Here is a 230,686-nt window from a genome sequence, read left to right on the forward strand (position 1 = left end):
GTTTGGTAGCTCGTCGGGCTCATAACCCGAAGGTCGTAGGTTCAAATCCTGCTCCCGCAACCACATTTAGATTGAATGCTTTTATAGCGTTGATCATGCGACACTAGCTCAGCTGGTAGAGCGCAACCTTGCCAAGGTTGAGGTCACGAGTTCGAGCCTCGTGTGTCGCTCCATTTTCTCTTTAAGAGCCATTAGGTTCTTCTCGAAAAGGGAATTTGGGTATAAAGTTCCCATTGTACTTTGAACAATGGCATCCGGACGCGGGATGGAGCAGCTTGGTAGCTCGTCGGGCTCATAACCCGAAGGTCGTAGGTTCAAATCCTGCTCCCGCAACCACATTTAGATTGAATGCTTTATAGCGTTGATCATGCGACACTAGCTCAGCTGGTAGAGCGCAACCTTGCCAAGGTTGAGGTCACGAGTTCGAGCCTCGTGTGTCGCTCCAAACAAAATAAAAGCGCTGAATTATATTCAGCGCTTTTATTTTCTTTAAAATTAATGCTGTGAAGCATTAACCCCACGAAAAACTCTGCTCTTTTAGAACATTCTGATTCAAATACTAAACAAGAATCAAACCGTCTGATGAACTATCTGTATTCACTGTATCTCTCAATGACTTATAGTATCAGAGGGATAGTTATATGCGTTAATTACCATATAACTAACAGACTTATCCACACATTAGTTTTTGTGGATAAGTCTGTTAGTTGTTTGAAAATGGCATTAAAAAAAAGAATGTATTTTTAGATCTTATTTCTATTTAATGATCAATAACATTTTTGCTTATTTGTATCTATTTGATAAGTAAGGGTTTTGTGTTTTATATGCATTATTCTTGGCCATTTGAAAGATCTTTTTCCTTGACTTCCTTGATCCTAATCATATTCCTGTCTTGTGTTTAACTTTTCTATTTTTTGAATTGTTAAGTCTGCTTAATAATGTTTTCCACATTTATTTCGATCCACCTCAAACTTTATAAGTCGTAATTAATAGGTATAGAAATATTATTATTTATTAAGCGTCTCTTGGTAACCCTTTTTCTATAATGCGGATAAGTCTTTGTTCTTTTCTATTTTTGTTTATTTGGTGTGATTTTTGCTGTTCTATTGCCCAATGAATGTGAATATCTAAATTCTCATCTAAATCTAGACGCTTCATTAGTGCAGAGATAATAAGTTCTGACTGAGGAGCATTTCCCATTGCAATCGAGATATTACGCAGCCATTGTAAATATCCAATACGACGAATTGCAGAGCCTTCCATGTTTTTTAAAAATGTGGCTTCATCCCAATCAAAGAGGGAAATAAGATCTGCATTATTTAAGGAGTCCCTGCGATGAAAATCATTTTGTTGTGTGATATCGGCTTCTCTATTCCAAGGGCAGACAAGTTGGCAATCATCACACCCATAAATACGATTCCCCATTAAAGGTCTAAACTCTTCAGGAATAACGCCGCTGTTTTCTATGGTGAGATAAGAGATACACCGACGCGCATCAATAACTCCATTTTCTAATATGGCATTTGTGGGGCACGAAGTGACACAAGCTGTACATTTACCACATTGGTTCTCAACAGGGGAATCAACCGGTAGTGGGATATCAACTAAGAGCTCGCCCAAGAAAAACCAAGACCCTGCGTCTTTATCAAGTAGAAGCGAATGTTTTCCGGTCCAACCAAGTCCTGCTTTTTCAGCTAAGGGTCTTTCTAAAATTGGGGCAGAATCAACAAAAGGGCGGTAACCTAATTGTTCTACTTCTGCTTCAATCTTTTGACCTAGCTTTTTTAATTGGTTACGAATCAGTTTGTGGTAGTCACGGCCAAGTGCATAGCGACTAATATAGGCCTGAGTGGTGTCGCTTAAATTACTGGCAAATCCTGCTTCTGGAGGGAGATAATCCATACGCGCACTAATAACGCGAATGGTTCCTGGGTGTAGTTCATTCGGTCTTGCTCTCATTACCCCATGCCGAGCCATCCAATCCATAGAACCATGGTAGCCAGCATCAAGCCATTGCTCTAAAGCTGCTTCATGTTGAGATAAATCGATGTCACAGATCCCGACCTTTTGAAAGCCAAGTTCTTGTGCCCAAAGTTTGATGTTATTAGCGAGTGCTTGATAGTCAATTTTCACAAGGAGATTACATTTTTTTATTACAGTATAATGAGTAAAAGTTTATCATATAGCTAAGATAACTCGTAATTTGATACTGCTGATAAAGTACTATTAAGTAAGATGTACCAATACAGAAGATAACTTGCGTATAAATATTCACTATATAAATTGTGAATTTGATACCAAGTCTATCAATTTAGACAATTAGAATAGTGAAATTAGTGAATAATGGAACGCTTTGAATTTAATTTAGCTACTGAAGACGACACTGTTGAATTTGGTAGACAGCTTTCTCAAGCTTGTAATCAACAAACAACGATCTTTCTGCATGGTGACCTTGGTGCAGGTAAAACGACTTTTAGCCGAGGATTTATTCGTTCACTAGGCCATGTAGGTAATGTAAAGAGCCCAACATATACTCTAGTTGAACCTTATGAATTGGATAAGTGGCAGGTATACCATTTTGACCTATATCGTTTAGCCGATCCTGAAGAACTAGAGTTTATGGGTATTCGTGATTACTTTACCGATGATGCAATTTGTTTAGTTGAATGGCCTGAGAGAGGGCATGGGTTGTTACCTGAACCTGATATTGATATTGATATTCGCTATGAAGGTGAAGGTCGTCATGTTGTGATTACAGGTAATAATGAATATGGATGTAGTTTAGTGCAGCGGTTGGATTTGTGTTAATCGGTAAATATTTGCGAGTTCTTTGGTATATGCTATTTGTTGTTTTATCAGCAAATAGTTTTTCTGTTTCTGCTAATACATTAGAGGGAATACGTGTTTGGCCATCACCTGATGAAACTCGTATTGTTATCGATTTAAACTCAGAGGCAAATTACAGTTATTTTACGTTGAGCAGCCCATATCGTTTGGTTGTTGACCTTAAAAATACTAATGTAAAAGCAAAACTACCACTTAGCGTTAGTGATAGTAAGGTGTTATCAAAAATAAGAAAGAGCTCTGCGCCATCAAAAGGGACAACTCGACTTGTTTTTGAATTAAAACACTCCGTTACAGCAGAGATTTTTAAATTAGCACCGACTCCTGGTGGCCAGTATGGACACCGTTTAGTAATGGATTTACCTCATAAATCTAAAGGAAATTCAAAACCAGTTCAAAGTAAACCTATAGCTTCTTCAAAACCAATTATTAATTCTCAAGCCAATCAAATTATTGGAAGTGGTGAGATTATTATTGCCATTGATGCCGGACATGGCGGGGAAGATCCTGGTTCTATTGGACCGACAAGAAAATATGAGAAGCATGCAACTCTCGCTATATCGAAGAAAGTGGTCGCGCAAATAAATGCTCAACCGGGTATGAGAGCAATACTTACTCGTAGCGGTGATTACTTTGTTAATTTAAACCAACGAACTGAATTAGCGAGAAAAAATAGAGCTCACTTTTTAGTGTCGATCCATGCCGATAGCTTTAGTTCTCCAAAGCCACGAGGTGGTTCTGTTTTTGTGTTAAATACACGTCGTGCGAATACCGAAATTGGTCGTTGGGTAGAGAAACATGAGAAGCAATCAGAGCTTTTGGGAGGCGCAGGAGATGTGCTATCTAAAAATAATAAAGACAGAAACGTAAGCCAAACTATTTTAGATATGCAGTTTCAAAACTCAACGGAAGAAGGCTATAAATTAGCGGTAAATGTACTTTCTGAAATGGGTAAAGTGATTAAACTGCATAAATCTAAACCTGCACATGCGAGTTTGGCGGTATTGAAATCACCAGATATTCCATCAATCTTAATTGAAACGGGTTTTATGTCGAACCCTACTGAAGAGAAGCAACTGTTCCAGCGAGCTCATCAGGATAAGATTGCTCGAGCGATCTCAAGGGCCATTACTCGTTACTTTAAAGATAACCCACCTCAAGGTACTTTACTGGCAGCAAAAGGACAGCAGCAGAAACACAAAGTACGATCTGGTGAATCACTGTCTGTTATCGCGAAAAAGTACGGCACTACGACGGCTAAGCTAAAAAGTGCAAATAAGCTTAAGAGTACTGGTTTAGCGGTAGGGCAAGTGCTGATTATTCCAAATAATAAATCTGTGTATGTTGCTCCGAAAACGACGACATCAAGTTCAACGCAAGCACGTACGATTATCACCCATAAAGTACGCTCTGGTGAATACTTAGGAAAAATTGCATCTAGATATAAAGTATCAACCAGTAGCCTACGTTCATTAAATAGATTGAAGTCCGATACCTTGTTTGTCGGTCAAAAATTGAAAGTGAGTATTGTTGCGCCAGTTAAGAAACATACGGTGAAACGTGGTGAGTTCTTAGGTAAAATTGCGACTAAATATGGAGTGTCTGTATCCAGTCTGAGAAAGGCCAATAAATTACGTTCAGATGAATTGGCAATCGGACAGGTACTCGTTATACCAACCAGTTAAAAGGACAGGGTTATGCCAATTCAGATCTTACCAGCTCGATTAGCCAACCAAATTGCGGCGGGTGAGGTTGTAGAGCGCCCTGCTTCTGTTGTAAAAGAGCTTGTAGAAAACAGTATCGATGCGGGAGCAACTCGCATCGATATTGATATTGAAAAAGGTGGCAGTAAGTTAATTCGTATCCGTGATAACGGTTTTGGTATTGCGAAAGATGAATTAACCCTCGCCTTAAGCCGCCATGCGACCTCTAAAATTACCACTCTTGATGACTTAGAAGCGATTGTCAGTTTAGGCTTTCGTGGTGAAGCCCTTGCTTCGATAAGTTCCGTCTCTCGTCTTACCTTAACGTCTCGAACTATCGCTCAAGAAGAGGCATGGTCAGCGTATGCTGAAGGGCGAGATATGACGGTAAAGTTGAAACCAGCAGCTCATCCAATTGGCACGACTATCGATGTGGTTGATCTTTTCTTCAATACCCCAGCTCGTCGAAAGTTTCTCCGTACAGAAAAAACAGAATTCACGCATATTGATGAGTTATTAAAGCGAATAGCGTTGAGTCGATTGGATATTACGATCAATCTGCGTCATAACGGCAAACAAATTCGTCAATATCGAGCAGCCCAAACTAAAGCTCAAGTTGAAAAGCGTCTTGCCGCGGTATGTGGTTCTAATTTTCTACAGCATGCGTTAGAGGTTGAGTTAGAGCATGGCGAACTTAAATTCCATGGTTGGATTTCTTCACCAGAAGGGGCGCGTGCGCAAGGTGATATCCAATATTGCTATGTGAATGGTCGAATGATGAAGGATAAATTAATCAATCATGCTATTCGACAAGGTTATGAGTCCTCTTTACTCGCCAATCAATATGCGGCATATATTCTATTTATTGAGATTAATCCTCATGATGTAGATGTGAATGTTCATCCTGCAAAACATGAAGTGCGTTTTCATCAAGCCCGCTTAGTGCATGACTTTATCTATCAAGCGATTTATGGTGCATTGCAGCAAAGTGCAAGCTTATTTTTGTCTCAGCATGACCATGACAGCGATAACCAAGTTGATGATAAAGAAGCCTATTTTCCACCGATGAAAGAATATGTTCGTCAACCTCAACAAGATTCTCCGCACAAAGAGGTTGATGTAAAGGCTGAACAGTTAAGAGTTGCGGTAAATTCCACGCCAAATTACCCCAACAAAGCCCCGTCAGATTCTTGGGTTTCATCAAGTTCATCTACCCGACTTTCGCCAAAAGCGGAAGGTCCAAAAGCACAAAGATTATATCAAAGCGATAAGCCATCTCAGAAAGAGTTGAATCAATATAAGGCATTGCTAACGACAACGACGAAAGATTTTCAGTCGTCACCTCATCAAATAAATGAAGCCCGCTTAAGTCATTCACCAGACGTTACAGAAATAGAAAAATTTGTACCGGTATTAAGTGTGGAGACTGATAAAACAGTATCATTAGGGAAAGTATTAAGCATTGTCGAAAACGTTTTTGCTTTGTTACAGCAAGGTTCTCAGTTACAACTTTTGGATTTACGCTACGCTGAATTTGTAAAAAGCCATGGCCAATTAAATACAGTACATGTTGAACCATTAAGACCCCAACCTTTATTGATCCCCCTTTCTGTTGGAATTGAAGAGGGAATATGTAATAAAATATTGAATTATGTTTCTTTCTTGAAACCTCTTGGAATTGATCTTAAAGTTAAAAATAGTACTAACGTGATCGTTATGGCGGTTTGTCAGCCGATAAGGCAGCAGAATTTACAACAATTGATCCCGAATCTGTTAAGGTATCTAGATAACATCAATCCGTCACTTGAGCAGGTAATAATTTGGCTTTCTCATCAAATTCAACATGAAGAGGCCAATTATAGTACCGCTCAAGCGATACAATTAGTGATGGAATTAGAGCAGTTATGGGGAAGTGGTTTATCCCAATTTAATCAGAAGCTGTTAAAAAACATCGATATTACTCAGGCGATACAAGCATTTAGTCATGAATAAAGCATTACCAAAAGCCATATTTTTAATGGGACCGACTGCATCAGGAAAAACAAGCTTAGCAATTGAATTGCGAAAACGTTTTCCTGTAGAGTTGATAAGCGTAGACTCAGCCCTTATCTATAAGGGTATGGATATCGGTACGGCAAAACCAAATGAGGCGGAACTTTTACAGGCACCTCATCGTCTTATTGATATTTTAGAACCGACGGAGAGCTATTCGGTAGCTGAATTTCGTCGTGATGCTTTAAGAGAGATGGAAGACATTGTTGCTCAAGGAAAGATACCTTTGTTAGTTGGTGGTACGATGTTGTATTACAAAGCACTACTTGAAGGTCTTTCACCATTACCAGCAGCGGATGCTGACATTAGAGCTCAAATTGAGCAAGAAGCGGTGACTCTTGGATGGGAAGCTATGCACGGTCAGTTAAAAGACATTGATCCTGTATCAGCAGCTAGAATTCATCCAAATGATCCACAACGACTTTCCCGAGCGTTGGAAGTATTTCGAATTTCGGGTAAAACATTAACAGAATTAACCCAGATTAAAGGTGAAGCTTTGCCTTATGAGGTGCATCAATTTGCGATAGCGCCAAAAGAAAGAGCAGAAATTCACCGTCGAATTGAACTGCGTTTTAAGATGATGATGGAAGCTGGTTTTGAAGAGGAAGCTCGTACGTTGTACGAACGAGAAGATCTTCATGCGAATTTGCCATCGATTCGATGCGTAGGTTATCGACAAATGTGGGACTATTTTGATGGGGAAGGCACATTAGATGACGCAATTTTTCGCGGAGTTTGTGCGACTCGTCAATTGGCCAAGCGACAAATTACCTGGCTACGTAGCTGGGAAGAGTTAACTTGGCTGGATAGTGACAACATTGATGGTGCCCTACAAACGATCTCTGATCGTTTAGAGAAAAAATAAGCACAATAAAGTATCAATGTTGTTTAACTTCAGAGCATTTAGTCATAAGCTAAAGACTAATAGCTAAATAAAATTACAATTACAAACCAAAAAGGAAAAAAAAATGGCTAAAGGGCAATCTTTGCAAGACCCATTTTTGAATGCACTGCGTCGTGAAAGAATTCCAGTGTCTATCTATTTAGTGAATGGGATTAAATTACAGGGACAAATCGAATCATTTGATCAATTTGTTATCCTATTGAAGAATACAGTAAATCAGATGGTATATAAGCATGCGATCTCTACTGTAGTTCCAGCTCGTGCTGTAAGCCATCACACTGCAAGTGATCGCCCACAAGGCGAGCGTCCACAAGAAACAACAGAAGAGTAGTATTATTCTATTATTGAATAGTTGGACTCTTAAGGAGTTAATGCTTGTTTGACCGTTATGAATCCGGTGAACAGGCTATTCTTGTGCATATTAACTTCACTTATGAAGGGGAGTTGGAAGATCTCGACGAATGTAAAATGTTGGTGTCTTCTGCGGGGGTAAACACATTGGCTGTTGTGACGGGAACCCGTCAATCCCCACTCCCTAAATATTATGTAGGTGAGGGTAAAGCACTAGAAATTGCCGATGCTGTTCGAGCAAATAATGCAGACATTGTGATTTTTAATCACGCATTGTCTCCAGCTCAAGAACGAAATTTAGAACAAATATGTGAATGTCGAGTAATAGACCGAACTGGACTAATACTGGATATTTTTGCTCAACGAGCACGAACCTATGAAGGTAAGCTGCAAGTTGAGTTAGCACAATTACGTCATATATCTACTCGATTAATCCGTGGCTGGACACACCTTGAACGTCAAAAAGGCGGAATTGGTTTACGAGGTCCGGGTGAAACGCAATTAGAAACTGATAGACGATTATTGCGAGATCGTATCAAAGCAATCCTACGTCGATTAGGTAAAGTTGCAAAGCAACGTGAACAAGGTCGTAGAGCAAGAATTCGGGCTGAAATTCCAACCATTTCTTTAGTTGGTTATACTAACGCAGGGAAATCTACGTTATTTAACCGAATTACTGAAGCTGGGGTTTATGTCGCAGATCAATTGTTCGCAACACTTGACCCGACTTTACGTAAGATTGAAGTAACCGATGTTGGAGCCTCAATACTTGCTGATACAGTAGGTTTCATTCGTCATTTACCACATGATCTTGTTGCTGCCTTTAAGGCAACATTACAAGAAACGCAAGAAGCTAATATTTTGTTACATGTAGTTGATGCCAGTGATGAGCGTTTTCGTGAGAACATTGAAGCAGTAGATATTGTTCTTGAAGAGATAGATGCCCATGAGGTGCCTTATCTTCTCGTAATGAATAAGATTGATAACTTAGAAAATCAACAACCAAGAATTGAACGTGATGAGGAAGGAGTCCCTCGATGTGTTTGGGTTTCAGCAATGGAAGGTCAAGGCATTGAATTACTTTTTCAAGCATTAACGGAACGGTTAGCAGGGCAAATGGTAGTTCATACATTGCGACTACCTCCTGAGTTGGTTGGGCGTTTTCGAAGTAAGTTCTTTCAAATGCAAAGCATTATAAAAGAAGAATATCAGGATGATGGCAGCTTGCTTATTGATATACGTATGCAGCAAGTTGATTGGTCTAAGTTAGAAAAACGTGAAGAGACTCCGTTAAGTTACTTTTTAGTGACAAACGAGAGCGCACAGGATTCTTTATCTTCATAATTACCTTGGAGTTTTCTAATGGCGTGGAATGAGCCTGGAAATAACAACAACAATAATAATGGCGGCGGCGATAATAAAGACCCTTGGGGTAATAAAAATCGTGGCGGTCGTGAACAAGGCCCACCAGACCTTGATGAAGTTTTTAATAAACTAAGTCAAAAGCTAAGCGGTAAGTTTGGCGGTGGAAATAAAGGCGGAAACAATAAAGGTGGCAGTGGCTTACCTTCATTTGGTAATGGCGGCGCAATTGGCTTAGGTCTCATTGCGGTTGTCGCAATTGCTATCTGGATATTTTCTGGTTTCTATACGATTGGCGAGAGTGAGCGTGGTGTCGTTTTACGCTTAGGTAAATACGATCGTATGGTTGATCCAGGTCTAAACTGGAAACCAACCTTTATTGACCAAGTAACAGCTGTAAATATTCAATCGATTCGTTCATTAAACTCAAAAGGCTTAATGCTAACAAAAGATGAGAACGTTGTGACTGTTGAAATGGGTGTTCAATATCGAGTTGCTGACGCACGAAAATATTTATATACCGTCGTTAATGCTGATGACAGTTTACGTCAAGCGACTGATTCTGCACTTCGTGCTGTAATTGGTGACGCAAAAATGGATGATATCTTGACCAGTGGTCGTCAAGTGATCCGTCAACGTACTCAAGAAACACTGAATCGTATAGTTGATAAATATGATATGGGTTTAATTGTTGTTGATGTCAACTTCCAACTTGCTCGTCCACCGGAAGAAGTGAAAGCGTCGTTTGATGATGCAATCGCGGCTCGAGAAGATGAAGAACGTTTCATTCGTGAAGCAGAAGCCTACAGCAATGATATTCTTCCAAAAGCCACAGGTCGTGCTGAGCGTTTGAAGAAAGAAGCTCAAGGTTATACTGAACGTACTGTGAACGGAGCTATTGGTCAAATTGCTCAGTTTGAAAAGTTGTTACCTGAATACAATAGAGCACCTGAAGTCACACGTACTCGTTTGTATCTTGATACAATGGAACGTGTATACGGTAATACAAGTAAGGTTCTTATTGATTCTGAATCAAACGGTAATTTGTTGTATCTTCCATTAGATAAGATGGTAGGTAATCAACAAGGGTCTGCTAAATCTTCTCCTAAAACATCAACATCATCATCTAAAAATTATGATTTTGAGTTAGAGAAAAATGGACAACCAGATCCAAAAGCGAATACTACAAGCCGTACTTCAACTCGTGAAGGGAGATATTAATCATGCGTAAGTTAATGATCCCAACGCTTATCGTTGTTATCGCTATTTTCTTAATGTCACTGTTTGTGATACCAGAAGGCGAACGCGGTATCGTAACTCGATTTGGTCGTTTGATTAAAGATGACAACAACATTACACGTATTTATGAACCTGGTTTACATTTTAAAATGCCAATGTTCGATCGTGTAAACGTGTTAGATGCTCGAATTCAAACAATGGATGATCAATCAGACCGTTTCGTAACATCAGAGAAAAAAGACGTTATTATCGATTCATACGTTAAATGGAAAATTAAAGATTTCGGTCAATTCTATTTAGCAACAGGTGGCGGTAATATCTTAACGGCGGAATCTTTATTGCAACGTCGTGTATCTGATGGCTTACGAGCTGAAATTGGTAGTAAAACCGTTAAAGAAATCGTTTCTGAAAAACGTGAACAAGTAATGGCAACAGTACTTCTTGACTCTCAAGAAGGAACTGGTGATTTAGGAATTGAAGTGATTGATTTACGAATCAAGAAAATCAACCTACCAGAAGAAATTTCAGAATCTATTTACCGTCGTATGCGTGCAGAGCGTGAAGCCGTTGCTCGTAAATTACGTTCTCAAGGTCGCGAGAAAGCCGAAGTTATTCGTGCTCAATCAGAGCTTGAAGTGGCCACTATTATTGCAGAAGCGGATAAAACAGCACAAATTACTCGTGGTGATGCTGATGCAAAAGTAGCGAAATTGTATGCAGATACGTTTAATAAAGAACCTGAGTTCTTTAGCTTTATTCGTTCATTGAAAGCATATGAAAATTCATTTAATAGCAAGAATGACATCTTGGTACTTGATCCTAAGGCTGACTTCTTCAAATACATGAATGATCCAAAAGGCGGAAAATAAATCTCGTGTAGATTTTAATTCTAACTAATTAACAAGGTCCTTCGGGGCCTTGTTTTGTTTTTGTCTATTAATTTATCTCGATAGAGAGGTTGTATGAGTAATGCTATTTGGTTGGCGATTGGCGGTGTACTTATTGTTGAAGGGCTAGGCCCATTAATTGCTCCTAATGGGTGGCGTAATATGGTGGCTCAATTGAGTGAGCAACCAGATAATACCTTGCGACGTATTGGTGGTTGCTTAGTTGTGACTGGTGTTGTGATTTGCAGTGTGATGCTTTGAATTTTGTTAGAAATCTAAGCGCATAAACTTGGTTTGATTTTATTGAGAATAATAAATGACAAATTTGTTTATATTGGCAGCGGTTTATTGTGAAAGTGAGTTTTCCCTTAAAAATAAATGAAACATTTTTCTATCAATGCTAGAATCCATTTTTAACTAACAAGCAGACTTTGGAAAGATGGGAAATAACGTAGTCGTTCTGGGCACCCAATGGGGTGACGAAGGTAAAGGTAAAATAGTAGACCTTTTAACTGAAGATGCAAAGTATGTGGTTCGCTATCAAGGCGGTCACAATGCAGGCCATACTCTAGTTATCGACGGTGAAAAAACCGTTCTACACTTAATTCCATCAGGTATCTTACGTAATAATGTTGAATGCATTATTGGTAATGGCGTAGTACTTTCGCCTGATGCTTTACTAAAAGAAATGGCGCCACTTGAAGCGCGTGGCATTCCAGTTCGTGAACGCCTATTCATTTCTGAAGCTTGTCCTCTAATTCTTCCTTATCACGTAGCGCTAGATCAAGCGCGTGAAATCGCACGTGGTAACAAAGCAATTGGTACAACTGGTCGTGGTATCGGTCCTGCGTACGAAGATAAAGTATCTCGTCGTGGCCTACGTGTTGGCGATTTGTTTGATAAAGCGGCTTTTGCTGAAAAACTAAAAGAAGTAATGGAATACCATAACTTCGCATTAGTGAACTACTACAAAGTAGACGCAGTAAGCTATGAAGAAGTACTTGAGCAAGCAATGAGCTATGCTGATCTACTTACTTCAATGGTTATTGATGTTACTGATACTCTTGACGCAGCACGTAAGCGTGGCGACAAGATTATGTTTGAAGGTGCTCAAGGTACACTTCTAGACATCGACCACGGTACTTACCCTTATGTAACGTCTTCTAATACTACTGCTGGTGGTGTTGCTGCGGGTTCTGGTTTTGGACCTCGTCATTTAGGCTACATCCTAGGTATTACCAAGGCATACTGTACTCGTGTTGGTTCAGGTCCATTCCCTACAGAGCTATATGATGGTCTAGAAAAACAAGACCCAATCGGTAAGCACTTAGGCGATGTTGGTCATGAGTTTGGCGCGACAACTGGCCGTTTACGCCGTTGTGGTTGGTTTGATGCTGTTGCTATGCGTCGTGCAATCCAAATCAACTCATTATCTGGAATTTGTCTAACTAAGTTAGATGTTTTAGATGGCCTAGAAGAGCTAAAAATCTGTACTGGTTACATGATGAAAGATGGCTCTTTATTAGAAGTTTCTCCAATGGCTGCTGAAGCATTTGAAGAAGCAACACCAGTATACGAAACTATGCCTGGTTGGTCTGAAAATACATTCGGTGCACAAACAATTGAAGCGCTTCCACAAGCGGCTTTAGATTACATTAAGCGTATCGAAGAATTAACAGGTGTTCCAATTGACATTATCTCTACTGGTCCTGACCGTAATGAGACAATCGTTAAAGTACACCCATTCGAAGTTTAATAACGAACGAATGAATAAAAACCAGCTCATGTAGCTGGTTTTTTTGTGCCTAAATTTTGAGGCTTGAGCCTTTTAATTCATATTATCATCAATTATTTAATCAACGATTTATAAAGTATGGGCAAAAAATTGCCACTTAGGGTGAATTTTGCCTAAAGAACTTGCCGCTTACGTCGATACAATAAATACAGTGACAAAGAGTTGATGAATTTATGAAACTACGACATCTCGTAGCAGCTTGTATGGTGGCACTTGTGCCCGTGCATGCTTCTAGCGAAGAGATCGGGGAACCGATCCCAATTTATACCGAAAACCAATTATTCCGGCTGTTTGATACTAACTCACAGTTAACTCGTGTGAAGAACGTGGATAATTGTCAATTAGTTGAAGATATCGTTGCTCGTGCAACCAAAATTGATTCTCCTGCGTATGAGTTCCTTTATGGGGATATGCTTGCATGGGGAGTGTGTGTTGACCGTGATGTAGAGCTAGGTCTCTATTATATGGAAAATGCAGCAAGGCAAGGCTTACCCGCCGCACTTGAGCAAATTGGTCGATATTATGCCAAAGGCACATTAGTGCAGCAAGACAGAGAGAGAGCGATCCCTTATCTGCGTGAAGCGGCAGGGATGGGTAATATTAATGCTCGTATTCATTTAGCGGAATTACTGCTTAGTGATTATGGCAGCCCGCTAGATTATGAAGATGCGTATCGATGGTTATATAATTCGATAACTTCTGATGGTCGTCAACATAGACGAATTGCTAATTTGAGAAATGGATTAGAGATGCGCATGCCAGGTAACGTTATTGCGAGAGCAAAAAGGCGAGATACCTTCTGGTAGAACCTAAGTGCTAATATGTAACTGTTTTTGTTAGATAGGTAATGTCATCAACTCTAAAAAACGCCCAGCGATTATTCATCGCTGGGCGTTTTTGCATTTTAATTTAGCGGTTTAAAGAACTTTATGAGGGCCAAAGCATTCGTAGTGAATACGATCTTCAGTAACACCCAGTTCAATTAACTGTTTCGCGACATGTTGCATAAAGCCCACAGGACCACAGAAATAATAATGACCAGTATCAGAGATGATCTCTTCTTTAACGTCAGCTAAGTTAATTAAACCGCCAAACTGGAAGTCTTGATTTAGCTTATCTGTTTCCTGTGCTTGGTTATACCAAGTATACGCAGAGATATGTTCATGCTTCTCTGCTAAAGCAGAAATATGGTGTTTAAATGCATGTTGAGATCCATTTTCTGTCGCGTGCAGCCAAGTTACTTTTTCTTCATGCTGGGTAAGTGTTTCTAGCATAGAAAGAGTAGGAGTTAAGCCAACACCTGCAGAAATAAGCGTAACAGGTGTTGATGCTTCAACATCTAAGAAAAAATCGCCAGCAGGCGCAGTAAGATTTACCTTATCGCCAACATTGAGTGACGCATGTAGATAATTTGATGCTTTACCGCCTTCCTCTCGTTTTACTGAAATGCGGTATGTTTTTTCTTGAGGCGCAGAAGATAAACTGTATTGACGCACTTCTTGGTTTTCGAATTCTTCAGGATTTAAATAAATACCAATGTATTGACCTGGTTTAAATGACGATACCGCTAAGTCATCTGTTGGCATAAGCGTAAAGCTAGTGATGAGCTCACTTTCTTTTTCTTTTGCTATTAGCTCAAACTCACGCAGTCCGCGCCAACCACCATCAAGAGCATTGTTATCTTGATAGATTTGTTCTTCACGTTGAATGAATACATTAGCCAGAATACCGTAAGCTTCAGCCCACGCATCTAATACTTCTTGGCCTGGAGAAAACATTTCATCAAGCGTTGCGATTAAGTGTCCACCAACAATATTGTATTGCTCGGCGGTGATCATAAAGCTGGTATGTTTGTGTGCTATTTTTTCAACAGCAGGCAGTAAGACTGCTAGGTTTTCAATATTACCCGCATAAGCACAGATTGCATTGAATAACGCTTCTCGTTGATCGCCATTGCGCTGATTACTCATGTTAAAAATATCTTTTAACTCTGGATTATGAGTAAACATACGATCGTAAAAATGCGCGGTTAATGCCGGGCCGGTTTGTGCAAGTAATGGAATAGTGGATTTAATGATGTCGATAGTATTTTTGCTGAGCATGATTTATTACCTTTAAAGGTGTATTTATAATGTATGTTATAAGTTGTATCTAAAATATATCTTTTAGTCAAGAGAAGAATTACAATGAAAAAGACATTAAGGAGAGGATATGCAGCTTACAAATTTTACCGACTTTGGCTTGAGAGCCTTGATATTCCTAGCTTCGTTACCTAAGGATGAATTAACCAGTATTACTATCGTGACAGAAACATTTGATGTGTCACGTAATCACATGGTTAAAATAATAAACAAATTAGGCCAAGAAGGTTACGTAAAAACGGTTCGAGGAAAGAACGGTGGCATCTGTTTAGGAAGACCAGCAGAGCTGATTAATATCGGAGATGTGATACGTTCTATTGAGCCATTACAAGTTGTGAATTGTGCTCCTGATTTTTGTCATATCACATCGGCTTGTCGATTGAAGAGCGCACTCGCTAAAGCCAAGCAAGCATTCTTAGGTGAACTGGATAATTACACCATTCAAGATATGTTAACTGACAACAATGAATTACTGATTTTGTTAAAGAGAGTTTAGCTTGTAATTCCAGATCCTTTCCTATCTGTTGTTTCTATACTCAGGTACAATTACCTTATTATCTCCTCCGACTAAGCAGGTCAGCCTATGTCTAAGATTATTCAAAACGATCCTTTCCAAGATCGAGAAGCAGAAAAGTACGAGAATCCAATTCCAAGCCGTGAGTTCATTCTTGAATTTTTCCAAAAAGCAGAAGCGCCTTTAAATCGTAATGACTTATTCGAAGCCCTGGGTTTATCTGGTGAAGATAACTACGAAGGTTTACGTCGTCGTTTAAGAGCGATGGAGCGAGATGGACAATTAGTCTTTACTCGTCGTCAGTGTTACGCATTACCAGAGCGTATTGAGGTATTAAAAGGCCTTGTTCTTGGTCACCGTGATGGCTTCGGCTGGATCCGTCCTGAAGGCAGCATTGGTAAAGATAACGATGTGCTTTTGCCTTTCCACCAAATGAAAAAAGTTATTCATGGTGATGTAGTACTAGTTCAGCCAACAGGTACTGATAAACGAGGCCGAAAAGAAGGTCGTGTTATCCGTGTATTAGAGCCTCATAACGATGGCATTGTTGGCCGATTCTTTACGGAAGATGGATTAAGTTTCGTTGTGCCTGACGATTCGCGTATTAATCAAGATATCTTCATCCCTAATGAGCATAAAATGAGTGCTCGAATGGGGAATGTTGTTGTGATTAATATCACTGACCGTGGTGGCCGTGCTCGCGGCATGTCAGGTCAGGTAATTGAAGTTCTTGGTGAGAATATGGCTCCGGGAATGGAAATTGACATTGCACTTCGTACACACAATATTCCTCATGTATGGCCAGCAGCGGTTGAAAAACAAGTTGAAGGGCTAGCAGAGGAAGTGCCAGAAGAAGCAAAAGAAGGCCGTGTTGATCTTCGTGAATTACCATTGGTAACGATTGATGGTGAAGATGCTCGAGATTTCGATGATGCCGTATTCTGTCAAGCGAAAGCCTCAGGTGGCTGGCGCTTATGGGTTGCGATTGCCGATGTTAGTTATTACGTTCGTCCAGAAAACGCATTAGACAAAGAAGCGATTCAGCGTGGTAATTCAGTTTACTTCCCTGCTCAAGTGGTTCCGATGTTACCGGAAATCTTGTCTAACGGTTTGTGTTCATTGAATCCTCAAGTTGACCGTTTATGTATGGTGTGTGAGATGACTATCTCTGCATCAGGAAAACTGTCAGGCTTTAAACATTACGAAGCGGTGATGAACTCACACGCGCGTCTTACGTATAATAAAGTAAGCGACATTCTTGATGGTGACGAAGAACTAACTCAACGTTATGAACCGCTGGTTCCGCACTTGAAAGAACTGCACAACATGTATCAGGTGTTAAAAACAGCACGTGAAGCGCGTGGTGCCATTGAATTTGAAACCATTGAAACTAAATTTATTTTCAATGCTGAACGTAAAATAGATCGCATCGAACCTGTGATCCGTAATGACGCACATAAAATCATCGAAGAATGTATGATTTTGGCGAACATTGCTTCAGCGACTTTTGTAGAAAAAGCAAAAGAGCCAGCGTTGTACCGTGTGCATGAAGCGCCAGGTGAAGAACGCTTAACGGGTTTCCGTGATTTCTTAGGAGAGTTAGGTTTAAGCTTATCTGGTGGGTTAACGCCATCTCCAACAGATTACGGTCAATTAGTTCATTTAATTGCTGATCGTCCAGATAAAGAATTGATTCAAACGATGTTACTGCGCTCAATGAAGCAAGCGGTATATAACGCAGATAATCAAGGTCACTTTGGTTTGGCTCTTAAGCGTTATGCGCACTTTACGTCGCCAATTCGTCGTTACCCTGATTTATTATTGCATCGTGCTATTAAGTATCTTATTGCAAAAGAAAAAGGTCATAACACCGATCGTTGGACACCAACAGGTGGGTATCATTATTCGTTTGATGATATGGATGTGTTTGGTGAGCAATGTTCAATGACAGAGCGTCGTGCAGATGATGCGACACGTGATGTGTCTGATTGGTTGAAGTGTGAATACATGCAAGATCATATTGGCGAAGAACTAGAAGGTGTGATTGCCAATGTCACGGGCTTTGGTTTCTTTGTTCGATTGAATGAGTTGCACATCGATGGTCTGGTACATATTTCATCTTTGGCAAATGACTATTATCAATTTGATGCTGCGGGTCAGCGTTTAACGGGTGAGAGTTCAGGTCAGATCTTCCGATTGGGTGATCAAGTGACGGTGAAAGTACTTGCCGTTAACTTAGATAGTCGCAACATTGATTTTGAATGCACGACATCAATGCGTAAAGCGCGTGGTCAAGGTAAAACAACCAAAGACAATGCGAAGAAGCGTGATGATAAAAAAGCCCCTCGTCGAGATCCTAACTTTAAAGCAAAAAAAGGCGATAAAGTTGAACCAAAAGGTCGCGGTCAATTAGCTGATCGTAAATCCAAAGGTAAGGGCAAGGTTAATTCAAAAGCTCAAGCCATGGTTGAACCAACGAAACGTCCTGACGGTTCTGCTGAAGGCGCTCCGGCGAAGAAAAAACCAAGACACAAGAAAAAAATACGTGCAAGAAAGCCGAAACCAAAGGCTGAGTAAGTAAACATTCGATAATGAGGCAACGTTGCCTCATTAGCTCCACTAATTTGTAATAGAAAGAAGCGATAACATGAGTAATGAATTTCTTTTTGGTATCCACGCAACCAAAGCTGTATTAGAGCGTGATCCTGCCCGTTTCATTGAAATCTTTGTATTAAAAGGTCGTGAAGACGATCGTTTATTACCTATCATCACTGAACTAGGTGAACTTGGATTTAAGATCCAAGAACTTCCACGTAAAACGTTAGACGACAAAGCGAAAGGTGCAAATCACCAAGGTATTATTGCTCGTGTTACGCCTGCTAAGCAGTTGAATGAACGTGATTTAGACGACATCATGGATAAAACAGAGAATCCATTATTCTTAGTTCTTGATGGTGTAACCGATCCTCACAACCTTGGTGCTTGTCTGCGTAATGCTGATGGTGCAGGTGTGGCTGCGGTTATTGTTCCTAAAGATAAATCAGCATCAATGACAGCAACAGTAAGTAAAGTGGCTTGTGGTGCGGCTGAAATGGTGCCTCTTGTACGTGTAACTAACTTGGCTCGTACTATGCGTGCACTTCAAGAGAAAGGTGTATGGTTTGTTGGTACCGCTGGTGAAGCTACACATGATGTATATCAAGCGAAACTTACAGGGCCATTAGCTATCGTTATGGGTGCAGAGGGGGACGGCATGCGTCGTTTAACTCGTGAGACTTGTGATGACCTCATTAAAATCCCTATGGCAGGTTCTGTAACGAGCCTAAATGTTTCTGTAGCGTCAGGTGTCTGTTTGTTTGAAGCGGTACGTCAGCGTTCGCTACAAGGCTAAATAGTCTATAAAAACAAGTGGCTAAGAGTGAAGGTAATGATGATTTCATTGCCTTCTTTTTTTAAACTAAATGAACGAAAATATTTTTGTGATTTAGGTATCTTTTTCTTGCCAATAACGCTGTTTTTCTATACTATCCGCCGTTCTTAATTCTCAGTCTTTTTTTTAGTTCCTTGCTTCCCTTGGATGACTGAGCCAATCGTGGAAGCTGAATAATCCGTAAGGAGCAACCAATGCGTCATTATGAAATCGTATTCATGGTGCATCCTGATCAAAGCGAGCAAGTTGCTGGCATGATCGAGCGTTACACAGGTTCAATCACAGAAGCTGGTGGTACTATCCACCGTCTAGAAGATTGGGGTCGTCGTCAAATGGCTTACCCAATCAACAAATTGCATAAAGCACACTACGTTCTTATGAACGTTGAGTCTGAGCAAGCTGTTATTGATGAACTAGAAACTGCATTCCGTTACAACGATGCTGTTCTACGTAACATGATCATGCGTACTAAAGCTGCGATCACTGAGCCATCAGTAATGATGAAAGCTAAAGAAGAGCGTACTGCTAAGCGTGAAGACGCTGCACCACGCGCTGAAGAAGCTGCTGCTGAGTAATTGATTTGATGACCAATCGATTGGAGTTAAGCGGTATTATCGCCAAGGCTCCGGTTCGAAGTCTTAGTCCTGCGGGCATACCTCATTGTCATTTTGTCATTGAACATCGCTCGATTAAACAGGAAGCTGGCTTATCACGTGAAGTCTATTGCAGAATGAACGTGGTAGTTAGTGGACAAGGGTCTCAAGCTTTAACTGCAAACTTGGCTCAAAATAGTAACGTTACGGTAGGTGGTTTTATCACGTACCAGACAGGCCGAAATGGCGTGGCGAGAGTAGTGTTACATGCTGAGCATATTAAATTCATTTAGATCTGGAGATAGCCCATGGCTCGTTTCTTCCGTCGTCGTAAATTCTGCCGTTTTACAGCAGAAGGCGTACAAGAGATTGACTACAAAGACGTAGCAACTCTAAAAAACTACATCACTGAAGCTGGTAAAATCGTACCTAGCCGTATCACTGGTACTCGTGCTAAATACCAACGTCAGCTAGCTCGCGCTATCAAGCGTTCTCGTTACCTTGCACTTCTACCGTACACAGATAAGCATCTGTAAGTCGATAGCAGTTTAAATAAGTTTATAGAGGACTAAGATAATGCAAGTTATTCTACTTGATAAAATCGGTAACCTAGGTAGCCTTGGCGACCAAGTTAACGTTAAAGCTGGTTACGCACGTAACTTCCTTATCCCACAAGGTAAGGCTGTTATGGCAACTAAAGCTAACGTAGAGATGTTTGAAACTCGTCGCGCTGAATTAGAAGCTAACGTTGCTAAGCAACTAGCTGCTGCAGAAGCTCGTGCTGAGTCTGTTAACGCTCTAGAAGTTACTATCGCATCAAAATCTGGTGACGAAGGTAAACTATTCGGTTCAATCGGTACTCGTGACATCGCTGACGCTGCTACAGCTGCTGGCGTTGCAATCGCGAAAAGCGAAGTTCGTCTTCCTGAAGGCGCTCTACGTACAACTGGTTCTTTCGAAGTTAGCATCCAACTTCACTCTGAAGTATTTGCTACATTGAAATTAGAAGTTGTTGCTGCTGAGTAATCAATAGCCAACTAATAATTTAAACGCCAGCCTTAGTGCTGGCGTTTTTTTTATCTATTACTTATCTAACTGACGACATTTCATAACTGCATCACTCCTTCTTTAATTTCTCATCTTCTTTATTTCATAGTGAAAATAACTCAATTACTACTTGAGAAAAATTCATAATCAGATCCTTGACTTTGAACTCTATAACATACATTCTGTAGACATATAGACGTCCAAATGACGTCAACACGGATGATGTATTTTTGTAATGCTTTATATTTGGCATTACAGCAGGGAGAGCAAGATATGGCCTATTCACACGCAAGCCACCTAGAGTCACTGAATCAAAATATTGCTGAGCTTGATGGTAGTATCAATGTCTCTTTTGAGTTTTTTCCACCAAGTTCAGAGAAGATGGAAGAAACGCTGTGGAATTCTATTCACCGTTTAAAAACACTAAAACCAAAATTTGTGTCTGTAACGTATGGGGCTAATTCTGGTGAACGTGACCGTACCCATTCCATAATAAAAGAAATTAAAGAGCAAACAGGCCTTATTGCGGCACCTCATTTAACGTGTATTGATGCAAGCCGTTCAGAGTTAATCGACATTGCGAATGATTACTGGGCAAATGGTATTAAAGATATTGTTGCACTGCGTGGTGATATTCCTGCGGGCGGTGGAGTACCTGATATGTACGCATCAGATTTGGTGGAACTGTTAAAATCTCAGCATGATTTTGATATTTCAGTGGCTGCATTTCCGGAAGTACATCCAGAAGCGAAAAGCGCACAAGCGGATTTATTGAATCTAAAACGTAAAGTGGATGCCGGTGCTAACCGTGCAATTACTCAGTTTTTCTTTGATGTCGAAAGTTACTTACGTTTCCGTGATCGCTGTGTTTCTGCGGGTATTGATGTGGAGATTATTCCTGGAATTCTTCCTGTATCGAACTTCAAGCAAGCCTCTCGTTTTGCCAAGATGAATAATGTGAAGATCCCTGGGTGGATGGCACAGCAGTTTGATGGCTTGGATGATGATCCTGTGACTCGTCAAATGGTAGGTGCAAGTCATGCGATTGATATGACGCGTATCTTAAGTCGTGAGGGGGTGAAAGACTTCCATTTCTATACGCTAAACCGTGCAGAACACACTTATGCGCTTTGTCATACACTAGGTGTTCGCCCTAAAGGTTAATATTTACCTAAGAGTTATTGATAAAGAACCGCTCACTGTAGCGGTTTTTTTGTGTCGGTATCTGTCTAAAAGATAAAAGAAAAGGCCACCGAAGTGACCTTTGAATAATAGGAAGGTTGTTTTAACGCTTAGGCTTAGCCAGTGTTACGCATACCTGCGGCAATACCTGCAATCGTAACCATTAGCGCTTCTTCAAGTTCTGGTGACGTCTCTTCTTGTTGACGAGTACGGAACAGAAGCTCAGCTTGTAGCATGTTGAGTGGATCTACATAGATGCTACGTAATTTAATTGACTCAGAACCCCACGGGTCACGCTCCATTAAGTGATCGCTGTTCTCTACGTTCAATACCGCTTTAATATCCGCTTGTAATTGATTACGTAGACGCTCACCTAAAGGCCATAGAGATTTGTCTGTTAAACGTTGATCGTAGTATTCAGACATCTGTGGATTACACTTGGTGTAAACCATTTCAAGCATTCCAAGGCGAGTAGAGAAGAATGGCCATTCACGACACATCTCTTCTAATAGCTCTTGGTGACCTTTATCAATTGAATATTGAATTGCTTCACCAGCACCTAGCCATGCAGGAAGAACTAAACGGTTCTGACTCCATGAGAAGATCCAAGGAATTGCACGTAGGCTTTCTACGCCGCCATTTGGATTTCGTTTAGCAGGGCGAGAGCCTAAAGGTAGTTTACCTAGTTCTAGCTCTGGTGTTGCTGCGCGGAAGTAAGGAACAAAGTCTTTCTCACCACGAACAATATTACGATAAGCTTCACACGATACTTCAGAAAGTACGTCCATTAAATCACGCCATTCTTGCTTAGGCTCTGGTGGTGGAAGAAGATTCGCTTCAAGAATCGCACTTGCGTATAGGTTAAAGCTGTTTACTGCGACTTCAGGTAGACCCAACTTAAATCGGATCATCTCACCTTGCTCAGTAACACGTAGGCCACCTTTTAAGCTTTTTGGTGGTTGAGATAGAAGTGCAGCATGGGCTGGTGCACCCCCGCGACCAATTGTACCGCCACGGCCGTGGAATAAGGTTAGTTCGATGTTTTCTTTTTCACAGACATCGACTAAGGCTTCCATCGCACTGTATTGCGCCCAACCTGCTGACATGACACCGGCATCTTTTGCAGAATCAGAATAGCCGATCATCACCATTTGATGGTTTTGAATAAATCCACGATACCAATCAATAGAGAACAGTTGCTCCATGACTTCTTTTGAGCGATTCAAATCGTCCAGAGTTTCAAACAGTGGACACACATCCATACGGAACGGACAGCCAGCTTCTTGAAGTAATAAATGAACAGCCAATACGTCTGATGCGGTGCGAGCCATTGAGATAACATAAGAACCTAATGCTTCTTTAGATTGTTCTGCAACGACTTTACACGTATCAATAACTTCTTGAACTTCAGGAGATGGCTCCCAGTTACGAGGAAGTAGCGGGCGCTTAGAGCTTAATTCATTAACAAGGAAAGAGATCTTATCTTGCTCGCTCCATTGGTCATAATCACCAATGCCTAAGTAGCGAGTCAACTCTGATAATACGTTTGAGTGACGCGTACTTTCTTGACGAATATCGAGGCGAACAAGATGCACACCAAATGCTTTCACACGACGAAGTGTATCAAGTAGAGAGCCTTCGGCAATAATAGCCATACCGCAAGCGTGCAGAGATTGGTAACACGCATATAATGGTGCCCAAAGTTGATCTGCATCGGTAAGAATTACTTTATTTGAGGTCAGCTCACCTTTCATTTGAGCATCTAGGTTTTCAAGTGTATCGCCTAATAAAGTACGAAGCTGTTTAAGAACCGCACGATAAGGTTCGTGTTGTTCCCCTGCAAGCTCTCGAACTTCATCAGTACATTTCACCATAGAAAGTTCACTGATAAGTTCATTCACGTCTTTTAAGAACAGATCTGCAGCTTTCCAGCGAGAAAGAAGCATCACTTCACGTGTGATCTTGTGTGTGACGAATGGGTTACCATCTCGGTCACCACCCATCCACGAGGACATATGAACAGGGCGAGCATCAATTGGAAGGCCTTCACCTAAATGGCTAGTTAAGCGTTGATCAAATTCTCGTAAGAATTCAGGGATACCTTGCCATAGTGAGTTTTCAACAACAGCAAATCCCCATTTAGCTTCATCTAGAGGCGTTGGACGCTCTTGTCGAATGACATCTGAGTGCCATGCTTGTGCAATTAATTGTTCAAGGCGACGTTCTGTTTTTTCACGTTCAGAGAACGAAATATCGCTAAGTTCAAGTTTTGACAAGCATTCGTTGATTTTAATTAATTTGTTGATCATGGTACGACGTGCAATTTCTGTAGGATGTGCAGTCAGTACGAGTTCAATATTTAATTCACGAACTGCTTGTGTGGTATCTAATTTGCTAATGTTATTTTGGCTTAACTTAGAGAATAAAGTACTAATAGCATCAGGTTCGCACACATGAGCTTCACAGTGACGTGAAATGGTATGATATTGCTCTGCCATGTTCGTTAGATTTAGGAATTGACTGAATGCACGAGCAACCGGAGTTAGTTGATTGTCTGGAAGGTTTTTAATTTCTTCAATTAATGCATTACGGTCATTGTCGCTTCCTGCGCGTGCTGTTTTAGACAGCTTACGAATGGTTTCAACTTTTGCTAATAGCTCTTCACCATGTGCGTCTCTAATTGTATTTCCAAGTAGATGACCCAACATGCTTACATTGCTTTTTAAAGCCGCGTACTTTTCATTCATAGTTACTTCCTATACTGTAATTTTGTTACATCCTAAATTTTTTCTACATCCAATCTATCCGAATTTACGGCTATTCGTCAAATATTGAAGTATAAACGGCGTTCTTTTAGATAAGTTATTGCCGTAGATCATCGAATATTCATTTTCATATTGACGAGTTTTGTAAATTTATTTCAGATTAGAAACAATGTTTGTACATTAATTTGCTAAGAACATTGATTGTTGGATCAATAAAGGAAAATGCTAAAAATTCATCAGGTTGGTGTGCTTGTTCGATAGAACCTGGACCTAAAACTAGAGTGGGGCAAAGATCTTGTAAGAAGGGTGCTTCGGTACAATAGTTCACGGTTTCGACTTCTTGACCACAAATCTCGGCAGTACTTGTAACAATAGGGCTGTCTGAACTACATTCATAACCTGGAATTGGATCGTGTAATGACGTAATTTCAATTTTACCGGGCCATTTAGCTTCAACTTCTTTCAACGCATCGCGCAACATATTATCTAACCCATCAAGACTTATCCCTGGTAAAGGGCGGACATCATAATGAAGTTCACAACAACCACAAATACGGTTTGGACTATCGCCACCGTGAATATGACCAAGGTTGAGTGTTGGATAAGGAATTGAAAAACCAGGGTTGTGATATTCCTTAACGAGTTTATTTTTTAAATGCATTAAGGCAAACATGATTTCATTCATAATTTCTAATGCATTAACCCCAAGAGCAGGATCTGAAGAGTGTCCAGATTTTCCTGTGACTCGAATAGCATTGGCAACATGACCTTTATGACCTCGAATTGGTTTCAAACTTGTTGGTTCACCAATAATGCAATAGTCAGGTTGAATTTGAGTATTTGAAGCAAAATGACGAGCCCCTAACATAGTTGTTTCTTCATCGCAGGTAGCAAGGATGTAGAGAGGTTTGGATTGATCTTTCCAATTAATATTTTTGATGGCCTCTAAGATAAAGGCAAAAAAACCTTTCATATCGGCAGTACCTAAACCATAAAATCGGTCATTGGCTTCGGTTAATGCATGAGGCTCGTAATTCCAACGGCCTTGATCGTACGGGACAGTATCGGTATGCCCTGCTAATAATAATCCGCCTTCCCCTGAACCTAGTTTTGCAAGTAAGTTCAACTTACCTTTTTCAATTTCTTCAATTTCAACTTCACACCCTAAATCTTCACACCACTGCGCTAATTTATGTATTACTTCAGCATTACCTTCATCCCAACTTGGATCTGTAGAGCTGATTGAAGAGGTTGAAATGAGTTGTTGATAATAATCTTTAAATTCTGGAAATTTCATTTATTCATACATCCACTGTTGACAGAAAAGAGAGAACCCTGTAAAACACATATTAAATCACATAAAGTGAATAGAAATACAGTTTAGTTTAATTTTAATGAATAAACTAAATTTTAAAAAGGAAAAGCAGTATCTAATATACGTAACTCTCAAGTTACCTTGAATGGCTTTTTCCTTCAATAGTTGAAGAGATAAATGGACGTATTTATGTTGAAAACAACCATCATCGGAGCAAGCGGATACACAGGTGCAGAATTGGCACTGATGGTATTTAAGCACCCACACCTTTCTTTATCAGGCTTATATGTTTCTGAGAATAGTTTGGATAAAGGAAAAGCAATCAGTGAATTGCATGGTTCATTAAAAGGGATTGTAGATGACGCCTTACAACCTTTAGTTAATCTGAATCAAGTAGCGAAAGAGAGTGATATTGTTTTACTCGCAACGGCGCATGAAGTTAGCCACGATTTAGCGTCTACTTTTTTAGAGAATGGTTGTGTTGTTTTTGATTTGTCTGGCGCATTCCGTGTTCAAAAAGAAGGTTTCTATTCTGAATTTTATGGTTTTGAACATAAATACGAAGGTTGGTTAGATAAAGCCGTTTATGGGCTAGCAGAATGGAACGCGGATGAAATTGCTAAGGCGCAATTAATTGCCGTTCCGGGATGTTATCCAACTGCGTCACAATTAGCATTAAAACCATTAGTCGAAGCAAATTTATTAGATCAAAATCAATGGCCAGTTATTAATGCGACAAGTGGTGCGACAGGTGCTGGGCGTAAAGCGAACTTAACGAGCAGTTTTTGTGAGGTGAGTCTTCAGCCTTATGGTGTATTTAATCATCGCCATCAACCTGAAATTGCAGCGCATTTAGGATGCGATGTCATTTTTACTCCTCATCTTGGTAATTTTAAACGCGGTATTTTAGCGACAATTACCACGAAGTTAGAGAAAGGGATAACGGAAGAGCAAATTCAAAAAGCATTTGAGAAAGCGTATGCAAAAGAACCAATTGTACGTTTATTGGGAAATGAAATGCCAAAGCTGCAATCTGTTGAGAAAACGCCTTTCTGCGATATAGGTTGGAAAGTACAAGGTGAGCACCTAATTGTCGTTTCTGCTATTGATAATTTATTAAAAGGCGCATCAAGCCAAGCAATGCAATGCATTAATATTCGTTTTCGGTTCCCTATGTTAACCGCTTTAATATAGAGTATGGAGTGTAATATGAACCAACGTCCATTGGTGATTAAGTTAGGTGGTGCAGTATTGTCATCAACCGAAACGTTAACACAATTATTTAAAACGGTTTCAAACTATCAACAACAAGCTCAGCGCTCATTAGTTATTGTACATGGTGGTGGCTATCTTGTTGATGAGTTGATGGCAAAATTACAACTTGAAACGGTTAAGAAAGAAGGGTTACGTGTCACGCCAAAAGATCAAATTGGTTATATCACAGGAGCACTTGCAGGAACGGCAAATAAAATGCTGCAAGGTCAAGCGATGAGAAATGGTGTGAACGCGATGGGATTAAGTTTGGCTGATGGCGGTTTATGCAAAATCACACAGCTTAATCCTGAGTTAGGTAATGTTGGTTTGGCGACGGCAGGTGATGCAACAATATTAAATGCAGTACTAGCAACGCAGGTAACACCGATCATTAGCTCTATTGGTATTACAGCTGAAGGTGAGTTAATGAATGTGAATGCTGATCAAGCGGCGGTTGCGGTTGCTACTGCGTTAGATGCTGATCTAGTATTGCTGTCTGATGTTGCTGGTGTATTGGATGGCGAAAAACAATTAATAGCAAGCCTAGATTCAGAGCAAGCGGAATTATTGATTCAACAAAAAGTGATAACTGACGGCATGATCGTGAAAGTGCGAGCAGCTTTAGAGGCAGCACAAGAGCTTGGTCGAGCGATAGAGGTGGCGTCATGGCGTTCACCTGAAAAATTAGCTGAGTTGTTTATTGGAAACAGCATTGGCACCCAGTTTCAGCCTTAATAGGCGAGATGTTAAACCATTTTAATTTTATAGAATACAGTCGCCGCGAGTATGCGGAGCAAGGAGAATAGAATGAATAAGAAAATCGAAGTAAACAAGGTTGTTGTTGCATACTCAGGTGGTTTAGATACGTCTGTGATTATTCCGTGGCTAAAAGAAAACTACAATTGTGAAGTTATCGCGTTTGTTGCTGATGTTGGTCAGGGTGCGGAAGAGCTTGAGGGTATTGAAGCAAAAGCCATCGCATCTGGCGCAAGCGAATGTTATGTGGCTGACTTAAAAGAAGAAATGGTTTCAGAGTATATCTTCCCTACGTTAAAAACAGGTGCTCTTTATGAAGGGAAATATCTCCTTGGCACGTCAATGGCTCGCCCTATTATAGCGAAAGCACAAGTTGAAGTGGCTCGTAATGTTGGTGCAGATGCCCTTTGTCATGGCTGTACAGGTAAAGGTAATGACCAAATTCGTTTTGAAGGTGCTTTTGCTGCGTTAGCCCCTGATTTACATGTTATTGCCCCATGGCGTGAGTGGGATTTAGTGAGCCGTGAAGAGTGTCTTGATTACCTTGCAGAGCGTAACATTCCTTGTACCGCGTCACTTACTAAAATCTACTCTCGTGATGCAAACGCATGGCATATTTCAACTGAAGGTGGGGTTCTAGAAGAGACATGGAACGCACCAAATGATGATTGTTGGGCATGGACAGTCGACCCTGAACAAGCACCAAATGAATCAGAAATCGTTTCAATCAAAGTGGAAAAAGGCGCCGTTGTTGCTGTTGATGGTAAAGCCATGACACCTTATGAAGTGGTCGTTTATCTAAATGAGAAAGGCAGTAAACACGGTGTTGGCCGTATTGATATCGTAGAAAACCGTCTAGTAGGCATGAAATCTCGTGGTTGTTATGAAACTCCGGGCGGCACCATTATTAATGAAGCACTGCGTGCTGTTGAGCAACTTGTTTTAGATAAAGCATCATTTGAATTCCGCGAAGAGTTAGGAATTAAAGCGTCTCACCTTGTGTATGACGGCCGTTGGTTTACGCCTTTATGTAAGTCAATTTTAGCGGCAACAGAAGAGTTAGCTCAAGATGTGAATGGTGAAGTTGTCATTAAGCTTTATAAAGGCCAAGCGACAGTAACGAAGAAGCGTTCAGATAATAGTTTGTACTCAGAAGAGTTTGCTACTTTTGGTGCTGATGAAGTATACGACCAAAGCCACGCGGAAGGGTTTATTCGTCTTTACTCATTATCAAGCCGTATCCGTGCACTAAACAGTAAGTAAATTAAAGGCACTCATTAACATACGTCAATGGCTAACATATAATTAATAACAACTGTTAAACAATTTGATTTACACTAATCGAAGTTCATTTAATAATTAAATGGACTTCGATTTTTTTTGTCCTGATGATTTATAATGGGGTTTGCAGTTGATACTTGAATAATTATGTAAAAATAATGAATTTAATTCTTTATTTTTATTTGGAATTGCCGTAAGTTTAAACCATCAAGAAAAATACTGAATTAAATCAGAATTAATATTTGCAAAAAGCAGTGAGCACTGTCCATTTAGGAGATACACCATGGCATTATGGGGCGGACGTTTTAGTCAGGCAGCAGACACAAGATTTAAACAGTTTAACGATTCACTTCGTATCGATTATCGTCTTGCAGAACAAGATATTGTCGGTTCTATTGCATGGTCTAAATCACTGCTGTCAGTTAATGTTATTTCAGAGTTTGAGCAACAGAAACTTGAATTAGCACTGAATGAATTAAAGCTAGAAGTGATGGAAGATCCTGAGCAAATATTACTTTCTGATGCTGAAGATATTCATAGTTGGGTTGAAACTCAGCTTATCGGAAAAGTGGGTGATTTAGGTAAAAAATTGCATACTGGTCGTTCTCGTAATGACCAAGTGGCGACGGATTTAAAACTATGGTGTCGTCAACAAGGGCATCAGCTTCTTCGTACGCTTGATTTACTTCTGAATCAATTGGTTAATGTTGCGAGTGAACACCAAGCAACAATACTTCCTGGTTATACGCACCTTCAGCGTGCGCAGCCTGTTACATTTGCGCACTGGTGTTTAGCATATGTAGAGATGATAGAGCGTGACTATTCTCGTCTTGAGGATGCAATTAAGCGTTTAGATACGTGCCCATTGGGATCCGGTGCTCTTGCGGGGACGGCTTATCCGATGGATCGTGAAAAATTGGCACGTAATCTTGGCTTTCAGCGTGCAACACGTAACAGTTTAGATTCAGTATCAGACCGTGACCATGTAATGGAGTTGATGTCGATCGCTTCTATTTCTATGGTTCACTTATCTCGTCTTGCTGAAGATATGATTTTTTATAATTCTGGTGAATCTAACTTCATCGAGTTGGCAGATACGGTGACGTCTGGTTCATCGTTAATGCCACAAAAGAAAAACCCTGATGCATTAGAACTGATCCGTGGTAAGTGTGGCCGTGTATATGGTGCACTGGCAGGCATGATGATGACAGTAAAAGCACTGCCATTAGCCTACAATAAAGACATGCAAGAAGATAAAGAAGGTTTGTTTGATGCATTAGACAGTTGGTCTGATTGTATTGAAATGGCTGCGCTTTGTTTTGAAGGGGTTAAAATAAATAAAGAACGCACTCTAGAGGCGGCAAAACAAGGGTATGCCAATTCAACAGAATTAGCTGATTATTTGGTAGCTAAAGGAATTCCATTCCGTGAAGCTCATCATATCGTTGGTGTTGCAGTGGTTAGTGCCATAGAAAAAGGCTGTGCATTAGAAGAGTTGTCTATTGCTGAGTTAAAAGTGTTCTCTGATGTAATTGAAGATGATGTGTATGCAATTTTAACTATCGAATCTTGTCTTGCTAAACGTAATGCTCTTGGTGGTGTCGCTCCAGAGCAAGTCGCTTATGCGGTCGAGCAAGCTGGCAAGCGTTTGCAGGAACGTGACTCAACGGGCGTTAAAGTTCGTCCTGCACGTTTAACGGATTTAGATGCATTAGAAGGAATGGTCGCTTACTGGGCTGGTCTTGGAGAGAATTTACCTCGTAATCGTAATGAGTTAGTGCGCGATATCGGCTCGTTTGCTGTGTCTGAGCATCATGGGGAAGTGACAGGCTGTGCTTCCTTGTATGTGTATGACTCAGGTTTAGCCGAAATTCGTTCTCTGGGCGTAGAGGCAGGTTGGCAGAGCCAAGGGCAAGGTAAAGCGATCGTTCAACACTTGGTAGAAAAAGCGCGTGAGATGGCAATTAAGAAAGTATTTGTGCTAACTCGTGTTCCTGAGTTCTTTATGAAGCAAGATTTCATACCGACCTCTCGTTCTTTGCTACCAGAAAAAGTACTGAAAGATTGCGATCAGTGTCCTCGTCAGCATGCGTGTGATGAAGTGGCATTAGAAGTGAATCTTCAAGAGCAAATAATCATTAAAGCGAGTGTGGCTTAAATAATTATGCGAGGCGCTTAACTAATTAATCTAAATAAAAAGAAAAAGTGGTGAACTTTTTAAGTAAGTACTAGTCTTATTAATACTGCTTTTTCTTAGAAAGATTCTAAGAGACCCCAATATCTTGATTGATGTTGGGGTTTTATTTTTTGTGCTTACCTTTAATATTTGATGATTTTATCAAACGATAATAGCCCATTGCTAATAAATGCAATGTCAGTAATCCGCTAAATGCAGAACTAACCATAAAAGTAGCAATTGCCTCTATTTGGTAAGGACTGGCTTGAAAAAATTCCAACCAAGTTAACCATCCTCCGATAGAAAGAAAAATAAGTTGTTTTATACAACGAGAGCAGCGACCTAATTTTTGTTTAAAAATATCAGTTCGACAAGATTGGCAAGCCATATCAGTCCACTTAAAAAATGAGCAAGGGCGGCTATTTTAGCGAGAGGCTCTGAAGATAGAAATAAAAAAGTCGATGTTTTCACATCGACTTTTATTTTGCTCTTTGTTATTGATGCTTGATTAACAGCCTGGTCCACAATCTAAACAGTGTTTGATTGTTTCTGGACCTAAATGTAGCTTAGCATTCAAATCACGAAGTGCAGTACGCACGCCTTCCTCAATTACTGGATGATAGAAAGGCATATCTAACATTTCTGAAATCGTCATTTTGTTTTGGTGAGCCCAAGCTAACAAGTGCGCTAAATGCTCTGCATTTGGTCCCATCATTTCAGCACCAAGGAAGCGACCTGTACCTTGCTCACCGTAGACATGAAGAATTCCTTTATTGCGTAGCATCACTCGTGAACGGCCTTGGTTTTCAAAAGACACTTCACCAGTTGCAAAACAGCCACATGTCCCTAAGCGAGTGGTAATTTCTTTATACGTTTCACCAACCATTGCTATTTGCGGGTCAGAGAATACCGCGGAGATTTTTGAGCGGCGAAGGCCTGCGCGGATCTCAGGGAAGCGTCCTGCATTATCACCAGCAATACGAGCCTGGTCAGCCGCTTCGTGTAATAACGGTAATTGGTTACTTGCATCACCAGCAATGAAAATACTTGGTTGTGATGTTTGTAGTGTGTAGTGATCAGCCGTTGGTACGCCGCGCTCATCTAGCTCAAGAGAGGTATTTTCTAAACCTAACTTATCTGTGTTTGGACGACGTCCCGTTGCCGCTAATACATACTCAACAAGGTTGGTTTCTAGTTCACCTTGTTTATTGATGAACTTAATCTCAACACGGTCTTCACCAGACTCAGTGGTAATACGTTTCATGCTTTCTATCTTCACATCTGCATCAAGATAGAATTCTTCATTAAATGCTTTATTTGCATAGGCCATAACTTCTGGGTCAGTAACAGGACCAACTTGGCCGCCTAAACCAAACAGCTTGGTTTCAACACCTAAACGGTGAAGTGATTGACCAAGCTCAAGGCCAATAACGCCAGGGCCAAATACGGCAACCGATTTTGGTAAGTCGTCCCAGTTAAATACATCGTCATTGATGATCAAGCGATCACCTAATTCATTCCAAACAGCAGGGTAGGCAGGTCGAGAGCCTGTTGCGATAACAATACGTTTTGCAGTGACGATCGTATGGTCATCAACTTGTAGCGTATTATCATCTAAAAATTTAGCGTAGCCAGAGATTTTATCTTCTGCTGGTATTTCATCAACGCCTTCTAAAACAAAGCCAACAAAACGATCACGTTCAAATTTAACTCGGTCCATGACTTCACGGCCGTTAATTACGATGTCACCTTGAGGGTGAATACCGAACTGAGGTGCTTTTTCAATTTGGTGAACACTTTCTGCCGCTGCAATTAATAGTTTTGATGGCATGCAACCAACACGAGCACAGGTGGTGCCGTAAGGGCCGCCTTCAATCATGACAACACTGTCAGTATGTGTTTTTGCCGCACGGTAAGATCCTAAACCTGCTGTACCACCACCGATAACAGCTACATCAACATTGACTTGTTTCATAATAATTCTCTCGTAATGGTATTTTTTGAGTGTACGAATCCCGCCGACTTTTATTATTTTTTGAAAGTAAGTCAGAATGCTGGATTTGCTGTTTTGTGAGTGTATCTAATTAACGGGGTTACTAGCCTACAATGCAGTAGGCTAGTTATGGTACGTTCTAGTAGATTAAGCTAGGAAAGCTTCTAGTTCTTCGCTACCACCGATGTGTTTACCACCGATGAATACTTGAGGAACCGTAGAGCGACCAGTAATAGCTCGTAGACTTACTGTTGTTGCATCTTTACCTAGTACTACTTCTTCGTAGTTTAAGCCTTTATCAATTAGGTTCTGTTTCGCTTTCATACAGAAAGGACAGCCAGGTTTTGTAAATACAGTAATTGACTCTTGTTCTTTATGCTCAGGAGCAAGGTAGTTTAGCATCGTATCTGCATCAGAAACGTTGAACGGGTCGCCTGCTACGTCTTCTTCGATGAACATCTTCTCAACAACGCCGTTTTTCACTAGCATGCTGTAGCGCCATGAACGCTTGCCAAAACCAATATCATTTTTCGCAACTAACATGCCCATGCCGTCAGTGAAGTCACCGTTACCATCTGGAATGAAAGTAATGTTTTCAGCTTCTTGGTCAGCTTTCCATGCGTTCATTACAAACGTGTCGTTTACAGAGACACAAACGATTTCATCAACGCCGTTGTCTTTAAATACAGAATAAAGCTCGTTGTAGCGAGGTAGGTGGCTTGAAGAACACGTTGGTGTAAATGCACCAGGAAGACTGAATACGATAACGGTTTTGTCTTTGAATAGTTCTTCTGTTGTCACGTTAACCCAAGCATCACCTTTACGTGTTGGGAAAGTAACTTGAGGAACTGATTGGCCTTCTTTAGATGTAAACATAATGATGTCCTTTAATTTTTAATAAATTTTAAATTTCTTTCCGGGGTCTGCCCGGTTGATGTAGCTATTATGCAAAAGCTGGCTTGATAGTTCTAATCGTTTGGTGTTATCGTTTCAATCGTTAAAAGCTATCGAACTTATTGCCATCAATAAGATATAAGCTTTCAGGAGTGTAATACATGAATATCCGTGATTTTGAGTACTTGGTCGCACTTGCTGAGCATAAACATTTTCGTAAAGCCGCAGAGTCTTGTTTTGTCAGCCAACCAACGCTAAGTGGTCAAATCAAGAAGTTAGAAGAAGAAGTAGGATTGACGCTGCTAGAGAGAACCAGTCGTAAAGTATTGTTCACCGAAGCGGGTTTACAATTGGTCGATCAAGCAAAGCGTATTCTTATTGAAGTAAAGTTATTTTCAGAGCTTGCTAATCAGCAAGGTAAAGAGATGGCAGGGCCATTACATTTAGGCTTTATTCCAACGGTGGGTCCTTATTTATTGCCTTGGATCGTACCGACATTAAAAGCACAGTTTCCTGATTTGAATTTATATCTTCACGAAGCGCAAACCCATCAATTGGTTAAAATGCTAGAAGAAGGCAAGATTGATTGTATGATCTTGGCCTCGGTTGACGAGACGAGTGGCTTTATTGAAGTGCCTATCTATGATGAACCGATGGTGTTGGCTGTTCCTAAAGAGCATAAGTGGGCAGAAGAAAAGTCGATCGATATGTCTCGCCTTAATGGTGAATCCGTATTGATGCTTGGTGATGGCCATTGTTTACGAGATCAAGCATTAGGTTTTTGCTTTGCGGCAGGAGCAAAAGACGACGATCACTTTAAAGCAACAAGCTTAGAAACGTTGAGAAATATGGTTGCTGCTGGAGGCGGTATCACCCTAATGCCTTACTTGTCTGTCCCTAAAGAGAAAGAGCGTGATGGGATTTGTTATTTACCGGCTAAAGCTCCGGTTCCGCATCGTCAAATAGTATTAGCTTATCGTCCGGGTTCCCCATTAAAGGGTCGCTATGAGGCATTAGCAAAAGAAATCGAAAGTAAAATGGCTGACGTTATCCATTAAACTGTTTTATAGATAAAAGACGAATAAAAAAAGGGACGCTTAAGTAGCGTCCCTTTTTTATTATTTTAAGATAACGGATTTAAAATAAGCTTTCGTCTTCTTCGCCATCTCCATCGGTATCACCTGATGAATAAAGCGTATCTTGGAAATCTTGTTTTACGTATTCTGTCGGCTCAGTTCCACCAGCAAAATATTCCCACATACTGGTTTCATCATTTTTATTGGTTAATAGACCCGTTTCACGATCTATTTTTACCTTGATGATATTAGCAGGAAGACGTTGGCTCTCTTCTGGAACACCATCAAGCGCAACTCTCATAAAATTAACCCAAGCGTAAATAGCCGTTTTACCGCCAGCTTCGCCACCGGTAGGCATCTCTTCTTTGGTCATGTTGTCGTTTTTAGTAGTATAGCCTAATCGGTGTGATGGATTATCAAAACCAACCCATGCAGTTGCCACTACATTTGGACCATAGCCGTTATACCATGCATCAACAGAGTCATTAGTTGTCCCTGTTTTACCACCAATATCACGACGTTTTAGAACTTGTGCACGCCAGCCAGTCCCATTCCAGCCTGTGCCTTTACGCCAGCTACCGCCACCCCAGATATTGCTATACATCATTTGTTTTACTAAGAATGCATTTTGCGCTGAGATAACTTTTTTAGCGTAAGGTGAATCGTCATCGTTTTGGTCAGAACAATCACTTTGGCAAATCGTTTTTGGCGTTGCTTTATAAACTTCATCACCAAATGGACTATTAATGTGGTCGATATAATAAGGTTCTACGTAGTAACCATTATTGGCAAATACGGAGAAGCCTTGCGCCATTTGTACTGGTGTTAGGCTACCCGCGCCTAGTGCAATGGTTTCAGAGTGTGGGATGTCTTCTTTTTTAAAGCCAAAGCGAGTTAGATAATCAATAGTTTCATCTAAACCGACTTCACGTAACACACGAACGGCCATTACGTTTTTAGATTGAGCTAAACCAATACGTAGGCGAGCAGGACCAACATAGGTTGGTGGCGAATTCTTAGGTCGCCATGCTGTACCTTGACTCTGATCCCAAGTATTGATCGGAGCATCATTTACCAAGCTTGCTAGTGTTTTACCGTGGTAAAGAGCAGCAGAGTAGATAAATGGTTTGATACTAGAACCAACCTGACGCACAGACTGAGTAGCACGGTTAAATTTGTTGTGAACAAAGTTGAAACCACCCACTAGAGAGGTGATAGCCCCATCAGTTGGATCCATAGCAACAAACGCGGTATTTGCTGCGGGCACTTGGCTTAACTTCCAAACTGTCGTTGTTACGTCATCGGTAGTTTCTTGGCTTAATGGACGAACATACACTTGCTCACCTGCCGCTAAGATATCAGCGGCACGACGAGGTGCTGGGCCTTGACGTTTGTCTGTTTTAAAGCGACGAGCCCATTTCAAACCATCCCAAGGTATGGTCGCAATACCATTATTTTTGATATCAACGGTAGCTGTTTTTCCTTTAACAGAAAGAACAACAGCAGGCATTAGATCACCATAAGATGGTTCATTTCTTAAATGCTTAGTAATTGCATCTTCATCTAATGGTGTCGCTTTTGGTTCCCACACTGTTTTTACTGCACCACGGAAGCCATGACGTTCGTCATAAGCAAGTAGGTTATCAATTGATGCCTTATTTGCAGCGGCTTGCATTTTTGAATCAACAGTTGTGTAAATGTTCATACCAGAGGTATAAGCGGCTTCTTCGCCGAACTTATTAACCATCCATGCACGAGCGATTTCTGCAATGTAAGGCGCTTGAAGTTCAATCTCTGCACCGTGGTATTTAGAGATAATGACTTCAGCTTTAGCATCTTCAAATTCTTGCTTAGTAATGTAACCTTCATCAAGCATACGAGCTAAAACAACATTGCGACGAGTCGTTGCGCGATCAATTGAATAGATAGGATTCATTGTTGATGGTGCTTTTGGTAAGCCTGCAATAATGGCGACTTCACCTAAAGTGAGTTGCCCAATTTCTTTACCAAAATAAACATGAGCTGCTGCGCCAACGCCATAAGAGCGGTAACCAAGATAAATCTTATTTAGATAGAGTTCTAAGATCTCTTGTTTTGTTAGTAATTGCTCGATATGAACGGCAATAAAAATCTCTTTAATCTTACGCATGATCTTCTTTTCATTAGATAAGAAGAAATTACGCGCAAGTTGTTGAGTAATGGTACTCGCCCCTTGTTTTGCTGAGCCCGAAGCTAAAACAGCAAAAGCAGCACGAGTAATACCGATAGGATCGAAACCATAGTGGCTATAAAAGCGACTGTCTTCAGTTGCAATAATCGCTTCAAGTAGATGAGGAGGCATCTCTTCCAATTTTAAAGGAATACGACGCTTCTCGCCAAATTGCGCAATTAATTTACCATCGCGGCTATATACCTGCATTGGTGTTTGTAGTTGTACATCTTTCAATGTTGCCACATCTGGTAATTCTGGTTTCACATATTGGTAAAAACCAAAAATTGTTGTGACCCCAAGAATAATGCAAACCAATGTAACTATAAGCAGTGCCTTTATGAACTTCACCTGATATTTCCCGTTTACTTTAATCTATATTGTCGTTTCTAACCCATAACTTAGTAGTATAAATATAACACAACAAAAAATAACGCAAATAAACGCTTAATTTTGAGATATTTATTTATTACTTGGAGTTAACTCAAGATGATTTATCCCACCGTCACGGGTTTAGATATAGGGCATCATAGCATTAAAGCTGTATCTGTAAGGTTAAAAAAAGGTCAATTAGAATTAGTTGGCTGTATTGAGATCTTATTATCAGAAACTGTTTTTTTAGATGCGAACACATTACATCTTGAAAAAATAAAACCGTATTTATCTCGTTTAAAGAAAAAATTAAAATTTAATCAAAAACGAGTGGCCTTCTCTATTCCTGATAGCAGTATTATCAGCAAAATTATTCAGGTAGATAGCGGACTTGATGTAAAGGAAACAGAGTTTTCAATTTCTCATACTTTTGAACAGCAATCGTCATTTCTAGTTGATGATCTTAATATTGATTTTGTTGCTATAGATCAGAGAGGGGTAAGTAGCTTAAAAACAACTACTTATCAGGTTTTTGCTGCTCGTAAAGAGTTGGTTCAATCTCGCCAAGAGTGTTTTAAATCTGTGGGGTTATCTCCCGTATTAGCTGATGTGCATTCACATTCCTTATCTATTTTATGGCAGAAAAGTACCGAAATATATCCAGATAAAAAAAACTGGATGTTAATTGATATTGGTCACCAACAAACGATGTTTTGTATTAGCTCTCCAAATCAGAAATCCTATTCTAAACATATTGTTTTCGGCGCTTCGGAGCCAAATCAAGAAAGAAAAAATGATCTATCACTAGTTATTGATTTGGAGTTTGATGCGCAGTTTATTTCTCAATTGTCTGATCATATTCGTCGCCAAATAACATTATATTCATCAATTCATAATCATAAAATTGAAGGTGTTTGGATTACTGGTGGCGGTTCACTTTTACCTGGATTATCTGATTCGTTGAGCTATGAATTATCATTGCCTGTTTTGGATTTGAATCTTTCTTCTTTGTTTAAAGGTGCAAAACAAGAAGCAATGCCAATGAATGCTCAAGCGAATCAGTATGCCTCAGCGTTAGGTCTTGCATTAAGGGGGGTTGAATGGATTACCAAATAAATTTATTGCCTTGGAGAGAGCAAGAAAGATCAAAATATCAACGTCGGTTCATATCGTTACTTTGTTTTGGGGTTATTTTATCGGTGGCAGTTCAGTGGGGGGCTGCACAATATCTAGAGCAACAAAACGCCATTCAGGTACAGCGTAATCGTTCTTTAGATAGCCATATCGGATGGTTAAATGATGAATTAAAAGAGTTAAATGACATCGGCAAGCAACATGATTCTATTTTAACTCGATTAGGCGTTGTTGAAGAGTTACAACAAAATCGAAATACCACGACACAATTATTAAATGTATTGCCTGAAATGATCACGGAAGGCATTTATTTAAATAAAGTACGAATGCATAAAAAGCAGGTTGAGATAAAAGGGTTTAGTGATAGTAATGCTCGTCTTGCCAGTATGTTGGATAAGTTAGAACACTCTCCGTCGATTGCATCGGTTGAAATGCACTCTATCGTCTCTGGAAAAAAAATCTTTGGTCATGACGTTAGTAGCTTTGACGTGTCATTTAGATTGCTTTCTTTGGTAAAGGAGAAGAGTAATGATTGATTGGAGAGAGTTAGATCTTGATGAAATAACTGAATGGCCCTTACTGCCACAGTTATTGATGATTCTACTATTATGCATTGTAGTGCAGGCTGCAGGATATTGGTTTTGGTTACAGCCAATAATGGAAGGTACAGAGCAATTAAAGGTAGATGAAATCGCCTTAAAAAGCACAGTAAAGTACAAATACAATCAAGTCGCGGCAATGCCAGAAATGGAAAGTCAATTGAATGAACTCAATTTACGTTATGAATTTTTAGCCCAGCAATTACCTGCGCAAAAAGAACTAGCAAGTATGCTATCAGGGATTAACCAAGTCGGCATTCAAAATAAATTGACGTTTACCCGAATTGATTGGGGTGAAAAACAGAACCAAGAATTTCTTTACAAATTACCATTAAATATTGAATTAACAGGTCAGTATCATGATATAGGCTCATTTTCAGAAGCAATTGCTGATCTTCCTCGTATTGTTAGTTTGGAAAATATTGATATTCAGCGAGTGAGTCGAGAGAGCAGTACCTTGCATTTTCGCGTTATGGCTTATACCTATCAATTTAGGGGGAAAAATGAATAGTCGATTTTTATTATTGGTTATAAGTGCTCTCGTTCTGGTTGGTTGTAAGGCCAATAAAGAATCTTTAGATTCTTTTTATATTGAAGCAAAACAACAAGGGAAAAGTAGCGTAGATACACTTTCTCATGCTCTTCCATTCGAAGTAGAAGTGTATTCTCAAGCATCGGGGCGTTCACCATTTATTTTGCCAAAATTGCCAGAAATAGCGACGCAACCAATAAAGAAGAAAACATGTTGGCAGCCTCAATATCGAAAAAAAACAGGCTCATTGGAGCGTTTTTCGCTGAAAAGATTGCGATTAAAAGGCGTTATGGGGGCGGATTCTGATATTACTGCATTGGTACAAACACCGAAAGGTAACGTTGTAAAAGTGCGTAAAGGACAATATATGGGAAGTAATAATGGTCAAGTTGTCGATATTAAATCAAGGCAAATTACATTAAAAGAGACCTTACCCGATGGTATGGGTTGCTGGCAAAAAAGATACGTAAAATTGGCGTTGAAACATTAATTTTGAAAAGGATTAGGAAAATCTCATGTTGCTAGGACGCAAGAAAATCACCCAGTTATTAAGTGCTCGATTATGCGCACTTATAGTGCTTACTTTTACTCATTTAACCGCTTACGCTGAAGACGTTATTTCAAATCAGCTGGTAAATGTAAACTTTCAATTAAGTCAGAAACAAGAAGGGGTGATCACGGTTGATCTCGCTTCTGCTGCTGCGACGGTGGATTTAAAAAAAGAGAACGGTAAATTAATTATTGAGTTGTATAACACAAAAGTTAGCGATGATAAGTTAGTTATTTTAGATGTAGAGGATTTTGCAACATTAGTGTCTCGAATTGAAACCTTTAGAGAGCCAAATAGTACGGTGCTATCTGTCGATATTAAAGGTGAATATCAATATGACTACTTTCTAAAAGATCGTTCATTGCAAGTCGTGATTTCATCGAAACCTGAAGTTGATAAAAGTGTCCAAATTAGTAATGGTGGTGACGATAGCAAGCCGATCTCGATCAATTTCCAAGACATTCCTGTTCGAAACGTATTACAGCTAATCGCAGATTATAATGACTTTAACCTAGTTGTTGCAGATACCGTTACAGGAAACCTAACCTTGCGTTTAGACGGCGTACCTTGGCAACAAGTATTAGATATTATTTTGCAAGTGAAAGGGTTAGATAAACGAGTAGAAGGCAATGTTGTATTGATTGCTCCTAAATCAGAGCTTGATGCGCAAGAAAAGCAAGTTTTAGAACAAGCACAAATGGCATCGGAATTAGCTTCGCTTTCATCTGAGATCCTTTCGATTAAGTACGCTAAAGCGTCTGATATAGCTGAATTATTGGTTGGTGAGGGGGACATTACTATGCTCTCAAGCCGAGGTAGTATTACTGTCGATGAGCGAACTAACTCACTTCTTTTACGAGATCTTCCTGAAAATATCGTTGTTATTAAAGATATTATCGATACGCTTGATATTCCGATTAAACAAGTACAAATTGAAGCTCGGATCGTCACGGTTAACGAAGGTAATCTTGATGAGCTAGGAGTCCGTTGGGGCATTACTAACACCAATGGTAGCACTACTGTAGGTGGTTCAATCGAAAGTAATTTAGCTGCTGTTGGCTTATATGATGGTGGTAGTGGTGGCGGTCTTCCTGTTGATGATTTTTTAAATGTTAACTTAGGGTTGGCAAATCCTGCGGCTTCAAGTATTGCTTTTCAAGTCGCTAAATTGGGGTCTAATCTATTATTAGATTTAGAACTTTCGGCACTACAGGCTGAATCTAAAGCTGAAATCATTTCAAGCCCTCGTTTAATTACAACAAATAAGAAGCCTGCTTACATTGAACAAGGTACTGAAATTCCTTATCTAGAAGCTTCTTCTAGTGGTGCTACATCCGTATCGTTTAAAAAGGCAGTATTAAGTCTAATGGTGACGCCGCAGATCACGCCTGATAACCGTTTAGTTCTTGATTTGATTGTTACCCAAGATAGACCAGGACAAGTGGTTAAAACGGGCACAGGAGAGGCTGTTGCGATTGACACTCAAAGGATCGGAACACAGGTATTAGTTAATAACGGTGAAACGGTTGTTTTAGGTGGTATTTATCAGCATTCATTATCAAACAGTGTAGAGAAAGTGCCATTGTTAGGTGATTTACCCCTGCTCGGTGTGTTATTTCGTCGTAGCTCAGAAAATATAGGTAAAAAAGAATTATTAATCTTCGTTACGCCAAAAGTCGTTATACAGTAATGAGATAGCGTAACCTAAGCTGATAAAATACGTTGAAAATAGTACGTAAAAAAAATAATTATGCTGAACTTTTCATCTAGCTATTGCAATCACTAGCTATTAACTGAGATAATTTTTGGTCTTATCACGAAATATCTGTGAGGAATATGGTGCCACAGGGGAACGTCTGTTAAAAGAGACAACTGTTGGCAATGTCGTTAATGAACTTTGCATAATTTCTAAAAAATGGCTGAAAAACGAAATATTTTCCTTGTTGGCCCAATGGGCGCCGGCAAAAGTACAATTGGTAGACACTTAGCACAGCAACTTCATATGGAGTTTCTTGATTCTGATACGGTAATCGAAGAACGTACAGGCGCAGATATCGCTTGGGTATTCGACGTAGAAGGTGAAGAAGGATTCCGTGTACGTGAAGAAGGTGTAATTAACGATTTAACTCAAGAGCAAGGCATTGTACTTGCGACGGGTGGTGGCTCTGTTATTAGTAAAGAGAGTCGTAATCGTTTATCTGCTCGTGGTGTCGTTGTATATCTTGAAACTACAATTGAGAAGCAATTAGCTCGCACACAACGCGATAAAAAACGTCCGTTGCTTCAAACTGATGAACCTCGTGAAGTGTTAGAAGCGCTAGCGAAAGAACGTAATGCACTTTATGAAGAAGTGTCTGATTACGTTGTTCGCACCGATGATCAAAGTGCAAAAGTAGTTGCAAATCAAATCATCCAAATGCTTGAAGAGCGTTAATTCAAGTTATTTAATAAGACAGATACTGGGAACGAATCATGGAAACGATTCATGTAGATTTAGCAGAACGTAGCTATCCCATCTCTATCGGCGCCGAGTTGCTTTGCAACCCGGCGCATTTTTCATCCGTAATACCTGCCAAAAAACGTGTTGTCGTTATCAGTAATGTAACGGTTGCGCCGTTATATGCTCAACAAATCATCGACACTCTACATACGTTTGAATGCCAAGTATCACTGCTTGAATTAGACGATGGTGAACAATATAAAAATCTTGATACGTTCAACCAAATCCTGACCTTCTTATTAGAAGAAAATCACAGTCGAGATGTGACAATTGTTGCATTAGGTGGTGGTGTTGTTGGAGATGTGGTTGGTTTCGCCTCTGCGTGTTATCAACGTGGTGTCGACTTTATTCAAGTGCCAACAACGTTATTATCTCAAGTAGACTCGTCCGTTGGTGGAAAAACAGCAATAAACCATCCGCTTGGTAAAAATATGGTTGGGGCGTTTTATCAACCTAAAGCGGTGATTATTGATATTAATTGCTTAAAAACATTGCCTGAGCGTGAATTCGCAGCAGGAATGGCAGAAGTGATTAAGTACGGTATTATTATTGACCGTGATTTTTTTGATTGGCTTGATGAAAATATGGATAAGCTATACGCACTCGATCATGATGCGTTGGTATATGCTATTTCTCGTTGTTGTCAAATCAAAGCGGAAGTCGTGGCTAAAGATGAAAAAGAGTCTGGGATACGCGCACTCTTGAACCTAGGTCATACTTTTGGTCATGCTATTGAAGCTGAAATGGGTTACGGTAATTGGCTTCATGGTGAGGCAGTTTCTGCTGGAACAGTAATGGCGGCGGTGACGGCTCAAAAAGAAGGGTTAATCTCGCAAGATGATGTAGATCGTATTTGTAATCTATTAAAAAAAGCGAAATTACCTCTTAAAGCACCAAAAGAAATGACAGTAAATGCATTTATGAAGCACATGATGCGTGACAAGAAAGTGTTGTCAGGTAAGTTACGTTTGGTGCTCCCTACTTCAATTGGTAGCTCTGAGGTCGTAACAGGTGTTTCTGAACGTGTTCTCGCTGATGTGATAGAGCAATGTAAGGCATAAAATATGAGTATCGGTCATGATTTAACTGTATTGGAATTAGAAAGCCAAATTGATGTGTTATCACGCATTCAATTTGTCTCCCGATTTGGTTCTAATTTAGTGCATATTGAAGGGGTTAAAGGCTCTGGAAAATCATGGCTTGCTCAACGTTATCTTGAACATTGGAGTGATGATAATAATCAAGCTCTGTTGATATGTCATCCAAGCCAATCAATACAGCAACAGCGCGGGATTATCTTAAAGCAGGTTGTGCAATATCCGCTATTTAATGAATTTGATACTGTAATTGATAGTATTGAAAGAATGTTAGCTGGAGAAAAATGCAATCTTGTTTTAGTTATTGATGATGCCCACTTACTTTCTCCTGAGTTACTTAGTGAATTGTGGCTCTTAGTTCAGAGAGCTCAGTCAACGCCAAATTGGCAAATCAATGTTTTGTTATTTTCGGAAGCAGGTAAGTTAGCGTCTGCATTGTCTCGTGTTTCTTATGGACAAGACAATAAGCCTGTTGATATTGATATAGCGCCATTAAGTGAAGATGAAGCAACAACGTTTTCTGAAATGCTGGTCGTCCGCTTTGCGCCAAGTAGAGAAGATAAAATCCGCATTCGTAATTTAGTCGATAAAACTGAGCGCTTACCTGCTGAATTAATTTCGCTAGGTGAAAAGAAAAAAGAACGTCGAGTTATTATTCGTTCTGTAACACAGTCTCCTGTTCGGATTTTAGCGTTAGCGTCCATTTTATTATTAGGTGCAACAGCGGGGTATTGGTGGCTAAATCAATCATCAATAAAGCCTACTTTTTCTGCGTTGGATGACAATCTAGTTTTGAGTGTCGATGACGCGTTGGATGATGTTGGTGTTAATGAGCCCGAAGACGACACTCATTCTATTCCACCAGATGTAATTGATACACCAGTGATTGCCGAAACAACGGTAGAAGAAGGTAAGCGAGTTGTCGTTCCTTCTGAGTTGGTTGATTCATTAATTAATGAATCGGATTTGACACTGGATGAACAAGAAGAACCGAACCCAATTTCAGTTGATGAAGTTATGCCTACAAGTGAAATTCAAGAACATTCGGCGTTAACAAATGAATTAACGCAAGCGGATGCTTTTACTCTGGCAAATAAAGAACTAATGACCATTTCAGATAAACGCTATCTTTTACAATTAGCAGCGTTAACGAATGAAGAAGCCGTACAAGAGTTCTTAGAAGAACATCAAATTGGACAATTGACTCGTACTTATCAAACGCTTCGAAATGGGTCTATTTGGTATATTGTCACTTTTGGTGATTATGCTTCAATTTCATCTGCGCGTGGTGCTGTACAGACTTTACCAAATTCGGTTCAGGCATTAGGGCCTTGGGCTAAATCTTTAGTTCAAGTACACCGTGAAATTGATTCCGTAAAATAAGAGATAAGATAAACAGACCCTAGTAAAAAAATAGGGTACAATCCCCCGCTTTCTGAACTAAGGTAAAAAGGCGTAAAAGACGTATGAAAAAGCATCGTGCATTTCTCAAGTGGGCTGGCGGTAAATATAGCCTGGTAGAAGAAATTCAACGCCATCTTCCCGATGCTAGAAAACTGATCGAACCGTTTGTTGGTGCAGGTTCAGTATTTTTAAATACAAATTACGATCATTATCTTCTTGCCGATATTAATCCTGATTTAATCAATCTTTATAATCACCTTAAAGATGATCCTGAGCGTTTTGTTGAAGATGTTCGTGTATTATTTCAACCTGAATATAATCAAAAAGAAGTGTATCTAGATTTACGTATTGAGTTTAATCAATGCACAGATACTTATCGTCGTTCTTTGCTTTTCTTGTATATGAATCGCCATGGTTTTAATGGTTTATGTCGTTACAATAAAAAAGGCGGCTTTAACGTTCCTTTTGGCTCATATAAAAAACCCTATTTCCCTGAAAAAGAAATGTATTTTTTTGCTGAAAAAGCAAAGAAAGCAACGTTTGTGTGTGAAGGGTATTTAGAAACCTTTAAACGTGCTCGTAAAGGCTGTGTAATTTATTGTGATCCACCTTATGCGCCATTATCAACAACAGCAAACTTTACCTCATATGCAGGAAATGGTTTCTCTTTAGATGATCAAGCAGCTCTGGCTGATGTAGCAGAAAAAGCGGCATTTGAACGAGATATTCCAGTGCTTATCTCAAACCATGACACGATATTAACTCGTCGTTTGTATCTTGGTGCAACGCTGAATACGATTAAAGTAAAACGAACGATTAGTCGCAATGGCGCTGGCCGTAATAAAGTTGATGAGCTTATGGCATTATTTCACGCCCCTAAATGCACTGAGTAAATAGAATAATTCTCTTCAAAAATCCGCTCGAAAGATTAACTGTTCTAAGACAGGTTTAAAATTATCAGGTAGAATTGCGCGGTCGAGTTAATCGATTGCGCTATATCGTCATAACCGTATTTAGATAATAAAATAATTAACCTGAGGCTCAACATGAAAGATTTTTTGATTGCACCATCTATTCTCTCTGCTGATTTTGCACGTCTTGGTGAAGACGTTGAAAAAGTATTAGCGTCAGGTGCTGATGTCGTTCACTTTGATGTAATGGATAACCATTATGTACCAAACCTAACGTTTGGCGCTCCTATCTGTAAAGCATTACGTGACTACGGTATTACGGCCCCTATTGATGTTCATTTAATGGTGAAACCAGTAGATAGTATCGTTCCTGAGTTTGCTAAAGCTGGCGCAACCATGATCACTTTCCATGTGGAAGCATCAGAACATGTTGATCGCACTCTTCAGTTAATTAAAGAAAACGGCTGTCAGGCTGGTGTTGTATTAAACCCAGCAACGCCATTATCTTGCCTTGATTACATTATGGATAAAGTAGATATGATCTTACTTATGTCTGTTAATCCAGGTTTTGGTGGTCAATCATTCATTCCTCATACACTAGATAAGTTGCGTGCGGTACGTAAATTGATCGATGAATCAGGTCGTAATATTCGTCTTGAAATCGACGGTGGCGTAAAAGTAGATAATATTCGTGAAATCGCAGAAGCGGGTGCGGATATGTTTGTTGCTGGCTCTGCTATTTTCAATCAACCAAACTACAAAGAAGTGATTGATGAAATGCGCGCTGAATTAGCAAAAGTGAAAGGTAACTAAGAATCATGTTTGAAAACATCAAACTGATCGCCTTTGATTTGGATGGGACGCTGCTTGATAGCGTTCCAGACTTAGCTCGTGCGGTTGATCTTGCTATGCAAGATGTTGGTTACCCAAGAGTAACGCTAGAACAAGCGTCTCATTGGATTGGTAACGGTGCTGATGTTCTTGTTTCTCGTGCTCTAAGCCAAAGTGTCACAGTGCAACAAGGGCTATCCCCTGAATTGGTTAAGCAAGCTCGTGCTCGTTTAGATCATCATTATCATGATGGTGGTCATGAGTTAAGTCACTTATACCCAAAGGTAAAAGAGACGCTAGAAGCGCTTTATCAACAAGGCTACGCATTAGCACTTGTTACTAACAAGCCCGCACAATTTGTTCCTGAATTACTTGAACAACATCAGCTTGCTCATCTTTTTGTCGATGTGATCGGTGGCGATACTTTTGTTGAGAAAAAACCGAATCCATTTGCACTTAATTGGTTGCTTGATAAGCACCAATTAATGCCTTCTGAGATGCTGATGGTAGGCGACTCAAGAAATGATATTCAAGCGGCTCAAGCAGCCGGTTGCCATAGCTTCGGTTTAACTTATGGTTATAACCATGGCGAGCCAATAGCAGACAGTAAGCCAGATGTAGTAAGTGATGAATTTAATCATTTATTAGCCGTGATGAGTGTGGCAAGATAGTATTCATTGATAAGTACAAATAAAGACTATCAATACAATAGAATAACCATTAAATGATCCCATCGAGGATCATTTAATTTTACAGTTAAACAAGGAATCATAACCATGAGCAAGCCCATCGTATTAAGTGGTGTTCAACCATCAGGTGAACTAAGTATAGGTAACTACTTGGGTGCTCTACGTCAATGGCAACAGATGCAAGACGATTATGATTGTCAGTATTGTGTAGTAGACCTTCATGCAATTACGGTTCGTCAAGATCCTAAAGCGCTTCATGAAGCAACACTCGATGCACTGGCAATTTGTCTAGCGGTTGGTGTTGATCCAAAGAAGAGCACGCTATTTGTTCAGTCGCACGTACCAGAGCATGCTCAACTTGGTTGGCTTCTTAACTGTTACACTCAAATGGGTGAGTTGAATCGTATGACTCAATTCAAAGATAAATCAAAGCGTTATGCAAATGACATTAACGTAGGTTTGTTTGATTACCCAGTATTAATGGCGGCAGATATTTTACTTTATGGCGCACATCAAGTGCCTGTAGGTAGTGATCAAAAGCAACATTTAGAATTAGCGCGTGATATTGCCAACCGTTTTAACAATATCTACAGCCCTGAAGCGCCATTATTTACCGTGCCAGAACCGTACATCCCACAAGTGAATGCGCGTGTAATGAGCCTGCAAGATGCGACGAAGAAAATGTCTAAATCAGACGATAACCGTAAGAACGTTATTACGCTGCTAGAAGATCCTAAGTCGATTCTTAAGAAGATTAATAAAGCACAAACAGATGCAGAAATGCCACCTCGTATTGCTCATGATTGGGAAAATAAAGCGGGTATTTCAAACCTTATGGGTCTGTACTCTGCGGCATCAGGCAAAACGTTTGAAGAGATCGAAGCTCAATACCAAGGTGTTGAAATGTACGGTCCATTCAAGAAAGACGTTGGTGAAGCAATTGTGACTATGCTTGAGCCGATTCAATCTGAATACAAACGTATTCGTGAAGATCGTACCTACATGGATTCTGTAATGAAAGCGGGTGCAGAGAAAGCCTCTGAGCGCGCAGCAGTTACATTGAAAAAAGCGTTTGAAGCGGTTGGTTTTGTGACTCGCCCATAGTCTGTCGCTCTGATAAAATAGATTGCTCGTAGGGTTTCCTTACGGGCAATTTTTATTTCTTATTCATCTTCTTAAGTAGTTTTTATGCTGTTAATGATCGACAATTATGATTCGTTTACCTATAACTTATATCAGTATTTCTGTGAGTTAGGTGCTGAGGTAAAAGTGGTTCGTAATGATGAAATTGACATTGCAGGCATTGAAGCATTAAACCCTTCGCATTTAGTTATCTCGCCTGGTCCATGCTCTCCTAATGAAGCTGGTATTTCCTTACGTGCCATAGAGCACTTTGCTGGACAATTACCAATCTTAGGTGTGTGTTTAGGCCATCAAGCCATTGCTCAAGTGTTTGGTGGTGATGTAGTGCGTGCTAAAAAAGTGATGCATGGAAAAACATCGCCAATAATCCATGCCAACCAGAGCGTATTTAAAGGGCTGAATAATCCTCTTACCGTCACTCGTTACCACTCATTAGTGGTTAAAGCTGAGACATTACCTTCATGCTTTGAAGTTACTGCATGGACAGAAAATGAAGCGGGAGAAATGAATGAGATCATGGGGTTTTGCCATAAAACGCTGCCGATTGAAGCGGTACAATTTCATCCTGAATCGATAATGACAGAGCAAGGTCACGATATCCTAGCTAATTTTATTAATAAATAATTTTCTTTCGAACTTAATCAGAGGAAGTATTAAACGATATTTATCGATTTTCCTATATAAAAATAAAGACCTCACAAAGAGGTCTTTTTATTAAGTATTAATGTATTTATTGATTAGTATATCGTACATAACCATTGGAGAAGATCCAACGGTTGCCGTTCGACCAGTACACTTCTGGTTCTTGAGTACACTGGCCTGACGCATTGATAAAGCCAGCACCGTACCATTCGTCGCCTCTGTTCAAACTACACAGGTTGGCATCGCTGTTTTTGGTTGCCTTGATCGAAGTACCCACTTCATGGCGATTATTCAGTGATAGCCACTCAAACTGGTTCATCTCAGACAGCAAAGGACGCTCACCAGCCGCATCGCGCACTGTAATGTCATCGCCACCAGTACACTGGTAATTCCCGCCGCTCAGCACATCTACATAGCCATGCAGTGTTTTTTCAATGCCATTCACAAGCATTGGGAAACGACACACGTTCGGTGTTTCGTCGCCCACACGCAATGTTGCCAATACGCTCTTGTCGTTAGCGCTTAATGCGGTAGGATCAAAGTTTTCTGTGTGCGTGAACCAACCTTCAGGCATGTCACTTTCAAACCCTTGGTAACCGTAGTCCTGACCAATGATGATTGGCCCTTTCAACGCGTCTACCGCTGGGTTACGTGGTGTATCTTGTGCATCCAACATTGTGATGTCGCCATTGCCCGACGTACACGTCAGGGAAATACGCGCTGGGTGGTTATCCATCGGTAGGTTAACGTGGAACTTATTACTTTCACGGCTGTTATGACGCGTGTCGTTTAGCGCAATCACGTCCAGTGAACCGTCTTCGCCGACCACTTCAAGCTGACACTGTTTTTGTGATGTCAAAGTATATTGTGTTATGTCACCTTGGTGACCCGCATAGGCCCACGCTGCACCATTGGTGTGTTTCACGCCGTCGATCTGCTTACACTTGCCATCGGCATAGAAGCCGGCACCATCATGCGATGTTCCCGCTTTGTCCAAAGCACACACGGCTTGCTCACCCAGTTCAGGGGTTGGCACATACGCCACGTTTCCCGCCAGTTCGCCTTTCCCTGACAATAACTGGTAGTCATGCGGTGCGGAGGTCGGCACTTCGCGTGTGCCATCAACAAGCCAGTACATTTCTGCCGTCACCTGACAAATTTGCGCCGCTGCATTTTCATAACCAACAAAGTTTGCCGTGTCACCTTGCTGGTTGGTGTAACTGAACTGACACAGCGGTAACCATTCACCATCGACTTTCATGGTCTGCCATGCCGTGTTGTGACGATCGCCTTCCGTCAGGTTATCCACGTGCTGCCAACCTTCGAGTGTCGGCTCGATAGGGCTCGGCGCAGGCAAGGCGAAAATGTTGCCATAGTTAGAGTAAATCAGTGGGTAAATCTGGCTAGCGTTCTCCGTTAATGGGTCATAAATACCCAGCACAGTGATCACTGGTACGCCTTGCTGTTCTGGTTTCGCATAGCCCGTGTCAGATTCAACATAACGCTGTGCTTCTGCATCCCAACGAGAGAAACCGGTCGAGCTGTTCATGTCCACGTTGCTTGACGTGTTCAAATGGTCTTGCGTTACACGCGCGGCAATCGGGTGTTCCAAGGTGTAATTACTGATCAATCCGGTCAGTGGATTTTCACCGCCCCCCATGGCTTCACGCATAAAGCGGAATTCATTGGCAAACGGTGGTACTGACTCACCACTGGTCGGGTTTTCAACCGTGATAGCCGCATCCTTCCAGTGAAGGTTGCCAATAAAGCGGTTGTAGCGAACATCCCAGCCCCAGCCGGATTTCATGTCATGAATTGATGCGTTCTGTGGATTGTGACCACGGCCAAAGTTATGACCCAGTTCATGAGACCATTCGTTACCGCGTGTACTGGTGAGCGTGACGATACCGCCCCCGCCGCTGCCGCCGTGGTTAACAATTTTAGAGGTCACGACACCGGTTTCATTGCCGTCGCTGTCTTTTTCTTTGTACAGGTAGCGACCTTGGCTGTTGTGAGCCGTAATGTGGAAAAACGGACGCGGCCAGCTAATATCACCGCCTGCGGCATCAACACGGCCAAAGTTGGCATTGTTGATCCCCAGTGACACTAAACGTTTGCCGACATATTCACGCATGTCGCCACCGTGCCAACTCGGATTGCCGTCTTCACTGGCTTTGGTGTACACCTTGCCGTTAGGCAGTGTGACTTTTCTTAGGTGCAACGGGGTGTAATCCGCCATCACCAATTTAGATACCGGAATTTTTTGGAAGTAGTCGGTCGACAGTTTGGCCATGTCATTGATCATATCGTAACGATCTCGCGGCTCGGTCAACATACCAATATCAATATTCTGGATCACCAACTCGGGTGCGCCAGCGAACACAAGATCATCTTGGGTCAGCACGCCTTCTCGGCCTAAGTTATCCGTCAAGGTGAGTGACAACCCTGGCGTCATCCAGTCCCACTGTAACGGCAGGCTCCACGCATGGTGAGAGTACGCCACTTTGCTGCGGCCATTATCCGGCTGATCCGTGTCTGGCAATGCACTTGGTGGATTCAACGCAAAACGCCCGACAGGTGCACCTTCGATGGCAACATCGACCCACAGTTGATGCACTCGAGGCTGTTGAGGGGTCACCAATAATAGCGCTTCACGCCCAACCACAAGGTTCGGGTGATTGATCGCGTCATTCGTATTCGGCGTCACACTGGTGTGAGTTTGGGCAAAATTCACGTGTGCACGCAGGTTTCCGCTCAGGTGGTTCTGTGCTTTGCGGCTATCGTTGTAGCTCAGGCGTGACGGTAACGTGGTAAAGGTAAAAGATTGAGTGTCACACCCCAGTGTATTGCACGACGTGATCTCGACATCGTATTTGGTATTCGGGCTTAAATCCCCGATATAAAAACTAGACGTTACCTTGCGGTAATGCGTGGTGATAGAGGACTCACCTTCTGGGTACACGGTGAAGGCAAGATCAAATTCGGCGTCAGACGCCGCATCCCATGCCAATCCTACACCCACGTCCGACAACGATTCGCTACGTAACGCACTCAATGTCGGTATTGTCAGCTCACCACAATCGCTGCTCACGACCGCGTGTTCCATGGCATATTTCCAAAGGTAAGACCCATCCGGTAAAGCGGGTGAACTGCGGCTGGCAGGGAAATATTTTAGGTAACACCCGGTCTCGTCGTCATTCAGCACACCCGACTCACGGTGGATCAGGTAAAAACCAGCACGTTCAGATACAATTTCCCAATCCGTATCGATGAAAGGAAACGCATTACTGTAGCTGCCTTGGGCATCATTCAATGGAAACATCGGGTAGTTTTCAAAGTTGAGTTGATACTCTTTGCCTTTGAATGTCACATAGCGCCGATCTTCACGTTGAATAATATTTTTAGGATCTAAAGCAAGTTGATGTATTTTCTCGATAACAGCACGGGTTTGAACTTCTAACGATGGCAATGTTTCAACTTGAGCAACAACCGAGTGGCTGATGAATGCTCCAGCAACAAGTGTTGCTAATATAGTCTTTTTCATATTAGGCTCTTAATTAATATAACTAATCCTTATATCTTTGATCTTAGTTATAACTTTTGAGAATTCTTTTTTTTGGATATTTTGATATTGCTTCATAAATACCTGTTGCATTTTTAGATTTTAAATTTATACAAGTGAATTAATATGAAATTTTTAGACTATTCTTTAGTTAATGATCTGTAATGAGTTCTCATATCCATAGCGATCTAGTTCACTCTTCTTACTTTTTCTTTCGTCTTTTTTTCTGCTTATTTATATGAAGATTTATGCATAAACTTTGTGTCTTCTATTCTTATAAATTCGTTTACTTATCTACTCACCTGCTATAGCTTTATTTCATAACCATTCTAATAAACTGAATTATCAGTCACTTCTCAATAGATAATGGAACTTTTTTAGTTCAAAAAAAGAATTTTGTGCTATTGAAAAGGTTAATGATTTGTAAATACTATGCTGAAAAACGGCATACGCAGAAGGAAAATGTGATGACGACCAATTCAAAAGTCGAACGTAAAGATTTTAATGATGTAATGGTACCTTGCTATAACCCGATGGAAGTCATTCCAGTGAAAGGGAAAGGTGCACGAGTGTGGGATCAAGCCGGTAAAGAATACGTTGATTTTGCTGGTGGTATCGCAGTGAGCTGTCTTGGTCATTGTCATCCTGTAATGGTCACTGCACTGCAAGAGCAATCTCAACAGTTGTGGCATTTAAGTAATGTGATGACCAATGAGCCCGCGATTCGTTTAGCGAAAAAGCTAACAGAAGTATCGTTTGCTGAAAAAGTATTTTTTGCTAACTCTGGTGCAGAAGCGAATGAAGCGGCATTGAAGCTTGCTCGTCGTTGGGCGGTTGATGTTCACGGCGCAGAAAAAAGTGAAATTATTGCTTTTAAACAAGGCTTCCATGGTCGAACTTTCTTTACGGTAACGGTTGGTGGACAAGCTGCGTATTCTGATGGTTTTGGCCCTAAACCAGGTGATATTTCTCATCTTGAATACAATAATTTAGAAGAACTTGAAGCGCACATGTCGGAAAAAACCTGTGCGATCATGATGGAACCACTGCAAGGTGAGGGGGGGCTTATTTCACCAACTACTGAATTTGTGGAAGGCGTGAGAGCCCTGTGTGATAAATACAACGCGCTGCTTATCTTTGATGAAGTACAAACCGGAAACGGTCGTACGGGCGAGTTTTATGCTTATCAAGGTTTAGGTGTGACGCCTGATATTTTAAGCACAGCAAAATCGTTAGGTGGTGGTTTCCCTATTGGTGCCATGCTGACAACGACAGAATTGGCTCAGCATTTAAAAGTGGGTACTCACGGCTCAACGTATGGCGGTAATCCGTTAGCGTGCGCTGTTGCTGAAGCCGTTGTTGAAGAGGTATCAAAACCTGAAACATTGGCAGGCGTAAAAGAACGGGAGCAATGGTTCCGTGATGGACTAGAAACCTTAAATACAAAATACGATATGTTTGCCGAAATTCGAGGCAAAGGCCTATTACTTGGTGCTGCATTAAATGAAGCGTGGCAAGGCCGTGCTCGTGATGTTCTTGTTGCCGCTGGAGAGCAAGGTTTAATGGTACTTGTTGCTGGTGTCAATGTGGTTCGTTTTACTCCCTCTCTTGTTATTACAAAAGAAGACGTAGATTTAGGGTTTGAACGTTTAGATAAAGCGCTTTCATCATTAGAAAAATAGATACAAACAGGAATTTGGGCAACTCAGGCGTTTGAGTGGCCCTCTTTTTATCTATCTAAAAATCAACGCAATACTCTACCGTGTTTATTCCAATAGATAGCCTTGAAGTTATATTTATTGGACTTAGCACCGCCTATGAAACATCGCATCGGAGGGAATATTGATGCTTGTTATTCGTCCTATCACTCAGGAAGATTATCCTGCACTTCACCAGTGTGCAGTAGAATCAGGTCATGGTTTTACATCGTTACCAGTGAATGAAGAACAATTACGAAATCGAATAGATCATTCTATTGGTAGTTTTCAAAAAGAGGTCCAAGCCCCTGGAACGGAAGGCTATTTAATGGTTGGTGAAGATTCAGTTTCTGGTGAGGTTACTGGTACCACAGGAATTGAAGCTGCGGTTGGTTTAGATTCTCCCTTTTATAATTATCACATCAGTAAAGTCGTTCATTTTTCAAGAAAACTCAATGTGAATAATGTGGTTAAAGTGCTGACTTTTGGTAGTAACTACACGGGTAGTACTGAGATTTGTACGCTTTTCTTACGTCCTGAATTTCGTGAAGGTCTTAATGGTCGCTTAATGTCTAAAGCTAGATTTTTAATGATGGCCGAGCACCCCCATCGTTTTTCTGACACCATTTTTGCAGAGATGCGTGGTGTGTCAGACAAGGAAGGAGAGTCGCCATTTTGGAAGTGGCTACAGACGCATTTTTTTTCTATCGACTTTACGGAAGCTGATTACCTAACAGGTATTGGTTATAAAGGTTTTATTGCCGATCTTATGCCTAAGTTACCGATTTACGTTAATTTATTAAGTAAAGAAGCACAGGAAGTTATTGGTAAGGTTCATGACAATACAAAACCCGCATTAAAACTATTAGAGAATGAAGGTTTTCGTTGTCGTGGTTATGTCGATATTTTTGATGCTGGCCCGACGGTTGAATGTGATTTACGCAGCATTGAATCAGTGAAAAATTCATTTAAAGCTAAAGTAATTATTACTGAACATAACAGCTCACAACAGTATTTAATTTCAAATACATCGTTTGAGAATTTCAGAGCAACAGCAACCACCGCCGCTTATGATAAAGCGACTGATACCGTTCATTTAACACAAGAAGCAGCAACGGCTTTACAAGTTAATGTGGGTGATTACGTACGTTTATTAGCTCAATAGAGGACAAAGGATATGACACATTGGATTGCAGGGGATTGGGTTTCAGGTAATGGTGAAACAATACAATCAGTAAGCCCGTACAACAGTGAAGTAGTGTGGGAAGGAGACAGCGCAACCAAAGCTCAGGTTGAGTCAGCGGTCAGTGCTGCACGTCATGCCTTTATTGAGTGGAAAAAACAGCCTTTTGAAGCACGCCAAGCAATCGTTGAGCGTTTTGCAGAATTAGTGAAAGAGAATACTGATCTGATAGCAGAAGTGATAGCGAAAGAAACGGGTAAGCCATTCTGGGAAACTAAAACAGAAGCGGGCGCAATGGTGGGTAAGATCGCAATTTCTATCCGTGCTTATCATGAAAGGACGCCCTATAAAGAGCGTGAAGCTGCTGGAAATAAAATTGTACTTAGACATCGACCTTTAGGTGTTATGGCTGTCTTTGGGCCGTACAACTTCCCAGGACACCTTCCTAATGGTCATATTGTTCCTGCACTGCTAGCAGGTAATACTGTCGTGCTAAAACCCTCAGAGCAAACGCCATGGACCAGTGAAGTCGTCATGAAATTATGGCAACAAGCAGGCTTGCCAAATGGTGTGATTAACCTAGTACAAGGTGCTCGTTCAACAGGTGAAGCGCTAGCGGGAGCTAAAGGTATTGATGGCCTGTTATTTACCGGTAGTGCGAATACTGGACATATCCTGCATCGCCAATTTTCAGGAGACACCGGAAAAATGCTGGCTCTAGAAATGGGCGGTAATAATCCGATGGTTATTTCAAAAGATTTTGGCGACCAAGAAGCGGCAGTTTACACCATTATTCAATCGGCATTCATTAGTGCGGGTCAACGTTGTACGTGTGCGCGCCGCTTATATGTCCCTATTGGAAAAGCAGGCGATGAGTTGTTAGTTCGCCTTGTTGAGGTGGCAAAAAGCATCGTTGTTGACCAACCGTTTGCTGATAACGCTCCGTTTATGGGATCGCAAATATCAGTCGTAGCAGCAGAGTTTATTCTCAATGCTCAGAAGAATTTACAAGCTTTGGGTGGAGAGTCTTTACTTGAAGCCAAAAGCTTAGGTCATGCCTTTGTTTCACCGGGTATTATTGACGCGACTAACGTTGCTGAATTACCAGATGAAGAATACTTTGGACCATTACTGCAAGTGGTGCGTTACGAGACATTAGAAGAAGCCGTAAAGCTTGCTAATGACACTCGTTATGGATTATCGGCAGGCCTTGTTTCCACGGATGACAGTGAGTGGGAATATTTTGTAGAGCATATTCGTGCTGGTATTGTAAATCGTAACCGTCAATTGACGGGAGCAAGTGGTGACGCGCCATTTGGTGGTCCGGGTGCCTCTGGCAATATGAAACCAAGTGCGTATTACGCAGCGGATTACTGTGCATATCCAATGGCATCAATGGAAGGCGATGCATGTGAAATACCTGCACAACTCTCTCCGGGTTTAACTCTATAAGAGGCGATAAACATGAATAATGTAAATTCTTTATTTTCGTCATTGTGGAAAGATTATATTGCGCGCTTATCCCCATCTGCTGGGAAGGTGCATCAATTACTGTCTAATAACGATGAACTGATTAACGATCATATTGCGCTACGTACGTTTAATTTACCTAAAGTTGGACTACAGACTCTTGCTGCGCCATTTTTAGCAATAGGCTATAAAGCGTGTGAGATTTATGACTTTGAAGCTAAAAAACTGAAAGCGCAGCATTTTGAGCACCCAGATCCTAATGCGCCACTCGTTTTTATTAGTGAATTATTAGTAGAAGAGTTATCACCTGAAATACAGGACATTATTCATGGCTTGGTTGAACAAGTACCAGCCCACTATTTTGCCACCAGTGATTTTCTTTCTTCCGGTAGGCCTTGGACATTAAGTTTCGAAGACTATCAAGTATTAGCGAAGGAAAGTGAGTACGCTTCTTGGTTAGCGGCTCATGGTTATGGCGCTAATCACTTTACGGTTTACGTTAATCAGCTTGAAGCGTTCTCTGAAGTGGTTGATGTGAACCAACACTTACGTGATGCAGGTTTTGCAATGAACGAAGTGGGTGGTGAAGTGAAAGGCTCTCCTGAGGTTTACTTAGAACAGTCATCAACAATGGCGGATAAAGTGAAAGTGAATTTTACGGAGGGTGAGTTTGAAATTCCTGGTGGATTTTATGAGTTTGCTAAGCGATATACGTTGCCAAGTGGGAAGATATATACAGGATTTGTAGCTGCATCTGCTGATAAAATTTTTGAAAGCACAGACAGTTAATTCTAAAATTTAGGCATAAAAAACGCAGCTCAAGGGCTGCGTTTTTATTCGTTTAAGATAAGCGTTAAATTAACGAGTACCGTAAACTACAATTGTTTTACCGTGTGCAGAGATCAAGTTTTGCTCTTCAAGCATCTTCAAGATACGGCCAACAGTTTCACGTGAACAACCTACAATTTGACCGATCTCTTGACGAGTGATCTTAATTTGCATGCCATCTGGGTGAGTCATCGCATCTGGTTGTTTAGCTAGATTCAGTAGAGTCTGAGCGATACGGCCTGTAACGTCTAAGAATGCTAAATCACCCACTTTTTGGCTAGTGATTTGTAGACGAGTTGCCATTTGAGCAGAAAGACGCATCAGAATATCTGGATTTACTTGGATAAGTTGACGGAATTTCTTAAATGAAATCTCAGCAACTTCACAAGGGCTTTTTGCACGAACCCATGCTGAACGTTCTTGACCTTCTTCAAACAAGCCAAGTTCACCAATGAAGTCACCTTGGTTTAGGTAAGAAAGGATCATTTCCTTTCCTTCTTCATCTTTAATTAGTACAGCAACAGAACCTTTTACGATGTAGTAAAGAGTCTCAGCTTTTTCACCCGCGTGAATCAAAGTACTTTTTGATGGGTACTTATGAATGTGACAATGAGATAAGAACCACTCTAATGTTGGGTCTGTCTGAGGTTTACCTAGAACCATACTTTTATACTTCCTCTGCGTTTGCCAAGTAGGCGATGTCCATTTTAAAATAACTGAGCCAAATATCAGTTTGGCCTATACAATATGGTTATCGGAACAAGGCTGCATGTTCGTTGGGATAATTGATAAAATCATACCCTGTTTCGCCGTTGATTTCTTGACTTTGATCGTATGAAATGTGCGACCAAGGGCACAGTTTCGTGAAATGGATCACGAGTTTTCCTTTTATGTAGTAAAGAGGCTTTTATGAACGCTGAAGTTAAATGGATTGATGGATTTACTTTCTTAGGTCAATCTCAATCTGGTCACTCTGTTGTAATGGATGGTAATGGTGGAGAAAAAGCACCAAGCCCAATGGAATTAGTGTTAATGGCTGCCGGTGGATGCAGTTCTGTTGATGTTGTTGATGGTCTAAAATCAGCAAATCAAGCCGTACTTGGTTGCGTTGCAAAGCTATCAAGTGATCGTCGTGAAACCGCGCCGAAGTTGTTTACTCATATTAACATTCACTTTGAAGTGAGTGGAGATAATCTCGATCCTAAGGTGGTTGAGCGAGTCACTGCTGATTCATTACAGAAATATTGTTCTGTGTGTTTAATGCTAGGTGAAGGCATTGAGATGACACATTCTTGGGAAGTGATTGCTTAGATTATTTTTTCCAAAGAAAAAGCCTCATACATTTTGATGTATGAGGCTTTATTTTTAACTATTGTTTAACCAGTAATAATGAACAGATAATTACTGGAATTAGTATTCGTCGTCAATTATAGAATGAAACGACTTAGATCTTCATTAGCAATCAGATCACCTAAGCGAGATGTTACGTAAGCGGCATCTACCGTTAGGCTCTCGCCATCTTTTTCGGATGCGTCATAAGAGATCTCTTCCATTAGGCGTTCCATCACGGTGTGCAGACGACGTGCGCCAATGTTTTCTGTGCTTTCATTTACTTGGAATGCGGATTCTGCAATACGAGTAATGCCATCTTCAGTAAACTCAAGATTAACATTTTCTGTTGCTAATAAAGCGATGTATTGCTCTGTTAACGATGCATTTGGTTCGGTAAGAATACGTTTAAAATCATTCGCAGTTAATGCTTCAAGTTCAACACGAATTGGTAAGCGACCTTGTAGTTCAGGGATAAGGTCCGATGGCTTAGCCATTTGGAATGCACCTGAAGTGATAAATAACATGTGATCTGTTTTTACCATACCGTGCTTAGTGCTTACTGTGCTGCCTTCAACTAATGGAAGTAGGTCACGTTGCACACCTTCACGAGATACGTCACCAGACTGGGAGTTAGACCCTTTACAGATTTTATCTATCTCATCAATAAAGACGATACCGTGGTTTTCTACGTTGAAAATCGCTTGTTCTTTTAATTCTTCAGGGTTAACTAATTTAGCGCCTTCTTCTTCAGATAGGGCTTTAAGCGCATCTTTAATTTTCATCTTACGCTTTTTAGTTGTTTCACCACCAGATAGATTTTGGAACATACCTTGAAGTTGGTTTGTCATCTCTTCCATACCAGGAGGAGCCATGATTTCTACGCCAACTTGAGGAGCCGCAACATCCACTTCGATTTCTTTGTCATCTAGCTTACCTTCACGTAATTTTTTACGGAAAGATTGGCGAGTGCCTGAGTCATTATCGCTTTCTTCATTTTTACCCCATGCATCACGAGCCGGTGGTAATAAAATATCGAGAATACGATCTTCAGCTTGTTCTTCAGCACGGAATTTTACTTTTTCTACCGCTTGCTGATGTGTCATTTTTATTGCCACGTCAGTTAAGTCACGAATAATGCTGTCGACTTCTTTGCCTACGTAACCCACTTCGGTGAATTTTGTGGCTTCTACTTTTATGAAAGGCGCGTTTGCTAATTTAGCTAAACGACGGGCAATTTCGGTTTTACCAACACCCGTTGGTCCGATCATTAAAATATTTTTTGGGGTTACTTCAGCACGCAACTCAGGGTTAAGTTGCATACGACGCCAGCGGTTACGCAGTGCGATTGCCACTGAACGTTTTGCTTTATCTTGACCAATAATATGGCTATCTAGTTCGTGTACGATTTCACGAGGAGTCATCTCAGACATGGGTATTCCTTATTATTTATCGTTAAACGTTCAGTTCTTCAACGGTATGATTATGGTTAGTGTAGACATCAATATCGCCCGCAATCGTCAATGCTTTTGTGGCAATTTCACGTGCATCTAAATCAGTGTTTTCTAGTAATGCAGTCGCTGCAGAGCGAGCAAAATAACCACCAGAACCAATGGTAAGAAGGTCATTATCCGCATTGATTAAATCACCCGTACCGCTGATGATTAGAGACGTTGTTTTATCTGCAACGATTAACATCGCTTCAAGGCGGCGTAAGGCTCGGTCACTACGCCATTCTTTAGCGAGTTCAACGGCAGCTTTAGTCAAATTACCTTGGTGCATTTCTAGCTTTCGTTCACACAGGTCAAACAGAATGAATGCATCAGCAGTGCTACCAGCAAAGCCAACTAAAACGGAATCATTGTAAAGGCGACGTACTTTTTTTACGTTACCTTTTGCGATCATATCACCTTGAGATGCTTGGCCATCGCCAGCAACCACGACTTTGCCTTCACGGCGTACAGAAACTATTGTAGTCACGAGTAAAACCTCTTATTCGATGATGTAATTTAGTGAGACTCTTACATTAATCTTTATGATTATTACTATTGTAATGGGGGGGATGATGTTGGTTTTCAAGATGAGGAGAATAGAAAAAGGAGCACTTGATGTGCTCCTTTTGGGAAATGTGTGATGTTATTACGACTTTTTATGCTGAGGGCTACTGATCTTTCCAGATAGCGCATGGCTCTATTTTAGCTCGTTGTAATTTATGGCGATCTTTTTCAGCATCACGCTTAAATTTATACGGACCTAAAACCACTTTAAACCAGCTACTGCCTTCTGCATGTCTAACTGTAGAGGTTAGTCCTTGGAACGCGATGTTCATTTTACGTTCTTCGGCTTGTGAGCGATTTTTATAAGCGCCACATTGCATGATGTAAGGGATTTCAGAAACTTTCAGTTCTTTTTGTTTAACTTCAATTTCTTTATTTGGCAGTTCATCCATATAACTCCATTGCTCTTCTGGCATTGGAGGGATCTCTTCCGTGTTAGATTTCTTTTTAGCTTTAACTGGAATAACTTCGGTCACCGTTGATTTAGTTTCTGGTGTAGGAGAGTCATTTAGAAAGTAAAGGGCATAACCAAACACCGCGACTAATAGAGTAGCAACAGCAACCGCTTTCCATGGAGTTGATCCACTCGATGCAGGTTGTTTAGCCCCTTTTTTCTTGGCTGGTTTCTTTGTCGCTTTCTTAGGAGAGCGTCCACGTTTTACATAATCTTTATTGGCCACAATACTTTTACTTTATACAGAATTACAGAGAGAATACGTCATGGTAATCAGTTGTATGAATGCATACCAGCACTTGTGTAAAAAAGTACGTAAAAAGTCACTATTTGAACAAATAGTTCTATTGATAGTAGTGACTTTAGTGTTTTATTCTTTTTCTTCTTATTAATTCTTGTCTTTACGTTAACGGCTTTTTGGGGGTGCCGTACTCGCTCTAAGCACTAAAGAAGATTCAAGTAGACGAGAGCCTGAACGTACATCATGACCCTTTAATAAATCTAAAAGCATTATCATCGATTGGCGGCCAATCTCATAACGAGGTTGAGATATAGTCGTTAAAGGGGGATCACAATATTGAGAGAACTCAATATCATCAAAGCCCATAATTGAAATATCTTGAGGAATGCGAAACCCCATTTGCTTGGCTTTCTGAATTGCACCAATCGCCATTACGTCATTATGACAGAAGACCGCGGTTGGTGGAGAAGCAAGAGAAAGCAGTTGGGCGATGGCTGCCGCACCGGCTTCAAAAGTAAAGTTACCGTAATGCACATACGAGGTATTCATTGTGATACCTGCACGACGCAGTGCTTGTTGGTAGCCTTGATGTCTAAATTGGCACAGTGCGGAGTCTTCTGGACCAGATAATTCAGCGATTCTATTGTGGCCTAATTTGGTTAGGTAGTTTACGGCTTCAAATGCTGCCGTTAGATTATCGATATGAACGGTTGGAAGTTCTAATTCTGGCGCATATTCACACGCCATGACAAGAGGAGGTAAGTTTTTCTGTTCTTGGCGACTGGCATTAAAAGGAAGATCAGAGCCTAATAAAACCATTCCATCAACTTGCTTAGTGTAAACAAGATTAGCAAAAGACTGCTCACGTTTTTTTTGTTGGCTACTGTCGCCAACTAAAATGACATACCCATTTTCAACCGCAGTGTCTTCAATACCTCTTAGAATTTCACTAAAATAAGGATCGCAGATATCAGGAACAATCGTCACAATGGTTTTTGATTCATTGCGGCGTAATGTTCGAGTTAATGTCGTTGGAGAGTAGCCAGTTTCAATGATGGCGCCATCTACACGTTTACGGGTGGATAATGATACTTTTTCTGGTGTCATTAGCGCTCGTGATACGGTCGCTGTTGATACTCCTGCCGATAAAGCAACGTCCTTCATTGTCGCCATAATATTCCTCTCCAACTGATTTAAATCTAAAGTAAACGATTGCTCTAATTATTTGAATAGATATTTTATGTGTAAAATAAAGATTTAAATACGGGTTATTTAACAAAAATTACATCTGTATTGTGAAGTGACTCACATCAGAGTCGATTGTTTTTTCTATTTAGTATGAATAATAATCAGAAAAGCCTTATTTTAACTAAGATCTTGTGGCTCAATGTCTAAAGTCCAACGTACTTTTTTAGCTAATGGTAATAGCTCAATCGCGGTTTTTGCACCACGCAACATTGATTGCATTACGGTACGGTTTGGCGCTTGAAACAGCAATTGCCAACGGTACTTTCCGGCTCGACGTGCCAGTGGCGCAGGAATAGGCCCTAGCACAGGGGTTGCATCATGAAATTGTGGGTGGCTTTCTAAAATATCACGAACTTGTCGTAAGAACTGTTCCACATTTTCACTATTATTTGCTTCTGCTCTAAACAGAGATAAATGAGTGTAGGGTGGCAATTGTGCAAATTTTCGTTCTTGTAAAGCGTATTCCGCAAAGTGCCCATAACCGTGATGTAATAAGCTTTGTAATAAAGAGTGTTCAGGGTGGTGTGTTTGTAAGATAACTTCACCAGGCTTGCTTGCTCGCCCCGCACGTCCTGCGACTTGGATGAATAATTGTGCGAGTCGTTCAGGAGCTCGAAAATCACTACTAAACAATGAACTATCGACATCAATTAAACCAACGAGCGTAACATTAGGGAAGTGGTGGCCTTTTGCTAACATTTGAGTACCAATGAGTATTTGATATTCGTTGTTTTTAATTGCGTCTAAATAGTTTTCTAAGCTGCCTTTTCGGCGAGTGCTATCTCGGTCAATACGAACGGTTTTGTACTCAGGAAATAGATTCATGAGTTGCGTTTCAAGCTGCTCTGTACCGACGCCAACTGAAATTAGCTGCGTAGAACCACATCCTTGGCATTGATGAATAATCGGTTGTTGTGAGCCACAATGATGACAACGAATTTCGTTGCTATGTTGATGGAAGGTATAAAAGGCATCACAACGTTTACATTCAGCCATCCAACCACATTCATGGCACATAAGTGCAGGGGAGAAGCCCCGACGATTTAAAAATAACATCACCTGATTCCCTTCAGATAAATGCTTTCTCATCTGAGCAATTAAAGGGGCAGATAATCCACTATTTAGATATAGACCTTTTACATCTAACACACCATGTCGAGCAGGGATTGCAGTACCCGCGCGCTTGGTTAATGTGAGATGGTGGTATTTACCGACCTTAGCATTATGTAATGTCTCTAGAGCTGGCGTTGCTGAGCCTAACACAATCGGAATATTGTCTAAATTTGCACGCATTACCGCGAGATCTCGGGCGTGGTATCTCATGCTGTCTTGTTGTTTATAAGAGGCATCGTGCTCTTCATCTACAATGATAATACCGAGATCATTAAATGGGGTAAAAAGTGCTGAGCGAGTACCTATAATGATGCCGGCATGGTTATCTCGTGCCGCTAACCATGCATTTAAACGTTCGGTATCATTAAGTGCAGAGTGGATCATATCGACAGGCACATTAAAGCGACGCTTAAAGCGATTAATGGTTTGTGGGGTTAAGCCAATTTCTGGTACTAAAATAAGAGCTTGGCGACCGGCTTTTAAAATAGGTTCTAATAATTGAAGGTAGACTTCTGTTTTTCCGGAACCTGTTACCCCATCTAATAGGTAACACCCAAATTCAGGGTTTGCATTAACCGTGGCAATAGCAATGGCTTGCTCTTCATTTAACTGTGGCTTTTCTTGTGTTATTTCGACATTACGTTGCCAATAAGTTGGTTTTGGGGCGAGAGAGATTTCTTCTATCCATCCTTTATCCACGACGGCTTTTAAGGTTGCAGCAGTAATGTCTTCTTCCAACATTTGTTCGTGACTGCATTGTTGGTGACGAACAAGGTTAAGGGCCTTGGCTTGTTTAGGTGCTCGAGTCAGTTTGTTAAGATCTTGATTTTTTCCTAGCTCAGTAATTTGCCACGCTTTTAGTGCAGCAAAGCTTGCTTCTCTTCCTTTACGTAACCACGCAGGCATCGCATTCGCTAAGGTTTCCCCAAGTGGATATTGATAATAAGTGCTACTCCAATTAAGAAGTTTATAAAGATGAGGTGACCAGAGAGAGGCGGTATCGAGTACGGAGTCTAGTCCTTTTAATTTCTCACGAGCAAATTCAGAGTCATTACTTAATTTTGTGACTATACCGATAAGGCGTTGACGACCAAAAGGCACTTTTACACGGCCCCCAATGACAGGGTGTTGTCCGGCTTTAATTAAGTAATCAAAGGTACGGTCAAGAGGAACGGGCAGTGAAACGTGTGCAATTGAATAGGACATAGCCAACATTAATCAGGAATAATAGGATGAATAGTCTACTCTTAGATAAAAATATCGCAAAGGAGTAAAATAATCGGTGGAAAAAGTAACAGATCAGTTGATTGATTGGCTGCGATTCATTATTATACGCGACCTTAAGTAAGTGTAATTTATTTATGCTTATTATTTTTGTTACACGACGTGTGGTGTCCGGCTTAGATTCGGATGGCGACACGGCCTAAATTATAAGGTTTTCCCATGAAAGTAGGTATCCACCCAGAATACAAAGCTGTTAAAGCTACTTGTTCTTGCGGCAATGAATTTGAATTCAAATCAGCGCTAGGCAAAGACACAATCCACCTAGACGTATGTGGCGAATGTCACCCGTTCTACACTGGTAAGCAACGTATCGTTGATACTGGCGGCCGTGTTGATCGTTTCAACAAACGTTTCGGTGCAATTGGTTCTAAGAAATAATTACCAATTTCCGATAAAAGAGGAGTCCAATAGGACTCCTTTTTTTATGCTTAAAATTCGGAGTCGCATCACTTTCTTGTTTGAAATAAAGGAATAAAATCTGCCATTAAAGCCCCCATTTTTGTTGGTATGATTTGTAAGTGAGGACTATGAAGTTTGAGCTAGATCAACTATTATACTATTCACTGTTTTGAAACAATCCTCCTATAATTATTAGCATTCAGGAAAACGGCCATGTCTGAAGATTTTCGCGAACAAGCTCTCCATTATCACGCTTACCCAACGCCGGGTAAAATTGAAATTGCATTGACTAAGCCTGCAGATACGGCAGAAGACTTAGCACTGGCATACAGCCCTGGTGTTGCAGAGCCAGTACGTGAAATCGCAAAGAATCCAGACGATGTTTATAAGTACACATCAAAAGGCAACATGGTTGCAGTTATCTCAAACGGCACTGCTATTCTTGGTTTAGGTAACTTAGGACCTTTGGCTTCAAAGCCTGTTATGGAAGGTAAATCATTACTTTTCAAACGCTTTGCTGGTTTGGATTCTATTGATATTGAAGTGAAACACCGCACTATCGATGAGTTTGTTGATACGGTTGCGAACATTGCAGATACTTTTGGTGGTATCAACCTAGAAGATATCAAAGCCCCTGATTGTTTTGAAATTGAACGTCGTTTAATTGAACGTTGTGATATTCCTGTATTCCACGATGATCAGCACGGTACTGCAATTGTAACGGCAGCTGGTATGTTGAATGCTATCGAGCTTCAAGGTAAGAAGTTAGAAGACGCTATCATTGTTTGTTTAGGTGCGGGGGCGGCGGCGGTTGCTTGCATGGAAATGCTGATTAAATGTGGCGCGATGCGTGAGAAAATCTACATGCTAGATCGCAAAGGTGTTATTCACACTCGCCGTGATGACATTAATGAATACAAGCAACGTTTTGCAAATAACACAGACAAGCGTACGCTTGAAGATGTTATTGAAGGCGCTGATTTATTCTTAGGGGTATCGGGTCCTAACTTATTACCACCTGAAGCACTTAAATTAATGGCCGATAAGCCGGTTGTATTTGCGTGTTCAAATCCAGATCCTGAGATCAAACCAGAATTGGCTCATGAAGTTCGTAATGATTTAATTATGGGTACGGGTCGTTCTGATTATCCTAACCAAGTAAATAATGTGCTTTGTTTCCCATTCATTTTCCGTGGCGCACTCGATGTTCGTGCAAGCGTGATTAATGATGAAATGAAGTTAGCAGCAGTTGAAGCAATTCGTCAGTTAACAAAAGAACCAGTACCCGTTGAAGTATTAAAAGCAGCAGGTGTTGATGAATTAGAATTTGGTAAAGGTTACATCATTCCTAAACCAATGGATCCTCGCTTACTTCCTCGTGTGGCTAAAGCTGTAGCACAAGCAGCGGTTGATTCAGGTGTAGCACGTATTGAAATGCCTGAGAACTATATGGAAGCGTAAGTCGCTTTTTATTTTTCTTATAAGCATAAAAAAGGCTTCCTACATCATTGATGAGGAAGCCTTTTTGTTAGGGGTTACTTATTGTATTTTTTGTTATTAATGGTGAAGTTTTTCAAAAACTGCAACAGACCAGGCTGGAGTATTTAACTTATTGTTCGTCACACTTGAGTTTTCTGAACCGTTGCGTGCAATTGATTTAGCGCCATTTGTTGCTTGGATTGAATGAAGTGTATAACCCGTTGCGTCAAAGTTAGCAAATTCGCTGAGAGCTGTTGGAGTTGCATTAACTACAACCACTAGACCATCACGATTTTGGTCAATCGAGGCATCGTAGTTGCTTCCACTGTTATCCATACTCATTACAATCACACCAACGTTTTGATTACTGCCTGTATTATGGAATTTCACACGTTTAATGATCTCTTCACCATGACCTAGAGTTAGTAGGCCAGAAGACGCACGTAATGAAGCAAACTCTTCATAAAAGGCTTTCATTGCTTGAATATTCGCGGTTGTTGGGGTGGCATTCTCGGCTGAATTAGTTATTACGTCTTGAATAACCGTCCAATTATTTCCATCTTTATCTTCTCGAGGTAAACCCACATCCCAGTTATTGTTTTGTGCTGTGAAATCAACACGGTTGTACCAATCCCCTGAATCATAAGAATCACGTTGCATTGATTTAGAACGTAATAACTCACTGCCCATATGTGTAAATGGAACCCCTTGACCTAGCATTGCAGTTGCCAATGAAATTGCTTGCATACGAGTTCGAATTTCAGACGAAATACTATAGCCAATTTTATATTGGTTATTATCCCATAAAGTTTGGTTATCGTGTTTTGATACGTAGTTTTGTACTTCCCAAGCGTCTTTTGCGTAGCCTGCAGGTTGGCCGTTGTAATCTAACTCTGAACCTTTAATATTTTTGTTTTTACTGTCAACAAAAGGGTAATCAGATAAGTTGCCAGCCATACCTAAGCGAGTTAAATCAGCTAGGTGCAGTGCCGTTTTTTTGCTTGTTTTATTTTGTTCGTTAGGTAGTACAGCGGCACCATTACCAAATCCTTGGTTTTCACGTAATCCCATCTCTGAGTCGAATGGGCCACCGCCACGAACAGAATCACGTAAGCGATCGGAAAAAGTACCAACGCCCGTGCCATACATATTTATTTGAGTGGCTTGAGTAAATTGACGATCATTACCCACTTCACCAAAATTCCAACCTTCACCATAAAAGTAAGTTTCAGGATCTACGGCTTTAACTGCAGCCAGCGTTTCTAAGATTTGAGTTTTTGGATGATGTCCCATCAAATCCCAACGAAAAGCATCGATTTTATAATCTTGAGCCCAAACGACTAATGAATCAGAGATTAATTTTCCCATCATGGCATTTTCTGGTGCGGTATTTGAACAACAGGTTGAATTTTCGACGTTCCCTGTCACTTCATTCAAGCGTTGGTAATACCAAGGAATAATGCGATCTAAAACCGATTTATTGCTTACACCGGCTTCATTGGTGTGGTTATAAACAATATCCATGACTACGTTCATGCCGATATCATTCTTTATTGCCATCACCATTTCACGGAACTCTTTAATTCGTGTCATGCCGTCTGGGTTACTTGAATAAGATCCTTCTGGAACCGTATAGTGATATGGATCATAACCCCAGTTAAAGCCATCAATATCTCTTACGTAACTATTTAAGCGTTGTACTACTGCATTCTCTGGAGAGTCTTTTGCTAGCATGGCAGTAAACACAGATGCGATACTGTCGTTGCTGCTACAGTAGCTACCAAAATCTTTATCGTCTTTGATGGTTGTTTTCAAATCACATAACTTAGTGAAGGATTCATCAATATTTGCAACTTGAGTTGTGTCTTCATTGATGGTTGCAATATCAAAGGTTGGTAATAAATGTAGGTGTGATACGCCAGAATCAGAGAGTGACTTTAAATGTTTTACTGGAGCTGAATCTGCTTGGCTAAAGGCAGAGTATTTACCTCTGCTATTTATTGGTGTTGATTGGTCTAGTGCTGAGAAATCACGGATGTGAGCTTCATATAAAATAAATTCAGTAGGGTTATTTTGAGAGTGGGGAGGTGTTAGGCTATTCCAACCTGTAGGCACTACTTCAGCATTGTTTAAATCAATAACTTGACTGAATACGGAGTTGGTAGAAAGACTTAATGAGTAAGGGTCAGTTACTTGGTACGTTTCAATCTTATCTGTTGCTGGGTGATAAACGGTTACTTCGTATTTATAGAAATCACCATGTGCAAGTGCTGTGTTTTCAGCAACCCAACTACCCGTTGCTTGATTAAAGATCATTGGGATCTTTTTGCTCTCTTGCTTGTTGTTGTCATAAGAGACTAAAACAACAGATTGAGAGGTTGGTGCCCATAAACGGAAAGTTGTACTACCATCTGAATTAATAATAGCACCAAATTTTTCATTCACGGCTTGACTAGCGTACAGTGAATCTAACGCACTTGCTGCTTGAACTTCGGTTGCTTTAATAACACCAGTAGCGTCTGATGCTACTAGTATCAATTGGCCTTTCAGTGCTTCTTTTAAAGTGATATCTGATTGAGTAAAGTCGATATCAAAAGCGATAAAATCAGACGCTAGATGTGGCTTTTCTTCTGAACCTTTCCACTCTTCGGATCTGCTTAATGTACCGCTGCTAATAACGTCATCAGATCCAAGTATTTTTTTGCTTTTACTATCAAAAGTCATTCCAGCATTTTTTGCATAATATAACTCTATTTTAGTCGCGTCTTTGCTATTAATTAAAAGAACATCATCACTGGCAAAAATAGCGCTTGCACCTGAAAGCTCAACCCCATTCTCTGGTTTATTTGCGAAAGGTTCATAATAGACTTTATCGGTTCCTTTGAAGATAAATGCAGCGTTACCAATAGCGGTTGTTTTATCAAATTCAATTTTTAGATTGGCAGTTTGGTAATCACCATCACTTTTATTATTTGGAATTATATTTAAGCAGTTGTCTGTGCCGTTTACAGGAATATCCCAGTACACGCCATAGGTATCACTGATACCTGAAGATTCAATGCCGGGCCATGCTGAACTGTCATCATCGAGATTGGTACAGCTACCTTCATTCCATACATGAAGACGGAACGCGTTCGTATCACCATCTGGTGTATTCATATATACACGAGCGTGATTGGCTGGAATATCACCTGTTGGGATCAGTTCAGGGTAAACCGCTGCAACGCCTTCTTGCGTGAATACTTCACCATCAGCATTGGTTTGAGATAAATCGACCTTACCGTTAAAGCTTGCTAATGGCTTATCATTATTTTCGCCAACTCGTGGAATAAAATTAATACATTGAGATGCGTTTTCTTTATCTGCCTTTAATGACCAGTACACGCCAAGTTCAGCATCTTCACCATCGGGAATTAGTCCTTTATTCCAATCACTAGCTTCAGAAGTATCGCCGGCATAAGCACCACAAGCGTCATCATTCCAAACATAAAGGCTAGCATTATCGTAATTATCAGATGTTGATTTAAAATATACCTTAATAGCGTCATTTTTTTCAATAGGGACATCTGTATCATCAGAAGGAGCATTACAGCCGAAAAGTATTGAAGATGTCATTATTGTTAAAATAGATTTTGCCAAATAAGATTTTCTTAATGTGTTATTAATATTATTCACGTTTAATTATTTCCATATATTTATTAGTAGGGTTTATAAATTAAAATAAGAATAGTATTATTTAATAAGTACATATTGTGACCGGCTTAACTAGAACTTATTTAACTTTAAAAAATATCGTTCTGTTTATTTTTATCAGCAGGAAAAGCCCTTAAGGTAGGTCCTTAAAGGCTTTTTATTGTTTATATTTTACCGTTTATTTTTTATTTTTTAATGCGTTAACAAAAACAGTTTCAGCGTCTTTAATTCCTAATGCTTTTGCTTCTTCCAATAAGGCAAGAGCTTTCGTTATATCGTTTGTATTTACAGCTTCAATAATAGCGTTTTTGTAAAACGTTTGGGTCTCTGGTTGAGCTAATGGAGTAATAGGTTTTACTTGTTTTTCTGGTACCTTATAGGCCTGTAGAGACAGTGTTTTTACTGATAGTTTTAGTTTTCCAAAGCGCTTATAGGTATAAGTAGGATCGGTCACCATTGGCATTGCTTCACCTAGCTCTTCAGCTCTTATCCTTGCTGGGTGCTTTATTTTTATTGATTGGCCTAAATAAGCCTCTGATGAATAAATAATAAAATAAGGTGTTTTCGAAGCATCAAGGTCAAAATTTAATTGAAATTGAGTACGAGTAAAAGCATCAGACGTTTTAATATCAAATTGATCTAAACTTGTCGTACTAACAATATTGAATTGGTCATCAAGAGCAATTAGTTTCGGAGCAACTACCGAATCGTTGATCATTAAACTAGAAAGACGTAATTGCACTTTTCCTGAACGTTCTGATAATTTAAAAGCATTAAAATAACTATTTCCATCAGAGAAATGACCAATAGGAGAATCAGTATCTAATTGAAAATCGATCTCTTCAGTACTGTTAAGTTGTATCCACGGGAATTGAGTAAAGTCACTGCAACACACTTCTGAAGAGGCTATAGGAACGATTGGTTCTTGAATGGCTTTAGTTGAAGAACATGCGGTTAAAGAAAGCCCGACAAGTAAGCTAAGTAATAATTTTTTGGTGTTCATCAAGGCTCTCCATGATTTCGATAAATAAACGCAAAAAGGCAGCCGATGTGGCTGCCTTTAATTTTAAAGTAATTAGAACCAGATTTCAGTGTGAACACCGATAATTGTTTCAGACTTACCATCTTTAATGCCAATTTGTTTAGCACTTGCTTCATCGTCAGCAGTAATGTAGCTCACATATGGTTTGATTTGTGGACGACCAAAGTAATCAGCGTTAACAGTAAATGCGGCAGCTAATTCAACGTTAATAATATCACTCTTCAGATCATCACCAGTGCGTCCCCAGTAACCTTCAGCACCTTCTTCGTGAGCATAAGACCCAGTCGCTTCTAAGCGTAGATTATCATTTACTTTGTATGATGGACGCGCTGCAACAATGTAGCGTTTCAGATCTTTAGCACCAAATAACTCATCCAATGCAGCAAAGTATGTTACTTCAGAACCCATTTGCCAGTTTTCAGAGATGTTAACTACACCACCAGAAGTGAAGAAAATTGATTCAGCATTGTCATCACCACCTGACCAGCTACCAAAGTTTACACCACGGTTTTGAGCTGCGCCTTTACCGTAAGCGATAGCGGTTTGTGACCAACCATCTAAGCCGTAGTAGCTAGAGTTTAATGTGATAGAAGCACCGATACCATCATCGTCAGTTACGTTAGCTTGAGTAATGTATTTGAAATCAAAATCTAAGCTACCAAACCCAACATCAACACCGTAATAGTATAAGTCATGAGATGTTAGTGTTTGTCGCCCGTCTGCTCCTGGACCGTTATTAATATCACCATCTGTATCAGCTGCAACAATAGCAAAACCTGCTGTGTTACCAGCGATCTTAGTTTGGATACCAGCACCAACACCTGATGATTGTTTCCAGAACTCACCAGATAGAGCACTTGCAGAACGGTTTAGATAACGTTGACCACCCCAGATAGAAGTGTCCTCGCCTAAGTATGATAGCCCGCCAATCTCAACAAAAGTTTCTTTGATTTCAAATTGTGCTGTTGTGTTGTCTTTTTGGCTACCTGGAGATGAATAAGCGTAAGAGTTACCATTGCCGTATTCAGAACGAACAACAAAGTCAGACCAAACACCATTTGCATGCTCGGTGTGTTTTTTGATTACGAATTCAACTTGGTTAGTACTTTTTCCGTGAGTACCTGCTGTTTTGTAATCTGGTTTACCAAATTCAGTATCTACTGTTTCGCCATCAACCATACGGAAGTTCATCGACGCGTAACCGTGTACTTCCCAACCATCTGCAATTACATCAGTACCATTAACTTTTTCAACTTTAGGTGCGGCTTCATCACCAGAGATAACATCTAATGCAACTTCTGTTTCAGCGAATGCAGCACCTGAAAGTAATGCGGTAGAAACAGCGGCAGCAAGCAAAGTGTATTTATTCATTTTCATCTTAAAATCCTATTTCCTTTTTAAAGGATATTTTGATTTGAAAATGTTTACTCAACTAAGGCAGTGTAGGGAAGTAAAGTAAACATCGTCGTCGTTATTGAACGAGATATAGATTAAAAATAAATCACGATGTTTAACTCCTCCTTCGTTTATGAAAGAGAGGGCGTAGGCTTAGGGATGAGGGGATTAAACAACAGGTCTTCTGTTGATAATAATCACACTTGGTAGGAGGGATTGGATTTATTTATGAGAGAAGAGTCACGTAGGAAGATATTTTGAAATCGGAAATAATGCGGAAATAGAGAAAAGAAAGAAAATGGGAAATAATCAGAAATGTGATCTAGCTAATGATAGACCTCATTAGCTAGAGTTAGTTCAGTTTTTATTCGCTTATTTACATTTAGAAACCATCATTGATTTCGGTTTTCCTTGGGGAGTAAACTCTAAACTCCAAACATAATCCCCCCCTTCTGGGAGGTATATTGCCGTATCTTGTCCATAACCGCCGTTAATTAATGCATTGTTTTGTCCTAACTTAGGAGATAAACCATCGGCAGTGTATTGCGAAGCCCAATCTTTAGTTGCGTATTGCATTTTATAAGGCCCACGCTTTTCATTTGCTACCACTTGATAAACATTATTTCCTTTATATTGGTAAGCACGTTGTGCTTTATGACTCCAGCGAGAATCGGAGAAATCACCTACGAGATATAACGTCTCTTTTATTGGGGCATTAGTATCAGGTATTGTCGGATTATCACATTGAGCCATAAAACCACTGCCATACAGAGCGATTTCTTTTTCTGTCGCTTTAGGACCTGCTGCATTTGGTTCTTCTATTTTTAAAAAGCGGCTTTCAAAGTTAGATAGAGGAATTGTATATACACCTTCGTTAGGGCTAAATATTTGGCCTGTTAATAAATCGACTAAATTACCTTTTGACGCTATCTGTTCAGCTTCAAGGGAAAGCGTTTGGCTTTGTTCTTGAGTGCTAACCATAAATATAATTGCATTATTCTCTGTTTGTTTATGGTCTATATATACCGCTTTATTTGCAATAATATTGGTTCTAACGCCTTCCGATAATGCTGGGTTTTCAATACGTAAAGTCATTAACTCTGAGACGTAGTTTTTTAAGTTAAGTTGGTCAGGTGTTAGTGTTGCAGTAAGGTCATCTATTTTGGCGGATGAGCGAGCGATATGATCATCACATAACCCTTTAATGGCACAAGTGTCTTTATTTTCTTTGTTAGAGAAACCATCAATTTGATCGCCAATTTCATCTCCGTAATAAAGAGTGATAGGGCCGGTATAAGCAGCTTGAAAGGAAAGAGCAGCTTTATGACGTAACCAATAATTACTCTCACTTGGCTCGGCAATATCACCACGTTGTAATAAATCACCAAAGCGAACGACATCATGGTTTCCTAGCATTAGATTTGGAGTGGCGTGTGAAGGGTAGAGTTCATGCATTTGCATTCCCTCATTAAGCCATTCGCCCCCTTTATTTCCCACGCTACTTTCATTGACTGCAAAGGTTTCAGTCACTCGGAAACGCAAAGGAAAATCGAATGCAGAGCATAATGCTGGGTTCCCTTCTTCTCCATAACCTGTTTCTGTAATGTAGTTTTCGTTATTCCAGATCTCTGCCACCATGTAACCGAGAGGGTTAACTTGTTCACCTTTATTATTCGTATACGTTGTGTTTTTTGATGCGTTATCAACGGATTTTCTGATGTTTACCCACGATTCTGTAGGGACTTGGTAAGCTTGATCTAATCGCCAGCCATCGATTTTTAATTCAGAAATCCAATAAGCTGCGACTTCAGAATAAAAATCTTCACTGGCAGGGTAATCAACAGGATTATTGCTACCACTAGGAAGCAAGCCTGATGGTGATGGCTTAATTAACCCTTCTTTATGATGTCCAAATACGCCATCAAATAAGACATAGATCCCGCGTTTATGAGCTTCTTCTACTAATTCTTTCGCCTTTTCCAATGTGCCAAAACGAGGATCAATTTTGAAGAAATCAGTTGCGAAATAGCCGGTTGCATCCAGCTTATCAGCCCAATGGTCTTGGCCTTCAATTGGTGCGGATTCAAAAATAGGCGTCATCCAAATGGCGTTCATACCTAATGATTGAATGTAATCTAATGAATCAATGATCCCTTGTAGATCACCATTATGATGACTCGGGCCGTAACCTGTGCCATGACCAATGCTGTTATCACCATCAACAAAGCTTTCCACCATGATTTGGTAGATGCGTAAATGATTACTTTCTTCCATCATTTGTGGATTGCATTGATAGGTAGAGGTTATTTGTGTTGTTTCTGAGGTTGAGCTACATGCGCTCAATATAGAAGTAATAGCGAGTGCTATTGCTGCTTTTGCTATCTTATTTTTCACAGTAAGTCCTTTATAATTATAAGTAGGGCACTGTGATTATTTAATAAGCAAATAGAAATGTAATCCTCCTAATTTGTTTAAAAGAAGGAGGAGACAGCAGGAGGAGATAAAGAGTTACTTATTCTTCATCAAATGCTTCGAATTCAATGCCCATAGCGGTCATTAAGGCTTTCGCTTCTGTTGGAATATCATCGGGACGGTCTTTACGTAGATCTTCATCTGTTGGTAAAGGTTGCCCTGTATAAGCATGAAGAAATGCTTCACACAACAATTCACTGTTTGTTGCGTGACGTAGGTTACTTACTTGACGACGAGTTCGCTCATCAGTAAGTATTTGAAGTACCTTCGTTGGAATTGACACGGTAATTTTTTTTACCTGTTCACTTTTTTTACCATGCTCGGCATAAGGACTTAAATAGTCACCATTCCAATCAGCCATTGCTCACCTTCGTTCTGAATTATTGTTGTTTAAAATACGATGGCTTAATTCTAGCGATATTTACGGCTATAAGCAAAGATATATAGACGTCTAGAAGTATTGACGTCTCATTTTGTGATGGTAGAGTAGAAGAATATAACTTATGGATTAGATTATATCAGTCATCTGAGATAGAAGAGTAGAAAATTACTGCTTTATATCTCATTAAATTGATTGGTATCAGACTACTGCTTAGCAGTTTGGAAGGGAAATGATGAGCGAGAGAAAACCTGCAACTATTGCCGTTCGTACTGGCATTGAAACTGATTCACAACATAATGCGGTTGTGCCACCTATCTACTTATCTACCAATTACAGCTTTCCTGAATTTGGTGATGTTCCTAAGTATGATTATGCTCGCTCAGGAAACCCGACCCGAACCCAACTTGAAACTACCTTGTCTGATTTAGAGTGTGGTGCGGGGGCGATTGTTACAAACTGCGGCACGGCGGCTCTTAATCTTATGGTGTCTGCGTTACTTGGTCCTGATGATCTTATTGTTGCGCCTCATGATTGTTATGGTGGAACGTACAGACTGTTTAATAGTCGTGCCAATAAAGGTGACTTCAATACTTTGTTTGTTGACCAATCAAATGAAGATGCTCTGGATGCGGCATTAGCTAAAAAGCCTAAACTTATCTTATTAGAAACACCATCGAACCCATTAGTTCGTGTGGTAGATATTGCGAATATTTGTCAAAAAGCCGCAAAAGTCGGTGCATTAGTTGCCGTAGATAACACCTTTCTTTCTCCTGTATTACAGCAGCCTTTAACTCTTGGTGCTGATTTTGTTCTTCATTCTACAACTAAGTACATTAACGGACATTCTGATGTCGTTGGTGGCGTGTTAATTGCTAAAACCCAAGAGCATGCGGACGATTTTGCATGGTGGGGCAACTGTATTGGCGCCACAGGAACTGCATTTGATAGTTATTTAACATTGCGTGGTATTCGTACGCTTAGTGCTCGTATGCGAGTGCATGAAGAGAATGCAATCGAAGTATTGAAATGTCTTCAAGAGCAAGAATTAGTCGGTACAATTTATCATCCAAGTTTGCCTGAGCACCCTGGTCATGAAATAGCAAAACGCCAACAAACTGGTTTTGGTGCGATGTTAAGTTTTGAATTAAATGGTTCATTAGAGCAATTGAAGGTATTTGTCAGAGCGTTGAAATATTTTTCTCTAGCAGAATCTCTTGGTGGTGTAGAAAGTTTAATTGCTCACCCTGGCACCATGACTCATCGAGCTATGTCGGATGAAGCACAAGCTGAAGCGGGTTTAGTTCCAACACTATTACGTATCTCTGTTGGGTTAGAAGACAGTCGTGATCTTATCGCGGATCTGAAACAAGCCTTCGTTATTGCTGCAGAGGTGAAGTAATGACAGGATTAGTACCACGTCAGTTACATAAGTTTGGTGGCAGTAGCCTTGCCGATCCAGAATGCTATCGTCGTGTCGCGACTATTTTAAAAGAATACTCAAGTGAGCATGATCTGGTTGTCGTGTCTGCTGCGGGCAATACGACAAACCGAATTTTAGAATGGTTCGATGGTTTATTAAAAGATGGCCGATTAGCACATGAAATCTTGGAATCTTTACGTAAGTACCAACAAGAGCTGATTTCAGAATTACTTAGCGCTGAAAATGCGGAACCACTACTTGAGCTACTGCATAAAGAGCTGATTGCTATTGGCCAATTGCACGCGCCACTAACTGAGGTCCAACAAGCGGATATTCTTGGTCATGGAGAAGTATGGTCATCTCGATTACTTTCTGCCTATTTAAATCAAATTGATTTGCAAGCGATACCTTTAGATTCACGTTCTTTTTTAAGAGCAGAGCGAGGCTGTCAACCTGAGGTTGATCGCGCATTATCATGGCCATTATTTAAAGATCAAATAGCGTTGCACCCCCATGGACGAATCGTGATTACTGGATTTATGGCTCGCGACCAAAAAGGAGAAACCGTTCTGCTTGGTCGTAATGGCTCTGACTATTCAGCGACCATGATAGGGGCATTGGCTGAAGTCTCTCGCGTTACTATTTGGAGTGATGTCGCTGGAGTATTTAGTGCCGATCCTCGTAAAGTGGAAGATGCTTGTTTACTGCCTCTACTGCGTTTAGATGAAGCGAGTGAGTTGGCTCGATTAGCGGCTCCTGTATTACACAGCAGAACGTTACAACCCGTTGCGCAAAGTGCATTGGATTTGAGTTTGCGTTGTAGTTATCAACCTGAATCTGGTTCTACTCGTATTGAGCGAGTATTAGCTTCTGGTCGTGGTGCAAAAATAGTCACTTCATTAGAAGATGTGTATTTAATCCAATTAGGTTTTGGTCGTGGGCAAGATTTTGAACGAGCAAAACAAGAAGTCCTTTCTTTACTTACTCGTTCTCAGTTACAGCCTCTAGCATTGGAAGTACAAGATGATCAATATACGCTTTTATTGGCGTATACCTCTGAAGTCGTTAATGAATCATTAGATGTGCTACAAAACTCGGCGGTACATGCTGAAATTAAATTAAAGGAAGGCTACTCAATGGTGGCAGCCGTTGGGGCTGGCGTGACAAGTAATGCCATTCATAGTCATGGTTTTTATCATCAATTAAAGAATCGCCCATTAGAGTTTGTATGTGAATCAGAATCAGGATTAAGCTTGGTTGCGATTTTGCGTAAAGTGGATACAACGTCAATTATTAAAGCGATGCATACACACCTATTTCAAGCGCAAAAAAGAGTAGGCTTAGTCTTATGTGGTCATGGAAATATAGGATCTCAGTGGTTATCGCTTTTTACTCAACAAAAGCGCCATCTTGAAAAACGTCACGGAATGCAATTTTCGTTAATTGGTGTTATCGATCGCCATCGTAATTGGTTTGATTTCGATGGCTTAGATAGCGGCTCAATTGTTGAAAAGTTTGATGATGAAGCGGTTCCTTATGACAATTTTGATTGGATCGAAAAAATTGGTGCAATTCAAGGGTACGATGATGTTGTTGTTTTAGATGTAACGGCAAGTCCAGAGTTATCACAGCAATACAGTAAAATTGCGGAGCAAGGGATACATTTGATCTCTGCAAATAAAGTGGCTGGCTCTGCACCAAGCGATGAATACCAAGCCGTGATTGATGCGTTTACAAAAACAGGTCGTCATTGGTTATATAATGCGACCGTCGGAGCGGGACTCCCTATTAACCACACAGTAAGGGATTTACGTGAAAGTGGTGATGAGATAATAGCTTTATCTGGTATTTTTTCAGGGACATTATCTTGGTTGTTCCAACAATATAATGGTGATGTTCCGTTTACTGAGCTAGTTGATCTCGCTTGGCAACAAGGCCTAACTGAACCAGATCCTAGAAATGATTTAGATGGTTCTGATGTCATGAGAAAATTGGTGATCTTAGCGCGTGAAGCTGGATTGAAAATCGAACCAACTCAAGTAAAAGTAGAATCTCTCGTTCCTGTTGAATTGAAAGATGTCAGTTTGGATGATTTTTTAGCGAAAGGTGAGCTGATCAATAACGCCTTATTTGAGCGTTTAGAAAAAGCCCAAAGAGAGCAGAAAGTATTGCGCTATGTTGCTCGTTTAAATAAAGATGGCAGTGCAACAGTAAGTATCGAAGCTCTTTCTGATCATCATGCATTAGCTAACTTATTACCTTGCGATAATATCTTTGCGATTGAAAGTAAATGGTATAAAGATAATCCATTAGTTATTCGTGGCCCGGGGGCAGGAAGGGAAGTAACTGCTGGTGCAATTCAATCTGATTTAAATCGAATAGCTGCTCTTTTTTAACCTAGTTAATGTTCACTAATATTGATTGGCCATGCAGGTTTGCATGGCTTTTTTGTTGATTTTGTAGGAAAAAACGGAATTGGGGTAAGTTTAGATTATTTTATGTTTTTTCTTAATTGACTGATTTATAGATAATATTTAATTACTCATGTTAATTAAGCATAAATTAAAATTAAAATTCTTTTAGTGCTATGGATTTTAAAAATATATTCAGTGATGATAATTGAGTAGTGGCTAATATATACAGGGTCAATATCTCGACATAACAATAAGACCTGTAGTCATTCTCTGTTATTTAATTTGAATTAAACTGCCGATTGAGAGAGTCATCCATGAGTACAGAACCTACCCAAGAATCAACATCAATAACAAGTTCAGAACAAGTATTACGTAGTGTCGATTTAAATTTATTGACGGTGTTTGATGCTGTAATGCAAGAGCAAAATATTACTCGAGCAGCGCAAAATTTAGGTATGTCACAACCTGCGGTTAGTAATGCGGTATCTCGATTAAAGATAATGTTTAATGATGAATTATTTATTCGTCATGGCCGTGGAATTCAACCAACTCAACGAGCTCGTCAATTGTTTGCACCAATGCGCCAAGCATTACAATTAGTTAAAAATGAACTGCCTAGTTCTACGTTTGTTCCTGAAAGCTCAGCAAGACAATTTAAGCTATCAATTTGCAGCCCATCAGACATGCGCTTTGCCCCACGTATTTTGAGAGATATTCAACAAAAAGCACCTCATATTAGTTTAAAGCTATCAGGTGAATATGATCTAGATATCGCTCAAAAATTACGATATCAAGAAGTAGACTTTGTGATTGATTACGTGCGTTTTGATGAACCTGGCTACATGAGCACTGAACTATTTACGGATGAATTAGTTGTTGTTGCTTCAGTTAATCACCCGCGTATTCAAGGCGGGATTACGAAAGAACAATTAGCAAACGAAAAACACGCGGTTCCTGCTCGTGTTGAAAATACAAAAGGATTTGCTGATCATCTTTATATGGATTCTCTGTATGAACAGGCCTATAAAGGCGCAAGCATCAGTAATGTTCTGTATGTTGTATCTCAATCAGATTTAATAACAGTAGCGCCTAAATGGTTAGTGAGCTCAATGCAGAATCGCGAACAATTGATGATATTACCGCTGCCAATCGAATCAAAAAGCATTCGTGGCTACTTAAGCTGGCATGATTCATACCAAAAAGACAAAGGTCATATTTGGATGAGAGATCAATTAATGCTTATCTGTGGTGAGGAAGTCGTTGCTTCAAGCAAAGGAATGATGTTTTAAACCATGTTTTCATACTAAAAAACGAGATTAAGGCAGCCTATAAATGGCTGCCTTTTTTGTTGGTATACATACGATATAAACAGAATGTAGAGTTTAAATAATTATTTTGTTAATAGAGTTATCTTGAAATGAGTTTCACACAACAATACTTACATTTTATACAGAGAAACAGTTGCCTTTTTTATTACCACTTGTACAATTTGTGCAGATTATAGCTTACACCTGTAAGCCTAAAGGTGATACGAGATGACTATTCAAAACCTACATATTGTAAAAGAGATCCGCCAGCACATTGCAACTAGAGCAAATGACACTGCATTACGTGAACGTAAATGTGGTGCTTGGAGTGATACTCAGTGCTCAGCATGGAGTGATATTACTTGGGGTGAGTTTGGCCAACAAATGGATACTCTATCTTTGGCATTATTAGCTCATGGATTGAAAATACAAGAGAAAGTAGGGATCTTTGCCAATAACATGCCTCGTTGGACGGTTGCTGATTTTGCAACTATGCAATTACGTTCAGTCCCTGTTCCAATTTATCCGACGAATACACCAACACAAGCGGCCTATGTCATTAATGATGCTAATATCCGTATATTATTTGTAGGTGAACAAGCGCAATATAATTCGGCTATTGTAATTTTTGAACAATGTCCACAATTGACTCATATTGTAGCGTTAAGTGATGATATTGATTTAAATGATCATGAAGCGGGTGTTTCATGGAATGACTTCGTATCAACAGCAAGTGAATTACATCAAGAAGAATTAACTCACCGTCTTGATACGGCAGAGATGGATGATTTACTTACGTTGATCTACACCTCTGGCACAACAGGGGAGCCAAAAGGGGTAATGCTAGATTACACTAATATTGGCTCTCAGTTAGCTGGGCATAACACAAACTTAGCGTTAACTGAGCAAGATGTATCGTTATGTTTTCTACCTCTCTCTCATGTATTTGAGCGTGCTTGGACTTTTTATGTTTTATACAAAGGTGCTGTAAACTGTTATTTACCAAATACAAACCTAATTAAAGAAGCGCTAACAGAAGTGAAACCAACGGTAATGTGTGCGGTTCCTCGTTTCTATGAGAAAATATTTTCAACAGTACATGAAAAAGTATCTCGTGCTCCTGCTCATCGTAAGGTGATGTTTACTTGGGCGGTAAACATGGGAGCAAAAATGTCGGTGTGTAAACAAGAAGGTCGAGAACCATCATGGGCTCTAAAGCAAGCTTATAAGGTGGCAGATAAATTAGTTCTCTCTAAATTACGCATGATCCTAGGTGGGAATATTAATTTCATGCCTTGTGGAGGCGCTAAATTAGATGCAACCATTGGTCGTTTTTTCCATGCTCTTGGCGTTAATGTTAAATTAGGTTATGGCATGACAGAGACCACTGCCACTATTTCATGTTGGGAAGATGGTAAGTTTCATCCAGACTCTATTGGTACATTAATGCCTGGCGCTGAAGTTAAAATTGGTGAAAAGAATGAAATCCTAGTTCGTGGCCCAATGGTTATGAAAGGGTATTATAATAAACCAGAAGAAACCGCTCTAAACTTTACAGAAGATGGCTTCTTAAAAACGGGTGATGCTGGTGAGTTTGATAAGGAAGGTAATTTATATATTACTGACCGAATTAAAGAGCTTATGAAAACGTCAGGTGGTAAATATATAGCACCGCAAGTGATTGAAGGTGCTATCGGTAAAGATCACTTTATCGAACAAATTGCAGTTATTGCGGACACTCGTAAATTTGTTTCAGCATTGATTGTCCCTTGTTACGATGCATTAGAAGAATACGCTAAAGAGTTAAATATTGCTTATCATGACCGTATGGATTTAGTTAAGCACAGTGAAATTGTTGAGATGCTAGAAAAACGAGTGGCAAATCTACAAAAAGAACTGGCTCGTTTTGAGCAAGTGAAAAAATTCACGCTATTATCTAAATCATTCTCGATGGATAAAGGTGAATTAACACCAACTCAAAAGTTGCGTCGCAAAGTGATCAGTGAACGTTACCAAAACGAAATTGATGAGATGTATAGCGAAAAGCAAGAGAAAAAAGATAAGTAAATTTTCTTTTAGTTAGAGCGTATAAACCAGTCTATTTAGACTGGTTTTTTTATGCCTATAAAAAATGAGATCATTAGCTACCTTAATATGGTGGTGTTATTTTTTATTATCTCTTTTTATTTTAAATTTATTGGTTTTTAGCACTGAATTTGTTTGCTTTTAATAGTCTTAATAACTGAACTTTACCTTTTAAGTGAAGCTATATTCTAACCTGTCAAATACCCTCTAGACCAAAGTGCTGCGAAAAGGTTAAAGTTGTTTCGTAATGTTGATTTTTGTTATCGTAAATCACCATTTACATAGGATCTTAATCTAATTAATTTCGGTTTAGGCTAAAAATAAGCCCTAACTATGTAAATCACTAATAATCGGTAATTCATGTCGTTTATTAGAGGGTTTAATGTCTGGAGATAAATATGGAAATGTTATCTGGCTCAGAGATGATCGTACAATCTTTGATTGATGAAGGTGTAGAGCACATATTCGGATACCCTGGGGGTTCTGTTCTTGATATTTATGATGCGTTGCACATGAAGAGTGACGTTATTCAACATGTATTAGTGAGGCATGAACAAGCCGCTACACATATGGCTGATGGCTATGCCCGCGCTACCGGGAAACCTGGAGTCGTTCTTGTTTGTTCCGGTCCAGGAGCAACAAATACGATTACAGGGATAGCGACAGCTTATATGGACTCTATTCCGATGATAGTGCTTTCTGGAAACGTACCAAACAATATGATTGGCACTGATGCCTTTCAAGAGTGCGACATGGTAGGTGTCTCTCGCCCGATAGTTAAACATAGCTTTTTAGTTAAAAAAGCCGAAGACATTCCTGAAATCATCAAAAAAGCATTTTATATTGCATCTACAGGACGCCCTGGCCCTGTTGTTATTGATATACCTAAAGATGTCATGAGTCCCGCATTTACATTCCCTTATCAGTATCCTACGTCGGTTTCATTACGTTCTTATAATCCAACAACGACAGGGCATAAAGGACAGATTAAAAAAGGGTTAAAAACGTTATTAGCCGCCAAAAAACCAGTACTGTATGTTGGTGGTGGTGCCATAATTTCTTCAGCGGATAAGCAAATTCTTACATTGGCAGAAAGCTTAAATTTACCCGTTGTATGCACTTTAATGGGATTAGGTGCTTTTCCTGGTACGCATAAAAATTCCGTAGGAATGCTAGGTATGCATGGAACTTACGAAGCCAATATGGCAATGCATAATGCGGATTTAATTTTTGGTATTGGTGTTCGATTTGATGATCGTACGACGAATAATTTAGAAAAATACTGTCCCGATGCAACGATTATGCATATAGATATAGACCCTTCATCTATATCTAAAAACATTCAAGTAGATGTACCAATTGTTGGGTCTGCTGACGTAGTTCTTGAATCAATGTTGTCATTAATGAAAGATCAAGATGGACATAATGATACCGATGCGATGGAAGCGTGGTGGAGTGAAATATCTGAATGGCGTGCTCGTGATTGCTTAGCATATAAAGCATCACCGGATAAAATCAAACCACAACAAGTGATAGAAACACTGTATAAATTAACCAATGGCGACGCTTACGTTGCTTCTGATGTAGGCCAACATCAAATGTTTGCCGCGCTTTATTACCCATTTGATAAGCCGCGTCGTTGGATAAACTCTGGTGGCTTAGGAACAATGGGTTTTGGTTTACCTGCAGCATTAGGCGTTAAGTTTACTCATCCTAATGAAGTTGTTGTTTGTGTTACTGGTGACGGTAGTATTCAGATGAATATTCAAGAGCTATCAACGGCGCTTCAATATGATATTCCTGTAAAGATTATTAATCTTAATAACCGATTCTTAGGTATGGTTAAACAATGGCAAGATATTATTTATCAAGGTAGGCACTCAAACTCTTACATGAGTTCTGTTCCTGATTTTGCAGCGATTGCAGAAGCTTATGGTCATGTTGGAATCCGAATTAATCACCCTGATGAACTGGAATCTGGTCTAGAAAAAGCGTTAGCAATGAAAGATAGATTGGTCTTTGTTGATATTAATGTAGACGAAACGGAACATGTTTACCCAATGCAAATTAAAGGGGAAGCAATGGATAAGATGTGGCTAAGTAAGACGGAGAGAACGTAATGAAACATATCATTTCACTGCTATTAGAAAATGAATCAGGGGCGTTATCTCGTGTTGTAGGCCTGTTCTCTCAACGAGGCTACAATATTGAGTCATTAACGGTGTCTCCGACTGAAGATGCTACTTTATCGCGTTTAAACATCACTACAGCGAGTGATGCTATGGAGCTTGAACAGATTCAGAAGCAATTACATAAATTGATAGATGTAATTAAAGTGCAAGAAGTAACGGATTCGGATCACGTAGAGCGAGAGTTATTGCTTATTAAGGTTAAAGCCTGTGGGTTTGCTCGAGCGGAAGTAAAGCGCACTGCGGATATTTTTCGTGGACAAATCGTAGATGTAACCAGCTCTTTATACACAATCCAACTAACTGGAACCTCAGAGAAGCTTGATGCATTTATTACCGCGATGTCTGAAGTCACTGACGTTATCGAAGTGGCGAGAAGTGGTGTTGTTGGTATTGCTCGTGGGGAAAAAGCATTAAGGGTGTAATATTTACATTTAGCTTTTGTTTATTTATCAATTAAGCCCTTTTTTATCGCTGGGCTTAATTGATATTCCTTTTGAAGCATTACTCGCATTACTGCATAAATCTCACTTAGAAAGTCAGTTAGCTAAGTCCGTTCTTAAAGGAATGTCAGTGGTTGTTATTATAGATAAATACTAACGAATTATTGAAGTGAATGCGCATTACCTCTATACGTAATTGTTCTGAGGTAGAAGCGGTAGGGAAAAGCACATTAGACTAAAGTATAATATTATCTATACTTATTTCTATTAGTTAATAAGCTTATAGTAGGATGCTATTGTGTTAAAGGGATAATACCAACAGGCTAATGATGGTGTGAGGTCTCTATGTTTACTGATTTTTTAGTTAGATTAACTGTAGTTGGCTTGGTTGTTTTAGGATTTAAATTGAGTGCTATTTATTTCTTATTGATGGTATTGCTGATTGGAACTCATAATAAAGAGTTTTTTGGTTGGTAACTATATTCGAAAAAAACCAGACAATAATGTCTGGTTTTTTTATGTCTTAAATCTTTCTTTTTATTAAGCCGCAAAAGAATTAGCTAATCGATTCATTGATTTTATATAGTGTTTTTCTAAGAGTTCGATTGCTTGAGTCGAGTGGCGAGACAGAGCCGATTTCATAATAGACTCTTGTTCTTCTAGGTATTTAATATGTTCGTCAGTAATGTTTGTATAAGTGCTTTGAAGGTGACTATAACGTTTAATTTGATTGATTAGATCTTGATGGAATTGGTACATAATAGGAGCGTTAGCTCCTTCAAGAAGCGCAGAATGAAAAGCTAAATGGCGCTCTTCCCTGTCGATCATCATTTCTTTTGAAAGATTATTTAGATTTATTTTACTTAATTTATGGAAGTGCGTAAGAACATTTAGCTCCCAAGCTTCATCGCCATGACTGATTGCTTTTTGCAATAAAGCATTACCTACAATACGTAAACCTTCAAATAATTCTTTTAATTCGTCTTGTGAGATAGATGCAACCCAGCATCCTTTCTGAGGTTCAAGCTTTACGTATTTATTCCATGATAATTGAACAAGCGCTTCTCTAATAGGTGACGCACCAACGTTATAACGTTCTTTTAATTCGGCAACAACCAATTTTTTACCAGGGGTTAATGAGCCATTCAGGATATCTTGATGGATCATTTTTGATACTTTATCAGTAAGGGTTGGGCTAGACACTTGTCACTCTCTTATATAAATAGTCATTACAAAAAGTAGAATATGATCCATAATAATCATTATACCGTCTTTCGTTCTGATGCTGAGTGTAGCGTATCGTATAATTTGTGCAATAAAAACTTATAAAAAAAGAGGGCATAAGCCCTCTTTTTATCGAACGATGTACCAGCCCTATGAATTCAAATGAATTATAGTACGTGTACAGACGCTGTGTTAGTTGTGCCTGATGGTACTAGAGCACCAGAAACCATAACAACGATATCGCCTTTAGCACCAATACCTGACTCAAGAGCTAGCTCTTTGCCACGTAGGTAGAATGCGTCAGTACTGTCGATAGCATCAACAACCATTGGTGTAATACCTTTAGAAAGACAAAGTTGTGCTGCTGTCTTAGTATTAGTCGTTACGGCAATGATTCTTGCTGTTGGGAAGTACTTACGGATAGAACGAGCTGATTTACCCGCTTCTGTAGCAACTACGATTACAGGTGCACTTAGTTTCTCAGCTGTATCAACAGCGCCTTTACATACCGCTTCTGTGATACGTAGACGTGGGCTGTCTAGGCGAGAGCTAAGCTCTGCTTTTAATACTGCATCTGTACGAGCACAGATTGTCGCCATGATAGTAACAGCTTCGATAGGGTATTTACCTTTCGCAGACTCACCAGAAAGCATTACTGCATCTGTACCATCAAGGATTGCATTAGCTACGTCGCCCGCTTCTGCGCGAGTTGGACGTGGGTTTTTGATCATAGAATCAAGCATTTGAGTTGCAGTAATTACAACTTTACGTGCGCGATTACATTTCTCGATCATCATCTTCTGTGCAAAGATTACTTCTTCAACAGGGATTTCAACACCAAGGTCGCCACGAGCAACCATGATACCGTCAGATGCTTCTAGGATTGAATCGAAGTTATCTACACCTTCTTGGTTTTCAATCTTAGAAATAATTTGGATGTTCTCGCCGCCGTTAGCAACAAGTAGAGCACGGATTTCTTTAACATCTTCTTCTTTACGAATGAAAGATGCAGCAACGAAATCAACGCCTTGCTCACAACCAAATTTAAGGTCAGCTTTATCTTTTTCAGAAAGAGCTGGAAGCTTAACTGAAACGCCAGGAAGGTTAACACCTTTGTTTTCGCCTAGGTCACCGTTGTTAAGTACTTTACATTTAACTTCAGTTTCAGTAGTTGAAACTACTTCCATTTCAATTAGACCATCATCAACAAGGATAGTGTTACCAGCAACAAGATCTTTTGCAAAACCTGGGTAAGTAACAGCAACAACATCTTTGTTACCAACAACTGAAATATCAGTTGTGAATGTGAAGTCTTGACCAGCAACTAGAGCAACATCATTACCATTGTCTAGTTTGATAGTACGGATTTCAGGACCCTTAGTATCAAGAAGGATAGCAAGTTGCTTACCTGTGTTCTTCATTACTTGACGAAGATTATCGATACGGTTGCCGTGCTCTGCGAAATCGCCGTGTGAGAAGTTAAGGCGCATTACGTTCATGCCAGCATTAGCCAGTTCAGTTAGTTTTTCTACTGATTCAGTTTTTGGGCCAATCGTACATACGATTTTGGTCTTTTTCATGTGAGAAATCTCTCCAGATAAGTATATTTAAAATGATAAACGAAGTAATGTTCAGCCTAATGGAATGAAGTGTTGAAATATAACAACAAATTCTAGCTTCATGCCTCTATGGCTAAACATATAAATTTAATAATTGTCTGTATTTTAGAACGAAAAGAGTGATGGATTATTGATTCAGATGAACAATTTGCACTTTAATCACAATATTAAAAACAAATTTACATTACTCAACACTGTTTCGTTCAGATCTTTTCTGTAATTTTCTATCTATTTTGGTGCAAATTCTAACAGTAAAACAGATGAAGATCACTTTCTTGTTGTAGGGATTTTTATTAAATATTTATTTTACGGAGCGAAATAAAAAAGGCACAGAAAGTGCCTTTATATTATTGATTTTCAATTGGTTGATATGCTTTAAGTTTTTGCATTCCTTTTGCCAATTTCACAAACCAAGCAGCAATAGCAAGAATGGAAATAATGGCGCCAATAATAGGAATGGCAGAATATACTTTATTAAGAATAGAACTATGGATCCAGTATTCTAAGCCTGCAACCATGCCGCTCATTGTTGCAGCAGTAACCGCAAGTACCACAAAGAAAGTAAGAAAAAGAAAGAAACTTTTGATGATGGCATAGTAGTGACTATCGATGACTTCATCGTTAGTTCCCTTATTCATTTGGTATCCAGCATAAATAATCGCAACAATGCCTGAAGCCATTAATGTGACTGGCGTTAGTAGGCTAGCAATATAAGCAAACCAGATGCCTTTATCTGTTTTATTTGACATGTTAGTTATCCAATTATTAAGTTGTAGCACAAGTATATACCTATTTTTTATACGGGAATATACTTGAGATAAAGAGTGTTATTTGAATCGCCTAAGGCTTTAACATACGTTTTAAAATTTTTCCTGTCGCAGTCATAGGTAAGGCTTCCACAATTTCTAGGTGTTTAGGGCACTTATAATCAGCTAAATGTTGTTTGCTCCATTTTATAAGTTCTTTTTCTGATACAGAGTGTCCTTCTTTTAGAATGACAAATGCTTTTACCTCTTCGCCGAAGCGAGGGTGTTCAACGCCGATGACTGCAACTAAATGTACAGAAGGGTGTTTCATGTAGATCTCTTCCACTTCTCGTGGGTAAACATTATAACCACCGCTTATGATTAATTCCTTTAAGCGGTCAACAACATAAATATAGCCTTCGTCATCAAAGCGCACTATGTCACCGGTATGTAGCCACCCATCAATAATGGTTGTTGCGGTTTCTTGTGGTTTTTTGTAATAGCCTTTCATTACGTTATGTCCACGGATAACGAGCTCACCTTCTTGTCCTATTGGTAATTCATGGCCATTTTTATCTACTACCTTCATTGTGACTCCCGGTAAAGGCTGTCCAATACTGCCGGGCTTTCTTTCAAATTCTAAATGGTTAAATGCAGCAACGGGGGACGATTCAGATAAACCGTAACCTTCGATTACTGGAACTTGTAGCTTTTCTTCAAATTGTTTAAGAACCTCAACGGGCATGGAAGCACCGCCTGAGATCGCGACTTTAAGCGTTTGTGCTATCTCTTTTAGATATTCGCCTGGGTGTTTTTCTGCATAAGCAAGTAAACCAATGAACATCGTAGGCACACCAGCAAGGTGCGTCACTTTATGTTCATGAACTTGCTGAAGAACGGTTTTAGGCACAAAGCGTGAAATAAGAACTAATGCACTACCGGCTAGAACTGAGGTGTTCATGATCAGTGATTGACCGAAAGTGTGGAATAATGGAAGTATGGCAATACTCACATCGGTGCCTTTCTGATTGGTCAACGATTGACAAGCTTGTGCGTTACATAGCATGTTACTTTGGCTTAGCTCCGCCCCTTTTGCTGCACCAGTAGTACCTGATGTATAGAGGATGACACAGCTATCTTCAGCGGTGCGATAGACGCTCTCAAAGTTTTCTCTGCCTGTTTCTAGCCATTGGTTAAAAGAATGAGCAGCGATGGATTTTTGTGATTCAGTGGTTTCAATTAAAATAAAGTGTTCACAAAAATCGGCTTTCTCATAACCCTCGTAGCCAAACTTACCAATAGGCATGGCATCTGAGCCTTGATATGAAATAAGAGCTACTGCATCTGAGTCTTTCAAATGGTAAGCCACTTCGTCGCCTTTAAGCATCACGTTAAGTGGAACAACAACGGCACCTATTTTCTGTATGGCGTAATAAGCAATAACAAATTCGGGCGTGTTGGGGCATGACAAGGCAATTTTTTCATCAGGTTTGATATTAAGTTGAGTTAAATGATCAGCAATGGCGTTCACTTTTTTATTTAATTCAAAATAAGTAATTTTTTGCTCTTGGAAGATTAGTGCAATGTTATTTGGACGAAAAGTGGCGTTGCGCTCAAGATTAGTGGCAAGATTGTACATATATAACCTTTGTTAGTTTTTGTTGTGTGTTATACCGAGAGTCATGATCATCTAGATGAACTAAGTGTATATCAAGGAAAAGAAAAAATAGAGGAGGTAAAGGTGATTTCTTGTTTTTATTATCAATAAGAGCAGTAATTGGATTGCCAAGTACTACTTCATTTACAATGGTTAATCACGTTAGAATTTATACGATGCACCAAAGTACAGAGAATCGAGAGCGTATAAGTTTGTGTCTGTTGTGAAACCATTTTGAACATCAATATAGTCAACAGCGTACATATCCATTTCATAAGCCGCTCTTAGTTGAACTCCCTTTAGAGATGCTGGTGTATATTCAACACCAAAACCAAATTTGAAGGCTGCGCCATTATCATCGCTAAGGTACTCTTTATTTTGATTTAAATCTAAATTAGACATCCCAATAAGGCCAAATGGACGAATACCACTGTCAAAAGTGTAGCCTAAATTAGCGGCAAGAGATATCGAGGTAGGTTCCATAGAATAGCCATCGACTTTTGCTTTTACTTTTCCGTAATTGGTATAAGTTCCTTCGATACCTACAATCTTATTAAATTGATAACCAAGGTAGACTTTTGTGGTGTTTCCATCTGCTTTTGCTTCTATTTTATTATTACTATAGCCCCAAGAGTCTTCTTCTGAATAACCAAATGTACCCAAACCGGCCCCAATATAAAAGCCACTGATTTTAGGTGTTTGTGCTGGTGTACTTTCATTAGCCATGACGAAAGAAGATGCAGAAAGAAGTAATAGCGATGCACATAATTTTTTCATTGATTATCCCTTAATCAAATGGAGTATTATTTTGAGTATAGGAAGGTTTATTAAATATCCACAAAATGAATGGTTAATAGTGAGAGATGGATAGTGCAATTGGATCTTTGATAGAGGAAAAGGTTATTTTTTAACTAAAAGACAGTAAGGGATAATCTCTATTCTAATTACTCAAGGATAGAGAATATGAATAAAAAAGTAATTATTAGTATTATCATTATTCTTATTGCTGTTGCGGTGTTTACTTCAGGTTTGATGAGAGCAACGATTGAATTATCATTATTTTTACTTTTGATGGGTTATGTATTGATAATAAAAAGAAAACAGAAAGAATAGAAAAGCAAAAAGGCTGATAAGTAATTTACTTATCAGCCTTTTCTAATTTGGTGGCCCCTCCCAGATTTGAACTGGGGACCGAACGATTATGAGTCGTGCGCTCTAACCACTGAGCTAAGGGGCCTTTGTAGGTGGTCGATTATAGGGGAAGATGAAAAGGGTGTCTAGAGAGAAGGCGTTTGCTTTTTAATCAATTAGTTAAAAAAATGCCTTTAGATCGAAAAAAGGTGAGCCTGAGCTCACCTTTTGGATATTATTGATAAATAATGACAGTAATAATTACTCGTCTAAGAAGCTGCGTAATACTTCCGAGCGGCTAGGGTGACGTAATTTACGTAACGCTTTTGCTTCGATTTGACGAATACGCTCACGTGTTACATCAAATTGCTTACCTACTTCTTCAAGAGTATGGTCGGTATTCATATCGATACCAAAACGCATACGAAGTACTTTTGCTTCACGAGGTGTAAGACCAGCAAGAACATCGTTAGTTGCAAATTTCAAGCTTGTTGAAGTTGCAGAATCAACAGGAAGTTCAAGGGTATTATCCTCGATGAAATCACCTAGGTGCGAATCTTCATCATCACCGATTGGTGTTTCCATTGAAATTGGCTCTTTAGCGATTTTCAGAACCTTACGGATCTTGTCTTCTGGCATTTGCATGCGTTCAGCAAGTTCTTCAGGTAATGGTTCACGGCCCATTTCTTGTAGCATTTGACGTGAAATACGATTCAGTTTGTTGATCGTTTCGATCATGTGAACTGGAATACGGATTGTACGTGCTTGGTCGGCAATTGAACGAGTGATCGCTTGACGGATCCACCATGTCGCATAAGTAGAGAATTTGTAACCACGACGGTACTCAAATTTATCTACAGCCTTCATCAGACCGATGTTACCTTCTTGAATAAGATCCAAGAATTGTAGACCACGGTTTGTGTATTTTTTCGCAATTGAAATAACAAGACGTAAGTTGGCTTCAACCATTTCTTTCTTTGCACGACGAGCTTTTGCTTCACCGATAGACATACGACGGCTGATGTCTTTAATATTTACAACAGGTAAACCTGTTTCTTTTTCAATGTTGTCAATTTTCTTGATTGAACGACGAATGTCTTCTTCGTAACGCTTTAAGCGTTCAACATATGGTTTATCTGAAGCCAGAATTTCATTGAACCATTCATCAGACGATTCATTGCCTGAAAATAATGAAATAAATGATTTCTTCGGCATTTTTCCATATTCAACACACATACGCATAATTAGGCGTTCTTGCGTACGAACACGATCCATGCTGCCACGCATTTCGCGAACAAGGTAATCAAACTGCTTAGGAATAAGTTTGAATTCACGGAAGACGTCAGTTAACTGACTAATCGCTTCACGTGCTTTACCGTTATCACGGCCATGCTCTTCAAAAGCAAGTTGCATGTTGTGATAAGAAGTTCGAAGCTCAGTGAATTTAGCCAAAGCAAGCTCTGGATCAATACCTACATCTTCTTCTTCTTCGTCTTCGTCATCATCTTCAGCATCTTTATCTTCGTCTTCAAGATCTGATTCACTCAGTTCTGAACCGATGTGTGTTGCTGTTGGTGCTGCAGAGCCATCATCATTAGGATCAACAAAACCAGAAATGATATCAGTAAGACGAATTTCTTCGGCTTGAACTTTATCAAATTGTTCTAGTAGGTATGAAATTGCGCCTGGGAATTCAGCAACAGAACACTGAACCTCATTGATGCCTTCTTCAATACGTTTAGCGATGTCGATTTCGCCTTCACGAGTAAGAAGTTCAACGGTACCCATTTCACGCATGTACATACGAACTGGATCTGTTGTACGGCCAATTTCACTTTCTACACTTGATAGTGCGGCTGCAGCGGCTTCTGCAGCATCTTCATCAGTTACGGCATCATCATCATTCAATGACATATCATCAGCATCTGGAGCGGTTTCAACCACTTTGATGCCCATGTCATTGATCATTTGAATAATATCTTCAACCTGCTCAGAATCTACAATTTCTTCTGGTAGGTGATCGTTAACTTCTGCGTAGGTCAGATAGCCTTGTTCCTTGCCTTTGATTACAAGTAATTTTAGCTGTGACTGCGGATTTTGATCCATAGACGGTATCCTACTTTTGGTCTGTGTGACGGAATTAGTATGCGAAATGCAAACCACTAATGATAACAAATTTTCTTATTGATGACGATGGTGGGATTTTATGCTTTTAGTTCTAGCATTAAGGCTAGCAGCTCCCGTTTTTCTTCGACTGATAAGCCAAGTGTTCTTTCTTTCGTCTGCAAATTTTCAATTTGTTGATTGATGCACTGGGCTAAAATATTGTCCAGCGAATCCATAAATACATCTTGTATATTGTCTTGGTCTATCGGGAGTACCCACTCTGCCAAGCGTGATAATAGTTGCCTATTTTTATCACCGCGCCAATATTCTAATAATTGGCCTGTAGAGATATGGGGGTTATGTCGACAGTTTTCAAGTAATTGAAGAAATAAACTTAATCCTGGCAGTGGGATCTCTTTTACGCTCTCTAAATCTGGCACTAACTGAGCAAGATTTGGATTCTGTAGTAAGAGAGTAATCACTTCACGCATAGCGGTTCGTTTTATTTCTGGTTGTGCTTGCCTTTTTACTTCGGGCGCGCCTTGCTTAGATATTAGTTGCTGTAATTGACTTTCATCCATAATTCCAAGCGTTTTGCCAAGTTGCTCACGTAAATAAAGACGTAATGTACCACCGGGAACTTTATCAATGAGTGGAACGGCCAGTGTGGTTAACTTAGCTTTACCTTCACGGCTGCTCGTATCAATTTGATCAACCAAGCTTCTAAACATGAAATTAATGAGTGATTCTGCTTGAGTTATTTCTTGTTCAAATGCAGCTTTGCCATGTTGACGAATATACGTATCTGGGTCTTCCCCATCAGGTAAAAACATAAACTTTAATTGGCGTCCATCATTTAAGTATGGCAGAGCTTGTTCCATTGCGCGCCATGCCGCTTCTCGACCTGCTCGGTCACCATCGTAACAACACACAACAGTGCTTGTTTGACGAAAGAGCAATTGCATGTGATCGCCAGTGGTTGCTGTGCCTAAAGAAGCCACCGCATAGTCAACACCAAACTGAGCAAGAGCAACCACATCCATATAGCCTTCTACGACTAACGCTTGTGGTAATTCTTTATAAGCTTGCAGTGCTTCATATAAACCATATAGTTCTTTGCCTTTATGGAAAATAGGCGTTTCTGGTGAGTTTAAATATTTAGGAGTGCCTTCACCAATTACACGGCCACCAAATCCAATAACACGCCCTCGGCGATCTCGGATTGGAAACATAACTCGACCACGGAAACGGTCATAACGACGGCCATTATCGCTTTCAATTAACATCCCACCGCTGACTAAAGCATCTTGTGATGTCTTATCTCGGCCGAAATTGTTTTTCACCAACTCCCATTCATCTGCAATATAACCGATACCAAACTTCTGAACGATTTCGCCAGAGAGTCCACGATCTTTAAGATAGTTGATTGCATGAATATTTGCTGCGGATTTTAATTGGGAACAATAAAATTGACTGATGCCACCCATCAAGTCATATAAGCTTCGTTTTTGTTCGGTATTTGCTGTTGGGCCTGAAGGGGCATTGAAACCACTGCGTTGTTCACGCGGAACGTCAAGACTAAGCATTGAAGCAAGTTCTTCAATGGCTTCGACAAATTCTAAACGATCAAATTCCATCAGAAAATCAATGGCATTGCCATGAACGCCACAGCCAAAACAGTGATAAAACTGTTTTTCTTGGCTAACAGAAAAAGAAGGGGATTTTTCATTATGAAATGGACAACAGGCACCGTAGTTTTTCCCTTGTTTTTTCAGTTTTACTCTTGCGTCAATAATATCGACAATATCGTGTCGATTTAAAAGCTCATCAATAAAACTGCGAGGGATATGTCCTGCCATCTTTTTCTTTTCCTTTAAATACAAACAAGCCGTGCATATCAAAGATAGCACGGCTTGTTTTATAAATAGAGTAGTATTAAGCCAGTTTAGATTTAACTAATTGACTTACTTTACCCATGTCAGCGCGGCCTTGGATTTGAGGTTTTAATACGCCCATCACCTTGCCCATATCTTGCATTCCAGCAGCACCAGATTCAATAATTGCTTTGTCTAATAACTCAGCAACTTCTTCATCGGTAAGTGCTTGCGGCATAAAGTCATCAAGAACTGAAATCTCAGCGCTCTCTTTATCTGCAAGATCATCACGACCAGCGGCAGTAAACTGCGCGACTGAATCACGACGTTGTTTAACCATCTTAGTTAAAACAGCAATGATATCATCGTCAGACAAAGTAGTATGACCATCGATTTCACGTTGTCTAATTTCAGATAAAGCTAAACGAATTGTGCCAAGGCGTAATTTGTCCTTGGCTTTCATCGCTAACTTTTGCTCGTCTTTGAGTTGTTCAATTAGAGCCATAACTTAGTCCTAAATTAGGTAAGTTATTAGTACAGGCGAACGCGACGTGCGTTTTCGCGAGACAACTTCTTAGCGTGACGCTTTTGAGCTGCTGCTTTAGCGCGTTTACGTACTGTAGTAGGTTTTTCGTAATGCTCACGACGGCGAACTTCAGAAAGAATACCTGCTTTTTCGCAAGAGCGCTTGAAACGACGTAGTGCAACGTCGAACGGTTCGTTTTCACGTACTTTAACTACTGGCATATGCCTTTCACCTCAGGTGTTAGTCAATTCGCTGGTAGTTATAATTAACCAGCTATTATTCAAATTGGTGCCGAATTTTAATCCGATCGAGGCGTTTTGTAAAGCATTCTTGATTAAGAATTGAGTAATTTCTTTGTTTATTTTACCTTCTCTAGTCATCACGTCGCTTGAGGTAGCTTAGTGATGTAGGTAATATGGCGTTAAATTAACAGGTAACTGAGAAAAATATGCGAATTTTAGGCATTGAAACCTCGTGTGATGAAACGGGTGTTGCGATTTATGATGATGAAAAAGGGCTATTAGCTCATCAACTTTATAGCCAAGTAAAACTGCACGCAGATTACGGTGGTGTTGTCCCTGAATTGGCCTCTCGTGACCATGTTAAAAAGACGATTCCATTAATTCAAGCGGCATTAAATGATGCTGGCATGACCAAAGATGATATCGATGGAATTGCTTATACGGCAGGTCCAGGTTTAGTAGGAGCCTTGTTGGTTGGTTCAACTATTGGTCGTAGTCTTGCGTATGCATGGGATGTTCCTGCTATTCCTGTTCATCACATGGAAGGCCATTTATTGGCTCCAATGCTTGAAGATGAACCACCTGAATTTCCATTTGTAGCTCTTCTTGTTTCTGGCGGCCATACCATGATGGTTGAAGTAAACGGTATTGGTGAATATACCATTCTAGGTGAGTCTGTTGATGACGCAGCTGGTGAAGCATTTGATAAAACAGCTAAATTAATGGGTCTTGATTATCCAGGCGGTCCTTTGCTATCAAAATTAGCAGAGAGCGGAACAAAAGGACGATTTAAATTTCCTCGTCCTATGACTGATCGCCCAGGTTTAGATTTTAGTTTTTCAGGTTTAAAAACATTTGCTGCAAATACAATCCGAGCTAACGATGATGATTTGCAAACCCGTGCTGACATTGCATTTGCTTTCCAAGAGGCCGTTGCTGATACCTTAGCAATTAAGTGTCGTCGAGCATTAAAACAAACAGGCATGAAGCGTCTTGTTATGGCGGGTGGTGTGAGTGCGAATACCTATTTACGCCAAGAGCTTGAAGCGGTGATGAAAAAGATTGGTGGTGAGGTTTTTTATCCACGAACTGAATTTTGTACCGACAACGGTGCCATGATTGCTTATGCGGGAATGCAACGTTTGAAAAATGGCGAGACAACAGATTTAGCGGTTCAAGCTAAGCCGCGTTGGCCGATAGATCAATTAAAACCAATTAGTAAATAAAATAGATCAAAAAAGATCGTGAGTGATCTTTTTAACTATATTCTATAGAAGGGACTAAATTAGTCCCTTTTTCTTTGCCAAATTTTCTTCTCTTTGCCTGCAAAAAATCGACGAATATTTTCGTGATGTTTTAGGACGATTAAACAAGAAAGCATAGCAACAGGCAGGGTGTACTGAGGTTTGACTAACCAAGTAAATAAAGGGGCAAGTAAAGCGGTAATCATTGACGCTAAAGAAGAGTACCCAGTTACCAATACCGTGATAACCCAACTACCGAATAACATCCCCGTCAGATCCAATCCTATCGGAGCTAATGCGCCAAGAGCGGTTGCGACCCCTTTGCCACCTTTAAAGTGAAAAAACAGTGGGTACATATGACCGAGACAGGCAGCAATTGCAATGATACCTAATAAGAGAGGGTTAATTTCTAGAAAATACCCGCCCCATACCGGTAACATCCCTTTCAAAATATCGCAAAGAAGAACTAAACCTGCAGCCCCTTTACCGCCCAAACGAAAAACATTGGTTGCTCCTGGATTATGAGACCCTGAATTTCTTGGGTCTGGTAGGCCTTTTAATCGACAGATTAAAACCGCACTAGAGATCGATCCTAGAAGATAGGCGATGATGATCATAATAAGTGCAAGAGGGGTCATGAATGAACCTTTATTTAAGCGATCAAGAGCGATCAGAAATCATTTTTATAGTATATTGCTCAGCACATTGAACAAAGTAATATCAATATTACGTTGTTTTTCTTTTGATGGGTATCCGACCTCTTAATAAAAGTGTGATCAAAGATGGATTTAGTATTTATAAAACAACTTGAAGTTATTACAACCATTGGTGTTTATGAATGGGAACAAGGCATTAAGCAAAAGCTTGTATTAGATATTGATATGGCGCATGACAATAAACCCGCGGCAGATTCAGACAATGTCGAATATTGTTTAAATTATGCAGAGGTCAGTGAAGCGGTGACTGATCATATTCAGCAAGGTCGCTTTCTATTAGTTGAGCGTGTTGCTGAAGAAATTGCCGATCTTATTATGACTCGATTTTCAGTGCCTTGGATCCGTATTCATTTATCTAAGCCTGGTGCTGTTGTGAACGCTCACAGCGTAGGAGTTGTGATTGAGCGAGGGATAAAATGATCACAACCTATATTGGTGTTGGCTCCAATATTTGCCCTGAAAAAAATGTAAAAATAGCCATTGATGAATTACATCAACTTGGTGAAATAACTAAAATTTCTACTGTGTATGAAGCAGAACCGGTTGGTTTTTCTGGTCATAATTTTTTTAATTTAGTTGTAGAGTTGAAAGTAACGCATTCTTTGAATGAGCTTGGCGTTCTATTACGTGCCATTGAAATTAAGTGGGGGAGAGAGCCTAACGCCAAGAAGAATCAAGATAGAACACTTGATCTTGATATATTACTTTATGGTGATGTCGTCTCTAAATCGGACCCAAAATTACCACGAGATGATCTTTTTAAATTTGCTTTTGCCATTGTACCAATGATGGAATTGAACCCTGATCTTATTATTCCTAATACTGAAAAAACGATCAGTCAAATATGGGCTGAGTTTTCGCAAAGCCAGTCACTAAAACCTGTTTTATTTAACTTTAATTTTAATGGAATATCATGACGTACTTTGAAGCTTTTTTTCTTGCTTTATTGCAAGGATTTACTGAGTTTTTACCTATTTCAAGTTCTGCCCATCTTATACTTCCTTCTGCTGTTCTTGGCTGGGCAGATCAAGGGCTCGCTTTTGATGTTGCTGTACATGTTGGTACATTAGCGGCGGTAGTTATTTATTTTAGAAAAGAGGTTGTCACTTTATTAACCGCTTGGGTTGGTTCTATTGTTAAAAAAGAACACAATAAAGAATCTAAATTAGCTTGGTTAATTATATTATCGACGATCCCTGCGGCACTATGTGGTCTGTTATTTAAAGATTTTATTGAAGTGTATTTGCGTAGTGCGTGGGTAATTGCAACGACGACTATTATATTTGGTCTTTTACTTTGGTGGGTAGATAAAAACTCAGCGTTAGTCAAAGATGAATATGAAATGACATGGAAGAAGGCATTATTTTTAGGTATTGCCCAAGCAATGGCGATGATCCCTGGTACCTCTCGTTCAGGTATTACTATTACTGCGGCATTGTATCTTGGCTTTACTCGTGAAGCGGCCGCTCGTTTTTCATTTTTAATGTCGATCCCTATCATCGTCCTTGCTGGTTCTTATCTTGGACTTAAATTAGCAATGAGCGGCATCTCAATAGATCTTGGTTTATTAACTACGGGTATTATTGTTTCTTTTATTAGTGCTTATATCTGTATTCACTTTTTCTTGAAGTTGATTTCAAGTATGGGTATGACGCCGTTTGTTATCTATCGCTTGTTATTAGGTGTTGGTTTATTTGCTTGGTTAAGCTTTGCTTAAAAGCAGGGTTCAGATCGGTCGCAAGCTCCCTTAAAGGGTTCAGAGGTGATCGTGGTAATAGAATAACTTACCGCGATTGACTCTGAATTCTGCGAGCGAAGCGATCTGAACTCTATTCAGTCTTTAATTAATTCTTAATGCTGATTTCACCGCTTCAATTCGTCTTTTACTCAACTCTTCTCTAATCTCAGTGCCTTTAAACCCAGCGGCAACCACTTCCTTAACGTCTACATTCTTCGCAACATCAAACGCCATTTCAAAACGTGCTTTTTGTGGATAAGGCTCAGACTCTAATCCCAATCGTCCTGCGTGATCGGCTTGGCAGCAGAGTAAGATAGGTTCTAAGCGCTCAGGTTTACGCCATACGTCCATTTTATCTAGTATTTTAATAAAGGTCTGAGCGCGGAGCTCCAGAGCTCGATGAATATTGGTGTGATGCTCACAAACTAAGAGCGCTAAATCTCGGTATTCATTGGGCACTTTAACTCGAGCGCATAGCTTTTTAATGAGTTTAATGCCGGTATGACAATGCATTTTATGGCTTGGCCATTCTGATTCCGGCGTCACGCCTTTGCCTAAGTCGTGAACTTGAGCGGCAAAGCGTGTTGGTAAATCTTGACTTAATAATGCGGCTTGTTGAGTGACCATTAAAGTATGAATTCCCGTATCAATTTCAGGGTGCCACTTTTTTGGTTGAGGTACACCAAACAATGCATCCAGTTCTGGTAACACAACGGCGAGAGCACCACACTCTTTTAATACTGAAAGAAAAATCTCAGGGTGCTGGCTAGATAGAGATTTTTCCCATTCTTGCCATACACGCTCTGGTGTTAAGTGAGACAACTCTCCGCTGTCTACTAAGGTTTTCATTAATGCCATTGTTTCTGGTGCAATAGTAAAACCAAGATAATGAAAACGGGCGGCAAACCGAGCGACGCGTAGTACGCGCAATGGGTCTTCGACAAAGGCATCTGAAACATGACGTAAGAGACGATTATTTAAATCATCCTGTCCATGGTAGGGATCTATCAGTGTCCCGTCATCGGCTTTAGCAATGGCGTTAATAGTAAGATCGCGGCGCAATAAGTCCTCTTCTAGTGTTACGTCTGGCTCTGCATAACAAGTAAAGCCTTTATAGCCTTGGCCGCTTTTTCGCTCTGTTCTTGCTAGTGCATATTCTTCTTTAGTTTTTGGGTGTAAAAAAACAGGAAAATCTTGACCTACCGGTTGATAACCAAGGCTGCCCATTTCATTAGGCGTTGATCCTACTACAACCCAATCTTTATCTTTTACTGCAATATTGAGAAGTGAATCTCGAACTGCACCACCAACTAAATAAATAACCACTATTTTTCCTATCACTATCCAAGATAAAGAGAACTTTCTTTACATTATTATCTCTAATGATAACGTGCAATCATAGATTTTCGACTTTTTATTCCATATTTTCATTTTGGAATTTTTGGCTAAGGCAAACATTACTTTATGTACCAAGATTTTTTTGGCTTTAATGAGCTTCCATTTTCTATGACGCCTAATGCGCGTTTTTTCTATTTGAGTGAGCGTCATAAAGAAGCGTTGAGTTACTTATTGTCTGGATTAGGTCAAGGTGGTGGATTTGCATTATTAACTGGAGAAGTTGGAACAGGAAAAACAACGGTATCAAAAGCATTATTTTCTAAATTGGAAAATAAAGTTCGTTTAGCCTTAATTTTAAATCCAATGTTTAATGCGCAAGAGTTGCTTGAAGCTATTTGTGATGAGTTTGATATCCTTTATTCCGTTGATGCTTCCTTGAAGATGTTAACCGATAGAATTGTCTGTTTTCTTAAAGAAGAAAGAGAAAAGGGATTTCAGACGATTGTTGCGATTGATGAGGCTCAGCATTTAGGGCCTGATGTATTAGAGCAATTACGTTTACTCACTAATTTTGAAACGGACAGCGATAAATTATTAAAAGTACTTTTAATTGGTCAGCCCGAATTACAACAAAAGCTACAACAAACCAATTTACGTCAACTAGCCCAACGCATTACGGCTCGATATCATTTACTGCCATTAACGCAACAAGAGATTGAATATTATATTGCCCATCGTTTAAAGGTAGCGGGTGGTGATATTTCATTATTCTCAGCCTCAGCAATAAAAAAAATAGCTCATTATTCTAATGGAATACCTAGAGTTGTGAATTTATTGTGTGACAAAGCACTATGGATTAGTTATCAAAATAGCAATAAGACTGTGAATAATAAGGCGGTCGAATATGCGCGTGAATTAGTTTTGGATTGGCAAACTTCCCCAGAAATAAACAGTAAGTTACGATCTTCATTTTTATTACCACCGTTATTCATTGCTTTGGGTTTATCTGTATTATTGAGTATTGGTAGTTATTCTTTTTTACCGAGATATTTGAATGTAAATTATCCAATCGTTGCGCCACTGGTTGAAGCGCCTCTCAGTGGTTTTGAGTCTAAATCAGAGGCTTTCCAAACCTTATTATCAATATGGGGTTATTCCGTTAATTCGTTCCAGGCAAATTGCACTAATGCAAAGAGAGCGCAACTCTATTGCCTAGACAGTAATGGAAGCTTAAGTGATTTGTTAGCCATTAATCGCCCTGCCGTTGTATGGTTGCAGCAAGGATCAGGAGAGGATTTATTAGCACTCGTTTACCGTGTTGATTCAAAAGGAGTAGAGTTACTTTTACCTTCTAAACGAGTTAAGGTTTCTCATCAATGGTTTGAGCAGCATTGGAATGGCGCTTATATTCAACTGTGGAAAAAACCAATCATTACTGAACGAGCCATGAAGCGTGGTGATAAGGGAAAGGCAATTTTGGAATTGAATCGCTTACTGTCTTTTGCATTAGAACAACCGTTTAATCAATCTGAACAATTTGATAAAAAAACAGAGCAACAGGTGAAAGATTTTCAAGAGATATTTGGTTTGTCTACTGATGGTATTGTTGGGTCAAGTACTTTGATGTGGTTAGATAGTGTTGTAAATATAGATGCGCCTTTGCTTCAAGGAGTTCAATAAATGTGGTCTTCTCGTCTTCCTTTATGGGTTCTAGGTACTATTGTTATTCTTCCTCCTCTAGTGATCTCTAGTTATATTTCACTTCCTTATTATAAAGCATCTCAAGAGACGTTAATTCCAGAGAAGCCTACCTATACGTCACTTTTATTTCCTAATATAGAGACGATGACATTACCGTTACGAGCTCAAGAGTTATCATTAAGCCGTTGGAAAGAACCGACGGAAAACGTGAGTTTGGATAGGGAAGGTAAGAATGCCTTTGAGTCCAAAAATCCAGATGTAAAGTCAAACGCAACAGAAGATGCCTCACAACTATTAGATATTGATAATCTAGATTTATCTGGATTATCACCAGAATTGGCCGCTCGCTTTGAATCTATTTTAAATGAACCATCTGATATTGCAGACGTTGATGATAGTACGTCTAGCAAATATGGTGATTCATCTTATGTTGAGTTAGATAAAAAAGGCGCTCAATTTTCAGGGTTGTTGCCCCCGCTTAATTTTCAAACGCACAACTATACGTCTAAACCAAGTCGTCGCTGGGTAAAAGTGAATGGTAAGGAAGTGAATCTTGGAGGTCATATTTCGAGTGAAATTACGTTATTAGAAATAAATCCAAGAAATGTCGTTATTGAATTTAAAGGCCAAAAAATAGAAGTTCCAGCTCTGTATGAATGGAAAGGGTAATGGTTGTTTTTTAGTAGAAATAAAAAAGCTCAGAATTATCTGAGCTTTTTTGTGTGTATCGAGTATTGGTTAGTAATCAATAATGATTAAGACCAACCGTTTTGCTTTTTCTTACGGCTTGGGATCATATGAGGAAGCAGAAGGCCGAAGAGTAGACCGAGACCTGCAACACCACCACCGTACATGAAGTACTTAAGCAATAAGTCTTCTTTTTGTGTATCTAGTTTAGCGCGTAATTCACGGATCTCAGATTGAGAACTAACCAATTGGTTATTTACATCGCTGTAGCTGTGTTCTAAATCTTGCATTTGTTGATTACGTTGAGTCAAGCTATTCGCTAACCCCGCTTTTTCATCATTTGCTGCTTTACGTGCATTTGCTAGTTGTGCTTTAACTGATGTTAGTTCAGCCTCAACTTTTGGTAAACGCTCACCTAGTCCCGCTTGACGAGAAACAAATTTACTTTCAACCCAACCTTTACGGCCTTTAGTATCAACAATTTGTGTGAAGCTCGCATTTTTGTTGCTGCTTAAAAGAGTTACACGATCACCCGCATTTACACTGCCAATAATTTTATATTGGTTACTTGGACCTGAGTGCATGTACGTAAACAGGTTATCAGAAATATAACGAGTTTGAGCTTGCGCTGGCGCAGCAATAGCCCAAGTAAGTAGAATCAGGCTAATAAAATGCTTCACAATAATATTCCTTTGAAAAATTGGCATTGAATCGTTTTAGTAGAGAGAAATGACGCTCTCAACATTGTAAATTCAAACGAAGGTGTAGATAGTAAAAATATTTAGGTCCAGATGCAAGAAAAGAGGAGATTTTACTCTCCTCTTTGTGCAATTGTTTCAAAATTGATTAACTTTAGACTGGTGTGCCGATACCAAAGATAGCTTGCATTGCGTAGTAGAAGACTACCGCTAATAACGCACCTGCCGGTAGGGTAATGACCCAAGAGGCAACAATGTTACGTACAACACCTAAGTTTAGTGCGCCAATACCACGAGCAAAACCAACCCCAAGAACCGCACCAACCAACGTTTGAGTCGTTGAAATTGGAAGACCTGTACCTGAAGCTAATACAACCGTTGATGCAGTCGCTAGTTGAGCGGCAAAACCACGGCTTGGCGTTAGTTCCGTAATACCAGTACCAACGGTAGCCATTACTTTATGACCTAAGGTTGCAAGACCAACAACGATACCAATACCACCTAGAGGAAGGATCCACCAAGCAATAGCTGTTTGAGAAGATATTTCACCTAAATTCTCAACTGTTGATACAACTGCTGATAGAGGACCGATCGCGTTGGCAACATCGTTAGAACCATGAGCAAATGCCATAGCACATGCGGTAATAACCATTAACGTACTAAAAATACTTTCTACGCCAGTAAAACCACGGCTGTCTTTCTCATCATTTACCGTATTTGCAAATTTACGAGAGATATACAGATAACCACCAACCATTACTAATGCTGATACGCCTGCAGATGCAACCCATGCTTCGCCATTACTTAAATGCAGACCAACATGTTTTAGGCCTTTTTTGATTGTAACAAGTGCAATAACCATCGTGGTGATGAACATATACACAGGAACAAAACGTTTCGCATTCATTAAAGGCTTATCAGTATCAAATATCAGTCGTTGAGCACTGATAAAGATCATGTAAGCAAAAATACCGGATATGAGTGGTGTAATTAACCAACTCCCTACGATACCTTGAACTGAATGCCAATCAACCGCTTCAGTACCTACGGCAACACACGCAAAACCGATGATAGCACCGATGATAGAGTGAGTTGTTGATACAGGCCAGCCCATGTAAGACGCAAGCAATAACCAAGTACCCGCAGCAAGAAGTGCTGACATCATGCCGTAAACTAAGACTTCAGGCTGATGGGCGAAAAGTGAGGTATCAATTACCCCTTTACGAATTGTATCTGTAACTTCACCACCAGCAAGGTATGCCCCTGCAAATTCGAAGATCATAGCAATGATGATCGCTTGTTTTACTGTTAGTGCTTTAGACCCGACAGAGGTGCCCATAGCATTCGCTACGTCATTTGCACCAATACCAATAGCCATAAGGAAGCCGAAGAAGGCCGCAACTAAAATAAGGGTCGTGCCGTAGTTAGCAAGAATATCCATTGTATTACCTGTTACTGAATCACAAACTTATGAGCGAGATAGCATTAATTCTAAACGAGAACCAACGCGCTGTGCTTGGTCGGCAATGCCGCCAACCCACTCAAGGATTTTATAAAGGAACATAACATCGATCGGATTGTATTTGTGCTCGATGCTCATGAGTTGCTGGCGCAGTTGAATTTGCAATTCATCAGTATCATCTTCAATGATATCTAATTTATTGATCATCTCAGCAACCAAAGTGACTTCACGTCCCTTAAAGCCTGTTTCTAGTAGCTCGTCCAATTCGCTGATAACTTCTTGCGCTTGATTAGCCGCATCTAAACAACGTTGAACATAAGCTAAAAATGCATCCTGCATAGAGCTTGGAATTTCAAGTTGGCGACCAACAACGCGACCTGCGATGTCTTTAGCCAGGTTTGCGAGTTTATCTTGCTGAGTTAACAGACCGAGCATGTCGGTACGATCAACAGGCATAAATAACCCACGAGGAAGTTTTAAACGAATTTCACGTTTCAGAACGTCCGCTTCTTTCTCTAAATGAGAAATTTGCGCACGAAGTTCACTCGCTTTTTCCCAATCACCTTTTGCGCACGTTTCGAAAAACGGAACAAGAAGTGAGCAGCATTCATTGACACAAACAACGTGACGCTGCAAAGGTTTCATAGGGGATTTTGCGAATAACCCCATAATAGTATTTACTGGCATGGTTTCTTAACCTAATAAAACAAGTACCTAATGGTGAATTGTTAGACGATGGCCATAAAGGCGCGAATGTTAACCCAATCCCACTATCAATAAAACTACTTTAGATCATGGTTTGGGCATTATTTCTTGCTTGATACCGAACAGTTTAAGCCATATCCTTGGAAAGACAACGGTTATGAGGTCATTATGGAAACTGAAATAGAACTGAAGTTTTTTGTTTTTCCTGAATTTGCAGACACAATTATAGATAAAATATCAGATGCTAAAGTTATAGAACAGAGTTGCCTTCAGCTCGGTAATATCTATTTTGATACTCCCGAACAGCACCTCCGTAAGCATGACGCGGGTTTACGCATTCGTCGGTTTAACGATGAACGAACCCAAACATTAAAAACGGCAGGTCGAGTTGTTGCTGGTTTACATCAACGACCAGAGTACAATGCAACGCATGATTCTGATATACCTAATGTGAATTTACATCCTCTGGATGCCTGGCCAACTAACATTGCACTAGATGATCTTCAACAACAACTTTTCCCTCTTTTTGCTACCAATTTTGTACGCCAGCAATGGTTAATTGCAATGCCAGATGGCAGTGAAATTGAATTGGCATTTGACCAAGGAGAGGTGATTGCTGGAGATAAAACTACGCCAATATGCGAAGTGGAGTTAGAGCTTAAATCTGGCCAAACGGATGCCTTGTTTACCTTAGCTCGTGATTTATGTAGCTCTGGTGGAATGCGCTTAGGCAACCAAAGTAAAGCGGCAAAAGGGTATCGTCTAGCGATGAATACTCCAGCAGATAAAGTAAAAAACTTATCGTTAGTAAGAACGGAATCTAATGACAGTGTTGAAACCTGCTTTATCAATTCTTTAGAGTACGCACTTTCTCATTGGCATTATCACGAACAAATTTATATCGACACTCAAGATCTACTTGCTTTGCAAGAGATCCGAATTGCGATTGCCTTTTTACGTCAAATATTCTTGGTGTTTGGTGAAATGGTGCCAAAGCGCGCAAGTGAATTGTTGCGTCAAGAATTAAAGTGGTTAGAAGAACAGCTTCATTGGTTAGATGAATCTGAGCACTTAGATTATTTAATTGAAGAAAAAGGCAACGTATTAAGAAAACTAGATGCGAGAAAGTTTTTAGTCGCCAGTCTAAAAGAAAGTGCTGAGTCGTTACCAAAGACAAATGAAATGATGTCTCTATTAATGTCGTCTCGTTATTGTGGATTATTATTAGATTTAAGTCGTTGGATTTTAACTCGTGATTGGCAGCCATTTTTAGATGATAAAAAGCGTCAAGTATTGCAAGAATCCATTGATACCCATTCTGGCACTTTGCTTGATCGTACTTGGGAAGCATTAGATTCTGCTTTTTCTACATCAAATCAGTTATTGCCTATCGATTATTTCAAACAAAAAATGAGATTACGTCGAAATTTAATGACAGGAACGTGTTTTGCTCTCATTTACGATGATGAGAGAAGAAAAGGTTTCCGTTTACCTTGGCTTGATTTATTGCAAGGTATTGATGATTTGATGAGCTTGGAACCATTAAGAACTCGAGTTCAATTACTAGAAGATGAAGAGGAGAAAGCGCAACTTGTTCGTTGGTTACTTCGTCAAGAGCGCTCTATTTTACATGCGATGGAACAAACTCGTAAAGCAGGGTTAGAATACCCTCCTTATTGGCAATAGATTTATGCTTAATAAGAACGTGTAATAATATAAAGAGAAGTAATCACTTCTCTTTTTTATTGTCTATCTGATCTAGTTTTTTTAGTATTTCAGCTTGCTGCTGTAAAAGTAGTTCTAATCTTTCATCTCTATGATGCCTATCTTCTTGTTCTTTTTTTCTTTTCTCAATCTTTGAAGGCTCGGTAATTATTGATGTTATTAAACCTGAAATCATACCAAAAATACCTACACCAGAAATAATCACCAATACCGCTAATACTTTTCCTGCGAATGTCACAGGATAGTGATCGCCATACCCAACTGTCGATATAGTAACAAAAGCCCACCATACCGCATCGCCTGCAGTATGAATATTGGCATTAGGGTCTTTCCCTTCAAACATCAGCATAAAGACTGAACCTAAAGATATTAGGGTTACCATTAGGATTAAAATAGAGGCAATGGTTGCTTCTTTTCTATTAGATTGAATTTGCTTTAGTAAGGATTGGCTAGAACGTAATAAACGAAATACACGTAAAATATGAAAAATACGAGCATAACGTACGGGTTCAATGATTGGGATGCTGGCAATAAAATCTATCCAGTGATCTTGTAAATATTGAAGCTTGTGTTTACTACGAAAAAAATCAATCGAAAGCTGAAAGAGAAAGAGCCCACAGATGATGGTGTCGAGAGTGATCAACATTGTTCGACTATTGTGTTCTAACGGAACAAACAGAAGGCTTGAGATCACAATTAGTGATAAAAAGGATAGTATCAGTGACATTAAGCTCATGGGTTTAAGGTCAATTTTGTTATGATTCATGTTAATTACTTATGTCTGTCTATCGATATAAAATAGAAATATGTGTTTTCATGATGATAAAAATTATGCGTTTTTATCATGCACTAAAAAAATTGATTCCGAAAGGTAGTGAGGGAAGAGAATGTTAACAATCGCTTTTAGGCCATGGGAAAGGCTGGTCACTGATATTAAGTTAGTACCAAAGTTGGTCATGTTAATGGTATTCAGTACGATTTTGTTGGTGTCAAAACAGTTATGGGATGCGAATACTTTTTATCAAGCGGTAATTACTATTCAAAAAGAACAAGCCAAAGAGTCTGCAATTGCTAGTGCTGAATTAGTTGAAAATATCTTAACGAATAAATCAAATGGTAAAGAGTTAGCGCGTGAAGTGGTTAGCATTCAATCTAATGCATTGGCTAAAGGTAATTATGTTTATGTGATAGATCGTGATAGCGGCAAAGTGTTTGGCCATCAATCAGTGCAGTCACTTTCTTCTCTTTCCTCTTCATTAGATGAAGGGCGTTCATTAAAAGAAGAGCTTCAAAGCCTTTCTTCTCAAAAAGCGTATTCTCTTAATGATCACAGTCGCTATGAATTTGCAGTAAAAGTACCTAGCCATAATTGGGTGGTGGTGGCTTCTCAAACATCAGAGAGTGCTGAGGTATATTACCAAGATTATCTTTTCCAAGTTATTTGGCAAACGATAGCCATGATCGTTGCTTTTATGGTTATTCTTCTTGGTGCTTCAAGCATTATGTTACGTCAAATGCGTTATTTAAATGCATCCATGAAAGAAATTGCAGCTCAAAATTTATCTGAACCCGTAGAAATGGACTGTAAAGATGAATTTGGTGATTTAGCAAGAGAGTTAAATAAAACACGGCTACAACTTAAATCGGTCGTTGAAACTCAACTGGTGGCTTCTCAAGAATTATCTAGCCTAACAGAGATCATGACGATCAGTATGGAAGGGACAAAGGAAGCGGCTCAAGAAGAGTTTACAGAAATCGATCAACTGGCAACTGCGATGAGTGAAATGAATTCAACAGTACAAAATGTGGCAGAAAATGCACGTAATGCATCGGCAGGTACTGAGCAAGCTCAAGAGCAAGCGAAAGTTGGGCAACAGTTTGTAGAAGGTACTATCGTTAAAATTCAAGCGCTATCTGGTGATATCGCCGCTTCTGCAGATGTGGTTAATCAAGTAGAAGAACGAGTCATGTCGATTAGCTCTGTGGTTGAGACTATTCGTGGTATTTCTGAGCAAACCAACTTACTTGCGTTGAATGCAGCGATTGAAGCGGCGCGAGCGGGTGATGCCGGGCGTGGTTTTGCTGTGGTTGCTGATGAAGTAAGAAATCTTGCTCAAAGTACACAAGGAGCAACGGTTGAAATTCAAGAGATGATCACTCAACTTCAAAACAGTGCCAATCAAGCCGTCGATCTGATGGAAAAAAGTGTAGTTGAAGCCGCTGAGGGAGTAGAACTGGTTACTAATGCAGGCATAGAGTTAGACAGTATCGTCAACCAAGTCAACAATATTAATGAAATGAACTTCCAAATCGCAAGTGCTGCTGAACAACAAAGCAGTGTTGCTGAAGAGATGGACCAAAATTTAACTAACGTTCGTGAGTTAGTTGAAGCTTCTGTTGTTGTCATGACCGAGTTAACGGAAACTTCGGAAGAAATGCAAAAAAATGCAGAAGAATTAGAAGCAAAAATGAAAGTCTTCAAAGTTTAACGTATTTGGTTTGATTTTATTAACGCCTACACTCAGTTGTAGGCGTTTTTGTTTGCGGCGAAAAACAATTTTTGGCACAGTATGGAGAGTCCGATCTTTTCGTAGATCGTAAGGAATTTTCGATAAGGAATATCATGTCTTTGCCATCGTCATTACGTTCTCTTGCAGAGCGTCGCCAACAAGAATTAACCCATCTTCCTCATGTTCAAACTTGGCCTGAACTTTATCAACATCAATTACTCATTGCCCTTGGCTGTAGTGATTTCTTGCATGAATGCTTTCAACAAGATGAATACCTATGCCAACATTTCCCTTTGATGTTTGATGTTGTTGATAGAAGTGAGGAGTATCGTTTTCGATTGCAAGAATTGTTGTCATCATGTTCTGACGAAAATGAATTGATGCGACAACTGCGTTATTTCCGCCGTAGAGAAATGGCGTACATAGCATGGCGAGACTTTACTCATGACCATTTTTCTAATTCTAATTGGACTTTGGAGATTAGCCTTAGTCACCTTTCCTTGTTAGCTGAAGCATTAATTGTTGAATCGTACCAGTGGCTTTATAAGCAAGCGTGCATTGATTGGGGCACCCCAAGAAATGCACAAGGCGAAGAACAACCAATGCTGGTTATAGGTATGGGCAAATTAGGTGGAGGAGAGCTTAACTTCTCATCTGATATTGATTTGATTTTTACTTATCCCGAAAACGGTGAAACGGAAGGTGCTCGCAGGAGTATTGCGAATGCTCAATTTTTTACACGATTAGGGCAAAAGCTGATTAAAGCGTTAGATCAAACGACGGTTGATGGTTTCTGCTATCGGGTTGATTTACGTTTACGTCCTTTTGGCGAAAGTGGACCATTAGTAATGAGCTATGCGGCACTTGAAGATTACTACCAAGAGCAAGGTCGTGATTGGGAACGCTACGCGATGATAAAAGCGCGTGTCATGGGGAAAGAAACATACAGTCACTATCAAGAATTACGTCAAATGTTACGTCCATTTGTTTTTCGTCGTTATATCGATTTTGGTGCAATTCAAGCGCTACGTCGTATGAAGTCAATGATCACGACAGAAGTTCGTCGCCGAGGTTTACATGGCAATATAAAGCTTGGTTCTGGTGGTATTCGAGAAGTTGAGTTTATTGCTCAAGTATTCCAATTAATCCGTGGTGGCAGAGAGCCTTCTTTACGAGGTCGTGGGTTATTAGAGACGTTAACTGCGATTAAAGAATTAGGGCAACTGTCAGTTAAAGAGGTTGATGACCTTACCAAAGGTTACTGCTTTTTGCGTCGTTTAGAGAATTTATTACAAGCGATTGGAGATCAACAAACTCAAACATTACCCATGGATGAAAGAGACCAAACTCGTCTTGCTTTTGCTATGGGAATGCAAGATTGGGCGGAGTTGTACTCTGAAATAGAGCGACACATGAATACGATTCATGCCGTGTTTGAAGATTTGATTGGCCACGAGGAAGAAGAGTCAGAGAGTAGTATTGATAAAGCGTATATTGAGTTATGGGACATGGCACATAACCCAGAAGTTTTAGAACATATCTTACAAGAACTAAACCCTGAACAAGCAGAATCGTTAACTCAACATATAATTGAATTTAAAGGCGAGTTGAAAAAGAAAACCCTTGGCCCAAGAGGTCGAGAAGCCATTACTAATCTGATGCCAAAGCTGTTTAGTGTCGTGATCAGTCGAGAAGATGCTAGTGATGCCTTGCCACGCATCACCAAACTGCTCCAAGCCATTGCAACCAGAACGACTTACCTAGAGCTTCTTGATGAGCACAGCGGAGCATTACAACATTTAGTTCGCCTATGTGCAGCAAGTCCAATGGTTGCAGACCAATTAACTCGCTATCCAATTCTTCTTGATGAGCTATTGGATATAAATCAACTTTATAACCCTATTGAGTTAAGCCAGTATAAGGTTGAGCTACATGAATTTCTTGCTCGTATTCCTGAGGATGACATGGAACAGCAAATGGAGGCATTACGTCAGTTTAAGCAAGTGTGTTTGCTAAGAATTGCAGCCTCGGATATTGCTGGTGGATTATCACTTATGAAAGTAAGTGATCACTTAACGTATTTATCAGAAGCCATTGTTGAGGCGGTAATAAACCAAGCTTGGCTGCAAGTAACAGAAAAGTTTGGCGTTCCAACACATCTTGAAGGCCGAGATAGCAAAGGTTTTTCGGTTATTGGTTACGGTAAAGTTGGTGGGTGGGAGTTAGGTTATAATTCCGATCTTGATATTGTCTTCATGCACGATTGCGATACAAACACATATACTAATGGCAAAAAAGAAATCGATGGTCGCCAATTTTATCTTCGTTTAGCGCAACGCATTATTCATATATTTTCGGTGCGCACGTCATCAGGTATTTTATACGAAGTGGATACCCGTTTACGTCCATCGGGGGCATCGGGATTATTGGTAAGTACGAGTGAAGCATTTGATGAATACCAACGAGATGATGCATGGACGTGGGAGCACCAAGCTTTAGTCCGTGCTCGAATGATTTATGGTGATAACTTACTGCAAGGCGCCTTTAATAAAACGCGTCATGAGATTCTTTGTTTACCTCGAAATGAGAAGGATCTTCAGAAAGAAGTCGCTGAAATGCGAGAAAAGATGCGAGATCATCTAGGTGGAAAGAAAGCGGGGCGCTTTATGCTTAAACAAGATATCGGTGGTATTACTGATATTGAATTTTTAGCACAATATTTAGTATTAAATCATAGCCATCAAGCCCCTAAGCTAACTCGCTGGTCTGACAATGTTCGTATCTTTGAAAGTCTTTCGCAGCAAGGTGTGATGGATGAAGAATTGTGTCAGAAGCTAATTGATGCTTATTGCGTTATGAGAAATGAGATACATCATCGCAATTTATTAGGTTTTGATGCTGATGTTGATGAAAGTTGCTTTACTAAAGAAAGAGAAACGGTAGTCAACGCTTGGAACAAGTGGTTTATTGAATAAGCATTATTTAACTCTGCGTTTATTATTACTAAGTTGGCGTAGAACTTGCGTAAATGCTACCATTTATGACAGATAATTATCATAAATAGCTCGAACCGATAATGGTGGATAGTTTGCTATTTATTTCCCGGAGAAAAGAATGAAACCGACACTTCCTAACTATGATCAAGCAGGCGTTTTGATCATTGGTGATGTAATGCTTGATCGTTATTGGGGTGGCCCAACAACTCGTATTTCACCAGAAGCTCCAGTACCGGTTGTTAAAGTTAATAATATTGAAGAGCGTCCAGGTGGTGCTGCTAACGTAGCGATGAATATTGCCGCATTAGGTGGCGATGCTCATCTTGTAGGTTTGGTGGGTGAAGATGAACCAGCAAAAGCATTAGCCGCGACACTTAGTTCATTAAAAGTGCATTGTGATTTTGTCGCTCTTCCTGAGTTTCCAACGATAACAAAATTACGAGTGATGAGCCGTGGTCAACAGCTTATCCGTCTTGATTTTGAAGAAAGCTTCCATGATGTTCCTGCTGAACCACTGATCAGCCGTATGCAAGCGACCTTATCAAAAGTAAAAGCTGTTGTATTATCTGATTACGCAAAAGGCGCATTAGAACACGTACAACTAATGATTCAAGAAGCTCGAAAAGTAAATGTACCTGTATTTATTGATCCTAAAGGTGCGGATTTTGAGCGTTACCGTGGCGCGACGTTATTAACACCAAACATGCTTGAGTTTGAAACGGTTGTTGGCAAAGTAAAAGATGAAGATGACTTGGTAGCGAAAGGCCAACAAATCATTGAAGAGTTTGATTTTGAAGCTTTGCTTGTTACTCGTAGTGAACATGGCATGACATTGCTTCGTCGCGATATGGAACCATTACATTTACCAACACTTGCACGTGAAGTGTTTGATGTGACTGGTGCCGGTGATACGGTAATTTCTGTACTGGCAGCATCAGTATCAACAGGCAAACCGCTTGATGAAGCATGTGCTTTAGCAAATGCCGCTGCTGGTGTTGTGGTTGGGAAACTTGGCACATCAACATTATCAACAATTGAATTGGCAGAAGCGATTCACGGTAGCCAAGATTCTGGTTTTGGTATTATTGGTGAAGAACAGTTGATCAGCGCAGTAAAACAAGCGCGTGAACGTGGTGAAAAAGTCGTTATGACTAATGGGTGTTTTGACATTCTTCATGCGGGTCACGTGTCTTACTTAAATCATGCAGCAGAGTTGGGTGACCGCTTAATTGTTGCGGTAAATACGAATGAATCAGTACAACGCCTGAAAGGCCCTGGTCGTCCAATTAACCCTACGGATCGTCGTATGGCGGTATTGGCTGGTTTAGGTGCGGTTGATTGGGTTGTTCCTTTCTCAGAAGATACACCGCAGCGCTTAATCTCAGAAGTGTTACCAACACTTCTTGTAAAAGGTGGGGATTACGCGATTGAAGATATCGCAGGCGGTGCCGAAGTGATTGCTGCAGGTGGTGAAGTGAAAGTATTAAACTTTGAAGATGGTTGTTCAACAACCGGGATCATTGAAGCGATTAAAGGCGGTAGAGGTTAATTTATCTCTACTCGTAAATCGTGAATTCTTTAAAGATAAAAGCCCCATTATCTAATTTGATAATGGGGCTTTTTTATGATTTTCATAACAATTTAACTAACTGTTATTCTAGTTTTTTTGCTTTCTCAATCATCTTTGTAATTGTTGAACCTTGAACAAGAATAGAGAAAACAACAACAGAGTAAGTCATCACCAATATAATTTCTCGTACATCGATATTTTTATCAGGAATAACTAAAATGCCAGATGGAATTGCCAAAGCCATTGCTAAGGCCAAGCCTCCACGAAGACCGCCCCACGTTAAAATATTAACGGATAATGGGTTGTATGTTCTGAAGCGTTTAAATCCGATGTAGGAAATGAATACACTTAAATAACGACTTGCGAGTACTAATGGAATCGAAATCGCCATTAAGATCCAATCTTCTTGATGGAATTGGAACAACAACATCGACATACCAATAAGAAGAAATAATACGCCATTTAAAAACTCATCAACGAGTTCCCAGAAATGGTCTAAATGATCTTCACTCTCTTTTGAAAAACCAATATAACGAGTCCAGTTGCCAATCATAATGCCTGACACCACCATCGCTAATGGGCCTGAAACATGAATAATTTCAGCAAATGCATAGCCTGATGTTGGAATACCAATCGTTAATAGCAACTCCATTGAGTGGTCATTGGTTGAGCTGATTAAGTAATGGAAAATAAGACCTAAAACTAAACCATAAATAATGCCGCCGATAGCTTCTTGTAAAAACAAAGCAGTAACACTACCTACCGTTGGGGTTTCTGAACCAAAAGCGATTGTAAATAAGGTAACAAAAATGACCAAACCAAAACCATCATTGAACAGGGATTCACCTTCAATTTGGGTTGAAATACGTTGTGGTGCATTTAATTTTTTCACAATCGCAAGAACAGCAATTGGATCGGTTGGAGAGATAAGCGCACCAAATAATAGGCAGTAGATTAAATCGAAATTAATGCCTATCAGGCTGCATATTCCCCATAAGGCGAAACCGATAAAGAAGGTAGAGAATAAAGTTGCACCTAAAGCAAGTACCGTAATTTCCCATTTTTGGTCTTTTAGATTTTGTAGTTTGATCCCCAGGCCGCCAGCAAACAATAAGAAACCTAATATTCCTTTTAATAGAAAATCTTCAAAGTTTATTTCAGTTAAGGTGTCGGTAGCTATTTCTCTAAGATGGAACCAATCATTCTGACCTGCGACAATAAGTCCCAGAGATAGGATCATAGAACCAGCGGTGATCGCTATGGTGGTTTGCATCTTTCCTATTTTGCTATTAAAAAATGCGATTAACATAGCAGCTGCTGCAAGAAAACAGAGTGTGTTATATACGGACATTGTTTAACCTCTATATATGTTATTTGTGTAACAAAATGTGATGAAGGTCATTTTCCACTCAAATTGATAAATATCAAACTTTATTTCTAATTTGTTAAAATAAAACCATTTTGGACGTCTAGATTCCTATTAGATGTGTGATAGGATTGTAACAAGAAAGTATTATGGATGAGGCAGTACCGTGGCAGGAAGCAATAAGAAAACTCAAATAGAAAAACAACTTTTGGAACGTATACTTTTGATAGATGGTGGTATGGGAACCATGATCCAAGAGTATAAGTTTGAAGAACAAGATTATCGTGGAGAGCGCTTTAGTGATTGGCATTGTGACCTTAAAGGTAATAATGATCTCTTAGTGCTTTCCCGTCCTGAAATTATAAGAGATATCCATTCTGCTTATTTAGAAGCGGGTGCTGATATTCTAGAAACAAACACGTTTAACTCAACAACGATTGCAATGGCTGACTATGATATGGAAAGTCTAAGTGATGAAATGAACTTTGAGGCGGCAAGGTTAGCAAGAGAAGTCGCGGATGAGTGGACGTTAAAAACACCTCATAAACCACGTTATGTTGCTGGTGTCTTAGGTCCAACCAACAGAACGTGTTCAATCTCTCCTGATGTTAATGATCCAGGTTATCGAAATGTCTCTTTTGATGAGTTAGTTGAGGCGTATTCAGAATCGACTCGCGCATTAATCAATGGGGGATCTGATTTAATTCTGATTGAAACCATCTTTGATACTTTGAATGCAAAAGCGTGTTCTTTTGCGGTCGAATCCGTTTTTGAAGAAATGGGCATCACACTACCCGTTATGATTTCCGGTACGATAACGGATGCGTCAGGACGTACTCTCTCTGGGCAAACAACAGAAGCTTTTTATAATGCATTACGCCACGTTAAACCGATTTCATTTGGTTTAAATTGTGCTCTTGGTCCTGATGAATTACGTGAGTATGTTGGCGAATTATCTCGAATTTCAGAATGCAATGTATCAGCGCACCCTAATGCTGGTTTACCTAATGCCTTTGGTGAATATGACTTATCTCCAGAAGAGATGGCTGAACACGTAAAAGAGTGGGCAGAAAGCGGATTCCTAAATTTGATTGGCGGTTGCTGTGGTACGACACCAGAACACATTCGTCAAATGGCAGAAGCTGTTGAAGGCGTTAAACCTCGTCAATTACCCACTCTTCCTGTTGCTTGTCGCTTATCGGGTTTAGAGCCACTGACGATATCAAAAGAATCCCTTTTTGTGAACGTTGGTGAAAGGACAAATGTTACCGGCTCTGCTCGTTTTAAGCGTCTCATTAAAGAAGAACTATATGATGAAGCGTTAAGCGTCGCTCGTGAGCAAGTAGAAAACGGCGCTCAAATAATAGATATCAACATGGATGAAGGCATGCTTGACTCTGAAGCGTGCATGGTTAAATTCTTAAATCTCTGTGCTTCTGAGCCAGAAATATCTAAAGTGCCAGTGATGGTCGATTCTTCTAAATGGGAAGTTATCGAAGCGGGTCTTAAATGTATTCAAGGTAAGGGTATTGTGAACTCAATATCCCTTAAAGAAGGCAAAGAAAAATTCTTACAACAAGCTAAGCTGATCCGTCGTTATGGCGCCGCTGTGATTGTGATGGCCTTTGATGAAGTTGGTCAGGCGGATACGCGTGAGCGAAAAATAGAAATATGTACTAACGCTTATAACATCTTAGTGGATGAAATTGGTTTCCCACCAGAAGACATTATTTTTGACCCTAACATCTTTGCTGTTGCAACAGGAATAGATGAACATAACAACTACGCTGTTGATTTTATTGAAGCCGTTGCTGATATAAAAAGAACGCTTCCCCATGCCATGATTTCTGGTGGTGTATCTAACGTGTCATTCTCGTTCCGTGGTAATAATTACGTACGAGAAGCGATTCATGCTGTGTTCTTATACCACTGTTTTAAACATGGTATGGATATGGGGATAGTGAACGCAGGTCAATTAGAGATTTACGATAACTTACCTGAAGATTTACGTGAAGCGGTAGAAGATGTAGTACTTAACCGTCGTGATGATTCAACAGAACGCTTACTTGATATGGCAACAGAATATCTAGAACGAGCGGTCGGAAAAGTTGAAGATAAATCGGCTTTAGAGTGGAGAACATGGTCGGTAGAAAAACGCCTTGAACATTCTTTGGTTAAGGGAATTACAGATTTCATTGTAGAAGATACCGAAGAGGCTCGTGTGAATTCAGAACGACCAATTCATGTGATTGAAGGTCCATTAATGGACGGCATGAATGTGGTGGGAGATCTGTTTGGCGAAGGCAAAATGTTCCTACCTCAAGTGGTTAAATCTGCACGAGTAATGAAACAAGCCGTTGCCCACTTAGAGCCTTTTATCGACGCAACTAAAGATGTAGGTTCAACAAATGGTAAGATTTTATTAGCAACCGTAAAGGGCGATGTTCACGATATTGGTAAGAATATTGTAGGGGTTGTTCTTCAATGTAATAACTATGAAATTATAGATCTTGGTGTCATGGTTTCTTGTGAAAAAATACTTAAAGTAGCAAAAGAAGAAAACGTCGATATTATCGGACTTTCTGGTCTTATTACGCCATCACTTGATGAAATGGTCCATGTCGCTAAAGAAATGGAACGCCAAGGGTTTGATTTGCCTCTTTTGATTGGTGGTGCAACCACATCTAAAGCACATACCGCGGTGAAGATAGAGCAAAACTATTCTCAGCCAGTGGTCTATGTAAATAACGCCTCTCGTGCTGTTGGAGTGTGTACGTCATTACTTTCTAAGGAATTGAAACCTGCGTTTATTGAGAAGTTGGATATCGATTATGACCGCGTTCGTGAGCAGCATAGCCGTAAAACACCACGAACAAAACCAGTGTCATTGGCAAGAGCACGAGCGAATAAAGTCGATATTGATTGGGTTAACTACACGCCACCAGCTCCGGTAAAGTCAGGTGTACATATTTTTGATGATATGGATGTAGCGACTTTACGTGAATATATTGATTGGACTCCTTTCTTCATGACGTGGTCTTTAATGGGAAAATACCCTGCAATTTTAGATCATGAAGAAGTCGGTGAAGAAGCGAAACGCTTGTATAAAGATGCGAATGATTTGCTTGATCGTGTAGAGAAAGAGAAACTATTAAAAGCACGAGGTATGTGTGCGCTTTTCCCTGCTAATAGCGTTGATGATGATATTGAAGTTTACACCGATGAATCTCGTACCGACGTATTAAAAGTGCTGCATAACTTACGTCAACAAACAGAAAAACCAAAAGGCTTTAACTATTGTTTGTCTGATTATATTGCTCCTAAAAAGAGTGGAAAAGCCGATTGGATTGGTGGTTTTGCGGTGACGGGAGGGATTGGTGAGCGAGCTCTCGCTGACGACTATAAAGCAAAAGGTGATGATTATAATGCCATTATGATCCAAGCGGTTGCCGATCGTTTAGCAGAAGCTTTTGCGGAATATTTACATAAAATAGTACGTAAAGAAATTTGGGGGTATTCACCAGATGAAACCTTATCTAATGATGATCTTATCCGTGAAAAATACCAAGGTATCCGACCTGCTCCTGGTTATCCTGCTTGTCCTGAGCATACAGAAAAAGGAACATTGTGGGAGTTGATGAACGTTGAAGAATCGATTGGTATGTCGTTAACCTCAAGTTATGCTATGTGGCCGGGAGCCTCGGTTTCAGGTATGTACTTTTCACATCCCGATTGTCGTTATTTTGCGATAGCTCAAATCCAAAAAGATCAGGCAAAAAGTTATGCTGAGAGAAAGGGGTGGGATATGCTAGAAACAGAGAAATGGTTAGGTCCAAATTTAAACTAATCGTCTTAAAGAAAGTACTTTAAAACAAAAAGCCCATTCGTTATTAGCGAATGGGCTTTTTTAGATATTGTAAAAGAGAGATTTATTTTTCAAAGAGTTCTTTGTGTAATACTTTTACAGCTTGTTTTGATTCTGATTCATGAAGTAAGAAACATAAATTATGCTGACTTGCACCATAACAAATCATGCGTAAATTAAAGTCTTCTAAAGTACCAAATACTTGTTTAGCAGAACCTTTTGAATGGCTCATTTGGTTACCAATGAGAGCAACTAGGCATAGGTGGTGCTCTATTTCAACGGTACATAATTGCTCTAGTTCTTGTTGTGCTGCTGGTGGTAACTCAGGCGCTTTGCCATTGGTGTTCGTTTGATCAAGAGTTAAAGCAACACTCACTTCAGAAGTTGTAATTAAATCTACTGAGATTTGGTACTTTGCTAAAATTTTAAATACTTCGGCAAGAAAACCGTAAGCATGAAACATATTTGGGCTGTGCAGTGTGACCATTGTTTGGTTGCAACGTAAGGTTAACGCTCTAAATAGAGGTGAACTATTCACTGTTTGCTTTATCCACGTACCGCCTTTTTCTGGTTCTTTTGATGACCCCACAAAAACAGGGATTTGGTGACGAAGCGCTGGAAGCAAGGTTGATGGGTGTAGGATCTTTGCCCCATAATTCGCCATTTCAGAGGCTTCACTGAAACTAATTTCTGGAATAGGGGAAGCGGCAGAGGCGATGCGAGGATCGGTCGTGTAAATACCGGGAACGTCAGTCCAGATCTCTAATCCACATGCGCGAACTGATTCAGCAATCAAGGCGGCGCTGTAGTCACTGCCTCCTCGACCTAGAGTTGTTGTATTTCCATCGTTATCAGAGCCAATAAAACCTTGGGTTATGACAATATGTTTTTGGCATAAAGGAACCAGTTTTTCTTGAGCTAAGCGCGAGATGTCTTCAAGTAGTGGCTCACCTCTACCAAATTGAGAATCTGTACGTAATACCGTTCGAATATCAAAGCGAACTGCAGAATTACCACGTTCAATCAATAATTGGGTAAATAGATGAGTGGACATTAATTCACCACAGGCGACAAGGCGGTCAGTAAGTTCATCGCTAGATTGAAGCGCCGCCGCATCTGCCGCTTTTTCTACATCATCCAAGATCTCAAGAATGGCTTTTTCTGGATAAATGGGATCAGAAAGTTGGTCTAATACAGAAAAATGAATGGATTTTAATTCTGAGAGGATCGCTTTTTTTCTTTGGTTATCTTGTGTGCCGTTGGCGAGTTCAACTAAAAGGTTAGTGACACCCGAGCAGGCACTGATAACAACAAGGTGAGTATTTTTATTTTGCTCTATGACATAAGCACTGCGGTTCATTGCTTCAAAATTTGCAACGCTTGTTCCGCCAAATTTAGCAACATTTATAGGGTTCACTTTCCTGTCTCCCGACTACATCCAATGTGGAAATAAATGTGAAGAGTCATAGCAAAAAATAAATAGCTGCTAGAAGCTCTCCACTTAAAATTAAGTGGCAATCGTAAGGATTCAGCCAATACGATCGATAAACCTCTCCCAAGAAGGTTTATCTCGGCACTGCTCTCCCTCACTTATTTGTTTGGGAGTTTGGGCTCCACAAATAAAGCTACCTAGGCAGTGCTCCTCTTCTGTGTATGTTTTATACAACAAAACATATGTTAACAATGTGCTTTTTTATGAAACAAATGTCAATCAATAGTAATGACTTTATTTGTATTTCTCCGATTTAAAGTGAATATAAGTATTTTATGGTTATTTTGTATAGTTAAGTCACTCTAATTACTTCGTCTAATTGAGTTTAATTATTATTGTGTCTATTCTTTAAACACCCTATATTTCAAGGAGTGAATGATGCAAAGTTTTATCCCACCAAAAAGAACCCTTATGGGACCTGGACCTTCTGATATATCGCCACAAGTATTACAAGCGCTAAGTCGACCAACGATTGGTCATTTAGATCCTCTGTTTATAAAAATGATGGATGAAGTAAAAGAGCTACTTAAGTATGCATTTCAAACAGAAAATGAATTCACTATTGCGGTTTCTGCACCTGGAAGCGCGGGAATGGAAACCTGTTTTGTTAATTTAGTAGAAGACGGTGAAAAAGTATTAGTTTGTCGTAATGGTGTTTTTGGCGAACGAATGCGTCAAAATGTTGAGCGATGTGGTGGAACCGCGATTGTCATTGATGATAAGTGGGGCGAGCCAGTTTCTTTAAATAAAGTTGAAGAGGCTCTGCAACAACATTCAGATATTAAGATAGTCGCTTTTGTTCATGCAGAGACATCGACGGGTGTATTAAGTGATGCTGAAGCCATTTCAAATTTAGCTCGTCAGCATGGATGTTTAACCATTGTTGATGCAGTAACATCATTAGGTGGCGTACCATTATTGGTTGATAAATGGCAATTAGATGCGGTTTATTCTGGCTCCCAAAAATGTTTATCTTGTACTCCAGGCTTATCACCAGTGACGTTTTCTGAACGAGCTTTGGACAAAATGAAATCAAGAATCAAGCCTGTTCAAAGTTGGTTTTTAGATCAAAGTTTAGTGCTGTCTTATTGGAGTGGCGAAGGAAAACGAAGCTATCACCATACAGCGCCTGTGAATAGTTTGTATGCATTACATGAATCATTATTAATGCTTAAAAATGAAGGATTAGAAGCCGCTTGGAGTAGACACGCATTTTACCACCAAGAGTTAAAACAAGGGTTAGAATCGTTAGGTATTCAGTTTATCGTTGATGAAGCGTATCGTTTACCACAGCTTAATGCCGTTTATATCCCAGAAGGGGTTAGCGATGTGGAAGTGAGAAGTCGATTACTGAATGAATATAATTTAGAAATTGGTGCTGGGCTAGGGGATTTAGCCGGAAAGACTTGGCGTATTGGTTTGATGGGGTATGCGGCTAAGAAAGAGAATGTTGCATTATGCTTAAAAGCCTTATCAGATGTTCTTTAGATCATAAATAAAAGGCCGCTGAAAAATCAGCGGCTTTTTATTGTCAGTTTTATTTATTATTTTCTTTTTGGCGTAATTTTTCGTCGAGTTGCACCAAGTCAAATTTGTTATTTGGAAAAAGAAAAATGGCTTCTCTTCTAATATCTTCTGCTCTTTTTTCTTCCCCTAAAGCTTGGTAGGCAATAATCAGATTTTGATAAAATGCCGGTCTTGGTTTTGTTTTAATAAGCTCTTTTGACCAAGTGATATAAGGTGTGATTAATTCTGGTTTTTTGTTCACGATACCAATGGATAGTTGAGCCGATAATACATCCCAATTAAATCGGTCTTCCCAAACGACAGGATTAGTCACTTGAGCCAAAATATCAGGATTCATTGGTCGAGTTGTTTCAAATTTAGTTAATACCCAGTTAGTGTGCAGTGTTGAAAGCATATAAAAAGCAGTGACAATGGGCAGTACCAATGAGCTGACTCGCAGTGTGATTTTACTGATATCACTAATGCGGTATTTTTTATATTTACAGCTTAGTTGGTCTATCCAGAACAGAAGAATGATGAAAGTAAACCAGTGCAGCATAGAGTGGTAAAACGGATACTCTAATTGGCTATGAATGAAGATCGGAGCGATTAAAGCCAGTAGAGCAAATTGTGTATCTAGTTTACTTTTTCGTATTTTGAGTAAAACACCACCCGCGGCAAGCAATAAACCTAGAATCGCAACGATCCCCCCCTCTACACCCCAGTATAAAACTTCATTGTGAGGGTGATCCATTGAAGGCAATCCAGGTTTGTAACTTGATGATATTTGGTGCTGTTTTGCTGTGTATAATATGTATTCTGCTTCGTAATTTCCGTAACCATAGCCTGTGATCGGCTTTTCTAAAAACATATCTAAAGCCTGTGGAAATGTATATCGTCTGGGGCTTTCTAGGTCAGCTTTTTGGCTAATTAATGACACTTTAGATAAGTTATCTTGAGATAAGTTAAATAGAACAAAGCTGCCACTAAAGCCAATAATTAATGCTAATACCCAAGAGAAGAAACGCTGTTTAGTGCAATATTTCCACATGTATGGAGTAAGCAAAGCAACGCTGAACAAGGTTGCGATCCAGCCTGTTCTAGACGCTAATACGACGATGAGTGGTAAAGTAAATATGATCGTTGCATAAAGAAGAGTGAGAGCAATGATATTTTCACGGTATTTAATTGGTTGTCTGGCAAGAAAATAAGAGGCAATGGCAAGTCCTGTCGCTAGGAAGCTAGCCATAACATTCGGTTGCTGAAAAATGCCGTAAGGGCGATTTGCTATAACGTTATAACCGAAGCTGTTCCCTTCCTTTAGAAAAAGGTATTGGATATAGCCAAAAACTGCTTCGATTAACACTGAACCGATAATACACCACAAGAGCCATTGTTTCTGTTTATTTGAAAAAGCAAATTGTTGTAATGTAATAAAGAATAATAACCCCGCCCACAGACCTAAGAATTTGCCTAACGCTGATTGGGGGGAGGCATCATGATAAAACAGAGGAAGACAAAGCAAGATAACGGCGAATAATAAAACCAGAGTTAAGGTCGAATATTTAATTAGACCTTGTTTTGCTATATGAAATAAAGCGATTGCAATCGCAATGCTTGCAGGGATCCAAGAGGCGGCATTGAATGCGAGGTGTAGCCCTGAACCACCAGGGTTCGGTTGGAAAAAATGAGCACAAACAAAGAAAAGAACACTTAAGCTAAATAGATAAGATTTGGTTAATGGTTTTTTTATCTTTCTAGCTTCTAATTGTGTTCCTTGAGTGAGTAGCGTTGCCATGTTTCATTAATTCCTTATTACGAGCATGAGAATAAAAGTAAAGCCAACAAAATGCTGGCTTTATTCTATCTGATCCAAGTAATAAAAGGCTTAATTTTATTACTTTAACATCGGTTTTAAGAAGCGTGCCGTATGAGAGCCCTCAACTAATGCAACGTCTTCAGGGGTTCCTGCAGCGATAATCTCACCACCGCCTTGCCCACCTTCTGGTCCTAAGTCGATAATCCAGTCTGCGGTTTTTACGACATCAAGGTTGTGTTCAATAACAACGATGGTATTTCCTCGTTCTCGTAAACGGTGGAGTACATTCAAAAGTTGTTGAATATCGTGAAAATGCAAACCTGTTGTCGGCTCATCTAGAATATAAAGCGTTTTCCCTGTATCTCGCTTTGATAGTTCACGAGCTAGTTTAACCCGTTGAGCTTCACCACCAGATAGTGTCGTCGCAGCTTGCCCTAAACGAATATAAGACAGTCCTACATCCATTAAGGTTTGTAGCTTTCTAGCGATAACAGGTACTGGTTCAAAGAAAGTATGAGCATCTTCAATTGTCATTTGAAGAACTTCATCAATACTCTTGCCTTTGTATTTTACCTCTAGTGTTTCGCGATTATATCGTTTACCTGTACATACATCACATGGCACATAAACATCAGGTAAGAAGTGCATTTCCACCTTGATTACGCCATCACCTTGACATGCTTCACAGCGACCGCCGCGAACGTTAAAGCTAAAGCGACCTGGTTTATAACCACGAGAACGTGATTCAGGTGTACCTGAAAACAGTTCACGAATAGGGGTAAAAATTCCGGTATAAGTTGCAGGGTTTGAACGAGGCGTTCGCCCTATTGGGCTTTGATCTATGTCGATCACTTTATCAAAATGTTCAATGCCTTTGATTTTCTTATATGGCGCAGGCTCTGATGTTGTTGCACCATTTAATTGGGTATGAGCAATTTTAAAGAAAGTATCGTTAATTAACGTCGATTTACCTGAACCTGAAACCCCTGTCACGCAAGTAAACAGGCCGACAGGTAATTTTAATGTGACGTCTTTTAAGTTATTACCTGTTGCTCCAATTAATTCAACCTGTTTTTTAGGATCGGCTTTGATGCGTTCTTTAGGTACTGCGATTTCTTTCGCACCGCTTAAGTATTGACCGGTGAGTGAGTCTGGATTTGAAATAATATCTTGATAGTTACCTTCTGCGACAATATGACCGCCATGAATCCCAGCGCCTGGACCAATATCGATAATATGATCGGCACTTCTTATTGCGTCTTCATCATGTTCAACAACAATAACAGTATTACCAAGATCACGAAGGTGATTAAGGGTTTTTAATAGACGTTCATTATCTCGTTGGTGCAGGCCAATAGAAGGCTCATCAAGAACGTACATAACACCAACTAAACCTGCACCAATTTGACTTGCTAAGCGAATACGCTGCGCTTCGCCACCAGAAAGGGTATCCGCGCTGCGTGATAAGCTAAGGTAATTTAAGCCGACATTAATAAGGAAGTTCAGACGCTCATGAATCTCTTTCATTACCTTATCTGCGATTTGAGCTTTTTGCCCTTTCAGTTCTAGAGAACTAAAAAATGACATTGAGTCTTGAATACTCATTTCACAGATTTCAGGTAATGTTGTATCACCAACAAATACACTACGTGCTTCTAAACGTAAACGCGTACCGTGACAGCTTGAACAAGATTGAGTTGAAATATACTTTGATAGATCATCACGCACAGAGCTTGATTCGGTTTCTTTATAGCGACGGTCAAGCGTATTTAATATTCCTTCAAAAGGGTGGCGCTTAACGCGTAGATCGCCGCGGTCATTGCTGTATTGGAACTCAACTTCTTCCGTACCTGAACCATTAAGAATGATATTTTGGAATTTCTTTGATAGAGATTTAAATGGTGCAAAAAGATCAAATCCATAGTGCTTGGCTAATGAACCTAACATTTGAAAGTAATAATAGTTTTTTTGATCCCAACCTTTAATCGCCCCTTCAGCAATACTGAGCTTATTATCTAAAACAATACGATCAGCATCAAAATACTGCTGAACCCCTAAGCCATCACAAGTACCACAAGCACCTGCTGGGTTGTTGAATGAAAACAGGCGGGGTTCAAGTTCAGACATGCTGTAACCACAATGTGGACACGCAAAATTGGCAGAAAAAATTAGAGGCTCATGATCGGTGTCATCCATATGATCAACAACAGCAATACCACCAGTGAGTTCTAGTGCGGTCTCAAAAGATTCGGCAAGACGTTGTTTTAAATCATCTCGAACTTTAAAGCGATCAACAACGACTTCAATAGTGTGCTTTTTATGAAGTTCTAATGTCGGAGGATCAGAGAGATCACACACTTCACCATCAATACGAGCACGAATAAACCCTTGCGCGGCTAAATTTTCTAACGTTTTAACATGCTCACCTTTACGTTCTTTCACAATAGGTGCTAACAACATCAGCTTTGTGCCTTCAGGCAACTCTAACGCTTTATCAACCATTTGGCTGATGGTTTGTGCTGTTAATTCGACATGATGATCAGGACAGCGAGGTTCGCCAATGCGAGCATATAAAAGACGCAGGTAATCGTAAATTTCAGTAATTGTCCCGACGGTAGAGCGAGGGTTGTGAGATGTTGATTTTTGTTCGATAGAAATCGCAGGAGAAAGGCCTTCAATGTGGTCAACATCGGGCTTTTCCATTAGGGATAAGAATTGACGAGCATAGGCAGATAACGATTCTACATAGCGTCGTTGGCCTTCTGCATATAAAGTATCAAAAGCCAAAGAGGATTTACCTGAACCGGATAACCCCGTAATAACGGTTAGCTTATCTCGTGGGATAGTTAAGCTAATGTCTTTTAGGTTATGGGTTCTTGCACCGCGAACTTCAATTTTATCCATGGAACTCTCACTACTTAAAGAATAACTAGAAGATAAGTATTGCACAGAGTATTAAAACAGCAAAGAGGTACTGGGTAAAAAAACAGTGGTTTTATTAGAGGAGAGATTGAATAGCTGAAATAAAAAACGCCCTGTAATCAATTACAAGGCATTTAGATGGTTAATAAGCAGAAGTATATTATTTTTTACCTGTTTTTTGTTTTGCTAGTTCTGCTGATTTTTTATCTTTTAAATAAACATTTTCATAGCAGTAGTTGGTTGCTTCGATGTAACCCTCAACACTACCACAGTCAAAACGCTTACCTTTGAATTTATACGCTAGAACACAACCAGATTGAGCTTGTTTTAGCAGTGCATCCGTAATTTGGATTTCACCACCTTTACCTGGTTCTGTTGTTTCTAGAATTTCAAAAATATCAGGCGTTAAGATATAGCGACCAATAATTGCAAGGTTGCTTGGCGCAGTGCCTGGCTCTGGTTTTTCAACCATGTTGTCTACACGATATAAATCGTCTTTGATCATTTCACCCGCAATAACGCCGTACTTGTGAGTTTCGTTATCTGGCACTTCTTCAACGGCAACGATAGAGCAACGGAATTGCTTATAAAGAGCAACCATTTGTGAAAGAACACCTTGCTCTTCATTAACGCACAAGTCATCAGCAAGTACGACTGCAAATGGTTCGTCACCTACAAGCTCACGGCCAGTAAGAATAGCATGGCCTAAACCTTTCATTTCACGTTGGCGAATGTAAGTAAAGTGAGCGGCGTCGATCAGTTCACGAACGTCTTCAAGTAATTCTTCTTTATTTGTGCCACTGATTTGGTGCTCTAGTTCGTAGTTTTTATCGAAATGATCCATTAATGAATGCTTACCGCGACCTGTTACTACACAGATACCATCCATGCCAGCATTGATCGCTTCTTCTACACCGTATTCAATTAGAGGTTTATTTACTATTGGCATCATTTCTTTTGGCATAGATTTAGTTGCTGGTAAAAAACGAGTGCCGTAGCCTGCGGCAGGGAAAAGACATTTTTTGATCATTACGAGGTCCTAGAAAACAAGATTAAAATTAGTAAAAACTCATCTGTGAGCATTATTGTTATGAGTGCAGTTTAGCGATTAAGTAAACTGAAATGAAGCGTTTTAGATGAAAAGGGCGTTCGATATCATTATTAATTATGCTATATGTATCAGTTCTTTAAACCAATCCCAAATTCCGAATGAAAAATTAGGAAATATGTCGATCCCGAGTGCTGATTTTATTAAATATAAAGTAACAACCGCTAGAGAAAATAGGCTCAGTACACCTAGTGCTATTAGCAATGTCATTATAAAGACAGCAAAAGGAGACTCATTTCTTAATTGTTGTCTAAAATCACGACCTAGCAAGAAAACGAAGAAGTAACGTTTATTGAATATAGAAATGCTTTTTCGAATATCGACTTTATTATTCGAGCCAAGTCCTGTTGCTATGATTGCTCGTTCTATCGATTTTTGTTGCTCACTCGTGAGTTCACTTGTTGTTGTTTCATCAAGAGATGCATAGAACTGAGCGATTAAACGTTGTTGTTTTTTATTCATTATTAATTAGCTCTTTTCTAAAGCAGTTTGGTTATAAACAGACATGGTTTGTTTCGCTATTTTTTCCCAATCATAATAATCAAGATAGTGACTATAATTCACTTTTTCACTATTCATTTCCGCATGTTGTGACAGTTTTGAGGTTAACGCTTCAATGTTACCAACAGGGAAGTAACTTTCGGATGAGAGTTTAACCTCTAAGTTAGCAGGAATATTACTTACAATAGTAGGTAATGAATAAGACATCGCTTCTAATAAGGCAATAGGTAAACCTTCATGATATGAAGGCATTACAAACACTTTTGCTTGAGAGAAGAGGGCTTGTAATTGCTCTCCTTTCAAGAAACCCGTCATAATGACGCCATCGACTTTACTCGCTTGTTCTTTTAGTTTTTCGCTGTAAGGCGTAGGGTGATCTGTATCGCCCATGATAACTAAAGGAATGGATAGGTTAGCCTTTTCATAAGCGTTAACTAAATCATGAAATCCTTTTTCTTCCACTAAGCGACCAACAGCGACAAAATAATTGTTTGCGGTGAGAGAATATTCGGATAGTGCATTCCCTATTTTATCTTGAGTTAATGGTTTTGGTAGTTTTACGCCATTATAAATAAGGTGTGCATCATGACGATGGTACTTGTCTTTGATAATATCATTGATAACTTCTGATATTACAATGACTTCAGAGGCGTAAGTAACTGCTAACTTTTCACCTAATAGTAAGATTTTCTTTGCAAAAGCGCCCCATTTTTGACGGTCATAGTCAGGGCCATGATGAGTAAAAATGACTTTTTTCCCTAATACCCGCAATAAAGGAACAACAAGACCCGGACCAATAGCATGGACATGAACAATGTCTGATTTATCGAACAGTGTTGAAAAAGAGGCTAAGGTTGAGTGAATAATTGCTTCCAAAGATTTCTTCTTTGGCGCCCAAACGGTTTTTGTTGTTACGCCTTGGTAACTTGATATTTTATAATCAACATAAGGAGATCGAGCTATTACACAAATATTATTATGAAACAGTTTATGGATTTCAGGATATAGGTGCTGGCAGTGTGTCTCTACACCACCAAGAACATTTGGGATCCCACGAGTACCAATAACGGTAATATTATTTGTCATCTTGTTATCCTTTTAAAAGCGCTTGATATAAATTTAATAAATCAGTTTTATGTTTTGTCAGTGTGTACTTACTCAGGAAGCGCGCTCTTGAATTTTTGCCCATTTCATTGGTTGCCTCTGGGTTTTCTATTAATGAATCTAATTTCTCAGCAAGCGCTGTAGCATTGCCAGCTTCAAATAAATAGCCATCAATACCATCTCTAATTTGTTCGGGTATTCCACCAATTTTAGAACCAATAACAGGTTTACCGTAAGACATGGCTTCAATCACAGACATTGAACAGTTTTCATAACACTCTGATGGAACGATAATCGCTTTTGCTTCTTTTATGAGGGTTAGTAATTCGTTTCCACTTTTAAAACCAAGTAAATCAACTGTTGGGTAGCTTTCTTTTAATTGGTTAAAAACAGGACCATCGCCAACAATTTTTAATCCTGATTTTTGGGTCATTAATTGGTGCGCTTTAGCGAGAGTTGGAACGCCTTTCTCTTGGCTTAGTCTACCTAAATAAAGAAAGTAACCTTTATCTGTTGTCCCTTCTAAAGATACATTCTCATCAATACCATTAACGATTACGTCTACTCGGTTGTTTGGTAGTTTTTCTTGAATGAATCGCCCTAAAAAACGACTTGGAGATACGATAGCATCAAGTTGTTGATAGTTTTTACTGACTTGTTGATAGAGTGCTTCCACTGACAATAAAACACTTTTGATTAACGATCCTTCTTGGCAACGGTATTTCGTCGCATTCCAAACAGAACCATGAACACAGGCTTCACAGGTGTGTCCATCACGATACATTGTGTAGCTTGGGCAGGCTATTTTTGTGTCGTGAGCAGTAAGCACTGTTTTACAACCAAATTGTTTCGCCACTTTAATGATGGAAGGAGTGAGTTGATGATAAATATTATGAAAGTGCACCAAATCAGGATTTTCTTGTTTCAACAGAGCTTTGAATTTCTCACATGCTTGGGAGTTATGAATAAAGTTAACAGCCGTATCAATTTTATTTTTAATGGTTTGTTCTTGATAGTAGTCGACATTGTCTACAAAAAAATCTGCGTATTTTGAATCTATGTTTTTCTCATGTTTCATCGAGAACTCAACGATCTCGACCCCTTCAGAAAGCAGCATGTCTCGTTCTTGAAAATAAACGGTTTCAGCGCCACCTTTCATAAAGAAAAATTTATTAACTAATAGAACTTTCATTTTTTACCCTCGTTAATAATTTTATGTTGTGGGGGCTGTTTCGGATCGTTAAGGGGTAAAAATAGCCCTCTAATTAAGCCCGCAGAGAAAATGGATAAATTAAATACGCTGTGCAGTGCCGCTTTTATTGACCTGTTTTTAATTGTTTTTAACACAATAAATGCCAATAAAGGTAACGTTACACTAATGATTAGAGTTGTGTTCAGGGTAAATAAAGTACTTATCAGCAGTATTAAATAAAGAGTGAAAATAGCTTCGTTTTTGATGGTATTTAATGCTTTTTTGAACAGAGGAGTGCCAAATGAACCTTTAAGTAGTTCACCTGAAGCAAATAGATACCCACCTTTCCATCGGTGTTTCATTAATGCGAATGAAGACATCGTATATGAAGTGTGAGAGAAATAAGGAACATCTAAACGATGGAGCTTATACCCCGCTAAGGTTAAGCGCATACCTAATTCAGACTCTTCATAAGCATGTAAATTGCGATTAGTTAAATAACCAATTTCATCAATGGCACTTTTTCGATATAAGCCACCACCGCCTAAGTGGGAGCAATCTCCCAATGGATAAATCTGATTTATACGTTGTTTGCGAGACTTAAATTCATAGCTATCAACATCATCCATTTCGACAACGCCAGCAACGCCTGCATAGTCAGGGTTATCAATTAAAAACGAAACCCCATGTTCAATGAAGCCAGGCTCTAGCTCCATATCACCATCAAGTAACAATAAGAAATCTCCCTCACTGTGTAAGTAACCTAATTGGTGGCCAACACCGCAACAACGTTCTTGCGGATTAGTTAGGGAGACAACAGTAACCCCCATTTCTGATGCAATGGTTTGAGTTGCATCAGTTGATAAGCTATCGGCAACAATAATTTTATGAGGGTATTTCCCCATGTGCTGTTGAATACTGGTGATGGTTTTTGCGATGCCATCTTCTTCATTATAGGTTTTGATAATGACTGAAATAAAAGGAGAGCTAGTCATGATTCGCTGCCGCCGTAATTAGGGATTTTCGGATCACTAGGCTTGAACCTAATGATAGGTAAAAAAGAAATTGAAGCATGGGAACTAGCATCAAAATTTGACTGTATGGAAGACTTAATAAACAAGCAATTGCAAAGGCATTAAATGCCGGAGGGTAACTCATTAATCTTATGTCTTCTTGTGTTAGGCCATCTCGGTGAAATAGAGGGGCCGGTTTGCAGACCTTGAGAATATACATTGTCATTGAAATGAAAAATAATGTCCCAATGATACCTAATTCCCATAAAAGAACACTGAGGGCGGTAGAATCAATAATGACATTAAAAATGAGGTTCAAAAAACCAGGAGAAACAGCACTGCCGTGATTTGTTGTGTTTAAGCCATAACCAAATAACATACTTGGTAATCCATAAAGATCATTATTTTCTAACCAGAAAAAAATGGTCGTCATTCGGCCTAATTCGCCAGATGGCATAATGTAGTGAGGGTCGAAAATATACTCTAGTGAGCCAATGAAAATATCTAATGGACTTTGGCTTGGATCACTCCCAAAAGCCGATGAATAAGAAAGAGAGAGTAATAATATGGCAATAGCGATAAGGAAAAACATGCCAGTGATGATGGCTAAAATAATTTTAATATCGTAGCTTTTCATGCCTTTTATGTAGCTAGGTGCGAGCCATACATAAGCGAGTAAGATAGGAGATACTAAAATAACAAATTTCACTTCACCTACGATACAAAGAGTAAAGGCGGCTCCAATGTGTAAGATGGTGGATTTTATTGTACATAAACCATGTTTATACTCAGAGAGTTTAAGTAACATGATCAGTAAACAAAAAAGCCCCATTGCTGCAGTATTTCCCCCTCCCATAGGATCCCCACCAAAAGTCCCAACGACGGAGTCCCACTTTTCAAATTCACCATGAGCCGCGACTCGCTTAGGTAAAATGACCAAGATTTGAAATAAGACAACAGGGAATTGAGCGTAAAAGATCCAGTAAAGCGTTTTTGTCACTCGATATATCTGAGACTCTCGGCAAAATCGTAATAACAAACAAAATAGGATTAAAGAGAGAGCTAGCTCATTTTTTAAGCCGACTATGGTGATAGTTACCCCATTTTGTAGAAAAGTACTAATCACGGCTTGAGTGAAAAAACCAATGAACAAGAGAAGTATAATAATTTCTTTATGATCAAGATCGAGAGGAGTATATCGAGTTTGTAAAAAGAGTAATCCTGTCATCGTAAAGGCGAGCAAGAAGGGCAACCATAAAACGGCTGAAATACCTGTAAAATATTGAGTAATACCACAAAGCACAAGGCTGATAACTGCATATAACTGTAGAAATAAACCAGTATTTAACGTCATGATTTTTTATTTTCCTGTGCTAATCGATGTGCTCTTTGGTTTACTTTTCTGTAAATAAAGCTGTAACGAACAAATGATAGAATTGAAAATAAAAGAACAGAATAAGCATAATCGCTATGAAAATAAGGAAATACGACAAAAGCGATCGTAATGACAAACAACTGTTCAATTTGAATGCGAAGGAAATATTTTGGTGAACCAAAAACCAGTTCAATCACAGTCAGAGGGCATATAGCAAGTGCTGGGAATAAATAAGGCAACATATAACGAGACATGGGAACTGAGTTTAACCATTCATCACTAAAACCAAATTGCATGACTAATGGATAGAAGATGAGTACGCCTGACGTGGCGATAAGTCCTAGAATTAACAACATCAAGCGAACTTTTTTAAACTCTTGAAAGTTAAATGTATTATGACGAAAATCAATAGACCATTTAGAGAATATAGAGTTTCTAACGGCATTACCCACAATCGTTACGGGGGCTAAACAGAAACGATTTACTACGGCAAAATACCCCGCGATTAATGGTGAAAACCAAAAGTTAATTAAGAGCGTTGGTAGATTGTTGTTTGCCATCGCTAAAACTTCAGCACTTCCTATTCCACTAAGGTGAATGCGATTGTCTTTCATAAATTGCAGATTGTTTACGAGAGAGAAATGAGAAAGACGGATCTTTGAAATAGAAATAGAATGGAATAGCCAAGCAGAGATAAGAAGAAACAGTCCAGTAGCCCAGCTTAGATAAAATTGCTCTGTGGTTGGAGTGAAAAATACAGCAGCAATAACGAGTAAAGAAATCGAAATCCGCTGGAATGCCAAGAGACGAATGTTTTCGACTCTAAGTAGCAAGTTTTCAGAAACTAAAATCCAAGCATGAGAAAGCGTTAGAACATAAAGCAAAATGCCATTTAATTCAAAAAACTGAGTCATCACAAAACCATAAGGCAGAGCGAGAATTAGGCTTTGCAATAATGAAAAAATAATATTTTGAGTTACTTTTTCTTCACTTTGTTTGGGTAAAAGTAATTGAGAAGCAAAGGTACAAACTTGTGCCCCAATTAAAACAATGCTGTATACCAAAGCATAAGTTCCCACTTGTGCCATATCGTATTTATGGGAAATTAGCCAAATAGAGATAGCCCCGATTACTTGAGAAAGAATCGATGCACCAGCAATAGTTGAAATACTTTTAAGTAAGCTCATCCGTAAACCTAACTTAATAAATCGTCGTATTGGTGTGTTAGTTGTTGCTGAGCTTCTTTTGTTTCTAATTCATCATCAGCGACATGGTTTAATATCGCGCCAATGATCGGGGTTTGCTGTTGAGTGATCTTCTCTATGTTGGTTAGAATACTATTTGCGCTTAATGTGCCTGCTTTAATGGTATAAATAACCCCTGATAAGTAACGAGCAATTAACTGTGTGTCTTTACTTTCTGAGAGAGCAGGTAAATGAACAATAATTTGTTCAAATTGTTGACTTACTTCTTTCAGTTTTAGCTCAAGAGCTGGAGAAGATAAAGTCAGTAATGGAGTAGAGGTTAATGTTCCACGCGGTAAGAGTGATAAATTATCGTCTAATCGGATAATGCAGTCATTGAGAGGATGATTTTGTTCAAGAACTTCAGCCATTCCCATAACGGTTAATGTAGGTAACACTTCAGCGACGTCGTTCTCTACTTTTGATGAGCTTAGATCATCTTCTGAAGGCTGTGCCATTAATATATCTTCCGTTAAAGATATTTCTTTTCTAAAGTCCAAATCTATTAATAATGTTGAACGGTCTTGCGATAAAGAGTGAGCGAGAAGGTAGCTACTTAACTCATTACTTTCATTAGAATCCGTGGATAGTAGCCCAATCGTAGGCCAAGATTTTTCATCTAATAAAATACTTGTTCTAATAGAATGAACCGTTTCGCCAGAGTAAGGGTTAGCAAAAAATCCTTTTGAAAATAGAGGTAGGTCTTCAATATAATTGAATGGACGTAATTCCCCTATAGGAGCTAAACCTAAACGAGTCTTTAGTTGTGTTATATTGTTTATTGATTTATTTAACGCGGACTTTATTATAATAAACAATATATTAAGTATAAGTGTCATCATGAAAACCATAATGATAAATAAAGGTTTATTTGGTTTGTTTGGCTTGTTTGGTATGGTTGCAGGGTTTAATAACGTCGCTGTTGGTTCTCGATACTGGGCGGTTAATTCTTGCTCCTTACTGCGCGAAAATATTTTTTCATACAACTCTTGCGTCTTATCTAAATCCGCCTTCATTGTATTATAAGTGTCTTTTTTTGCTGCTAATTTTGTAAAGTTCTTTTTTTGTTCATTGAGTAAGGTTTTGTATTTATTCTCACGTTCGATTGACGCTTGGTATTCTTTATATAATCCGGTTTTAAGCTCTTTTAATAGCGAAGTAGTTTGCAATTCGATAGCATTAATTTGAGCGTTTGCTTCTAAAATCAGTGGATTTTTAGGACCATATTTTTTTTGTAGATCAAATAAACTACGCTTTGCTTGAATAAGAGCGATACGTAAATCTTGCAGTTGAGCGTGGTTAGAAATAGAAGGTAAAGTAGCAACGTCATTAAGAGGATAACCAAGTGCTTCACTGACTGTATTATAATTGGCTTTGGCGGCGATTCTTTTTTCTTTCGCTGTGGCTAGGCGGTCATTAACTAATGCTAATTGCTCCGTTTCAAAACCATCAATTCCTTGGTAGGTTAATAGGCCATTTTCGCTAAGGAATTTATCTATATTTGCTTTTTGTTGTTTGATTTGTTTTTTTAGCTCTTTCATGCGAATTGCATTCCAGCCTTGAGCTTGCTTGGTTTTTTCTACTTTACGCTCTTCTTCTAATTGAATATAAGCTTCAACCACGGCATTTGCTACTTCAGCTGACATTTTAGGTGACGTTGACTCATAAGAGATGTTAACCAGTTGGCTAAATCGAACTGGAGAGACGGAAAGCTTTTTACTGATTATTGTTGCTATTTGTTGAATATGTTCTTCTTCTGAGATTGATTTATTTTTCTCTTTTATTGAAAATAATGGGTCGTTTTGTAGATCTAACCTTCGGACGACAGAAGCTATCACTTGCTTGGATTGTATTATTTCAGTTTGAGTTGGATAGTATTCTGCTTGAGTTGCGTCAAAGTCTTCTACTTGATCTATCGGTGTTGAGTTATCCGATTTTGCCTTTAATACGAGCGTTGCAGTTGCAGAATATTCAGGCGTTATTGAATAAATTAATGGAAAGGCAACTAAAGTGACGCCAAGCACCACAAACAGGATGCGCAGTCGATATTTTCTAAGGTCTTTTGTAAGCTTAGAAAAGTCGATTGTACTTTCTAGTGTTTTTCCATTTTCTATAATTGATTGTGCCATAATTTAGAAAAAACTCTGTTCAATAATAACTACATCACCCGGACCTACAGGATAGGTTGGACCCACATCTTCAATTAATTCATTTGTTGCAGCTAAACGAATATTTATACCGTCTCTATCTGACCTATCAGTAAAACCTCCGGCCATAGCAATTGCTTGTTCTATCGTTAAACCTGGTTGAAATTCATAACCATTAGGATTGGCAACTTCGCCACTGATAAAGAATTTCCTAAACTCTTCTATACTAACGGTAACGAGTGGTTTAACTATGTAACCATCTTCGAGCTTGAGTTCAATTTCTTTTTCAACTTGCGCTGGTGTTCTTCCTATGAGTTGAATATCACCAATATAAGGAAAATTAACAAATCCACCTTGGTGGATTTTTAAACGCACACTCATTTCTTTTTCTTTAAATACAGATATGTTAATACTATCCCCTGCACCTAAGACATAACCTAATTTATCTTTTGGTATCATGTTCTCTGATGTTTGGTTTTCTGTATTAGTGGTTAACGGTGCATCTGATGCATAGGCGTGAGAGGGGACAGAGATGAATAAGAAAAAAGATATAAAGAGAAATTTCATCTAAATTTGTACCTTAGTTGTAAACATAATAATGGACTTATCGTAGCCTAATGTTTGGATTATTGTCTCTGCTGAATCGTTAATTGTGAAATCATCGAATTCTTTATCTGAGTCATTAATCAACTGTTGATAGCTTAGTTCTAATATAATTGACGGTCTAAATTTATATATTAATTTTGCTGTCGCATCTGTTGTCGTCGTTTTTTTACCATCATTTTGTTCTTTATCTTCACTTATTTCGTAATTAAAGCCGAGTTCACTTGAAAGCCTATTAGACCACCAAAAATGTACCCAACGTGTCCCATATTTGGTATTTAAAACGTATCCCCCGACTTCTGTTGGGTCTTCTACACTTTGGTCTGTAAATAAGTGAAAGGTGGAGTGTCTTACTGGGCTCCAAGCTACATCAATATCCCAATTTAACCCTCCAAAATCTTGAGCATCGGATTGATTCGGAAAGGTTTTGTACAACCATGCGATATTGGCATCAATCGTGGTTTTTCCTGTCTGTTGGGTTTTTATTCCTGCGACAAAAAAGGTTTCATTCGTATTTTTCTGCTCATCTTCTTTGTAATCACGTAAGTTACTTATGATTGAGTAACGAAATCGAGTACGGCTTGAGGCTTGATTAAATAGCTCGATGGTAAATGTTTTCTGATCCCAGTTTTGATCTTTTATATACTGGTTGAAGTTATTTACATGGAAATCATTGCTGTTTCGATCATCATAACGAAGTTCTTTATATTGGGCAGCAAAGCTTAATTTTCCTATGCTGTCTTGTTTATCGATGCTGTACCTAAATTCAGTATTAAACATATTTGTTTTTAGTACGTCATCAATACCGTAGGTTTGAAATTGGTCAGCTGTTAAACCATCGGTAAGACCTTCACCTCTATTTTCGTGACCTAACGTATTTTCTATTGTAAATAAAAGGTCATTATTAACGCCTTTCTTCCAAGCACCGATAAATCTTATTGTGTGGTCATCGTAATTATCAGAGGTACTTTTTTCTTGTTCTTGGTATTGCCGATAATCACCAGAATATTGAAGCGTATAAACATCTGCGCCGCGAACCCCTTCTAATTGAATGAAAGGTTTTACATTGAAAAAATCAGATTCAATATTCGTTTTTTTTTCAGATTGAAAATTCACATTGTCATCATAACCATAGTCAATACCTACATTGCTTTGAAACTCAATACCTGCAGGACCAATATGAGGCTTTGGCGTTAAATCGGCGTAAGCAGAATGACTCTGTAAAAGTAAACAGATCAATATTAGGTTAGATATGAGTATAGATTTAGTATGCAGTATCACTTACAAAACCTTTAAATACGGTTAGGAATATAATTTTAATATCCAAGGGTAGTGTCCAGTTTTGTAGATATTTAATATCATACTCAACTCGTTTTTCCATTTTATCTAAAGTATCAGTCTCCCCACGATACCCATTTATTTGAGCTAATCCTGTGATCCCAGGTTTAATTTTATGCCTTACCATATAATTATCGACTAAGACTCGGTATTCCTCATTGTGGGCAACGGCATGGGGCCTAGGTCCTACAATAGACATACTTCCTTGTAATACATTAATAAATTGAGGAAGTTCATCTAATGAGGTACGACGAATAAAATTACCAAAACGGGTGACTCGTGGATCATTTTTTGTCGCTTGAGTTACGATTTCTGAGTTTTCCATTACTTTCATCGAACGGAATTTCCATACTTTAATTTTTTTCCCGCCTAAACCGTAACGATCTTGTTTAAATAGAATGGGGCCAGGTGAACTCAGCTTTACGCCTAAAGCGACGACACAAAGTACAGGTAAAATTAATAAGGTAATGAGAGATCCAATAACAATATCTTCTATGCGTTTTGTTAGTGCTCCTAAGCCTTCAAAGGGTGAACTAAATATACTAAATGTATGAACGTTACCAATTCGAGCTATCTGCGAGACGCTTAGTTTATAAGTGTATAAATCAGGAACAATATAAGCATCAACGGTAGAGTTAGATAATTGAAGTATTGCGTCTTTAATTCTGTCTTTTGCCACCATAGGAAGGGCAATGTAGACATCATCAATTGCACCCGTTTTAACTTTATCTATAACGACAGATACAGTTCCAATATATGGGCTTTTGGCGACATAGCTGAAACGTTCATTTGAACGGTCATCATAAAATTCGATGTTTATCTTCTGTTTTTTATATTTTTCTATGAGTGCTTTTTCAATAGAAAGACCTGCGGGCGTTAATCCGATAATAGCGATATTTCTGATCTTAATATTAGGAAAGACAAGGGCTTGATATAAAAATAGGAACAGCATACGAGCGAGAGAAAGAATAACGAACGTAAGAAGATACAATTGAAAGTAAATACTAGGAGATAAGTTATTTATTTCTATCCCGTCTAGACCTAGAAGTCGTAACTTAAGCATTGAATAAATAGCAACAGCGAGGCTTAGAGATACGATTGACTTTAAAAGGTATGTTACGAGATTTTTTTTTGTGTCAATGACATATAACCCTAAATACTCACTGATAAGTAGGTAGACAGTTGAAAACAATAAGCCTGCAGACAGGTCTATTGCAGTTTCTGTAAAGCCATGGAATGAAAGTATGAAAGTAAGAATCATATTTATTGCAATAAAATCAAATACTTTTATTAAAGTGCGATAGCTGTTATTCATCACTTGTAGATTTTGTTGTTTCATATTACTCCAAGTACTTTAGGTTAGTTTCAGGATTATATGGGACACAAAGATACGTTACGTTAAATTGGTGTCAAAAAAATGACATTACATGCAGATGATATCTCATTTATATGACTTGTTTGTATTTTTTAAAGAGGTAACTCGTGAGGTGTACAACAAAGCTCATTCTATTTTAGGATGTAATGGAGAGGATACCAAGTTTGGGCTATCAGGAATAACGATGAACGTGTTAGACTGAGTGTTAATTTCTATAAATTAGGTGAGACGAACGCTCACCTCTAATCTCTGGAGCAAACTATGGCCAGCCGTGGTATTAATAAAGTTATTCTTGTTGGTAACTTAGGGCAAGATCCTGAAATCCGTTACATGCCAAGTGGCGGTGCGGTAGCGAACATTACAATTGCAACGTCTGAATCATGGCGTGACAAAGCAACCGGCGAACAACGTGAAAAAACAGAATGGCACCGTGTGTCACTGTTTGGCAAGTTAGCTGAAGTTGCGGGTGAATACCTACGTAAAGGTTCTCAAGTTTACGTTGAAGGTCAACTTCAAACTCGTAAATGGCAAGACCAAAGTGGTCAAGATCGTTTTACAACAGAAGTGGTTGTTCAAGGCTTCAATGGTGTAATGCAAATGCTTGGTGGCCGTAGTCAAGGTGCTCCTGCTGGTGGTCAACAACAGCAACAGCAGCAACAAGGTAATTGGGGTCAACCTCAACAACCTGCGCAGCAAAATAACTTTGCACCGCAACAGCAACAAGCACCGCAACAACAAGCGCCACAAGCACCTCAACCTCAATATAATGAACCGCCAATGGATTTTGATGACGACATTCCGTTCTAGATCTTGCCTTTTTTAAAGGTTAAAGCGTTATATTTATAAAAGAAACCTCGAATTATCGAGGTTTTTTTATATATATCTTGATGTAAATACCGTTGCTAACTGAGGGCGTTGTATCGAGATATGAGGAAATATTTGTATTATATCTAATGCGTATTTAGAGATGGTTCTAAATTTTATATTTAAGATTGTGCGATGATTTACAATCTATTTTCTTCAAGGAAAGAAGAGTTTGATGAGAAAAACACCGAGCTTACGTTTAAGTAATCGCCTTATTTCATTCGTTACTTTAATGGTTTCTGCCGCTATATTTGTCTTGTTGATTGGTGGTGCAATTTCTTTTAAACAGATAGGTAATGAGTACCTTGAGCATTATCTTACAGGGATAGTTAATGTTGTTGATGAAGATCTGCTGCATCCAGAAGAAGCGGAATCAATGGGAAAGTGGTTACCTAAATTATTAAAAGCGAGCAGTGTCGTTAGTATGGAGTTATCCTCTCCTTCCGGGCTTGTTTATTCATTTCAAACATCGTCGATAATGCCTGATGATAACCTGTTATACCAAAAGACATTGCCTCTTCAAATAAACAAAGGTTATTCAATTACGTTTAAATCGATCCCTCCTTATAGTGCTTTTACATACTCTTTAGGTGCATTGTTTTCAATTACATCAGCGATTGCGGTCATCATCGTTTCATTGTTATGGGGTGTGGTTTGGTTAAGAAAACAACTGTATGGTTCTGAATTATTAGAAGAACGCGGACGAATGCTACTCGCTGGGAGATTGGATGATTATTCAGTAGGTAGTGAAGAAGAGTGGCCAGCAACAGCGAGTTTAGCTTTAGATTCAATTATTTCAGAATTGAAAGATGCACGTAAAGAAAGAAGTCGTTTTGATACATTCATACGTACACATACTTTTTTAGATAAGCTAACTGGTTCGGCTAATCGTGTATTGTTTGACAGTAAATTAGAATCAACGCTACAAGAATCACAAAGCCAAGGCGTTCTTTTACTGCTAAGAATTAATGGTTGGGAGGAGTTGGTTGAAGCAAAAGGCAAAGCGGTGAGTGATGAGTTAATTGTTGAGATTGGAAAACAATTAAATAATCTTATCCAACGCTACAGTGATAGTGTTCTTTCTCGTTATTATCATTCTGATTTTGCTTTGCTTATTCCTCAGCAATCATTAAAAGAAGCGAAAATAATAGCGGCTCAATGTTTAAAAATAATAGATAAAATAACACCCCCGAAGTATTTAGATAATGACAACTGGTGCCATATTGGCGTGAGTATGTATGTTAATGGAGAGCGACGAGGACGATTAATGGATGAGTTAGACATGGCTCATCGCAGTGCTCTGCTACAGAACAACAATAGTTGGTCGTTGTTTAAAAAACAGCAACAACTTACTGAAAGTTTAGGTAGTGTACGTTGGAGAACATTATTTGACGCTATTTTTGAACAAGAACAATTATTACTTTATAAACAACCGATGTTTTTATTTAAAGGGAGTGAATTAGCCCCGCTTCATTTAGAAATATTCTCACGCATTAGAGATGAAAATGGAGTGCAAATAAAGGCTTCTCGTTTCTTACCTGCAATTAAGCAAGTGGGTTATCAAATAAAACTAGACAGTGCAGTACTAAAACAGGTATTTCCGTTATTAAGTGATCCTGATTTTTCTGAGCATATGTTTTCAGTGCATCTACAGGTTAAGAGCCTGCAAAATTCAGGGTTTATTCGACAGTTAAAAAATCGCTTATTACAAACACCTAGATATCAGCTTAAGCGACTTAGCTTTGAATTAGTTGAGGGGCAAGTCGTCACGTATTTAGATGCTGTTAGGCCAATAGCCAAATTACTAAAAAGTTTTGGTTGTCAATTGGTAGTAGAGCAGGCGGGAAGAACAATAGTAAGTACGCATTACATTAAAGATTTAAATGTTGATTACATTAAGCTTCATCGTAGTTTAATGAAAGATATTCACCAACGTTATGAAAATCAATTATTTGTACGTAGCCTTTTAGGTGCATGTGAAAACACAGGAGCCGAAGTTCTCGCTGTTGGTGTTGAAAACAAAAAAGAATTGAAATTATTAAAAGAATTAGGGGTAGGGGGTGTTCAGGGGCGAATGTTTGAGGCAGAAACGGCTTTATTTAATCGTCAAGAAAAAATATCGATCCCTAAGAGAAGAAACCGTTGGAGTAAGTAAGGTGTATCTCATTTAATAGATAATCCCATACCGGTAAAGAACAGAATGTTGTATTATTGTTTACGGCGTACCTCTTTTGGAGAGGATTGTTAATAAAGTAAGAGATGAGAGATGAGCAGTAAATGAATATTATGGGTGCATTTAAGAAACTGAAACTCTCTCGTTCAGTGAAAATTACGACATCTATTGTGATACAACAAGGTGGTATTTATATCACCAAAAGTGATAATGAAGATGAACTTAAAGAACAACACTTCACACCAATAGATCGCCCAAATGAATGGAAAGAAGGGATTGTTGAAGCGTGCAATCAAATGGGTCTATCTGATTGCAAAGCAAATATTGTGGTCGGTTCTCATCTATACCAATCCTTCCAGATTGATTCCCCGAACATACCAAAAGAAGAGCTAGCTGGAGCATTACCATTTTTAGTTAAAGATCTTATTTCAGATCGTGTGACTGATATTGTGGCTGATGGCGTAGAAACTTCTAATGGAAAAATGCAAGTCTATATTTCCCCATTTTCGATGATCAAAACATTGGTGGATTTATTACTTCCTTTGTCAATCGAGATAGGAAGTATTACTCCTGATGAATTAGTATGGGGTCACTCTAAGAAAGATGAAGGTAGCTTCATGCTACTTACTTACAGTAAAGCTGCAGAATTTAAATTATTGGCTTTTAATGGTGAGAACTTACAGCTTAATCGTTCTTTACGTGGAATTATGCCTCCGTTGACTGGTGATTTAGCGGATAGTTTTCAGTTTGATACCTTAGCGTTAGAGTTACAACGTTCACTGGATTATTTAAGTGCACAATTGCATGGTCTTAATATAAACCATTTATATGTTCGATGTGATGATGAGGATGATGTTCTTTTAGTCTCAGAGCTGAAGAAACGACTTGGCGTTCAAGTTGCACCACTATTACTGGATGAGCCTAGAGTCTTTCGAGCGGGTGAATTACTGGGTTGGCTTGGATTGTTTCATCAACCAAGCGTTAATTTATACAGTGATAAATTTAAACCGCAAATTAACTACTTTTCCTTACAAAATATAGTCATTAGTTGGGGAGTTGGTCTTCTGCTAGCGAGTGCTTTTGTTGGGTATTACCAATATCAGTTAAGCCAATTAAATGAGAATATTGCTCAATTATCCTCTGAAGATAATCGTTATCAACACGATCTTGTAACCTTAAATCAAAGGCTCGAGAGTCATAAGCCTTCGGCTGCAAAATTAGCCGCAATTAAACGCTTGAAAGAGGATGTTCAATCTAAAAAAGCATCATTAAAAGTGATTGATAATTTTGATGATGGTATGCAGATCGGCTATTCGGGAATAATGAGCAGTTTAACTCAGTTAGGAAAAGGGAATATATCGCTCACTAAAATTCATATCTCTGGTGACAATGTTAGTTTTACCGGTTTTGCTCGCTCTCCTGATGTCGTACCTAATTGGGTTAAAAGTTTTGAAAATGAATTGCATTTAGTTGGTCGAACATTTGATCAATTAGAGATTAAAACGGATGAAAATGGTCTGGTGTCATTTATTTTAAATACTAAGACAGCAGAGGGTAAGTAATGGAATATTGGATTAAAGCCAAAGAGGCATTCTCTGCATTATCACAGCGCGAAAAAATACTGATTACTCTTGTTGGATGGGTAGCGGTGATTTTTGTGTCATTGACCGTAATTATTGAACCTAAAATAGCAGAGCATCAAAAAGCACAGCGAGATGTTACCCGTTTAACGAATTCAATTAATTCATTAAAACAGCAGATAGAATTAGCTCAATTTAGATTACAAAAAGATCCAAATGTTGAGATAGATAAACAATATCAAGCGTTGACTTTGGACAGTCAAGATCTGGCGCAATTGTTATCAACTAGAATTGCAGCGTTGGTCTCGCCTAGTCAAATGGCTCAACTACTAGAAACGGTGTTGCAGCAATCATCAAAGCTTAAGCTTATCTCTATGAGTACTTTGCCTTCAGAAAGGTTATTAGATGAAAATAATAATGCAGGCTATTACATCCATCCTGTGAAATTAATATTGTCAGGAAAGTATTTTGATATAGAAGCCTATCTTTCTAATTTAGAAGAGTTACCAGTGAAATATTACTGGCGAAATTTCAATTATACAGTAACCAATTACCCCGTAGCTGAATTGACTATTGAGATATATACACTCGGGTCTAGTAAAGGATTTATTGGCGGTTAATATGAAGAATGTGTTTTTAATTTTCGTGTTGTTTTCAACGTCGATTTTTGCCTCTGATACAACAGTAGGACATGATCCTACGGAACCATTAAGTTGGTTAAAGCCAGAAATTGTTAAGAAAAAATCAGTAAAGAAACATCAATACTTTCCGTCTTTACAAGCGATTAGTTGTAATGGTCAATTTGACTGTAATGCCGTGTTAGACGATAAGCCGATGAAGAAAGGCGATAAAATATCTGGTTATACCTTGTTAGCTATTAACGAAGAAAGCGTTTCGATTGGTCGTTCTGGTAAGCAATGGAAACTTTCTCTATTTTCTCAAGATATTAAGAATTAAGGTTTGCAGTAATGAAAGTACGTAATGTCATCATTGGATTCATGGTCGCGTCGCTAAGTGGTTGCTCAATGGGCCATCGTGATCCTGTTGAAATTAAACAGACCTTAGATAAATCAATTAATGAAAATGGAGGAGGGTTATTAACTGATCTCCCTACGTCTGTTCAAGCTGATCTCATGCCTGATTTTAGCGTTCAAAAAATTGAGATTGAAGAGCCAGTTAAGCGCTTTAGAGTAAAAGCTAATAATGTGAATGCTAAGGCTTTCTTTACTAGTTTAGTGAAAGGCACTGAATATAGCGTGGTAATACATCCTGCGGTTTCAGGGCGAATTACTATGAATGTTAATGATGTCACATTGGATGACGTTTTATCATCAGTCGAAGATCTTTATGGCTACGAAATTATAAAATCAGGGAAAATATTACAAATTTACCCTGCGACGATCCGAACGGAGACGCTCCCGATTGATTATTTACAATTAACTCGTAAAGGGCGCTCATTAACAACAATAACTACAGGGTCGATTACAAATTCAGACAGTAATTCAAACTCTGATAATAGCTCTAATTCAACGAATAGCTCTTCATCTACAGCAACGGGTGGCACTGAAATTGAAACCATCAGTGAAAGTGATTTTTGGAAAGAGTTAGAAAAAGCGGTTTCTGTAATGATAGGCAATGGTGAGGGTCGAAGTGTGGTGGCTTCTCCACAAGCGAGTGTGATTACGATTACGGCATCACCCGATGAATTGCGAAAAGTAAAACAGTTTTTAGGGACGTCTCATAAGCGATTACAACGACAAGTTATCTTGGAAGCTAAGCTATTAGAAGTCACATTAAGTGACGGTTACCAACAGGGTATTAATTGGTCGAACCTAAGCGCGTCAATTGGCGGAACGGATATTACTTTTGGTCAAACGTCAGGTCTGACTAATGGTATTTTACCTGGCATGGATACGATTGGTACTCTCTTAGGCGGACAAACCAACATTAAAATTACGGATGGTAATTTTGATGCAGTCTTGAGTTTTATGGATACTCAGGGTGACTTGAATGTACTTTCAAGCCCTCGAGTCACGGCTGCGAATAATCAAAAAGCCGTGATCAAAGTTGGACGAGATGAATACTTTGTAACAGAGGTATCAAGCGTCACTGGTAGTGGTGATAATTCAAATGCATCCCCAGAAGTCACCTTAACGCCATTCTTCTCTGGTATTTCATTGGATGTGACACCTCAAATTGATGACAAAGGCAATGTAATGTTGCATGTACACCCATCGGTTATTGATGTTGAAAATGAAATTAAAGAAATTGACCTTGGTGATGTTGGTGGGGTACTTCAATTACCATTAGCAAAAAGCTCAATTCGTGAATCCGATTCGGTGATCCGAGCAAAAAGTGGCGATGTAGTTGTTATTGGTGGTTTGATGAAATCACAAACCGTTGATCAAGTGTCAAAGGTTCCATTTTTAGGGGATTTACCAGCATTAGGTCACCTATTTCGTAATGTTAGTAAGTTAACTCAAAAAACAGAATTAGTTATTCTGTTAAAACCAACGGTGGTTGGCGTGGATACATGGCAAGAAGAATTGGAGCGATCGCGTGATTTATTACAAGAGTGGTTTCCTGACGAATAATCGTTAAGTCATGTATGAGCAACATTTTGGTTTAAAGCAACTTCCCTTTACTTTAACCCCAAACACTTCCTTATTTCATGGATTGTTGCCTCACTATGAGGCAATTCAGATTGTGCTGTCTGCAATATCGATGGGTGAAGGGATAATTAAAGTCACAGGAGAGATAGGTACAGGAAAAACATTGGTATGTCGAATGCTCATGAGCCAGCTTCCGATTGATGTTGAACTGCTTTATTTACCTAATCCAGTGATGAATGGGTATGAATTACGTCAAGCACTAGCAAAAGAGCTTTGGCTTGAGCAGGATGGTGATGGAATCGCGCTAACAGACCGTATTCATGAAAAACTGATTGATTTACACGCGAAAGGAAAAGCGGTTGTTGTCTTTATTGATGAAGCACAGGCGTTGTCTGATGAAGCTTTAGAAACACTACGCCTCTTTGGTAATTTAGAAACTGATTATAGTAAATTACTGCAAATTGTTCTTTTTGGACAACCCGAGTTAGATGAAAGATTAAAGCAATATCATTTACGCCAGTTGAGACAACGAATTACTTTTTCTGCAACGTTACGTGTATTGAATGTAAGTGAAACTGTTGCTTATATTGAATATCGAATGAATAAGTCTGGTTGTGAACATAACCTATTTACTCTTTCTCAAATGAAAGCAATTTGGCGAGCAAGTAATGGTGTACCACGTATTATTAATCAAATATGCCATAAATCATTACTTATTTCTTTTGCTGAACAGTTAGATGTAGTGTCATCAAAATCAGTATTTAATGCGATTTTAGATACAATAGATGCGATAAAACCTAAGTATTATTTCCCCAAGTTTTGGGGCTGGAGATCATCGTGAGTGCAACAAATAAAGCCTTACTCAATATCACAAAAAAAGACACTAATTTTGGGCCTAAAAATGGGCTATCTCCAGCACATGTTCCAAATATAGAATCAAGGTTTAAGGCTCCATTTTTCTTTGCCGTGGGAGTGGTTAGTTCATTGTCTCTAATTGGATGGGCTACCTTTAATCATTCACCTGAATTGGTCGCCTCAAATAATATGGAGCAATCTATTGCTTCTGGTTCTGGTGCCATTTCTACACAATCGTTACTTGCATCGACGTCACCGACACAAAAAAATGTAACAAAAGAAGTGAGTGCTATTTATACCGATACGACACTAAGTTCCTTAACCGCTCATAAAGCGATTCCAGAAAACAAACCAGAGCAACAAGCAGTACAAGCTATTAAACCAATAATAATGGCAACTAATACAGGTATAAACACACCTAAGACTAAACAGTCCTCAATTATACCGCCAACCATTCGAGACGAAGAAGCTCAAGATTTTCAAGTTGAAGAGGTAGAGTTATTGCCTTCTGACTTAGCACAAAAAAGCCGAGATGCTGCAAAAAAAGCATTAGATAGATCGGACTTTAAAGAAGCGATTAAAGAATATTATACCGTTTTAAGATATCAATCTAGCGATGAAGAATCACGTAAAAAATTAGCCGCGTTACTTTATGGGAAACGAGAAGTACAAGAAGCGGCAGCGATATTACAGCAAGGCATTAAACTCGATCAGGATAGCGTTAGTTTACGTTTGGCATTAGCCAGCTTATTACAAAAAGAAGAGCAAATAGAGGCGGCATTGTCGGTATTAGAATATATTCCTCTGGATGCTAATGTGGATTATTTAGCGACCCGTGGTGGCTTAGCGCAAAAACTAAAATTGATGGATTTGGCAAATGAAAGCTATCAAATGCTGATAAAGAAAGAGCCTGAAAATGGTCGTTGGTGGTTGGGTTTAGCGATTGTTTATGAAAGAGAAGCGAAAATACAGCAAGCGTACGAGGCTTATCAAACGGCGTTAATTAAGCCAGGATTGTCTCGTTCATCTTTGGTTTTTGTAAGAGATAGAATAAAACTATTAGCGACAATGGAGGGGAATAAATAATGCGTCTTAAGTTAAGAAAAAGACTTGGTGATTTATTAGTCGAAGAAAACATTGTCACTGAAAAGCAAATTGAGCAAGCGTTACTCGCGCAGAAAAAAACAGGCCGAAAGCTGGGTGGAACCTTAATTCAATTAGGTTTCTTGTCTGAAAAACAAATGCTTACTTTTCTATCTCAACAATTAGATGTGCCTTTGGTTGATTTGAACCGAGCTGATATTGATGCTGCAGCAGTGCAATTGTTGCCCGAAGTTCATGCTCGACGATTACGAGCTTTAGTCTTGAGCCAACAAGGAAACTCGATTCGAGTTGCCATGAGTGATCCTGCCGATCTCTCAGCTCAAGAGGCGTTATTCTCTCAGCTGCAACAATATCAAATTGAAATGGTGATCGCCTCAGAAAGGCAGTTAGTAGATAGTTTTGATCGCTTTTATCGTCGAACCAAAGAAATAGCCTCTTTTGCAGAGCAGTTACAATCAGAGCATCAAGATAGCAATGATTTTAATTTTGGAATTTCAGATAGTGATAATGACGAAGTTACTGTTGTAAAACTCATTAACTCATTATTTGAAGATGCAATTCAAGTTGGGGCGTCCGATATTCATATCGAACCCGATGATAAAGTACTACGCTTACGTCAACGTATTGATGGTGTATTGCATGAAACGCTACTCAATGAAGTGAATATCGCATCAGCTTTAGTACTTCGTTTAAAATTGATGGCAAATTTAGACATTTCAGAAAAGCGCTTACCTCAGGATGGGCGTTTTAATATTAAATCTCGCGGACAATCGGTGGATATTCGTTTATCTACTATGCCAGTACAATATGGCGAATCGGTAGTAATGCGTTTGCTTAACCAAACATCAGGGGTTCGTGAATTAGAATATTCAGGGTTACCTGAGCATCTTTTGGTACGCTTTCGTAAACAATTACGTCGTCCTTATGGCATGATCTTGGTTACTGGCCCTACTGGGTCGGGTAAAACAACGACCTTATATAGTGCATTGAGTGAGTTAAATCAGCCGAGTAAGAAAATAATTACCGCGGAAGATCCAGTTGAATACCGCTTGCCTCGAATCAATCAAGTTCAAGTGAATAGCAAGATTGATCTCACTTTCTCGAAAATTTTGAGAACTTTCTTACGTCAGGATCCAGATATAATTTTAATTGGTGAAATGCGAGATCAAGAAACCGTAGAAATTGGATTGCGAGCAGCGCTGACAGGGCATCTAGTATTATCAACATTACATACCAATGATTCCATAGACAGTGCGTTACGTATGATGGATATGGGCGCGCCGGGTTATCTTGTTGCTAGTGCTGTTCGTGCTGTATTAGCACAACGATTAGTAAAGAAAGTGTGTCTTGAATGTTCTGGTGTAGACCCTCTGGATGAGGCTCGTAAACAATGGGTGCAAACACGTTTTCCTAATCAAGTATCAGTGCCATTTCAACGAGGTTATGGCTGTCAAAGTTGTAATCTAACAGGCTATCGTGGACGTATTGGTGTCTTTGAATTATTAGAATTAGATCAGCCTATGATGGATGCGTTGAGAGCGAATGATGCCGTTGGTTTTTCACAAAAAGCGCGTCAAAACCCAGAGTATAAACCACTTTTAGCATCAGCAATGGAGCTTGCTATGAATGGCATAATAAGTCTTGATGAAGTCATGGTACTAGGTGAGGGCGATAATGCCGCGTCACATCAGCCAATCTTAATGTAGGCATAAATCATGGCAATATTTAAATATAACGGACGAAACCGTCGTGGTGAGAAAGTATCTGGCTCTATCGAATCAGTCTCTCCAGAATCGGCAGCAGAACAATTGATGAATGATGGAGTGATCCCTACATCAATTAAAGCAAATAAGTTTGGTGGTAATTCAAAGGCAACTGATTGGAAAAAGTGGTTTCAACCAACGATCCCACTTGAAGTGTTGGTTATTTTTTGTCGTCAAATGTACAGCTTAACTAAAGCTGGAGTGCCGTTGTTGCGCGCAATGAATGGTTTGGCGAAAAACAGTAATAATAAATTATTAAAAAATACGCTTGAAGAAGTGACTGCAGATCTAACTAATGGACGTAGTTTGTCGGTCTCCATGCAGCAACATCCTCATGTATTTAGTTCTTTGTTTGTTTCTATGATCCATGTTGGCGAAAATACAGGCCGCTTAGATCAAGCATTAATGCAATTAGCTAATTATTATGAACAAGAGATGGAAACGCGCAAGCGAATTAAATCGGCAATGCGTTACCCAATATTTGTTCTTACGTTTATTTTATTAGCTATGTTTGTGTTGAATATAAAAGTGATCCCTCAATTTGCTAGTATGTTTTCTCGCTTTGGTGTTGATTTACCATTACCAACACGCATCTTAATTTCGACGTCGAGTTTCTTTGTTAATTATTGGCATTTTTTAATCGCAGGAATGGCAGCAGCTTTGTTTGCATTTCAGGCTTGGGTAAGCCAACCCAAAGGACGAGAAACGTGGGATAAGTGTCGATTACGTTTTCCTATTGTGGGAGATATTGTGACTCGCGCGCAAATGTCTCGTTTTTCAAGAACGTTTGCATTAATGCTTAAATCGGGTGTTCCACTGAATCAATCGCTTTCACTTTCTGCTGAATCGTTAGGAAATAAGTTTTTAGAAAATAGATTGCTTGAAATGAAAAGTGGCATTGAATCAGGTACGAGTATGTCAGTCACGGCGATGCAAAGTGGTATCTTTACTCCTTTGGTTGAACAGATGATCGCGGTGGGTGAAGAAACGGGACAGATAGATGATTTGTTATTAGAAGTTTCTGATTTTTATGATCGTGAAGTTGATTACGACTTAAAAACATTAACGGCAAGAATAGAGCCTTTATTATTACTTATCGTTTCGGGTATGGTTTTAATATTAGCATTGGGTATTTTCTTACCAATGTGGAATATGTTAGATGTCGTAAAAGGGTCATAGTTATGTCTGCAACCCGTTTTATATGGGGCGGCCTTGTTCTTATCTTTGTGGCCATTATTTTATATCAATGGCAACAAATGGAACCTGAAGTTGAAGACGCCGCCTTACTAATGAGTAGCCGAGAAATATTGTCATCAGCGAATGAGTTTAAAAATTACTGGGTTGTAAATGGGCAGCCTAAATCAATTGTTAAAGATAATGTAGACATTACATTTACCCCATTAGGCTGGCCGATCACACTTAAGGATAATGAATTAGATTGTCAGAAGTGGTTATATATTTTGTTACCAGAAAAACAAAAAATTTATACAGATTTTATTCATGTGTCGAAAAAAAAGGCGGATATGTTACGATTCGGCTGTAAGTATAGTATGTCGAATGGTAAAGTAATTTCCGTAATGTTGGTTAATGGTGTATTTAAGGTTAACGTCGGTTTTTTGAATAATAATTAAGTTGGCATTTTTTTGACGAACGCTGTGTTTTTTTATGTAAAATCCCTTACAATTCAGAAAGAAAATAGAAAGAGAGAGAAGCATTATTATGAAGTACCAAAAAGGTTTCTCACTGGTTGAGCTAGTGATAGTGATAGTGGTAATAGGTTTGTTGGCTACCGTTGCACTGCCTCGATTTTTAGATGTTAGTCTTGAAGCGAAAAAAGCAAGTATTGAGGGAGTTGCTGGTGGTTATGCTACCGCTGTTCTTTCTGCAAGAGCACAATGGGAAGCAGAAGCTCGCCCGAGAACCAATGACTACAATGCAGTGAGTTACGATGGTACTGAGTTTTGGTTAACTGACCCATCAAAGGCGAATCAAACCGATTTTCGTCCCGGCTACCCAATCTCTCCCCGTGAAGATTTAGATGGCAATGACACTGGCAGTTATCCAACAGCATTAACCGCCAAAGAATGCATATTATTGATGGAAATGTTATTACAAAATGCACCGTACGTTACTGATGATATTAACGATAATAAAGCGAAATATTTAGCTGAAGTTGTTATTGATAATAGTCGTAATCAATGTAAATACACACAGCAAGAGAACGAAGGTCATTTCTTTACTTATGAACCTGAATCCGGCCGTGTAGTGGTAACGCTGCAATAATAATTTGAATAATTAATGCGTATTTAATTTTCTAAATCGTGTTAATTGATAAATAAGATAAATCATATTTATATAATTAGTTTTAACAACAACGATGGCACCATTTAAGTACCATCATATTTATAATAAAAGAGAGAAGTAGCATGAAAAGACAAGGTGGTTTCACACTTATTGAGTTGGTAGTTGTTATCGTTATTCTAGGTATTCTAGCAGTAACCGCAGCACCTAAATTCCTTAACCTGCAATCAGATGCGCGTAAGTCATCACTGCAAGGTCTAAAAGGCGCAATGTCAGGAGCTTCTGGTATTGTTTATGGTAAAGCGGCGATTAATGGTGTAGAGACGGCAACTTCAGAAACAGATGTCGATGGTATTGCTACTATTTATGGTTACCCAATGGCAACGTCAGCAGGTATTGAAGCGGCTGTTGTTGGTTTGACTGCTGATTGGGATGTTGTAAGTGCCGCTAGCGTTTCTGGTGGTATTTCTTATACATTTAAAGGTCAGTCAACAACTGGTTGGACAAATGCTAGTGGTTGTTATGTTAATTATGCCCAAGCTACAACTGTATCTTCTGGTGTGACTGTTTTAGTCCGTGATGATAAATGTTAATCTAAAATAATTTTCAAAAGCCAGCGATCTCCGCTGGCTTTTTTGTATCTAAAATTAACAAAATCTCGCTATCTCTATAAATTTCGTTATCCTAGTAACAGGAGACAATAAGGTAACGGATGATGACTTTTCCCCTCGCAGTATCTCTACAAAAACAACCAATAAAAACAAAAGGTTTCACATTGGTTGAGCTGATTGTCGTGATCGTCATTCTAGCGATTATTGCTATTTATACCTCCAGTAAATACATGGGAGCGAGCCGTTTTTCTTCGGCAGCAGCGCAAGAGCAAGTTATATCAATCTTACGCCACGTTCAAATTGCAGCAATGCAAACAAATACGTCTTATCAGAGTAATTCTTGCCGTTCAATTTTTATGGCAACGAATCAATTTGGCGTGTCTCAATCTTGTCAACAGCAAGGCATGTCTAGCGCGGCACTTTCTGATTATTCTAAAGATACGAACCAACAGCAATTAGAGCTAATTCAATTAAGCTACGATTTTAATTCAGTAAACACGGAAGTGCTTATTTCTGGATTGTCATTTGATTTATTAGGCCGACCAAGTATTGCTACATCATCAGCGAGTTCGACATTATGCATAGACAAGGATTGTAGAATAACGATTACAACGCCTTCTTCTAATGAGAGTCGCTCAGTCTGTATTAACCGTGAAGGGTTCATTTATCGTTCTATTCAAGATACTGGATGCCAACTATGAATTTGAAATCTACCTATCAGCAAGGGTTGACCTTAATAGAATCAATCATCGGTATTGTGATTTTAGGTTTTGCATTATCAGTCTTGATTTCTGGCGTGTTTACCTCTTCAACGACGTCTCATCAAGCCACCTATCAAGCACAAGGTGCTGCGCTTGGGCATTCAGTGATGACAGATATATTAAGTCGGCAATTCGATGAACATAGCGATCCTAGCGGTGGGCAATATCGATGTGGGGAAAAGGATAACGATGATAAATTAATTACTTGTACGGAAACGCTAGGTAGAGAAGAGATAGATCTAACATCGTTTTCATTTAATGATGTGGATGACTTTATTGGTTGCTGGGGAGATCTCTCAATATGTTCATCAAGTAATTTACCGTCATACCAATTAAATCAATTAATAGATGTCACTAGCGCGGATGAATATAAGAACTTTACCGTAGAAATTACAGTAACGTATACCGACATTGATGCTTCTAATACTGAAATTACACCGTTTAAAAAAATCGATGTCATCCTTCATGCGAGCGAATACGCGAAATATACCTTTAGTGCTTATAAGGGGAATTATTAATGAAGAGAAAGAATGGGTTTACCTTAATCGAATTAATTTTAACCATTGTTGTTGTGGGTATTGTTGCACTTGCTGCGAGTAATACGCTGCAACTCGGCTTTCAAAGTTATAACGACAGTATTGATCGGCAAGATAATCAAATGCAGGCAAAGTTTGTTATTGAAAAACTGAGTCGAGAGCTGCGTCATGCGGTACCGAATAGTATTGAAATATCAAGTTCTCAAGAGTGTGTTAGTTTTATTCCTGTAGAGGCAAGCGCTTTTTATTTAGCGTTACCGCAGTTTAATGAAAAGCAAATAGATACGGTTTTACTCTCTAATAAGACGGATGTAGTTGCTGGTCTAAATCTTACGATTAACCCAAGTAGCCAAAATGACTTAATGGCAGTCAACGGGTCTCGTTACGTTACGATTGATTCAATTTCTGTTTCTGGTGGGGTATCAACCCTTGCCTTTTCTACCATTAATAATCCTGCTTTTATTTCAAGTTCAGTTTCTGGCCGTGCTTTTATCTATAAACCTGAAACGATTACTTATTGCATTGGTAATGGCAAGGTAGAACGAAGGATTCAAAATGTGACAATTCAATTGGCTGATCATATTAACAATGGTCGATTTGTTTTTGAGGCAGCATCTGTGCATCGCAACTCTATGCTTAGAATGGTATTGGTTTTTGAAAGTGGTATAGGTGAAACAACCGAATATCAACATGATGTGCAGGTGATAAATGTACCGTAATCAAGCAAAGCAAAAAGGTAACCTGCTAATCATGTCTATTGTCGTTATGGTTGTTATTGGCTATTTATCATTAAATTTATTGAAGGTCGAAACCAGTAATTCAGATACGGTTTCAAAAGAAGTCTTAGGAACCCAAGCTTGGTTTTTAGCGCACTCTGGTGCTGAATGGGGTTTGGTTCAGCTCTTTCCGCTAGGACTATCGGGGGCTGATGATTCAATTTGTGATGGGATTGAACGAAATCCGAATATGGCTTTAGCAAATAGTGGATGCAGTCACAACCCTAGTGTTACATGTGATATGACGGAAATAACTTACCATGGCGAAACGATTCAATATTTTCAAATAAAAAGTAGAGCTATTTGCGGTTCAGGAATTAATGAAGTAATGCGCATTCAAGAAGTATGGGCGAAGGAGATACATCAATGAGGAAGTTACTCTTTATATTATTTTTTTTATCATTTACTACAACAGCAAAAGTTTATGATTTATCTGATCCTACTGTTTCTCTTTGTAATGGTTCTTTAACCGGGAACGTCTATCGATGTGTGGGTGCGCTAATTCTTCAGAAAAACGATTCTGTTATTGTAAGTAATGTAGATTTAATGGATGTAGAGTTGATATCTAATGGCAGTGCAAAGCTTGATAGTAATAAAATAGGAACAAATGAGCAGCCGATTCATATCAACTCTCTCGGTGGTGAAGTCATCATTGAAGGAAACGGTAATGAAATTTATGGTTTTATTATTGCACAACGGAACATTAAGTTAAAAAATGTAAAAGTGGTTGGGAGTATTATTAGTGCAGGTGGCGAGGTCATCATTGAAGGTAGTAATAATGAAATCGATGGGAATATTCAAGCTCAAAGTAATATTAAATTAAAAAAAATCAAAGTCATTGGAAATGTTATCAGCCACGGAGATGATATTATTATTGAAGAAAATAATAATGAAATCGATGGAAATATCCAAGCACTCCGTAATGTTAAATTAAAAAATACGAAAGTATTTGGAGATGTTACTAGTGAAGGCGGTGAGGTGATTATCGAAGAAAATAATAATCAAGTCATTGGTAATATTATGGCTCACAGTAATGCAAAACTAAAAGAAGTATTAGTGTGTGGAACAATCACTTCTATAGGTGGCAGTGTATCAGTTGAAAACGATAACAATAAGATATATGCAAAAATAGATGCTATTAATTCTTTTGGTAAAGTGACCCTCAAAAATAGTGAAGTGTGTGGTGTTGTATCCTCTCAAGCTAATATTTATGATTATCTAAATACAACATTATATTGTGGTATAGATAGCACAACCTGTATAGATAAACCCGCATGCCCAATAAGCTCTTCAGACGATATCTGTAATGCATCTCCTCCTAGTGAAAACTATATACTTACGATAACCCCAAAAGAAAAATACAGTTTAGTTTGTAATGACGTTGAATTTAATGTTTTAGTTATGACCGATTCAGGCACTCCAACGCCAGTTATTGGTAAAAGAATAACCCTTCAATTTGATGAATCAAAACTTACACTCTTAAGTTCAGATTTAATTACTGACAACAACGGTGAAGTGACATTATTATTTTCAAAATTAAATAAGGAGAAGATAGAAGATATTGTCGTTAAGGCCAGTTTACAAAGTGATTCAAATGTAACTGATGAAGGTGAAGTACATTATGTTCCTTATATGTTCGAGACATCAGCAACAAAAGTCATCGCAAATCAATCGCATTTTTTTGACATAGTCGTATTAGCTTGTGGTAATGATGAGATTGGTATAGTTAAAAATTACAAAGGAACAAAGCGATTAGACGTATCTTCTTATAAACTCATTCAACCAACGGAAAGTGATGGTATTCGTACGGATTTTGAACTTTCGGGTCAAACTAACCCAAGCAAAATTGAACTTATTTTTGATGAAGGTAAAGCATCAACAAGCTTAATGTACCAAGAAGCGGGCGCGATTCATTTTACCTTGAGTGATCCAAATTTTATTTGCCCGCCTAATTTTGATTGTAATGATTACCCTGTGGATTCTGATTTATTATCAACAACCGTCAATGTCGAATCTCGTCCTTGGAAACTTGTTATTTGTAGTGATATCGCTGTCGATGGAGATAGTTCTGGTGGTTCTGCGTTAGTTGCTGCTGGTGAAAGGTTCTCTGTAAAGGTGAAACCAGTGAGATTTGGTACCGCAACTGATTTATGTCAACTCCCTGTGACTCAAAATTTCTTTAAATCATCAGCTCCTTTTTCATCTATATCACCATCATATGAGCTAAGTACTCCAACTAATGGAGTTAAAGGCACTTTAGCGCCATTAGTTCCTATTAATAATGATGTTTACGTAGGTGTCGGTAGGGATAGCTATTACGAATTTAATAATATGACCTACTCAGAGGTTGGAAGTATTTTATTTAAATCTGAAGCCTTAAGTCCTATTTTTTATGATGGGATTCTAGGGGGGATTGAGTTTGGTGATCTTTCTATTGGCCGGTTCTATCCAGCCTATTTCACTATCACTGATACATTGTGGGATCACCCTGAAAAGCAAGGATCTTCGGAAGGAACTTATACCTACATGGCACAGCCTTTTGATGACGTAAACTTTGCTGTTACGGCCTATTCTGAGAGTGATACGACCGTTAATAACTATGGGTTGTTTGATACAAGCATAAAAGCCAGTTTTTCATTAACTGGTGATTATAATGAACGGTTAAATATTGCGTCTTCCGATTTAGATAATACCCATTGGAGTAATGCGACTTGGGAAACACCAGACCTTTCAAAAGGTGTTATTTGGTCAAGAAAAAGTGCATCAACGCTGGCTGGTAATATAACGACAACCGCTGATGGTCCTTTTAATGATGGCGTTAATGCGATAACAACGGCATTGAATTTAGCGATAAGCGGTGTTGACCCCGTTTCTTTTGATAAAACCCAAGAAGTACTAGAGCAAGAATTATTATCACAACCTAAAGTTCGTTATGGTCGAATGGTGCTAGACAGTGTTGGGACATCAGCCGGTCAAAGTGTCATTGTTCCATTGCGCGTTGAGTTCTGGAATGGTGGTCGATTTGTTGTTAATGATACTGATAGTAAATCGAGTTTTGATGGTGAAAAACATGAGAAGCAAACTATATGGCCAGATCCAACGAAGCAGAGTTCATCTAAATTGGTTGGTCGTGGGGTTATCGTGAATGGGAACGACTCGATTTCTTTGATTGCAGAACCTGATAGCCGTATTTTACGTGAACAAGTACGATTTTGGCTATGTTTAGATCCTCTTTCTTCAATAGGAGGGGGATCGAATGTGAACTGTCAGGGTGTTTCTGGGTCGAATGAGGAACAGCCTTGGTTACAATACAATTGGCGAGGTCAAGGTGATGAAGATCCATCAACTGTCGTTACCTTTGGTATTTACCGCGGAAATGATCGCATTTTATTTCGTGGCGAAAGTAACATAATTGGTACTTCTAACTAAAATATTAATAAATATCCTGATTTGCTTCAGGATTATTAACCAATGCCTTGCTGATTAGGCTAGGCATTGGTACATTTAGATATATTTATCTTATTCTCACGTTTTCAGGAAATACGAAGATTATGTTCAAGAAACTTCGTGGCATGTTTTCAAACGATCTATCGATTGATCTAGGTACTGCCAACACACTTATTTATGTAAAGGGTCAAGGCATTGTTCTTGATGAACCATCAGTAGTTGCTATTCGTCAAGACCGTAATGGATCTACGAAAAGCGTTGCAGCTGTTGGTCATGAGGCGAAACAAATGCTAGGTCGTACTCCTGGTAATATTTCTGCTATCCGTCCAATGAAAGATGGTGTTATTGCTGACTTCTATGTGACAGAGAAAATGCTTCAGCATTTCATCAAACAAGTGCATGACAACAGTGTTTTACGTCCAAGCCCACGTGTATTGGTTTGTGTTCCTTGTGGTTCTACACAAGTTGAGCGTCGTGCAATCCGTGAATCAGCACAAGGTGCTGGTGCTCGTGAAGTGTACTTAATTGATGAACCAATGGCGGCAGCAATTGGTGCGGGTCTTCCTGTATCAGAAGCAACAGGTTCAATGGTTATCGATATAGGTGGCGGTACAACAGAAGTTGCTGTTATCTCACTAAATGGTGTTGTTTACTCTTCATCTGTACGAATTGGTGGTGACCGTTTTGATGAAGCGATCATTAACTACGTACGTCGTAATTACGGCAGCTTGATTGGCGAAGCAACAGCAGAGCGTATCAAACACGAAATTGGTTCAGCTTACCCAGGTGATGAAGTTCGTGAAATTGAAGTGCGTGGCCGTAACCTTGCAGAAGGTGTTCCTCGCAGCTTTACATTAAATTCAAACGAAATCTTAGAAGCACTTCAAGAGCCTCTATCAGGTATCGTTTCAGCAGTGATGGTTGCACTAGAGCAGTGTCCACCAGAGCTAGCTTCTGATATTTCTGAACATGGCATGGTATTAACGGGTGGTGGTGCACTACTTCGTGATTTAGATCGTTTGCTTACTGAAGAAACGGGAATTCCAGTTGTTGTTGCTGAAGAGCCCCTAACTTGTGTTGCTCGTGGCGGCGGTAAAGCATTAGAAATGATCGACATGCACGGTGGCGATCTGTTTAGTGAAGAGTAATAAAAATAACGGGTGAGTGGATATGACTCCAATCTTTGGTAGAGGCCCTTCTCTACAGTTTCGCCTGTTTATTGCTGTAATGGTATCGGCTAGCCTTATGCTAGCCGATAGTCGTTTAAATGCGTTTTCCGACATTCGTTACTTATTAAATAGTTTTGTATCGCCAATTCATTATGCGGCAAATCTTCCTCGTACTATGTTTGATGGCATGTATGACAGATTTAATAGCCGTAATACTCTTATGCTTGAAAATCAGCGTCTTAAACAAGAAGTTTTTGTACAAAACAGTAATTTATTATTATTGGAACAACTCAAGCAAGAAAACAGTCGATTGCGCGATCTTCTCGGTTCTCCATTTATTCGTGATGAGAAAAAAATGGTAACAGAGGTAATGGCAGTAGATTCAGCGCCTTATACCCACCAAGTTATGATTGATAAAGGTCAAATAGACGGTGTTTATGAAGGCCAACCTGTGATCAGCGATAAAGGGATTGTGGGACAGATTAACTATGTTGGAGCTCACAATAGTCGAGTCTTATTGCTGACCGATCCTAATAATGCCATTCCAGTACAAATTGTTAGAAATGATATTCGCGTAATTGCGTCAGGTAAAGGGCATCTAGATACGATGCAACTTGAGCATATACCGACCAATACTGATATTGAAGTGGGTGATTTATTAGTGAGTTCAGGTTTGGGAGGACGTTATCCTGAAGGCTATCCTGTCGGTTACGTTTCAACAATTGATAATGATAATAAGCGCCCATTTGCGTCCATAGATTTAAAAACGACGGTTGAATTCGATAAGTTACGATATCTATTATTAGTATGGCCAACAGATACGGGCGTGAACACAGAGGATATATCAAATGAGCAGTAGTCATTTAATGCGCGGTAGAATCATTATTTGGCTCTCTTTTTTAATCGCCTTAACCTTACAAGCCGCTCCGTGGCCAGGGGCTTTGGAAGTACTTCGACCATCTTGGATTATTTTGGTTACCTTTTATTGGGTACTTGCTTTACCTCATCGAGTTAATGTCGGTACAGCAATGCTATTAGGTATTCTGTGGGACCTCTTATTAGGGACGACATTAGGCATTCGTGGTATGACGATGGCTATACTCGTTTATCTTGTTGCTGCTAACTTTAAGGTTCTACGAAATTTAGCATTATGGCAACAAGCCACTATATTTTCAGGATTGACTTTATTAGGTAAGCTTTTGGAATTTATGGGCGAGTTCTTAGTCCACGATGTGTCTTTCAACGCACATTTTTTATGGGCTGGCGTGTTAAACTTTATTCTATGGCCTTGGTTATTTTTACTAATGCGTAGAGTTCGTCGTCATTGGTCAATTCGATAAGGAAATGTAATGACTACCCAAGTTTTTTTAGCTTCTGGTTCTCCTCGAAGAAAGGAGCTATTGGCTCTATTGGGCTACCAATTTGAGATTTTGTCTGTTGACGTTGAAGAGGTGCATAAATCAGATGAGACACCTCTTATGTACGTTGAACGATTATCTAAAGATAAAGCGAAAGCGGGTGTAGAAGCATTAGCTAAAGCTGAAATGACAGAACAAATAGAAAATAAGAATGTCCCAGTATTGGGCTCTGATACTATCGTTGTTATCGATGGTGTTATTTTAGAAAAACCTAAAGATTTTGAAGACGCTAAGAGAATGCTCTTAGCTTTGTCTGGTCGTCAACATCAAGTAATGACCGCCGTTACGCTAGCAACACCTGAGACAACAAGAACCAAAACAGTAATAACACAGGTGTGGTTTAGAACACTTTCAATAAAAGAAATAGAACAATATTGGGAAAGTGGTGAACCTTGTGATAAAGCAGGTTCATACGGTATTCAAGGTAGTGGTGGGCGATTTGTCTCGCGTATTGATGGCAGTTATCATGCCGTCATGGGACTGCCTTTGATGGAAACAGATCAGCTCTTACACCAATTTTTGTAAAAATTAGTGAGGTGCTCCAATGAGTACAGAGTTGTTAATAAACGTCACACCGAGTGAAACTCGTGTTGCGATGATTGAAGCCGGTGTGCTTCAAGAGATCCATGTTGAAAGAGAAGCAAGACGCGGTATTGTGGGTAATATATACAAAGGCAGAGTAAGCCGAGTATTGCCGGGGATGCAAGCTGCGTTTATAGATATCGGTTTGGATAAAGCCGCATTTTTGCACGCCTCAGATATTGTTCCTCATACGGAATGTGTTTCTGAAAATGAAAAGCGCCAATTTCAAGTAAGAGATATTTCTCAGTTAGTACACCAAGGACAAGATTTGGTTGTACAAGTTGTTAAAGATCCACTTGGAACCAAAGGGGCTCGTCTAACGACAGACATTACTCTTCCTTCTCGTTATTTAGTGTTTATGCCTGGTGCAAGCCATGTGGGTGTATCTCAACGAATTGAAAGTGAAAAAGAACGTAATCGCTTAAAGAATACGGTCTCTGACTATTGCGATGAGTTTGGTGGTTTTATCATTCGTACTGCGGCAGAAGGCGCGAAAGAAGCGGAGATCTCCCAAGATGCTGCTTTCTTAAAGCGTCTATGGCACAAGGTGATTGAGCGTCGTAAAAAGAGCAAAACAAAATCAATGCTTTATGGTGAGCTTGGATTAGATCAACGTATCTTACGTGATTTTGTCGGTACTGAGTTAGATTTAATTCGTGTCGATTCAAAGCAAGCTTTTGAAAAATTAAAAGAATTTACAACTGAATTCGTTCCTGAATTAACGAAAAAATTGGAATATTACTCTGGTGATAAACCTATCTTTGATATGTACGAAACGGAAAATGAAATCCAGCGTGCACTTGATCGCAAGGTAGAGCTAAAGTCGGGTGGGTATTTGATCATAGATCAAACCGAAGCCATGACCACTGTTGATATCAATACAGGGGCATTTGTTGGACGACGTAATTTAGAAGAAACCATTTTTAATACCAATATTGAAGCCACACAAGCGATTGCTCGTCAGTTACGTTTACGGAACCTTGGCGGTATCATTATTATTGATTTTATCGATATGATGAGTGAAGAGCATCGTCGCAGAGTATTACAAGTATTAGGTGCTGCACTAGAGAAAGATCGAGTTAAAACGAATGTTAATGGTTTTACTCAACTTGGTTTAGTGGAAATGACACGTAAGCGTACACGAGAAAGTATTGAACATGTTTTATGTGGACAATGCCCTACCTGCGAAGGTCGTGGAGCCGTGAAGACGGTTGAAAGTGTATGCTATGAGATCTTACGTGAAATCACTCGAGTCAATCGAGCGTATGATTCTGATAAATTTGTAGTTTATGCCTCTGTTGCGGTTGCTGATGCTCTTGAAGGTGAAGAGTCTCATGCACTTGCCGAACTCGAACTATTTATAGGTAAACAGGTTAAGATTCAAGCAGAACCTCTTTATATTCAAGAGCAGTTTGATGTCGTAATGATGTAGAGAATAAAAATACGTGACCACTAAGTTAATTCGCTTTGAACGTTGCTTGATGGGATTATTGCTGCTGGTGTTTTTACTGGCAGCTTTAGTCATTACAGGCTTACGTCTACTCCTTCCTTCACTTAATCAATACCAACCTGAAGTTGAAGCTTTTCTTTCCAAAAGTACTGGTTTTTCAATTTCTATTGGTGAACTTGATGGTCGCTGGAGAAATACTAACCCCTCATTAAATCTTAAAAATTTGACGGCGGTCGATCCTGTCTCTGGAGATGAAATCATCTCGGTTAAGGACGTTGAGATCCAACTCAATATCCTTTCTTCCCTATGGGCTCAACAGCCTCAATTTGCTGACTTACGTATTGATAAGTTAGTTGCTGACTTAACGTCATTAGGTGACACTTCCGAATCACCAGAAGATGCGAAGAAACCAAGTGAAAAAAGCAGTGATGAATCCTTAGGAAAGCGTCTTGAAGATTTATTTTTAGTGAGATTAAATCATTTTTCATTAAAAGATTCTCAAGTGACCCTTATTGCGCTTGATGGCAATGATAAAACACTTCAAATTGATTCACTGCAATGGCGAAATGAAAATAAAAGACACCTTGCTGAAGGGGTTGTAAGTATCATTGGGAGTGAAATCAATCAGCTTAAAGTCATCGGGAACATCAAAGAAAAAGGCACATTTAAAAGCTTAGATGGTGATTTTTATGTCGAAGCGAAAAATATTCAAGTTACTCCATGGATCACCGATGAAATTCAAAAAGAATATGGGGTAACTCAAGGTGAGGTGTCAGCTAATGCTTGGTTATCATTTAAAAATGGCCAACCGGTTGATGCACTTGTTGAAGCATCGCCATCTTATATTAATTGGCTTGAAGGAAAAGAGACTCACCAAGCCAGTGTAGAAGCTGGGGTGTTTGAACTACAGCCAGATAGAGAGGGTTGGAAGGTATTAGCTTCCGATATTCGAATTAAGCACCAAAATGACATGTGGCCACAGGTTTCAGGAAGCTTTACGTGGCAGCCTGAAAAATGGGTATTAAATCTGGCGCATATCGATCTTTATAGTGCACTCGATTTAAAAACACTATTGCCTGCTTCTCAAGATAATATTACTGATCTTCTTGCCACTTTAGACCCTAAAGGCAGCATTAATGATATTCGTGTCGAGTTTGATCACTCTACAGGGTTGCATTATTCTGCGTCTATTCATGCAGCAGAAATGAAGCAATGGGAATTACTTCCTGGCTTTCATAAATTGGATATCTTAGTCGCTGGTGATGCTGAAAAAGGCAAAGCAACATTATCATTAGTCGATGATACGCTGCCTTATGGCGATGTATTCCAAGCGCCATTAAATATCAAACAGGGTAAGGTAACCGCCTATTGGGAAGTGAATGATAATGGTTGGCGCTTATGGTCTGATTACATAAAAGTATCGACGCCTGATCTGCAAGCTAAAGGTGAGTTCCGCTTAGATTTTCCAAAAGATAAACCGTCTGTACTCTCTTTTTATGCCGAAGCCGATGCATTTCATGCAGATCAAACGTGGCGTTATTTGCCGACGTTAGCATTGGGACAAGATTTAACAGATTACTTATCTGCAGCCGTACAAGGAGGAAATGCTAAAACGGTGCAGTTGCTTTGGTATGGTGAAGTTGCTGATTTTCCTTACACCAAATACGATGGAATATTTCAAGTTAAGGTAAGTTTAAAAGACGCTAAGTTTTCTTTTGATACAGCATGGCCTCCATTAACTGATCTACAATTAGATCTCATGTTCCAAAATGCGTCTATGTTTTTAAGCTCTCATTCTGCAGATCTTATGGATGTACATGCCACTCGTGTTACCGGGCGTATTGCCAATTTATCGGAAGATGGAAAGCTAACTATTCGTGCAACTGCTAATGGTTCAGGTAAAGCGGTTCGTGAATATATGACAGCAACGCCATTAGTTGATTCTGTTGGAGCTGCATTAAACAGTATTCAAGTCGACAACCGTGTTGATGCTTTATTGCGCTTAGATATCCCGTTTAATGGCGATGATGTGCGTGCGTGGGGCTATGCCGATATTGCAAATAACCACATTGAATTGCAGTCACCAAATATATTGCTGACGAATGCAAAAGGTCGAATTGAGTTTGATAATGATGTAGTTAAAGCGTCAGGTATTAAAGCGTCATTATTAGGGCAGCCAATCTCTCTTTCTTTTACTGGTGAAGCACAATCTGATTTTTATAGTGTGAACATTGAAACGAAAGGTAAGTGGAAAATATCACCACTTAAAGACTATATTGACTCTCCTATGATGGATAAAGTTGGTGGTGTTTCGGAATGGAGCTCAACCATAAATTTACAGGTAGCAGATGTCGGCTTTACTTATCAATTAGGTGTTAATGCGGCATTAAATGAGGTTAGATCAACGTTGCCGTATCCATTATCTTTGGATAAAGGCGATGGGGATAAAGTCTTATTACAGGTTTCTGGTAATTCAGAAAAATTGTCGGGACGCTTAACGTTACCTGATGCGAAATACCAAACAGAAATTGATATAACAAAGAAAACACCAGTTATTACCGCAAGTCATGTGATTGTTGGGCGTGGAAATTTTAGAGTGAGCCCTATTGTAGGGCAGTCTGCTTCCATTAATACCACATCATTTGATGCGGACGCGTGGTTATCTGAACCTATTTTAAATACAGGAAAGCCAAGCACTGTAAAATCATCAATGAGCCATTTCCCGGTGATCCCAATACCAACTCGTATTGATGCAAACATTAAGTCATTACATTTAGCTTCGTTAGATTGGAATGATGCGAGTATTGATGTACGTAAAAAATCTCAAGGTTGGTATGCTCAAGTTAATAGTCAAGAAGTTGATGGTAAGGCAAGTTGGAAAGGATCCGATGACCTATTGGTTCAATTGGATAATCTGCATATCTTTATTCCAAGTTTAGACGATCCTGAGAATCAAAAACGATTGAATCAAGCAAAAGACCATGAGCCTGTTATTTCTGAGTTTGACCGTGATTTCTTTCGTCTGATGCCAAACTTAGAGTTAACGATTAAAGACACATGGGTCCAAGGGTATAAACTAGGAAAACTTGATACTAAACTGCATAAAAACGGAGAAACTTTTTATCTTGATAAACTGAAAATTACCAGTGGTGAAAATAAGCTGGCGATGTCAGGGGATTGGCTATTAAATAAAGATAAGAGCCTCTCTGCTTTTAAAGTTCAGGCGTCGGGAGAAAATAACTCTGAATTATTAGCACGTTTTGGTATTAGTTCGGGTATTCAAAAAGCAAGCTATAGTATGGATGGCGATCTTCGATGGGAAGGTTCACCTTGGAGTATTCAAATAGATACACTTTCTGGGGATCTTGCTTCAACGTTAGGTGAAGGCGTTATTACTGATGTAAAAGGAGCAGCACGTTTTCTTGGTCTGTTTAGTATTGATTCAATCATTCGTAAAATGAAGCTCGATTTTAGAGATGTTTTTGATGATGGTATGGCCTTTAATTCGATTACCGGTAGTGGAAAAATGCGTGATGGTATTTTTGTCAGCAATAATTTGATTATGGATGCGGTTGCAGGTGAAATGACGATTAAAGGTAAAGCGGATTTAAATACTCGTTTAGTGGATGCAGAAGTGAGTTTTACTCCTGATTTAACCTCTGGTATTCCTATCCTTACCGCCTTTGCTGTTGCGCCACAGACCGCTATTATTGTACTAGCAGTTGCTACTGCTATAGCGCCTGTTATTGATGTTATTACTCAGGTGAACTATAAGGTTGAAGGCTCACTAGAGTCCCCAACAGTAAAAGAATTGTCTCGTAGTCAAGGTGAGTACCAATTACCCGAAAAAGTGGATGATTAGTGTATCTAGAGCTAGATCAAGTTAATACTAAGGATATAAGATGGGAAAGGCTGGCGTAATTCAAATGAGTTCAGGGGCTGATCCTGAAGATAATATTAAACAATTGAATCTCAAATTAAAAGGATTACGCCAACAGGGAGCAAAGCTGGCTCTAACTCCTGAGAACAGTATTGTTTTTGGTAAAAAAGAAGATTACGAACGACACGCAGAACCTCTTGGTCAAGGGCCTTTACAAGAGGCATTATCTGCACTGGCAAAGGATTATCAGATTTGGCTTGTTGTTGGTTCTTTCCCTATTAGAAATTCAGACGAAAGTTTGTCGTCAACGTGCTTGGTTTATAATGATGCAGGAGCGCTTGTAGAGCATTACCATAAGTTGCATATGTTTGATGTCGACGTAGAAGATGGTCATCAGAGCTATCGAGAATCAGATACCTTTACTCCAGGTAATGAAATTAAAGTTGTGGATACGCCAGTAGGAAAAATAGGATTATCAATTTGTTATGATGTCCGTTTTCCTCAGTTATACAGCGAGCTTCGCCGACAAGGCGCTGAGATTATTATGGTGCCGGCAGCGTTTACTAAAATAACAGGATATGCTCATTGGGATATTCTATTACGCTCCAGAGCCATTGAAACTCAATGTTGGTTATTGGCAGCTGGGCAGTGGGGCTCTCATGGGGCTGGTCGTGAAACATGGGGACACTCAATGATTGTTGATCCATGGGGAAATAAAGCGGCGCTTCAAAAAGAAGGCACAGGAGTGATTGTGGCTGATATCGATTTATCGCAATTAGCGACAATTCGTAAAAAAATGCCGGTAGCACAGCACGCAAGGCTAGACTGTCAATTGAACTAAATTTGGTTTATTTAAGAAAAGAGTGAGTTTCACTATAAAAGCCACTCTTTTTTATTCATAATTAAGCCTAGATCTTAAATTCTTAAAAAGAGTACGTCGAATGAGTTTGCAAGAAGTAGAACAATCCTTATTGAGTCAAGCAGGGATCGGTCAGCAGGAACTGTCTCAGACCTTAAGCTCCATTGCAAAAAGAGATGTGGACTATGCTGATATATACTTTCAATCTTGCTGGCATGAATCATTAGTACTCGAAGACAGTATTATTAAAGATGGGTCTTTTAATATTGATCGTGGTGTGGGTATTCGTGCGGTTTCTGGTGAGAAAACCGGTTTTGCTTATTCGGATCAAATTAATCTTGATGCATTAACTCAAAGTGCAAAAGCGGCTCGCGGTATTGTTCAGCAAGGCGGTGAAGGTAAAGTTAAAGCATTTTCTGCTCAAACTATCCCCCAATTTTATGCACCTATCAATCCTCTTAATAGTCTGGATAAGAAACAAAAAATAGCACTGCTTGAAGAAATTGATGCCTATATCCGAGCAAAAGAACCACTAATTCAAGAAGTATCTGCAAGTATTAGCGGCGTTTATGAGCAAATGTTGGTCGCAGCTCTTGATGGTACTTATGCTGCAGATATACGTCCATTAGTACGTTTATCTATTAGTGTATTAGTTCAACGTGGTGATAAGCGTGAGCGCGGTAGTGCTGGCGGTGGCGGTCGTTATGGTTATGATTACTTTTTAACTGAAATACAGGGTAAATCTATTGCTCTTGAGTTTGCGGATGAAGCTATCCGTCAAGCCTTAGTGAATTTAGATGCTGATGCAGCACCGGCTGGAATGATGCCAGTCGTTCTTGGTTCTGGTTGGCCGGGAGTTCTATTGCATGAAGCAGTTGGTCATGGTCTTGAAGGAGACTTCAACCGTAAAGGTTCTTCTGTATTCTCTGGGAAGATTGGAGAAAAAGTAACGTCTTCGGTATGTACTATTGTTGATGATGGCACAATGGCTGATCGTCGTGGTTCATTAAATGTCGATGATGAAGGTGTTGCAGGTCAATACAATTCACTGATTGAAAATGGTGTATTGAAAGGTTATATGCAAGATAAGTTAAATGCCCGCTTGATGGGGGTTGCACCTACGGGAAATGGCCGTAGAGAGTCTTATGCTCACCTACCAATGCCTCGTATGACGAATACTTACATGTTGCCTGGTGAGTATACTCCAGAAGAGATTATATCAACGGTTAAAAAAGGTATTTATGCTCCAAACTTTGGCGGCGGTCAGGTTGATATTACTTCCGGTAAGTTTGTATTTTCTGCATCAGAGGCTTATTTAATCGAAGATGGTAAAATTACCCGCCCTGTTAAAGGTGCGACTTTGATTGGTTCTGGTATGGAAGCAATGCAACAAATTTCAATGGTTGGCAATGATTTATCATTAGATCGCGGTGTCGGTGTTTGTGGTAAAGCGGGGCAAAGTGTTCCTGTCGGAGTTGGTCAACCCACATTGAAACTCGATGCATTGACGGTAGGTGGTACAGAGTAATCTCGGTGTATTAATTTACGTTATTCAGATGTACAAAAAGAGCCAAGCATCATCTGTGTTTGGCTCTTTTTTATTGTTCTCTTTATATCTGAAGAATTATAGATCTTCTGCTAAATATAAATCTTTTAATATTTGGAAAATTTCACGGTATGCCTTTGGTGGCTTATTCGATTCTTTTTCTTTTTTTGCTTGGCGAGCAAGTTGACGGAAGCGTTGACGATCAGCTTCTGGGTATTTCACCATTATGTCTTCAATTACAGCATCAGGCGTTTCAATCATACGATCTCGTAGAATTTCTAACTTCTGAAGAGCGATAGTTGTTTGTGAGTGCTTATTACGCACTTTATCTAAAGCCAATTGAATCGCTTCAGCATCTTCAAGGCGCATCAACTTACCAATGTATTGTAATTGACGACGCTTTGCTTCGTTTCTAAAACGTTGAGCATCAAAGATCGCTATTTGTAGGAGCTCTGATAATGGAAACTTAGCAAGAACTGCAGGCTTTAAACCAACCAGTTCTTCGCCTAATTTTTGTACGTCTTCCATGTCGTTCTTCATCTCGGTTCTACTTACCCAGATGATCTCTTCTTCTTCTTCCCAAGGAGCTTTTTGATTTTTACGTGCCATGATCTTCATTCTTTTATGGGTGATTCTCTCTATTTTAGCAAGATAAATGGAGAATGGGGCGCAAATTTATCAGATAGAGTGTTATTCTAGTAAAAATTTATATGTTTAGTCAGATGTTATGGATGCAAAAGCCCAAATGATGAATCAAAAAATAGAACTTGAAGCAGCAGTAGCCAAGGCGTTAGAGATGGCAACACAGCACGCGAGTGCTGCAGAAGTCGCGATTACAAAAACAACGGGTATCAGCGTATCTACTTTAATGGGAGAGGTTGAAAACGTTGAGTTTAATCGTGATGGAGCACTCGGTATTACGGTGTATCGTGGTCATCGAAAAGGCAGTGCATCGACATCTGATTTAAGTGATAAGGCGATTCAACAGACGGTTGCTGCGGCGTTAGATATAGCAAATTATACGTCAGAAGACCCATTTTCTGGGCCTGCACCAAAAGAATTAATGGCTCAAAATATTCCTGATTTAGATTTGTTCCATCCGGATGATCCTGAACCAGATTATGCAGCAGAGAAAGCAATTGAGGCAGAACAGGCGGCATTGGCGTATCACTCATCAATTAAACAGAGTGATGGAGCAAGTTACGATAGCCATTATGGCATTAAGGTTTACGGTAACAGTCATGGCATGTTAGCGAGCTATCCATCAAGCCGTCACAGTATCAGCTGTAGTGTGATTGGGGTTGATAAAAATGGCAACATGGAGCGTGATTATAGCTATACCGTTGCTCGTCATCGTGATGATTTATGGGATGCAAAAAAAGTCGGATTGGATGCTGCAGAACGTACAGTTAGTCGTTTAGATGCTCAAAAACTAAACACGATGAAAGTGCCTGTTATGTTCTCTGCTGATGTAGCAACAGGGCTAATTGGTCATCTTGTTATGGCGATTAGTGGTGCGAATCTTTATCGTAAATCAACATTTATGCTTGATAAGTTAAATGAGAAGATTTTACCTGAATGGTTTAATGTTAGTGAACGTCCACATATCCTAAAAGGATTGGCAAGTAGCCCATTTGATAGCGAAGGCTTATATACACAAGATCGTGAAATCATCACTGATGGTGTATTAGCTACGTATTTATTAACAAGCTACGCTGCTCGCAAACTAAACATGACGCCAACAGGTCATGCGGGTGGTATTCATAATTGGTTTGTTAAATCAACAGGCCAAAGTTTTGACCAAATGCTAAAAACAATGGGGACTGGCCTGCTTGTTACTGAGTTGATGGGGCAGGGCGTGAATACGGTGACGGGTGATTATTCTCGTGGTGCGGCTGGTTTTTGGGTTGAGAATGGTGAGATCCAATACCCTGTTTCTGAGATCACGATTGCGGGTAACTTAACAGAGATGTACCAAAATATTATTGCAGTTGGTAGTGATATTGAAACTCGTTCACAAATTCAAACCGGCTCAATCCTTATTGAATCGATGAAAATTGCGGGTCAGTAATTTTCTAATCGGCTATATGAACAGATAAAAAAAGCGCGCTGTCATTGAATGAGAGCGCGCTTTTTAATGTGTCATACACTACATTAAAACAGTAGCGAGCCCTAAGAAAGCAAATAGACCGATAATATCAGTAATGGTGGTTAAGGCCATGCCTCCAGCTAATGCAGGATCGATATTCATTTTCTTTAGGATTAGAGGGATTGTTACCCCTGCAATACCAGCAATGGTTAAATTAACGAGCATCGCCGCAGAAATGATGGCTCCAAGCATGATGTCACCTTTCCAAACCATGACGATACCGCCAATGATAGAGGCCCACAAAATACCATTAAGCAGACCTATTCCCGCTTCTTTGAGTAATAATTCTTTTTGGTTACTGTCACCAATATGACCAACGGCTAAACCACGGATCACTAGGGCTACGGTTTGGTTACCGGCAACTCCCCCCATTGAAGGTACAATAGTCATTAGTACAGCAATAGATGCCATTTGCGCTAATGTTGCCTCGAACATATTAGAGACTGATGCGGCAGCAAGAGCGGCTAATACATTCATGCCTAACCAAACACTACGACGACGTGCCGATTTAACGACAGGCGCAAAAGTATCTTCTTCGTCATCCATACCTGCCATACTCATCATTGAGTGTTCGGCATCTTCACGGATAACATCAACTACGTCATCAATGGTTATTCGACCAAGTAATAAATGATTTTCATCGACGACAGGGGCAGAAACCCAGTTACGACGTTCAAATAGATTGGCGACTTCACCGTCATCGGTGTTCACTGGAATGGCTTCATCCGCATCACTCATTACATCGCTGACGAGAGTATCTTGCTTAGTCGTGAGCAATGTAGTTAATGATAAATGCCCTATTAAGCGGCTTTCTTCGTCAAGAACATACAAAGCATCAGTTGATTCAGGAAGGTCTCCTTTCATTCGCAGATAACGTAAGACAACGTCTATTTCAACATCAGCACGAATGGTGATGAAATCGGTATTCATCATCCCACCAGCGGTGTCTTCTGGGTAAGATAGTGCAGTCTCAACACGGAATCGGTCAACCGTGTCCATTTGGCTTAATACTTCGCGTGAGACATCTACAGGTAAGCTACGAAGGACATAGGCAACATCATCTGTCTCCATACCTTCAGTTGCTTCTGCAATGCTCTCAGGAGCCATTCTAGAGACAATTCCGTCTTTTACATCTTCAGACAGTTCGTCAAGAATTTCACCGTAATCTTCAGGATCAGTGAGTTGCCATAATACATTACGGCTTTTCCTGGGTGAGGCTTCTAATAGATGGGCAATATCTTCAGGTTCCATGTCTTGTAATAAACGACGTACATGGACAAACATCCCACTATCAAGTGCATTAGATACTTCTTGAAGAGTTTGATGGGTTTGATCGAAATCTTGTAGCTCTTGCATGCTCTCCCCCACTTAATACCGATTTCTAACTCGAGTAATGAGTATAGACAATTTAGATAAGATAATGGGCTGAATAGTAACGCAATTTAGAGGGGACGATAAGTGAATTTTGTGAGGATTAGGTCAAACTATTGATGTAGTAAATAATTACTTACTCATCTTCATCAAAACCGGCTTCAATAAGGTCGCAAATAGCATTAAGAGCTTGCTCTGCATCAATACCATCCGCTGAGACATCGACATACTGGCCTTGGGCGGAATCCAGCATCAGTAGCCCCATAACACCATCGGCTGTTGCTTGCTTATTTTCGTCATTAGTGAGGGTTATTACTGCATTAAAACTTTGTGCCATTTCAACTAATTTTATGGCAGCTCTTGCGTGCAAACCAAGGCGGTTTTTAATTAAGAGGTGACGAGATGAAATTGGCATAATTTTAGTGTCTCTCTAATGTTTTATGACGGATTTGAACTTGTTTTCCGTGTTGTTTGAAATATACCCCCAGTTGCTGAGTAATATAAACTGAGCGATGTTGTCCACCCGTACAACCGATGGCAACGGTTAAATAACTACGATTGTTTTTTTCTAGCGCAGGTAGCCAAGTTGTGAGGAAATCTTGGATTTGTTCTTTTAATTTAATGACATCGTCGTGCTTTTCTAAGTAATCAGCCACTGGCTTATCTAAACCAGTCATTGGTCTTAAGTTTGGTTCCCAGTGTGGGTTTGGTAAGAAACGAACATCAAACACATAATCGGCATCGGTTGGTAAGCCATGCTTAAAGCCGAAAGATTCAAATACCATTACCAACTCTTTTGATTCTCTGCCGAGAATCCTAGAACGTAAGGTTTCGCTTAAATCATGAATGGATTTACTTGTCGTATCTAACACGAGATCGGCATCTTCTTTAAAATCGCAAAGAATGCCCTTTTCTAGCTCAACAGCCTGTTCCAATGAACATTGCTCACCAATGAGAGACAAAGGATGTAGACGGCGGGTTTCGCTATAACGTTTTATCAGCTCTTTATCGTCAGCGTCTAAGAAAATAACAGTAACATCGTGTGATTTTTTTAACTCAGATAATGTATTTTTGAGTAATGACGGATCTTTAGGTAAATTTCTAATATCAACACTCACAGCCACATTTTGGCTGCTGTGTTGAATGGATTCAACAAACTGTGAAAGAAGGTCAACAGGTAAATTATCAACACAATAATAGCCTAAATCTTCTAACACTCGCAGTGCGACAGATTTACCAGCACCAGAGTTCCCGCTAATTACCATGAGTTTCATTATGAAGACCTTTGAATCGATTTAAGAGGTAAAAACTTGATACAGTTCTTGATCATTTTCCGCATGGCGAAGTTGACGTAAAACGTGTTTATCATTGAGTTTTTCGGCGACACTGGATAATGTTTTTAGGTGTAGCTTGCATTGTTCATCTGGCACGAGTAAAGCAAAGAGTACATCAACAGGGCGATTATCTATAGAGTCAAACTCGATAGGTTCTTGGCACTGAAGCAGAACAGCTACCGCATTATCACAGTTAAAAATTCGACCGTGGGGAATAGCGATACCATTACCTATACCTGTACTTCCCATTTTTTCTCGGTTTAATAAACTTTCAAACAGTTCTTGAGGGTTTTGCCCTAGATGAGGGGCCGCAATTTCACTAATAAGTTCTAATGCGCGTTTTTTACTTGTACATTGGACCGCACTTTTAGTGCAGTCCAATGAAAGAATGGTACTTAATTGCATGTTAATGACTACTTAGTTTTTCTTTATGTTTATTGAGTTGGCGGACAAGTTTATCTACCAAACCATCAATAGCGGCATACATATCTTCTGCGTCAGAATGGGCGTGTATGTCACCTTGATTTACATGAAGTGTTGCTTCGGCCACATGAAGTACTTTTTCTAATTTTAATACGACATGCACATGATTTATATGTTCAAAAAAACGATCTAATTTTTGGAATTTAGTTTCTACATACTCACGAATACTATCGGTTAGTTCGACATTCTGACCTGCGATGTTTATTTGCATAACACTTCCTTTCTGTTAATTAAAGTAAACGCTTACGCTGATTCGACGGGGCAATACCAAGTGATTCACGATATTTTGCGATAGTACGTCGTGCAACTTGGATCCCTTGTTCAGCTAATAAGGTGGCAATTTTACTGTCACTTAATGGTTTAGCTTGATTTTCAGCTGCAACCAATTTTTTCACTAGTGCCCGAATCGCAGTTGATGAGCATTCACCACCGTTATCCGTACTAACATGACTAGAGAAGAAATATTTTAATTCAAAAATACCACGAGGGGTATGCATAAATTTTTGTGTTGTTACTCGAGATATAGTGGACTCATGCATTTCTACATCTAAAGCGATGTCATTAAGCACCATTGGCTTCATCGCTTCTGCACCATATTCAAAGAAATCTTGTTGATGTTCAACGATACAACGGGAGACTTTGAGTAGAGTATCGTTTCTGCTTTCTAAACTTTTAATTAACCATTTCGCTTCTTGCAAATTGGTTCGAATAAATTGTCCATCAGGGCTGTTTCCCATCCCTTTACCTAATGCTTCATATTCTGCATTAACTTTTAAGCGTGGAATACTATCAGGGTTCATGGTTACGACCCACTTCCCATTATGTTTAAATACAGAAACATCAGGAATAACATATTCAGTATCTGTATCAATAACACGATTACCCGGACGGGGATCAAGCTGATGAATTAGCGACATGACTTGTTTTAAATCTTGTTCTTTTAGCTTAGTCTCTTTTGCTAATTGTCGGTAGTCACGGTTACCTAATAAATTAATATACTCGGTTAAAATTAATGTAGTTTCAGGAAGCCAAGGTGTGTCTTTAGGGTAGGTAACCAGTTGTAATAGTAAGCACTCTGCAAGATTTCGAGAGGCAACACCTAGAGGGTCAAATTGTTGAATACGTTTAAGTACCGCTTCAACTTCATCCATTTCTACTTCATCATGACCAACACTTTCTAATACTTCATCAAGGTGAATGGTAAGATAACCATTGTCATCTAATGACTCAATGATGGTGGTTGCAATCGTTCGGTCAATATCACTGAATGGCGTTAGATCGGCTTGCCACATTAAATAGTCTTGAAGACTTTCCGTTGTTTCACCTTGATAAAGAGGGATATCGTCATCAATGGCTAAGCCTGTACTGCCACTGTTGGCGCTGTAAACATCATCCCAGCTAGCATCCATCTCTAATTCTTCAGAAATATTATTACTGTCAATGACATCACTGCTATCTGTTACCACTTCTTCTTTTTCTGCCGGTATTGTTTCTTTTTCTGATGCAGGTTCAGGAGAAAGTAAACTTTCAGGCGTACTCAATGGCTCTTCTTCGACATCAAGAAGAGGATTAGAATCGAGGGCTTCTTGGATCTCTTGCTGCAGGTCAAGTGTCGATAATTGTAGTAATCGAATGGCTTGCTGCAACTGTGGAGTCATTGCAAGCTGTTGTCCCATTCTTAGCTGAAGAGATGCTTTCATTATTTAGCGATACCTTTCTATGTTACAACTTAAACTGATCACCAAGATAAACGCGTTTTACGTGTTCATCATTTAAAACGTGATCTGGAGTGCCGTTTGCGATCATGTGTCCCTGACTTACGATATAAGCGTGTTCACATACATCAAGGGTTTCACGAACATTGTGGTCTGTAATTAACACACCTAAACCGCGATCTCTTAAATGTTGAATGATTTTTTTGATATCGATTACAGAAATAGGGTCTACACCAGCAAAAGGTTCATCAAGTAAAATGAATTTTGGGTTGGCAGCTAGAGCTCGAGCTATTTCTACCCGACGACGTTCACCACCAGAAAGCGCCATACCATTACTGTTACGGATATGCTGAATGTTAAATTCATCCAGTAACTCTTCAAGCTTATCTAGGCGTTCTGCTTTTGATAGATCCTTACGAGTCTGAAGTACTGCCATGATATTATCAAAAACAGATAACTTCCTAAAAATAGAGGCTTCTTGTGGTAAATAACCAATCCCCATTTTTGAACGGTTATGCATTGGTTGGAGTGAAATATCAACACCATCAATCGTGATAGATCCTTCATCACGAGAAACCAAACCTACTATCATATAGAAAGAGGTTGTTTTTCCCGCACCATTTGGTCCTAATAAACCGACAATTTTTCCAGACTCAACAGTTAGGCTTACATCGGAAACCACTTTACGGCTGCCGTATGTTTTTGCGAGATTTTTTGCTTCTAAAATGGCCATAATTATTTTTTATTCAATTGGCTAGGCTGAAGGATAGTCGTAACACGTTCGTTTTTACCACCATCAGCAATCAGTTTTTGGGTCTGCATATTATAAGTAATGACTTTGCCTTGAATGATACTATCGTCTTGAGTTAGCTCGGCATCATCGGTCATTTTTAGAAATTCTTTTTCTAATTCATAACGCAGTTTGTTTGATCTTCCCTTTAGGGTCTTTCCATCGTCAGTCAATTGACTAAAGCGGGCGGGTTTTCCGTAGGCTTCTAAAATTTCACGCCCTTCCTTTCCTTGAGGTCGAATAACGACGAGTTTGTCAGCAAAAATTTTAATGCTGCCTTGTTTCAACGTTACATCACCCAGAAAGGTCACTTGATTACTTTGCATATCAAAGTGTTGTGAATCCGAGTTGATGTGAATTGGTTGTTCTGTATCGCTGCTTAGTGCCCAACTTGAAGAGCTAAATATTAAGCCGGCAAGTAGACTAATTTGTGAAAGCTTCATAGATACCTTGTACATTCTTTAATAGGGTCGCTTGTTGAGTGCTAAAATTACCTTTCATGCCAACGCCTGTCGTTTCAAACGTTGGACCAACAAGATTGACGACATCTTCGGTCATAAAATCTTTAGTTGAGAGATCTATGGTTAAGCTGTCAGTTGTCATTGTTTCAAAAGCGGCGTCGGGCAATAAGTTTTTGACAATTACATTACCATTTAAATAAAGGATATGCTTTTTATCTAACACCCCAATATCAGATATTATTTCCCATTCTTTTATTTCGCCGTCTTTAAAGACAAAAAGATGAGGCGTCGTAAAATTGGTTTCACCTGTTTGAGAAAAACGGGCTAATGCTTTAGCGTTAATCTGGTAATTGCGAACACCATTTTCAGCATAATTATTATTACTGACATTTTTACCTGTAAATACTGGTACTTGCTGATCTGGCGTTATTTGTTGCTCATTTTGTGAGTACTCATAATATAAGTAATATCCAGACCAGCTAGATATTACTAATAATATGGCCATGCAAAAATGTTTTAAAGTCATATACTCAAGCCTTTATGTTGCTCGAGTTCACCTTTTGCTTCTAGGATTAGGTCACTGACCTCTCGAACAGCACCATGACCTCCTTTGATGGTAGTCACATAGTTTGCTCGCTGTACTAGTAGCGGGTGTCCGTCAGCAACACAGACTTTTAATGCCACTTTATCCATAACAGGCCAATCGATGAGGTCATCTCCAATATACCCTGTGTGCTCAGGACCTATATTGAGTTTAGTTAAAATATCGTCGTATGCTTGCAATTTATTGTCTTGGCCTTGGTAGATCAATTTAATCCCAAGCGCTGTCATACGGTTTTCTACAATTTTAGAATTTCGACCAGTAATGATGGCTATCTCGACACCTGCAGACATTAATGATTTTACGCCGTAACCATCTCGAGTGTGGAATGTTTTTAGCTCTTCTCCGTCGTTGCCCATGTAAACAAGGCCATCAGAGAATACCCCATCAACATCACAGATTAGTAGTTTTATGTCTTTAGCGATATTAAATACAGATTCTTCTACATCGCCATAGAGTGTTGAAATGAATTTAGTTGTCATTACATTACCCCTGCTTTTAATAAGTCATGCATATTAAGAGCGCCAACTAAGCGATTATTTTCATCGCACAGTAGCAAGCCATTAATTTTCTTATCTTGCATTAAATTTAAGCCTTCTACTGCTAATAAGTTTGGGTTTGCAACGGCAGGTGAAGGTGTCATTACTTCACCAATAGTTTGAGTATGAATATCAACTCGATTGTCCAATAAACGACGTAAATCACCATCGGTAAAAATACCGATAACTTTTTGTTCGTTATCAACAATGGCGGTCATGCCAAGACCTTTTTCAGATACTTCAAGCAAGGCTGTTTTAATAAGAGCGTCTTTGGTGACCATTGGCAATTCATCATCTTTATGCATGATATCAGATAATAATAGCAGTAATTTACGACCTAACGCGCCACCAGGGTGAGACAGGGCAAAGTCATCAGCCGTAAACCCTTTTGCTTGCAACAGAGCAACGGCAAAAGCATCGCCCATGGCTAAAGTAGCTGTAGTGCTTGATGTAGGAGCCAACCCTAAAGGGCAAGCTTCTTGAGGCACGGTAATTTGCAAGTTAACGTCTGCTACTCGGGCCATACTTGATTCAGGCTTACCTGTCATTGTAATAAGGGTAATACCAAGGCGCTTAATTACAGGCAGTAAAGCTAGGATCTCGCCAGCTTCGCCAGAGTTTGAAATGGCAATAACTACATCGCCTTTTTCAATCATACCTAAATCACCATGGCTGGCTTCTCCTGGATGAACAAAAAAGGATGGTGTACCTGTACTGGCTAATGTGGCGGCAATTTTATTACCGATATGTCCCGATTTCCCCATCCCCATAACAACGACCTTACCCTTACATTCCAGCATTAATTGGCATGCTTTAGTAAAATCATCATTAATGTAGTTATTCAGTTGGATGAGTGCATCAATTTCAATTTGAAGAACATTTTTTCCTGCTTTGCAGAAATCAAACTGAGTTGCCATCGGGTTACCACCTTTATTTGGGTTATAGCAGATGTATGATCTAGAGGAGTAGCGTATACAATTATTATGCCATATACCAGAGGTAGTTCAAGATGGAGTGGTTTCTAATGAGGAGGGGAATGTGAAAAATAGAAAGGTCATCAATTAATGCAAAGTTTTATTGATGACCTATTTGTGTTCTGGTGGTTATGTAACGATAGGATTACATGGTGTAGAAAAGGTAACCTTGGTAAGCCAAGAAGCATGTGACTAAAATGCTACCTTCAATTCTGTTAATGCTACGGCTCTTACCTAGTGCCATAAACAATAATAAAATGGATACGCCCATCATTACGTAAAAATCTCGATTCATTAAATCTGGGCTTATTTCTGATGGGTTAATTAGCGCAGGGATCCCCATAACGGCAAGGATATTGAATACGTTTGAACCGATAATATTACCAGCAGCCATATCGTCTTCACCTTTTAAAACACCAGCGACTGAAGCTGCAAGTTCTGGAAGGCTTGTCCCTAACGCAATAATAGTTAAACCAATAACGAGATCACTCATACCAAAATACTTAGCAATAACAACCGCGTTGTCGATCAGCATGTTTGCGCCAACAGGCAATAAGATTAAACCAACAACAACCCAAAATAGAGCTTTTTTGTTTTCAACACCTTCTGGTATTTCAGATTCTTGCTCTTCAAGAAGACGGTCACCATTTTTTTGCTCGCTTTTACTTATATAAAGCATCGCAATAATGAAGACAGCAAAAAGAGCAATTAACAATAAACCTTCATTAAAGCCAAGGTAATTATTGTACATGATACCGCCAGCCAGCAGGGTGACAATTAACATCAATGGTAATTCACGACGGATGATGCCAGAGCTGATAGCAAGGGGTTTGATTATAGCGGTAATACCTAAAATTAACGCAATGTTAGCGATGTTGGAACCAATTACATTACCCACGGCGGTATCTGTTTTACCATCAAGTGCAGCAGCGGCGGATACCATCATTTCAGGTGCTGATGAACCCATCGCTAGGATAGTCATACCAATGACTAATGGTGAAATTCCGTAGTTTCTCGCTAACGCGGCAGAACCAAATACCAGTTTATCGGCGCCCCAAACAAGTAGAGATAGGCCAACGATAAGAAGTAGAGACGGCATGAGCAGCTCTGTCATGGTGTTAATTTCCTTTTGGTAGAAGATGTTTTTATAATTAATCACTAATTTTGACGCTTCTCTTACAAAAAGGAAAGCAAAAAGGCGGACCTGTGAGGGGATATTCTAAAGAATGTTAAAAATAATAAGTTTGATGGATAAGTTAACGTATACTTATCATTATGTTGCTAGTGAAGAGCTTTTGATGAAAAGTAATGATATGGACACAACGACAACCTTAATAAATGTTGAAAACTTAACCTTTAAACGTGGTGAACGGCTGATTTTTGATGATATTAGCTTATTCGTTCCAAGGGGTAAAATTACCGCGATCATGGGACCATCAGGAATTGGTAAAACGACTTTATTACGCTTGATTGGCGGACAGATTTTACCTGAGTCGGGTAATATACATTTTGAAGGATGGAATATTCCTAAATTAGGTCGAAAGGAATTGTATTTAGCGCGTAAGAAAATGGGGATGCTATTTCAATCTGGTGCTCTATTTACTGACATGAATGTGTTTGATAACGTCGCTTTTCCATTGCGCGAACATACTAAATTATCAGAAGAGTTCATTCGTACCTTAGTGCTGCTAAAGCTTGAAGCTGTCGGATTACGCGGAGCAGCCGAATTGATGCCAAGCGAACTGTCTGGAGGTATGGCTCGTCGTGCAGCGTTGGCTCGTGCTATTGCTCTTGATCCCGATTTAATTATGTATGACGAACCTTTTGTGGGGCAAGACCCGATTACGATGGGTGTTTTGGTTGAGTTAATTCGTAATTTAAATGATGCATTAGGGTTAACGTCTGTTGTTGTTTCTCATGATGTTCCTGAAGTCATGAGTATCGCTGATCATGTCTATTTATTGGCTAACGGTAAAATTATTGCTCAAGGTTCTCCTTTTGAGCTAGAAAACAATCCAGACCCTCAAGTACGACAATTTTTAGATGGCCGTTCTGACGGACCCGTTCCTTTTCGCTTTCCATCGAAACCATTAGCTGAGGAGTTATTTCCTGGTGAGTAATTTCTCTTTAATCTTATTTGTTGAAAACATTGGTAAGCGAGCGCTTTCAACATGCGAAGCTATTGGTCGAGCGACTTTTATGCTTTTTGGGGCGATCATTGCAAAGCCTCAACCCGTAAGAATGTTTCCATTGTTATTGCAACAGCTGTATTCAGTCGGTGTGTTATCGCTTGTAATTATCGTGGTCTCAGGGCTATTTATTGGCATGGTGATAAGTCTTCAAGGTTACGTGATCTTGGTCGACTACGGTGCAGAAACCAGTCTCGGTCAATTGGTGTCACTTTCGTTATTACGTGAACTAGGCCCAGTGGTTACCGCCTTATTATTTGCTGGGCGTGCCGGTTCGGCATTAACCGCAGAAATAGGGTTAATGAAAACGACAGAGCAGTTGTCTAGTATGGAAATGATGGCGATAGATCCTTTGCGTCGTATTATTGCCCCACGCTTATGGGCGGGTGTTATTTCAATGCCATTATTGGCGATGATCTTTATGGCTGTGGGTATATGGGGTGGTCAAATTGTTGGTGTTGAATGGAAAGGTATTGATCACGGAAGTTTTTGGTCAGTAATGCAAGCATCGGTCGATGTACGCCATGACATTGTTAACAGTTTAATTAAGTGTGTCGTGTTTGCGTTTGTCGTGACATGGATTGCTTTATTTAATGGCTATGATGCGACCCCAACGTCAGAAGGGATCTCATTAGCAACAACACGAACGGTAGTGCATTCGTCACTGGCGGTATTAGGAATTGATTTTGTGCTTACAGCACTGATGTTTGGGAATTAATCATGCAGCAAACACGTAAAATAGAATTATTAGTCGGATTTTTTGTTTTGGCTGGCGCGGCAGCATTATTGATGTTGCTACTAAAAGTCGCCGATGTTCGTAGTGGTGGTAGCGGTGAGTATTACACTATTAATGCACAGTTCGATAATATCGGCAGTTTAAAGTCTCGCTCACCGGTTAAGATTGGGGGTGTTGTTGTCGGTCGTGTTTCCGGTATTACATTAGATATCGAAACCTACTTACCGGTTGTCAGTATGCAAATTGATAAACAATTTGGCCAATTTCCTGAAACTTCTGCGGCACAAATTTTAACAGCAGGATTAATTGGCGAACAATATGTAGGTATCGTTCCTGGTTTTATTGATGAAGACATTGATATGCTTGGTGAGGGTGACTACATTGAAGACACTAAATCAGCATTAGTATTAGAAGACATGATAGGGCAAGTGCTATATAGCATTGGTGGTGATTCATCAGAAAAAAGTGAGGATAAGTAATGAAGTTAGGAATGAAAATCGTAGGGATCATACTTTCCCTTTTTATTGGTGTCGCTCAAGCTGAACCGATTGATAAAACCAAACCTTATGAAATGATGACAAAAGTCTCTGAAGACACTTTTGCGCGACTAAAAGCAGAGCAAGTCGCTATTCAAAAAGATCCAAATATATTAAAAACGGTCGTTGAAGAAGAATTAATGCCGTACGTTAATGTAAAATATGCAGCGTATAAACTACTTGGACCTCATCTTAAAAAAACGACAGCAGAAGAAAGAGAACAATTTGTAACGGCTTTTCGTGGTTACCTCGTGTCGTCATACGCTCAAGTATTAACGTTATATACAAACCAACAAATTATGTTAGAAAAACCGAAAGCGATCCCTGAAAAAAAATCTATCATTAGCGTTCGTGTGGATATTATTGATTCAGCTCGACCAACGGTAAAAGTGGATTTTAAATTACGCAAGAATAAAAAAACATCAGAATGGCAAGCGTTTGATATGGTTGCCGAAGGTGTGAGTTTATTATCAACAAAACAATCTGAATGGAGTGCAAAAATCCGTAAAGAAGGCATTGATTCGGTAAGTAAAGAATTAACTTCATTAGCCGCTCAACCAATTCGCTTAGAAGGAAGTAAGTAATGAGCGAAATGGATTTATGTGAGTCTAAGTTTGATGAAATTTGCTTCAAAGGCGATCTCGAACGTGAGGTAGTGCCAAATATTTGGAATAAATTGACACAATGGAAACCTAATATTACCAAAGTAAAGGTAGACTTAACTCAGGTTAATCGTATTGACTCAGCAGGTGTTGTGTTACTTTTACACCTAATAGATCATGCAAAAAAACAAAATTGCCATATAATGCTTACTTTCGTCCCTGATCAGCTCATTACTTTAATTCGTTTAAGTAATGTGGAATCATTGTTTGCTGATCACTTAATAACGCAAAAGGTAGAGTAATGGATAGCGCCGAGATTAAAGAATTATTAGACGCAGCACTTCAACTTCAAGAGATTCACGTTAAAGGTGAAGGAAGCCATTTTGAAGTTATTGCTGTGGATGAATCGTTCAATGGAATGAGCAGAGTTAAAAAGCAACAAACCATCTATGGACCTTTGATGGAACACATCTCAACAAATACTATTCACGCTCTATCAATAAAAGCGTTTACTCCTGAAGAGTGGGCACGCGATAAAAAATTAAATAGCTTATTCTAAGAGGTCCTTTGAATGTATAAGTTTCGAATTCAAGGAAGTGAAAAACCACTTTCTGGAGAGGTTACTATTTCTGGTGCAAAAAATGCGGCATTGCCAATTTTATTTGCAGCCTTACTTGCTGAAGAGCCAGTAGAAGTTGGAAATGTACCAAAACTACGCGATGTAGATACAACGATGGAGTTGCTACAACGTTTAGGCGCTAAAGTTTCTCGTAATGGCTCGGTTCATATTGACGCTAGTGGCGTGAATGATTTCTGTGCACCTTATGATTTAGTGAAAACAATGCGTGCATCAATTTGGGCTCTAGGTCCATTAGTTGCACGTTTTGGTAAAGGCCAAGTGTCTTTACCTGGTGGTTGTGCTATTGGAGCTCGTCCTGTGGATCTTCATATCCATGGTCTTGAGCAATTAGGTGCAACGATTAAGCTTGAAGAAGGTTACGTTAAAGCGGAAGTTGATGGTCGTCTGAAAGGCGCTCATATCGTTATGGATAAAGTGAGTGTTGGTGCAACAATCACTGTTATGTGTGCGGCAACGTTAGCTGAAGGTACGACTATTTTAGAAAACGCAGCGCGTGAACCTGAAATTGTAGATACGGCTCATTTCCTTAATGCCATTGGTGCGAAAGTATCAGGTATGGGTTCTGATACGATTACTATCGAAGGTGTAGAACGTCTTGGTGGTGGCTATCATGAAGTGGTTGCTGACCGTATAGAAACGGGCACGTTCCTTGTTGCTGCGGCTGTATCTGGCGGTAAAGTCGTATGTAAAAATACGAAAGCGAGCCTGCTTGAATCTGTTCTGGCGAAGCTTGAAGAAGCGGGTGCTAAAGTTGAATCTGGTGAAGATTGGATCAGTTTAGACATGACCGGCCGAGAGCTAAAAGCGGTAAATATCCGTACGGCTCCGCATCCTGCATTTCCAACAGACATGCAAGCGCAATTCACATTGCTAAATATGATGGCGAAAGGTCCAGGCATTATTACTGAAACGATTTTTGAAAACCGTTTCATGCACATCCCTGAACTACAGCGCATGGGTGCTCACGCTGAAATCGAAGGTAATACTGCTATTTGTGGTGATACTGACGGGTTAAGTGGCGCTCAAGTGATGGCAACCGATTTACGTGCATCTGCAAGCCTTGTTATCGCAGGTTGTATAGCAAAAGGTGAAACAATTGTTGATCGTATTTATCATATCGACCGTGGTTATGATAAGATCGAAGACAAGTTAACCGCATTAGGCGCGAATATCGAAAGAGTTCGTAGTAGCGAATTATAATCGTTAGGATTATTTCAGCTACATGAGTACTAAAGTGGAAACCGGGTATTATATGACCCGGTTTTTTATTGTTTGTAATATAAGTACACTGAATAGAACTCTTTAGTGGAATTTATATATTTTAGGAGAAACACTTATGATCGCATTGTTACGCCTGATTGCTTTGGCTATCTTTGCCGTCTTTACGTTTGTATTTGGCTGTGGTTACTGCTTGTTAAGCCCACGTAATCCAAAACACGTTTATACTTTTGGTCTTTGGTTTTCTCGTATGTCGCGAGTATTTGGTATTAAACTTGAAGTTCGCGTTCCTGAGAGCGTTAAAAATGCTGGACCAAGTTTATACATTGCAAACCATCAAAATAGCTGGGATTTGTTTACTGTCTCTGGGGCAATTCAACCAAGAACGGTTACGGTAGGTAAAAAAAGCATCGCGTGGATGCCGTTGTTTGGTCAACTGTATTGGATCACGGGTAACATTCTTATCGATCGTAATAATCGCAGTAAAGCGGTAGGCACTATTTCACAAGTTGCAGATAATATTAAGAAACGTAATGTCTCTGTTTGGATGTTTCCTGAAGGAACTCGCTCTCGTGGTCGTGGTTTATTGCCATTTAAAACAGGTGCATTTCATGCGGCTATCGCAGCAGATGTTCCTGTGACGCCAATCGTATGTAGCAATACGGAAGGCGTAAAACTAAATCGTTGGAATAACGGTGTGGTGATTGTTGAAATTTTGCCACCAGTAAGTCTTGATGGTTACGATAAAACAAACGTTCGTGAGTTAGCGAATGAATGTCGTGAACAAATGAAAATTAAGCTAGAAGAACTCAATAAAGAAGTTGCAGAACGCAGCTAAGTTTACGTTTTTATTGTGATTTTAAGGGTATGCAGCTTGCTGTGTACCCTTTTGTTTTTGATGTGTATCTCTTTAAATGTGTAGATAATAATGAAAGAAGAAGTCGTCCTTGTAAGCAAGCAAGGAGAAGCCATTGGCACAATGGAAAAATTAGAAGCTCACGAGAAAGGTTTATTACATTTGGCTTTCTCTGTTCTACTTTATCGTAATGGTAAAGATGAAAGAGAGTTTCTGTTACAAAAACGCGCTGAGTGTAAGTATCATAGTAAAGGAAAGTGGAGCAATACCTGTTGTTCTCACCCAAGACTTAATGAGTCGGTAGAATCCGCTGGAGAGCGCCGGTTAGAAGAAGAAATTGGTATTGTTGGTGTTGCAGCACATACATTTGAAAATCTGGGTTGGTTTGTTTATCAAGCTGAATTAGAGAATGGTTTGAGTGAACATGAGCTGGATTATATTTTATTGGCGAATACACCCGACGTTAAATTCCTAATGAACCCTAATGAAGTCAGTGACATTCAGTGGTGGCGCGAGAGTGACATTACAAAAGCGTTAGAAAAAAATCCTACTATTTTCTCGGTATGGTTTAAAACGGTTTACTCTAAAGCAACGCAATATTTGAATGAAAAATAAGGCAGAAACTTATAAAGCCTGCCTTCATCATGTTATTTATTGTTTTTGAGCTTATTTGCGAACGGCAATAGCTTCGATTTCAATGCCAACATCTTTTGGAAGACGTGCAACTTCAACGCAAGAACGGGCAGGGTAGTTAGCTACTTTATGCTCATCAAAGAAGTTGCCATACACTTCATTCACAGTACCAAAATCATTTAAGTCTTTTACAAATACCGTCATTTTAACGATATCAGAAACCGTTAGACCAGACGCTTCAATAACGGCTTTAACATTTTCTAGAGATTGACGAGCTTGCTCTGCAATATCATCAGATACTTCACCCGTTGCTGGGTTTACAGGAATTTGGCCAGAAGTCAGTACCATGTTACCAAGATCAACACCTTGAATGTATGGACCAATTGCTGCAGGTGCGTTATCTGTATGAAGAACTTTAGTCATTGTCTGATTCCTTTTTGAGTGAAGTGAACCTTAAGTTCACTGATAAGTTCAATATAAAACAAATGTTAGAAATAAAACAGCCCCGACAATATCGAGGCTGAGAAGATAGTTCTATTTAACTCAATTTAAATCGGCAACGACTTCTTGAGAATATACTTTTTCGCAGTATTTACATTTTAGATGGATGCTTTCTTTCTTTGTTATTACTTTAAAGCTGCTATCTACGGGTTCACCATGAGTAATACAATTACTGTTTGGGCATTCAAATACCCCTGTAATTTGCTCAGGTAAAATTAATGGGATTTTTTTAACGACTTCATAGTTTTCGATCTGGTTTACTGTTGCATGAGGCGCGTATAAAGCAAGTTTGCTTGCTTGCTCAGGCGTGACAAATGTATTCTCTATCTTCAGAAGATCTTTTGCACCTAATGCAGAAGAGGGTAAGTTTAAACCAATGGTGACACGCTCTGCTGTTTTATCCATTTGGAATAACTTCAGCACTTTAACGCCAATGTTTGCAGGAATATGATCGATTACAGTACCGTTTTTGATCGCTTCAACACGTAATTGAGTTTTGTTAGCCATGTTGATATCTCCCTTAAAGTGTGTCATTAAGAACAAGTGCTAATAGAGCTTGTCGTGCATAAACGCCATTTTCAGCTTGTTGGAAATAATAAGCGTATGGTGTTTTATCTACGTCGATATTGATTTCGTCGATACGTGGAAGAGGGTGAAGCACTTTTAAGTTGTCACGAGCAGGCTGTAAATCTTGTGCAGAAAGAATATAGGCAGACTTGATATGCGCATATTCAGATTCATCAAAGCGCTCTTTTTGAACTCGAGTCATATAAAGGATATCTAACTCAGGAATTGCAGCTTCCATGCTATTTAGCAGTTGGTATTCAATGCCTAATTCATCTAGCTCTTCACAAATATAATCTGGCATTGCTAGTACTTCTGGTGCGATAAAGAAGAATTTAATGCCGTTAAACTTAGCTAACGCTTGAGTTAAAGAGTGAACAGTACGACCGTATTTTAAATCCCCAACAAAGGCGATATTTAGGTTATCTAAGCGACCTTGAGTTTCATAAATAGTATACAAATCTAATAAAGTTTGCGTCGGATGTTGGTTTGCACCATCTCCTGCATTTATGACAGGCGTTCCGTTTGAGAATTCAGAAGCAAGACGAGCTGCTCCTTCTTTAGGGTGACGCATCACATAAGCATCAGCATAAGAAGTAATAATCTGAACTGAATCGGCTAGGGTTTCCCCTTTTTGAGCAAGAGAGGTGTTACCCGCTGTATCAAAACCAATGACTGAACCACCTAAACGTTGAATCGCAGTTTCAAAAGATAGGCGAGTACGAGTTGATGCTTCAAAAAAGCAGCTCGCAATAACCTTATTCTTCAATAATTCAGGTTGAGGTTCTTTTTTTATTTTCCCTGCTGTTTCTACGATCAGTTCTAACTCTTCACGAGATAGTTCTGGAATAGAAATGATGTGCTTGTTATATAGCGAGTTAGCCATAGTCTCTCTTCCCTTTAGTGTGTCAGTCATATTTAAATCAAAAAAAAGCCCCCTATAAAATAGGAGGCTTTAAAAATATCGGTAATTAGGAAACTCAAAAAATAGGGGACCACCACACGTTGTCAGTGCAGATTCTCGGTCGACCGCTGTATGAAGATAAGTTAATAACATCATAATTTCCTAGTAAATTGCGCGAGATTATACTCGCATCAAAATCCTAAGCAAGCGTTTGCATCAAACTTATTTTGATTTTTCCTTTTCTTTATTGGTATCTTAGATTTACTGACCTAGCGTAGCAACCATAATTGCTTTGATAGTATGCATGCGGTTTTCCGCTTCATCAAAGACGATAGAAAATTCCGATTCAAAAACTTCTTCGGTCACTTCTAGGCCGTTCATTCCGTACTTTTCCGCAATCTCTTTACCGACGGTTGTTTCATCATTATGGAAAGCAGGTAAGCAGTGCATGAATTTAACATTTGGATTATGTGTTGCTTTAATAACATCCATATTAACTTGGTAAGGCGTCATTAGCGCAACTCGCTCATCCCATGCCTCAGGCGCCTCTCCCATCGACACCCAAACGTCGGTGTATAAGAAATCACATCCTTTAACACCCGTTTCTACTTCTTCAGTAAGAATAATTTTAGCGCCTGTTTGTACTGCGATACTTTGGCATTGAGCGACTAATTCATCTTCAGGCCAGAATTGCTTAGGAGCAACAAGGCGGACCTCCATCCCCATTTTGGCAGCGCCAACCATGAGAGAGTTACCCATGTTATTACGAGCATCACCAAGGTAGGCAAAAGTAATTTGATTTAGTTGCTTTCCATTTGCATATTCTTGCATTGTGAGGAAATCAGCTAAAATTTGAGTTGGGTGAAATTCATCGGTTAATCCATTCCAGACGGGAACGCCGGCATATAGGCCCAGCTCTTCAACAATAGATTGGCCAAAACCACGATATTCAATACCATCGTACATACGACCCAGTACACGAGCCGTATCTTTCATTGATTCTTTGTGGCCAATTTGAGAACCAGAAGGACCAAGATAAGTCACTTTAGCACCTTGGTCAAAAGCCGCAACTTCAAAGGCGCATCGAGTACGAGTAGAGGCTTTTTCAAAAATTAGCGCAATATTTTTACCTGATAATTGAGGTTGTTCATAGCCTGCGTATTTTGCTTTTTTTAAATCAGCAGATAACTCAAGTAAATGCATAATCTCTTTAGGGGTAAAATCTAATAATTTTAAAAAATTTCTATTACGTATATTAAAAGCCATACCGTGCTCCTAGCTGATAGTATCAATCCGATAAAATTCATTTAAACATAAAAATGCATTAAATGTGAATTTTTATTTTAATTTATTTTGTGGGAGTTAAATGCCATCTCTTTCAATAGGGCAACTCATACAGCGAGCACCACCGCGGCCTCTACCTAATTCATCCCCTGTAATCGGTAGTACCTTTATACCGGCTTTATCGTATTTCTCATTGGTATAAGTATTTCTTTCATAAGCAACGACAACGCCTGGTTTAATCGTTAATACGTTATTCGCATCGTGCCATTGTTCACGTTCAGCCTCGTAGCTATCGCCACCGGTCGTAATAATATTAAGAGAGTCTAACTCTAGAGCTGACGTAAGAGTTTTCTGAAAATTTGGCATTTCTTTAATCGCGAGTTGTTGTTCTCCACACGCGGTGATTGACCAACATGACATTGCCATGTCAATGACTCTTGGATAGACGGAGAATACATTATGGTCCATGTGAGTCATTACGGTATCTAAATGCATGCAAGAGCGATCTTCTGGTAATTTAATAGCAATGACTTGTTTAGCTTGGTGTGTTCTAAAGAGCTGTTTAGCTAAATTTTCAATACCTTGTGGCGTGGTTCGTTCTGAAATACCAACTAAGACATTCCCTTTACCAATAACTAATACATCACCACCTTCTATCGTCGCATTATCATAATATTGATGTTCATCTTCAAAGTAGCGAGGAAAGGCTTCTGTGCTAAATAAAGGGTGCCAACGATAAATTGCCCGTAGATGATTTGATTCTCTTTTTCGAGCGGATTTAGCCATAGGGTTAATCGAAACCCCTCCATAAATCCAGCAAGAGGTATCTCGAGTAAATAAATGGTTAGGAAGCGGATCGATAACAAAATCGAATGGGTCACTTAATTGTTGTAGCATCGATGGGGCTTTGAAAGGCAGTTCGATAAAGGCTAAACCACCTAATAAGATAGAAGCCAGTTCTTGATTATCTTTGGTGAGTAAGAAGTCACGAATTTGGTTGGCAAAGGTTGGTCCAAAACGGTAATGAGAGATTTGATGCTTTAACAGCCATTGCTTTGCTTCAGGATGTCGAAGTGTTTCTTCGAGTAAGTCTTGTAAGAGCAGTACTTCAACATCTTGAGATTGTAAGGTTGCAACAAATTGATCATGTTCATAAAGAGCCTTCTCAACCGACAGTACATCATCAAAAAGTAGCTTATGGCAATTGGTAGGGGTTAGGTGGCTCAATGCTCTTTCTGGACGATGTAGGATAACTCGGCGAAGCTGACCAATTTCAGAGCCAACAAATAGCTTATTCATAAGATTCCTTTCTAATATCTACAGCTAGTACGAGAAATAATACCGTATAGTAGGTAAATATTCTTTAATTATTGAAGTACTAGGGAATTTGGTTTGAGCAGGCTATAATGCCCACGTTAATTTCTATTATTTTATACAGTGTGGAGTCTTATTATGTCTCAAGAAGATGAATATCTATCGGTTGAGCAGTTTCTTGAATTGCAAAAAGCGGAAACGCGTGAAATTATTGAATCGCTAAAAGCCGACGGAAGTGAGCCTGACGCACTGTATGCTATCGAGCACCACTTGATGGCTGAAGACTTTAAAGCACTTGAAAATGCCGTTGTTGAAGCATTTAAAATGGGCTTTGAAGTACTCGAAGCTGAAGAGCTTGAAGATGAAGACGGTGCTAAGATCCTTTGCTGTGATGCAGTAATGGATTCAGCGTTAAATGCTGAAGTGATTGATGCTCAAGTAGAGAAATTGGTTCAACTAGCTGAGAAATTCGACATTATCTATGATGGTTGGGGCACATACTACGAAGGCGAAGACGCTGAGTATGACGTTATCGAAGATGGCGACGAAGAATAAAAATATTGTCAAATAACGACAATTGAGAGACTGTGCCCTAGGCTTGTAATTATAAGCCTAGGGCATTTTTTTAGGGATGAATATAGTAATGAACTCAAGAATAATACTGAATGCGGCAGAGGCATTATGGCAACTGTCACCGTTAACTGACACAGCATTGCCTATTAAAGACATTCCAATTCAGCAAGGTGTTGCTTCTGCTCACGATGCACTTTCGGTTGAAGAGGCTAACAAGCAAGAATGGCATTTGATGCGTTTTTTTGAGGTGGATGAAACATTACTTAATTACCCTGCGGTTGAATTGGTGATGAGTGGGATCTCTCGTTATGCTGAAGTGCGTATTAATGGTGTGGCGGTATTTGACTGTAATGAGTTAATGACTCGCTATCGTAAAGACATCAAAGAGTTTCTACAGTTAGGTGGCAATCGCTTTGAAGTTTTATTTTTAGAAGAAGATGACGATGATTGGTTGTTAGACGATGATGAAGCCTGTGGTGTTTGTGAAATAAATCAGGCATATCATTATCGTTTTGGTGCAGTAAAAGACAGTGATATTAAAGATGATATTGGTGTTTTTGGTGTGTGTTTTTTCCAACCAATCCCGCATCTTTCGTTGAATCATATTAGTGTTGAGCAAATATGGCACCACGGTTGCGAGCTAAAAGTCGATGTTCATTTTAAGACGTATAAGCCAAATTTAATTTCAGCTAGTATTAAATTTGATGGTATGACGTTAACGATCCCTGTTGATGTAAGAGGCGATCATGTTTCTGCATTATTTCAGGTTGAAGCGCCAAAATATTGGGATGATCACACTAAGAATCCAAATGATTTGTATGTGGTTTCTGTCATGCTTGACGGGCAACACCATGAACTTGAGATTGGATTATCAAAAACTGAAAACGTTATTCACTTCCCTTTATAAGTAGATTGACTAATTTTAGTGGATTGATTTTTTAGTTATAAAAAGAGACAGATAATAAAAAGGCCGATGCGTTAACATCGGCCTTTTTTATGCATTACGATAATATCAACCTAATAAAGATAAAAGGCTTACTTATAGCGCAGCGATTGTTTCTTTTTGTGCTTCTAGCTTAACAAGAGTTTCGTTATAGCCATCTAGCTTTTCGCGTTCTTTAGCGATAACGACTTCAGGGGCTTTAGCAACGAAACCTTCGTTACCTAATTTACCTTCGATACGTTTAATCTCGCCTTGGATTTTCGCTACTTCTTTATCTAAACGAGCAAGCTCTGCATCTTTATCGATAAGACCCGCCATTGGGATCATCAACTCAGACTTACCAACAAGAGACGTTGCACACGCTGGCGTCTCTTCATTGTCTGCAAGTACTTTGATGCTGTCTAGTTTCGCTAGAGACGTCAGAACAATCTCATTGGCTTGAATACGTGCGGCGTCTTTTTCGTCAGCCACTTTAATCATCACATCTAAGCCTTTGCTTGGTGCGATATCGTATTCAGCACGTAAGTTACGGATGCTTGTAATGAACGCTTTAACCCACTCAAGATCAGCCACTACATCAGCATTGAAGTTTTCTTCATTAAACTGAGGTAATGCTTGAGTCATGATCGTTTCACCTTCAACACCATCAACTAGTGGCTTAACGCTCTGCCAGATTGATTCAGTGATGTAAGGAAGAATAGGGTGAGCAAGACGTAATGTCTTTTCAAGAACCGTGATCAATGTATAACGAGTAGCACGTTGTTGTGCTTCAGTGCCTTTCCAAAGAACCGGTTTAGTTAACTCTAAGTACCAGTCACAGAATTGGTTCCAGATGAATTCATACAGTGTGTTAGCCGCCATATCTAGACGGTAGTTGTCTAGGTGAGCGTTAAACTCTTTTGCTGCAACTTCAAACTGAGATGCGATCCATTGATCTGCTAGTGAGAACTCAAGCTCTGCACCTTCAGTCATGCCACAATCGTGCTCTTCTGTGTTCATCAATACGTAACGGCTTGCGTTCCATAGTTTGTTACAGAAGTTACGGTAACCTTCAAGACGTTTCATATCCCAATTGATATCACGACCTGTTGATGCCATTGCTGCAAGAGTGAAACGTAGGGCATCAGTACCGTATGGTTCGATACCGCCTTCAAACGTTTTACGCGTTGCTTTTTCGATCTTCTTAGCAAGTTGAGGTTGCATCATGTTGCCACAACGTTTTTCAACTAACTCTTCAAGGCCGATGCCATCGATCATATCGATAGGGTCAAGTACGTTACCTTTTGACTTAGACATCTTATCGCCGTTTTCATCACGGATAAGGCCCGTCATATAAACAGTTTTGAATGGTACTTGTGCATTGCCTTCTTCGTCTTTCACGAAGTGCATGGTCATCATGATCATACGAGCAACCCAGAAGAAGATAATATCAAAACCTGATACTAGAACTTCTGATGGGTGGAATGTTTTAAGTGCGTCTGTGTTTTCAGGCCAGCCTTGTGTACCGAATGTCCAAAGCGCAGAAGAGAACCATGTATCAAGTACATCGTCGTCTTGGCGAAGTACAACAACAGGTGCAAGGTTGTTTTTCTCACGAACTTCTTCTTCAGAACGACCAACGTAAACTTTACCGCTGTTGTCATACCAAGCAGGGATTCTGTGACCCCACCAAAGTTGACGAGAGATACACCAATCTTGAACATCACGCATCCAAGAGAAGTACATGTTTTCATATTGTTTAGGAACAAACTTGATTTGACCATCTTCAACCGCTTTAACAGCAGGCGCCGCAAGAGGGGCAGTACGTACGTACCATTGGTCAGTCAGCATTGGTTCGATAACAACACCACCACGGTCACCGTAAGGAACGGTTAAGTCGTGATCTTTGATCTCTTCAAGAAGACCCTGTTCATCAAACTCAGCTACGATAGCTTTACGAGCAGCAAAACGTTCCATGCCGTGATATTTAGCTGGAAGCTCAGCGCTGTATACATCACTTTCTTCACCGTTCGTTGTGAAGACTTCAGCAGTATCACGAATATCAGCGTTGAATGTTAGGATGTTGATCATTGGTAGGCTATGACGTTTACCTACTTCGTAATCGTTAAAGTCATGAGCTGGAGTGATTTTCACACAACCCGTGCCTTTATCCATGTCCGCATGCTCATCGCCTACGATTGGAATTAAACGACCAACGATAGGCAGTTCAATATGTTGACCGATCAGATCTTTGTAACGAGGATCTTCAGGGTTAACTGCAACGCCAGTATCACCAAGCATGGTTTCTGGACGAGTAGTAGCAACGACAATGTAGTCTTTACCATCAGCCGTTTTAACACCATTTGCTAGTGGGTAGCGGAAGTGCCACATGAAGCCTTTTTTATCTTTGTTTTCAACTTCAAGATCAGAAATTGCTGTGTGCAATTTAGGGTCCCAGTTTACCAAACGTTTACCGCGGTAGATTAGGTCTTCTTCGAATAGACGAACAAACACTTCTTGAGTTGCTGCAGATAAACCATCATCCATTGTGAATCGTTCACGATCCCAATCGACAGAAGCACCTAGACGACGAAGTTGCTTTGTTATTGTGCCGCCTGATTCTGCTTTCCATTCCCAAATTTTGTCGATGAAAGCGTCACGACCGTAATCGTGTTTTGTTTTGCCTTCTTCAGCCGCAATCTTACGCTCAACAACCATTTGAGTTGCGATACCTGCGTGGTCGGTACCTACTTGCCAAAGGGTGTTCTTGCCTTTCATACGTTCAGCACGGATAAGGGTATCCATGATCGTATCTTGGAAAGCGTGACCCATGTGTAGGCTACCAGTGACGTTTGGTGGCGGGATCATGATGCTATAAGCTTCTTTTGATGTATCGCCATGAGGCTTAAAGTAGCCTTTTTCTTCCCAAGTCTGGTACAGAGCTTGTTCTATTGATTGCGGGTTATATGTCTTTTCCATAGTGTTCGTCACGAATATCTCTATTAAAAAGTGGAATGTCAAATATCATAATTAATAGCTCAAGCAGATAATTATCTTTTAATTAAGTTACTTAGCTATGATGATTGACATTATTTTAGTGTCTCGGTTTGCATGGCTCGGCCTGCATTTCGGTATATTTTATACCTTTCTCGAGCGTGTTGTTTGCTTTTTTCTTCACAGGGAACGAAGTCTACCACTTGAGCAAAGGAAACCGCAAAACTTGCGACCTCTTGAGCTAAATTTATTAGCACATGGCGACGGCCGGATGAACGTAATGTTCCCCAGCCGATCTCAATCGGAGAGCCAGATTTAGGGCCTTCACCAATTAAATTATGTGGTGTAAATTCAGATACTTCGTTTTGCCAGAGCAGTTCATCAATTAATAACGCCTGGTCTTTATCATTACTTAAAATATAGACTCGAGCATTTTCAGAATAGTAGTAATGAGCAAGCTGACACACAAACTTTAGCAACCCTTCTTGAGTAGCTGTTGGTGATGTGGGTTCAAGAACATAAAATAATGCTTGGCTCATAATCTCTCTTATTTTAATAACAACGTATATGACCATAAATTAGTCATTAAAAAAGGGCCCATATATAGGCCCTTTATATCATAAAATAAATTGGTTTATTCTACGTTTTCTTGGCCAGAGCGATTCAATAAGAATTGGACAAGCAATGAGACTGGTCGGCCGGTTGAGCCTTTATTTGCTCCAGAGACCCAAGCAGTACCTGCACAGTCAATATGAGCCCAGTGGTATTTCTTAGCAAATCGAGCAAGGAAACAACCCGCAGTAATAGTACCAGCGGCTTTGCCACCAATGTTAGCCATGTCTGCAAACGGGCTATTTAATTGCTCGTTGTATTCATCAGACATAGGTAAACGCCACGCACGATCCCCTGATTGTTCTGACGCATTAATCAGTTCATGAGCTAACGGATTATGGTTCGCAATTAACCCATTAATGTGGTGACCAAGAGCGACAACACACGCCCCCGTTAATGTAGCGACATCAATAACGCATTCAGGCTCATAACGGTCAACATACGTTAATGCATCACAAAGAACTAAACGACCTTCAGCATCTGTGTTTAATACTTCAACAGTTTGACCTGACATGGTGGTTAAAATATCACCAGGACGGTAAGAGTTACTGCTTGGCATGTTTTCACAACCAGCCAGTACACCAACCACATTTAATGGAAGGTTTAATTGAGCTAATGCTTTCATTGCGCCAAATACAGAAGCCGCACCACACATGTCGTACTTCATCTCATCCATACCATCACTTGGTTTGATAGAGATACCGCCTGAATCGAAAGTCAGACCTTTACCAATAAGGACAATAGGTTTTGCATCAGGATTAGGGTGACCTTTGTATTCCATTACCGACATCATAGATTCATTATGAGAACCTTGACCTACCGCTAAGTAAGACGTCATGCCTAGCTTTTTCATCTCTTCTTCACCGATAACCTTAGTGGTAACGGTTTCATAATCATCCGCTAAGCGGCGAGCTTGAGAAGCAAGATAAGCAGGGTTTGCAACATTTGGTGGCATGTTGCCTAAATCTTTTGATACTTTCACGCCAGAGGCAATCGACAAACCATGGTTAATTGCTTTTTCGCCTAAACTTAATTCACGACGAGTAGGTACATTGAAGACTAACTTGCGTAATGGGCGACGAGTTTCTGGTTTATTGCTCTTGAACTGATTAAAGGTATACAAGCTGTCTTTGGTTGATTCAACCGCTTGACGTACCTTCCAGTAAGTATCACGGCCTTTAACGTGTAATTCGGTAAGGAAACATACTGCTTCCATAGAGCCCGTTTCATTTAGTGTGCTGATGGTCTTTTTGATAATATCTTTATATTGGCGCTCGCCAAGTTCACGCTCTTTACCACAACCTACTAATAAAACACGCTCAGAAAGAATATTTGGTACTTGATGCAACAACAGCATTTGGCCTGGTTTACCTTCAAGGTCACCACGGCGAAGTAGTGAACTAATGTAACCGTCACTGATTTTATCTAGCTGTTCTGCGATTGGAGATAAACGACGTGGTTCGAAAACACCGACAACGATACATGCGCTGCGCTGTTTCTCTGGACTGCCACTTTTTACACTGAACTCCATGCGTACTCCTACATCCTAAAGACAAATAGAACTAAATGTTAGATAATGAGCAAAATCTTGTTAGATACTATACTATTGGTGTTCCGATTTCACAGGCTAACATTTAGCCAAAGATTAAAAAATAAATGGTTAACACGGAAATTATAGTGATTCTGGCAAAAATACAAGTTTTCTATAGGTAGATTCGACGTGATTATTATTAGATATTTGATCAAGGAAACATTAAAGAGCCAATTAGCGATCTTTTTTGTGCTGTTTTTGATCTTTATGAGCCAAAAATTTATACAGATTTTAGCCGATGCATCGGATGGAGATATTCCGGGGGGATTAATTCTATCATTAGTTGGCTATAACATGCCTGCAATGGGGTTGCTGATGCTGCCTCTGAGTATTTTTATTGGTATCTTGCTGACCTTCGGTCGCCTATATGCAGAAAGTGAAATTACGGTAATGAATGCGACAGGGATGGGGAATTCAATCCTTATTCGTGCAGCCTTATATCTTGCATTAATTACTGGTGGTATTGCCGCAGTTAACTCACTTTGGTTATCACCTTGGAGCCAAGAACAAAGCACCAAATTGATGGAAAATGTTGAGTCAGATGCTGGTGTTGAATTGCTGCAAAAAGGACAATTCAAACCGTCCCCAGACGGTAAAGCTGTTGTATTCATTGATGATATTAGTGATGACGGTGGTAAGCATCTTGTTAATATATTCCTAGCTCAGCCGGTTCCTAATGACTCATTAAGACCAAGTGTTTTGGTTTCAGAAAAAGGAAGGGTTAAGCAACTGAATGATGGTCGCCAAGTTTTAGTATTGGATAATGGGATTCGTTATGAGGGCATTCCAACTAGGCTTGATTATTTAGAAAGTAACTTTGAGTCTTATGAAGTTCTTATTGGCCAAAAAGAAGTTAAAGAAAAACGCAGAGATTGGGATGCATTACCAACATTAGATTTAATGAAGCGCCCTGAATTGGAAGCCAAAGCTGAGTTACAATGGCGTATTTCTTTAATTCTTTGTATTCCATTATTAACCATGGTGGTTGTGCCATTATCGGCCGTTAATCCAAGGCAAGGGCGATTTGCCAAATTAGCCCCTGCTATTTTATTATACCTTGCGTATTTCTTATCACTCAGTGCAGGTAAATCAGCAATAGAAGAGGGGAGTTTACATCCTTCTATTGGGTTGTGGGTCATTAATGTCGTGCTACTTTTTATTGGTATAGCATTGAATTCTATGGACAGTGTGTTTGTGAGAAAACTGAAAGATAAAATGCGGAGAAAACCAAAACATGTTTAAGATTTTAGATTGGTATATTGGCCGTACTATTATCGCGACATCGTCGCTGTGTTTAATTACGTTAGTCGGTCTGTCTTCAATCATTAAATACGTAGAGCAATTACGTAAAGTAGGTAAAGGGACATATGATCTTTTAGATGCGTTGTATTTTGTCATCTTAAGTATGCCACGTGATATTGAAATGTTCTTCCCGATGGCGGCTTTACTTGGAGCCCTCATTGGCCTTGGAATGTTAGCAGCAAGCTCTGAACTTGTTGTAATGCAAGCGGCGGGATACTCGAAGTTAGATATTGGTGTTTCTGTATTAAAAACCGCAATCCCACTAATGCTAATGGTGATGGCTTTAGGTCAATGGGGAGCGCCACAAGCCCAAAAAATGGCCCGAGATTTACGTGCATTTTCGGTTTCAGGGGGGAATATCGCCTCCATGAGAACGGGGGTTTGGGCAAAAGATGGCGATGATTTCATTTACCTATCACGTGTTGATGAACAAGCTAAGCTTTATGGCGTAACGTTATGGCAGTTTAATAAAGACAGAAAATTGAATGATATTATTTTTGCTCAAAAAGCTGAATATGAATCAGAAGAAGCGGGCTGGAAGCTAAGTGATGTCTCTATTACTCAGATGAAGGATGAGAGCGTGATTAGCGAGAAAAAGCTCGATCACCTCAATTGGACAACAACACTAACACCCGATAAATTAGCTGTGGTCAGTGTTAAACCAGAAGAGCAATCACTAACGGGTTTGTATCATTACGTTAATTATTTAAAAGATTCAGAATTGGATGCTTCTCGGTATGAATTGGCATTTTGGCGAAAAGCACTGCAACCCATCTCGGTTGCCGTAATGATGCTCTTAGCGCTTTCCTTTGTATTTGGCCCCTTACGAAGCGTTACAATGGGGGCAAGGATACTTTCAGGTGTGATTGCAGGGTTTAGTTTTTATATTTCTAATGAAGTTTTTGGCCCCATGACATTGGTTTATAACATTCACCCCATATTTGGTGCTTTAGGACCCAGTTTAGTATTCTTATTAATAACTATTGGGTTGTTAAATAGAAAGCTATAGCATAAATATAATAAACATAAAAAAGGAGATACTTAATCAGTGTCTCCTTTTTTTATATATCGAATAAGTGAGCGTTTATACCGCTTTATCTAATACAATTACGCGAGTTTTTGCCCAAGTATCTTGAAAAGCCGCATTGTCATGAGACATAAACACAAGAAGATTACCTAAACCAAATGCAGACGTAGACATGCGGATTATCGCTTGAGTTAATGTGATTGGAGAACCATCAAACTGTTGAACTTGTAGTTTCCAAGCGCGCATACCCAATGTTTGGCCTTGGCACCAAAAATAAGCAAAGAAACCAACAAAAACAGAAATGAGAGTGATTGGGTACAGATTGCTCCACATCGGATCATGGTTTAAATAAGAACTAACATCAGGGAATGAACCATAGCTGATGATACCTACGCCATATAGCATTTCAAGCGTTGCGACGATAACACCACCGGTTAACATCATAATCGCACTTATTATTAGGCTGTCGTAAAACCAAGCCCCCATGCGTCGTATAAATCCTGCTTGTTTTTGTGTCTTCATTTTTTCTTCCATAAATTTAAAAAACTAGCAGCAGTATAACGACAGAAGAGTTAAAAATGAAAAGTTGATTGTAAATAACTGTTGAATATTTCAGCAAACAATACAACAGAGTAATAAAGAGCTTGCGCGCCTATGATCTCTGAGTATAATCAACCACATCAAGCAGCAATGCTGATAAAGCCGGTATGGTGAAATTGGTATACACGAGGGATTCAAAATCCCTTTCCGAAAGGAGTGGCGGTTCAAGTCCGCCTACCGGTACCACATTTAAATGACAAAGCCTCGATGAAAATCGGGGCTTTGTTGTATCTGGCACAATGGAAATTGCAACTCAAAATACCTTTCCTATTATCAACGAAAATCTCTCCCAATAAACCCTCGTTATCAATCCTGAAATCTTGTCCATGGTCCATCTATGGTTCATCGCATGTCGATTCTGTGCTCAAGAGTATCCTAGTAAATCCAACAAACTCCGGTTACTGCAAAGTCGCAAGCCAGTATTACCAAGGGCTGTGGGGTGTAAGAACCATGGTACGACCATGGTGACTTTACGGTGTTATGATAGTTTTTTTTTGTCGTTGTGCACTAAATTTAAAATCAAAGATTGGTTAGAGTGGTGTGTCGTTGCCATAAGTTTTTTTTATCTGAGTGATTATAACGACGAAATCTAACCAAATTTAGATGGACTTGTATTAGTTCTTTCTAATTTAATTAGAAGTAATACTTATGATGTGATGGTGGTTTTTGTTGTAACTATTTGAATTCGTTGTTTTATTTTGCTGGTTTGGTCACATTATGTAGTGGCTGGTATATGATAATTATATCGATATCTTTATACCTAATTAATTAGATGTAAGGATAAATCTTGTTATTAATAATTATTTAAAATGGAAATAATAATGGCATGTATAAAAAGTTTGCTAGCTTCATCGATAGCAATTATTTTAGTAGGCTGTGGTGGTTCAGATAGTAATAATGATAATACTGGTGGTAACAATCCAGTATCAGGTAAAGTAATTGATGGATACGTTGTTGGTGCAAACGTGTTCCTTGATTTAAACAACAACGGTCTACATGATCGTGGTGAACCGTTCAATAAATCAGATGAAAATGGCGACTATAAAATGTCACTGTCTAACGCTGACTATGAATGTCTTCAATGGGTTCCAACTATTGTTCAAGTACCAGTAGGTGCTATGGACTTAGATTTGGGCGTAGTTACTGAAGCTTATGAAATGATCATTCCTCCAACGTATGATCCATTAGCAAACAGTTCTTCACGTCATGCAACTCCATTAACAACTATGTTATGGAATAGTGTTTCAGCTAATAAAACATCTGCTGATTCAGCTGTTGGTATGACCTGTGCTGAAATTAAGACTAATGTTAATGCTCAGAACATTGCTCGTATTGCACTACATGATTCTATCTCATTTGTTGAAATTCAATATGGTGTAACTGAAGAAGATATTTACTCTGACTTCGTTGCTCGTGGAGATGTTGAAACTCATGAGAAGGCTATGAAGATTGTTAAAGGTCTGAAAAAGTCTTACCCTGAATCAATTGAAATTCGTCACCAATATCCTGAAGCTTGGCATGCATCAGTAAACTACTACTTCACTAATGACAATACGCGTAACCTAGACAAATGGTATCGCAATATTCAAGTTGTTGGTAATATAGATATGATTGCTACAACATACCGTATGGAAGATGACCTTAGTACAGAAATGTATTTAGTTTATGAGTCATTCCAAGAAGCAAATGAAAAGTTTACATATAATCCAACGGGTTATAAACATGAATTAATTTCATTTAACTCTACTGCGGCATTATCTACTGATGGTAATGGTGACTATATTGTTGGTGAATATGATTGTGTTCAAAGTGAAAGCATTGGTGTTACTAATCAACAAGGTGAAAATATTGGTGATATTAAATCAATTACTAACTCATATACTCTTCATAATGTAACTGATCCTAAAACTGAATGTTCAAGTTTTGATTCAAATCTAATTGATGACCAATCAGTAAGTCAAAATGAATATAATCGTAATAGTCTTAATCAACTAGCTAAATCAAATTCATATGTATTTAACGCATCTAATCCAGCTCCTCATGGTTGGGTAGATTTCAAGAATACCTTTGTTGACGTAAATGAAGTAGTTGAATTTGTAGATTCATACAGTAATGATTTTGATACTAACGATACTGAAGGTGCATCAAACACTGCACGCTATATCAATTACATGGACAACAACAATGAAGTTTATATTAATAAATCAATCATTGATAACGATGGTGTAATTGGATTATCTTGTAATCGTACTACTAGGTTTGCTGATGGTTCTGAATTACTATTTGAAACAAGTACTGACTGTGTAAACTGGACAGTTCAAGAGTTCTAATATAACAAGTTTGTAGAAAAAGAATTGCTGAAGTTACAAACTAAATTTCAAACTCTGTTTATGGTAGGAGTGATGCGTCACTACTATCAGAGATTATCCAGATTGACATCGTGTGATGATTCTACGATGTCATTACACCTACAAGCATGAGCGTAAAGCAAAATCAAATAACAGCAATGTATTCATTGCTAAACTCAGTTTGTGAAATTTAGCATTAATCCCCGCTATACATAACCTGAACTAACACCATTCAAACTAAACCCGTAATAAACAGCCAATCAAGTACATATTAATTAATAGAATATCTACTTAATGGAGGTTTGAATGAGTAAGCAAAACCCACAACGACTCACTACCGCATTTCTAAACAATCTCAAGCCCAATCCTGCTAACGCAAAATCTACTGATTACGAAGTTAACCTGTCTGCTATGAAAGACAGTGGATTACCTATTGGTGTTCGTTGCTTAGTCGGTAAGTCAGGAAATAAACGGTTCTTATTGCGTTATACAAGTCCCATAACAGGAAAGAAAGCATCAATTAGCTTAGGGAAATACCCTGAAACTGAATTGAATGTGTTACGAAAACTGGCGAGGGAATATCGTCAGAAGATACTTGAAGGAGTTGACCCTAAGCTTGAGCGAGATAACAAGGTAGCTGATTCTGGTATGACATTAGAGAGGTTTTTTGAAGATGTCTATGTTCCATTAGCAAAGCAGAAAAAATCAACTTGGAGGCATGATATAGCTCGATTTCGGTTAGCAAAATCAATACATCATGTTCCTATTAATGAGCTTACCCCTTCCCATATTATCAAGGTGCAACTTGAGCTTTTTGAATCCACTCATAAGGCAGGAAAGAAGTATGCAGTAGCCACTATTAATAGAGTCTTGGCTTTGCTAAAAACTATAAATAAGCAAGCGTACCGCCTAATGGATGCGCCCTTTATTGCTGATAAAATTAGTTTAACGCGAGAGGATAATGTACGTACTGGATATCTGTCTGAAAGTGAACTTAAAACCTTCATTGGTCACGCTCTGGATTATCCTGATAAACATACAGGTGCATTTTTAGCTTTGCTATTTCTTACAGGATTAAGAGATAAAGAACTGAGATTTCGCTTGTGGAATGACATCAATTTAGAAGAACAAACTCTTTATATAAGTAGAACTAAAAATGGCAGTTCACACGTTATTTATCTGAGTGATTACATGGTTCAAATATTGGAGTCATTACCTAAAGTGATAAATAATCCTTATATCTTTGCTGGACAGCGGCAAGGTCAACCGATAAGTCCTGCTAGACATGCTTTGAAGGTGATTAAATTAAAAATGGGACTGCCTGATATCCCCGGAGATAAAGCAAATATAACTCTACACAGTGCTCGTCATACCGTTGGTAGTTTATTGGCCTCGAATGGTGTGCCGTTGCACGACATAGCAAAGCAGTTAAATCATGCAGACCTATCATCAACAAGGCGCTACTCCAAGCTAACTGTAGGGCGTAGGCGTGAAATAGGCTCTCGATTATCAGATATGGTCACGACTAAACCTGAGATTTGTTGGAAAGAGTGATATTAGAGTTACAGATAAGATAGATAATAACATTAGAAAAGCCCCTGTTTAGCTCAATGCTAAACAGGGGCTTTTTCATTATTTAAGGGAAATTTACGATGAAGAAAGTAAATAAATTTGAAGAGGTAGCGTCACTGCCAATTCCCGAGCGTGTGAAAAGAAAATTACTTGAACACCTGATTGAGCCATTCGGTGATGAGAAATCAACGAGCGAAGTATGGGAGGAAATTAATACTTGTTTGTACCTTATTGAGGAAGGCGATACAGATAAATCATTGAGTGAAGAAAGTGAGCAGGTGCAGCACCTATTACGTTTTGCAACTAACTATCCGGAGTTCGTTTTACTACTAGATGATGAACGTCCTTGGCTGTTAGCACTTGCCATTATAACCAGTGACGGTGGTGGTATTTACTTAGTTGCTCCCATGAATAGTCCAACGTTCCCTGTCGTCAAGCTCGCTGACCAAGCTGAATCTTAAAACTAAATTAAACCTGAACAATTCCATCTTAAAGGAGGTGTCACATGGCACGTAAATCAAATAATAAACAAGCAACGGTTAAATCTGATGTTGAAATCAGTAATGAAGAAGTTTCTATTCAACCTGAAATCGCAGGAGGTAATGAACAAGCTGAAGTTACAGCAGATGTACCAGTAGACCATTTCACTAATATCGTTCTTGATGGTAAAGCATTAAAACTATCACCGAAAACAGTAAATCATGTGTTCTACGAGCTTTCTGAACATGATGAACTAAAAGTCTTATATCTTCGTCTTTCAGGTAATGAGGGAGGAGGACTTCATTCTAAGGAATGGATTGCTATTGACGATGTATTTACTTTACTAAATGAGCAAGAAGACAAGCCATTTAAGAGCACTGTATTTAAATCTGCATTCAAAGGTAGTAGTGCAAATAATACCGGGTTCTTAGCGGCTTGTTGCCGTGGGCTTGGTCTTATCATCCCAACGGAGAAATCAGTGTTTCTTCATCAACTAGCACCTGATTACGAGCAACGTAGAGAGGAGTTGTTATCTCTAGTGGACGGTGAAACTAAGTCTGAATAATTCTGAAAAATCATCAATCCTTACCAACCAAGCCTGTTTAGGCTTTCATACCTCGCTCTAACTAAGGGCGTATTCTTAACAAATTAAACGAGACTTTATTATGAACTTAACTTTTAGTGTTGAGGGCTTGCTGCTGCCTGTCAGTCTGGATTTGCAAGACAAGCTAGAACAAATCGCCAATCAACATGACCTACCAACACCATCAACCACTGCCTTAACCTTTAATTTTAGAGACACTAGTTACAGTGCTGAAAGTGGTGGTTGGCATCCAGTGGAAATTCGTATCGAGCAAGAAAATGGGCAATGGAGCTTTAGCTACATTACTGACTTTAGTTATGTGGGGTATCCATATCCTGAACTGGCTAAAGATGTTGATTTTGATTTTTCCAATGGAGAAGTTGTATTTCAAAACATGCAACCATTGCCTATTAGTGACATGAGCGTGATGGACTTCTATCAGATGTGGGAGATGAATTTCTTAGCTTATGTAGGCATGGAAGCGTTCGATGAAATAAAAGTTACGGTGGATTAATCCATCAGTACCAAACCAAGTTGAAAGTACCATGTATGCACCATAAAATCTGTCAGTCACTTCCTAGTGAAATTAAGGCTTTCTATTATCTCATGTTTGTCATGGTGTGATGGGAGGCCTTTTTAATTTGAGTTGTGAACTACAAGGTTTTGCCAATCCGTTGTGTTTTGGAACCAGAGGGGAGTCATTCGATGGAGTTTGAAAATGGTGTTTGAATCGAGGAGAAGATTTTAATTTAACCTGTTTTCATGGTGGTTACTGGATTTTTGGCATTAGTCACTCCCATTGCTTCAACAAGCAATGGGAGTGTGGTGTTTGTTTCCTTTAGGGCGAGTATGGAGAAAGAGTAGTGAATGTAATTTACTCTGTAATTCTCCATAGTCATTTGTTCTATTACAGCGCCAAGAGCGCACTTAATTCTATGTTAGCTATTTAATGTGAAAAAATGGACTTTTTCAGAGTTCTGATACGTCGTAAATGAGGTGTTAATGTCAATGACGGCGTAGTACATAGATTTGTTTTCGTGCTGATGAATGAGTGAAAGTAAGTCTATTCGAACTGTCTACTTGGTTGAATCTAAATAGGATTGTAACTCTTGCATCAATTGATATCGAAACCAGTCAGGTGATAGAACCTCAACATCAGGAACCCACGATTTTAAATAACGGATTAATGATGATGTGTTATTGGTTTTATAACTAAGCAGTGCATCACCTGATTCTAGTTCTTTTAACACCACAAATGGATGTAAAGACTCCTCATTCAAGATGGTGTCAACCGCATTACGGTGAACATTAACAATGACTTCAATAATACAAGGAAGCTCATTATCTACGGGATGCTCAGTGAGTTGCTTTTCGATATTACGATGAGGAATGTATTTATCCTCGTGTCGAATAAATTGAGAAATATAGGCAACTCTGAGCGAATCTAATCGCTCTCTGTGGCTCCCTGCCAGATACCAGAACCCTCTGTCATTCACCAACCGATAAGGGTGGAACTCGGAGTAGGTTTTATCATTGTAGGTAAAGGAAATAACATGCTTTCTCTGTATTGCTTCAACTAATTTATCAAAGATTTGAGCATTATTACTGATGTTTTCAATGTTGGGATTTTTAAATAGAAATGGTGGCGTCACCTGACTGTTCAATATTCCATTACTAAGATAATGCTTACCTGAGAATAGGGAATCCAGTCCCATATTAAGTAATAACACAGACAGCTCTCGGCCTGATTGCTTGCCTAATACGGTCGGGTTTAAGAAGTATGTTGCTCCTTGTCTTTCTATCGGAAGGTAATCTAATCGCTCGTTAAAATCCCGTTGTAGTGTTCGTGTAGATACATTGAACTCGATAGCTAATTCTTCCAGATGCAGTTTTTCACCCGTATTCAATCGGGTCAATATCATGCCTAGTCTCCTAGCTAATTTGTCGTATTTCTCACTCTCTTTCATATCTACAACTTTACGGTGAGCACATGTCAGGATGTGTCGAGGGATAAAGAGAAGTGATTTTTACTTAGAAAAATCAATAGGGTTACTGGATTTGTTATCAATTTCATCACCTTTGCTTCCTCATGCTCCGTAAGGCTTTGCAGGCAAATCGTAAATTTCTTATCTCTCTCGACACAACGTGTCGGGGAGCAACTTCAAAATAAACGGACTCCATGAAAGGCTCATTGTCGAGTTTGGCTTTGTGGTATTCGTTTTGTAATAAAAAGGACAATCGAAATGAAAAGTACATTAATAAAATCACTGGTAGTCGGCGTTATGCTGTCTTCAATGTCACATCCAGTTTTGGCTTATGGTGGCGGCAGTGGCGGAACATTAGGTGGAAGTCCTTCTATTGCTAAAGAGCAATTAGAAGCGAAATGGAATGGAAAAACAGGGCCACAAGCCACTCCGATTTCAGGGATTATTGCTCATTGGAAAGCGGACGCTTGTGGGACTCTAAATGGAAAGCAATTAGACCCTACCAAGTGTGATGATGGTGATGAAAACAAAGAGACTTCATTGCGTAATACAGAAATGAACCAATAGTAATTAGGAGCTTAAGTAAAATGTCATTTTTTAAGAGTATCGGTAATGGACCTAAATCATGGACTTGTCATCAATGCAGTAAGAAGACAGATGTGAAAGGCGGAACATCGTGTAGCCGTTGTGGTCAGTGGGTTTGCAATAGCTGCAAGCAAGTGGCTCAGAACTACTGTAAGACGTGTTGATAGTTACTTGAAGTTATAGGAGAGGATTATGGGCGGTTGGACGGAAGACCAAGGCGATTATGATGATGGCACAGAAGATTCTGGTTTCAGTCAGGACTTCGATATGGAACCGGGCGATGACGGTTGGTTAGGTGGCGACTTCATGGCTGACGATGATGACGATTAGGCTATCTCGATAATTTGATTAAGTCTTAGGGCGATGCCAGTAATGGTGTCGCCTTTTTTCATATCTGAAATAACAGGATAATAATATGAAGAAAAATGCGATGTCGGTTTACTACCCTGATACAGATACACCAACTCGTTATGAAGTAGAGCTGAGTGAGTCTGGTTGTAAAAAAGGTATGGTTATTGGTGGGATGATAGGGTCTAAGGTGCCGCATCCATTAGGTACACCCGTAGGAATTATTATAGGCGGCTTGCTGGGAAGTGTATTCGGTAAGGCGGATTGAGTCGTTAAAAGTAGGGATGTTATATCCCTACTTTTTTAGGGAACGATAAAGCACTTGAATGCATCGCCCATGAACTTAAGTAATGGAAAAGCCTTTAGCTAAATAGAGTTTTGTTCAGTGTTTTCAAACAAATTAATAACCCTGAATATCAGGCAGGTAAATCTAACTTGTTAAATCAATGGAGTATTAAAATGAAAAACTTTAAACAAATCATCGAACAAAATACAGAGGAATTAAAAACGGGTAACATGCAATCATACCTAGATGTACTAGATGATAGCATCTGCCAATATGAAAGATCATACGAGCCACTGGCTGAATCAGCATACCTACGAAACTATGTACGCTCATGCTTTAGGAACGATCTAGCCCAAAAGAATGGGCATAACTCATTTGGCCGTAAACAGTTCTCAAAATACATAGCTCGTTGGTTCCGTAAGGTCGGCTCTAACTAGGAAAGTGCGATACACGTTATGTGTATCGTGCCCTCAAATTTCGGCTAGGTGGACACGTAGCCTAAATAGAAATTATATATAGGTTTGGTGTCCAGTTTGTCACCTGTTTAGCCACTCGTCGATGCAGTTAGCGTTACCATCTTTGTTCCAACTATTTGGCGATGTGATGTTGATATCCGTGCGGATATTGAGCAGTGGATATTTTTCTTGGATTGCCTGAATCATGACTTGAGAGGTTAGTGCCGCCACGTCATCTAGCTTGTCTAGTGGAGCCTCGAATATAAAGGCGTCATGTAAGGCAACAATAAGCTTAGCATCATAGCGTTTATATAGTTGGTATAGACGATTACCAGCCATTTTAAACAGAGCCGCAGCGGTTCCTTGAATTGGCATATTAACCATCCAATTTTTCTCTTTCCGACTGCGTTCTGCATTTTCAGAGCGTAGGCGCTGCAAGCCCGTTGCAGTACTTACATAACCACGAATAGTTCCGTACTGTGGTGCTGTATGCATAGCTTTTTTTAAAGTCGGGAACATGGTTAAAAACTTGTCCATTAATTGCTCTGCCTTGAACTCTGGTACTTTGAGTTTTTTCGCCAATCCAAAAGCCGTAATGCCGTAAATAAGACCGAGAGTGCATTGCTTCATGACATGGCGCTTATCACCCTGATGTGTCTTGAAAATGTCTAGAGAGCAATGCTTATGTTCTTCTGGTAATTCGCTGTAGTAAAACTCTTGGGCTAATGCTGAGTACAGGTCGCCAGCATTGTACTTTGTAATCAAATTTGTATCGTTATAGACAGCAGCCGTGATCGCTACTTCAATCTGAGCTAAATCAACCTCACCAATACCGTAGCCTTTCGGCGCAATCACTATTGGTCGCAGAGTAGCAGGTAAACCTAAAATATTGGGTGCCATTGTTGCTTGACGCCCCGTTACCGTATCTAGGTGCTTGTGTTTTGGATGAATACGACCATCAGCACCAACTATCCCCGGTTGGAAGATTACATCCTTAGATATAGATGCCATATTTGAGTATTTGGCTAGTAATTTGATTGTGGGGTGCAAGTCATAGTTAGCACTTAGCATTTCACGTTGGAAACTATAGTCAGTACCATCTTTAAAGTGGTGTAGTAAACCAAGCGAGTTGAAGAATACGGTCTTTTCATCATGGCTGTTTGGGTTCATTAGGCCATAGGTTTCAAGTTCTGCTTGCCATTGAGCAAGCTTAGCTTTCGTTCCCGTTAGAATCTTTACGCATTGCTTGCGAGACACAAGGACACCATTTCGTTCCATTGCCGCATTGGTAACAATCCAAGGCATTTCTACTTCTAACAGGTGGCTATGAATACCCTGCATTATGGCAGCGTGGACTTGCAGCATGTATAACTTAGAAACTTCCTTACAGACGATATCGGCTTGCTCAGATGATGGATGCTCTGAGTAATAACGGGCAAGTGTCGCTTTTAAGCTATAAAAATGTTCGCGCTCCATAACAAAGCTAGCTTTCGCCTCTTTCTTATCAGAAAAGTGATCAAAACTTTGGCGTTTATCGAACTGATGAAGTCCAAGGTAACGAGCCTTTTCTGTAATCAGTATGTCCCAGATACGGTGTGGTTCAATAAGATCTAAAGCCCAGAGGCAATGCAGCAGCTTGTTAGCATCGTAAGCGACAAAGGCTACTGGTAAATCAAACAAAGCTTGTAGTTGGCTAGTTTCAATATCTGCTGCCAAGTTAACGATAAATGTATGCTGCTTTATCGATGTTATGTCCCAAGAGCAGAGAGTCAGGCACAGCTCAGTTGGCTGAATTGCAGAGATATCATATTTGTCATAACCGTTGGGCAAGGTTACGTGAGTTGTGCCGTAGATATGTTTGCACTCAATACCAACATGGCAAATAGGCAGTTGTAATGCTAAGTCGATAAAGTCACATAGCCCTTGCTGCGTATTGATCAGCGTAGTGTCTCCACTGGTAAAGCTAGGGTTTTTAGGTAGAACTAGGGCGGATACCTTTTTGTTTTTAGTTGGAGCAAAGTACTGCTCAGTTCCCGGAAGTAAGTTCATTGTTCTAGTCCTCGGAAAGGGCGAATAATCACGCTAAAATTGATGGAGTTAGGCGGCGGATTGTTGTAAATAGCGGCGTACTTGTCGGGCGCTGATACCCAACTGCTTCGCTATTTCAGCTTGTTTGAGGTTTTTTGCGCTGAGAGCCATAACACTATCCGCTTTAGAATTACTGCTACGTGTGCGCTTGGTGGTTATCCCGAAGTGCTCGCGCAATTCAGCTAGATTGGAGAACTCTTTGCCGTAGGTAGTACCTAGAGCATCATTGCTCTGAAACGTAATAACCTCACGAGTCTTGGTGAATGGGCGCACACGGCCCACAGCTTGAACCACACAACCCATTTCTAGAGTCTGCAGCATTGGGTTCACCACCTCGGCTACATCAGTAAATTGGTGCCTGTTATCAGCAACGACGCCATAGCGACGACGTGGCTTTTTTGAGTATGTAATTGCCACTTCAATGCGCTCACTGTCAGCGCGTAGCCCCTGAATCGAGTCGCTTAGAATTTTCTCGGTGACGTAATAGCTATTGAGGCAGTAACAGCAGTCGAATTCTTCATACTGATTAATGCCGATAACGCCATAGTGAATGACAGGAACTAAAGTCAAATCGGAGCTTTCCGCATAATGTTCTCCGTGTACTACACGGATATCATTAACGTTTTGCTCTACCAGCATTTGATTGAGAGTATCAATGCAGAGATCAACGTGTTCTTTTTTCGATACCAGAAGAACACGCTTGCCCGACTTGATTCGCTGCATACTTAGCTGTAAGAACGCATCCAGTATTTGTGGGGCATTCTTTTTAAAATTAGTACTGGCTCCAATCGATGAAGCAAGGTTCAACCATGTGGTTCCCTCGCCTTTAAATTCATAGTTGTCGTAAGGCGAATGGAACTCAATGCCTAAGCGCATCTTTAAAATGGATAGATGAGTGGTGCCACTGTAGAGCAGCACATGACTCTCAGAAGTAAAGGGCGATGCGGGAAAGCGAATATCGCCATTCGGTAATTTTTCTCGTGACTCAGCACTGGAATAGCCAAAGGCTTGTAAGTCGTAAATGATGTTGTGAAATGAATCGCCAAATAGCTCATCACCACAGGTCAAGATCTGAGTCATTTCGTTAACACCAAGGCGAGGAAAAGCCCAAGCATAGACATCTTGTAAGTCCTCACTTGGGGCATTGGTCAAACAGCCTAAGTAATTGGCAATTTCGGCTTTGCGTTTTTTGGATACATCGGAACGTTCCGTTGCATCAACTAACTGACGGATAGAATCCAACGTAATGATACGACTGTAATCGGCTAGGCTGACATTCGCTTCATCAAAGATAACCAGCACTTTCTCCGCCGAAGTCATCTGCTTTATATGGGCAATAAAGTACGGGTTGTGCTCAAGATGTGCTTGAGTGGCAAATACCACCTGCTTTCCCTGAAGAGCTTTGCCATACTGGCTAGGCCAGAAGCATTCAGAGCATTTAGGGCACAACTCACAGCAGTGGCGTTTACCTAAGTGAGCAAGGTTTCGTGCTTCATATTTTTCCCATACTTGGTTTCGCTCTTTGCCACATAGTTCAGCAGGTCGAGGGCGGATATTGATGACTTCAATATCTGCTGGTGGGTTTGTTATAAATTTGCGCTCATCGATAATGCTGCGCGTTGGAGTCATCACGATCACAAGATCGTAAATTTCTTGTCGAATGGCAGCTTCGATGACTTCATCCATATTATAGGATTTACCTACGCCAACTTGCCAGCTAACGGCGGTGTTCTCGTATTCGAGACAGTGCTGAAGAATAATCTCAGCACAGTTTGATTGCCTAAAGTTAGCGAGGCATTCAGCCCCGCTAATGAGTTTCTTAGTAGTAGACATTAGACTGCGCGACCACGTTTAAGCATCAAACGCTTTTCAATTTGTGGAATGCATTCGAGTTCTTCATTTGACTTGATTTGATAAATGTCTGCCAGAGAAAACTCATTGTTGTCGTATGCCTCTTTAAACGAGAGTACTTTGTCTTGATCAATGGCAACACCATTAGGGATCTCATTTGATGTGACTTCATACTGATAGCCATTCTTAGTGATGCTAATCAAGTGCCCACCTTTGTTAAGTAGGGGCTTCAATTGAGGTAACAATGATGTTGGCTTAACAGCAGGTGGAATGGCCAATACCTCCATACGGTCGGCTAGAAGATTATACATCGCCATTAAAATACGTTGATCTGCTTTTATATTGGCTTCGCATAAAACGCAACCATCGCCATTACACTGAATGTAGCCTTTTAACTCTGGCGTATCTATGTAGTGGAAGTGAACTTTCTCATAAGCATCCAAGATTGGAGCAATAACACAGCCATCTTCATCTAAGCGAGTGCTGTGTAAGTATTCTGGCTTTGTATAAGCGGTTTCATTGGCAGGTAAATCGCCAAAAATATCTTCGAAAGAGCCTTTCAGGTTACGACCGTGTGCGTTTACTGGCATGTTCATGTTCTCAATCCTCAGTTTAGATATGACGTTTAGGTAATTTCTACTTGGTAAAGAATTTTTATGAGTTTCAATTTGGCGTTTACCGAGTTTTCTGACGGCATAAAAACATGAATGGTCATTTAATTAAAGTTATTATTTTCAGTGGTTTAGGTTGTTATTATGAATCGCTTGACTTATCTAAAGCTGCTCTGGGAAGCCCTAGAAAGGCTTAAAGCAGGTGGATAATTTAGTGGTGTATAGCTACCTTGCCTATAGGTTGGATTAAAAGGCCGTTTTAAGCGGTTATATGTGTCATGGTTGTTTTTTGAGCGCAATATAATACTTGTTAATGTGATCCGTATTTAATTTTGCGTATGCAATAAAGCGAATTTTCAAGGACGTTGGGTGTATTTTAATCAGTGATTGAGAGGCAATAACGGAGTCACTATTGGAAACTCAGCGCAGTGACATGCAAAAAATTTGTCAATGACGGCCCGGACAATTGGCCCTAAGTACTACTAAGTGGACGCCAACCCTAATTTAAATTTATTTATAGGGAAAACGTCCACTTTGGCCTGCGAATAGGTTGTTACGCATGTAATGTGATTCAACGGCAGATATAAGCCTGAAAGTAACTGTGCCAAATGTTTTGCATCATGTATTAGCGCATCATTTTCCTCGCCTTAGAACAACAATTTAATAACTATTAATCTGATTGTTTTGAGGTATATATGTCTGAACTAATAATTGGCAACTTAACGTTCGCAACTCGTACTGAAGCTGCTCGCCACTTTGGTATTAATCCTAAATTGGTTACTGAGCGAATGACTAAGAGAGGATGGACACTAGAGCAGGCTTTGGAGTTAAAACCAAGTCCAAGCCGTGTTTACGCCAAGAAAGTCGTTCTTAATGGCGTTGAATACAAAAGTATGCATCAGGCGGCTAAAGAACTAGGTGTGGCGCAAAGTACGTTGATGAATCGCATAAAGACTGGCATTACAGTAGAGGAAGCGTTGTTGGGTTCTTATGTGAAAAGTTAAAAGATAAGATGATTTTTCATCTGATATCCACTTAAAAACAGTCTGTTTAGACGAAATTGTGTGCTAACTTTTTAGAGTTAATAATTATTGTTAGTTTCTTGATTTGTCTGTAGATGATACATTACATCTTTTTTTTTACAATGGTAAGTTCGATAACAAAAAGAGTTGTTTGAATTTTCTTAGTGACTAAAATCAGCCCAACAATCTAGCTATATTCAAAGAGGCAACGAACTTAAGTTATGACATCTATATTCAAGAGTAAAAATACAGCAACAAAACAGAAGCTTAGGGGAGGGTATTATACACCAAAGAAAATTGCTCATTATTTGAGTGACTGGTCCTTGCGAAATAATAATGAAAGAATAATCGAACCTAGTTGTGGTGATGGTAATTTTATAGAAAGTGCTTTAGAGGTTGCAGATGCTAAAGGTCTTGAAATTGATTTACTTGCTGTAGAAATTGATACAGAGGAATACAAGAAAGCTCAGATTAGGAATGGTCATCGGAACATTACGTGGGTAAATGAAGACTTTTTTAGAGCTTATGGTGAACTAAAGTCTAATGATGAAAAGTTTGATGTGGTTTTGGGTAATCCACCTTTTATTCGTTTTCAATATTTTGATGATGAATCACGAGATATCGCTTTTGGGCATTTGAGAGATGTTGGTTATAAACCAACGAAGTTAGCTAACTCATGGGCTGCTTTTGTGCAGCTGTCCATAGAGCTTTTAAATGATGGGGGAAGATTGGGAATGGTCATTCCCGCAGAATTACTTCAGGTTAAATATGCGACTGAATTGAGAGAGAGAATTGTAAAGCATTTTGATCATGTGATTCTAGTAACTTTTAAAAAATTAGTCTTTCCTGATATTCAGCAAGAAGTTGTGCTTTTGCTTGCTGAAGGAAAACATAGTAAGGAAGGAAATATTTGTGATGTTCATACAATTGAAGTACATGATGAAAGTGATCTAGATACTGAAATATTAGAAAAAGTAATAAAACACGCTGAGGCTAAGCATACACGTGCAGGGATGAAATGGACGTCATTCTTTTTACCGGAAAAGTGCTTTGGAGTACTTGATTATTGGCAGAAAAACTCAAAATTAACCTCACTTGGGGATCTTGCTTCAGTTGATGTTGGAATTGTTACTGGACGAAATAAGTTCTTTGTTTTAGATGATGAAATACTGCATAAATATAATTTGAAAGATTATTGTACACCTATGGTTGGGCGAACAAGTGCTATAAATAGGTCTAGTTTTAATAACGATTTATTTAAAAAGGCTAAAGAAAAATATCCATCATACCTATTGGATCTGAAGAATATTGATGAAAAAGATTTTTCGACTGGACTAAAAGAGTATATTTCCCTTGGAGAGCAAGAAGGGGTTAATACTGGGTATAAATGTCGAGTGAGAAAAAGGTGGTATGAAGTACCATCTATTTACATATCTGATGGTTTTTTATTTAGACAAATACATAAATATCCTCTACTTGTTTCAAACGATGCAAAAGTAGCTTGTACGGATACAATACATCGAGTCAGATTATTAAAGGATGTAAATATGCAGCAGCTTTGTGCGGCATTTATCAATTCTTTAACTTTTGCTTGGAGTGAGGTCTGTGGTAGAAGCTATGGCGGTGGTGTCTTAGAATTAGAAACTAAGGAGTCAGAGGAGTTACCCATCCCATTCTTTGAAGATGTAGTTCTAGATGTTGAAAAAATAGAACAGTTATTATCTGAAAATAATATAGATGCTGTTCTTGAATACGTAGACGGTAAATTGCTTATAGAAAAAATGGGTATGAGCAAAGAGGATGTTCAGTCTTTAAGAGAAAGCTGGGTTATTTTAAGAGATAGAAGAATAAATAGAAAATAATATAGTTTGCCAACTCATTTTTGAGTTGGCATTTTTATTTATTCAGGAGTTACTAGTCTTAAGGTATCTAGTTCGGACTGAGATAAATTGAACCCATTTTTTATAATTAGATTTAACTTATCTTTTAAAGATGATAATTTTCTAGTGTTAATTACTTTCTGGTGTTTCGTTGCAGTGGACATTTCACTATGTATAGAAACTATTTTTGACACTATAGTTTCTAATTCGGATTTTTCTAAAACAGATAATTTAGGTATCATTAAGTTTTCGATGAACTCTTTATTATGAGCATAATATCCATTACCAATTATACTTGTACATAATCTAACTTGTGCTTCAGACACATCATTATTCAAAAGGCCTAAAAGTAAAAGAATAGAATAATTATCATTTTTTGGTGCTATTAAGTAGTAAGGTCCATTACCTCCACCAGTCAGATGTAAACCATTAAAATCCGGACAGTACTTGTATGTTTTAGATTGAACAGGGAGAATTATTTTATTTTTTTCCATTTTATTTAAACTTTGAGAACGTCCAAACTGATACCAAGTTTGATCTTTCTTATTTCCCCCTACAATACTTCTTTTTATTAGGGACTCTTTATGCTTCAATAAATACTGGTAAGTGGAAGGGAAAAGTTCTTTCATTTCTACCTCAGAGTACACTTTTATATTATCATCGATTTGATAATATGGATAAATTAACCAACTATTATGTTTTGGTTGATTAAATGGCTCTAAAGGTAAATCTAAAATAAATGGTTTTATTATATTTTTCTCTACTTTATATTCATTACCATCTTGTTCAAAGTAGATAAAATCATTATCTTGGCATTTTTCTTTGATAATATATATATTATCAGCACTAGTTTGTAGACCTACATAAATGTTTGCTACTTCTCCAAGAGTTGTTGTTGATCTTCTCCAACACTTTTGAATGATTGAACTAACGTCTTCACTAGGGAATATCCAAGGTTTACTACTGAAAGCATCAATAGAATAATTGTTTGATATGGAATCTTTATTTTGAATCCAATTATTTAAATTAGATACTTTATTATTAATTACGCTAGTATTTTTTATCTTTGATAAATTAAGGATGCAAGTGTAGTTTAACGCCTTTCCTTTAAAAATATGAATTGAGCCAAAATTAGTGATTTCTTTAAGTAGTTTATTACTAGTTATGTATTCTCTTAATAATTCCCCATATTGATTGGCAACAAACTTATTTGGTATAATTAAATATATGCTACCATTGTTATTTATTAGTTTTATCGACCTTTCTATAAATATAAAATATTTATCTATATCTTTGCGGTTGGCTATGAAATATGGGGATTTCTTGCTGTGATAATAATTTAGCTCATTTAAACTATATTTCTTTAATTTTTGTATTCTAACGTAAGGTGGGTTTCCTATGATTAAGTCAAACCCTCCTTTTTTCATAATCTCTGGGAATTCAACATTCCAATCGAAAAAGTTTAATTCTGTAAAATAATCGAGGCTATCATCATATACAGCCCACTCTTTTTCACTTATTAAGCTATTACCACATTTTAAATTATCATCTAAGTCTGGTAAAGTATGGTTGCAAGGTATTTCAGTCTCATCTTCGAGTAACTTTAGATATAAACCCAACTTTGCAAGTTCTATCGATTCTGGGTCAATGTCAATGCCGTAAATATTACATGTAAGTATTTCTGATTTTGCCTTAAATGTTAATTTATAATTGTTAATGTTTGTCCTAATTATATTCTTCCCTATGTTTTCTTTAATGTTGTCTTTATAATGTTTTAAATATAAGGCCATTAAGTATTCAAACATAGATATTAAAAAAATACCGGAACCGCAGCAAGTATCTAATATTTTCTTTTCTCTAATAGTGTTTATATCATTATATGTTGAAAGTTGTTTTAGCGATTCATCCACCATATGATCAACAATATGTCTAGGAGTATTGACTATACCCCCAGCATCTCTATATTCTGGTTTATAAATTGAAATTACTTGATGGTTTTTGAAGGAGAGTTCTTCACATAGGAACTGGTCGTAAATCCCCCCTAATATTTCAGTTTCTAGTACAGAAAAACTATATGGGCTATTAGGATAATATAAATCTTCGATTATTGATTCGATTATGTTATCTGATATTTTGAAATATTTTTTATTTTCATCAAAAATATCAAACAGACCGGATTTGTATTTTATATCAGATCGTTTCATTAATTTTATTAATTCATTGTATCCTGATTTAGAACATGAAAGTAAAGTTTCAAATTCTTCTATATTACGGTCTTCACATATTCTAAGAAAAATCAATCTAGATATAATTTGTTGGGTGAAATTGGTCAATATTTTAGAATCGACAATTGGGTTTTTGGTGTATAAATCAGAAGCTATATCTAGACGCCATTTTTTTATTTTCTCTAAAAAGTGTTCATCAAAAGATTTTTCTTGTTTAGTTTTTTTCTTAATTACTATCTTTGTTAAGAAATCTGGATGTGATACAGATTCTCGGGATAAATACTTAGATAGAGTATTAAGTTTTGTTGATAGTTCATTTACGTTGATTAACTCTATTCTAGCTACATATGCTTCATCTTCCGGTTTAGGCGCTATTGTTGTATCGTAGATCGCGGTATGTTTAAAGTTGGTTAATATAGTTATTGGCAGACCAGCAGAGTACCCATACCTTCTTGCTTGAAAGGCTGATTTATGATCTACTTCGATATTAATGGATGGTTTTTTAGCTTCAACAAATAGTTTTCTTACTCGACCAACTCTCAGTTCATAATCAGGTCGTTTAGTATCTGCATTTTTTGTTTTTAGTTGAGCTTCCTCAATAACTTCTCTGTATTCATGAGGTAGTCCTTCAGAGTTGTTAACATCCCAGCCTAACGCCTTTAGCATAGGTGTTATAAAATCAGTTCTAGTTTGAGTTTCGTTATATGTTGCAGAAATTTCATTTTTATTATAGTTATTTACGAGTGTATCAATCTGTATAGTCATATTTCAATCACAAGTTATTAGAATTCGGGTTGCTTTGATAGTGTATATTATACATCGAATGAAACATACATAGTTCATGAGGTAAAAGAGTATATTTAAAATGTTTCATTAATTAAGTTTGTATTTGATTCTTGAAATCCTAATTTATAGCTTTTCTTTATAGTGTAACGCTGTGATTCATATGGATTGATTAAATCGCTTTTCAGAGTGGTTTAGTCCTAAGTTCTTATGGTGAACTATGGTTAAACGGGATAGGGCTATGCGAGGCTGCTTGCGCTATTGAGCGGTGCATTTCATGCAGGGTAGTTACCATTGATTTAGGTATGGATATAACTTCTAGTGATTATTCATACACGGAATTAGCGAAGCGTTAAGGATTCAAAATCCGTTGCCTTTATAGCGTAACGCTATGATTCATATGTATTGATTAAATCGCTTTTCAGAGTGGTTTAGTCCTAAGTTCTTGTGGTGAACTATGGTCAAACGAGATCAGGCTATGAGAGGCTGCTTGCGCTATTAAACAGTGCATTTCATGCAGGGTAGTTACCATGGGTTTCGGTATGGATATAACTTCTAGTGATTGTGCATACACGGTATTAGCGAAGCGTTAAGGATTCAAAATCCCTTTCCGAAAGGAGTGGCGGTTCAAGTCCGCCTACCGGTACCACATTTAAATGACAAAGCCTCGATGAAAATCGGGGCTTTGTTGTATCTGGGATATCAATAATTATGATTAAATTAGCTTAACACTAAGTTTGGTTTAAATAAGTCATAGATATACTCAACAGAGTTACAGTGTAGAGAAGAGCTATTTAATACACCTCCTGCCATATGTGAATGCCCTCCACCAAAGCCTATTCCGCTATCATTTAATGTATTTCTAATGATTTTTTCTACGTTGTTTTTGTTGCATTCAGATCGTAGTGATAAATAAGTTCTTTCATTGCATTGTGCGCTTAAAACAACAATATCAATTTCGTGGACACTCAGTAAAAAATCCCCTAGAACACCAAGCATGTTTTTAGAGCAGCCTTTAGGCAGAGAGGAAAAAGCAGCATTCCCTTCTCGCTTCATTGTGCTGATCAAAGATTCAAAGAGCATCAGTTCATCTAATTCGATTTGATTGCGACAAATACGATGCACTAAATCAGTGTTAGCTTTGCTTTGTAGAGTGAATAGAGCTTGAAGATCTTGAGGGCTTACAGCACGAGTAAAGTTAGCAGTATCAAAAGATAAACCAACTAATAAGGCTGTCGCTATGTCTGTTGGAATGCTAATTTTAAAGTACTTAAAATATTCCACCATAATCGTTGCGGTTGAGCCGTAATTACTGCGTATATCAGAATACCAAACAAAATTAGGAGCAGTAACATTATGATGATCAATAACACCTACCTCCAAGCCTGGAAGATCAGTGATGTTTTTTTCTCCAATACAACCATCAACAATAATAATTTTATCGTCAGGTTGTAAGTTTAATAAGTGGGTTTCGATAGCGGGTATTGATAATAAATTGATCATGTTTTTTAAAGAAATACGATCAATATAACCTTGATAGGTGATGTAAGGGTTATGACCAAGTTCTTTTAATAGGTAAGCAAGTGCGAAAGCAGAAGAGATAGCATCATGATCAGGAAAATCATGTGCTTGTATGATGATTCTTTTATTGGTTTTTAATTTTTTTAACAGTTGTTCAAATTCTAAATTAGCCATTGTTATTCTCAAATTAAGGCTACGAAAACATCGTAGCCTTAAGGCAGGATTTATTTGTTTATCAGTCTATATTCTGAATTAGATAAGATAGCGTCTTCTAGAGTGGCTAAGTTGAGAGTGCTATAGCCGTAGAAGTTAGGCTTTACGTTCTTCCTAATATTTTCTATTGTCTTAACTACATTTTCATCTAGTATTTGGGCGTCAGCTAAATCAGAAAGACGCTTTCTATTTTCGTCTGATAAAGGCAGCAAAAATTCGCTAAACCCACTAATAGAGGAGTACAGGTAGCCAAAATCACCACCATTATTTTCTTCTATATAATAATTACCTGTTCTTGCATAAGAAGATCGGATGTCATTAACACTTTCTATTTTATGCAAAGGTTGCTCGAAGAATGAACTGCCTCCAGCGTGTTCTAGCGTGTTAGGTTGAAAACCTTTATTAGGAAAGACTAAAAAGGCAACAATGGCATCATCACGAGTGATTGCAGATAAAATAAATTGCTTGTCTGAATAATATTTTATCGTATCGCCAGAACTCGATTTTTTTATGTAAACCGGAGCACCAAACGTCTCATCTAGAACCCCAGAAGAGGCTCGAATATAAACTCTCTCTAGTTTATTGTGAGAGGGTATATCTGTTAATTGAGATAAACCGAAATCTGTCATTTTATCTAATGCATCAAAGGTATCGTTGAACCCCCCTAATGCAATTGAGACGACTGAGGCCAAGGCGATAGTTCGAGTCCACTTTTCTTGAACTTGTGTTTTTAGCGTAGACGCAGTTGTTTCTTCTATATCATGTGTAGTCATTACTTACCCTTTAATCTCTTCTATTTTATCTAAGAACAGCGTTTCTACTTTTTCTTGAATACTTTTAAATGTGTCTGTTTCAATGATGGCTTCTACTTCATCGCTGTAATTAATCCCGATATAAATACCGAAACAGATGAAAATTAATGGAAAAATCTTAAACATAAATGGCCTATATTTGGTTCTTGTTATTAACGATATAAATCAATTCGCGAATTCACTTTTTTGAGATAATTTTTCGTTTCGTCATAAGGAAGATTTTTGATTAAATGCTCATAAACTTCATTTGGAGACATTTCATTTATTACGGTGGAAGCTCGCTTTATATTTGTGGATTTATTGCCATTGAAGGCTTTAGCTACATTACCTGCACCTGTGTTATAGGCTGCGATCACACAATATAAGCGGCTTTCACTGTTTTTAATCGACTTTAAGTAACGATTATTCAAAATATGTAGATAAGCAGTACCTGTTTCTACGTTAATTATTGGCTTATATAGGTCTGCCGAGTTCATTGGTGCATCAATGTTTCTCATTTGTTTATTTACATCATGGCCTGCACTTGATGGTACAACTTGCATTAAACCAAAAGCAGGAACATGAGATTTGGCGTCAGGACGAAAAGCAGATTCACTGTGCATAATAGCCATGACTAAAGCGGCATCAATTTCCCAGTTTTTACTTTCTTTTTCAGCTAATTCTTTATATTGAGAAGCTCGCTTTTTAAGGCTATTTTCTGGTAGCTTGACCTTATAATTAACGATTTTTTTAGTTGTTTCTTTTGGTACATTGACTATAGTAGCTGGCTTTTTCTCTGGAATTGATACTGGAACTTTTGCTGTTTCTACTGTTGTTATTGGCTTTGCAATTGGCTTTATATTCTCTAAATTTAACTCTTTGCTTTTATCGGTTGTATTTGAAGTAATCACATTTTCTTTTTGGATTTGCTGTTGTTCTTTTATTTGCGATAGGTCAGTTGTAACTGATGGTTTTACGCTCTTTTTCTTTGTTGTAACGTTAGCAATAGTCGTGCTTTCTTCATTAATCGTTATTTTTTCTTCAGGGATACCATGCTTTTCTCTCATGGCCTTGTAAATTTTTGATTGGGCGTTTATTCGTTCTTTGGATTGAAGAATAAGCGCCATTTTTTTCTTATAAGCTCGCTCATAAATATAGGAATTAGGGATCCCCGTATTTGAGTTAATTAAGCGTTCAGCTTGTATGTCTAACTCATTCATTTGTTGCTGAGTTTGAGTGATAATAAATTGAGATTCTATTTTTTCTTTACTTGAAGAATAGAGATCTTTTTCTTCTTCGGCTTTTACATTTTTAAGATCTAAAATTTGCCCATCAATTGATGATGGCGCTTTTTCTGTCAATTTTTGTATGTCATCTGAATTGTAGTTTTCATCGATAAGTAAAGAGACAGACATTGTATTTGATTCATAGTCGATGACGGTTTTGGTTTGTCCATCTTGAGAATATTCTACCTTTTTGGTTTTATCTGAAACTTCACCTTCACCCCACGATTCAATAAGCTGAGCTCGTTGAATATCTAAATCTTTGGTGTATTGATCTCTCCAACTTTCATATTGATCTAAGTAAGCATTCACATAAGCATGAAATTCTGCGACTTTTTCTGAGTGAGGTTGTTTTTGTTTGGCTACCGCTTTATCAAGATCTGAAAATTTATCATCAGCAAAAGCGGTATTAAAAGTAAGTATGGAGACAATAGCGACTACAGCTGTATTTTTTGCTACCGAATTAGACATGAATATTATCCTGAGTTTGAAATAGATAGAGTAGAAAGCTAAAAGGCTACCCATAGGTAGCCTTTTAATTAAGCGAGGCAAGGCATCGAGATGATTATTGCTTCAATGATTCTAGAGCTTTCGCTAGATCATCAGCGGCTTTTTCGTTATTGAATTGATCCCAAAGAGCAGAGTCTTCGTTTGTAACTTCATCTACTATTTTGTTCACATTCATATCGTAGGCTGCTTGGTCCATACCAACAAGTACGTATAAACCGCCTGAAGGGCTTGTTTGACTAACGATCAAACGGCTATTTGTTAGTGAGCGAGTAACTACATTTTTTGTAATACTTTCAAACGTTTCTAGAACTTGTTCATTTGAACCTAAAGCGGTTGTTGTATCAACGCTGCCTTCAATTGCTTGCTTGAACATGTTGTTTATGTCAGTTTGAAATTGAGAAGCAAGAGCTACTCGAGCATTGTTTGATGCAATTTTACGCATGATAGTCATGCCCGCAGCACTTTTCTTTGCATAACCAGTCGCGCCAGCAGCAAGATCTTTTGGCATTACATCACAGATCCAAGCTGGAGCTTCAACTGTTGGGCTATCAGGGAAAGTACAAGTGGCAAAAGTTTGAGTTTCTTTTACTGTTTGAGTGCTTGAACAGCCTGCTAAAGTGGCCATTATTGCTGTAGCGATAAATAATTTTTTCATATTATAGTGGTACACCGTATCTGTTTGCTTGACACTCTAAGTCTAAAAGTGAACATTTTTTAGGCTCTAGTTTTGCTTGGTTGCCTTTTTGTACTTTTAATGCAACTTCTTCATCAATAGACACCCAAGAGTAAGTTGGCTTGATACCGTGTTCAGGGATATCAACAACTTCACCTTCGCCAATACCAAACGTCTCAACTTCACCTTCTTCATTTTTCATTGCTTTAGAAAATTGAACGCCTAGACCTGGAGAAACTTTTTTGTTCTGACCCATGGCTACTTTTACCATGTTGCCTTCTTCGCACTGACGAAGTTCCATGATTGGTGCACTTGGAGCTAATAAATCTTTTAGATCATGAGTATGTTCAACTGACTCGGCACCAGCTTTACTTGCTAATGCAGTGTATTGAGCTGTAGACATTGGGCATGATGAACTGCGAGTTTCAGTTATCATGTACTCATCACCAGATAATTCAATACGTTTAACTAGTTCCATGCTCGGTAATGAAACAACTTTTGCAATTGCTTTTACATCGACTTCATAACTGCATTTTGCAGGTACGTGTTTCGTTTCACCGTCATCATTTTCGTAGCTGTAAGCTTCTTGATATGATTTGCTAAAATCAGTTGAAACAATTTCAGTTAAAATTGCATAATCAGCGACAGGTACACCTTTACTGTTATAGCGACCACTTTGCTCTGCAAGTTTGATCTCACCTTTTAGCTTATTAGCCAGTTTACGATCAACTAAGTTTGCGCCAGAATTAGCTA

Annotated in this window: 201 protein-coding genes, 5 tRNA genes and 1 riboswitch (1 of these 207 cut by a window edge); of the genes, 121 read left to right on the forward strand and 85 right to left on the reverse strand. The window is 39.2% G+C overall.

The genetic code is table 11. From position 1 onward, the window contains the following. Positions 1 to 97: 97 nt before the first annotated feature. From A6E06_RS15230 to A6E06_RS15240, 3 genes are all read left to right on the forward strand, one after another. Positions 98 to 173, forward strand: a tRNA-Gly gene (locus tag A6E06_RS15230). A gap of 86 nt (positions 174 to 259) precedes the next feature. Next, a tRNA-Met gene (locus A6E06_RS15235) sits at positions 260 to 336 on the forward strand. 33 nt (positions 337 to 369) lie between these two features. Then, a tRNA-Gly gene (locus tag A6E06_RS15240) sits at positions 370 to 445 on the forward strand. Positions 446 to 1,014: 569 nt separating this feature from the next. On the opposite strand, the gene queG is transcribed toward A6E06_RS15240, so the two are convergent. Beyond that, entirely contained in the window at positions 1,015 to 2,127 is a 1,113-nt protein-coding gene (gene queG, locus A6E06_RS15245; RefSeq protein ID WP_065594260.1) for a tRNA epoxyqueuosine(34) reductase QueG, read from the reverse strand. A 216-nt stretch (positions 2,128 to 2,343) separates the two neighbouring features. Here queG and tsaE point away from each other — a divergent pair, with 216 nt between their 5' ends. The 11 genes from tsaE to A6E06_RS15300 all read left to right on the forward strand — a co-directional run bounded on the left by tsaE (position 2,344) and on the right by A6E06_RS15300 (position 13,943). Then, positions 2,344 to 2,808 carry a tRNA (adenosine(37)-N6)-threonylcarbamoyltransferase complex ATPase subunit type 1 TsaE gene (tsaE, locus tag A6E06_RS15250; RefSeq protein WP_065594235.1) on the forward strand — a complete coding sequence of 155 codons (465 nt, stop codon included), beginning with the start codon at positions 2,344 to 2,346 and terminating at the stop codon, positions 2,806 to 2,808. Further along, positions 2,802 to 4,529, forward strand: coding sequence for a LysM peptidoglycan-binding domain-containing protein (locus tag A6E06_RS15255; RefSeq protein ID WP_065594234.1), 1,728 nt, complete (start codon positions 2,802 to 2,804; stop codon positions 4,527 to 4,529). Before tsaE ends, A6E06_RS15255 begins: the two co-directional genes overlap by 7 nt. Positions 4,530 to 4,541: 12 nt before the next feature. Beyond that, positions 4,542 to 6,539 (forward strand): DNA mismatch repair endonuclease MutL, encoded by a 1,998-nt coding sequence (mutL, locus tag A6E06_RS15260; protein ID WP_065594233.1) that lies wholly within the window; start codon positions 4,542 to 4,544, stop codon positions 6,537 to 6,539. Next, positions 6,532 to 7,464 carry a tRNA (adenosine(37)-N6)-dimethylallyltransferase MiaA gene (miaA, locus tag A6E06_RS15265; RefSeq protein ID WP_065594232.1) on the forward strand — a complete coding sequence of 311 codons (933 nt, stop codon included), beginning with the start codon at positions 6,532 to 6,534 and terminating at the stop codon, positions 7,462 to 7,464. The genes mutL and miaA overlap by 8 nt, the downstream gene beginning before the upstream one ends. Positions 7,465 to 7,567: 103 nt before the next feature. Further along, entirely contained in the window at positions 7,568 to 7,834 is a 267-nt protein-coding gene (hfq, locus tag A6E06_RS15270; protein ID WP_017022675.1) for an RNA chaperone Hfq, read from the forward strand. 44 nt (positions 7,835 to 7,878) lie between these two features. Further along, entirely contained in the window at positions 7,879 to 9,198 is a 1,320-nt protein-coding gene (gene hflX / locus A6E06_RS15275; RefSeq protein WP_065594231.1) for a ribosome rescue GTPase HflX, read from the forward strand. Positions 9,199 to 9,216: 18 nt separating this feature from the next. Continuing rightward, positions 9,217 to 10,437: an FtsH protease activity modulator HflK gene (gene hflK / locus A6E06_RS15280; protein WP_065594230.1), complete on the forward strand. Its 1,221-nt coding sequence runs from the start codon at positions 9,217 to 9,219 to the stop codon at positions 10,435 to 10,437. A gap of 2 nt (positions 10,438 to 10,439) precedes the next feature. Beyond that, complete coding sequence (gene hflC, locus A6E06_RS15285; RefSeq protein WP_065594229.1) at positions 10,440 to 11,324, forward strand: protease modulator HflC; 885 nt, start codon at positions 10,440 to 10,442, stop codon at positions 11,322 to 11,324. Positions 11,325 to 11,417: 93 nt separating this feature from the next. Then, complete coding sequence (locus tag A6E06_RS15290; RefSeq protein WP_065594228.1) at positions 11,418 to 11,603, forward strand: DUF2065 domain-containing protein; 186 nt, start codon at positions 11,418 to 11,420, stop codon at positions 11,601 to 11,603. A 178-nt stretch (positions 11,604 to 11,781) separates the two neighbouring features. After that, entirely contained in the window at positions 11,782 to 13,098 is a 1,317-nt protein-coding gene (locus A6E06_RS15295; protein WP_065594227.1) for an adenylosuccinate synthase, read from the forward strand. A gap of 212 nt (positions 13,099 to 13,310) precedes the next feature. Further along, a complete protein-coding gene (locus A6E06_RS15300) occupies positions 13,311 to 13,943 on the forward strand; it encodes a tetratricopeptide repeat protein (protein ID WP_065594226.1) in 633 nt (210 codons plus the stop codon). A 111-nt stretch (positions 13,944 to 14,054) separates the two neighbouring features. On the opposite strand, the gene hmpA is transcribed toward A6E06_RS15300, so the two are convergent. Continuing rightward, the gene (hmpA, locus tag A6E06_RS15305) at positions 14,055 to 15,239 is read right to left on the reverse strand and encodes an NO-inducible flavohemoprotein (RefSeq protein WP_065594225.1); all 1,185 of its coding nucleotides are present in this window, start codon (positions 15,237 to 15,239) and stop codon (positions 14,055 to 14,057) included. A gap of 109 nt (positions 15,240 to 15,348) precedes the next feature. Here hmpA and nsrR point away from each other — a divergent pair, with 109 nt between their 5' ends. From nsrR to metF, 8 genes are all read left to right on the forward strand, one after another. Beyond that, the gene (gene nsrR, locus A6E06_RS15310) at positions 15,349 to 15,774 is read left to right on the forward strand and encodes a nitric oxide-sensing transcriptional repressor NsrR (protein WP_065594224.1); all 426 of its coding nucleotides are present in this window, start codon (positions 15,349 to 15,351) and stop codon (positions 15,772 to 15,774) included. Positions 15,775 to 15,861: 87 nt separating this feature from the next. Next, on the forward strand, positions 15,862 to 18,369 hold the full coding sequence (gene rnr, locus A6E06_RS15315) for a ribonuclease R (protein ID WP_065594223.1): 2,508 nt from the start codon (positions 15,862 to 15,864) through the stop codon (positions 18,367 to 18,369). Positions 18,370 to 18,439: 70 nt separating this feature from the next. Further along, positions 18,440 to 19,183, forward strand: a complete 744-nt coding sequence (gene rlmB, locus A6E06_RS15320; RefSeq protein WP_065594222.1) for a 23S rRNA (guanosine(2251)-2'-O)-methyltransferase RlmB — start codon at positions 18,440 to 18,442, stop codon at positions 19,181 to 19,183. A gap of 233 nt (positions 19,184 to 19,416) precedes the next feature. Beyond that, positions 19,417 to 19,797, forward strand: coding sequence for a 30S ribosomal protein S6 (rpsF, locus tag A6E06_RS15325; protein ID WP_065594221.1), 381 nt, complete (start codon positions 19,417 to 19,419; stop codon positions 19,795 to 19,797). An 8-nt stretch (positions 19,798 to 19,805) separates the two neighbouring features. Continuing rightward, positions 19,806 to 20,108: a primosomal replication protein N gene (gene priB / locus A6E06_RS15330; protein ID WP_065594220.1), complete on the forward strand. Its 303-nt coding sequence runs from the start codon at positions 19,806 to 19,808 to the stop codon at positions 20,106 to 20,108. A gap of 15 nt (positions 20,109 to 20,123) precedes the next feature. Further along, positions 20,124 to 20,351, forward strand: coding sequence for a 30S ribosomal protein S18 (gene rpsR, locus A6E06_RS15335; RefSeq protein ID WP_005421136.1), 228 nt, complete (start codon positions 20,124 to 20,126; stop codon positions 20,349 to 20,351). Positions 20,352 to 20,391: 40 nt separating this feature from the next. Then, positions 20,392 to 20,841, forward strand: coding sequence for a 50S ribosomal protein L9 (gene rplI / locus A6E06_RS15340; RefSeq protein ID WP_060992649.1), 450 nt, complete (start codon positions 20,392 to 20,394; stop codon positions 20,839 to 20,841). A gap of 294 nt (positions 20,842 to 21,135) precedes the next feature. Beyond that, positions 21,136 to 22,026: a methylenetetrahydrofolate reductase gene (metF, locus tag A6E06_RS15345; RefSeq protein WP_065594219.1), complete on the forward strand. Its 891-nt coding sequence runs from the start codon at positions 21,136 to 21,138 to the stop codon at positions 22,024 to 22,026. Between the two features lie 134 nt (positions 22,027 to 22,160). On the opposite strand, the gene ppc is transcribed toward metF, so the two are convergent. After that, positions 22,161 to 24,791: a phosphoenolpyruvate carboxylase gene (gene ppc, locus A6E06_RS15350; RefSeq protein ID WP_065594218.1), complete on the reverse strand. Its 2,631-nt coding sequence runs from the start codon at positions 24,789 to 24,791 to the stop codon at positions 22,161 to 22,163. A gap of 178 nt (positions 24,792 to 24,969) precedes the next feature. Continuing rightward, positions 24,970 to 26,106 (reverse strand): acetylornithine deacetylase, encoded by a 1,137-nt coding sequence (gene argE / locus A6E06_RS15355; protein ID WP_065594217.1) that lies wholly within the window; start codon positions 26,104 to 26,106, stop codon positions 24,970 to 24,972. 207 nt (positions 26,107 to 26,313) lie between these two features. On the opposite strand from argE, the gene argC reads away from it, so the two are divergent. The 4 genes from argC (at position 26,314) to argH (ending at position 31,573) form a co-directional block, all read left to right on the forward strand. Next, positions 26,314 to 27,318, forward strand: a complete 1,005-nt coding sequence (gene argC, locus A6E06_RS15360; protein ID WP_065594216.1) for an N-acetyl-gamma-glutamyl-phosphate reductase — start codon at positions 26,314 to 26,316, stop codon at positions 27,316 to 27,318. A gap of 15 nt (positions 27,319 to 27,333) precedes the next feature. Continuing rightward, positions 27,334 to 28,113: an acetylglutamate kinase gene (argB, locus tag A6E06_RS15365; RefSeq protein WP_065594215.1), complete on the forward strand. Its 780-nt coding sequence runs from the start codon at positions 27,334 to 27,336 to the stop codon at positions 28,111 to 28,113. A gap of 72 nt (positions 28,114 to 28,185) precedes the next feature. After that, positions 28,186 to 29,397 carry an argininosuccinate synthase gene (locus tag A6E06_RS15370; protein ID WP_065594214.1) on the forward strand — a complete coding sequence of 404 codons (1,212 nt, stop codon included), beginning with the start codon at positions 28,186 to 28,188 and terminating at the stop codon, positions 29,395 to 29,397. Between the two features lie 301 nt (positions 29,398 to 29,698). Beyond that, positions 29,699 to 31,573 (forward strand): argininosuccinate lyase, encoded by a 1,875-nt coding sequence (argH, locus tag A6E06_RS15375; protein WP_065594213.1) that lies wholly within the window; start codon positions 29,699 to 29,701, stop codon positions 31,571 to 31,573. A gap of 142 nt (positions 31,574 to 31,715) precedes the next feature. On the opposite strand, the gene A6E06_RS15380 is transcribed toward argH, so the two are convergent. From A6E06_RS15380 to A6E06_RS15390, 3 genes are all read right to left on the reverse strand, one after another. Further along, positions 31,716 to 31,979: a DUF3624 domain-containing protein gene (locus A6E06_RS15380; protein WP_065594212.1), complete on the reverse strand. Its 264-nt coding sequence runs from the start codon at positions 31,977 to 31,979 to the stop codon at positions 31,716 to 31,718. Between the two features lie 120 nt (positions 31,980 to 32,099). Next, entirely contained in the window at positions 32,100 to 33,566 is a 1,467-nt protein-coding gene (locus A6E06_RS15385) for a dihydrolipoyl dehydrogenase (RefSeq protein WP_065594211.1), read from the reverse strand. Positions 33,567 to 33,731: 165 nt separating this feature from the next. After that, on the reverse strand, positions 33,732 to 34,460 hold the full coding sequence (locus tag A6E06_RS15390) for a glutathione peroxidase (RefSeq protein ID WP_065594210.1): 729 nt from the start codon (positions 34,458 to 34,460) through the stop codon (positions 33,732 to 33,734). 179 nt (positions 34,461 to 34,639) lie between these two features. Here A6E06_RS15390 and oxyR point away from each other — a divergent pair, with 179 nt between their 5' ends. After that, positions 34,640 to 35,536 carry a DNA-binding transcriptional regulator OxyR gene (oxyR, locus tag A6E06_RS15395; protein ID WP_065594209.1) on the forward strand — a complete coding sequence of 299 codons (897 nt, stop codon included), beginning with the start codon at positions 34,640 to 34,642 and terminating at the stop codon, positions 35,534 to 35,536. Between the two features lie 79 nt (positions 35,537 to 35,615). Here oxyR and A6E06_RS15400 read toward each other — a convergent pair whose 3' ends face one another. Next, positions 35,616 to 38,114: a penicillin-binding protein 1A gene (locus A6E06_RS15400; RefSeq protein WP_065594208.1), complete on the reverse strand. Its 2,499-nt coding sequence runs from the start codon at positions 38,112 to 38,114 to the stop codon at positions 35,616 to 35,618. A 138-nt stretch (positions 38,115 to 38,252) separates the two neighbouring features. On the opposite strand from A6E06_RS15400, the gene pilM reads away from it, so the two are divergent. The 13 genes from pilM (at position 38,253) to A6E06_RS15465 (ending at position 50,149) form a co-directional block, all read left to right on the forward strand. Beyond that, a complete protein-coding gene (gene pilM / locus A6E06_RS15405; RefSeq protein WP_065594207.1) occupies positions 38,253 to 39,251 on the forward strand; it encodes a type IV pilus biogenesis protein PilM in 999 nt (332 codons plus the stop codon). Then, positions 39,236 to 39,805: a PilN domain-containing protein gene (locus A6E06_RS15410; protein WP_065594206.1), complete on the forward strand. Its 570-nt coding sequence runs from the start codon at positions 39,236 to 39,238 to the stop codon at positions 39,803 to 39,805. The genes pilM and A6E06_RS15410 overlap by 16 nt, the downstream gene beginning before the upstream one ends. Continuing rightward, positions 39,798 to 40,379: a type 4a pilus biogenesis protein PilO gene (locus A6E06_RS15415; protein WP_176713296.1), complete on the forward strand. Its 582-nt coding sequence runs from the start codon at positions 39,798 to 39,800 to the stop codon at positions 40,377 to 40,379. The genes A6E06_RS15410 and A6E06_RS15415 overlap by 8 nt, the downstream gene beginning before the upstream one ends. Then, a complete protein-coding gene (locus A6E06_RS15420) occupies positions 40,372 to 40,890 on the forward strand; it encodes a pilus assembly protein PilP (RefSeq protein ID WP_065594205.1) in 519 nt (172 codons plus the stop codon). The genes A6E06_RS15415 and A6E06_RS15420 overlap by 8 nt, the downstream gene beginning before the upstream one ends. Before the next feature lie 25 nt (positions 40,891 to 40,915). After that, positions 40,916 to 42,640 (forward strand): type IV pilus secretin PilQ, encoded by a 1,725-nt coding sequence (locus A6E06_RS15425; RefSeq protein ID WP_141676988.1) that lies wholly within the window; start codon positions 40,916 to 40,918, stop codon positions 42,638 to 42,640. Between the two features lie 225 nt (positions 42,641 to 42,865). Further along, positions 42,866 to 43,384 (forward strand): shikimate kinase AroK, encoded by a 519-nt coding sequence (aroK, locus tag A6E06_RS15430; protein ID WP_045101110.1) that lies wholly within the window; start codon positions 42,866 to 42,868, stop codon positions 43,382 to 43,384. A 38-nt stretch (positions 43,385 to 43,422) separates the two neighbouring features. Then, positions 43,423 to 44,511 (forward strand): 3-dehydroquinate synthase, encoded by a 1,089-nt coding sequence (aroB, locus tag A6E06_RS15435; RefSeq protein ID WP_065594204.1) that lies wholly within the window; start codon positions 43,423 to 43,425, stop codon positions 44,509 to 44,511. Between the two features lie 3 nt (positions 44,512 to 44,514). Next, entirely contained in the window at positions 44,515 to 45,930 is a 1,416-nt protein-coding gene (locus A6E06_RS15440; RefSeq protein ID WP_065594203.1) for an SPOR domain-containing protein, read from the forward strand. Positions 45,931 to 46,013: 83 nt separating this feature from the next. Next, positions 46,014 to 46,844: a Dam family site-specific DNA-(adenine-N6)-methyltransferase gene (locus A6E06_RS15445; RefSeq protein ID WP_065594202.1), complete on the forward strand. Its 831-nt coding sequence runs from the start codon at positions 46,014 to 46,016 to the stop codon at positions 46,842 to 46,844. 153 nt (positions 46,845 to 46,997) lie between these two features. Further along, positions 46,998 to 47,675, forward strand: a complete 678-nt coding sequence (gene rpe, locus A6E06_RS15450) for a ribulose-phosphate 3-epimerase (RefSeq protein WP_065594201.1) — start codon at positions 46,998 to 47,000, stop codon at positions 47,673 to 47,675. Between the two features lie 5 nt (positions 47,676 to 47,680). Then, positions 47,681 to 48,364, forward strand: coding sequence for a phosphoglycolate phosphatase (locus A6E06_RS15455; protein WP_065594200.1), 684 nt, complete (start codon positions 47,681 to 47,683; stop codon positions 48,362 to 48,364). Between the two features lie 105 nt (positions 48,365 to 48,469). Then, positions 48,470 to 49,486 (forward strand): tryptophan--tRNA ligase, encoded by a 1,017-nt coding sequence (gene trpS / locus A6E06_RS15460; protein ID WP_065594199.1) that lies wholly within the window; start codon positions 48,470 to 48,472, stop codon positions 49,484 to 49,486. An 84-nt stretch (positions 49,487 to 49,570) separates the two neighbouring features. Then, the gene (locus A6E06_RS15465; protein ID WP_065594198.1) at positions 49,571 to 50,149 is read left to right on the forward strand and encodes an aminodeoxychorismate/anthranilate synthase component II; all 579 of its coding nucleotides are present in this window, start codon (positions 49,571 to 49,573) and stop codon (positions 50,147 to 50,149) included. Positions 50,150 to 50,255: 106 nt separating this feature from the next. Here the strand turns inward: A6E06_RS15465 and A6E06_RS15470 are convergent, their stop codons facing one another. Further along, positions 50,256 to 53,711 (reverse strand): M66 family metalloprotease, encoded by a 3,456-nt coding sequence (locus A6E06_RS15470; RefSeq protein ID WP_065594197.1) that lies wholly within the window; start codon positions 53,709 to 53,711, stop codon positions 50,256 to 50,258. A gap of 485 nt (positions 53,712 to 54,196) precedes the next feature. On the opposite strand from A6E06_RS15470, the gene A6E06_RS15475 reads away from it, so the two are divergent. The 4 genes from A6E06_RS15475 (at position 54,197) to A6E06_RS15490 (ending at position 58,868) form a co-directional block, all read left to right on the forward strand. After that, the gene (locus A6E06_RS15475) at positions 54,197 to 55,411 is read left to right on the forward strand and encodes an aspartate aminotransferase family protein (protein WP_065594196.1); all 1,215 of its coding nucleotides are present in this window, start codon (positions 54,197 to 54,199) and stop codon (positions 55,409 to 55,411) included. A gap of 163 nt (positions 55,412 to 55,574) precedes the next feature. Then, positions 55,575 to 56,591 carry an arginine N-succinyltransferase gene (astA, locus tag A6E06_RS15480; RefSeq protein WP_065594195.1) on the forward strand — a complete coding sequence of 339 codons (1,017 nt, stop codon included), beginning with the start codon at positions 55,575 to 55,577 and terminating at the stop codon, positions 56,589 to 56,591. A gap of 12 nt (positions 56,592 to 56,603) precedes the next feature. Further along, on the forward strand, positions 56,604 to 58,061 hold the full coding sequence (astD, locus tag A6E06_RS15485) for a succinylglutamate-semialdehyde dehydrogenase (protein WP_065594194.1): 1,458 nt from the start codon (positions 56,604 to 56,606) through the stop codon (positions 58,059 to 58,061). 12 nt (positions 58,062 to 58,073) lie between these two features. After that, positions 58,074 to 58,868 carry a DUF1338 domain-containing protein gene (locus A6E06_RS15490; RefSeq protein ID WP_065594193.1) on the forward strand — a complete coding sequence of 265 codons (795 nt, stop codon included), beginning with the start codon at positions 58,074 to 58,076 and terminating at the stop codon, positions 58,866 to 58,868. A gap of 69 nt (positions 58,869 to 58,937) precedes the next feature. On the opposite strand, the gene crp is transcribed toward A6E06_RS15490, so the two are convergent. After that, on the reverse strand, positions 58,938 to 59,570 hold the full coding sequence (gene crp / locus A6E06_RS15495) for a cAMP-activated global transcriptional regulator CRP (RefSeq protein ID WP_005421074.1): 633 nt from the start codon (positions 59,568 to 59,570) through the stop codon (positions 58,938 to 58,940). 246 nt (positions 59,571 to 59,816) lie between these two features. Between crp and A6E06_RS15500 the strand changes: the two genes are divergently transcribed. Then, positions 59,817 to 60,218, forward strand: a complete 402-nt coding sequence (locus A6E06_RS15500; protein WP_060992622.1) for an OsmC family protein — start codon at positions 59,817 to 59,819, stop codon at positions 60,216 to 60,218. Between the two features lie 116 nt (positions 60,219 to 60,334). Here A6E06_RS15500 and hslU read toward each other — a convergent pair whose 3' ends face one another. The 5 genes from hslU to priA all read right to left on the reverse strand — a co-directional run bounded on the left by hslU (position 60,335) and on the right by priA (position 66,555). Continuing rightward, positions 60,335 to 61,669, reverse strand: a complete 1,335-nt coding sequence (gene hslU / locus A6E06_RS15505) for an HslU--HslV peptidase ATPase subunit (RefSeq protein WP_065594192.1) — start codon at positions 61,667 to 61,669, stop codon at positions 60,335 to 60,337. A gap of 22 nt (positions 61,670 to 61,691) precedes the next feature. Further along, the gene (gene hslV / locus A6E06_RS15510; RefSeq protein ID WP_065594191.1) at positions 61,692 to 62,216 is read right to left on the reverse strand and encodes an ATP-dependent protease subunit HslV; all 525 of its coding nucleotides are present in this window, start codon (positions 62,214 to 62,216) and stop codon (positions 61,692 to 61,694) included. 181 nt (positions 62,217 to 62,397) lie between these two features. Continuing rightward, positions 62,398 to 62,973 (reverse strand): SPOR domain-containing protein, encoded by a 576-nt coding sequence (locus A6E06_RS15515; RefSeq protein WP_065594190.1) that lies wholly within the window; start codon positions 62,971 to 62,973, stop codon positions 62,398 to 62,400. A gap of 180 nt (positions 62,974 to 63,153) precedes the next feature. Further along, entirely contained in the window at positions 63,154 to 64,161 is a 1,008-nt protein-coding gene (gene cytR, locus A6E06_RS15520) for a DNA-binding transcriptional regulator CytR (protein WP_065594189.1), read from the reverse strand. 192 nt (positions 64,162 to 64,353) lie between these two features. Then, a complete protein-coding gene (gene priA, locus A6E06_RS15525) occupies positions 64,354 to 66,555 on the reverse strand; it encodes a primosomal protein N' (protein ID WP_065594257.1) in 2,202 nt (733 codons plus the stop codon). 237 nt (positions 66,556 to 66,792) lie between these two features. Between priA and rpmE the strand changes: the two genes are divergently transcribed. Together rpmE and A6E06_RS15535 are read left to right on the forward strand one after the other, a co-directional pair. After that, positions 66,793 to 67,011: a 50S ribosomal protein L31 gene (gene rpmE / locus A6E06_RS15530; protein WP_012551187.1), complete on the forward strand. Its 219-nt coding sequence runs from the start codon at positions 66,793 to 66,795 to the stop codon at positions 67,009 to 67,011. Between the two features lie 234 nt (positions 67,012 to 67,245). After that, positions 67,246 to 68,493 carry a malic enzyme-like NAD(P)-binding protein gene (locus A6E06_RS15535; protein WP_065594188.1) on the forward strand — a complete coding sequence of 416 codons (1,248 nt, stop codon included), beginning with the start codon at positions 67,246 to 67,248 and terminating at the stop codon, positions 68,491 to 68,493. Positions 68,494 to 68,589: 96 nt separating this feature from the next. Here the strand turns inward: A6E06_RS15535 and pulA are convergent, their stop codons facing one another. The 5 genes from pulA to metJ all read right to left on the reverse strand — a co-directional run bounded on the left by pulA (position 68,590) and on the right by metJ (position 77,474). After that, complete coding sequence (pulA, locus tag A6E06_RS15540; RefSeq protein WP_065594256.1) at positions 68,590 to 72,177, reverse strand: pullulanase-type alpha-1,6-glucosidase; 3,588 nt, start codon at positions 72,175 to 72,177, stop codon at positions 68,590 to 68,592. A gap of 205 nt (positions 72,178 to 72,382) precedes the next feature. Continuing rightward, positions 72,383 to 73,207 (reverse strand): MalM family protein, encoded by an 825-nt coding sequence (locus A6E06_RS15545; RefSeq protein WP_065594187.1) that lies wholly within the window; start codon positions 73,205 to 73,207, stop codon positions 72,383 to 72,385. A gap of 72 nt (positions 73,208 to 73,279) precedes the next feature. Beyond that, complete coding sequence (locus A6E06_RS15550; protein ID WP_172794768.1) at positions 73,280 to 74,617, reverse strand: carbohydrate porin; 1,338 nt, start codon at positions 74,615 to 74,617, stop codon at positions 73,280 to 73,282. Positions 74,618 to 75,013: 396 nt separating this feature from the next. After that, positions 75,014 to 77,035 (reverse strand): alpha-amylase family glycosyl hydrolase, encoded by a 2,022-nt coding sequence (locus A6E06_RS15555; protein ID WP_065594186.1) that lies wholly within the window; start codon positions 77,033 to 77,035, stop codon positions 75,014 to 75,016. Between the two features lie 118 nt (positions 77,036 to 77,153). Continuing rightward, on the reverse strand, positions 77,154 to 77,474 hold the full coding sequence (metJ, locus tag A6E06_RS15560) for a met regulon transcriptional regulator MetJ (RefSeq protein WP_012551189.1): 321 nt from the start codon (positions 77,472 to 77,474) through the stop codon (positions 77,154 to 77,156). Positions 77,475 to 77,727: 253 nt separating this feature from the next. Here metJ and A6E06_RS15565 point away from each other — a divergent pair, with 253 nt between their 5' ends. From A6E06_RS15565 to A6E06_RS20160, 8 genes are all read left to right on the forward strand, one after another. Next, positions 77,728 to 78,894 carry an O-succinylhomoserine (thiol)-lyase gene (locus A6E06_RS15565; protein ID WP_065594255.1) on the forward strand — a complete coding sequence of 389 codons (1,167 nt, stop codon included), beginning with the start codon at positions 77,728 to 77,730 and terminating at the stop codon, positions 78,892 to 78,894. Then, entirely contained in the window at positions 78,894 to 81,311 is a 2,418-nt protein-coding gene (locus A6E06_RS15570) for a bifunctional aspartate kinase/homoserine dehydrogenase II (RefSeq protein WP_065594185.1), read from the forward strand. Before A6E06_RS15565 ends, A6E06_RS15570 begins: the two co-directional genes overlap by 1 nt. Positions 81,312 to 81,643: 332 nt before the next feature. Continuing rightward, complete coding sequence (gene leuO / locus A6E06_RS15575; RefSeq protein WP_065594184.1) at positions 81,644 to 82,618, forward strand: transcriptional regulator LeuO; 975 nt, start codon at positions 81,644 to 81,646, stop codon at positions 82,616 to 82,618. Positions 82,619 to 82,864: 246 nt separating this feature from the next. Further along, positions 82,865 to 84,703 carry a long-chain fatty acid--CoA ligase gene (locus A6E06_RS15580; RefSeq protein ID WP_065594183.1) on the forward strand — a complete coding sequence of 613 codons (1,839 nt, stop codon included), beginning with the start codon at positions 82,865 to 82,867 and terminating at the stop codon, positions 84,701 to 84,703. Positions 84,704 to 85,119: 416 nt separating this feature from the next. Beyond that, complete coding sequence (locus A6E06_RS15585; RefSeq protein ID WP_065594182.1) at positions 85,120 to 86,841, forward strand: acetolactate synthase 3 large subunit; 1,722 nt, start codon at positions 85,120 to 85,122, stop codon at positions 86,839 to 86,841. Next, complete coding sequence (gene ilvN, locus A6E06_RS15590) at positions 86,841 to 87,335, forward strand: acetolactate synthase small subunit (protein WP_065594181.1); 495 nt, start codon at positions 86,841 to 86,843, stop codon at positions 87,333 to 87,335. Before A6E06_RS15585 ends, ilvN begins: the two co-directional genes overlap by 1 nt. A 16-nt stretch (positions 87,336 to 87,351) precedes the next feature. After that, positions 87,352 to 87,510: a hypothetical protein gene (locus tag A6E06_RS20010; protein ID WP_176713297.1), complete on the forward strand. Its 159-nt coding sequence runs from the start codon at positions 87,352 to 87,354 to the stop codon at positions 87,508 to 87,510. A gap of 188 nt (positions 87,511 to 87,698) precedes the next feature. Beyond that, positions 87,699 to 87,830, forward strand: a complete 132-nt coding sequence (locus tag A6E06_RS20160; RefSeq protein WP_141676989.1) for a hypothetical protein — start codon at positions 87,699 to 87,701, stop codon at positions 87,828 to 87,830. 63 nt (positions 87,831 to 87,893) lie between these two features. Here A6E06_RS20160 and A6E06_RS15595 read toward each other — a convergent pair whose 3' ends face one another. The 5 genes from A6E06_RS15595 to A6E06_RS15615 all read right to left on the reverse strand — a co-directional run bounded on the left by A6E06_RS15595 (position 87,894) and on the right by A6E06_RS15615 (position 93,376). After that, entirely contained in the window at positions 87,894 to 88,556 is a 663-nt protein-coding gene (locus tag A6E06_RS15595) for a GntR family transcriptional regulator (RefSeq protein ID WP_065594180.1), read from the reverse strand. Positions 88,557 to 88,744: 188 nt separating this feature from the next. Continuing rightward, the gene (gene pykF, locus A6E06_RS15600; RefSeq protein ID WP_065594179.1) at positions 88,745 to 90,157 is read right to left on the reverse strand and encodes a pyruvate kinase PykF; all 1,413 of its coding nucleotides are present in this window, start codon (positions 90,155 to 90,157) and stop codon (positions 88,745 to 88,747) included. A 386-nt stretch (positions 90,158 to 90,543) separates the two neighbouring features. Next, entirely contained in the window at positions 90,544 to 90,945 is a 402-nt protein-coding gene (locus A6E06_RS15605) for a hypothetical protein (protein ID WP_065594178.1), read from the reverse strand. 91 nt (positions 90,946 to 91,036) lie between these two features. Then, positions 91,037 to 92,581 carry a long-chain fatty acid--CoA ligase gene (locus A6E06_RS15610; protein ID WP_065594177.1) on the reverse strand — a complete coding sequence of 515 codons (1,545 nt, stop codon included), beginning with the start codon at positions 92,579 to 92,581 and terminating at the stop codon, positions 91,037 to 91,039. 180 nt (positions 92,582 to 92,761) lie between these two features. After that, the gene (locus tag A6E06_RS15615) at positions 92,762 to 93,376 is read right to left on the reverse strand and encodes an outer membrane beta-barrel protein (protein WP_065594176.1); all 615 of its coding nucleotides are present in this window, start codon (positions 93,374 to 93,376) and stop codon (positions 92,762 to 92,764) included. 186 nt (positions 93,377 to 93,562) lie between these two features. Here A6E06_RS15615 and A6E06_RS20015 point away from each other — a divergent pair, with 186 nt between their 5' ends. Next, complete coding sequence (locus tag A6E06_RS20015) at positions 93,563 to 93,712, forward strand: hypothetical protein (protein ID WP_176713298.1); 150 nt, start codon at positions 93,563 to 93,565, stop codon at positions 93,710 to 93,712. Between the two features lie 48 nt (positions 93,713 to 93,760). Here A6E06_RS20015 and A6E06_RS15620 read toward each other — a convergent pair. From A6E06_RS15620 to rpsU, 5 genes are all read right to left on the reverse strand, one after another. Next, positions 93,761 to 93,836: transfer RNA gene (locus A6E06_RS15620), tRNA-Ile, on the reverse strand. 155 nt (positions 93,837 to 93,991) lie between these two features. After that, positions 93,992 to 95,884, reverse strand: coding sequence for an RNA polymerase sigma factor RpoD (gene rpoD / locus A6E06_RS15625; RefSeq protein WP_369688353.1), 1,893 nt, complete (start codon positions 95,882 to 95,884; stop codon positions 93,992 to 93,994). Between the two features lie 50 nt (positions 95,885 to 95,934). Then, a complete protein-coding gene (gene dnaG / locus A6E06_RS15630) occupies positions 95,935 to 97,695 on the reverse strand; it encodes a DNA primase (protein ID WP_065594174.1) in 1,761 nt (586 codons plus the stop codon). 76 nt (positions 97,696 to 97,771) lie between these two features. After that, the gene (locus A6E06_RS15635) at positions 97,772 to 98,215 is read right to left on the reverse strand and encodes a GatB/YqeY domain-containing protein (RefSeq protein ID WP_065594173.1); all 444 of its coding nucleotides are present in this window, start codon (positions 98,213 to 98,215) and stop codon (positions 97,772 to 97,774) included. Between the two features lie 26 nt (positions 98,216 to 98,241). After that, positions 98,242 to 98,457: a 30S ribosomal protein S21 gene (gene rpsU / locus A6E06_RS15640; protein WP_005421025.1), complete on the reverse strand. Its 216-nt coding sequence runs from the start codon at positions 98,455 to 98,457 to the stop codon at positions 98,242 to 98,244. A 227-nt stretch (positions 98,458 to 98,684) separates the two neighbouring features. On the opposite strand from rpsU, the gene tsaD reads away from it, so the two are divergent. Further along, the gene (tsaD, locus tag A6E06_RS15645) at positions 98,685 to 99,704 is read left to right on the forward strand and encodes a tRNA (adenosine(37)-N6)-threonylcarbamoyltransferase complex transferase subunit TsaD (protein WP_065594172.1); all 1,020 of its coding nucleotides are present in this window, start codon (positions 98,685 to 98,687) and stop codon (positions 99,702 to 99,704) included. Positions 99,705 to 99,763: 59 nt separating this feature from the next. Here the strand turns inward: tsaD and plsY are convergent, their stop codons facing one another. Next, positions 99,764 to 100,360 (reverse strand): glycerol-3-phosphate 1-O-acyltransferase PlsY, encoded by a 597-nt coding sequence (gene plsY, locus A6E06_RS15650; protein WP_065594171.1) that lies wholly within the window; start codon positions 100,358 to 100,360, stop codon positions 99,764 to 99,766. A 144-nt stretch (positions 100,361 to 100,504) separates the two neighbouring features. Here plsY and folB point away from each other — a divergent pair, with 144 nt between their 5' ends. Genes folB through A6E06_RS15665 form a run of 3 tightly spaced genes read left to right on the forward strand, consistent with a single transcriptional unit; the run spans position 100,505 to position 102,155 of the window. After that, positions 100,505 to 100,858 (forward strand): bifunctional dihydroneopterin aldolase/7,8-dihydroneopterin epimerase, encoded by a 354-nt coding sequence (folB, locus tag A6E06_RS15655; protein WP_065594170.1) that lies wholly within the window; start codon positions 100,505 to 100,507, stop codon positions 100,856 to 100,858. Then, a complete protein-coding gene (gene folK, locus A6E06_RS15660; RefSeq protein WP_065594169.1) occupies positions 100,855 to 101,355 on the forward strand; it encodes a 2-amino-4-hydroxy-6-hydroxymethyldihydropteridine diphosphokinase in 501 nt (166 codons plus the stop codon). The genes folB and folK overlap by 4 nt, the downstream gene beginning before the upstream one ends. Continuing rightward, positions 101,352 to 102,155, forward strand: a complete 804-nt coding sequence (locus A6E06_RS15665) for an undecaprenyl-diphosphate phosphatase (RefSeq protein ID WP_065594168.1) — start codon at positions 101,352 to 101,354, stop codon at positions 102,153 to 102,155. The genes folK and A6E06_RS15665 overlap by 4 nt, the downstream gene beginning before the upstream one ends. 123 nt (positions 102,156 to 102,278) lie before the next feature. Here the strand turns inward: A6E06_RS15665 and A6E06_RS15670 are convergent, their stop codons facing one another. Further along, positions 102,279 to 103,502 (reverse strand): multifunctional CCA addition/repair protein, encoded by a 1,224-nt coding sequence (locus A6E06_RS15670; RefSeq protein WP_065594167.1) that lies wholly within the window; start codon positions 103,500 to 103,502, stop codon positions 102,279 to 102,281. A gap of 138 nt (positions 103,503 to 103,640) precedes the next feature. Between A6E06_RS15670 and A6E06_RS15675 the strand changes: the two genes are divergently transcribed. Next, positions 103,641 to 105,194: an ExeA family protein gene (locus A6E06_RS15675; RefSeq protein ID WP_065594166.1), complete on the forward strand. Its 1,554-nt coding sequence runs from the start codon at positions 103,641 to 103,643 to the stop codon at positions 105,192 to 105,194. Beyond that, the gene (locus A6E06_RS15680; protein ID WP_065594165.1) at positions 105,195 to 105,884 is read left to right on the forward strand and encodes a general secretion pathway protein GspB; all 690 of its coding nucleotides are present in this window, start codon (positions 105,195 to 105,197) and stop codon (positions 105,882 to 105,884) included. 86 nt (positions 105,885 to 105,970) lie between these two features. On the opposite strand, the gene A6E06_RS15685 is transcribed toward A6E06_RS15680, so the two are convergent. From A6E06_RS15685 to A6E06_RS15695, 3 genes are all read right to left on the reverse strand, one after another. Beyond that, positions 105,971 to 106,582 (reverse strand): TIGR04211 family SH3 domain-containing protein, encoded by a 612-nt coding sequence (locus tag A6E06_RS15685; RefSeq protein WP_065594164.1) that lies wholly within the window; start codon positions 106,580 to 106,582, stop codon positions 105,971 to 105,973. Between the two features lie 172 nt (positions 106,583 to 106,754). Then, positions 106,755 to 108,041: an inorganic phosphate transporter gene (locus tag A6E06_RS15690; RefSeq protein WP_065594163.1), complete on the reverse strand. Its 1,287-nt coding sequence runs from the start codon at positions 108,039 to 108,041 to the stop codon at positions 106,755 to 106,757. A 27-nt stretch (positions 108,042 to 108,068) separates the two neighbouring features. Beyond that, the gene (locus A6E06_RS15695; protein ID WP_065594162.1) at positions 108,069 to 108,749 is read right to left on the reverse strand and encodes a TIGR00153 family protein; all 681 of its coding nucleotides are present in this window, start codon (positions 108,747 to 108,749) and stop codon (positions 108,069 to 108,071) included. 186 nt (positions 108,750 to 108,935) lie between these two features. On the opposite strand from A6E06_RS15695, the gene A6E06_RS15700 reads away from it, so the two are divergent. Continuing rightward, entirely contained in the window at positions 108,936 to 110,453 is a 1,518-nt protein-coding gene (locus tag A6E06_RS15700; RefSeq protein ID WP_065594161.1) for an inorganic triphosphatase, read from the forward strand. A 43-nt stretch (positions 110,454 to 110,496) separates the two neighbouring features. On the opposite strand, the gene A6E06_RS15705 is transcribed toward A6E06_RS15700, so the two are convergent. Continuing rightward, positions 110,497 to 111,258, reverse strand: coding sequence for an ion transporter (locus A6E06_RS15705; protein WP_065594160.1), 762 nt, complete (start codon positions 111,256 to 111,258; stop codon positions 110,497 to 110,499). 121 nt (positions 111,259 to 111,379) lie between these two features. Here A6E06_RS15705 and A6E06_RS15710 point away from each other — a divergent pair, with 121 nt between their 5' ends. The 3 genes from A6E06_RS15710 (at position 111,380) to hldE (ending at position 117,547) form a co-directional block, all read left to right on the forward strand. After that, entirely contained in the window at positions 111,380 to 112,981 is a 1,602-nt protein-coding gene (locus A6E06_RS15710; RefSeq protein WP_065594159.1) for a methyl-accepting chemotaxis protein, read from the forward strand. A gap of 134 nt (positions 112,982 to 113,115) precedes the next feature. Beyond that, positions 113,116 to 115,977: a bifunctional [glutamate--ammonia ligase]-adenylyl-L-tyrosine phosphorylase/[glutamate--ammonia-ligase] adenylyltransferase gene (gene glnE / locus A6E06_RS15715; protein WP_065594158.1), complete on the forward strand. Its 2,862-nt coding sequence runs from the start codon at positions 113,116 to 113,118 to the stop codon at positions 115,975 to 115,977. Between the two features lie 139 nt (positions 115,978 to 116,116). Further along, a complete protein-coding gene (hldE, locus tag A6E06_RS15720) occupies positions 116,117 to 117,547 on the forward strand; it encodes a bifunctional D-glycero-beta-D-manno-heptose-7-phosphate kinase/D-glycero-beta-D-manno-heptose 1-phosphate adenylyltransferase HldE (RefSeq protein ID WP_065594157.1) in 1,431 nt (476 codons plus the stop codon). Between the two features lie 103 nt (positions 117,548 to 117,650). Here the strand turns inward: hldE and A6E06_RS15725 are convergent, their stop codons facing one another. Next, entirely contained in the window at positions 117,651 to 118,919 is a 1,269-nt protein-coding gene (locus tag A6E06_RS15725; RefSeq protein WP_065594156.1) for a sodium:proton antiporter, read from the reverse strand. A gap of 181 nt (positions 118,920 to 119,100) precedes the next feature. Between A6E06_RS15725 and metH the strand changes: the two genes are divergently transcribed. After that, on the forward strand, positions 119,101 to 122,781 hold the full coding sequence (metH, locus tag A6E06_RS15730) for a methionine synthase (protein ID WP_065594155.1): 3,681 nt from the start codon (positions 119,101 to 119,103) through the stop codon (positions 122,779 to 122,781). Between the two features lie 82 nt (positions 122,782 to 122,863). Here metH and lysC read toward each other — a convergent pair whose 3' ends face one another. Further along, positions 122,864 to 124,216, reverse strand: coding sequence for a lysine-sensitive aspartokinase 3 (gene lysC, locus A6E06_RS15735; protein ID WP_065594154.1), 1,353 nt, complete (start codon positions 124,214 to 124,216; stop codon positions 122,864 to 122,866). A gap of 65 nt (positions 124,217 to 124,281) precedes the next feature. Then, positions 124,282 to 124,454: riboswitch (Lysine riboswitch) on the reverse strand. A gap of 215 nt (positions 124,455 to 124,669) precedes the next feature. Here lysC and A6E06_RS15740 point away from each other — a divergent pair. Then, positions 124,670 to 125,779 carry an alanine--glyoxylate aminotransferase family protein gene (locus A6E06_RS15740; protein ID WP_065594153.1) on the forward strand — a complete coding sequence of 370 codons (1,110 nt, stop codon included), beginning with the start codon at positions 124,670 to 124,672 and terminating at the stop codon, positions 125,777 to 125,779. A 49-nt stretch (positions 125,780 to 125,828) separates the two neighbouring features. Here A6E06_RS15740 and A6E06_RS15745 read toward each other — a convergent pair whose 3' ends face one another. The 13 genes from A6E06_RS15745 to A6E06_RS15805 all read right to left on the reverse strand — a co-directional run bounded on the left by A6E06_RS15745 (position 125,829) and on the right by A6E06_RS15805 (position 143,502). Next, positions 125,829 to 127,595: a PglL family O-oligosaccharyltransferase gene (locus A6E06_RS15745; protein WP_065594152.1), complete on the reverse strand. Its 1,767-nt coding sequence runs from the start codon at positions 127,593 to 127,595 to the stop codon at positions 125,829 to 125,831. A gap of 99 nt (positions 127,596 to 127,694) precedes the next feature. Further along, a complete protein-coding gene (uvrA, locus tag A6E06_RS15750) occupies positions 127,695 to 130,520 on the reverse strand; it encodes an excinuclease ABC subunit UvrA (RefSeq protein ID WP_065594151.1) in 2,826 nt (941 codons plus the stop codon). 178 nt (positions 130,521 to 130,698) lie between these two features. Further along, positions 130,699 to 131,568: a UTP--glucose-1-phosphate uridylyltransferase GalU gene (gene galU / locus A6E06_RS15755; protein WP_065594150.1), complete on the reverse strand. Its 870-nt coding sequence runs from the start codon at positions 131,566 to 131,568 to the stop codon at positions 130,699 to 130,701. A 135-nt stretch (positions 131,569 to 131,703) separates the two neighbouring features. After that, positions 131,704 to 132,111 (reverse strand): hypothetical protein, encoded by a 408-nt coding sequence (locus tag A6E06_RS15760; RefSeq protein WP_083190358.1) that lies wholly within the window; start codon positions 132,109 to 132,111, stop codon positions 131,704 to 131,706. A 3-nt stretch (positions 132,112 to 132,114) separates the two neighbouring features. Continuing rightward, complete coding sequence (locus A6E06_RS15765) at positions 132,115 to 133,233, reverse strand: glycosyltransferase family 4 protein (protein ID WP_065594148.1); 1,119 nt, start codon at positions 133,231 to 133,233, stop codon at positions 132,115 to 132,117. A gap of 4 nt (positions 133,234 to 133,237) precedes the next feature. Continuing rightward, the gene (locus A6E06_RS15770) at positions 133,238 to 134,443 is read right to left on the reverse strand and encodes a glycosyltransferase family 4 protein (protein ID WP_065594147.1); all 1,206 of its coding nucleotides are present in this window, start codon (positions 134,441 to 134,443) and stop codon (positions 133,238 to 133,240) included. After that, the gene (locus A6E06_RS15775) at positions 134,440 to 135,438 is read right to left on the reverse strand and encodes a glycosyltransferase family 2 protein (protein WP_065594146.1); all 999 of its coding nucleotides are present in this window, start codon (positions 135,436 to 135,438) and stop codon (positions 134,440 to 134,442) included. Before A6E06_RS15775 ends, A6E06_RS15770 begins: the two co-directional genes overlap by 4 nt. Beyond that, positions 135,431 to 136,810, reverse strand: coding sequence for a capsular biosynthesis protein (locus A6E06_RS15780; RefSeq protein WP_065594145.1), 1,380 nt, complete (start codon positions 136,808 to 136,810; stop codon positions 135,431 to 135,433). The genes A6E06_RS15775 and A6E06_RS15780 overlap by 8 nt, the downstream gene beginning before the upstream one ends. Further along, positions 136,807 to 138,018: a lipopolysaccharide biosynthesis protein gene (locus A6E06_RS15785; protein WP_065594144.1), complete on the reverse strand. Its 1,212-nt coding sequence runs from the start codon at positions 138,016 to 138,018 to the stop codon at positions 136,807 to 136,809. The genes A6E06_RS15780 and A6E06_RS15785 overlap by 4 nt, the downstream gene beginning before the upstream one ends. A gap of 8 nt (positions 138,019 to 138,026) precedes the next feature. After that, the gene (locus tag A6E06_RS15790; RefSeq protein ID WP_065594143.1) at positions 138,027 to 140,204 is read right to left on the reverse strand and encodes an exopolysaccharide transport family protein; all 2,178 of its coding nucleotides are present in this window, start codon (positions 140,202 to 140,204) and stop codon (positions 138,027 to 138,029) included. A gap of 3 nt (positions 140,205 to 140,207) precedes the next feature. Next, positions 140,208 to 140,789: a polysaccharide biosynthesis/export family protein gene (locus tag A6E06_RS15795; protein WP_065594142.1), complete on the reverse strand. Its 582-nt coding sequence runs from the start codon at positions 140,787 to 140,789 to the stop codon at positions 140,208 to 140,210. Further along, positions 140,790 to 142,106: an outer membrane beta-barrel protein gene (locus tag A6E06_RS15800; protein ID WP_065594141.1), complete on the reverse strand. Its 1,317-nt coding sequence runs from the start codon at positions 142,104 to 142,106 to the stop codon at positions 140,790 to 140,792. Further along, positions 142,090 to 143,502, reverse strand: coding sequence for an undecaprenyl-phosphate glucose phosphotransferase (locus A6E06_RS15805; protein WP_065594140.1), 1,413 nt, complete (start codon positions 143,500 to 143,502; stop codon positions 142,090 to 142,092). Before A6E06_RS15805 ends, A6E06_RS15800 begins: the two co-directional genes overlap by 17 nt. A 297-nt stretch (positions 143,503 to 143,799) precedes the next feature. On the opposite strand from A6E06_RS15805, the gene A6E06_RS15810 reads away from it, so the two are divergent. The 26 genes from A6E06_RS15810 (at position 143,800) to tldD (ending at position 173,807) form a co-directional block, all read left to right on the forward strand. Beyond that, on the forward strand, positions 143,800 to 144,345 hold the full coding sequence (locus A6E06_RS15810) for a single-stranded DNA-binding protein (protein ID WP_065594139.1): 546 nt from the start codon (positions 143,800 to 143,802) through the stop codon (positions 144,343 to 144,345). Between the two features lie 232 nt (positions 144,346 to 144,577). Beyond that, a complete protein-coding gene (csrD, locus tag A6E06_RS15815; RefSeq protein WP_065594138.1) occupies positions 144,578 to 146,557 on the forward strand; it encodes an RNase E specificity factor CsrD in 1,980 nt (659 codons plus the stop codon). A gap of 122 nt (positions 146,558 to 146,679) precedes the next feature. After that, entirely contained in the window at positions 146,680 to 148,137 is a 1,458-nt protein-coding gene (locus A6E06_RS15820) for an MSHA biogenesis protein MshI (protein WP_065594137.1), read from the forward strand. Continuing rightward, entirely contained in the window at positions 148,137 to 148,775 is a 639-nt protein-coding gene (gene gspM / locus A6E06_RS15825; RefSeq protein ID WP_065594136.1) for a type II secretion system protein GspM, read from the forward strand. The genes A6E06_RS15820 and gspM overlap by 1 nt, the downstream gene beginning before the upstream one ends. Position 148,776: 1 nt before the next feature. Further along, complete coding sequence (locus A6E06_RS15830; protein ID WP_065594135.1) at positions 148,777 to 149,112, forward strand: type IV pilus, mannose-sensitive hemagglutinin D (MSHK); 336 nt, start codon at positions 148,777 to 148,779, stop codon at positions 149,110 to 149,112. Between the two features lie 11 nt (positions 149,113 to 149,123). Then, entirely contained in the window at positions 149,124 to 150,749 is a 1,626-nt protein-coding gene (gene mshL, locus A6E06_RS15835) for a pilus (MSHA type) biogenesis protein MshL (protein ID WP_065594134.1), read from the forward strand. Positions 150,750 to 150,759: 10 nt separating this feature from the next. After that, positions 150,760 to 151,608 (forward strand): ExeA family protein, encoded by an 849-nt coding sequence (locus A6E06_RS15840; protein ID WP_065594133.1) that lies wholly within the window; start codon positions 150,760 to 150,762, stop codon positions 151,606 to 151,608. Further along, positions 151,605 to 152,708, forward strand: coding sequence for a lipopolysaccharide assembly protein LapB (locus A6E06_RS15845; RefSeq protein ID WP_176703440.1), 1,104 nt, complete (start codon positions 151,605 to 151,607; stop codon positions 152,706 to 152,708). The genes A6E06_RS15840 and A6E06_RS15845 overlap by 4 nt, the downstream gene beginning before the upstream one ends. Continuing rightward, positions 152,708 to 154,432, forward strand: coding sequence for a GspE/PulE family protein (locus A6E06_RS15850; RefSeq protein ID WP_065594132.1), 1,725 nt, complete (start codon positions 152,708 to 152,710; stop codon positions 154,430 to 154,432). The genes A6E06_RS15845 and A6E06_RS15850 overlap by 1 nt, the downstream gene beginning before the upstream one ends. Before the next feature lie 9 nt (positions 154,433 to 154,441). After that, entirely contained in the window at positions 154,442 to 155,668 is a 1,227-nt protein-coding gene (locus A6E06_RS15855) for a type II secretion system F family protein (protein ID WP_065594131.1), read from the forward strand. A 2-nt stretch (positions 155,669 to 155,670) separates the two neighbouring features. Beyond that, entirely contained in the window at positions 155,671 to 156,120 is a 450-nt protein-coding gene (locus A6E06_RS15860) for a type IV pilus, mannose-sensitive hemagglutinin protein MshF (RefSeq protein WP_065594130.1), read from the forward strand. An 88-nt stretch (positions 156,121 to 156,208) separates the two neighbouring features. Further along, positions 156,209 to 156,772: a prepilin-type N-terminal cleavage/methylation domain-containing protein gene (locus A6E06_RS15865; RefSeq protein WP_065594129.1), complete on the forward strand. Its 564-nt coding sequence runs from the start codon at positions 156,209 to 156,211 to the stop codon at positions 156,770 to 156,772. Positions 156,773 to 156,915: 143 nt separating this feature from the next. Next, complete coding sequence (locus tag A6E06_RS15870) at positions 156,916 to 157,383, forward strand: prepilin-type N-terminal cleavage/methylation domain-containing protein (RefSeq protein WP_065594128.1); 468 nt, start codon at positions 156,916 to 156,918, stop codon at positions 157,381 to 157,383. A 119-nt stretch (positions 157,384 to 157,502) separates the two neighbouring features. Next, complete coding sequence (locus A6E06_RS15875; protein WP_065594127.1) at positions 157,503 to 158,102, forward strand: prepilin-type N-terminal cleavage/methylation domain-containing protein; 600 nt, start codon at positions 157,503 to 157,505, stop codon at positions 158,100 to 158,102. Then, positions 158,099 to 158,680, forward strand: coding sequence for a type II secretion system protein (locus A6E06_RS15880; protein WP_065594126.1), 582 nt, complete (start codon positions 158,099 to 158,101; stop codon positions 158,678 to 158,680). Before A6E06_RS15875 ends, A6E06_RS15880 begins: the two co-directional genes overlap by 4 nt. Then, positions 158,680 to 159,417 carry a type II secretion system protein J gene (locus tag A6E06_RS15885; RefSeq protein ID WP_065594125.1) on the forward strand — a complete coding sequence of 246 codons (738 nt, stop codon included), beginning with the start codon at positions 158,680 to 158,682 and terminating at the stop codon, positions 159,415 to 159,417. The genes A6E06_RS15880 and A6E06_RS15885 overlap by 1 nt, the downstream gene beginning before the upstream one ends. Further along, complete coding sequence (locus A6E06_RS15890) at positions 159,407 to 159,844, forward strand: MSHA biogenesis protein MshP (RefSeq protein WP_065594124.1); 438 nt, start codon at positions 159,407 to 159,409, stop codon at positions 159,842 to 159,844. Before A6E06_RS15885 ends, A6E06_RS15890 begins: the two co-directional genes overlap by 11 nt. Further along, positions 159,841 to 162,903 carry a DUF6701 domain-containing protein gene (locus tag A6E06_RS15895; RefSeq protein ID WP_065594123.1) on the forward strand — a complete coding sequence of 1,021 codons (3,063 nt, stop codon included), beginning with the start codon at positions 159,841 to 159,843 and terminating at the stop codon, positions 162,901 to 162,903. The genes A6E06_RS15890 and A6E06_RS15895 overlap by 4 nt, the downstream gene beginning before the upstream one ends. Positions 162,904 to 163,025: 122 nt before the next feature. Next, positions 163,026 to 164,069: a rod shape-determining protein gene (locus A6E06_RS15900; protein WP_065594122.1), complete on the forward strand. Its 1,044-nt coding sequence runs from the start codon at positions 163,026 to 163,028 to the stop codon at positions 164,067 to 164,069. A 22-nt stretch (positions 164,070 to 164,091) separates the two neighbouring features. After that, a complete protein-coding gene (gene mreC / locus A6E06_RS15905; RefSeq protein WP_065594121.1) occupies positions 164,092 to 164,949 on the forward strand; it encodes a rod shape-determining protein MreC in 858 nt (285 codons plus the stop codon). Then, positions 164,939 to 165,430 (forward strand): rod shape-determining protein MreD, encoded by a 492-nt coding sequence (gene mreD, locus A6E06_RS15910; protein ID WP_065594120.1) that lies wholly within the window; start codon positions 164,939 to 164,941, stop codon positions 165,428 to 165,430. Before mreC ends, mreD begins: the two co-directional genes overlap by 11 nt. Before the next feature lie 9 nt (positions 165,431 to 165,439). Further along, entirely contained in the window at positions 165,440 to 166,033 is a 594-nt protein-coding gene (locus A6E06_RS15915; protein WP_065594119.1) for a nucleoside triphosphate pyrophosphatase, read from the forward strand. 19 nt (positions 166,034 to 166,052) lie between these two features. Continuing rightward, on the forward strand, positions 166,053 to 167,522 hold the full coding sequence (gene rng, locus A6E06_RS15920) for a ribonuclease G (RefSeq protein ID WP_065594118.1): 1,470 nt from the start codon (positions 166,053 to 166,055) through the stop codon (positions 167,520 to 167,522). 13 nt (positions 167,523 to 167,535) lie between these two features. Further along, entirely contained in the window at positions 167,536 to 171,402 is a 3,867-nt protein-coding gene (locus tag A6E06_RS15925; RefSeq protein WP_065594117.1) for a YhdP family protein, read from the forward strand. A 40-nt stretch (positions 171,403 to 171,442) separates the two neighbouring features. Further along, positions 171,443 to 172,261: a carbon-nitrogen hydrolase family protein gene (locus A6E06_RS15930; RefSeq protein WP_065594116.1), complete on the forward strand. Its 819-nt coding sequence runs from the start codon at positions 171,443 to 171,445 to the stop codon at positions 172,259 to 172,261. Between the two features lie 100 nt (positions 172,262 to 172,361). After that, positions 172,362 to 173,807, forward strand: a complete 1,446-nt coding sequence (gene tldD / locus A6E06_RS15935; RefSeq protein ID WP_065594115.1) for a metalloprotease TldD — start codon at positions 172,362 to 172,364, stop codon at positions 173,805 to 173,807. Positions 173,808 to 173,903: 96 nt separating this feature from the next. Here the strand turns inward: tldD and yjgA are convergent, their stop codons facing one another. After that, positions 173,904 to 174,434: a ribosome biogenesis factor YjgA gene (gene yjgA, locus A6E06_RS15940; protein WP_065594114.1), complete on the reverse strand. Its 531-nt coding sequence runs from the start codon at positions 174,432 to 174,434 to the stop codon at positions 173,904 to 173,906. Positions 174,435 to 174,552: 118 nt separating this feature from the next. Between yjgA and pmbA the strand changes: the two genes are divergently transcribed. Continuing rightward, entirely contained in the window at positions 174,553 to 175,896 is a 1,344-nt protein-coding gene (gene pmbA, locus A6E06_RS15945) for a metalloprotease PmbA (protein ID WP_065594113.1), read from the forward strand. 78 nt (positions 175,897 to 175,974) lie between these two features. Here the strand turns inward: pmbA and mgtE are convergent, their stop codons facing one another. The 12 genes from mgtE to A6E06_RS16005 form a co-directional block, all read right to left on the reverse strand. After that, positions 175,975 to 177,330 (reverse strand): magnesium transporter, encoded by a 1,356-nt coding sequence (mgtE, locus tag A6E06_RS15950; protein ID WP_065594112.1) that lies wholly within the window; start codon positions 177,328 to 177,330, stop codon positions 175,975 to 175,977. A 151-nt stretch (positions 177,331 to 177,481) separates the two neighbouring features. Then, positions 177,482 to 177,760, reverse strand: coding sequence for an HPr family phosphocarrier protein (locus A6E06_RS15955; RefSeq protein WP_065594111.1), 279 nt, complete (start codon positions 177,758 to 177,760; stop codon positions 177,482 to 177,484). Positions 177,761 to 177,764: 4 nt separating this feature from the next. Then, entirely contained in the window at positions 177,765 to 178,619 is an 855-nt protein-coding gene (gene rapZ / locus A6E06_RS15960; protein ID WP_065594110.1) for an RNase adapter RapZ, read from the reverse strand. Between the two features lie 21 nt (positions 178,620 to 178,640). After that, positions 178,641 to 179,084, reverse strand: a complete 444-nt coding sequence (ptsN, locus tag A6E06_RS15965; RefSeq protein WP_065594109.1) for a PTS IIA-like nitrogen regulatory protein PtsN — start codon at positions 179,082 to 179,084, stop codon at positions 178,641 to 178,643. Between the two features lies 1 nt (position 179,085). Next, positions 179,086 to 179,373 (reverse strand): ribosome hibernation promoting factor, encoded by a 288-nt coding sequence (hpf, locus tag A6E06_RS15970; protein WP_065594108.1) that lies wholly within the window; start codon positions 179,371 to 179,373, stop codon positions 179,086 to 179,088. Between the two features lie 19 nt (positions 179,374 to 179,392). Then, a complete protein-coding gene (locus tag A6E06_RS15975) occupies positions 179,393 to 180,862 on the reverse strand; it encodes an RNA polymerase factor sigma-54 (RefSeq protein ID WP_065594107.1) in 1,470 nt (489 codons plus the stop codon). A gap of 22 nt (positions 180,863 to 180,884) precedes the next feature. Then, positions 180,885 to 181,610, reverse strand: coding sequence for an LPS export ABC transporter ATP-binding protein (lptB, locus tag A6E06_RS15980; protein ID WP_065594106.1), 726 nt, complete (start codon positions 181,608 to 181,610; stop codon positions 180,885 to 180,887). A gap of 2 nt (positions 181,611 to 181,612) precedes the next feature. Beyond that, on the reverse strand, positions 181,613 to 182,110 hold the full coding sequence (gene lptA, locus A6E06_RS15985) for a lipopolysaccharide transport periplasmic protein LptA (protein WP_065594105.1): 498 nt from the start codon (positions 182,108 to 182,110) through the stop codon (positions 181,613 to 181,615). Continuing rightward, a complete protein-coding gene (gene lptC / locus A6E06_RS15990; protein WP_065594104.1) occupies positions 182,091 to 182,654 on the reverse strand; it encodes an LPS export ABC transporter periplasmic protein LptC in 564 nt (187 codons plus the stop codon). The genes lptA and lptC overlap by 20 nt, the downstream gene beginning before the upstream one ends. Continuing rightward, positions 182,651 to 183,211, reverse strand: a complete 561-nt coding sequence (kdsC, locus tag A6E06_RS15995) for a 3-deoxy-manno-octulosonate-8-phosphatase KdsC (protein ID WP_065594103.1) — start codon at positions 183,209 to 183,211, stop codon at positions 182,651 to 182,653. The genes lptC and kdsC overlap by 4 nt, the downstream gene beginning before the upstream one ends. Further along, entirely contained in the window at positions 183,211 to 184,185 is a 975-nt protein-coding gene (gene kdsD, locus A6E06_RS16000) for an arabinose-5-phosphate isomerase KdsD (RefSeq protein WP_065594102.1), read from the reverse strand. Before kdsD ends, kdsC begins: the two co-directional genes overlap by 1 nt. A gap of 202 nt (positions 184,186 to 184,387) precedes the next feature. Further along, the gene (locus A6E06_RS16005; RefSeq protein ID WP_065594101.1) at positions 184,388 to 185,356 is read right to left on the reverse strand and encodes a calcium/sodium antiporter; all 969 of its coding nucleotides are present in this window, start codon (positions 185,354 to 185,356) and stop codon (positions 184,388 to 184,390) included. Positions 185,357 to 185,555: 199 nt separating this feature from the next. On the opposite strand from A6E06_RS16005, the gene mlaF reads away from it, so the two are divergent. From mlaF to idi, 9 genes are all read left to right on the forward strand, one after another. Continuing rightward, positions 185,556 to 186,362, forward strand: a complete 807-nt coding sequence (mlaF, locus tag A6E06_RS16010) for a phospholipid ABC transporter ATP-binding protein MlaF (RefSeq protein WP_065594254.1) — start codon at positions 185,556 to 185,558, stop codon at positions 186,360 to 186,362. Between the two features lie 10 nt (positions 186,363 to 186,372). Beyond that, positions 186,373 to 187,149 (forward strand): lipid asymmetry maintenance ABC transporter permease subunit MlaE, encoded by a 777-nt coding sequence (gene mlaE / locus A6E06_RS16015; protein ID WP_158007230.1) that lies wholly within the window; start codon positions 186,373 to 186,375, stop codon positions 187,147 to 187,149. Between the two features lie 2 nt (positions 187,150 to 187,151). After that, positions 187,152 to 187,646 carry an outer membrane lipid asymmetry maintenance protein MlaD gene (gene mlaD / locus A6E06_RS16020; RefSeq protein ID WP_065594100.1) on the forward strand — a complete coding sequence of 165 codons (495 nt, stop codon included), beginning with the start codon at positions 187,152 to 187,154 and terminating at the stop codon, positions 187,644 to 187,646. Between the two features lie 11 nt (positions 187,647 to 187,657). After that, complete coding sequence (gene mlaC / locus A6E06_RS16025) at positions 187,658 to 188,287, forward strand: phospholipid-binding protein MlaC (protein ID WP_255310574.1); 630 nt, start codon at positions 187,658 to 187,660, stop codon at positions 188,285 to 188,287. Next, a complete protein-coding gene (locus tag A6E06_RS16030; protein ID WP_065594098.1) occupies positions 188,287 to 188,607 on the forward strand; it encodes a lipid asymmetry maintenance protein MlaB in 321 nt (106 codons plus the stop codon). The genes mlaC and A6E06_RS16030 overlap by 1 nt, the downstream gene beginning before the upstream one ends. Continuing rightward, positions 188,607 to 188,864, forward strand: a complete 258-nt coding sequence (ibaG, locus tag A6E06_RS16035) for a BolA family iron metabolism protein IbaG (RefSeq protein ID WP_060992521.1) — start codon at positions 188,607 to 188,609, stop codon at positions 188,862 to 188,864. The genes A6E06_RS16030 and ibaG overlap by 1 nt, the downstream gene beginning before the upstream one ends. 12 nt (positions 188,865 to 188,876) lie before the next feature. Next, positions 188,877 to 190,145 (forward strand): UDP-N-acetylglucosamine 1-carboxyvinyltransferase, encoded by a 1,269-nt coding sequence (gene murA, locus A6E06_RS16040; RefSeq protein WP_065594097.1) that lies wholly within the window; start codon positions 188,877 to 188,879, stop codon positions 190,143 to 190,145. 136 nt (positions 190,146 to 190,281) lie between these two features. Further along, positions 190,282 to 191,001: a 1-acylglycerol-3-phosphate O-acyltransferase gene (locus A6E06_RS16045; protein ID WP_065594096.1), complete on the forward strand. Its 720-nt coding sequence runs from the start codon at positions 190,282 to 190,284 to the stop codon at positions 190,999 to 191,001. Positions 191,002 to 191,091: 90 nt separating this feature from the next. Next, a complete protein-coding gene (gene idi, locus A6E06_RS16050) occupies positions 191,092 to 191,634 on the forward strand; it encodes an isopentenyl-diphosphate Delta-isomerase (protein WP_065594095.1) in 543 nt (180 codons plus the stop codon). A 51-nt stretch (positions 191,635 to 191,685) separates the two neighbouring features. On the opposite strand, the gene A6E06_RS16055 is transcribed toward idi, so the two are convergent. The 5 genes from A6E06_RS16055 to arcA form a co-directional block, all read right to left on the reverse strand. After that, positions 191,686 to 192,075 (reverse strand): RidA family protein, encoded by a 390-nt coding sequence (locus tag A6E06_RS16055; RefSeq protein WP_065594094.1) that lies wholly within the window; start codon positions 192,073 to 192,075, stop codon positions 191,686 to 191,688. 120 nt (positions 192,076 to 192,195) lie between these two features. Next, positions 192,196 to 192,660 (reverse strand): aspartate carbamoyltransferase regulatory subunit, encoded by a 465-nt coding sequence (gene pyrI / locus A6E06_RS16060; RefSeq protein WP_065594093.1) that lies wholly within the window; start codon positions 192,658 to 192,660, stop codon positions 192,196 to 192,198. A gap of 13 nt (positions 192,661 to 192,673) precedes the next feature. Continuing rightward, complete coding sequence (pyrB, locus tag A6E06_RS16065; RefSeq protein ID WP_065594092.1) at positions 192,674 to 193,603, reverse strand: aspartate carbamoyltransferase; 930 nt, start codon at positions 193,601 to 193,603, stop codon at positions 192,674 to 192,676. Between the two features lie 279 nt (positions 193,604 to 193,882). Then, positions 193,883 to 194,887 (reverse strand): ornithine carbamoyltransferase, encoded by a 1,005-nt coding sequence (gene argF / locus A6E06_RS16070; protein WP_065594091.1) that lies wholly within the window; start codon positions 194,885 to 194,887, stop codon positions 193,883 to 193,885. 96 nt (positions 194,888 to 194,983) lie between these two features. Continuing rightward, positions 194,984 to 196,204, reverse strand: coding sequence for an arginine deiminase (gene arcA, locus A6E06_RS16075; protein ID WP_065594090.1), 1,221 nt, complete (start codon positions 196,202 to 196,204; stop codon positions 194,984 to 194,986). A gap of 153 nt (positions 196,205 to 196,357) precedes the next feature. Here arcA and rraB point away from each other — a divergent pair, with 153 nt between their 5' ends. After that, positions 196,358 to 196,774, forward strand: a complete 417-nt coding sequence (gene rraB, locus A6E06_RS16080) for a ribonuclease E inhibitor RraB (protein ID WP_065594089.1) — start codon at positions 196,358 to 196,360, stop codon at positions 196,772 to 196,774. Positions 196,775 to 196,862: 88 nt separating this feature from the next. After that, positions 196,863 to 197,699 carry a beta-galactosidase gene (locus A6E06_RS16085; protein ID WP_065594088.1) on the forward strand — a complete coding sequence of 279 codons (837 nt, stop codon included), beginning with the start codon at positions 196,863 to 196,865 and terminating at the stop codon, positions 197,697 to 197,699. 132 nt (positions 197,700 to 197,831) lie between these two features. Here A6E06_RS16085 and A6E06_RS16090 read toward each other — a convergent pair whose 3' ends face one another. The 3 genes from A6E06_RS16090 to pepA all read right to left on the reverse strand — a co-directional run bounded on the left by A6E06_RS16090 (position 197,832) and on the right by pepA (position 202,851). Continuing rightward, the gene (locus A6E06_RS16090) at positions 197,832 to 200,693 is read right to left on the reverse strand and encodes a valine--tRNA ligase (protein WP_065594253.1); all 2,862 of its coding nucleotides are present in this window, start codon (positions 200,691 to 200,693) and stop codon (positions 197,832 to 197,834) included. A 110-nt stretch (positions 200,694 to 200,803) separates the two neighbouring features. Continuing rightward, the gene (locus A6E06_RS16095) at positions 200,804 to 201,247 is read right to left on the reverse strand and encodes a DNA polymerase III subunit chi (protein ID WP_065594087.1); all 444 of its coding nucleotides are present in this window, start codon (positions 201,245 to 201,247) and stop codon (positions 200,804 to 200,806) included. Between the two features lie 95 nt (positions 201,248 to 201,342). Then, entirely contained in the window at positions 201,343 to 202,851 is a 1,509-nt protein-coding gene (pepA, locus tag A6E06_RS16100; RefSeq protein WP_065594086.1) for a leucyl aminopeptidase, read from the reverse strand. Positions 202,852 to 203,040: 189 nt separating this feature from the next. Here pepA and lptF point away from each other — a divergent pair, with 189 nt between their 5' ends. Together lptF and lptG are read left to right on the forward strand one after the other, a co-directional pair. Further along, a complete protein-coding gene (gene lptF, locus A6E06_RS16105) occupies positions 203,041 to 204,153 on the forward strand; it encodes an LPS export ABC transporter permease LptF (protein WP_065594085.1) in 1,113 nt (370 codons plus the stop codon). After that, the gene (gene lptG, locus A6E06_RS16110; RefSeq protein WP_065594084.1) at positions 204,146 to 205,222 is read left to right on the forward strand and encodes an LPS export ABC transporter permease LptG; all 1,077 of its coding nucleotides are present in this window, start codon (positions 204,146 to 204,148) and stop codon (positions 205,220 to 205,222) included. Before lptF ends, lptG begins: the two co-directional genes overlap by 8 nt. A 75-nt stretch (positions 205,223 to 205,297) precedes the next feature. Here lptG and A6E06_RS16115 read toward each other — a convergent pair whose 3' ends face one another. Next, positions 205,298 to 205,762 carry an RDD family protein gene (locus tag A6E06_RS16115; RefSeq protein WP_065594083.1) on the reverse strand — a complete coding sequence of 155 codons (465 nt, stop codon included), beginning with the start codon at positions 205,760 to 205,762 and terminating at the stop codon, positions 205,298 to 205,300. A 179-nt stretch (positions 205,763 to 205,941) separates the two neighbouring features. On the opposite strand from A6E06_RS16115, the gene A6E06_RS16120 reads away from it, so the two are divergent. From A6E06_RS16120 to A6E06_RS16145, 6 genes are all read left to right on the forward strand, one after another. Next, positions 205,942 to 206,026, forward strand: a tRNA-Leu gene (locus tag A6E06_RS16120). Positions 206,027 to 206,661: 635 nt separating this feature from the next. After that, positions 206,662 to 208,170: a hypothetical protein gene (locus A6E06_RS16125; RefSeq protein WP_065594082.1), complete on the forward strand. Its 1,509-nt coding sequence runs from the start codon at positions 206,662 to 206,664 to the stop codon at positions 208,168 to 208,170. Positions 208,171 to 208,494: 324 nt separating this feature from the next. Further along, positions 208,495 to 209,742 (forward strand): tyrosine-type recombinase/integrase, encoded by a 1,248-nt coding sequence (locus A6E06_RS16130; protein ID WP_065594081.1) that lies wholly within the window; start codon positions 208,495 to 208,497, stop codon positions 209,740 to 209,742. A 98-nt stretch (positions 209,743 to 209,840) separates the two neighbouring features. Continuing rightward, a complete protein-coding gene (locus A6E06_RS16135; protein WP_065594080.1) occupies positions 209,841 to 210,221 on the forward strand; it encodes a hypothetical protein in 381 nt (126 codons plus the stop codon). A 44-nt stretch (positions 210,222 to 210,265) separates the two neighbouring features. Continuing rightward, positions 210,266 to 210,805 (forward strand): hypothetical protein, encoded by a 540-nt coding sequence (locus tag A6E06_RS16140; RefSeq protein WP_083190360.1) that lies wholly within the window; start codon positions 210,266 to 210,268, stop codon positions 210,803 to 210,805. 100 nt (positions 210,806 to 210,905) lie between these two features. Beyond that, positions 210,906 to 211,337: a DUF2787 domain-containing protein gene (locus A6E06_RS16145; protein ID WP_065594079.1), complete on the forward strand. Its 432-nt coding sequence runs from the start codon at positions 210,906 to 210,908 to the stop codon at positions 211,335 to 211,337. Between the two features lie 235 nt (positions 211,338 to 211,572). Here the strand turns inward: A6E06_RS16145 and A6E06_RS20020 are convergent, their stop codons facing one another. Together A6E06_RS20020 and A6E06_RS16150 are read right to left on the reverse strand one after the other, a co-directional pair. Next, the gene (locus A6E06_RS20020) at positions 211,573 to 211,716 is read right to left on the reverse strand and encodes a hypothetical protein (protein ID WP_176713299.1); all 144 of its coding nucleotides are present in this window, start codon (positions 211,714 to 211,716) and stop codon (positions 211,573 to 211,575) included. A 183-nt stretch (positions 211,717 to 211,899) separates the two neighbouring features. Then, entirely contained in the window at positions 211,900 to 212,745 is an 846-nt protein-coding gene (locus A6E06_RS16150) for a YafY family protein (RefSeq protein WP_255312104.1), read from the reverse strand. A gap of 360 nt (positions 212,746 to 213,105) precedes the next feature. On the opposite strand from A6E06_RS16150, the gene A6E06_RS16155 reads away from it, so the two are divergent. The 5 genes from A6E06_RS16155 (at position 213,106) to A6E06_RS16165 (ending at position 214,464) form a co-directional block, all read left to right on the forward strand. After that, the gene (locus tag A6E06_RS16155; protein WP_083190369.1) at positions 213,106 to 213,375 is read left to right on the forward strand and encodes a hypothetical protein; all 270 of its coding nucleotides are present in this window, start codon (positions 213,106 to 213,108) and stop codon (positions 213,373 to 213,375) included. Between the two features lie 20 nt (positions 213,376 to 213,395). Further along, a complete protein-coding gene (locus A6E06_RS20025) occupies positions 213,396 to 213,557 on the forward strand; it encodes a hypothetical protein (protein WP_176713300.1) in 162 nt (53 codons plus the stop codon). Between the two features lie 28 nt (positions 213,558 to 213,585). Next, positions 213,586 to 213,723, forward strand: a complete 138-nt coding sequence (locus A6E06_RS20030) for a hypothetical protein (RefSeq protein ID WP_023585706.1) — start codon at positions 213,586 to 213,588, stop codon at positions 213,721 to 213,723. Between the two features lie 100 nt (positions 213,724 to 213,823). Then, a complete protein-coding gene (locus A6E06_RS16160) occupies positions 213,824 to 214,009 on the forward strand; it encodes a hypothetical protein (RefSeq protein WP_255312105.1) in 186 nt (61 codons plus the stop codon). Between the two features lie 191 nt (positions 214,010 to 214,200). Then, positions 214,201 to 214,464: a hypothetical protein gene (locus tag A6E06_RS16165; protein ID WP_065594075.1), complete on the forward strand. Its 264-nt coding sequence runs from the start codon at positions 214,201 to 214,203 to the stop codon at positions 214,462 to 214,464. A gap of 99 nt (positions 214,465 to 214,563) precedes the next feature. Here the strand turns inward: A6E06_RS16165 and A6E06_RS16170 are convergent, their stop codons facing one another. From A6E06_RS16170 to A6E06_RS16180, 3 genes are read right to left on the reverse strand one after another with little or no spacing between them, the layout of a single operon-like run. Next, on the reverse strand, positions 214,564 to 216,531 hold the full coding sequence (locus A6E06_RS16170) for a DNA polymerase (protein ID WP_065594074.1): 1,968 nt from the start codon (positions 216,529 to 216,531) through the stop codon (positions 214,564 to 214,566). A gap of 48 nt (positions 216,532 to 216,579) precedes the next feature. Then, the gene (locus A6E06_RS16175; protein ID WP_065594073.1) at positions 216,580 to 218,403 is read right to left on the reverse strand and encodes a helix-turn-helix domain-containing protein; all 1,824 of its coding nucleotides are present in this window, start codon (positions 218,401 to 218,403) and stop codon (positions 216,580 to 216,582) included. Further along, positions 218,403 to 219,017: a hypothetical protein gene (locus tag A6E06_RS16180; RefSeq protein WP_065594072.1), complete on the reverse strand. Its 615-nt coding sequence runs from the start codon at positions 219,015 to 219,017 to the stop codon at positions 218,403 to 218,405. The genes A6E06_RS16175 and A6E06_RS16180 overlap by 1 nt, the downstream gene beginning before the upstream one ends. Before the next feature lie 710 nt (positions 219,018 to 219,727). Between A6E06_RS16180 and A6E06_RS16185 the strand changes: the two genes are divergently transcribed. Continuing rightward, positions 219,728 to 220,036, forward strand: a complete 309-nt coding sequence (locus tag A6E06_RS16185) for a hypothetical protein (RefSeq protein ID WP_065594071.1) — start codon at positions 219,728 to 219,730, stop codon at positions 220,034 to 220,036. A gap of 239 nt (positions 220,037 to 220,275) precedes the next feature. Beyond that, complete coding sequence (locus A6E06_RS16190) at positions 220,276 to 221,916, forward strand: N-6 DNA methylase (protein WP_065594070.1); 1,641 nt, start codon at positions 220,276 to 220,278, stop codon at positions 221,914 to 221,916. Positions 221,917 to 221,954: 38 nt separating this feature from the next. On the opposite strand, the gene A6E06_RS16195 is transcribed toward A6E06_RS16190, so the two are convergent. The 7 genes from A6E06_RS16195 to A6E06_RS16220 all read right to left on the reverse strand — a co-directional run. Next, on the reverse strand, positions 221,955 to 224,924 hold the full coding sequence (locus A6E06_RS16195) for an N-6 DNA methylase (protein ID WP_065594069.1): 2,970 nt from the start codon (positions 224,922 to 224,924) through the stop codon (positions 221,955 to 221,957). Between the two features lie 738 nt (positions 224,925 to 225,662). Beyond that, on the reverse strand, positions 225,663 to 226,637 hold the full coding sequence (locus A6E06_RS16200; protein ID WP_065594068.1) for a bifunctional oligoribonuclease/PAP phosphatase NrnA: 975 nt from the start codon (positions 226,635 to 226,637) through the stop codon (positions 225,663 to 225,665). A gap of 50 nt (positions 226,638 to 226,687) precedes the next feature. Beyond that, a complete protein-coding gene (locus A6E06_RS16205) occupies positions 226,688 to 227,449 on the reverse strand; it encodes an ETEC_3214 domain-containing protein (RefSeq protein ID WP_065594067.1) in 762 nt (253 codons plus the stop codon). 3 nt (positions 227,450 to 227,452) lie between these two features. Continuing rightward, positions 227,453 to 227,614 (reverse strand): hypothetical protein, encoded by a 162-nt coding sequence (locus A6E06_RS20035; RefSeq protein WP_176703439.1) that lies wholly within the window; start codon positions 227,612 to 227,614, stop codon positions 227,453 to 227,455. Between the two features lie 26 nt (positions 227,615 to 227,640). Next, the gene (locus A6E06_RS16210) at positions 227,641 to 229,221 is read right to left on the reverse strand and encodes a transglycosylase SLT domain-containing protein (protein ID WP_065594066.1); all 1,581 of its coding nucleotides are present in this window, start codon (positions 229,219 to 229,221) and stop codon (positions 227,641 to 227,643) included. Positions 229,222 to 229,315: 94 nt separating this feature from the next. After that, the gene (locus tag A6E06_RS16215) at positions 229,316 to 229,915 is read right to left on the reverse strand and encodes an LPP20 family lipoprotein (RefSeq protein ID WP_065594065.1); all 600 of its coding nucleotides are present in this window, start codon (positions 229,913 to 229,915) and stop codon (positions 229,316 to 229,318) included. A gap of 1 nt (position 229,916) precedes the next feature. After that, on the reverse strand, positions 229,917 to 230,686 hold the 3' portion of the coding sequence (locus A6E06_RS16220) for a hypothetical protein (protein WP_065594064.1). It continues 235 nt past the right edge of the window; 770 of the gene's 1,005 nt are visible here — the last part of the coding sequence; the start codon falls outside the window, past its right edge; it ends in the stop codon at positions 229,917 to 229,919.

It is taken from the genome of Aliivibrio sp. 1S175 (genome assembly GCF_001690985.1).
Lineage (GTDB): Bacteria > Pseudomonadota > Gammaproteobacteria > Enterobacterales > Vibrionaceae > Aliivibrio.

Excerpts from the sequence above, each read along its gene's own strand:
- A6E06_RS15765 (WP_065594148.1), bottom strand. The coding sequence starts at position 133,233 with ATGACAAATAATATTACCGTTATTGGTACTCGTGGGATCCCAAATGTT.
- astD (WP_065594194.1), top strand. The coding sequence starts at position 56,604 with ATGACACATTGGATTGCAGGGGATTGGGTTTCAGGTAATGGTGAAACA.
- nsrR (WP_065594224.1), top strand. The coding sequence starts at position 15,349 with ATGCAGCTTACAAATTTTACCGACTTTGGCTTGAGAGCCTTGATATTC.
- aroK (WP_045101110.1), top strand. The coding sequence starts at position 42,866 with ATGGCTGAAAAACGAAATATTTTCCTTGTTGGCCCAATGGGCGCCGGC.
- leuO (WP_065594184.1), top strand. The coding sequence starts at position 81,644 with ATGAGTACAGAACCTACCCAAGAATCAACATCAATAACAAGTTCAGAA.
- yjgA (WP_065594114.1), bottom strand. The coding sequence starts at position 174,434 with ATGGCACGTAAAAATCAAAAAGCTCCTTGGGAAGAAGAAGAAGAGATC.
- rpmE (WP_012551187.1), top strand. The coding sequence starts at position 66,793 with ATGAAAGTAGGTATCCACCCAGAATACAAAGCTGTTAAAGCTACTTGT.
- A6E06_RS15610 (WP_065594177.1), bottom strand. The coding sequence starts at position 92,581 with ATGTACAATCTTGCCACTAATCTTGAGCGCAACGCCACTTTTCGTCCA.
- A6E06_RS16095 (WP_065594087.1), bottom strand. The coding sequence starts at position 201,247 with ATGAGCCAAGCATTATTTTATGTTCTTGAACCCACATCACCAACAGCT.
- A6E06_RS16170 (WP_065594074.1), bottom strand. The coding sequence starts at position 216,531 with ATGAACTTACTTCCGGGAACTGAGCAGTACTTTGCTCCAACTAAAAAC.
- rpsF (WP_065594221.1), top strand. The coding sequence starts at position 19,417 with ATGCGTCATTATGAAATCGTATTCATGGTGCATCCTGATCAAAGCGAG.
- mutL (WP_065594233.1), top strand. The coding sequence starts at position 4,542 with ATGCCAATTCAGATCTTACCAGCTCGATTAGCCAACCAAATTGCGGCG.
- folK (WP_065594169.1), top strand. The coding sequence starts at position 100,855 with ATGATCACAACCTATATTGGTGTTGGCTCCAATATTTGCCCTGAAAAA.
- A6E06_RS20035 (WP_176703439.1), bottom strand. The coding sequence starts at position 227,614 with ATGTTTAAGATTTTTCCATTAATTTTCATCTGTTTCGGTATTTATATC.
- aroB (WP_065594204.1), top strand. The coding sequence starts at position 43,423 with ATGGAAACGATTCATGTAGATTTAGCAGAACGTAGCTATCCCATCTCT.
- glnE (WP_065594158.1), top strand. The coding sequence starts at position 113,116 with ATGTCTTTGCCATCGTCATTACGTTCTCTTGCAGAGCGTCGCCAACAA.
- A6E06_RS15385 (WP_065594211.1), bottom strand. The coding sequence starts at position 33,566 with ATGAAACAAGTCAATGTTGATGTAGCTGTTATCGGTGGTGGTACAGCA.
- oxyR (WP_065594209.1), top strand. The coding sequence starts at position 34,640 with ATGAATATCCGTGATTTTGAGTACTTGGTCGCACTTGCTGAGCATAAA.
- pyrB (WP_065594092.1), bottom strand. The coding sequence starts at position 193,603 with ATGGCTAACTCGCTATATAACAAGCACATCATTTCTATTCCAGAACTA.
- A6E06_RS16190 (WP_065594070.1), top strand. The coding sequence starts at position 220,276 with ATGACATCTATATTCAAGAGTAAAAATACAGCAACAAAACAGAAGCTT.
- A6E06_RS15790 (WP_065594143.1), bottom strand. The coding sequence starts at position 140,204 with ATGGCACAATCAATTATAGAAAATGGAAAAACACTAGAAAGTACAATC.
- A6E06_RS16130 (WP_065594081.1), top strand. The coding sequence starts at position 208,495 with ATGAGTAAGCAAAACCCACAACGACTCACTACCGCATTTCTAAACAAT.
- uvrA (WP_065594151.1), bottom strand. The coding sequence starts at position 130,520 with ATGGATAAAATTGAAGTTCGCGGTGCAAGAACCCATAACCTAAAAGAC.
- metJ (WP_012551189.1), bottom strand. The coding sequence starts at position 77,474 with ATGGCTGATTGGAATGGTGACTATTTAAGTCCTTATGCCGAGCATGGT.
- A6E06_RS16215 (WP_065594065.1), bottom strand. The coding sequence starts at position 229,915 with ATGAAAAAATTATTTATCGCTACAGCAATAATGGCCACTTTAGCAGGC.
- rplI (WP_060992649.1), top strand. The coding sequence starts at position 20,392 with ATGCAAGTTATTCTACTTGATAAAATCGGTAACCTAGGTAGCCTTGGC.
- A6E06_RS16135 (WP_065594080.1), top strand. The coding sequence starts at position 209,841 with ATGAAGAAAGTAAATAAATTTGAAGAGGTAGCGTCACTGCCAATTCCC.
- hmpA (WP_065594225.1), bottom strand. The coding sequence starts at position 15,239 with ATGCTCAGCAAAAATACTATCGACATCATTAAATCCACTATTCCATTA.
- pykF (WP_065594179.1), bottom strand. The coding sequence starts at position 90,157 with ATGAAAAAGACCAAAATCGTATGTACGATTGGCCCAAAAACTGAATCA.
- rapZ (WP_065594110.1), bottom strand. The coding sequence starts at position 178,619 with ATGAAACTCATGGTAATTAGCGGGAACTCTGGTGCTGGTAAATCTGTC.
- A6E06_RS16200 (WP_065594068.1), bottom strand. The coding sequence starts at position 226,637 with ATGGCTAATTTAGAATTTGAACAACTGTTAAAAAAATTAAAAACCAAT.
- A6E06_RS16155 (WP_083190369.1), top strand. The coding sequence starts at position 213,106 with ATGCTGTCTTCAATGTCACATCCAGTTTTGGCTTATGGTGGCGGCAGT.
- A6E06_RS15380 (WP_065594212.1), bottom strand. The coding sequence starts at position 31,979 with ATGGCTTGCCAATCTTGTCGAACTGATATTTTTAAACAAAAATTAGGT.
- pepA (WP_065594086.1), bottom strand. The coding sequence starts at position 202,851 with ATGGAGTTCAGTGTAAAAAGTGGCAGTCCAGAGAAACAGCGCAGCGCA.
- A6E06_RS16195 (WP_065594069.1), bottom strand. The coding sequence starts at position 224,924 with ATGACTATACAGATTGATACACTCGTAAATAACTATAATAAAAATGAA.
- A6E06_RS15915 (WP_065594119.1), top strand. The coding sequence starts at position 165,440 with ATGACTACCCAAGTTTTTTTAGCTTCTGGTTCTCCTCGAAGAAAGGAG.
- A6E06_RS16005 (WP_065594101.1), bottom strand. The coding sequence starts at position 185,356 with ATGACAGAGCTGCTCATGCCGTCTCTACTTCTTATCGTTGGCCTATCT.
- mlaD (WP_065594100.1), top strand. The coding sequence starts at position 187,152 with ATGCAGCAAACACGTAAAATAGAATTATTAGTCGGATTTTTTGTTTTG.
- A6E06_RS16210 (WP_065594066.1), bottom strand. The coding sequence starts at position 229,221 with ATGTCTAATTCGGTAGCAAAAAATACAGCTGTAGTCGCTATTGTCTCC.
- lptA (WP_065594105.1), bottom strand. The coding sequence starts at position 182,110 with ATGAAGCTTTCACAAATTAGTCTACTTGCCGGCTTAATATTTAGCTCT.
- A6E06_RS15475 (WP_065594196.1), top strand. The coding sequence starts at position 54,197 with ATGACGACCAATTCAAAAGTCGAACGTAAAGATTTTAATGATGTAATG.
- gspM (WP_065594136.1), top strand. The coding sequence starts at position 148,137 with ATGGAATATTGGATTAAAGCCAAAGAGGCATTCTCTGCATTATCACAG.
- A6E06_RS15535 (WP_065594188.1), top strand. The coding sequence starts at position 67,246 with ATGTCTGAAGATTTTCGCGAACAAGCTCTCCATTATCACGCTTACCCA.
- A6E06_RS16090 (WP_065594253.1), bottom strand. The coding sequence starts at position 200,693 with ATGGAAAAGACATATAACCCGCAATCAATAGAACAAGCTCTGTACCAG.
- mlaC (WP_255310574.1), top strand. The coding sequence starts at position 187,658 with ATGAAAATCGTAGGGATCATACTTTCCCTTTTTATTGGTGTCGCTCAA.
- A6E06_RS15930 (WP_065594116.1), top strand. The coding sequence starts at position 171,443 with ATGGGAAAGGCTGGCGTAATTCAAATGAGTTCAGGGGCTGATCCTGAA.
- argB (WP_065594215.1), top strand. The coding sequence starts at position 27,334 with ATGAACCAACGTCCATTGGTGATTAAGTTAGGTGGTGCAGTATTGTCA.
- trpS (WP_065594199.1), top strand. The coding sequence starts at position 48,470 with ATGAGCAAGCCCATCGTATTAAGTGGTGTTCAACCATCAGGTGAACTA.
- mreD (WP_065594120.1), top strand. The coding sequence starts at position 164,939 with ATGAGCAGTAGTCATTTAATGCGCGGTAGAATCATTATTTGGCTCTCT.
- A6E06_RS15900 (WP_065594122.1), top strand. The coding sequence starts at position 163,026 with ATGTTCAAGAAACTTCGTGGCATGTTTTCAAACGATCTATCGATTGAT.
- A6E06_RS15425 (WP_141676988.1), top strand. The coding sequence starts at position 40,916 with ATGTTGCTAGGACGCAAGAAAATCACCCAGTTATTAAGTGCTCGATTA.
- A6E06_RS15890 (WP_065594124.1), top strand. The coding sequence starts at position 159,407 with ATGTACCGTAATCAAGCAAAGCAAAAAGGTAACCTGCTAATCATGTCT.
- A6E06_RS15565 (WP_065594255.1), top strand. The coding sequence starts at position 77,728 with ATGAGCGAGAGAAAACCTGCAACTATTGCCGTTCGTACTGGCATTGAA.
- hslU (WP_065594192.1), bottom strand. The coding sequence starts at position 61,669 with ATGTCTGAGATGACTCCTCGTGAAATCGTACACGAACTAGATAGCCAT.
- arcA (WP_065594090.1), bottom strand. The coding sequence starts at position 196,204 with ATGAATAAGCTATTTGTTGGCTCTGAAATTGGTCAGCTTCGCCGAGTT.
- pilM (WP_065594207.1), top strand. The coding sequence starts at position 38,253 with ATGATTTATCCCACCGTCACGGGTTTAGATATAGGGCATCATAGCATT.
- tldD (WP_065594115.1), top strand. The coding sequence starts at position 172,362 with ATGAGTTTGCAAGAAGTAGAACAATCCTTATTGAGTCAAGCAGGGATC.
- pmbA (WP_065594113.1), top strand. The coding sequence starts at position 174,553 with ATGGATGCAAAAGCCCAAATGATGAATCAAAAAATAGAACTTGAAGCA.
- ppc (WP_065594218.1), bottom strand. The coding sequence starts at position 24,791 with ATGAATGAAAAGTACGCGGCTTTAAAAAGCAATGTAAGCATGTTGGGT.
- A6E06_RS15780 (WP_065594145.1), bottom strand. The coding sequence starts at position 136,810 with ATGACGTTAAATACTGGTTTATTTCTACAGTTATATGCAGTTATCAGC.
- A6E06_RS15445 (WP_065594202.1), top strand. The coding sequence starts at position 46,014 with ATGAAAAAGCATCGTGCATTTCTCAAGTGGGCTGGCGGTAAATATAGC.
- A6E06_RS16045 (WP_065594096.1), top strand. The coding sequence starts at position 190,282 with ATGATCGCATTGTTACGCCTGATTGCTTTGGCTATCTTTGCCGTCTTT.
- galU (WP_065594150.1), bottom strand. The coding sequence starts at position 131,568 with ATGATCAAAAAATGTCTTTTCCCTGCCGCAGGCTACGGCACTCGTTTT.
- A6E06_RS15545 (WP_065594187.1), bottom strand. The coding sequence starts at position 73,207 with ATGAACACCAAAAAATTATTACTTAGCTTACTTGTCGGGCTTTCTTTA.
- pyrI (WP_065594093.1), bottom strand. The coding sequence starts at position 192,660 with ATGGCTAACAAAACTCAATTACGTGTTGAAGCGATCAAAAACGGTACT.
- tsaE (WP_065594235.1), top strand. The coding sequence starts at position 2,344 with ATGGAACGCTTTGAATTTAATTTAGCTACTGAAGACGACACTGTTGAA.
- A6E06_RS16205 (WP_065594067.1), bottom strand. The coding sequence starts at position 227,449 with ATGACTACACATGATATAGAAGAAACAACTGCGTCTACGCTAAAAACA.
- A6E06_RS15470 (WP_065594197.1), bottom strand. The coding sequence starts at position 53,711 with ATGAAAAAGACTATATTAGCAACACTTGTTGCTGGAGCATTCATCAGC.
- mgtE (WP_065594112.1), bottom strand. The coding sequence starts at position 177,330 with ATGCAAGAGCTACAAGATTTCGATCAAACCCATCAAACTCTTCAAGAA.
- A6E06_RS15700 (WP_065594161.1), top strand. The coding sequence starts at position 108,936 with ATGGAAACTGAAATAGAACTGAAGTTTTTTGTTTTTCCTGAATTTGCA.
- A6E06_RS15550 (WP_172794768.1), bottom strand. The coding sequence starts at position 74,617 with ATGAATAAATACACTTTGCTTGCTGCCGCTGTTTCTACCGCATTACTT.
- folB (WP_065594170.1), top strand. The coding sequence starts at position 100,505 with ATGGATTTAGTATTTATAAAACAACTTGAAGTTATTACAACCATTGGT.
- A6E06_RS15705 (WP_065594160.1), bottom strand. The coding sequence starts at position 111,258 with ATGAATCATAACAAAATTGACCTTAAACCCATGAGCTTAATGTCACTG.
- mshL (WP_065594134.1), top strand. The coding sequence starts at position 149,124 with ATGAAAGTACGTAATGTCATCATTGGATTCATGGTCGCGTCGCTAAGT.
- argF (WP_065594091.1), bottom strand. The coding sequence starts at position 194,887 with ATGGCTTTTAATATACGTAATAGAAATTTTTTAAAATTATTAGATTTT.
- A6E06_RS20015 (WP_176713298.1), top strand. The coding sequence starts at position 93,563 with ATGAATAAAAAAGTAATTATTAGTATTATCATTATTCTTATTGCTGTT.
- A6E06_RS16115 (WP_065594083.1), bottom strand. The coding sequence starts at position 205,762 with ATGAAGACACAAAAACAAGCAGGATTTATACGACGCATGGGGGCTTGG.
- A6E06_RS15885 (WP_065594125.1), top strand. The coding sequence starts at position 158,680 with ATGAAGAGAAAGAATGGGTTTACCTTAATCGAATTAATTTTAACCATT.
- crp (WP_005421074.1), bottom strand. The coding sequence starts at position 59,570 with ATGGTTCTAGGTAAACCTCAGACAGACCCAACATTAGAGTGGTTCTTA.
- A6E06_RS15415 (WP_176713296.1), top strand. The coding sequence starts at position 39,798 with ATGATTGATTGGAGAGAGTTAGATCTTGATGAAATAACTGAATGGCCC.
- A6E06_RS15880 (WP_065594126.1), top strand. The coding sequence starts at position 158,099 with ATGAATTTGAAATCTACCTATCAGCAAGGGTTGACCTTAATAGAATCA.
- A6E06_RS15870 (WP_065594128.1), top strand. The coding sequence starts at position 156,916 with ATGAAAAGACAAGGTGGTTTCACACTTATTGAGTTGGTAGTTGTTATC.
- A6E06_RS15665 (WP_065594168.1), top strand. The coding sequence starts at position 101,352 with ATGACGTACTTTGAAGCTTTTTTTCTTGCTTTATTGCAAGGATTTACT.
- ibaG (WP_060992521.1), top strand. The coding sequence starts at position 188,607 with ATGGATAGCGCCGAGATTAAAGAATTATTAGACGCAGCACTTCAACTT.
- astA (WP_065594195.1), top strand. The coding sequence starts at position 55,575 with ATGCTTGTTATTCGTCCTATCACTCAGGAAGATTATCCTGCACTTCAC.
- A6E06_RS16150 (WP_255312104.1), bottom strand. The coding sequence starts at position 212,745 with ATGATATTGACCCGATTGAATACGGGTGAAAAACTGCATCTGGAAGAA.
- A6E06_RS15490 (WP_065594193.1), top strand. The coding sequence starts at position 58,074 with ATGAATAATGTAAATTCTTTATTTTCGTCATTGTGGAAAGATTATATT.
- A6E06_RS15605 (WP_065594178.1), bottom strand. The coding sequence starts at position 90,945 with ATGTCAAATAAAACAGATAAAGGCATCTGGTTTGCTTATATTGCTAGC.
- A6E06_RS15290 (WP_065594228.1), top strand. The coding sequence starts at position 11,418 with ATGAGTAATGCTATTTGGTTGGCGATTGGCGGTGTACTTATTGTTGAA.
- rpsR (WP_005421136.1), top strand. The coding sequence starts at position 20,124 with ATGGCTCGTTTCTTCCGTCGTCGTAAATTCTGCCGTTTTACAGCAGAA.
- A6E06_RS15745 (WP_065594152.1), bottom strand. The coding sequence starts at position 127,595 with ATGGCAACGCTACTCACTCAAGGAACACAATTAGAAGCTAGAAAGATA.
- metF (WP_065594219.1), top strand. The coding sequence starts at position 21,136 with ATGGCCTATTCACACGCAAGCCACCTAGAGTCACTGAATCAAAATATT.
- A6E06_RS15635 (WP_065594173.1), bottom strand. The coding sequence starts at position 98,215 with ATGGCTCTAATTGAACAACTCAAAGACGAGCAAAAGTTAGCGATGAAA.
- A6E06_RS16185 (WP_065594071.1), top strand. The coding sequence starts at position 219,728 with ATGTCTGAACTAATAATTGGCAACTTAACGTTCGCAACTCGTACTGAA.
- hpf (WP_065594108.1), bottom strand. The coding sequence starts at position 179,373 with ATGCAAATAAACATCGCAGGTCAGAATGTCGAACTAACCGATAGTATT.
- A6E06_RS15810 (WP_065594139.1), top strand. The coding sequence starts at position 143,800 with ATGGCCAGCCGTGGTATTAATAAAGTTATTCTTGTTGGTAACTTAGGG.
- priA (WP_065594257.1), bottom strand. The coding sequence starts at position 66,555 with ATGTCCTATTCAATTGCACACGTTTCACTGCCCGTTCCTCTTGACCGT.
- A6E06_RS15725 (WP_065594156.1), bottom strand. The coding sequence starts at position 118,919 with ATGTCCGTATATAACACACTCTGTTTTCTTGCAGCAGCTGCTATGTTA.
- A6E06_RS15420 (WP_065594205.1), top strand. The coding sequence starts at position 40,372 with ATGAATAGTCGATTTTTATTATTGGTTATAAGTGCTCTCGTTCTGGTT.
- A6E06_RS15840 (WP_065594133.1), top strand. The coding sequence starts at position 150,760 with ATGTATGAGCAACATTTTGGTTTAAAGCAACTTCCCTTTACTTTAACC.
- A6E06_RS15585 (WP_065594182.1), top strand. The coding sequence starts at position 85,120 with ATGGAAATGTTATCTGGCTCAGAGATGATCGTACAATCTTTGATTGAT.
- lptC (WP_065594104.1), bottom strand. The coding sequence starts at position 182,654 with ATGACTTTAAAACATTTTTGCATGGCCATATTATTAGTAATATCTAGC.
- A6E06_RS15785 (WP_065594144.1), bottom strand. The coding sequence starts at position 138,018 with ATGAGCTTACTTAAAAGTATTTCAACTATTGCTGGTGCATCGATTCTT.
- cytR (WP_065594189.1), bottom strand. The coding sequence starts at position 64,161 with ATGGCGACAATGAAGGACGTTGCTTTATCGGCAGGAGTATCAACAGCG.
- rpe (WP_065594201.1), top strand. The coding sequence starts at position 46,998 with ATGAAAGATTTTTTGATTGCACCATCTATTCTCTCTGCTGATTTTGCA.
- A6E06_RS15410 (WP_065594206.1), top strand. The coding sequence starts at position 39,236 with ATGGATTACCAAATAAATTTATTGCCTTGGAGAGAGCAAGAAAGATCA.
- A6E06_RS15850 (WP_065594132.1), top strand. The coding sequence starts at position 152,708 with ATGCGTCTTAAGTTAAGAAAAAGACTTGGTGATTTATTAGTCGAAGAA.
- A6E06_RS15370 (WP_065594214.1), top strand. The coding sequence starts at position 28,186 with ATGAATAAGAAAATCGAAGTAAACAAGGTTGTTGTTGCATACTCAGGT.
- hflK (WP_065594230.1), top strand. The coding sequence starts at position 9,217 with ATGGCGTGGAATGAGCCTGGAAATAACAACAACAATAATAATGGCGGC.
- rlmB (WP_065594222.1), top strand. The coding sequence starts at position 18,440 with ATGAGTAATGAATTTCTTTTTGGTATCCACGCAACCAAAGCTGTATTA.
- A6E06_RS15500 (WP_060992622.1), top strand. The coding sequence starts at position 59,817 with ATGAACGCTGAAGTTAAATGGATTGATGGATTTACTTTCTTAGGTCAA.
- A6E06_RS15690 (WP_065594163.1), bottom strand. The coding sequence starts at position 108,041 with ATGGATATTCTTGCTAACTACGGCACGACCCTTATTTTAGTTGCGGCC.
- A6E06_RS15295 (WP_065594227.1), top strand. The coding sequence starts at position 11,782 with ATGGGAAATAACGTAGTCGTTCTGGGCACCCAATGGGGTGACGAAGGT.
- A6E06_RS15875 (WP_065594127.1), top strand. The coding sequence starts at position 157,503 with ATGATGACTTTTCCCCTCGCAGTATCTCTACAAAAACAACCAATAAAA.
- A6E06_RS15740 (WP_065594153.1), top strand. The coding sequence starts at position 124,670 with ATGCAAAGTTTTATCCCACCAAAAAGAACCCTTATGGGACCTGGACCT.
- A6E06_RS16175 (WP_065594073.1), bottom strand. The coding sequence starts at position 218,403 with ATGTCTACTACTAAGAAACTCATTAGCGGGGCTGAATGCCTCGCTAAC.
- A6E06_RS15580 (WP_065594183.1), top strand. The coding sequence starts at position 82,865 with ATGACTATTCAAAACCTACATATTGTAAAAGAGATCCGCCAGCACATT.
- rnr (WP_065594223.1), top strand. The coding sequence starts at position 15,862 with ATGTCTAAGATTATTCAAAACGATCCTTTCCAAGATCGAGAAGCAGAA.
- A6E06_RS15300 (WP_065594226.1), top strand. The coding sequence starts at position 13,311 with ATGAAACTACGACATCTCGTAGCAGCTTGTATGGTGGCACTTGTGCCC.
- mlaF (WP_065594254.1), top strand. The coding sequence starts at position 185,556 with ATGGACACAACGACAACCTTAATAAATGTTGAAAACTTAACCTTTAAA.
- hldE (WP_065594157.1), top strand. The coding sequence starts at position 116,117 with ATGAAACCGACACTTCCTAACTATGATCAAGCAGGCGTTTTGATCATT.
- lptG (WP_065594084.1), top strand. The coding sequence starts at position 204,146 with ATGTTTAAGATTTTAGATTGGTATATTGGCCGTACTATTATCGCGACA.
- csrD (WP_065594138.1), top strand. The coding sequence starts at position 144,578 with ATGAGAAAAACACCGAGCTTACGTTTAAGTAATCGCCTTATTTCATTC.
- A6E06_RS16140 (WP_083190360.1), top strand. The coding sequence starts at position 210,266 with ATGGCACGTAAATCAAATAATAAACAAGCAACGGTTAAATCTGATGTT.
- A6E06_RS15570 (WP_065594185.1), top strand. The coding sequence starts at position 78,894 with ATGACAGGATTAGTACCACGTCAGTTACATAAGTTTGGTGGCAGTAGC.
- tsaD (WP_065594172.1), top strand. The coding sequence starts at position 98,685 with ATGCGAATTTTAGGCATTGAAACCTCGTGTGATGAAACGGGTGTTGCG.
- hflC (WP_065594229.1), top strand. The coding sequence starts at position 10,440 with ATGCGTAAGTTAATGATCCCAACGCTTATCGTTGTTATCGCTATTTTC.
- A6E06_RS16055 (WP_065594094.1), bottom strand. The coding sequence starts at position 192,075 with ATGACTAAAGTTCTTCATACAGATAACGCACCTGCAGCAATTGGTCCA.
- A6E06_RS15455 (WP_065594200.1), top strand. The coding sequence starts at position 47,681 with ATGTTTGAAAACATCAAACTGATCGCCTTTGATTTGGATGGGACGCTG.
- A6E06_RS16165 (WP_065594075.1), top strand. The coding sequence starts at position 214,201 with ATGAAAAACTTTAAACAAATCATCGAACAAAATACAGAGGAATTAAAA.
- miaA (WP_065594232.1), top strand. The coding sequence starts at position 6,532 with ATGAATAAAGCATTACCAAAAGCCATATTTTTAATGGGACCGACTGCA.
- rpsU (WP_005421025.1), bottom strand. The coding sequence starts at position 98,457 with ATGCCAGTAGTTAAAGTACGTGAAAACGAACCGTTCGACGTTGCACTA.
- rng (WP_065594118.1), top strand. The coding sequence starts at position 166,053 with ATGAGTACAGAGTTGTTAATAAACGTCACACCGAGTGAAACTCGTGTT.
- priB (WP_065594220.1), top strand. The coding sequence starts at position 19,806 with ATGACCAATCGATTGGAGTTAAGCGGTATTATCGCCAAGGCTCCGGTT.
- argC (WP_065594216.1), top strand. The coding sequence starts at position 26,314 with ATGTTGAAAACAACCATCATCGGAGCAAGCGGATACACAGGTGCAGAA.
- ptsN (WP_065594109.1), bottom strand. The coding sequence starts at position 179,084 with ATGCAATTAAGTACCATTCTTTCATTGGACTGCACTAAAAGTGCGGTC.
- A6E06_RS16030 (WP_065594098.1), top strand. The coding sequence starts at position 188,287 with ATGAGCGAAATGGATTTATGTGAGTCTAAGTTTGATGAAATTTGCTTC.
- A6E06_RS15820 (WP_065594137.1), top strand. The coding sequence starts at position 146,680 with ATGAATATTATGGGTGCATTTAAGAAACTGAAACTCTCTCGTTCAGTG.
- kdsD (WP_065594102.1), bottom strand. The coding sequence starts at position 184,185 with ATGGCAACTCAGTTTGATTTCTGCAAAGCAGGAAAAAATGTTCTTCAA.
- A6E06_RS15695 (WP_065594162.1), bottom strand. The coding sequence starts at position 108,749 with ATGCCAGTAAATACTATTATGGGGTTATTCGCAAAATCCCCTATGAAA.
- A6E06_RS16160 (WP_255312105.1), top strand. The coding sequence starts at position 213,824 with ATGTCGGTTTACTACCCTGATACAGATACACCAACTCGTTATGAAGTA.
- A6E06_RS16125 (WP_065594082.1), top strand. The coding sequence starts at position 206,662 with ATGGCATGTATAAAAAGTTTGCTAGCTTCATCGATAGCAATTATTTTA.
- A6E06_RS15975 (WP_065594107.1), bottom strand. The coding sequence starts at position 180,862 with ATGAAAGCATCTCTTCAGCTAAGAATGGGACAACAGCTTGCAATGACT.
- argH (WP_065594213.1), top strand. The coding sequence starts at position 29,699 with ATGGCATTATGGGGCGGACGTTTTAGTCAGGCAGCAGACACAAGATTT.
- lptB (WP_065594106.1), bottom strand. The coding sequence starts at position 181,610 with ATGGCCATTTTAGAAGCAAAAAATCTCGCAAAAACATACGGCAGCCGT.
- A6E06_RS20025 (WP_176713300.1), top strand. The coding sequence starts at position 213,396 with ATGTCATTTTTTAAGAGTATCGGTAATGGACCTAAATCATGGACTTGT.
- A6E06_RS16085 (WP_065594088.1), top strand. The coding sequence starts at position 196,863 with ATGAACTCAAGAATAATACTGAATGCGGCAGAGGCATTATGGCAACTG.
- A6E06_RS15855 (WP_065594131.1), top strand. The coding sequence starts at position 154,442 with ATGGCAATATTTAAATATAACGGACGAAACCGTCGTGGTGAGAAAGTA.
- A6E06_RS15830 (WP_065594135.1), top strand. The coding sequence starts at position 148,777 with ATGAAGAATGTGTTTTTAATTTTCGTGTTGTTTTCAACGTCGATTTTT.
- plsY (WP_065594171.1), bottom strand. The coding sequence starts at position 100,360 with ATGACCCCTCTTGCACTTATTATGATCATCATCGCCTATCTTCTAGGA.
- A6E06_RS15775 (WP_065594146.1), bottom strand. The coding sequence starts at position 135,438 with ATGACTAGCTCTCCTTTTATTTCAGTCATTATCAAAACCTATAATGAA.
- A6E06_RS20020 (WP_176713299.1), bottom strand. The coding sequence starts at position 211,716 with ATGGAGAATTACAGAGTAAATTACATTCACTACTCTTTCTCCATACTC.
- A6E06_RS16145 (WP_065594079.1), top strand. The coding sequence starts at position 210,906 with ATGAACTTAACTTTTAGTGTTGAGGGCTTGCTGCTGCCTGTCAGTCTG.
- A6E06_RS16180 (WP_065594072.1), bottom strand. The coding sequence starts at position 219,017 with ATGAACATGCCAGTAAACGCACACGGTCGTAACCTGAAAGGCTCTTTC.
- A6E06_RS15770 (WP_065594147.1), bottom strand. The coding sequence starts at position 134,443 with ATGAAAGTTCTATTAGTTAATAAATTTTTCTTTATGAAAGGTGGCGCT.
- A6E06_RS15895 (WP_065594123.1), top strand. The coding sequence starts at position 159,841 with ATGAGGAAGTTACTCTTTATATTATTTTTTTTATCATTTACTACAACA.
- A6E06_RS15440 (WP_065594203.1), top strand. The coding sequence starts at position 44,515 with ATGAGTATCGGTCATGATTTAACTGTATTGGAATTAGAAAGCCAAATT.
- A6E06_RS15865 (WP_065594129.1), top strand. The coding sequence starts at position 156,209 with ATGAAGTACCAAAAAGGTTTCTCACTGGTTGAGCTAGTGATAGTGATA.
- murA (WP_065594097.1), top strand. The coding sequence starts at position 188,877 with ATGTATAAGTTTCGAATTCAAGGAAGTGAAAAACCACTTTCTGGAGAG.
- A6E06_RS20030 (WP_023585706.1), top strand. The coding sequence starts at position 213,586 with ATGGGCGGTTGGACGGAAGACCAAGGCGATTATGATGATGGCACAGAA.
- A6E06_RS15805 (WP_065594140.1), bottom strand. The coding sequence starts at position 143,502 with ATGAAACAACAAAATCTACAAGTGATGAATAACAGCTATCGCACTTTA.
- A6E06_RS15710 (WP_065594159.1), top strand. The coding sequence starts at position 111,380 with ATGTTAACAATCGCTTTTAGGCCATGGGAAAGGCTGGTCACTGATATT.
- A6E06_RS15615 (WP_065594176.1), bottom strand. The coding sequence starts at position 93,376 with ATGAAAAAATTATGTGCATCGCTATTACTTCTTTCTGCATCTTCTTTC.
- rraB (WP_065594089.1), top strand. The coding sequence starts at position 196,358 with ATGTCTCAAGAAGATGAATATCTATCGGTTGAGCAGTTTCTTGAATTG.
- A6E06_RS20160 (WP_141676989.1), top strand. The coding sequence starts at position 87,699 with ATGTTTACTGATTTTTTAGTTAGATTAACTGTAGTTGGCTTGGTTGTT.
- ilvN (WP_065594181.1), top strand. The coding sequence starts at position 86,841 with ATGAAACATATCATTTCACTGCTATTAGAAAATGAATCAGGGGCGTTA.
- kdsC (WP_065594103.1), bottom strand. The coding sequence starts at position 183,211 with ATGACAACTAAATTCATTTCAACACTCTATGGCGATGTAGAAGAATCT.
- A6E06_RS15680 (WP_065594165.1), top strand. The coding sequence starts at position 105,195 with ATGTGGTCTTCTCGTCTTCCTTTATGGGTTCTAGGTACTATTGTTATT.
- A6E06_RS15465 (WP_065594198.1), top strand. The coding sequence starts at position 49,571 with ATGCTGTTAATGATCGACAATTATGATTCGTTTACCTATAACTTATAT.
- A6E06_RS15390 (WP_065594210.1), bottom strand. The coding sequence starts at position 34,460 with ATGTTTACATCTAAAGAAGGCCAATCAGTTCCTCAAGTTACTTTCCCA.
- mreC (WP_065594121.1), top strand. The coding sequence starts at position 164,092 with ATGACTCCAATCTTTGGTAGAGGCCCTTCTCTACAGTTTCGCCTGTTT.
- A6E06_RS15955 (WP_065594111.1), bottom strand. The coding sequence starts at position 177,760 with ATGCCAATTTCATCTCGTCACCTCTTAATTAAAAACCGCCTTGGTTTG.
- argE (WP_065594217.1), bottom strand. The coding sequence starts at position 26,106 with ATGAAATTTCCAGAATTTAAAGATTATTATCAACAACTCATTTCAACC.
- A6E06_RS15675 (WP_065594166.1), top strand. The coding sequence starts at position 103,641 with ATGTACCAAGATTTTTTTGGCTTTAATGAGCTTCCATTTTCTATGACG.
- dnaG (WP_065594174.1), bottom strand. The coding sequence starts at position 97,695 with ATGGCAGGACATATCCCTCGCAGTTTTATTGATGAGCTTTTAAATCGA.
- hfq (WP_017022675.1), top strand. The coding sequence starts at position 7,568 with ATGGCTAAAGGGCAATCTTTGCAAGACCCATTTTTGAATGCACTGCGT.
- A6E06_RS15795 (WP_065594142.1), bottom strand. The coding sequence starts at position 140,789 with ATGAAATTTCTCTTTATATCTTTTTTCTTATTCATCTCTGTCCCCTCT.
- idi (WP_065594095.1), top strand. The coding sequence starts at position 191,092 with ATGAAAGAAGAAGTCGTCCTTGTAAGCAAGCAAGGAGAAGCCATTGGC.
- A6E06_RS15860 (WP_065594130.1), top strand. The coding sequence starts at position 155,671 with ATGTCTGCAACCCGTTTTATATGGGGCGGCCTTGTTCTTATCTTTGTG.